Source organism: Actinophytocola sediminis, from assembly GCF_054779715.1.
This window is the reverse complement of record NZ_BAAGXS010000017.1, coordinates 52,117-279,651: the sequence shown is the minus strand read 5'-3', so window position 1 is coordinate 279,651 and position 227,535 is coordinate 52,117. Positions and strand designations below refer to the sequence as shown.

220 protein-coding genes and 5 tRNA genes (2 of these 225 cut by a window edge) are annotated in these 227,535 nt (G+C 70.2%); 103 read left to right on the top strand and 122 right to left on the bottom strand.

From position 1 onward, the window contains the following. Window positions 1-1,211, top strand: partial view of an arginine deiminase gene (locus ACYVIP_RS10215; protein ID WP_460394498.1) — the 3' portion only. Its footprint begins 25 nt before the window's first position; only the last 1,211 of its 1,236 coding nucleotides appear in the window; its start codon lies beyond the left edge, outside the window; its stop codon occupies window positions 1,209-1,211. On the opposite strand, the gene ACYVIP_RS10210 is transcribed toward ACYVIP_RS10215, so the two are convergent. Further along, complete coding sequence (locus ACYVIP_RS10210) at window positions 1,192-2,355, bottom strand: GNAT family N-acetyltransferase (RefSeq protein ID WP_460394496.1); 1,164 nt, start codon at window positions 2,353-2,355, stop codon at window positions 1,192-1,194. The two genes, ACYVIP_RS10215 and ACYVIP_RS10210, sit on opposite strands and share 20 nt — an antisense overlap. Before the next feature lie 183 nt (window positions 2,356-2,538). Between ACYVIP_RS10210 and ACYVIP_RS10205 the strand changes: the two genes are divergently transcribed. Next, window positions 2,539-3,048 carry a ferritin gene (locus tag ACYVIP_RS10205; RefSeq protein WP_460394494.1) on the top strand — a complete coding sequence of 170 codons (510 nt, stop codon included), beginning with the start codon at window positions 2,539-2,541 and terminating at the stop codon, window positions 3,046-3,048. Here the strand turns inward: ACYVIP_RS10205 and ACYVIP_RS10200 are convergent. Continuing rightward, window positions 3,045-3,620 carry a TetR/AcrR family transcriptional regulator gene (locus ACYVIP_RS10200; protein ID WP_460394492.1) on the bottom strand — a complete coding sequence of 192 codons (576 nt, stop codon included), beginning with the start codon at window positions 3,618-3,620 and terminating at the stop codon, window positions 3,045-3,047. The genes ACYVIP_RS10205 and ACYVIP_RS10200 overlap by 4 nt on opposite strands. Window positions 3,621-3,663: 43 nt before the next feature. Between ACYVIP_RS10200 and ACYVIP_RS10195 the strand changes: the two genes are divergently transcribed. Beyond that, entirely contained in the window at window positions 3,664-4,824 is a 1,161-nt protein-coding gene (locus ACYVIP_RS10195) for an MFS transporter (protein WP_460394490.1), read from the top strand. On the opposite strand, the gene ACYVIP_RS10190 is transcribed toward ACYVIP_RS10195, so the two are convergent. The 5 genes from ACYVIP_RS10190 to ACYVIP_RS10170 form a co-directional block, all read right to left on the bottom strand. Next, entirely contained in the window at window positions 4,790-5,617 is an 828-nt protein-coding gene (locus ACYVIP_RS10190) for a hypothetical protein (RefSeq protein WP_460394488.1), read from the bottom strand. The two genes, ACYVIP_RS10195 and ACYVIP_RS10190, sit on opposite strands and share 35 nt — an antisense overlap. Before the next feature lie 184 nt (window positions 5,618-5,801). After that, window positions 5,802-6,299, bottom strand: a complete 498-nt coding sequence (locus ACYVIP_RS10185; protein WP_460394486.1) for a SigE family RNA polymerase sigma factor — start codon at window positions 6,297-6,299, stop codon at window positions 5,802-5,804. A 130-nt stretch (window positions 6,300-6,429) separates the two neighbouring features. Beyond that, window positions 6,430-6,777, bottom strand: a complete 348-nt coding sequence (locus ACYVIP_RS10180; RefSeq protein ID WP_460394484.1) for a DUF952 domain-containing protein — start codon at window positions 6,775-6,777, stop codon at window positions 6,430-6,432. Beyond that, the gene (locus ACYVIP_RS10175) at window positions 6,774-7,715 is read right to left on the bottom strand and encodes a DUF5926 family protein (protein ID WP_460394482.1); all 942 of its coding nucleotides are present in this window, start codon (window positions 7,713-7,715) and stop codon (window positions 6,774-6,776) included. Before ACYVIP_RS10175 ends, ACYVIP_RS10180 begins: the two co-directional genes overlap by 4 nt. Window positions 7,716-7,726: 11 nt before the next feature. Then, window positions 7,727-8,530: a glycerophosphodiester phosphodiesterase family protein gene (locus ACYVIP_RS10170; RefSeq protein WP_460394480.1), complete on the bottom strand. Its 804-nt coding sequence runs from the start codon at window positions 8,528-8,530 to the stop codon at window positions 7,727-7,729. A 40-nt stretch (window positions 8,531-8,570) separates the two neighbouring features. Between ACYVIP_RS10170 and ACYVIP_RS10165 the strand changes: the two genes are divergently transcribed. Beyond that, a complete protein-coding gene (locus ACYVIP_RS10165) occupies window positions 8,571-9,752 on the top strand; it encodes a cytochrome P450 (RefSeq protein ID WP_460394478.1) in 1,182 nt (393 codons plus the stop codon). On the opposite strand, the gene ACYVIP_RS10160 is transcribed toward ACYVIP_RS10165, so the two are convergent. Both ACYVIP_RS10160 and ACYVIP_RS10155 read right to left on the bottom strand, forming a co-directional pair. Further along, on the bottom strand, window positions 9,742-10,632 hold the full coding sequence (locus ACYVIP_RS10160) for a DUF4328 domain-containing protein (RefSeq protein ID WP_460394476.1): 891 nt from the start codon (window positions 10,630-10,632) through the stop codon (window positions 9,742-9,744). The genes ACYVIP_RS10165 and ACYVIP_RS10160 overlap by 11 nt on opposite strands. A 1-nt stretch (window position 10,633) precedes the next feature. Then, window positions 10,634-10,975, bottom strand: coding sequence for a rhodanese-like domain-containing protein (locus ACYVIP_RS10155; RefSeq protein ID WP_460394474.1), 342 nt, complete (start codon window positions 10,973-10,975; stop codon window positions 10,634-10,636). Window positions 10,976-11,060: 85 nt separating this feature from the next. On the opposite strand from ACYVIP_RS10155, the gene ACYVIP_RS10150 reads away from it, so the two are divergent. Together ACYVIP_RS10150 and ACYVIP_RS10145 are read left to right on the top strand one after the other, a co-directional pair. After that, on the top strand, window positions 11,061-11,462 hold the full coding sequence (locus ACYVIP_RS10150; RefSeq protein ID WP_460394473.1) for an NUDIX hydrolase: 402 nt from the start codon (window positions 11,061-11,063) through the stop codon (window positions 11,460-11,462). Between the two features lie 17 nt (window positions 11,463-11,479). Then, window positions 11,480-11,740, top strand: coding sequence for an SgcJ/EcaC family oxidoreductase (locus tag ACYVIP_RS10145; protein WP_460394471.1), 261 nt, complete (start codon window positions 11,480-11,482; stop codon window positions 11,738-11,740). A gap of 51 nt (window positions 11,741-11,791) precedes the next feature. Here the strand turns inward: ACYVIP_RS10145 and ACYVIP_RS10140 are convergent, their stop codons facing one another. The 5 genes from ACYVIP_RS10140 to ACYVIP_RS10120 all read right to left on the bottom strand — a co-directional run bounded on the left by ACYVIP_RS10140 (window position 11,792) and on the right by ACYVIP_RS10120 (window position 14,983). Then, the gene (locus tag ACYVIP_RS10140) at window positions 11,792-13,423 is read right to left on the bottom strand and encodes a solute symporter family protein (RefSeq protein ID WP_460394469.1); all 1,632 of its coding nucleotides are present in this window, start codon (window positions 13,421-13,423) and stop codon (window positions 11,792-11,794) included. Then, the gene (locus ACYVIP_RS10135; RefSeq protein ID WP_460394467.1) at window positions 13,420-13,764 is read right to left on the bottom strand and encodes a DUF485 domain-containing protein; all 345 of its coding nucleotides are present in this window, start codon (window positions 13,762-13,764) and stop codon (window positions 13,420-13,422) included. The genes ACYVIP_RS10140 and ACYVIP_RS10135 overlap by 4 nt, the downstream gene beginning before the upstream one ends. A gap of 158 nt (window positions 13,765-13,922) precedes the next feature. After that, window positions 13,923-14,096, bottom strand: a complete 174-nt coding sequence (locus tag ACYVIP_RS10130; RefSeq protein ID WP_460394568.1) for a DUF397 domain-containing protein — start codon at window positions 14,094-14,096, stop codon at window positions 13,923-13,925. 42 nt (window positions 14,097-14,138) lie between these two features. Continuing rightward, entirely contained in the window at window positions 14,139-14,639 is a 501-nt protein-coding gene (locus tag ACYVIP_RS10125) for a DUF5753 domain-containing protein (protein ID WP_460394465.1), read from the bottom strand. Next, entirely contained in the window at window positions 14,543-14,983 is a 441-nt protein-coding gene (locus ACYVIP_RS10120) for a helix-turn-helix domain-containing protein (RefSeq protein WP_460394464.1), read from the bottom strand. The genes ACYVIP_RS10125 and ACYVIP_RS10120 overlap by 97 nt, the downstream gene beginning before the upstream one ends. Before the next feature lie 98 nt (window positions 14,984-15,081). Between ACYVIP_RS10120 and ACYVIP_RS10115 the strand changes: the two genes are divergently transcribed. Continuing rightward, entirely contained in the window at window positions 15,082-15,297 is a 216-nt protein-coding gene (locus ACYVIP_RS10115) for a hypothetical protein (RefSeq protein WP_460394462.1), read from the top strand. On the opposite strand, the gene ACYVIP_RS10110 is transcribed toward ACYVIP_RS10115, so the two are convergent. From ACYVIP_RS10110 to ACYVIP_RS10075, 8 genes are all read right to left on the bottom strand, one after another. Continuing rightward, a complete protein-coding gene (locus tag ACYVIP_RS10110) occupies window positions 15,294-17,003 on the bottom strand; it encodes a sodium/solute symporter (protein WP_460394460.1) in 1,710 nt (569 codons plus the stop codon). The two genes, ACYVIP_RS10115 and ACYVIP_RS10110, sit on opposite strands and share 4 nt — an antisense overlap. A gap of 79 nt (window positions 17,004-17,082) precedes the next feature. Further along, window positions 17,083-17,406, bottom strand: a complete 324-nt coding sequence (locus tag ACYVIP_RS10105) for a hypothetical protein (protein ID WP_460394458.1) — start codon at window positions 17,404-17,406, stop codon at window positions 17,083-17,085. 26 nt (window positions 17,407-17,432) lie between these two features. Further along, window positions 17,433-18,203, bottom strand: a complete 771-nt coding sequence (locus tag ACYVIP_RS10100) for a LytR/AlgR family response regulator transcription factor (protein WP_460394456.1) — start codon at window positions 18,201-18,203, stop codon at window positions 17,433-17,435. Then, window positions 18,200-19,291 (bottom strand): sensor histidine kinase, encoded by a 1,092-nt coding sequence (locus ACYVIP_RS10095; protein ID WP_460394454.1) that lies wholly within the window; start codon window positions 19,289-19,291, stop codon window positions 18,200-18,202. Before ACYVIP_RS10095 ends, ACYVIP_RS10100 begins: the two co-directional genes overlap by 4 nt. 63 nt (window positions 19,292-19,354) lie before the next feature. Then, a complete protein-coding gene (locus ACYVIP_RS10090) occupies window positions 19,355-21,151 on the bottom strand; it encodes a sodium/solute symporter (protein WP_460394452.1) in 1,797 nt (598 codons plus the stop codon). Window positions 21,152-21,175: 24 nt separating this feature from the next. Continuing rightward, on the bottom strand, window positions 21,176-21,628 hold the full coding sequence (locus ACYVIP_RS10085; protein ID WP_460394450.1) for a hypothetical protein: 453 nt from the start codon (window positions 21,626-21,628) through the stop codon (window positions 21,176-21,178). 100 nt (window positions 21,629-21,728) lie between these two features. Next, window positions 21,729-22,568, bottom strand: a complete 840-nt coding sequence (locus ACYVIP_RS10080; RefSeq protein WP_460394448.1) for a LytR/AlgR family response regulator transcription factor — start codon at window positions 22,566-22,568, stop codon at window positions 21,729-21,731. Between the two features lie 72 nt (window positions 22,569-22,640). After that, on the bottom strand, window positions 22,641-23,513 hold the full coding sequence (locus ACYVIP_RS10075; RefSeq protein WP_460394446.1) for a S49 family peptidase: 873 nt from the start codon (window positions 23,511-23,513) through the stop codon (window positions 22,641-22,643). A gap of 57 nt (window positions 23,514-23,570) precedes the next feature. On the opposite strand from ACYVIP_RS10075, the gene ACYVIP_RS10070 reads away from it, so the two are divergent. Then, window positions 23,571-23,870, top strand: coding sequence for a hypothetical protein (locus ACYVIP_RS10070; protein ID WP_460394444.1), 300 nt, complete (start codon window positions 23,571-23,573; stop codon window positions 23,868-23,870). A 4-nt stretch (window positions 23,871-23,874) separates the two neighbouring features. Here the strand turns inward: ACYVIP_RS10070 and ACYVIP_RS10065 are convergent, their stop codons facing one another. The 4 genes from ACYVIP_RS10065 to ACYVIP_RS10050 all read right to left on the bottom strand — a co-directional run bounded on the left by ACYVIP_RS10065 (window position 23,875) and on the right by ACYVIP_RS10050 (window position 28,044). Continuing rightward, complete coding sequence (locus ACYVIP_RS10065) at window positions 23,875-25,155, bottom strand: GAF domain-containing sensor histidine kinase (protein WP_460394566.1); 1,281 nt, start codon at window positions 25,153-25,155, stop codon at window positions 23,875-23,877. Window positions 25,156-25,191: 36 nt separating this feature from the next. Then, entirely contained in the window at window positions 25,192-26,058 is an 867-nt protein-coding gene (locus ACYVIP_RS10060; RefSeq protein ID WP_460394442.1) for an Fpg/Nei family DNA glycosylase, read from the bottom strand. A gap of 27 nt (window positions 26,059-26,085) precedes the next feature. Then, entirely contained in the window at window positions 26,086-26,523 is a 438-nt protein-coding gene (locus ACYVIP_RS10055; RefSeq protein WP_460394440.1) for a DUF983 domain-containing protein, read from the bottom strand. A gap of 75 nt (window positions 26,524-26,598) precedes the next feature. Then, complete coding sequence (locus tag ACYVIP_RS10050) at window positions 26,599-28,044, bottom strand: sigma-70 family RNA polymerase sigma factor (RefSeq protein WP_460394438.1); 1,446 nt, start codon at window positions 28,042-28,044, stop codon at window positions 26,599-26,601. Window positions 28,045-28,238: 194 nt separating this feature from the next. Here ACYVIP_RS10050 and ACYVIP_RS10045 point away from each other — a divergent pair. Further along, window positions 28,239-28,311 (top strand) — tRNA-Gly (locus ACYVIP_RS10045). A gap of 21 nt (window positions 28,312-28,332) precedes the next feature. Here ACYVIP_RS10045 and ACYVIP_RS10040 read toward each other — a convergent pair. The 5 genes from ACYVIP_RS10040 to msrA form a co-directional block, all read right to left on the bottom strand. Next, a complete protein-coding gene (locus ACYVIP_RS10040) occupies window positions 28,333-28,536 on the bottom strand; it encodes a helix-turn-helix domain-containing protein (protein ID WP_460394436.1) in 204 nt (67 codons plus the stop codon). A 131-nt stretch (window positions 28,537-28,667) separates the two neighbouring features. Continuing rightward, window positions 28,668-28,967, bottom strand: coding sequence for a helix-turn-helix domain-containing protein (locus ACYVIP_RS10035; RefSeq protein ID WP_460394434.1), 300 nt, complete (start codon window positions 28,965-28,967; stop codon window positions 28,668-28,670). After that, entirely contained in the window at window positions 28,960-29,376 is a 417-nt protein-coding gene (locus ACYVIP_RS10030) for a type II toxin-antitoxin system RelE/ParE family toxin (RefSeq protein WP_460394432.1), read from the bottom strand. The genes ACYVIP_RS10035 and ACYVIP_RS10030 overlap by 8 nt, the downstream gene beginning before the upstream one ends. Window positions 29,377-29,424: 48 nt before the next feature. Next, window positions 29,425-29,571, bottom strand: coding sequence for a hypothetical protein (locus ACYVIP_RS10025; RefSeq protein ID WP_460394430.1), 147 nt, complete (start codon window positions 29,569-29,571; stop codon window positions 29,425-29,427). 22 nt (window positions 29,572-29,593) lie between these two features. After that, a complete protein-coding gene (gene msrA, locus ACYVIP_RS10020) occupies window positions 29,594-30,262 on the bottom strand; it encodes a peptide-methionine (S)-S-oxide reductase MsrA (RefSeq protein WP_460394428.1) in 669 nt (222 codons plus the stop codon). 74 nt (window positions 30,263-30,336) lie between these two features. Between msrA and ACYVIP_RS10015 the strand changes: the two genes are divergently transcribed. From ACYVIP_RS10015 to ACYVIP_RS09945, 15 genes are all read left to right on the top strand, one after another. Continuing rightward, window positions 30,337-30,618, top strand: coding sequence for a hypothetical protein (locus ACYVIP_RS10015; RefSeq protein ID WP_460394426.1), 282 nt, complete (start codon window positions 30,337-30,339; stop codon window positions 30,616-30,618). Window positions 30,619-30,706: 88 nt separating this feature from the next. Then, window positions 30,707-32,446 (top strand): hypothetical protein, encoded by a 1,740-nt coding sequence (locus ACYVIP_RS10010; RefSeq protein ID WP_460394424.1) that lies wholly within the window; start codon window positions 30,707-30,709, stop codon window positions 32,444-32,446. Beyond that, window positions 32,443-33,462, top strand: coding sequence for a glycosyltransferase family 2 protein (locus tag ACYVIP_RS10005; protein ID WP_460394422.1), 1,020 nt, complete (start codon window positions 32,443-32,445; stop codon window positions 33,460-33,462). The genes ACYVIP_RS10010 and ACYVIP_RS10005 overlap by 4 nt, the downstream gene beginning before the upstream one ends. Next, window positions 33,459-34,163, top strand: a complete 705-nt coding sequence (locus ACYVIP_RS10000; protein ID WP_460394420.1) for a class I SAM-dependent methyltransferase — start codon at window positions 33,459-33,461, stop codon at window positions 34,161-34,163. The genes ACYVIP_RS10005 and ACYVIP_RS10000 overlap by 4 nt, the downstream gene beginning before the upstream one ends. Continuing rightward, a complete protein-coding gene (locus ACYVIP_RS09995; RefSeq protein WP_460394418.1) occupies window positions 34,156-35,115 on the top strand; it encodes a lysylphosphatidylglycerol synthase domain-containing protein in 960 nt (319 codons plus the stop codon). The genes ACYVIP_RS10000 and ACYVIP_RS09995 overlap by 8 nt, the downstream gene beginning before the upstream one ends. A gap of 159 nt (window positions 35,116-35,274) precedes the next feature. Then, window positions 35,275-35,580: a hypothetical protein gene (locus ACYVIP_RS09990; RefSeq protein ID WP_460394416.1), complete on the top strand. Its 306-nt coding sequence runs from the start codon at window positions 35,275-35,277 to the stop codon at window positions 35,578-35,580. A 23-nt stretch (window positions 35,581-35,603) separates the two neighbouring features. Further along, window positions 35,604-36,185 carry a DUF3558 domain-containing protein gene (locus ACYVIP_RS09985; protein WP_460394414.1) on the top strand — a complete coding sequence of 194 codons (582 nt, stop codon included), beginning with the start codon at window positions 35,604-35,606 and terminating at the stop codon, window positions 36,183-36,185. Then, window positions 36,182-37,288: a hypothetical protein gene (locus ACYVIP_RS09980; protein WP_460394412.1), complete on the top strand. Its 1,107-nt coding sequence runs from the start codon at window positions 36,182-36,184 to the stop codon at window positions 37,286-37,288. The genes ACYVIP_RS09985 and ACYVIP_RS09980 overlap by 4 nt, the downstream gene beginning before the upstream one ends. A gap of 16 nt (window positions 37,289-37,304) precedes the next feature. Next, the gene (locus ACYVIP_RS09975; RefSeq protein WP_460394410.1) at window positions 37,305-38,060 is read left to right on the top strand and encodes an ESX secretion-associated protein EspG; all 756 of its coding nucleotides are present in this window, start codon (window positions 37,305-37,307) and stop codon (window positions 38,058-38,060) included. A gap of 9 nt (window positions 38,061-38,069) precedes the next feature. Continuing rightward, window positions 38,070-39,398 (top strand): alginate O-acetyltransferase AlgX-related protein, encoded by a 1,329-nt coding sequence (locus ACYVIP_RS09970; protein ID WP_460394408.1) that lies wholly within the window; start codon window positions 38,070-38,072, stop codon window positions 39,396-39,398. Between the two features lie 19 nt (window positions 39,399-39,417). Beyond that, window positions 39,418-40,497, top strand: a complete 1,080-nt coding sequence (locus ACYVIP_RS09965; protein WP_460394406.1) for an SHOCT domain-containing protein — start codon at window positions 39,418-39,420, stop codon at window positions 40,495-40,497. 95 nt (window positions 40,498-40,592) lie between these two features. Then, the gene (locus ACYVIP_RS09960; protein WP_460394404.1) at window positions 40,593-41,747 is read left to right on the top strand and encodes a hypothetical protein; all 1,155 of its coding nucleotides are present in this window, start codon (window positions 40,593-40,595) and stop codon (window positions 41,745-41,747) included. After that, window positions 41,740-45,459 carry an FkbM family methyltransferase gene (locus tag ACYVIP_RS09955; RefSeq protein WP_460394402.1) on the top strand — a complete coding sequence of 1,240 codons (3,720 nt, stop codon included), beginning with the start codon at window positions 41,740-41,742 and terminating at the stop codon, window positions 45,457-45,459. Before ACYVIP_RS09960 ends, ACYVIP_RS09955 begins: the two co-directional genes overlap by 8 nt. Before the next feature lie 49 nt (window positions 45,460-45,508). Then, window positions 45,509-46,672, top strand: a complete 1,164-nt coding sequence (locus tag ACYVIP_RS09950; protein WP_460394400.1) for an acyltransferase family protein — start codon at window positions 45,509-45,511, stop codon at window positions 46,670-46,672. A gap of 72 nt (window positions 46,673-46,744) precedes the next feature. Then, the gene (locus ACYVIP_RS09945; RefSeq protein WP_460394398.1) at window positions 46,745-48,766 is read left to right on the top strand and encodes an acyltransferase family protein; all 2,022 of its coding nucleotides are present in this window, start codon (window positions 46,745-46,747) and stop codon (window positions 48,764-48,766) included. 223 nt (window positions 48,767-48,989) lie between these two features. Here ACYVIP_RS09945 and ACYVIP_RS09940 read toward each other — a convergent pair whose 3' ends face one another. Continuing rightward, window positions 48,990-49,934 carry an oxidoreductase gene (locus ACYVIP_RS09940; protein ID WP_460394396.1) on the bottom strand — a complete coding sequence of 315 codons (945 nt, stop codon included), beginning with the start codon at window positions 49,932-49,934 and terminating at the stop codon, window positions 48,990-48,992. A 149-nt stretch (window positions 49,935-50,083) separates the two neighbouring features. On the opposite strand from ACYVIP_RS09940, the gene ACYVIP_RS09935 reads away from it, so the two are divergent. After that, window positions 50,084-51,040 (top strand): aldo/keto reductase, encoded by a 957-nt coding sequence (locus ACYVIP_RS09935; RefSeq protein ID WP_460394564.1) that lies wholly within the window; start codon window positions 50,084-50,086, stop codon window positions 51,038-51,040. A 51-nt stretch (window positions 51,041-51,091) separates the two neighbouring features. Beyond that, window positions 51,092-51,859 (top strand): SDR family NAD(P)-dependent oxidoreductase, encoded by a 768-nt coding sequence (locus ACYVIP_RS09930; RefSeq protein WP_460394394.1) that lies wholly within the window; start codon window positions 51,092-51,094, stop codon window positions 51,857-51,859. Here the strand turns inward: ACYVIP_RS09930 and ACYVIP_RS09925 are convergent. After that, a complete protein-coding gene (locus ACYVIP_RS09925; protein WP_460394392.1) occupies window positions 51,856-53,493 on the bottom strand; it encodes a TM0106 family RecB-like putative nuclease in 1,638 nt (545 codons plus the stop codon). The two genes, ACYVIP_RS09930 and ACYVIP_RS09925, sit on opposite strands and share 4 nt — an antisense overlap. Window positions 53,494-53,562: 69 nt before the next feature. Here ACYVIP_RS09925 and ACYVIP_RS09920 point away from each other — a divergent pair, with 69 nt between their 5' ends. Beyond that, a complete protein-coding gene (locus tag ACYVIP_RS09920; RefSeq protein ID WP_460394390.1) occupies window positions 53,563-54,039 on the top strand; it encodes a DUF6474 family protein in 477 nt (158 codons plus the stop codon). A 3-nt stretch (window positions 54,040-54,042) separates the two neighbouring features. Here the strand turns inward: ACYVIP_RS09920 and ACYVIP_RS09915 are convergent, their stop codons facing one another. Next, window positions 54,043-56,868, bottom strand: coding sequence for an FAD-binding and (Fe-S)-binding domain-containing protein (locus tag ACYVIP_RS09915; protein ID WP_460394388.1), 2,826 nt, complete (start codon window positions 56,866-56,868; stop codon window positions 54,043-54,045). A 99-nt stretch (window positions 56,869-56,967) separates the two neighbouring features. Between ACYVIP_RS09915 and ACYVIP_RS09910 the strand changes: the two genes are divergently transcribed. The 4 genes from ACYVIP_RS09910 to ACYVIP_RS09895 all read left to right on the top strand — a co-directional run bounded on the left by ACYVIP_RS09910 (window position 56,968) and on the right by ACYVIP_RS09895 (window position 59,910). Beyond that, the gene (locus tag ACYVIP_RS09910; protein WP_460394386.1) at window positions 56,968-57,510 is read left to right on the top strand and encodes a hypothetical protein; all 543 of its coding nucleotides are present in this window, start codon (window positions 56,968-56,970) and stop codon (window positions 57,508-57,510) included. Between the two features lie 73 nt (window positions 57,511-57,583). Then, window positions 57,584-58,348 carry a YcnI family copper-binding membrane protein gene (locus ACYVIP_RS09905; RefSeq protein WP_460394384.1) on the top strand — a complete coding sequence of 255 codons (765 nt, stop codon included), beginning with the start codon at window positions 57,584-57,586 and terminating at the stop codon, window positions 58,346-58,348. Continuing rightward, window positions 58,345-58,878, top strand: coding sequence for a copper resistance CopC family protein (locus ACYVIP_RS09900; protein ID WP_460394382.1), 534 nt, complete (start codon window positions 58,345-58,347; stop codon window positions 58,876-58,878). The genes ACYVIP_RS09905 and ACYVIP_RS09900 overlap by 4 nt, the downstream gene beginning before the upstream one ends. 18 nt (window positions 58,879-58,896) lie before the next feature. Then, window positions 58,897-59,910, top strand: coding sequence for a copper resistance D family protein (locus ACYVIP_RS09895; RefSeq protein ID WP_460394380.1), 1,014 nt, complete (start codon window positions 58,897-58,899; stop codon window positions 59,908-59,910). Between the two features lie 158 nt (window positions 59,911-60,068). Here ACYVIP_RS09895 and ACYVIP_RS09890 read toward each other — a convergent pair whose 3' ends face one another. The 3 genes from ACYVIP_RS09890 to ACYVIP_RS09880 form a co-directional block, all read right to left on the bottom strand. Beyond that, window positions 60,069-60,359 carry a hypothetical protein gene (locus tag ACYVIP_RS09890; RefSeq protein WP_460394378.1) on the bottom strand — a complete coding sequence of 97 codons (291 nt, stop codon included), beginning with the start codon at window positions 60,357-60,359 and terminating at the stop codon, window positions 60,069-60,071. 239 nt (window positions 60,360-60,598) lie between these two features. Beyond that, entirely contained in the window at window positions 60,599-61,525 is a 927-nt protein-coding gene (locus tag ACYVIP_RS09885; RefSeq protein WP_460394376.1) for a phosphotransferase, read from the bottom strand. Between the two features lie 16 nt (window positions 61,526-61,541). Further along, window positions 61,542-62,921 (bottom strand): helix-turn-helix domain-containing protein, encoded by a 1,380-nt coding sequence (locus ACYVIP_RS09880; RefSeq protein WP_460394374.1) that lies wholly within the window; start codon window positions 62,919-62,921, stop codon window positions 61,542-61,544. A 216-nt stretch (window positions 62,922-63,137) separates the two neighbouring features. Here ACYVIP_RS09880 and ACYVIP_RS09875 point away from each other — a divergent pair, with 216 nt between their 5' ends. The 3 genes from ACYVIP_RS09875 (at window position 63,138) to ACYVIP_RS09865 (ending at window position 64,697) form a co-directional block, all read left to right on the top strand. Beyond that, on the top strand, window positions 63,138-63,410 hold the full coding sequence (locus ACYVIP_RS09875; RefSeq protein WP_460394372.1) for a hypothetical protein: 273 nt from the start codon (window positions 63,138-63,140) through the stop codon (window positions 63,408-63,410). 14 nt (window positions 63,411-63,424) lie between these two features. Further along, window positions 63,425-63,796, top strand: a complete 372-nt coding sequence (locus ACYVIP_RS09870) for a hypothetical protein (RefSeq protein WP_460394370.1) — start codon at window positions 63,425-63,427, stop codon at window positions 63,794-63,796. Between the two features lie 292 nt (window positions 63,797-64,088). After that, window positions 64,089-64,697: a TetR family transcriptional regulator gene (locus ACYVIP_RS09865; RefSeq protein ID WP_460394368.1), complete on the top strand. Its 609-nt coding sequence runs from the start codon at window positions 64,089-64,091 to the stop codon at window positions 64,695-64,697. An 8-nt stretch (window positions 64,698-64,705) separates the two neighbouring features. Here the strand turns inward: ACYVIP_RS09865 and ACYVIP_RS09860 are convergent, their stop codons facing one another. Further along, a complete protein-coding gene (locus ACYVIP_RS09860; protein WP_460394366.1) occupies window positions 64,706-65,932 on the bottom strand; it encodes an amino acid deaminase/aldolase in 1,227 nt (408 codons plus the stop codon). 28 nt (window positions 65,933-65,960) lie between these two features. Between ACYVIP_RS09860 and ACYVIP_RS09855 the strand changes: the two genes are divergently transcribed. Then, window positions 65,961-67,277, top strand: a complete 1,317-nt coding sequence (locus ACYVIP_RS09855; protein WP_460394364.1) for a D-arabinono-1,4-lactone oxidase — start codon at window positions 65,961-65,963, stop codon at window positions 67,275-67,277. Here ACYVIP_RS09855 and ACYVIP_RS09850 read toward each other — a convergent pair. From ACYVIP_RS09850 to ACYVIP_RS09840, 3 genes are all read right to left on the bottom strand, one after another. After that, window positions 67,263-67,913, bottom strand: coding sequence for an SDR family oxidoreductase (locus ACYVIP_RS09850; RefSeq protein WP_460394362.1), 651 nt, complete (start codon window positions 67,911-67,913; stop codon window positions 67,263-67,265). The two genes, ACYVIP_RS09855 and ACYVIP_RS09850, sit on opposite strands and share 15 nt — an antisense overlap. Continuing rightward, entirely contained in the window at window positions 67,914-68,534 is a 621-nt protein-coding gene (locus ACYVIP_RS09845) for a hypothetical protein (RefSeq protein ID WP_460394360.1), read from the bottom strand. It lies immediately after the preceding gene. 629 nt (window positions 68,535-69,163) lie between these two features. Then, window positions 69,164-69,246: transfer RNA gene (locus ACYVIP_RS09840), tRNA-Leu, on the bottom strand. Between the two features lie 115 nt (window positions 69,247-69,361). Between ACYVIP_RS09840 and ACYVIP_RS09835 the strand changes: the two genes are divergently transcribed. From ACYVIP_RS09835 to pknB, 7 genes are all read left to right on the top strand, one after another. After that, the gene (locus ACYVIP_RS09835) at window positions 69,362-70,570 is read left to right on the top strand and encodes a DUF3662 and FHA domain-containing protein (protein ID WP_460394358.1); all 1,209 of its coding nucleotides are present in this window, start codon (window positions 69,362-69,364) and stop codon (window positions 70,568-70,570) included. An 84-nt stretch (window positions 70,571-70,654) separates the two neighbouring features. Further along, entirely contained in the window at window positions 70,655-71,113 is a 459-nt protein-coding gene (locus tag ACYVIP_RS09830; protein ID WP_460394562.1) for an FHA domain-containing protein FhaB/FipA, read from the top strand. Beyond that, the gene (locus ACYVIP_RS09825) at window positions 71,110-72,519 is read left to right on the top strand and encodes a PP2C family protein-serine/threonine phosphatase (protein ID WP_460394356.1); all 1,410 of its coding nucleotides are present in this window, start codon (window positions 71,110-71,112) and stop codon (window positions 72,517-72,519) included. Before ACYVIP_RS09830 ends, ACYVIP_RS09825 begins: the two co-directional genes overlap by 4 nt. Then, window positions 72,519-73,964 (top strand): FtsW/RodA/SpoVE family cell cycle protein, encoded by a 1,446-nt coding sequence (locus ACYVIP_RS09820; RefSeq protein ID WP_460394354.1) that lies wholly within the window; start codon window positions 72,519-72,521, stop codon window positions 73,962-73,964. The genes ACYVIP_RS09825 and ACYVIP_RS09820 overlap by 1 nt, the downstream gene beginning before the upstream one ends. After that, on the top strand, window positions 73,961-75,481 hold the full coding sequence (locus ACYVIP_RS09815) for a peptidoglycan D,D-transpeptidase FtsI family protein (RefSeq protein ID WP_460394352.1): 1,521 nt from the start codon (window positions 73,961-73,963) through the stop codon (window positions 75,479-75,481). Before ACYVIP_RS09820 ends, ACYVIP_RS09815 begins: the two co-directional genes overlap by 4 nt. A gap of 6 nt (window positions 75,482-75,487) precedes the next feature. After that, complete coding sequence (locus ACYVIP_RS09810) at window positions 75,488-76,984, top strand: serine/threonine-protein kinase (RefSeq protein WP_460394350.1); 1,497 nt, start codon at window positions 75,488-75,490, stop codon at window positions 76,982-76,984. A gap of 82 nt (window positions 76,985-77,066) precedes the next feature. Beyond that, entirely contained in the window at window positions 77,067-79,055 is a 1,989-nt protein-coding gene (gene pknB / locus ACYVIP_RS09805) for a Stk1 family PASTA domain-containing Ser/Thr kinase (protein WP_460394348.1), read from the top strand. Between the two features lie 69 nt (window positions 79,056-79,124). Here pknB and ACYVIP_RS09800 read toward each other — a convergent pair whose 3' ends face one another. The 4 genes from ACYVIP_RS09800 to ACYVIP_RS09785 all read right to left on the bottom strand — a co-directional run bounded on the left by ACYVIP_RS09800 (window position 79,125) and on the right by ACYVIP_RS09785 (window position 81,289). After that, the gene (locus ACYVIP_RS09800) at window positions 79,125-79,442 is read right to left on the bottom strand and encodes a hypothetical protein (RefSeq protein WP_460394346.1); all 318 of its coding nucleotides are present in this window, start codon (window positions 79,440-79,442) and stop codon (window positions 79,125-79,127) included. A gap of 76 nt (window positions 79,443-79,518) precedes the next feature. Next, window positions 79,519-80,172, bottom strand: a complete 654-nt coding sequence (locus tag ACYVIP_RS09795) for an aminodeoxychorismate/anthranilate synthase component II (protein WP_460394344.1) — start codon at window positions 80,170-80,172, stop codon at window positions 79,519-79,521. Between the two features lie 59 nt (window positions 80,173-80,231). Then, the gene (locus ACYVIP_RS09790; protein ID WP_460394342.1) at window positions 80,232-80,387 is read right to left on the bottom strand and encodes a hypothetical protein; all 156 of its coding nucleotides are present in this window, start codon (window positions 80,385-80,387) and stop codon (window positions 80,232-80,234) included. Beyond that, window positions 80,387-81,289 (bottom strand): class E sortase, encoded by a 903-nt coding sequence (locus ACYVIP_RS09785; protein WP_460394340.1) that lies wholly within the window; start codon window positions 81,287-81,289, stop codon window positions 80,387-80,389. The genes ACYVIP_RS09790 and ACYVIP_RS09785 overlap by 1 nt, the downstream gene beginning before the upstream one ends. 126 nt (window positions 81,290-81,415) lie before the next feature. Between ACYVIP_RS09785 and crgA the strand changes: the two genes are divergently transcribed. Together crgA and ACYVIP_RS09775 are read left to right on the top strand one after the other, a co-directional pair. Next, window positions 81,416-81,682 (top strand): cell division protein CrgA, encoded by a 267-nt coding sequence (gene crgA / locus ACYVIP_RS09780; protein WP_460394338.1) that lies wholly within the window; start codon window positions 81,416-81,418, stop codon window positions 81,680-81,682. A 133-nt stretch (window positions 81,683-81,815) separates the two neighbouring features. Then, window positions 81,816-82,235 carry a PH domain-containing protein gene (locus ACYVIP_RS09775; RefSeq protein WP_460394336.1) on the top strand — a complete coding sequence of 140 codons (420 nt, stop codon included), beginning with the start codon at window positions 81,816-81,818 and terminating at the stop codon, window positions 82,233-82,235. 8 nt (window positions 82,236-82,243) lie between these two features. On the opposite strand, the gene ACYVIP_RS09770 is transcribed toward ACYVIP_RS09775, so the two are convergent. Further along, a complete protein-coding gene (locus ACYVIP_RS09770; protein WP_460394334.1) occupies window positions 82,244-83,158 on the bottom strand; it encodes a rhomboid family intramembrane serine protease in 915 nt (304 codons plus the stop codon). Next, a complete protein-coding gene (locus ACYVIP_RS09765) occupies window positions 83,159-83,719 on the bottom strand; it encodes a peptidylprolyl isomerase (protein WP_460394332.1) in 561 nt (186 codons plus the stop codon). Window positions 83,720-83,802: 83 nt separating this feature from the next. Between ACYVIP_RS09765 and ACYVIP_RS09760 the strand changes: the two genes are divergently transcribed. After that, a complete protein-coding gene (locus tag ACYVIP_RS09760; protein WP_460394330.1) occupies window positions 83,803-84,507 on the top strand; it encodes a hypothetical protein in 705 nt (234 codons plus the stop codon). Window positions 84,508-84,582: 75 nt separating this feature from the next. On the opposite strand, the gene ACYVIP_RS09755 is transcribed toward ACYVIP_RS09760, so the two are convergent. From ACYVIP_RS09755 to dnaA, 12 genes are all read right to left on the bottom strand, one after another. Beyond that, window positions 84,583-85,125, bottom strand: coding sequence for a DUF2020 domain-containing protein (locus ACYVIP_RS09755; protein WP_460394328.1), 543 nt, complete (start codon window positions 85,123-85,125; stop codon window positions 84,583-84,585). A gap of 176 nt (window positions 85,126-85,301) precedes the next feature. Further along, window positions 85,302-85,374 (bottom strand) — tRNA-Ala (locus ACYVIP_RS09750). 93 nt (window positions 85,375-85,467) lie between these two features. Further along, the gene (locus ACYVIP_RS09745; RefSeq protein ID WP_460394326.1) at window positions 85,468-85,611 is read right to left on the bottom strand and encodes a DLW-39 family protein; all 144 of its coding nucleotides are present in this window, start codon (window positions 85,609-85,611) and stop codon (window positions 85,468-85,470) included. Window positions 85,612-86,038: 427 nt separating this feature from the next. Further along, window positions 86,039-86,112 (bottom strand) — tRNA-Ile (locus ACYVIP_RS09740). A 56-nt stretch (window positions 86,113-86,168) separates the two neighbouring features. Then, window positions 86,169-86,918, bottom strand: a complete 750-nt coding sequence (locus ACYVIP_RS09735) for a DUF3566 domain-containing protein (protein ID WP_460394560.1) — start codon at window positions 86,916-86,918, stop codon at window positions 86,169-86,171. Window positions 86,919-87,130: 212 nt separating this feature from the next. Next, a complete protein-coding gene (gyrA, locus tag ACYVIP_RS09730; RefSeq protein ID WP_460394324.1) occupies window positions 87,131-89,794 on the bottom strand; it encodes a DNA gyrase subunit A in 2,664 nt (887 codons plus the stop codon). 86 nt (window positions 89,795-89,880) lie between these two features. Next, the gene (gyrB, locus tag ACYVIP_RS09725) at window positions 89,881-91,842 is read right to left on the bottom strand and encodes a DNA topoisomerase (ATP-hydrolyzing) subunit B (RefSeq protein ID WP_460394322.1); all 1,962 of its coding nucleotides are present in this window, start codon (window positions 91,840-91,842) and stop codon (window positions 89,881-89,883) included. A gap of 183 nt (window positions 91,843-92,025) precedes the next feature. Further along, entirely contained in the window at window positions 92,026-92,553 is a 528-nt protein-coding gene (locus ACYVIP_RS09720; protein WP_460394320.1) for a DciA family protein, read from the bottom strand. A gap of 109 nt (window positions 92,554-92,662) precedes the next feature. After that, window positions 92,663-93,823, bottom strand: a complete 1,161-nt coding sequence (recF, locus tag ACYVIP_RS09715) for a DNA replication/repair protein RecF (RefSeq protein ID WP_460394318.1) — start codon at window positions 93,821-93,823, stop codon at window positions 92,663-92,665. A gap of 5 nt (window positions 93,824-93,828) precedes the next feature. Continuing rightward, window positions 93,829-94,755 carry a phosphogluconate dehydrogenase (NAD(+)-dependent, decarboxylating) gene (gene gnd, locus ACYVIP_RS09710; RefSeq protein ID WP_460394316.1) on the bottom strand — a complete coding sequence of 309 codons (927 nt, stop codon included), beginning with the start codon at window positions 94,753-94,755 and terminating at the stop codon, window positions 93,829-93,831. Between the two features lie 25 nt (window positions 94,756-94,780). Further along, window positions 94,781-95,914: a DNA polymerase III subunit beta gene (dnaN, locus tag ACYVIP_RS09705; protein ID WP_460394314.1), complete on the bottom strand. Its 1,134-nt coding sequence runs from the start codon at window positions 95,912-95,914 to the stop codon at window positions 94,781-94,783. Between the two features lie 555 nt (window positions 95,915-96,469). Further along, window positions 96,470-98,044, bottom strand: a complete 1,575-nt coding sequence (dnaA, locus tag ACYVIP_RS09700) for a chromosomal replication initiator protein DnaA (protein WP_460394312.1) — start codon at window positions 98,042-98,044, stop codon at window positions 96,470-96,472. Window positions 98,045-98,524: 480 nt separating this feature from the next. On the opposite strand from dnaA, the gene rpmH reads away from it, so the two are divergent. The 8 genes from rpmH (at window position 98,525) to ACYVIP_RS09660 (ending at window position 104,227) form a co-directional block, all read left to right on the top strand. Next, a complete protein-coding gene (gene rpmH, locus ACYVIP_RS09695; protein WP_460394310.1) occupies window positions 98,525-98,662 on the top strand; it encodes a 50S ribosomal protein L34 in 138 nt (45 codons plus the stop codon). Window positions 98,663-98,667: 5 nt separating this feature from the next. Then, the gene (gene rnpA, locus ACYVIP_RS09690) at window positions 98,668-99,129 is read left to right on the top strand and encodes a ribonuclease P protein component (protein WP_460394308.1); all 462 of its coding nucleotides are present in this window, start codon (window positions 98,668-98,670) and stop codon (window positions 99,127-99,129) included. A 76-nt stretch (window positions 99,130-99,205) separates the two neighbouring features. Continuing rightward, window positions 99,206-99,502 carry a membrane protein insertion efficiency factor YidD gene (yidD, locus tag ACYVIP_RS09685; protein WP_460394558.1) on the top strand — a complete coding sequence of 99 codons (297 nt, stop codon included), beginning with the start codon at window positions 99,206-99,208 and terminating at the stop codon, window positions 99,500-99,502. Between the two features lie 4 nt (window positions 99,503-99,506). Continuing rightward, window positions 99,507-100,661, top strand: a complete 1,155-nt coding sequence (yidC, locus tag ACYVIP_RS09680) for a membrane protein insertase YidC (RefSeq protein WP_460394306.1) — start codon at window positions 99,507-99,509, stop codon at window positions 100,659-100,661. A 29-nt stretch (window positions 100,662-100,690) separates the two neighbouring features. After that, window positions 100,691-101,386, top strand: a complete 696-nt coding sequence (locus tag ACYVIP_RS09675; RefSeq protein ID WP_460394304.1) for a Jag family protein — start codon at window positions 100,691-100,693, stop codon at window positions 101,384-101,386. A gap of 47 nt (window positions 101,387-101,433) precedes the next feature. Continuing rightward, complete coding sequence (gene rsmG / locus ACYVIP_RS09670) at window positions 101,434-102,156, top strand: 16S rRNA (guanine(527)-N(7))-methyltransferase RsmG (RefSeq protein ID WP_460394302.1); 723 nt, start codon at window positions 101,434-101,436, stop codon at window positions 102,154-102,156. Window positions 102,157-102,325: 169 nt separating this feature from the next. Continuing rightward, window positions 102,326-103,225, top strand: a complete 900-nt coding sequence (locus ACYVIP_RS09665; protein ID WP_460394556.1) for a ParA family protein — start codon at window positions 102,326-102,328, stop codon at window positions 103,223-103,225. Window positions 103,226-103,234: 9 nt separating this feature from the next. Further along, entirely contained in the window at window positions 103,235-104,227 is a 993-nt protein-coding gene (locus ACYVIP_RS09660) for a ParB/RepB/Spo0J family partition protein (protein ID WP_460394300.1), read from the top strand. Window positions 104,228-104,281: 54 nt separating this feature from the next. Here the strand turns inward: ACYVIP_RS09660 and ACYVIP_RS09655 are convergent, their stop codons facing one another. Both ACYVIP_RS09655 and ACYVIP_RS09650 read right to left on the bottom strand, forming a co-directional pair. Then, complete coding sequence (locus tag ACYVIP_RS09655; RefSeq protein ID WP_460394298.1) at window positions 104,282-105,256, bottom strand: D-alanine--D-alanine ligase family protein; 975 nt, start codon at window positions 105,254-105,256, stop codon at window positions 104,282-104,284. Window positions 105,257-105,303: 47 nt separating this feature from the next. Continuing rightward, complete coding sequence (locus ACYVIP_RS09650; RefSeq protein ID WP_460394554.1) at window positions 105,304-106,566, bottom strand: aminotransferase-like domain-containing protein; 1,263 nt, start codon at window positions 106,564-106,566, stop codon at window positions 105,304-105,306. Between the two features lie 268 nt (window positions 106,567-106,834). Between ACYVIP_RS09650 and ACYVIP_RS09645 the strand changes: the two genes are divergently transcribed. Next, window positions 106,835-107,479: a GNAT family N-acetyltransferase gene (locus tag ACYVIP_RS09645; protein WP_460394296.1), complete on the top strand. Its 645-nt coding sequence runs from the start codon at window positions 106,835-106,837 to the stop codon at window positions 107,477-107,479. 52 nt (window positions 107,480-107,531) lie between these two features. Here ACYVIP_RS09645 and ACYVIP_RS09640 read toward each other — a convergent pair whose 3' ends face one another. The 9 genes from ACYVIP_RS09640 to ACYVIP_RS09600 all read right to left on the bottom strand — a co-directional run bounded on the left by ACYVIP_RS09640 (window position 107,532) and on the right by ACYVIP_RS09600 (window position 117,886). Further along, complete coding sequence (locus ACYVIP_RS09640) at window positions 107,532-108,680, bottom strand: N-acetylmuramoyl-L-alanine amidase (RefSeq protein WP_460394552.1); 1,149 nt, start codon at window positions 108,678-108,680, stop codon at window positions 107,532-107,534. A 171-nt stretch (window positions 108,681-108,851) separates the two neighbouring features. Further along, window positions 108,852-109,178 (bottom strand): thioredoxin, encoded by a 327-nt coding sequence (trxA, locus tag ACYVIP_RS09635; protein WP_460394294.1) that lies wholly within the window; start codon window positions 109,176-109,178, stop codon window positions 108,852-108,854. Between the two features lie 10 nt (window positions 109,179-109,188). Beyond that, window positions 109,189-110,190 (bottom strand): thioredoxin-disulfide reductase, encoded by a 1,002-nt coding sequence (trxB, locus tag ACYVIP_RS09630; RefSeq protein WP_460394292.1) that lies wholly within the window; start codon window positions 110,188-110,190, stop codon window positions 109,189-109,191. A 165-nt stretch (window positions 110,191-110,355) separates the two neighbouring features. After that, entirely contained in the window at window positions 110,356-111,147 is a 792-nt protein-coding gene (locus ACYVIP_RS09625; RefSeq protein WP_460394290.1) for a hypothetical protein, read from the bottom strand. Then, window positions 111,144-111,770 carry an RNA polymerase sigma factor SigM gene (sigM, locus tag ACYVIP_RS09620; RefSeq protein ID WP_460394288.1) on the bottom strand — a complete coding sequence of 209 codons (627 nt, stop codon included), beginning with the start codon at window positions 111,768-111,770 and terminating at the stop codon, window positions 111,144-111,146. The genes ACYVIP_RS09625 and sigM overlap by 4 nt, the downstream gene beginning before the upstream one ends. Window positions 111,771-111,839: 69 nt before the next feature. Next, window positions 111,840-113,396, bottom strand: coding sequence for a protein kinase family protein (locus ACYVIP_RS09615; RefSeq protein WP_460394286.1), 1,557 nt, complete (start codon window positions 113,394-113,396; stop codon window positions 111,840-111,842). Window positions 113,397-113,520: 124 nt separating this feature from the next. Then, complete coding sequence (murJ, locus tag ACYVIP_RS09610) at window positions 113,521-115,158, bottom strand: murein biosynthesis integral membrane protein MurJ (protein ID WP_460394284.1); 1,638 nt, start codon at window positions 115,156-115,158, stop codon at window positions 113,521-113,523. Beyond that, window positions 115,139-117,316 (bottom strand): DUF6049 family protein, encoded by a 2,178-nt coding sequence (locus tag ACYVIP_RS09605; protein ID WP_460394283.1) that lies wholly within the window; start codon window positions 117,314-117,316, stop codon window positions 115,139-115,141. Before ACYVIP_RS09605 ends, murJ begins: the two co-directional genes overlap by 20 nt. Window positions 117,317-117,322: 6 nt before the next feature. Beyond that, complete coding sequence (locus ACYVIP_RS09600; RefSeq protein ID WP_460394281.1) at window positions 117,323-117,886, bottom strand: NUDIX hydrolase; 564 nt, start codon at window positions 117,884-117,886, stop codon at window positions 117,323-117,325. A gap of 46 nt (window positions 117,887-117,932) precedes the next feature. On the opposite strand from ACYVIP_RS09600, the gene ACYVIP_RS09595 reads away from it, so the two are divergent. Then, window positions 117,933-119,423 carry a CCA tRNA nucleotidyltransferase gene (locus ACYVIP_RS09595; protein WP_460394279.1) on the top strand — a complete coding sequence of 497 codons (1,491 nt, stop codon included), beginning with the start codon at window positions 117,933-117,935 and terminating at the stop codon, window positions 119,421-119,423. Here ACYVIP_RS09595 and ACYVIP_RS09590 read toward each other — a convergent pair. Then, window positions 119,359-120,720: an MFS transporter gene (locus tag ACYVIP_RS09590; protein WP_460394277.1), complete on the bottom strand. Its 1,362-nt coding sequence runs from the start codon at window positions 120,718-120,720 to the stop codon at window positions 119,359-119,361. The genes ACYVIP_RS09595 and ACYVIP_RS09590 overlap by 65 nt on opposite strands. Window positions 120,721-120,990: 270 nt before the next feature. On the opposite strand from ACYVIP_RS09590, the gene ACYVIP_RS09585 reads away from it, so the two are divergent. After that, window positions 120,991-121,593, top strand: coding sequence for a YqgE/AlgH family protein (locus tag ACYVIP_RS09585; RefSeq protein ID WP_460394275.1), 603 nt, complete (start codon window positions 120,991-120,993; stop codon window positions 121,591-121,593). On the opposite strand, the gene ACYVIP_RS09580 is transcribed toward ACYVIP_RS09585, so the two are convergent. Then, on the bottom strand, window positions 121,555-121,980 hold the full coding sequence (locus tag ACYVIP_RS09580; protein ID WP_460394273.1) for an SdpI family protein: 426 nt from the start codon (window positions 121,978-121,980) through the stop codon (window positions 121,555-121,557). The two genes, ACYVIP_RS09585 and ACYVIP_RS09580, sit on opposite strands and share 39 nt — an antisense overlap. Before the next feature lie 175 nt (window positions 121,981-122,155). Here ACYVIP_RS09580 and leuS point away from each other — a divergent pair, with 175 nt between their 5' ends. Further along, complete coding sequence (leuS, locus tag ACYVIP_RS09575; RefSeq protein WP_460394271.1) at window positions 122,156-124,975, top strand: leucine--tRNA ligase; 2,820 nt, start codon at window positions 122,156-122,158, stop codon at window positions 124,973-124,975. 271 nt (window positions 124,976-125,246) lie between these two features. Here leuS and ACYVIP_RS09570 read toward each other — a convergent pair whose 3' ends face one another. The 7 genes from ACYVIP_RS09570 to ACYVIP_RS09540 are packed head-to-tail and all read right to left on the bottom strand — an operon-like array spanning window position 125,247 to window position 132,584. Continuing rightward, window positions 125,247-126,437 (bottom strand): glycine C-acetyltransferase, encoded by a 1,191-nt coding sequence (locus ACYVIP_RS09570; RefSeq protein WP_460394269.1) that lies wholly within the window; start codon window positions 126,435-126,437, stop codon window positions 125,247-125,249. Further along, on the bottom strand, window positions 126,437-127,468 hold the full coding sequence (gene tdh / locus ACYVIP_RS09565) for an L-threonine 3-dehydrogenase (protein ID WP_460394267.1): 1,032 nt from the start codon (window positions 127,466-127,468) through the stop codon (window positions 126,437-126,439). The genes ACYVIP_RS09570 and tdh overlap by 1 nt, the downstream gene beginning before the upstream one ends. A gap of 13 nt (window positions 127,469-127,481) precedes the next feature. Further along, window positions 127,482-128,108 (bottom strand): DUF1707 SHOCT-like domain-containing protein, encoded by a 627-nt coding sequence (locus tag ACYVIP_RS09560; RefSeq protein WP_460394265.1) that lies wholly within the window; start codon window positions 128,106-128,108, stop codon window positions 127,482-127,484. A gap of 9 nt (window positions 128,109-128,117) precedes the next feature. Next, window positions 128,118-129,410 (bottom strand): serine--tRNA ligase, encoded by a 1,293-nt coding sequence (gene serS, locus ACYVIP_RS09555; RefSeq protein WP_460394263.1) that lies wholly within the window; start codon window positions 129,408-129,410, stop codon window positions 128,118-128,120. Window positions 129,411-129,445: 35 nt separating this feature from the next. After that, entirely contained in the window at window positions 129,446-130,144 is a 699-nt protein-coding gene (locus tag ACYVIP_RS09550) for a response regulator (RefSeq protein WP_460394261.1), read from the bottom strand. Further along, window positions 130,141-131,346 (bottom strand): MacS family sensor histidine kinase, encoded by a 1,206-nt coding sequence (gene macS / locus ACYVIP_RS09545; protein ID WP_460394259.1) that lies wholly within the window; start codon window positions 131,344-131,346, stop codon window positions 130,141-130,143. Before macS ends, ACYVIP_RS09550 begins: the two co-directional genes overlap by 4 nt. Next, on the bottom strand, window positions 131,343-132,584 hold the full coding sequence (locus ACYVIP_RS09540; protein ID WP_460394257.1) for an AI-2E family transporter: 1,242 nt from the start codon (window positions 132,582-132,584) through the stop codon (window positions 131,343-131,345). The genes macS and ACYVIP_RS09540 overlap by 4 nt, the downstream gene beginning before the upstream one ends. Before the next feature lie 249 nt (window positions 132,585-132,833). Between ACYVIP_RS09540 and ACYVIP_RS09535 the strand changes: the two genes are divergently transcribed. Together ACYVIP_RS09535 and ACYVIP_RS09530 are read left to right on the top strand one after the other, a co-directional pair. Further along, entirely contained in the window at window positions 132,834-133,634 is an 801-nt protein-coding gene (locus ACYVIP_RS09535) for a hypothetical protein (RefSeq protein ID WP_460394255.1), read from the top strand. A 177-nt stretch (window positions 133,635-133,811) separates the two neighbouring features. After that, complete coding sequence (locus tag ACYVIP_RS09530) at window positions 133,812-135,227, top strand: hypothetical protein (RefSeq protein WP_460394253.1); 1,416 nt, start codon at window positions 133,812-133,814, stop codon at window positions 135,225-135,227. 63 nt (window positions 135,228-135,290) lie between these two features. Here ACYVIP_RS09530 and dnaB read toward each other — a convergent pair whose 3' ends face one another. The 6 genes from dnaB to ACYVIP_RS09500 form a co-directional block, all read right to left on the bottom strand. Beyond that, window positions 135,291-136,664, bottom strand: coding sequence for a replicative DNA helicase (dnaB, locus tag ACYVIP_RS09525; RefSeq protein WP_460394251.1), 1,374 nt, complete (start codon window positions 136,662-136,664; stop codon window positions 135,291-135,293). Between the two features lie 509 nt (window positions 136,665-137,173). Further along, complete coding sequence (gene rplI / locus ACYVIP_RS09520) at window positions 137,174-137,626, bottom strand: 50S ribosomal protein L9 (RefSeq protein WP_460394249.1); 453 nt, start codon at window positions 137,624-137,626, stop codon at window positions 137,174-137,176. A 14-nt stretch (window positions 137,627-137,640) separates the two neighbouring features. Then, window positions 137,641-137,886, bottom strand: a complete 246-nt coding sequence (rpsR, locus tag ACYVIP_RS09515) for a 30S ribosomal protein S18 (protein WP_460394247.1) — start codon at window positions 137,884-137,886, stop codon at window positions 137,641-137,643. Window positions 137,887-137,928: 42 nt separating this feature from the next. Next, window positions 137,929-138,441 (bottom strand): single-stranded DNA-binding protein, encoded by a 513-nt coding sequence (locus tag ACYVIP_RS09510; protein WP_460394245.1) that lies wholly within the window; start codon window positions 138,439-138,441, stop codon window positions 137,929-137,931. Window positions 138,442-138,451: 10 nt separating this feature from the next. Continuing rightward, on the bottom strand, window positions 138,452-138,748 hold the full coding sequence (gene rpsF / locus ACYVIP_RS09505) for a 30S ribosomal protein S6 (RefSeq protein ID WP_460394243.1): 297 nt from the start codon (window positions 138,746-138,748) through the stop codon (window positions 138,452-138,454). Between the two features lie 88 nt (window positions 138,749-138,836). Next, window positions 138,837-139,829: a hypothetical protein gene (locus tag ACYVIP_RS09500; protein WP_460394241.1), complete on the bottom strand. Its 993-nt coding sequence runs from the start codon at window positions 139,827-139,829 to the stop codon at window positions 138,837-138,839. Window positions 139,830-140,029: 200 nt separating this feature from the next. Here ACYVIP_RS09500 and ACYVIP_RS09495 point away from each other — a divergent pair, with 200 nt between their 5' ends. Together ACYVIP_RS09495 and ACYVIP_RS09490 are read left to right on the top strand one after the other, a co-directional pair. Continuing rightward, the gene (locus ACYVIP_RS09495; protein ID WP_460394239.1) at window positions 140,030-140,800 is read left to right on the top strand and encodes a deoxyribonuclease IV; all 771 of its coding nucleotides are present in this window, start codon (window positions 140,030-140,032) and stop codon (window positions 140,798-140,800) included. A 56-nt stretch (window positions 140,801-140,856) separates the two neighbouring features. Continuing rightward, window positions 140,857-142,302, top strand: a complete 1,446-nt coding sequence (locus ACYVIP_RS09490) for a glycosyltransferase family 87 protein (protein WP_460394237.1) — start codon at window positions 140,857-140,859, stop codon at window positions 142,300-142,302. On the opposite strand, the gene ACYVIP_RS09485 is transcribed toward ACYVIP_RS09490, so the two are convergent. The 3 genes from ACYVIP_RS09485 to ACYVIP_RS09475 all read right to left on the bottom strand — a co-directional run bounded on the left by ACYVIP_RS09485 (window position 142,194) and on the right by ACYVIP_RS09475 (window position 147,307). After that, window positions 142,194-143,780: a glycosyltransferase family 87 protein gene (locus ACYVIP_RS09485; RefSeq protein WP_460394550.1), complete on the bottom strand. Its 1,587-nt coding sequence runs from the start codon at window positions 143,778-143,780 to the stop codon at window positions 142,194-142,196. The two genes, ACYVIP_RS09490 and ACYVIP_RS09485, sit on opposite strands and share 109 nt — an antisense overlap. Window positions 143,781-143,922: 142 nt before the next feature. Then, complete coding sequence (locus ACYVIP_RS09480; RefSeq protein WP_460394235.1) at window positions 143,923-146,832, bottom strand: transglycosylase domain-containing protein; 2,910 nt, start codon at window positions 146,830-146,832, stop codon at window positions 143,923-143,925. 70 nt (window positions 146,833-146,902) lie between these two features. Beyond that, window positions 146,903-147,307 (bottom strand): DUF5318 domain-containing protein, encoded by a 405-nt coding sequence (locus ACYVIP_RS09475; RefSeq protein ID WP_460394233.1) that lies wholly within the window; start codon window positions 147,305-147,307, stop codon window positions 146,903-146,905. Window positions 147,308-147,548: 241 nt separating this feature from the next. Between ACYVIP_RS09475 and ACYVIP_RS09470 the strand changes: the two genes are divergently transcribed. Together ACYVIP_RS09470 and ACYVIP_RS09465 are read left to right on the top strand one after the other, a co-directional pair. Then, complete coding sequence (locus tag ACYVIP_RS09470) at window positions 147,549-148,112, top strand: PadR family transcriptional regulator (RefSeq protein WP_460394231.1); 564 nt, start codon at window positions 147,549-147,551, stop codon at window positions 148,110-148,112. 98 nt (window positions 148,113-148,210) lie between these two features. After that, complete coding sequence (locus tag ACYVIP_RS09465) at window positions 148,211-149,305, top strand: inositol-3-phosphate synthase (RefSeq protein WP_460394229.1); 1,095 nt, start codon at window positions 148,211-148,213, stop codon at window positions 149,303-149,305. Here ACYVIP_RS09465 and ACYVIP_RS09460 read toward each other — a convergent pair. Further along, entirely contained in the window at window positions 149,280-149,690 is a 411-nt protein-coding gene (locus ACYVIP_RS09460) for a winged helix-turn-helix transcriptional regulator (RefSeq protein ID WP_460394227.1), read from the bottom strand. The two genes, ACYVIP_RS09465 and ACYVIP_RS09460, sit on opposite strands and share 26 nt — an antisense overlap. A gap of 109 nt (window positions 149,691-149,799) precedes the next feature. Between ACYVIP_RS09460 and ACYVIP_RS09455 the strand changes: the two genes are divergently transcribed. The 4 genes from ACYVIP_RS09455 (at window position 149,800) to ACYVIP_RS09440 (ending at window position 155,415) form a co-directional block, all read left to right on the top strand. Beyond that, a complete protein-coding gene (locus ACYVIP_RS09455) occupies window positions 149,800-150,426 on the top strand; it encodes an LUD domain-containing protein (RefSeq protein ID WP_460394225.1) in 627 nt (208 codons plus the stop codon). A 90-nt stretch (window positions 150,427-150,516) separates the two neighbouring features. Continuing rightward, complete coding sequence (locus tag ACYVIP_RS09450; protein WP_460394223.1) at window positions 150,517-152,538, top strand: PhoX family protein; 2,022 nt, start codon at window positions 150,517-150,519, stop codon at window positions 152,536-152,538. A 110-nt stretch (window positions 152,539-152,648) separates the two neighbouring features. Further along, entirely contained in the window at window positions 152,649-154,688 is a 2,040-nt protein-coding gene (locus tag ACYVIP_RS09445; protein ID WP_460394221.1) for a PhoX family protein, read from the top strand. A gap of 49 nt (window positions 154,689-154,737) precedes the next feature. After that, window positions 154,738-155,415 (top strand): SDR family oxidoreductase, encoded by a 678-nt coding sequence (locus tag ACYVIP_RS09440; protein ID WP_460394219.1) that lies wholly within the window; start codon window positions 154,738-154,740, stop codon window positions 155,413-155,415. Between the two features lies 1 nt (window position 155,416). On the opposite strand, the gene ACYVIP_RS09435 is transcribed toward ACYVIP_RS09440, so the two are convergent. The 10 genes from ACYVIP_RS09435 to ACYVIP_RS09390 all read right to left on the bottom strand — a co-directional run bounded on the left by ACYVIP_RS09435 (window position 155,417) and on the right by ACYVIP_RS09390 (window position 164,951). Further along, window positions 155,417-156,727 (bottom strand): amidohydrolase family protein, encoded by a 1,311-nt coding sequence (locus ACYVIP_RS09435; protein WP_460394217.1) that lies wholly within the window; start codon window positions 156,725-156,727, stop codon window positions 155,417-155,419. Window positions 156,728-156,749: 22 nt separating this feature from the next. Further along, window positions 156,750-158,354: a PH domain-containing protein gene (locus ACYVIP_RS09430; protein ID WP_460394215.1), complete on the bottom strand. Its 1,605-nt coding sequence runs from the start codon at window positions 158,352-158,354 to the stop codon at window positions 156,750-156,752. Beyond that, window positions 158,351-158,839, bottom strand: a complete 489-nt coding sequence (locus tag ACYVIP_RS09425; RefSeq protein ID WP_460394213.1) for a PH domain-containing protein — start codon at window positions 158,837-158,839, stop codon at window positions 158,351-158,353. Before ACYVIP_RS09425 ends, ACYVIP_RS09430 begins: the two co-directional genes overlap by 4 nt. Further along, window positions 158,832-159,437 carry a TetR/AcrR family transcriptional regulator gene (locus ACYVIP_RS09420; protein ID WP_460394211.1) on the bottom strand — a complete coding sequence of 202 codons (606 nt, stop codon included), beginning with the start codon at window positions 159,435-159,437 and terminating at the stop codon, window positions 158,832-158,834. The genes ACYVIP_RS09425 and ACYVIP_RS09420 overlap by 8 nt, the downstream gene beginning before the upstream one ends. Before the next feature lie 50 nt (window positions 159,438-159,487). Beyond that, on the bottom strand, window positions 159,488-160,132 hold the full coding sequence (gene trmB / locus ACYVIP_RS09415) for a tRNA (guanosine(46)-N7)-methyltransferase TrmB (RefSeq protein WP_460394548.1): 645 nt from the start codon (window positions 160,130-160,132) through the stop codon (window positions 159,488-159,490). Between the two features lie 72 nt (window positions 160,133-160,204). Next, a complete protein-coding gene (locus tag ACYVIP_RS09410; RefSeq protein WP_460394209.1) occupies window positions 160,205-160,837 on the bottom strand; it encodes a hypothetical protein in 633 nt (210 codons plus the stop codon). A 353-nt stretch (window positions 160,838-161,190) separates the two neighbouring features. Then, window positions 161,191-161,952, bottom strand: a complete 762-nt coding sequence (locus ACYVIP_RS09405; protein WP_460394207.1) for an ABC transporter permease — start codon at window positions 161,950-161,952, stop codon at window positions 161,191-161,193. A gap of 4 nt (window positions 161,953-161,956) precedes the next feature. Continuing rightward, window positions 161,957-162,922 carry an ABC transporter ATP-binding protein gene (locus ACYVIP_RS09400; RefSeq protein WP_460394205.1) on the bottom strand — a complete coding sequence of 322 codons (966 nt, stop codon included), beginning with the start codon at window positions 162,920-162,922 and terminating at the stop codon, window positions 161,957-161,959. A 196-nt stretch (window positions 162,923-163,118) separates the two neighbouring features. After that, on the bottom strand, window positions 163,119-163,775 hold the full coding sequence (locus tag ACYVIP_RS09395) for a response regulator (protein ID WP_460394203.1): 657 nt from the start codon (window positions 163,773-163,775) through the stop codon (window positions 163,119-163,121). Between the two features lie 18 nt (window positions 163,776-163,793). Continuing rightward, a complete protein-coding gene (locus ACYVIP_RS09390; protein ID WP_460394546.1) occupies window positions 163,794-164,951 on the bottom strand; it encodes a sensor histidine kinase in 1,158 nt (385 codons plus the stop codon). 162 nt (window positions 164,952-165,113) lie between these two features. Here ACYVIP_RS09390 and ACYVIP_RS09385 point away from each other — a divergent pair, with 162 nt between their 5' ends. The 7 genes from ACYVIP_RS09385 (at window position 165,114) to ACYVIP_RS09355 (ending at window position 173,234) form a co-directional block, all read left to right on the top strand. After that, entirely contained in the window at window positions 165,114-166,745 is a 1,632-nt protein-coding gene (locus ACYVIP_RS09385) for a dynamin family protein (RefSeq protein ID WP_460394201.1), read from the top strand. Window positions 166,746-166,789: 44 nt separating this feature from the next. After that, window positions 166,790-167,278 carry a nucleotide exchange factor GrpE gene (locus ACYVIP_RS09380; protein ID WP_460394199.1) on the top strand — a complete coding sequence of 163 codons (489 nt, stop codon included), beginning with the start codon at window positions 166,790-166,792 and terminating at the stop codon, window positions 167,276-167,278. Further along, the gene (locus ACYVIP_RS09375; RefSeq protein WP_460394197.1) at window positions 167,275-169,110 is read left to right on the top strand and encodes a dynamin family protein; all 1,836 of its coding nucleotides are present in this window, start codon (window positions 167,275-167,277) and stop codon (window positions 169,108-169,110) included. Before ACYVIP_RS09380 ends, ACYVIP_RS09375 begins: the two co-directional genes overlap by 4 nt. Window positions 169,111-169,181: 71 nt before the next feature. Then, window positions 169,182-169,931, top strand: coding sequence for a hypothetical protein (locus ACYVIP_RS09370; protein WP_460394195.1), 750 nt, complete (start codon window positions 169,182-169,184; stop codon window positions 169,929-169,931). Window positions 169,932-170,275: 344 nt separating this feature from the next. Further along, window positions 170,276-172,099 carry a phosphoenolpyruvate carboxykinase (GTP) gene (locus ACYVIP_RS09365; RefSeq protein WP_460394193.1) on the top strand — a complete coding sequence of 608 codons (1,824 nt, stop codon included), beginning with the start codon at window positions 170,276-170,278 and terminating at the stop codon, window positions 172,097-172,099. A gap of 128 nt (window positions 172,100-172,227) precedes the next feature. Beyond that, complete coding sequence (locus ACYVIP_RS09360) at window positions 172,228-172,455, top strand: hypothetical protein (RefSeq protein WP_460394191.1); 228 nt, start codon at window positions 172,228-172,230, stop codon at window positions 172,453-172,455. A 200-nt stretch (window positions 172,456-172,655) separates the two neighbouring features. Beyond that, a complete protein-coding gene (locus ACYVIP_RS09355) occupies window positions 172,656-173,234 on the top strand; it encodes a peroxidase-related enzyme (RefSeq protein ID WP_460394189.1) in 579 nt (192 codons plus the stop codon). On the opposite strand, the gene ACYVIP_RS09350 is transcribed toward ACYVIP_RS09355, so the two are convergent. The 8 genes from ACYVIP_RS09350 to ACYVIP_RS09315 all read right to left on the bottom strand — a co-directional run bounded on the left by ACYVIP_RS09350 (window position 173,220) and on the right by ACYVIP_RS09315 (window position 184,556). Next, window positions 173,220-174,170: a bifunctional helix-turn-helix transcriptional regulator/GNAT family N-acetyltransferase gene (locus tag ACYVIP_RS09350; RefSeq protein WP_460394187.1), complete on the bottom strand. Its 951-nt coding sequence runs from the start codon at window positions 174,168-174,170 to the stop codon at window positions 173,220-173,222. The two genes, ACYVIP_RS09355 and ACYVIP_RS09350, sit on opposite strands and share 15 nt — an antisense overlap. 62 nt (window positions 174,171-174,232) lie before the next feature. Further along, on the bottom strand, window positions 174,233-174,985 hold the full coding sequence (locus ACYVIP_RS09345) for a peptidylprolyl isomerase (RefSeq protein ID WP_460394185.1): 753 nt from the start codon (window positions 174,983-174,985) through the stop codon (window positions 174,233-174,235). Window positions 174,986-175,164: 179 nt separating this feature from the next. Continuing rightward, window positions 175,165-179,031 (bottom strand): glycoside hydrolase family 38 N-terminal domain-containing protein, encoded by a 3,867-nt coding sequence (locus ACYVIP_RS09340; protein ID WP_460394183.1) that lies wholly within the window; start codon window positions 179,029-179,031, stop codon window positions 175,165-175,167. Window positions 179,032-179,454: 423 nt separating this feature from the next. Then, window positions 179,455-180,594 (bottom strand): macrolide family glycosyltransferase, encoded by a 1,140-nt coding sequence (locus ACYVIP_RS09335; RefSeq protein ID WP_460394181.1) that lies wholly within the window; start codon window positions 180,592-180,594, stop codon window positions 179,455-179,457. 22 nt (window positions 180,595-180,616) lie between these two features. Continuing rightward, window positions 180,617-181,228, bottom strand: coding sequence for a CatB-related O-acetyltransferase (locus ACYVIP_RS09330; protein WP_460394544.1), 612 nt, complete (start codon window positions 181,226-181,228; stop codon window positions 180,617-180,619). 385 nt (window positions 181,229-181,613) lie between these two features. Next, window positions 181,614-181,757, bottom strand: a complete 144-nt coding sequence (locus tag ACYVIP_RS09325; RefSeq protein ID WP_460394179.1) for a hypothetical protein — start codon at window positions 181,755-181,757, stop codon at window positions 181,614-181,616. A 191-nt stretch (window positions 181,758-181,948) separates the two neighbouring features. After that, window positions 181,949-183,145, bottom strand: a complete 1,197-nt coding sequence (locus ACYVIP_RS09320) for an AAA family ATPase (protein ID WP_460394177.1) — start codon at window positions 183,143-183,145, stop codon at window positions 181,949-181,951. A 121-nt stretch (window positions 183,146-183,266) separates the two neighbouring features. Then, entirely contained in the window at window positions 183,267-184,556 is a 1,290-nt protein-coding gene (locus tag ACYVIP_RS09315; protein ID WP_460394175.1) for an acetyl-CoA C-acetyltransferase, read from the bottom strand. Window positions 184,557-184,660: 104 nt separating this feature from the next. Here ACYVIP_RS09315 and ACYVIP_RS09310 point away from each other — a divergent pair, with 104 nt between their 5' ends. Together ACYVIP_RS09310 and ACYVIP_RS09305 are read left to right on the top strand one after the other, a co-directional pair. Further along, window positions 184,661-186,025: a 3-oxoacyl-ACP reductase gene (locus ACYVIP_RS09310; protein WP_460394173.1), complete on the top strand. Its 1,365-nt coding sequence runs from the start codon at window positions 184,661-184,663 to the stop codon at window positions 186,023-186,025. 1 nt (window position 186,026) lies between these two features. After that, window positions 186,027-186,848, top strand: coding sequence for a MaoC/PaaZ C-terminal domain-containing protein (locus ACYVIP_RS09305; RefSeq protein WP_460394171.1), 822 nt, complete (start codon window positions 186,027-186,029; stop codon window positions 186,846-186,848). 1 nt (window position 186,849) lies between these two features. Here ACYVIP_RS09305 and ACYVIP_RS09300 read toward each other — a convergent pair whose 3' ends face one another. From ACYVIP_RS09300 to pdhA, 6 genes are all read right to left on the bottom strand, one after another. After that, entirely contained in the window at window positions 186,850-187,494 is a 645-nt protein-coding gene (locus ACYVIP_RS09300) for a TetR/AcrR family transcriptional regulator (protein ID WP_460394169.1), read from the bottom strand. 25 nt (window positions 187,495-187,519) lie between these two features. After that, on the bottom strand, window positions 187,520-187,702 hold the full coding sequence (locus ACYVIP_RS09295) for a DUF397 domain-containing protein (protein WP_460394166.1): 183 nt from the start codon (window positions 187,700-187,702) through the stop codon (window positions 187,520-187,522). A gap of 8 nt (window positions 187,703-187,710) precedes the next feature. Beyond that, window positions 187,711-188,556 (bottom strand): helix-turn-helix domain-containing protein, encoded by an 846-nt coding sequence (locus ACYVIP_RS09290; RefSeq protein WP_460394164.1) that lies wholly within the window; start codon window positions 188,554-188,556, stop codon window positions 187,711-187,713. Between the two features lie 354 nt (window positions 188,557-188,910). Then, a complete protein-coding gene (locus tag ACYVIP_RS09285) occupies window positions 188,911-190,242 on the bottom strand; it encodes a dihydrolipoamide acetyltransferase family protein (RefSeq protein WP_460394162.1) in 1,332 nt (443 codons plus the stop codon). A gap of 6 nt (window positions 190,243-190,248) precedes the next feature. Continuing rightward, complete coding sequence (locus ACYVIP_RS09280; RefSeq protein ID WP_460394160.1) at window positions 190,249-191,271, bottom strand: alpha-ketoacid dehydrogenase subunit beta; 1,023 nt, start codon at window positions 191,269-191,271, stop codon at window positions 190,249-190,251. Further along, on the bottom strand, window positions 191,271-192,476 hold the full coding sequence (pdhA, locus tag ACYVIP_RS09275) for a pyruvate dehydrogenase (acetyl-transferring) E1 component subunit alpha (RefSeq protein WP_460394158.1): 1,206 nt from the start codon (window positions 192,474-192,476) through the stop codon (window positions 191,271-191,273). Before pdhA ends, ACYVIP_RS09280 begins: the two co-directional genes overlap by 1 nt. 426 nt (window positions 192,477-192,902) lie before the next feature. On the opposite strand from pdhA, the gene ACYVIP_RS09270 reads away from it, so the two are divergent. From ACYVIP_RS09270 to ACYVIP_RS09220, 11 genes are all read left to right on the top strand, one after another. After that, window positions 192,903-193,085, top strand: coding sequence for a hypothetical protein (locus ACYVIP_RS09270; RefSeq protein WP_460394156.1), 183 nt, complete (start codon window positions 192,903-192,905; stop codon window positions 193,083-193,085). Between the two features lie 21 nt (window positions 193,086-193,106). Next, the gene (locus ACYVIP_RS09265; protein ID WP_460394154.1) at window positions 193,107-194,531 is read left to right on the top strand and encodes a M20/M25/M40 family metallo-hydrolase; all 1,425 of its coding nucleotides are present in this window, start codon (window positions 193,107-193,109) and stop codon (window positions 194,529-194,531) included. Between the two features lie 69 nt (window positions 194,532-194,600). Further along, the gene (locus tag ACYVIP_RS09260; protein ID WP_460394152.1) at window positions 194,601-195,731 is read left to right on the top strand and encodes an MFS transporter; all 1,131 of its coding nucleotides are present in this window, start codon (window positions 194,601-194,603) and stop codon (window positions 195,729-195,731) included. 50 nt (window positions 195,732-195,781) lie between these two features. Further along, entirely contained in the window at window positions 195,782-198,445 is a 2,664-nt protein-coding gene (locus ACYVIP_RS09255) for an MGH1-like glycoside hydrolase domain-containing protein (RefSeq protein ID WP_460394150.1), read from the top strand. A gap of 96 nt (window positions 198,446-198,541) precedes the next feature. After that, entirely contained in the window at window positions 198,542-199,357 is an 816-nt protein-coding gene (locus tag ACYVIP_RS09250) for a basic amino acid ABC transporter substrate-binding protein (protein ID WP_460394148.1), read from the top strand. A gap of 81 nt (window positions 199,358-199,438) precedes the next feature. Continuing rightward, entirely contained in the window at window positions 199,439-200,257 is an 819-nt protein-coding gene (locus tag ACYVIP_RS09245; protein ID WP_460394146.1) for an amino acid ABC transporter permease, read from the top strand. Then, window positions 200,254-201,066: an amino acid ABC transporter ATP-binding protein gene (locus ACYVIP_RS09240; RefSeq protein ID WP_460394144.1), complete on the top strand. Its 813-nt coding sequence runs from the start codon at window positions 200,254-200,256 to the stop codon at window positions 201,064-201,066. The genes ACYVIP_RS09245 and ACYVIP_RS09240 overlap by 4 nt, the downstream gene beginning before the upstream one ends. 79 nt (window positions 201,067-201,145) lie before the next feature. Further along, window positions 201,146-203,365, top strand: a complete 2,220-nt coding sequence (locus tag ACYVIP_RS09235; RefSeq protein WP_460394142.1) for a hypothetical protein — start codon at window positions 201,146-201,148, stop codon at window positions 203,363-203,365. Between the two features lie 44 nt (window positions 203,366-203,409). Further along, window positions 203,410-203,889 carry an SRPBCC family protein gene (locus ACYVIP_RS09230; RefSeq protein WP_460394140.1) on the top strand — a complete coding sequence of 160 codons (480 nt, stop codon included), beginning with the start codon at window positions 203,410-203,412 and terminating at the stop codon, window positions 203,887-203,889. Between the two features lie 68 nt (window positions 203,890-203,957). Next, window positions 203,958-204,251 carry a GroES family chaperonin gene (locus ACYVIP_RS09225; protein ID WP_460394542.1) on the top strand — a complete coding sequence of 98 codons (294 nt, stop codon included), beginning with the start codon at window positions 203,958-203,960 and terminating at the stop codon, window positions 204,249-204,251. Between the two features lie 60 nt (window positions 204,252-204,311). Next, window positions 204,312-206,111, top strand: a complete 1,800-nt coding sequence (locus tag ACYVIP_RS09220; RefSeq protein ID WP_460394540.1) for a VanW family protein — start codon at window positions 204,312-204,314, stop codon at window positions 206,109-206,111. A 55-nt stretch (window positions 206,112-206,166) separates the two neighbouring features. Here the strand turns inward: ACYVIP_RS09220 and ACYVIP_RS09215 are convergent, their stop codons facing one another. The 3 genes from ACYVIP_RS09215 to ACYVIP_RS09205 all read right to left on the bottom strand — a co-directional run bounded on the left by ACYVIP_RS09215 (window position 206,167) and on the right by ACYVIP_RS09205 (window position 209,198). Beyond that, window positions 206,167-206,451 carry a GlsB/YeaQ/YmgE family stress response membrane protein gene (locus tag ACYVIP_RS09215; protein WP_460394138.1) on the bottom strand — a complete coding sequence of 95 codons (285 nt, stop codon included), beginning with the start codon at window positions 206,449-206,451 and terminating at the stop codon, window positions 206,167-206,169. 79 nt (window positions 206,452-206,530) lie between these two features. Next, on the bottom strand, window positions 206,531-208,363 hold the full coding sequence (locus ACYVIP_RS09210; RefSeq protein ID WP_460394136.1) for an acyl-CoA dehydrogenase: 1,833 nt from the start codon (window positions 208,361-208,363) through the stop codon (window positions 206,531-206,533). A gap of 124 nt (window positions 208,364-208,487) precedes the next feature. Next, window positions 208,488-209,198 (bottom strand): LuxR C-terminal-related transcriptional regulator, encoded by a 711-nt coding sequence (locus ACYVIP_RS09205; RefSeq protein ID WP_460394134.1) that lies wholly within the window; start codon window positions 209,196-209,198, stop codon window positions 208,488-208,490. A 195-nt stretch (window positions 209,199-209,393) separates the two neighbouring features. Between ACYVIP_RS09205 and ACYVIP_RS09200 the strand changes: the two genes are divergently transcribed. Genes ACYVIP_RS09200 through ACYVIP_RS09185 form a run of 4 tightly spaced genes read left to right on the top strand, consistent with a single transcriptional unit; the run spans window position 209,394 to window position 211,411 of the window. Then, window positions 209,394-209,798 carry a DUF4304 domain-containing protein gene (locus ACYVIP_RS09200; RefSeq protein ID WP_460394132.1) on the top strand — a complete coding sequence of 135 codons (405 nt, stop codon included), beginning with the start codon at window positions 209,394-209,396 and terminating at the stop codon, window positions 209,796-209,798. Between the two features lie 54 nt (window positions 209,799-209,852). Continuing rightward, a complete protein-coding gene (locus ACYVIP_RS09195) occupies window positions 209,853-210,452 on the top strand; it encodes a cadmium resistance transporter (protein WP_460394130.1) in 600 nt (199 codons plus the stop codon). A gap of 49 nt (window positions 210,453-210,501) precedes the next feature. Then, window positions 210,502-211,128, top strand: a complete 627-nt coding sequence (locus ACYVIP_RS09190) for a nucleotidyltransferase family protein (RefSeq protein ID WP_460394128.1) — start codon at window positions 210,502-210,504, stop codon at window positions 211,126-211,128. After that, complete coding sequence (locus tag ACYVIP_RS09185; RefSeq protein WP_460394126.1) at window positions 211,121-211,411, top strand: hypothetical protein; 291 nt, start codon at window positions 211,121-211,123, stop codon at window positions 211,409-211,411. Before ACYVIP_RS09190 ends, ACYVIP_RS09185 begins: the two co-directional genes overlap by 8 nt. 92 nt (window positions 211,412-211,503) lie before the next feature. Here the strand turns inward: ACYVIP_RS09185 and ACYVIP_RS09180 are convergent. Next, window positions 211,504-211,574 (bottom strand) — tRNA-Gly (locus ACYVIP_RS09180). A gap of 59 nt (window positions 211,575-211,633) precedes the next feature. Between ACYVIP_RS09180 and dcd the strand changes: the two genes are divergently transcribed. Then, window positions 211,634-212,215 carry a dCTP deaminase gene (gene dcd / locus ACYVIP_RS09175; RefSeq protein ID WP_460394124.1) on the top strand — a complete coding sequence of 194 codons (582 nt, stop codon included), beginning with the start codon at window positions 211,634-211,636 and terminating at the stop codon, window positions 212,213-212,215. Here dcd and ACYVIP_RS09170 read toward each other — a convergent pair. Next, window positions 212,171-213,373, bottom strand: coding sequence for an MFS transporter (locus tag ACYVIP_RS09170; protein ID WP_460394122.1), 1,203 nt, complete (start codon window positions 213,371-213,373; stop codon window positions 212,171-212,173). The two genes, dcd and ACYVIP_RS09170, sit on opposite strands and share 45 nt — an antisense overlap. Window positions 213,374-213,540: 167 nt before the next feature. Here ACYVIP_RS09170 and ACYVIP_RS09165 point away from each other — a divergent pair, with 167 nt between their 5' ends. The 5 genes from ACYVIP_RS09165 to ACYVIP_RS09145 all read left to right on the top strand — a co-directional run bounded on the left by ACYVIP_RS09165 (window position 213,541) and on the right by ACYVIP_RS09145 (window position 218,727). After that, window positions 213,541-214,260, top strand: coding sequence for a DUF4097 family beta strand repeat-containing protein (locus tag ACYVIP_RS09165; protein ID WP_460394120.1), 720 nt, complete (start codon window positions 213,541-213,543; stop codon window positions 214,258-214,260). Between the two features lie 162 nt (window positions 214,261-214,422). Then, window positions 214,423-216,279, top strand: a complete 1,857-nt coding sequence (gene dnaK, locus ACYVIP_RS09160; RefSeq protein WP_460394118.1) for a molecular chaperone DnaK — start codon at window positions 214,423-214,425, stop codon at window positions 216,277-216,279. After that, window positions 216,276-217,076: a nucleotide exchange factor GrpE gene (gene grpE, locus ACYVIP_RS09155; protein ID WP_460394116.1), complete on the top strand. Its 801-nt coding sequence runs from the start codon at window positions 216,276-216,278 to the stop codon at window positions 217,074-217,076. Before dnaK ends, grpE begins: the two co-directional genes overlap by 4 nt. Window positions 217,077-217,105: 29 nt before the next feature. Further along, window positions 217,106-218,302, top strand: a complete 1,197-nt coding sequence (gene dnaJ, locus ACYVIP_RS09150; RefSeq protein WP_460394114.1) for a molecular chaperone DnaJ — start codon at window positions 217,106-217,108, stop codon at window positions 218,300-218,302. Beyond that, the gene (locus ACYVIP_RS09145; RefSeq protein ID WP_460394112.1) at window positions 218,302-218,727 is read left to right on the top strand and encodes a heat shock protein transcriptional repressor HspR; all 426 of its coding nucleotides are present in this window, start codon (window positions 218,302-218,304) and stop codon (window positions 218,725-218,727) included. Before dnaJ ends, ACYVIP_RS09145 begins: the two co-directional genes overlap by 1 nt. 7 nt (window positions 218,728-218,734) lie before the next feature. Here the strand turns inward: ACYVIP_RS09145 and ACYVIP_RS09140 are convergent, their stop codons facing one another. Both ACYVIP_RS09140 and ACYVIP_RS09135 read right to left on the bottom strand, forming a co-directional pair. Continuing rightward, the gene (locus ACYVIP_RS09140; protein ID WP_460394538.1) at window positions 218,735-219,838 is read right to left on the bottom strand and encodes a globin domain-containing protein; all 1,104 of its coding nucleotides are present in this window, start codon (window positions 219,836-219,838) and stop codon (window positions 218,735-218,737) included. A 538-nt stretch (window positions 219,839-220,376) separates the two neighbouring features. After that, window positions 220,377-220,613 carry a hypothetical protein gene (locus ACYVIP_RS09135; RefSeq protein ID WP_460394110.1) on the bottom strand — a complete coding sequence of 79 codons (237 nt, stop codon included), beginning with the start codon at window positions 220,611-220,613 and terminating at the stop codon, window positions 220,377-220,379. A 49-nt stretch (window positions 220,614-220,662) separates the two neighbouring features. Here ACYVIP_RS09135 and ACYVIP_RS09130 point away from each other — a divergent pair, with 49 nt between their 5' ends. Continuing rightward, window positions 220,663-221,397 (top strand): pyridoxamine 5'-phosphate oxidase family protein, encoded by a 735-nt coding sequence (locus ACYVIP_RS09130; RefSeq protein WP_460394108.1) that lies wholly within the window; start codon window positions 220,663-220,665, stop codon window positions 221,395-221,397. Between the two features lie 286 nt (window positions 221,398-221,683). Further along, entirely contained in the window at window positions 221,684-224,275 is a 2,592-nt protein-coding gene (clpB, locus tag ACYVIP_RS09125) for an ATP-dependent chaperone ClpB (protein ID WP_460394106.1), read from the top strand. A 40-nt stretch (window positions 224,276-224,315) separates the two neighbouring features. On the opposite strand, the gene ACYVIP_RS09120 is transcribed toward clpB, so the two are convergent. Together ACYVIP_RS09120 and ACYVIP_RS09115 are read right to left on the bottom strand one after the other, a co-directional pair. Continuing rightward, a complete protein-coding gene (locus ACYVIP_RS09120) occupies window positions 224,316-224,798 on the bottom strand; it encodes an SRPBCC family protein (RefSeq protein WP_460394104.1) in 483 nt (160 codons plus the stop codon). After that, the gene (locus tag ACYVIP_RS09115) at window positions 224,795-225,148 is read right to left on the bottom strand and encodes an ArsR/SmtB family transcription factor (protein ID WP_460394102.1); all 354 of its coding nucleotides are present in this window, start codon (window positions 225,146-225,148) and stop codon (window positions 224,795-224,797) included. Before ACYVIP_RS09115 ends, ACYVIP_RS09120 begins: the two co-directional genes overlap by 4 nt. 135 nt (window positions 225,149-225,283) lie before the next feature. On the opposite strand from ACYVIP_RS09115, the gene ACYVIP_RS09110 reads away from it, so the two are divergent. The 4 genes from ACYVIP_RS09110 to ACYVIP_RS09095 all read left to right on the top strand — a co-directional run. Continuing rightward, the gene (locus tag ACYVIP_RS09110) at window positions 225,284-225,991 is read left to right on the top strand and encodes a type III secretion system chaperone family protein (protein WP_460394100.1); all 708 of its coding nucleotides are present in this window, start codon (window positions 225,284-225,286) and stop codon (window positions 225,989-225,991) included. Between the two features lie 85 nt (window positions 225,992-226,076). Further along, on the top strand, window positions 226,077-226,865 hold the full coding sequence (locus ACYVIP_RS09105) for an SDR family NAD(P)-dependent oxidoreductase (RefSeq protein WP_460394098.1): 789 nt from the start codon (window positions 226,077-226,079) through the stop codon (window positions 226,863-226,865). Between the two features lie 30 nt (window positions 226,866-226,895). Next, complete coding sequence (gene pyrE, locus ACYVIP_RS09100; RefSeq protein ID WP_460394096.1) at window positions 226,896-227,459, top strand: orotate phosphoribosyltransferase; 564 nt, start codon at window positions 226,896-226,898, stop codon at window positions 227,457-227,459. 29 nt (window positions 227,460-227,488) lie between these two features. Continuing rightward, a protein-coding gene (locus ACYVIP_RS09095; RefSeq protein ID WP_460394094.1) for a DUF2784 domain-containing protein crosses the window boundary here: on the top strand, window positions 227,489-227,535 show its beginning. 340 nt of this gene lie beyond the right edge of the window; 47 of the gene's 387 nt are visible here — the first part of the coding sequence; the start codon lies at window positions 227,489-227,491; its stop codon lies off the right edge, out of view.

Below are 227,535 nucleotides of genomic sequence, written 5' to 3'. Positions count from 1 at the left end.
TGGCCGTGCACGAACTACCGGCACCTCGGGTGGACAGCGAGGTCGGGCCGCTGCGTGCGGTCCTGTTGCACCGGCCGGGCGACGAGCTCAAACGCCTGACCCCGCGCAACAACGACCAGCTCCTGTTCGACAGCATCCCCTGGGGCGACCGCGCCCAGGAGGAGCACGACGCGTTCGCGCAGATCATCACCGCCCGCGGCGCCGAGGTGCTGCTGCTGGCCGACGTGCTGGTCGCCGCGCTGGCCGACGAGCGGGCGCACGCCGCGGCCGCGGACACCGCGGTCGACCGGCGGCGGGTCGGGCACGAGCTCGCCGACGCGCTCGGCTCCTACCTGTCCACGATGAGCGACCGGGCGCTCGCGGACGTCCTCATGGCCGGGATGACCTTCGAGGAGCTGCCGGCCGCCGAAGGCGCCTCGCTGGTGCGCAAGATGCACCACCCGCACGACTTCGTCGTCGACCCGCTGCCCAACCTGCTGTTCACCCGCGACTCGTCGGTCTGGATCGGCAACCGGGTGGCGATCGCCTCGCTGGCGATGCCCGCGCGCAAGCGGGAGACCGCGCTGATGGACCTCATCTACGCCTACCACCCCCGGTTCCGGGCCGCGGGCCGCGCGTACGGCGCGCACTCGGCGCCGGTCGAGGGCGGCGACGTGCTGCTGCTTGCGCCCGGCGTGCTGGCGATCGGCGTCGGCGAGCGGACCACCCCGGCCGGCGCCGAGTCGCTGGCCAGGTCGGTGTTCGCCGACGGGCTGGCGCACACCGTGCTGGCGGTGCCGATCGCCCAGGATCGGGCGACCATGCACCTGGACACCGTCTGCACGATGGTCGACCGGGACGCCGTGGTCATGTACCCGGCGGTGCGCGACACGCTGGTCGCCTACCCGCTGCGGCCAGCCGGCGATGGCGTGGTGGTGTCCGGGCCGGTGCCGTTCCTGGAGGCCGCCGCGACCGCCATGGGCATCGACCGGCTGCGGGTCATCGACACCGGCCTCGACCCGGTCACCGCCGAGCGCGAGCAGTGGGACGACGGCAACAACACCCTCGCGGTCGCGCCCGGCGTGGTGGTCGCCTACGAGCGCAACGTGGAGACCAACGCCCGGCTGGAGGAGGCCGGCATCGAGGTGCTGCGCATCGGCGGCTCCGAGCTTGGCTCCGGCCGGGGCGGGCCGAGGTGCATGTCCTGTCCGATCACGCGGGATCCGCTCTGACCCAGGCCGGGTTGAGCCGGTGGTAGCTGACCAGGTCGTCGAAGTCGGTCTCGCCGATGGTGAACGCCGCCGGCTCGGTGGCGATGTGGGTGTAGCCGGCGCGCTCGGCGGCGTGGCGGGAGGCCTTGTTGGTCGCGGCGGTGCGCAGCGACAGCCGGCGTTTGCCGAGGCCGCCGGCGGGCTCCTGGCGGAACGCCCACTCGGTGACCGCGGTCAGCGCCTCGGTCAGGTAGCCCCGGCCGCGGGAGTCCTCGTGCATCGTGTAGCCGAGCTTGGCCTCCGTGTCGTCCAGCCCGTTCAGGTCGAACAGCTGGATGTAGCCGGCGATCCGGTCGTCGACCGGGTCGGCGATGGCCCAGTCGTAGCGCTCCCCCATCGCCATCGCCTCCCTGGCCCGCAGCAGCACGTGCTCGCCGGACCGCAGCTTGCGCATCGCCGCCACCCGGCTGCCGAAATGCCGGCTGCGTTCGTCGAACAGCTGCTCGAAGGTCCGTTCGGCGTCCTCGTCGACCGGTGGGCGCAGCCGCAGCCGCGCGGTCTCCAAGACCGGCGGCACGTTCCACGGCGTCTTCGGCTCGCGGGAGTCGGCCGCGCGCAGCGACCCGACCCAGGCGTCCTTGCGTTCCCCGCGCTGGCTCAGCAGCGCGGCGACCGTGCCGTCCATGCTGAACCCGGACGCCCACGCCACCCGGCGCGAGGCCCAGTTGCCCACCTCGGCGTACCAGACGATGACGTCCAGGCCGAGTTCGACGAACCCCCAGTCCACCAGTAGGCGCACCACGCGCTGGCACACACCGTGGCCACGGACCGCGGGGTGCAGACCGAAGGTGATCTCGGCGACCCCGTTGTTGGGCTGGCGCAGGCTCACCGATCCGCTGAACCGGCGCACGCCGTCGGGATGCGGGGCCTCGACGGCGAAGCCGTACTCGGTGTCCTCGGTCCACCCGGCCGGCATCATCCTCGTGGCGTAGGCCACGGCGTCCTCGCGGGTGAACGGGACCGGGACGGTGGTCCACCGGATGCTCGCCGGATCGGTGCACTGCACCAGCATCTCGTCCACATCGGACGGTCGGTGGGCGCGGAGGGTGAGCTCGCCGTCGACCAGGATCGGTACGTCGTCTGGGAAAGCGCGGAGGCCGGCCATCGGTCCATGCTCGACGACCGACCCCCTGGCGCGCAACGGAGTTACCCGTCGATGATTAGGAATGCCTTACCTGAACACCATTTAGGTAGGCTTGCCTAAAATGACAAATATTGGCGATCAAAACAATTTTCGCGTATTGTCGAATACATGGCGAACAAGAGCACTCTTTCCAAGTTCCATTCCATGTTGCAGGAGCAGGTGCGGCACGAGTTCACCGCGTCGCAGCAGTACGTCGCGCACGCGGTCTGGTTCGACGGGCAAGATCTCCCGCAGCTCGCCAAGCACTTCTACCGGCAGGCGCTCGAGGAGCGCAACCACGCGATGATGATCGTGCAGTACCTCCTCGACAACGACATCCAGCCGGTGATTCCGGGCGTGGACACGGTCCGGAACGATTTCACCAACGTGGTCGAGTTGATCGAGGTCGCGCTGAAGCAGGAGAAGGAGTTCAGCGAGTACATCATCAACCTCGCCAAGATCGCCCGCGACGAGGACGACTACCGGGGCGAGCAGTTCATGCAGTGGTTCCTCAAGGAGCAGGTCGAGGAGGTGGCGCAGATGACCACGCTGCTCAACGTGGTCCGCCGCGCCGATGGCAACCTGTTCGACATCGAGAACTTCCTGGCCCGCGAGACGGTCGGCGACGCCGGCCAGGACCCGCTGGCCCCGAGCGCCGCCGGTGGCGCGCTCTAGCCCGACCAGCTGTCGGCCAGCGCGCACAGCGACCCGAGCGCGGTCTCGACGCGTTCGGTGTCGCCGGTGATCAGCAGGTCGGCCTGTAGGCCGGCATAGGCGTTGTTCAGCAGGGTCGCCTTCGTGAGGGCGTCGGGTGCCGACAGGCCCCGGCGCACGAGCGCGTCGGCGACGAAGTGCGCCCGGCCGGCGACGAACGACGGCACGTGCTCGGCCAGCCTGCCGGCCGCGGCCAGCCCCTCGATCTCGTGCACCAGCCGGGTCCTGTTCAGCTCGGCCGCGCTCAGGTGCCTGGTCCAGGCGGCCAGCACGATCGAGCCGATACCCACCGCCGGGTCGGCCCAGCCGGGGGTGGCGGCCAGCGCCTGGTGCTGGCGCTCGTCCAGGCGTGCGAGCACGGCCGCCAGCAACGCGTCCTTGCTGGCGAAGTGATGGGTCAGCAGCCGGGTGGAGCGGCCGAGCGCGGCGGCCAGCGTGCGCAGCGAGAACGTCGCCACACCCGTCTCAGCGAGCTGGTCGATGATCTCGTCGACCAGCTCCGCCCGCCGTGCCGGATCCGCGGTCCGTGCCATACCCGTCACCCTAATAAAGGTAACGAGTGTTACCTTTATCGCCATGTGGTTGTTCTCCCTGGTCCTCGCCGGCTTCGCGGTGCAGACCGACGACTTCGTCATCATCGGCGTGCTGCCCGCCATCGCCACCGGCCTCGACGTCTCCGAGGCGGCGGCCGGACAGCTGGTCACCGTGTTCACGCTGGTCTACGCGATCGGCGCGCCGCTGTCGGCGACCATGCTCGCCCGCGTGCCCCGGCGCCGGCTGCTGCTCACCGCGCTCACCGTGTTCGTCGCCGCCAACCTCGCCGTGCCGGCCGTCGACGGCTACCTCCCGCTGCTGGCGCTGCGGGTACTCGCCGCGCTCAGCACCGCCACCGTGCTGCCGGCCGCACTCGCCGTCGCCGCCGCGCGGGCACCGGCCGGTGCCCGTGGCCGCTACCTCGCCGCCGTGATGGCCGGCCTCACCGGGGCGTTCGTCCTGGGCGTGCCGGCCGGCACGTGGGTGGGCAACGCCTGGGGCTGGCAGGCCACGTTCGTCCTCGGTGGCCTGCTCGGCCTGGCCGCGCTCGTCGCCATCGCCTGCTGGCTGCCCGCCGACGGGGACCGGGCCGAGGTCTCGGCCAGGGTGGTCGGCCGGGAGCTGCTGACCTCGCCGGTGCGCACCGTGCTCGCCGTGACCGTGCTCGCGGTCGCCGGCAACCTCGCGTTCCAGACCTACCTCGCGCCGGTCCTCGCCGGGCTCGCCGGCGTCCGGCCGGCGCTGCTCGGCGGGCTGCTCGCCGCGGCCGGGCTCGCCGGCATCGCCGGCACGTACGCGGCCGGCCGGGCCATCGACCGGTGGGGCGCGGTCCGGACGTTCACCGGCGCCGGGCTGACGTTCGCCGCCAGCATGGCCGGGTTCGCGCTGTGCTGGCCGGCGCGACCGGTTCCGCTGGCGGTCGTGGTGGCGCTGCTGCTGGTCTGGTCCGCCTCGGCGTGGGCGGTGCCGCCCGCGATCCAGGCGCTGATGCTCGACGGTGTCAGCGAGCAGACCGCCGCCGCGGCGATGGCGGTCAACAGCAGCACCGTCTACCTCGGCGCCGCGCTCGGCTCGGCGGCCGGCGGGTTGCTGGTCGCCAACCCCGGCACGATCCCGCCGCTGGCCGCGGGATGCGCGCTGGCCGCGGTCACCGTCTGCCTGACCAGGGTCAGAAGCAGGGCTGGTCGGCGTACCGCAGCGTGATCTCGGCGACCACCTCACCGCCGACGAACGTGATCAGGTACAGCACGCTTGGGTTGCCCCGGACCTCCACCGGGACCGGATTCTGTTGGGCGATCACCTCGGGCGTCACCTCCGGGTAGGCCGTGCGCACCTGCGCCAGCGTCCACCCCGTGGACACGCCGTCGACGGTGTTGGTCGGGTCGGTGGTCAGGATGACCTGCGCCCCGCCGACGGCGGAGACGTGCACCGACCCCGACCCCGACGCGTTGGCGAACTCGTAGGCGGCGCACCCCGATCCGGGCGGCGGCTGGCTCGGCCGCACGGCCCCGGTGGCGAGCAGTTCGTCGTAGCTCATGCCGAGGCGGATGGAGCCGAACCCGTCCGGGCCGATCCGCGAGCCGACCACCGTCGGCGGTGGGGGTGGCGGCGATGGCGGGTCCTCGCCTGCCTCGCCGCCGGCGGTGCCCGGCTGGGTGTCGCCGGTGACGGTGCCCGGCGGCGGCCCGTTCGTCGACGGCGGTCGGCTGGTCGGCGTGGTGCTGGCCGGCGGCGGGCTGGACACCGTGGCCGACGGGGGCGGGGGCGAGGTGATCGCGGGCGGCGCGGACTCCGGCTCCGGCGCGGTCAGCAGGATTCCGACGCCGGCCAGCACGGCCACCGCGGCCACCCCGCTCGCGGTGGTGGCCATGATCCGCCGCCGACGCACACGGTTGGCGCCGGCCACGATCGTCTCCGCCGCACCGCCACGGACCGGCACGTCGAGCCGGTCCTCCACCGCGTCGAACATCCGGCGCAGCTCGTCGTCGAGGCTCACGGTTCCGCCTCCCCGGAATTAACCCTGTTGGTCACCTTGCGAAGTGAACGGTCGGCCCGGGCACGTGCTTGTGGCTGGCTTGCGTCACGTTCCCCTGAGGTGACGGTTCCGGAGGTTGTCCGCAACGACGCCATCGCCTTGCGTTCCCCTGAGGTGACGGTTCCGGAGGTTGACAGAAGACGCCTCACGGTTCCGCTCCCGACACCGGCTGCGCCAGCCTGGTCCGCAACGACGCCATCGCCTTGCTCGCCTGGCTCTTCACCGTGCCCCGGCTGATGCCGAGCACGGTCGCGATCTCCAACTCCGACAGTTCCTCGTAGTACCGCAACACGATCACCGCCCGCTGCCGGGGCGGCAGGCCGCGCAGCGCGTCCCACAGCGGCTCGTCCTCGAACCGGTCCCGGTCGTGCTCCGCGCGGACGTCGGGCAGGTCGGCGACCAGGCTCTCCCGGCGCACCCGCCGCCACCGGCTGATGTGGCTGTTGGCCATCGCCCTGCGGGTGTAGGCGATCGGGTCGCCGGTCTTGCGGACCACCGTGGCCCACCGGGCGCCGACGTTCTCCAGCGCGGTCTGCACCAGGTCCGCCGCGTCGTGCGGATTGCCGGTGAGCAGGTGGCCATACCTCAGCAGCCCGGGCAACGCCTCCCGGACGAACACGGCGAAATCGTCGCTGCTGGCCATCACTGGGTCACATCGCCGGCGAACAGTCGCCCGCTACCACCACGATCCCTCCGCCCTCACCGCGCGCCTCTCCCTGGACCGGCTCCACGACAGGAGCACGCCCGAGCGGCGCGAGTGGTTGCCTCGGAGTTCAGCGTTGGGTGGCGAGCTCCGCCGGCAGGTGGAAGGTGCCGTCGGCGGCCGGTGGGAAGGCGTGCGTCGAGACCACCGCCGCCGGATCGATCTCGCCGTACAGGTGCGGGAAGCGAATGCCGCTCGGGTCGGGCGGGTCGCCGTCCTCCCAGCGCAGCGGCGCGGTCAGCCTGGCGGGATCGAGGCAGAGCAGGACCAGGTCGGTCCTGCCGGCGAACAGCCGGTTCGCCGGCAGGTGCACGGTGCCGAAGTCCGAGCAGTGCACGAAACCCACGTCGTCCAGCGACGCCGGCCGGTAGGCGGCCCCCGGCCGCCAGTCGCCGGCGAAACAGATGTGCAGGATCACCTGAGGGTGACCTGGCGGCCGACCAGACCGTCCCGGGCGCGGCGTTCCTCGCCGGTCAGCGGCTGGTCGTCGAGGGAGGCGAGCGACTCCTCCAGCCGCTTGCCCAGCTCGGCGGCCGGGTCGGTCCACTCGCGGGCGTGCGAGTCGTGGTCGAGGTCCCACACCGGGACCAGCAGGCCGTGCGCGCGGAACGAGCCAGCGTAGCGGGAGCCGTCGCCAAGGCCGAGCTCACCGCGCGCGGACAGCCTGGCCAGCGCCAGCAGGAGCTTCTCCTCCGGCTCCGGCCGGACCCAGCGCAGGTGGGCGCGGTCGCCGGCGTCGACCCAGTACGCGGCCGGGCCGATGCGCTCGGTCGGCATGATCGCCTGGTTGGCGCGCTCCAGCGACAGCGCGACCTCACCGGTCGGCTCCTCGCCTTCCGGCATCCACCAGGAGAAGTCGCCGTGCAGCTCCGGCTCGAGCGACGCCCCGAGGTCGACCAGGTCCTGCAGGCGCTCGCGCTCTGGCGACTCGTCGGTCTCCGGACCGACCACGGCCAACACCGCGCCCGGCTTGGCGTCCAGCGTCCAGCGCAGCGCGCGGGCCAGGTCGCGGCCGATGTCGCTGGACCTGGTCTGGACCTGCAGCCCGACGAACGCCGAGCCGTCCGCGCGGACCAGCGCGGCCGAGGCCATCGGCAGCACGGTGGCCAGCGTGACCGCCCGGTCGCCCGGCTTGGCCAGGGCAAGCGGCGCGGTGGCCGACGGCACGAACTCGCGCAGCGCGATCAGCTCGCACTCCCCGGCGAGACCCTCGAACGGCCGGGCAACCGGCAGTTCGACCGGGCCGCCCGCCGAGCCGTGGCATGCCTTGTACCGCTTGCCAGAGCCACAGGGGCAGGGCTGGCGCGGGTTGATCCCGTCGGTGCTACGTGGTTTTCCGGCGGTTCGCTTGGCCATGGCGCAAGACGCTACCCGGTGAGCCGGGCCCGGGTGGCGCCCGGGGAGTTGGTCGCCACCCACCGCACACCCAGCCGCCGGCACAGGTCGATGTCGGCTTCCGCGTCGACGGTCCAGGTGTAGGTCTGGTGGCCGAAGGAGGCCGCGCGGGCGACGTAGTCCGGGTCGGCGCGCAGCAGGTGCACGCCGGGTCCGGTGTAGTCCGCCGAGCGGGGCAGCGTGCCGTCCCAGCGCAGCGCATTGATCTGGTCGAGCAGCAGCACGGTCGGCAGGGTCGGGGACAGCTGGCGGATCCGGCGCACGGCCGTGGCGGAGAAGGACATCACGACCACCGGGGACTCGTCCTTGTCCGCCGGGTTGGCCAGGCCGTAGCGGCGCAGCAGCGCAACCAGCTTGGTCTCCACCAGGCCGCCGTAGCGGACCGGGTGTTTGGTCTCCACGAACAGCCGGGTGCCCGGCGAGTCCGCGACCAGGTCGAGCAGGGACTCCAGGGTGAGCAGCCCGCTGGCGTGCGGCTCTGGGGTCCACACCGGCTCGCGGACCAGGTCGTCGGCGTGCTCGGGCAGGGCCGCGTCCCAGCGGGCGAAGTCCAGTTGGGCCAGCCGGGCCAGCGTCAGCGTGGAGACCACGCCGGAGCCGCTGGAGGTGCGGTCGACCTTGCGGTCGTGCACGCACACCAGGTGCCCGTCCCTGGTCAGCCGGACATCGCATTCGAGTCCGTCGGCGCCCTGGTCGATGGCGAGTGCGTAGGCGGCGACCGTGTGTTCGGCGCGATAGGCCGAGGCTCCACGGTGCGCGACAACTGCGGTCTGCACGGCGGGGATTTTCGCATGCCGGTCGGACTACCGTCGGCATGTGTTCGATGCCCAGGATCCGGCGTTCCTCGCCGACCCGTACCCGACCTTCGCCCGGCTGCGCGCGGCCGGCGAGGTGGCCTTCCATCCGGGACTCGGTCTCGCGGTCGCGGTCTCGCACGCGGCCTGCTCGACGGTGCTGCGCCACCGCGACGCCGGTCGACTGTGGACCGACGCGACGCCGGTGGCGGCGTTCGCGGCGTTCAACCTGTTGCACCGCAACTCGTTGCTGGAGAGCGAGCCGCCACGGCACACCCGGCTGCGGCGCCTGATCTCCTCGGCGTTCGCGCGCGGGCATGTCGCCCGGCTGTCGCCGTGGGTGTCGGATCTGGCCACGTCGCTGGTGTCCGGCCTGGCGCGGGACATCGACGCGCACGGCTCGGCGGATCTGCTCAGCCACCTGGCGGCGCCGCTGCCGGTGGAGGTGATCGCGGAGCTGCTCGGCGTGCCGGCGGCCGACCGGGGGCGGCTGCAACCGTGGTCGAACGCGATCGTGAAGATGTACGAGTACGGCCTCGCGCCGGCGCTCGCGGCCGAGGCGGAGACCGCGTCGGCGGAGTTCGTCGACTACCTGCGCTCCCTGGCCGCCCGCCGCGAGACCGATCCGGGTGACGACCTGATCAGTGACTTGGTGTCGGTCCGTGACGGATCGGATCGGCTGACCACCGACGAGCTGATCGGCACCGCGGTGCTGCTGCTGATGGCCGGCCACGAGGCGACGGTCAACGTGATCGGTAACGGCGTGCACGCGCTGCTGCGCGACCGGCCGCAGTGGGATCGCCTGGTCGAGTCGTCGGCGCTGCTCCCGACGGCGGTGGAGGAGCTGATCCGGTTCGACTCGCCGTTGCAGCTGTTCGAGCGCACGGCCGTGGCGGACCTGACCGTCGCCGGCTACCCGGTGCCGGCCGGGACGAAGGTGGCCGCCCTGCTCGGCGCGGCGGCCAGAGACCCGAAAGTGTTCGATTCACCCGATCAGCTGGACATCAGCCGGACGCCGAACCCGCACCTCGGCTTCGGCGCCGGGATCCACTACTGCGTCGGTGCGCCGCTCGCGCGGGTCGAGGTCGCGGCCGCGCTGTCGGCGCTGGTGACCCGGCTGCCGGGGTTGCGCCTGGCCGGCGAGCCGACGCGCCGGGGCGAGTTCGTCATCCGCGGCTTCGCGCGGCTGCCGGTCACCGCCTAGACGGGGTGCTGCGGGTCGCGCGCAGTTCGGGTTCCGGTGCGCCGATCACCCGGACCACCCGCAGGAACCGGACCCGCGCCGGGTCGATCGGGCTGAGCAGGGAGGACAGCCGGCGGATGGTCAACGCGGTCAGCACGGCCACCGCCGCCGCGGCCAGGTCGGCGACCGCGGTGAGCAGCACGCCGTCGGCCTGCGCCTGGACCCCGGAGCGGAACCGCCCGGCCACAGTCGCGCCGAAGAGCAGCCCGCTGACCACCCAGGCCGCCCACCAGATCATGGTCGCCCTGGTCGGCCGGGGTCGCTCGCCGGCTGGCCGGCGCAGGATCTGGTGCTCCAGCTCGGCGAGGACGACCCCCGCCATGGCCAGGTTGACGCCGGGAATCGCCAGGTAGACCAGGACCTGCCAGTCGGGCCGGGGCCGTTGTTGGTCGATGACGTCGGCGGCCGCGCGCCGGGCGAGCATGAGCCACCAGACCACGACCACCACCGCCAGCACGGCGAACGCGACCGCGAGCACGGCGGCCGTGGTGACCGCGGCGTCGGAGATGGCGACCAGCCGGGCCGACAGCGCGCCGTCCAGGCTGAGCAGCAGCAGGCTGTAGCGCCAGATCTCCCCGGCGGCCGCGAGCAGCGCCAGCACGCCGACCGTCCAGGCCAGGGCGGCGGCGTTGCCGGCGATGACCCGGACCCGGTCGACGGTGACCGGCTGGTCGGTCTCGGAGCTGGTGCCGGGGACGGTGGTCGGCCAGCGCCAGGCCAGCGCCGGGAAGCCCCAGCGGGGGGTCGCGCCGTAGGCGGGCGGGCCGAGGTAGGGCAGCCGGCGGCGTGCCCGGTGTCGGCGCACGCCGCCGGGAGGAGTCGCGACCCACCGGCCGTACACGTCAGATGACCTCGGGGTTACCGGGCGCGTCGGCGGTCAGCGGCCGGCCGGCGGACTGCCAGGACTGCATGCCGCCGTCGACGTTGCGGGCGTCCCAGCCGTTGGCGTTGAGGTACTCGGTGACCCTGGCGGAGCGGCCACCGGAGCGGCAGATGACCAGGACGTCGCGGTCTTCCGGCAGCTCGCCGAGGCGGCCGGAAAGCTCGCTCATCGGGATGTGCAGCGCTTGCGGCGCGTGACCGGCGTCCCACTCGTCCTGTTCGCGGACGTCGAGCAGGGTGGTCTCGGCCGGCAGCTCGGTCGGCAGTTCGGGCACGGAAACGGAGGGCACCTGCGATGGCATCACGCTGACGATGCTGCCACGCCACCCCGTAGAACGCCCGTGAACCGCGACACCGTTGGCTGCCGTTGCTCGGCAAAATAGGACGATGACCGCCACCATCGACAAGATCGCGTGGATCCATCTGGAACAGGGCAGGATCCTCGGCACCCGCTCTCACGGCAAGGACGTGTACTACCTTCCCGGCGGCAAACGGGAACCCGGCGAGTCCGACCTCGACACCCTCATCCGGGAGATCAGCGAAGAACTCGCGGTCACCATCATCCCGGCCACCGCCACCCACCTGGGCACCTTCCACGCCCAGGCCCATGGCCACTCCGCCGGCGTCATCGTCCAGATGACCTGCTACACCGCCGACCACCACGGCACCCCCACGGCCAGCAGCGAAATCGACGAGATCGCCTGGCTCACCTACACCGACCGCGCCCGCGTCTCACCCGTCGACCAGATCATCTTCGACCACCTCCAGCAAGCCGGCCAACTCCAGTGAGCAACGCCGATGGGGATGTGGTTGCGATCGAGGCGGTCGTGGCGGAGGTGCGGGACGCGTTCAACGCCAGTGACAACGGGCAGTTCGCGCGGTACGAGGTGACCGAGGTCCGGTTTCTGCGGCCGGACGTCGCGCTCGGCCACGTGACGGTGACCGCGGCCACCGAGTCGGGGGAACCGCTTCGGATTGATCACTCGATGAGGTCGTTGTTCGTGCTCACCAAGGAGGACGGGCGGTGGGTGGTGGCCGCCCGGCAGGACACGATCGTGGCTGTATAAGGGAAAGCCCCCGCTCCTGGGGTGGCAGGAGCGGGGGCTGGGGGACGACTTCTAGTGCTGGACCGCCTTCTCGGCGCCGGCGCCGGTGAGCGAGCGCACCTCCATCTCCGCGTACTTCGCGTCGTTGCGCTCCTTGGAGAAGATCGTGCCGAGGTAGCCGAGCAGGAACGCCGCCGGGATCGAGACCAGGCCCGGGTTGTCCAGCGGGAACCAGTGGAAGTCCACGTCCTGCAACATCGACGGGCTCTTGCCGGTCGCCGGGTTCACCGGCTTGCCGGACACCGCCGGCGAGAAGATGATCAACACCAGGCAGATCGACAGACCGCCGTAGATGCTCCACAGCGCGCCCGAGGTGTTGAACCGCTTCCAGAACAGCGAGTAGATGATCGTCGGCAGGTTCGCCGACGCCGCCACCGCGAACGCCAGCGCGACCAGGAAGGCGATGTTCTGCCCGTTGGCCACGATGCCGCCGATGATCGCCACCGCACCGATGACCAGTGCGGTGATCCGGGCGACCTTGACCTCCTGGGCCTTGTCGTCCGCCGCGCCCTTCTTGATCACGTTCGCGTAGATGTCGTGGGCGAACGACGCCGACGCGGTGATCGTCAGGCCGGCGACCACGGCGAGGATCGTCGCGAACGCCACCGCGGCGATGATGCCGAGCAACACCGTGCCACCCAGCGCGTAGGCCAGCAGTGGTGCCGCCGAGTTCGCGCCGCCGGGGGCCGCGGCGATCTCGTCGGCGCCGACCAGCGCACCCGCGCCGTAGCCGAGCACCAGGGTGAACAGGTAGAAGATGCCGATCAGCCAGATCGCCCAGACGACCGACTTGCGTGCTTCCTTGGCCGTTGGCACGGTGTAGAAGCGCATCAGGATGTGCGGCAGGCCGGCGGTGCCGAGCACCAGTGCCAGCGCCAGCGACACGAAGTCCAGCTTGCTCGTGTCGGTCAGGCCGTACTGGCCGCCCGGGTTGAGCAGCCGCTCGCCGCCCTCGCCGACCTTGGCCACCGCGTCGCCGAGCAGATCGGACAGGTTGAAGCCGTACTTGCCGAGCACCCACACGGTCATCAGGAACGCGCCGGCGATCAGCAGTGTGGCCTTGATGATCTGCACCCAGGTGGTGCCGCGCATGCCGCCGATGATCACGTACAGGATCATGATGGCGCCGACCACGGCGATCACCACGGCCTGGCCGGCCTCGTTCTCGATGCCGAGCAGTAGCGCGACCAGGCCACCGGCGCCGGCCATCTGCGCCAGCAGGTAGAAGAACGACACGACCAGCGTCGAGGTGGCCGCCGCCGCGCGGACCGGACGCTGGCGCATCCGGAAGGCGAGCACGTCGCCCATCGTGTACTTACCGGTGTTGCGCAGCAGCTCGGCGACCAGCAGCAGGGCGATCAGCCAGGCCACCAGGAAGCCGATGGAGTAGAGGAAGCCGTCGTAGCCGTTGAGCGCGATCGCGCCGGCGATGCCGAGGAACGAGGCGGCGGACAGGTAGTCACCGGAGATCGCGACGCCGTTCTGCGCGCCGGTGAACGAGTGGCCGGCGGCGTAGAAGTCGACGGCGGTCTTGGACGAGCGGCTGGCACGGAAGACGATGAACAGGGTCACCGCGACGAACAGGCCGAAGATGCCGATGTTCAGCGCGACATTGCTACCTTCGACGCCCTGGGCGATGTTCACGGCTGCTCCCCCTCGATGTCGGCGCGGATCTTCTCGGCGACCGGGTCGAGCTTCCGGTTCGCGTGCCGGACATAGAGGCTGGTGATGAGGAACGTCGACACGAACTGCAGCAGCCCGAAGATCAGGCCGATGTTGATGTTGCCGAACACCTTGGTCGACATGAACTCGTGCGCGTAGTCGGAGAGCAGGACGTAGAGCAGGTACCACGCGAGGAACGCGACGGTCATCGGGAACACGAAGTTCCGCAGCCGTTTACGTAACTGGGTGAACTCCGCGCTCTCCTGGATCGTCGCCCAATCGGGATCCGGCGTCGGCGACGGCTCCGGGTCGGTGCTACTCACAGTGCCTCCTGTGGCCGCATGAACGGGAAAAACGTTCATTCGAGCCTATGGAGACCGTGCGGTGAGCTGAATCGTTGACGGATCAACCGCGCGCAGCCACGACGAACGGTCGACGAACGGCCGGTCAGCCGCGCCAAGTGGCGAAAATCACGTTCCGGTCAACGTGGAGTTGCGGAGAGGAAGCTGGTCCATTCGGGCGAGGGGAAAACCAGGACACCCACGCTAGGTGACTTTGAGTCACGAACAGCCACAGCGGGTCCACTGAACGCCACCTCGACACAGTCGCCGTTGCTGCCGTTCTGGCTGCTGCGACTGCTCTTGCGCCAGGACAAACCCGATAGCTCCAGGGTGGACAAGGTGATCGCCTCTGTCGTTCAGGGGGCGTACTGCTCGGCAATGACACGCTCAATGCGGGCCGCTGAGTCTGCCGGACTCATCGCCTCGGAGCGGAGCGCATCAAAGTTCATTCTAGCCGTCCGCACCTCGTCCTCATCCTCAATGTGCAGGGCTCCCGTCGTGTACTCGACGTAGAGCAGATCCGAGTCAGTCGGGTCCGGGAACGACAGCAGGGTGAACGCGCCGTCCATCGCGCTGTGTGCGCCATCGCGAAGCGGCAACACCTGAACAGTGACTGTGGGGAGCGCAGCTATCTCGATCAGTTGGCGGAGTTGTTCCCGCATGACCTCTGGCCCGCCGATATTCCGGAGCAGCGCTGCCTCATCGATGATCGCCGCGTAGGTCAGCGGGTCATCGACGCTGGTCAACCTACCTTTCCGGATCAGGCGGACCTGCACATCATTGTTGATCTCTGCTGCCGTTCGGGGCCGCAGACCCCGAACCAGCACGGCGCGAATGTACGCCTCGGTTTGCAGCAAGCCCGGCAACTGGAGACCGGTGAACTGCCGTACAGCCGACGCATGGGTTCCAGGTCGACGTAACCCAGATCCTCCACGCCGTAGGAGCGGAACCACTGTGGCTTCACCGCTTCGCGCGCCTGGTCGAGCAGATCCGGGACGTAGATGTCGTAGGTGTCCATCAGCGAGCGCACGAAGTGCACGTCCGCCCGGGTCGCACCGGTCTCGATCCGGTGGAACGAACTCCGGGTCTTCTCCAACTTCTCCGCAGCCTGGTCAAGGCTCAGCCCGGCCTCCTCACGCAGCGCCCGAAGGCGCCTACCCAAGCGGCGACGCAGGAACGGCGGCTTCTTGTGCGTACCCAAGACGAACTCCCGATGACACTCAGTACGCACATGATCGCACCGCGCGGTCCCAGAGCTGGGATATTCAGTCCCGCGTGTGGCGTGCGGAGACTCGTCCCATGAATGGACGACTCTTCGCACTGGTCAACCCGATCAACCCCGACGAGGCCCTCGGCTGGGGAGTCGAGATCACCAGGTCCGACGAGCGGGAGGCGGTGGTCTTCTTCCGCGAGCCGGGCTCCCGCCAGGTCTCCTTCGGCGTGCACGACTCCGCCGACGCCGCCTGGCGCAGCTGGGCCCGCGACGAGCCACTGTGCCTGGTCTGGCCGAGCTAACGACTGCGCTCCCGCAACTGCCGCAACCGATCGGCCGCCGTGACCGCCCGATCCTCGTTGAGGTGCAACCGAAGCATCGCCGTCCGCGCCCAGGACGGCGGCCGGCCGCGCAGCGACACCAGGATCATCGTCGCGAACGCCAGCGGCACCGACCACGGCGCCGGCTGGGCGATCAGGATCGACAGCCAGCCATCGACCGGCACCCCGAACAACGTGCACGCGATCGCCCCCGACGACGCGAACAACCCGGTCAACACGCCGGACATCGCGCCGGCGACCGTCAGCCGGGACCACCAGATCCCGAGCACGAGCAACGGGCAGAACGTCGACGCCGCCACGGTGAAACCCCAGGTGACCAACACGCCGGCGTCCAGCCGGATGGCCGACAGCGCCAACAGCACGACCACCGCCGACACGATCAGCACCGTCACCCGCAGCCGACTCAGCCCACCGGGCAACAGGTCGTGGGAGATCGCGCCGGACACCACCAGCACCAACCCGAGCGAGGTCGCCAGGAACGCGGCGAACGCGCCGCCGGTGAGCAACGCGGTGAACAGGTCGCCCGGCCAGCCTGCGGACACCTGCGCCGGCAGTGCGACCACGGCCGTGTCGGTGGCGCCGGAGAGATACAGCTGCGGGACCAGCACATGCCCGAGGACCCCGTAGATGCCGGGGAACAGATAGAAGATGCTCAGCAGCCCGACCGTGATGGCCGCGGTGCGGCGCGCGGCGCGGCCGTCCGGGCTGGTGTGGAACCGCATGATCACGTGCGGCAGACCCATGGTGCCCAACGCGAGCGCGACCACCAGCGCCCAGGTGGACAGCAGCGGATGGCCGGCGTCGGAGATGTCGAGCAGCGGCCGTTCCCAGTCGGCGCCGCCCGGCCGTGCCTCGCCGACGACATCGGGAACGGGCGTGCCGCTGGGGAACACGACCTTGGCGCCCTGCGGCACATCCCAGGAACCGTCGACGACCCGGCTGTCCTGTCCTATCTGGACAGTGGTGGGCTCGGTGAAGTGCAACGTGGTGCCGACACGGAAGATCACCCGGGTGTCGTGGTCGAACTCGGTGAACTCGGCCGGGTGGACCGCGTCGTGGCGCACCGCCGGGCCGACCTGGATGAGCAGCCAGATCGCCGGGATGATGAACAGCACCAGCTTGAGCACGAACTGGAACGCCTGCACGTAGGTCGCGGCCCGCATGCCGCCGAGCGCGAGCGTGATCGCGACCCCGGTGCCGGCGATGACCACGCCGACCCAGTACGGCGTCTCGCTGACCGCGCTGAGCACCAGGCCCGCGGTACGGAACTGGGGCACGAGATAGAGCCCGCCGATGACCAGGATGACCACCGCAGTGACCCGGCGCAGGGCCGGCGAGGCGAGCCGAGCCTCGGCGAAGTCGGGCACGGTGAGTGCCCCCGACCGACGCATCGGCGCGGCGACCAGGACCAGCATGGCGATGTAGCCGGCGGTGAACCCGACCGGATACCAGAGCGCGCCGATGCCGTCCTTGACGATCAGCCCGGCGACGCCGAGAAAGCTCGCCGCCGAGAGGTACTCCCCGGACACGGCCATCGAGTTGAGCAGCGGCGACACCCGCCGGGACGCCACCAGGAAGTCCGACGTGGTGCGCATCGCCGCCACGCCACGCAGCCCGATCAGCAGCGTCACCAGCACGACCGGCGCCACCGCGAAGGCGATGATCACCGGCCGGCCCGGTCAGCAGCGTCGGACTCGCGTGTGCGGAGCGTTGGACTCGCGTGTCGGGAGCGTTGGACTCGTGGGGTCATGGGGTGTCTTCTGCTTGTTCGGCGCGTTTGAGGTGCCAGCGGGCCAGGAGGGTGAGGGCTGGGTACGGGAGGACGGCGAGGGCCAGCCAGGAGACCGGGATGCCGGCCAGGCGGACGTGGTCCAGGGACGGGAAGAGGGCGAAGACCAGGGGGAGGCCGATGATGCCGACGAACAGCAGGGCCAGTGGGGCCACGGCGAGGGCGCGTTGGCGGCGGTACAGCTCGGCGGCCCGGTCGGCGCCGGCGGCGTCCAGTTTCGGGACGCGCCACCGGCCTCTGGCGCGGCGGCGGGAGTGGGCCAGGCGGGTCTGCGGGCTCATCACGGCCACGCGCTTGTGACCTGGCATTACGGGCGCCGTTCGAGTTGGCCGCGTTTGGCTGCCGCCAGTAGGCGTTCGCGTAGTTCGCGGGCGTGGCGGCGGCTGACCGGGACGTCGCCGAGCTCGGTGTGCGCGAGCAGGCCGCCGACCGAGTCGCTGCGCAGTTCGCGGACCGCGTCCAGGGAGACCAGGTAACCCCGGTGCACGCGGACGAACCCCGCCGGCTCCCAGTACTCCTCCAGCCGGGAGATCGGCATCCGGACCACGTGCACCCCGGACACCGCGTGCAGCCGGACATAGTCACCGTGCGCCTCGACGAACCGGACGTCCCCACGCCGGACATACCGGGTGCGCCCGGCCGACTCGACCGGCATCGCGGCCATCGCGTCCGGCGGGGTGGCGAACTCGTCGGCCGGGCGGGTGCGCGCGGGGACCATCCGCCGGATCCTGGTCAGCGCCTCGGCCAGCCGCTCGGTGCGCACCGGCTTCAGCAGGTAGTCCACCGCGCCGATGCCGAACGCGGCCACCGCGTGCTGCTCGTAGGCGGTCACGAACACGATCGCCGGCGGATCGCTCAGCTTGGCCAGCAGCGACGCCAGCTCCAGCCCGTCCAGGCCGGGCATGGAGATGTCCAGGAACACCGCGTCGAACCGGCCGCTCTGGATCATCCGCAGCGCCGAGGTCGAGTCGCCGGCACCGGCGACGTCGGCCACCTCCGGCGACCCGCGCAGCAGCCGGCACAGCTCGTCGAGCGCGGGCGGGATGTCGTCCACGGCCAGCACGGTGAAGCCCTTCATCCCGGCATCACCCCCGGCTGGAATCTCGGGATCCGCACCACGACCCTGGTCCCCTCGGCCGGCGCGGTCTCCACCACCAGCCCGTACCAGGGGCCGTAGACATGCCGCAGCCGCCGGTCGACGTTGGCCAGGCCGACGCTGTCCGAGCCGCCCCGGCCGGCCAGGATCTCCTCGGCCAGCGCCGGGTCCATGCCGAGCCCGTCGTCCTCGACGCTGATCACGCAGTCGTTGCCCTCGGCCTCGCCGCGCACGGTGACCTGCCCGGTGCCCGCTCGCGGCTCGATGCCGTGCCGGATCGCGTTCTCCACCAGCGGTTGCAGCACCAGGTACGGCACGGCCACCGCCAGCACCTCGGGCGCGACCCGAACCTGCACCGCCAGCCGCTCGCCGAGCACCGCCCGCTGCAGCGCCAGGTAGGTCTCGATGGCGTGGAACTCGTCGGCGACCGTGGTGTACTCGCCGTGGCGGGCCAGGCTGTACCGGATGTAGTCGGCGAAGTCGATCATCAGCTCGCGAGAGCGGTCCGGCTCGGAGCTGACCAGGGCCGAGATCACGGTCAGCGCGTTGTAGACGAAGTGCGGGGAGATCTCCGCCCGCAGCGCGCGCAGCTCGGCCTGGGCCGCCTGCTCGGCCGAGGCCTCCAGCCGGCCGCGCTCCAACGCCTCGACGATCCAGCGGGCCGCCTCGCCGACCGCCGAGCGGCGGGCGTTGCCGAACACCACGAGCACCCCGGCCAGCTCGTGGTGCACGTGCAGCGGCAGGGCCAGCAGCGGCGGGCGGCCGGCCTTGCTCTCGGTGTGCAGCACCTGCTCCACCAGCTCGTCGGCCGCGGCCGCGCCCTCGCCCGGCGGCGCGGCCGGCGCCCAGACCGGCCGACCGGACAGGTCGGCCAGGCCGACACAGTCGACCTCGAGCAGCCGGCGCAGGCCACGGGCCGCGGCCCGCACCCCGGTGGCGCCGAGACCGTCCTTGAGCTCGTCGGCGATGTGCCTGGCCGCGCTCAGCACGGCCACCGGATCGGTCCGTGGCCAGGGCAGCCTCGACCTGGCCGGCGCGGGGTCAGGCGCTCGGTCGGCGGACACCGCCATCAGCGCTCCCATCGTCGGCGATCGGGCTCGGACAGATGCTAGTAGTACTGCTTCACACCGATCTCACTTGCGGTGCCGGCCGTCGGCCAGCCGGGCTCGTTCCTCCGCCGTGCCGAACCGGGCGACCGCCCGGTCGCGGATGAAGCCGAGCCCGTCCGGCGCGTGCATCCGCAGCCGGATCTGCGCGACATCCGACGGCAGCTGGGTCTGCGTCGCCTTGCTCACCAGGATGACGGTCAGAAACGCGATCGGCACGGTGACCAGGGCGGGCTGGCCGACGATCGAGGGCGCCCAGTTGCCGGTGAACGTGCTGACCGCCTCCAGTAACAACGCCGCGAGCACCAGCCCGCCGCCGACCACCATGCCCGCCGCCGCGCCCACCCAGGTCAACTTCCGCCACCACACCCCCAGCAACAGCACCGGACAGAACGTGGAGGCCGCGAGCGCGAAGGACATGCCGACCGACAGCGAGATGTCCTGGGGCCGCAACACGATCGCCAACGCCAACGGCGCCCCACCGGCGATGGCCGTGGCGAACCGGAAGTCGCGCACCCGGCCGCGCAGCACGTCGGTCGACAACACCCCGGACACGCTCACCACCAGCCCGGAGGAGGTGGACAGGAACGCCGCGAACGCGCCGGCCATGGTCACCGCGCCCAGCACCTGGCCGAGGACGCCCGGCGCGATCTTGCTCGGCAACAGCAGCACCGCGGCGTCGGTGCGGCCGGTGACCAGCAGCTCGGGCACATACAGCCGGGACAGCGCGCCCAGCAGGATCGGGAACAGGTAGAACAACCCGAGCAACATCAACACGTGCAGCGTGGTGCGCCGGGCCGCGCGGCCGTCCGGGTTGGTGTAGAAGCGGACCAGCACGTGCGGCAGGCCCATGGTGCCGAGGAACAACGCGACCATCAGCGAGTAGGTGCGCCACACGTCGTCGGCTTCGCCGCCCGGCGCCAGCCACAGGTCGTTGGTCGGCGGCGCGCCGACCACCACCGGGACCGCCGAGCCCTGGAAGAAGGTCAGCTCGGTGCCGGCGTCCACCTCGTACGGGCTGCCGAGCGGGGTCCAGTACGCCGAGCCCTCGACCTGCTCGCCGTCCACCACGCCGTTGGCCACGAGCTTGACCGTGTCCTCGACCTCCAGCAGCACCGGGGTCTCGACGTGCAGCGGGGTGTTCTCGGTGAACGTCGGCGGCAGCGGCTCGCTCAGCCCGGTCATGTCCCCGCCGCGCGGGCCGCCGCTGCCGATGAACAGCACGCACATGATGAACGTCGGCGCGGCGATGGCGAACAGCTTGAGCCAGTACTGGAACGCCTGCACGACGGTGATCGCGCGCATGCCGCCGCCGTAGACGTTGAGGATCACCACCACGGTCACCAACAGCGCGCCGACCCAGTTCGGCCACATCGGCATGATGCTCGACAGCGCGAGCCCCGCGGCCTGCAACTGCGGGACGACGTACAGGATGCCGATGAACACCACGAACGCCGCGGCCAGCCCACGCAACGCGCGCGAGCCGAGACGCGCCTCGCAGAAGTCGGGCAGGGTGTAGGCGCCGGAGCGGCGCAGCGGCGCGGCCACGAACAGCATCAGCGCGAGATAGCCGGCGGTGAAGCCGATCGGGTACCAGAGGGCGTCCGCGCCGTCCTTGAGCACCAGGCCGGCGACGCCGAGGAAGCTCGCGGCCGAGAGGTACTCGCCGGACACCGCGGCCGCGTTGCGCCGGGAGCGGACCGTGCGGCGGGCGACCAGGAAGTCCTGGGTGGTGTTGGCCGAGCGCGACGAGCGGAACCCGAGGTAGAACGTGGCGACGCTGACCAGCACGACCCCGGAGAGCAACCAGATCCGTGCGTCCACCGAGGTTCCCTTGACCGAGAGCCGCTACTTCTCCACCATCGCGACGAAGTCTCGTTCGTGTCGCTCGGCCACCGAGTTGTACCAGTAGGCGATGCCGAACAACAACGGGAATGGGGCAACGCCGATCAACAACCAGGGAAGTTGCACGCCCGCGATGGCGACCTCGGCCAGATCCGGCAGCAGGAAGAACAGGATCGGCAGGCTCAGCAGGGGCACCACGACCAGCGCCGCCTTCTGGACCGCGGTCCAGAACTGGGTGCGGATGAACTGGCTGACCAGCTCCTCGCCGTAGCTGGTCTGCTCCTCCAGCTCGACCACCGTGCGCAGCACGGTCACCGGCGCCCGGGAGTCCGCGAGCACCACCCGCTTACGCCGCCGCGCCCCCGCCCGCTCGCCAACCCCACCGCCAGCTGCCCCGCCACCGACCCCACCGCCGCCAACCCCACCGCCGCCGACGCCCCCATCCGCCCCGCTCACCGCCCCACCACCGTGCAGCGAAGGGTCCCTTCACTGCGGTGGACGCAGCGAAGGGACCCTTCGCTGCGGTTGGACCGGCGGGCGGACCGGCGGGCGGGGGTCATACGCCGCCGCGGCGGGTGATGCGGTCCTTCAGCTCTCTGGTGTGGCGGCGGCTGACCGGGAGCTTGCGCTCCTCCTCGCCGATGACCACGTGGTAGCCGTTGCCGCCGAGCTGCAGCTCGGTGATCAGGTTGATCGGCACCAGGTAGGAGCGGTGGATGCGGACGAAACCGGCCTTCTCCCACCGCTCCTCGAGCTGCGCGAGCGGGATGCGCACCAGGTGCGAGCCCTCGTTGGTGAACAGCCGGGCGTAGTCGCCCTGCGCCTCCACCCAGCGCACCGACGAGCGCGGGATCAGCTTGGTGTTGCCGGCCAGCTCGACCGGGATGACCTCGTCGTCGTTGGGCTCCTGGCCGCCGACGGCCGTCTGTGCCTGGCCGGCCAGCCCGTCGCCGCGCAGCTTGGAGATGACCCGCTGGACCGCGCGGTCCATCCGGGTCTGGTCGCACGGCTTGGGGATGAAGTCGACCGCGCCGAGCTCGAAGGCGTCGACCGCGTCGTTGCCCTCGCCGTGGCCGGTGATGAACACCAGCACCGGGGAGGGCTTGAAGCCGGCCAGCACCTTGGCCATCTCCATGCCGGTGAGACCGGGCATCTTGAGGTCGGAGAACACGGCGTCGACGATCGGCAGCCCGGAGTTGCGCCGGGTGTTGAGCTCCGGATCGTCGCCACCGAGTTGGCGCAGCGCCTCGGTGGCGTCGAAGGCGGGCAGCACGCGGCGCACGAAGCGGTTGGCCTCCAACCGTTCCAGCAGGAGGTCCATGCCGTCCTTCTCGTCGTCCACTGCCAGCACGACGAGGCCCGAGGGGTTCGTTGAAGTACTCACGGTGAGCTGCATCTTGCCGATCGGAAGAACGAACTGTCTATGCCCGAGGCCATGCTTACTTCCACCGGGTGATTGTAGTGCCCGTCACAGCCCGAATCGTGACCATGTGGCGCGTACCTCCACCGCCTCGACGGCGGCCAACACGCGGTCGGCCGGGTTGAACACGCCCGCCGCCGAGCCGACACCCAGCCTGGCCAGCAGCGGACGCTTCGGCTCCGCCACGCTGATCTCGGCGTCCGGATAGCGCTCGGTGATCACCTCGCGCAGGTTGCCGACCCCGTCGATCAGGCCGAGCTCCCTGGCCTTCGCACCCGTCCAGACCTCGCCGGTGAACAACTCCTCGGTGCTGGTCAGGCGCGCGCCCCGGCGCTCGCGGACCCAGTCGACGAACTGGTCGTGCAGCTGGCCCTGCAGGCTCTTGAGCCACTCGACGTCCTCGTCGCGCTCCGGGCGGAACGGGTCGAGCCGCACCTTGTGCGCGCCCGCGGTGTAGACCCGACGCTCCACGCCGACCCGCTCCAGCAGGCCGTTGAGCCCGAACCCGGCGCTGACCACGCCGATCGAGCCGACCAGCGACGAGCGGTGGGCGAAGATCTCGTCGGCGGCGCAGGCCAGCCAGTAGCCGCCGGAGGCCGCGACGTCCTCGCAGAACGCGAGCACCGGGACCTTCTTGCGGTCGGCCAGCTCCCGGATCCGCTCGGCGACCAGCGCGGACTGGGTCGGCGCCCCGCCAGGGGAGTTCACCACCAGCGCGACCGCGCGCAGCCGGTCGTGGTCGAACGCGCGGGTCAGCGCGGACTCCACGGTGTTGATGTTGATCGCGCCACGCGCGAGCGGAGACGGGGTCGGGGTGATCACCCCATGTAGCTTGACCACGGCCACCACCGGCTTGCCGCTGCCCCGGTCACCGAACATGGGCAGTCGCGCGGCCAGCTTCTCGGAAACGAGCTCCCTCATGTTCCCAACCGTATCCCGTTCGGCGCTCGCGCCTCCTGTACAGCGGGGGGTCTGATCATGTTTCGTGGGGAGCGAACTGCCGAACGTGCTGGCCAGCGCACCTGGCGAGCGTGGCTGGGGACCGGCGATGGCTCGTCGATGTCCCAGCTCGACGTCGCCGAGTTCTGCTCGGCGGCCTCGGCCAAGGCGTGGGTGGAACACAAGCTGGCGGCGATGACCGCGCACCCGGGAGCGTCGGTGTTCGGCTCGGTCGACCGGGGACAGTACGTCGGCACGTGCTGGGAGTTCGACCTGGTGCCCGGACTGGACGCGGAGTTGGTGGACGGCCGGGTGTCCTGGCGCCGCCCCGGGTACTAGCGCCTCACGGCACGACCTGTGACGGCACGTCGGTCGACGGCGCCTCGCGCTGTTCCTCGTCCTCGTTGAGGCCGAACTTCGGCAGGTCGGGGCGCACGCCGGGGAAGTACTTGGGCACCCGCAGGATGACCTTCATGCCGGCGCCGGGAGCGGTCTCGGCCATCAGCGCGTACTCGTCGCCGAACACCGAGCGCATGCGCTGGTTGATGTTGCCGATGCCGACGTGCGAGCCGGTCTTGTGCGCGTCGCGCAGGTCGGCGAACAGCCGGTCGGCATCCATGCCGACGCCGTCGTCCTCCACGCTGATCAGCGCCTCGTTGCCGTTGTCCCTGGCCACGACGGTGACCGTGCCCCCGCCGGGCTTGGGTGAGAGGCCGTGCTGGACGGCGTTCTCCACCAACGGCTGCAGCACCAGGAACGGGACCACCACCGACAGCACCTCGGGGGCGATCTTGATCCGGACGTTGAGCCGCTCGGCGTAGCGCTGGGCCTGGATCGTGAGGTAGCGGTCGATGTTGCGCAGTTCCTCGGCCAGCGTGGTGAACTGGCCGGACGTGCGGAAGGAGTACCTGGTGAAGTCGGCGAACTCCTGTAACAGGTCGCGCGCGCGCTCCGGGTCGGTGCGGATCAGCGAGGAGATCGAGTTCAGCGCGTTGTAGAGGAAGTGCGGGGAGATCTGCGCACGCAGCATCCGCACCTCGGCCTTGGCCAGCGCCTGCTTGGACTCGTCGAGCTTGGCCAGCTCCAGCTGGATGCTGACGAACTTGGCCACCTCGTCGGCGGCCCGGATCAGCCGCTTGGAGTTCACCCCGCCGACCACGATCAGCGTGCCCTCGACGTGTCCGTCGGGAATCAGCGGCACGATCACCGCCGTGCGCATCGGGCAGCGGCCGCGGTGGTCGCAGGTCAGGTTGGTGTGGTGGATGTGTGCCCGTTGCCCGTTGCGGATCGCGACCGCGATGGCGTCGGTCAGGTCGTCGTAGTGCTCGTTGGCGTCGCCGTCCCAGGACAGCAGGCTGCCCGACGCGTCGGTGAGCCCGATGGCGACGCACTTGAGCATCTCCACCAGGTGTTTCGCCGCCTGGTCGGCGGCTTCCTCGGTGAGCCCACTGCGCATCGCGGGGGCCGCCTTCGACAGTCGCTGCACGGCGTCGAGCACCGCGTCGTCCACCGAGCCCTCTGCTTTACGGCGACGGACCACGAGCGCGAACAAGCCGGCGACGACAAGAATGGCGAGCGCGCCCACCATCGCTCGCTCGGTCAACAGGTCGGTCACGTGGTCAATGCTCAACCGTACGAGTGGCCCGTGGCAAGCGACCCCCTACTTGAGCAGCCGGGACAACCGGCGGTCGGCGAGCGGCTTGCCGCCGGTCTGGCAGGTCGGGCAGTACTGGAAAGCCTTGTCCGCGAAGGAAACCTCGCGCACGGTGTCCCCGCAGACCGGGCACGGCATGCCGGTCCGGCCGTGTACGCGCAGTCCGGAGCGCTTCTCCCCCTTGAGCGTGGCCGCGTGCTGGCCCACCGATCGGGTGACCGCGTCGGTGAGGATCGTGCGCAGCGCGTCGTGGAGTTGGTCGACCGCCTCGTCGGTGAGCTTGCCGGCGGTGGCGTACGGCGACAGTTTGGCCAGGTGCATGATCTCGTCGGAGTAGGCGTTGCCGACCCCGGACATGATCTTCTGCGTGGTCAGGGCGGTCTTCAGCCGCTCGGACCGGCCGGCGAGCACGGCGGCGAACTCGTCGCGGGTCAGCGCGAGCACGTCGGGGCCGAGCGCGGCGATGCCCGGCACCTCGGCCGGGTCACGCACGATCCAGGCCGCCAGACCCTTCTTCGTGCCGGCCTCGGTGAGGTCGAAGCCGGGGCCCTTGCCCGGCGGGCCGAGGTGCACCCGGAGCGCGAGCGGCCCCTTGCCGCCGGGCCGGGGCGGCGCGGCGGACATGGTGTCGGCCCAGCGCAGCCAGCCGGCTCTGGCCAGGTGAATGACCAGGTGCAGGCCGTCGCAGTCCAGATCGAGGAACTTGCCGTGGCGGCCGGCGGCGGTCACCGTCCGGCCGTGCAGCTCGGTCCACGGTGGGGTCACGGTCTTGAGCACGCTCAACGACGCGACGTCCACCCTGGCCACGGCACGACCGACGCCGTGTTCGCGCAGGTGCTGGGCGAGCGCCTCGACCTCGGGTAGTTCTGGCACCTGGCCAGTGTTGCCCGATTCCGCCGATTACGCCACGAGTTGCAGCGGTCCCTCGATGCCGGGGCGGGAGTCGACCCGGATGTTCTTGGCGATCAGCTTCATCTGGGCACGCACGTTGAACACGCCGCGGACCATGCCCTCCCACTTCTCGGTCGGGTTGCCCTCGCCGTCGTCCCCGGTCTCCGCGACGACCTTCCACGGCCGGCGCAGCGCCCAGCGGGTGGGGAAGAAGAGGAAGGCCAGCAGGACGAGCAGGCCGACCCACAACGGGACCACCAGCCCCTCCGGCGACCAGAAGACGAGAACCGCACCGAGGGCGACGACCAGGACCAACAGCATCACGGCCGAGGCGTTGCCGACCGCCACGTCGTGCTCGAACTCGTCCGCTTCCTTGTCCCGCTGCCACTCCAGTTGGCTGTGCAGGGTCCAGACACGTCCATCCGTGCCGGTGACGTTGCGCGTCATTGAGGCCTCCCGGCGCCGAGCATGGTCGGGAACATCGGTTCAATGATGACGTATCCAGGCCCCGCTACGCACCTGTCACTGGCCGTCCGGTGCGCTGGTGGACCCGGTAGTTTCGGCCGTTTGGACCGTCTGCTGCCCATCACTCGAGGTGGGCGGTGGTGCGCTCTGGGTGAACGTCACGGTTTCCGACGTCGTGCGCGACTGGTCGAGGGAGTTCTTCTCGGTGACCGTCGTCGTCTCCCGCACGATCGTGAGGTCGCCGTCCACCTGGGTGTTGCGCTCGACGGTGGTCTCCCGGTAGAGCACCGGGGCGCTCTCGTCGAAGGTCTCGCCGCTGCGCGGCGTGGCTGTGACGGTGCCCCCGTCCGGGGACGGCGGCTGGTGGGAGGTCGGCACGACCGGCTGCTCGGCGGTCGGGGCGGGTGCCGGTCGCTCGGCGGTGGTCGGCTCGGCCTGGGTGGTCAGCTCGCCCTCGGCCGCGTGCAGCGTGGAGCTGACCGTGCTGGTCGACGGGTCGGTGATCCGCAGCTCGATGCCGCGCTTGCCGGCGAAGTCGACCGGGGCGTCCGCGCCGTCGCCACCGAGGGTGACGGTGAGCCCGAGCACGCCGATCGCCGCCGCCGAGCCCACCGCGAGCCCGACCTGGGTCTTGGCGGTGACCAGCAGGCCCTTGACCGCGAGCCCGAACCCGCTGGCGCCCGTGGCCGTGGTCGCTGTCGCCTGTGCGGCGATCGCGCCGACCGCGATCACGGCCGGGATGCCCAGGTGAGCGGCGTGCGCGCGCAGGCCGGAGCAGACGTCGCGCAGCTCGGCGTGCATCGCCGTGCAGGAGGCACAGCCGGCGAGGTGGGCGCGGATGCGGCGGTACTCGATGCCGCTGGTGCTGCCGGCGGTGTAGGCGCCGAGCTTCTCCAACACCGAGCGGCACCCGGTGGCGCTGCGCTCGGAGGCGAGATGGGCCTGCAGGTAAGCCGCCCGCAGACCCTGCCGGGCACGGCGGGCGAGCGCGGCGGTGGCGTTGGGGCTGAGCCCGAAGTTGATGGCCACCGCGGCCGGCCGCTCGCCCTCGACCTCCATCTTCCAGAGGACCCGGCGCCAGCGCTCCGGCAGGCTGGTGAACGCCCGGCGGATCAGGTTGCGCTCGGTGAGCGCGCCACTGGTGTCCGGGTGGGACGGGGCGCGGTGGGTGAGCTCCTCGTCGGTGACCGGCACGTCCCGGCGCCGCAGGCTCCACTCCCAGGCGACCCGGCGGGCGACGATCAGCAGGTAGCCACGCACGTTGTCCACGGGCCCCGAGCCGCGCCGGATGGCCTGCAGAACACGGAAGAAGGCCTCGGCGGTGAGATCCTCGGCCTCGGCCCGGTCGTTGACCAACCCCAGGCCGAGCCGGTAGACGGCGGCGGAGTGTCGGGAGAACAGCTCCCCGAACGCCGCGTCCTCACCCGCACGAAGCCTGGCCAACAGCGTGCGATCCTCCGAGGAATCGTCTGCCGTTGACACTCTTGGAACCTCGCCGGTCATAGAACCCGGCACCTCCTCCCGGCCGCCACGGGAATTGGCTCAACATGCCACAGGAACGTTTGGTATGGACGGCAAACGTTAAGAACGGGAAAGTGATACCTACGAAGGTATTAGACCGTTCGGCCCAATGACGGCGTGCGGCCGGTCGAGCAGAGGGCCGCCTGGCGCATCGGCTAGAATCCAGGACGCGCAACGCGGACGTGGCGCAGCTGGTAGCGCATCACCTTGCCAAGGTGAGGGTCGCGGGTTCGAATCCCGTCGTCCGCTCAACGAGACGGGCCACTCCGGTCAACGGGAGTGGCCCGTCGCTCGTAGGTACTGGGAGAGCAACGGCTCCACCGGCGAAACCCGCCCCGACTCGAAGTCGGCGATGTCCGCCTCGGTCACGCCGGCGGCCATGGCCAACTGCTGGCGCGTCCACCCACGCTCATCGCGGGCGATCTTGACCAGCCGGCCGCAGTCCTCGGCCTCGTGACGGTCGTTGGTGCTCATGCTCGTGCCCTCCCGGTTCAGCTGATCTCTGCGGACAGCTTGCCCTGATCATCGCCGACCGTAACGTCGATCATGGCCAGGGTTCGGGATCACCCTTCATCGAGGGTGCGCTACCACCGCGCGCCTCATGGCTACGCCGCTGATGTTTGCGCAGCCAAACGCACGACCAGTTTCGCGTCCAATGCTTTGGCGAGGCGTTCGAGTACCGGAAGTGTCGGAACCGTGCCCCCGGCCTCAAACCGCGCCACCGCAGGCTGAGTCATGCTGGCGGCCGCAGCAAGCTGCGCCTGCGTCAAACCGTGCCGCTCACGCAGTTCACGAACAGCTTTTCCCAACTCGAAGGCCAAACGCGCAGTCTCGTAAGCATCTTCGGCACCAGGCTCAGCCATCCGCCGGTCACGAAGCTCGCGCCATTTCTCGCGGTCAGCCATTACTCTCACCCTCATCCGCTACATGCTGTTCATCCACACATCGTCGCAACGCCTGCCTTGCTCGTTCGATCTCCCGCTCCTCGCGCATCCGCGTCTTGCGAAACACCGTGAGCAACACGATCCGCCTACCCGATGCGATCCAGTACGTAACCCGAACAGCATCACTGTCCAGATAGAACCGCAGTTCGCGCAACTTGCCGTCCAACTGTCGGGTGTACGGCTCACCGAGCAGTACACCGTGTTCAGCGAGGAGATCGATATAGAACGTCGCTCGCGCGAACTGTGCGGTTGGCAGTTGTTCCAACCACGTGCAAACCTCCGGCTCCAACTCCACCGTACCCCACGACATACCATTGATGCTATAACGCAGCGCGATATAGCGCAGAGTGAAGCGCGGATGCGTTGCCACGCTCAGTCAGGCGGTGGGTGCCGTCTACTCGATGACGTAGGGCACCAGTCAGCGGATATCAAGTCCGGCCAGGACCTCGCTGGGCGGTACGCGACGCTCCGCGGAAGCGAGCGCCTCACGTGCCGCCAGCAGATCAGCCTCGTCTTCCGCCACTTCCAGGGCGCGAAGATCGTCGATCGACATCACAGCCGCCACCGCAGGAACCATGCTGGGGACCTCAGGACTCCTTGGTCGCCAGGCCGATGGGGCAGGAGACGCCGGTGCCGCCCAACCCGCAGTAGCCGTTCGGGTTCTTGGCGTCGCTCAGGTAGTGCTGGTGGTAGTCCTCGGCGTAGTAGAACTCGCCGAGGGGGGCGACCTCCGTGGTGATCCGACCGTGGCCGCTCCTGGTCAGCGCCGCCTCGTAGGCCGCGCGTGACTCCTCGATCGCCGTGCGTTGCGCATCCGAGGTGTAGTACGCCGCCGAGCGGTACTGGGTGCCGAGGTCGTTGCCCTGCCGCATGCCCTGGGTCGGGTCGTGGCCCTCCCAGAACACCTTCAGCAGCGCGTCGTAGCTGATCTGCTCGGGGTCGAACACGACCAGGACCGCCTCGGTGTGCGCGGTACGGCCGCTGCACACCTCCTCGTAGGTCGGGTTCCTGGTGTGACCGCCGGCGTAGCCCACCGCGGTCGTGTACACCCCGGGGGTCTGCCAGAACACCCGTTCGGCTCCCCAGAAACAACCGAGGCCGAACACCGCGGTCTCCAGGCCCGCCGGGAACGGCGGGGCGATCGGCCGGTCGGTGAACACCGCGTGCCGGTCGGGGATCGGCATGCTGGCCTCCCTCCCCGCGAGCGCCTGGGACTGGTCGACCAACTGTGACTTGTCTTGCCCGAACAACGCCATACCTCCACTCTACGTAGGCCGAACGCCCGGTCCACGCACCGAGAACAACACCGGCACGTGGTAACAACTTCCCCATGGGGTGGCAGGAACAGTTCCGGGAGCTCGGCGAGCGGCTCACCGCCGGACAGATCAGCACCGACGAGTACCGCGCCCGCAGCGCGGAGCTGCTGGCGCAGGCCGACCGCGAGGCCGCCGCCAGCACCCAGCCGGCCAAACCGGTGCGTATCCCTCGGTCGGCGGCCTGGGAGGCACCGTCGGGCGAGATGACCCAGATCGTCGGCACGCGGGACGAGACGACGCTGGTCGGGCGCCCGGTCGCGGACGCGGTGAACAGAGAGAACGAACCGGATACGTAGGCCGCGCGTCTGTCGCCAAAACGGCTTTGGAATGGTATTGACCGTCGCCGTTCGGCGGGGCTACGAATACGCGCGGAGGAAATCGGTCGTGACCAGCACGGTGTTGAGGAAGGACGCGGACGAGCCACACGGTGGCGAGGCCGCGGAGGAGCCGACCAGCACCCCGGGGTGGCGTGCACGGCTGACCGACACCAACATCGCCCGGCTGGTCGAGTTGCTCGCGCTGGTCCCGGTGTTCGCGATGATCGTCGAGGTCTCGCGCGCGGGCAAGCTGCAGTGGCTCGACTACTGGTACGTCCTGATCCGCATCACCAACCCGGACGGCTCGTTCAAGCTCGGCGGCATCTTCACCCCGCAGAACGAGCACCCGCTGATGATCCCGTCCCTGCTCTACTGGCTGGACGCGAAGCTCGCCGACGGCGACAACCGGGTGCTCGGCTACCTGGTCATCGTGATCGCGGCGGCCACCGTGTTACTCCTGCGCTCCGTGCTGCCGAGGTCGCTGCCGGCGCTGGTGCGGGCCGGGCTCGTGGTCGGCGCGTCCGCGCTGATCTTCAGCCTGCAGGGCATGCACATGTTCGTGCGCTCGATGAGCGGCTCCGCGTGGCTCACCGCGAACCTCATCGTGGTCATCTCGCTGATCCTCGCCAGCCGGGGCAAGTGGTGGGCCGCCTGGGTCGCCGGCCTGCTGGCCACCGCCAGCTACGGCACCGCGTTCGCGCTCTGGCCAGCGCTGGCCCTGCTGGCCACGCTGCGCAAGGAGCGCTGGGTCTACCGGATCGCCCCGCTCGGTATCGGGGTGGTGGTCGTCGGCATCTGGTACATCCTCAAACCCAACACCTGGATCGGCGGCACCCCGGCCAACGACATCGGCTCGCTGATGTTCACCTTCCTGACCATCGTCGGCAAGATGTGGACGGCCGACAACGCGGGCTTCGCGGTCGTCGCCGGCGCGCTGACGCTGGTCGTCTACATCGTGCTGATGAGCAACCGGGCCGCCCAGGACAAGGCACTGCGGTTCTGGTGGGCGCTTGGCTGCTACGGCATCCTCGCCTGCGGCATGATCGCCACCGCGCGCATCGACTTCGGCGCCGAGTTCGGGCTGACCAGCCGCTACTCCTCGCTCGCGGTGATGGCCGCGATCCCACTGCTGGTCATCATCTCGGCGGTGCTCTACAAGGGCATGCGGCGCAACGGGCAGAAGATCGCGGTCACCGTGATCGGCATCGGGGTCGTCGGGTTCACCCTCGGCCTGCCGACGGCCGCCGACCTGCGCACCGCGATCAAGGAGCACCCGCTGGAGGCGGTCGCCATCCGCGCCGGCTTCGGCGACTCGCTCGGCCCCGTGCTGCCCAAGGAGCACGAGCTCGAGCCCGACCTGCGGGTGCTGTCCCACTACCCGTTCAACGACTCCTTCTCCCTCGGCTGCGGCGGCCCGGAGCTCGGCGAGACCATCGACCTGTCCGAGGCCGACGAGCTGCCGGGGCCGGGCACCCGCAGCCCGACCGAGCGGGTCGGCATGGTCAACTCGATCGAGGACCGCGGCGAGGCCGACCTGATCACCGGGTGGGCCACCGGCGGTACCAACCGGGGCGCCGACCAGGTGCTGTGCACGGTCGTGGTGGACGAGGACGACAAGATCGTCGGCGGTGGGGTGAGCCAGTTGCCGCGCGGCGACGTCACCGGCAAGTACTGGGGTCTGCCGCCCGACGTAGGCTTCAAGGTGCTCGGCCCGGTCACCGACGAGACACGAATCGTGGTCGTCTACCAGAGCGGGGCCATGCACTGGCTCCCGCCGCAGGTCAGCGAAACCGGAGACGAACAGTGACAATCGAACAACCACCCACCGTGGAGATCAGCGTCCTGATCCCGGTCAAGGACGAAGAGGCGACCCTGGCCACGCTGGTCGAGGAGATCGACACGGCGTTCGCCACGATGTCCGACGCCGCCTACGAAGTGATCTTCGTCGACGACGGCAGCGTGGACCGCAGCTGGCCGGTGATGTGCGAGCTGGCCGAGGCCAACCCCCGGGTGCACGCGCTGCGGCTGCGGCGCAACTTCGGCAAGGCCGCCGCGCTGGCCGCCGCCGTGGACGAGGCACGCGGCGACCGGCTGGTCACCATGGACGCCGACCTGCAGGACGACCCGGCGGAGGTGCCCCGGCTGCTGGCCGAGCTGGACGCCGGCGCCGACCTGGTCAGCGGGCACAAGGCCGACCGCAAGGACCCGATCGGCAAACGTTTGCCATCGAAGTTCTTCAACATGATGACCGGCGTGATCACCGGCCTGAAGCTCAACGACCACAACTGCGGGCTCAAGGCCGCGCGCACCGAGGTGTACCGCCGGGTGCCGCTCTACGGCGAGCTGCACCGCTACATCCCCGCGCTCGCCCACCAGACCGGCTACAAGGTCAGCGAGCTGGCGGTGAACCACCGGGCGCGCGAGCACGGCAAGTCCAAGTACGGCTTCGAGCGCTACGTGCGCGGCGCCATCGACCTGCTGACGGTCATGACCATCACCAAGTACGGCCGCCGCCCGGCGCACCTGTTCGGCGGGCTCGGCCTGGCCTCTGGCCTGCTCGGCTTCCTGGTGCTGGCCTACCTGACGATCGTGAAGATCTTCGGCGGCGAGGCCATCGGCGACCGGCCGCTGCTGATGCTCGGCATCCTGCTGGTCATCCTCGGCGTGCAGATGATCTCGATCGGGCTGATCGCGGAGATCGTGCTGCACCGAACGGCCAACCGCAGAGAGGCGACCGACCTGATCGCCGAGCGCACCAGGACACTGCGGCCGACAGACCTGACCGAACCGACATCGAAGAAGACCTCGCTGGGGGCGAAATGAGTGGCATCCGGGGCGCGTACGTCACCGGTGTGAAGACCGTCCGCAAGGCCGCGGACAAGACCGGGCTGCTCGACCGGCTGGAGCGCAGCGAGTCGCCCAAGGTGCGGCACCTGCGCACGCTGTTCTCCATCTTCGACGCCGGTGACCTGGCCAAGATGGACCTGGCCTGGTGGAGCTACCCGGCGATGGTCCGGGTCGAGGAGTTCCTCGGCGAGCGGCCGGGCGCGCGGATCTTCGAGTACGGCGCCGGCGCGAGCACCGTGTGGCTGGCCAAGCGGTCCGGCCAGGTGGACAGCGTCGAGCACGACACCGAGTGGGTCGAGTTCGTCCGCGAGATGATCGGCGACACCCCGGGCGTGCGGCTGCACGCGGTGGCGCCGACGGCGGCCACCGAGGACACCGTGGTGCGCTCGGGCCGGGTCGGGCACACCGACCTCGACTTCGCCGACTACGTCTCCACCATCGACCAGGTCGGCGGCCCGTTCGACCTGATCGTGGTCGACGGCCGGGCCAGGGTGGACGCGTTCCGCCGGGCGATGGACCACCTGGCCGACGACGGCGTGGTGGTCTTCGACAACATCAAGCGCAAGCGGTACTGGGACGTCATCTCCGCGCTGCCCGGGTTGCGCATCGAGCTGCTCAAGGGCGGCACGCCGACCCTGCCGTACCCGACCACCACCGGACTGATCTGGCGTGACTGACCAGGCGAGTGCCGACGCGCCCGCGCCACCGAAACCGAGCAGGCGGGCAGACCTGCTGGCCGTCGGTTTCGTGGTGGTGGCCGTCGGTCTCGCCGGGTGGGCGTTGCGCGACCAGCTGCCCGACGTCGTCGAGTCGCTCGGCCTGATCGACTGGTGGCGGCTGCCGCTGGCGCTGGCCGGGATCGTGCTCGGGCTGCTGGCGACCGCCGAGGTGTGGAAGCACTGCCTGGCCGCGCTCGGTTCGCGGGTCAGCTCCGGGGCCGCCCGGCAGATCTTCTTTCCCGCGCAGGTCGGCAAGTACCTGCCGGGGTCGATCTGGCCGTTCCTGGCGCAGGTGAAGTTCGCCAGGGAGCACGGGGTGCCCGGGGGGATGGCGCTGCTTGCCGGGTCGGTGTTCCTGGTGGTGCACGCGGTGACCTCGGTGCTGGTCGGCGGGTTGCTGCTGATCAGCCAGCCGGATCTGGTCGGGCGGTTCGGGTGGGCCGGGGTGTGCCTGCCGTTGGCGTTGGTGCTGTTGCATCCCAAGGTGATCAACTGGCTGGCGCGCAAGCTGGCCGGGCGGACGGGGTCGACGCCGCCGGTGTTGCGCTGGTCGAGTCTGGTGGCGCCGATCGCGTGGATGTTCCCGGCGTGGCTCGGGTACGGGGCGGCCGGTTATCTGCTGGCGGACCCGTTCACCGACTCGGTGGTGACGCTCGCGTTGGTGTGCACCGGGGCGTTCGCGCTCGGCTGGATCGTGGGGCTGGTGGTGTTCATCGCGCCGGCCGGGGTCGGGGCGCGGGAAGCGGTGTTGGTGCTGGCGCTGACCCCGCTGCTTGGCGTGGCCGCGGCGACCACGGTGAGCCTGGTGTTGCGGGTGGGACACACGGTGGCCGATATGTTGTTGGCTCTACGCTACGGCCTGATCCGCGCCAAGCGCGACCGTGTCCACTCTGCCAAAATCACCCCTTAAAGTGGTCAGTTTCAGCCCTCTTTCCAGTTTTCCTCTGCAGTAATTCCACAGCTCCCAGTATTGTCCGCAGCAGCGGATAATCTCTGGGGAGGGATGGCCGTGACAGGCCCTGCAGGTAATGATGATAATAAATCCAGTACCAGCGCCGCGGAAAACCAGGTGCTTGTCGATCTCGCCCACCTGGACCGGATCGACAAACAATGGACGTCCGTCGTGGACCGGATCAAGGCGAACGCGACGAGCTTCGAGCAGGCGATCCGGCTGGTCTTCGCGCCTGCCTGGGACGAGCCGAGCAAGCGGCAAACCGTCAGGTACGTCGAGTCGCTGGAGTTGGCCCTCCGGCACTGCCTGGCGTTGTCCGAGTACGCCACCGACTATCTCGACCAGCTGACCGCCTCCCGCGCGCACTACCTGGCCGTCGAGCAGAAGAACATCGACGAGCTGCGCCGCCTTGGCGGCGGCTGATGCACCGCCGGACCGTACCGTTGATGCTGGCCGCCGTGCTGCTGGCCGGATGTGGCGGCACCAGCAGAGGGGAGCCGGTCGCGGGCGACCGGCCCACGCGGCCGACATCGTCCACAGCTGCGCCGGCGAACGGAGCGCCGGACGTCAGGGCTCCGTTGGACGCGTCCCCGTTCATCGGCGATCCCTGCGCGGCGCTCAGCCAGGCGCAACTGGCCGATCTCGGGATCGTCCGGCCGGGTCAGCCCAACACCGAGGGCGCGATCGCCGAGCATGTCGGCCCGCAGTGCATCTGGCACGGAACACCGGAGCTGGACAGCACGATCGACGTCGGCTTCGTCACCGGGGACAAACACGGCCTCGGCGGGTTGTACGCCGCACGCGAGACCCAGGAGTACTTCGAGGAGACCCTGGTCCAGGGTTACCCAGCCGTGTTTCACAGCGCGGCGGATCAACGCGCCCAGGGCGCCTGCAACATCTCTGTCGGTATTTCGAACACCTTTTCCTTTCGCACCTCGGAGTTCGGCGAGCTGGACGCGACCGGCTCGTGCGCACGAGCGAAAGCCGTTGCCGACGCGGTAATCACGACGCTGAAGGAGATCGCGTGACGCCCCAGTACGACGGCCAGCAGATCTTCACGAATTTCCGGAAAGGCCCTGGTACCGGCGGAATTGGCGGGAGCGCCGAGATCCTGGGAGACGTGGCGCTCGGATACCACGATCTCGCGCACGAAGTGCGCCAACTGGTGCGCGAACTGGAGTCCGCGTGGGAGGGCGCGGCCGGCGCGGGGGCCAGGCGACGGGTCCGGCCAGTCGCTATCGAGCACGAGCTGGCCGCGCGTGAACTGTCGATCGCCGAAGACCTCGCCAACCGCCAGGTCGGGTCGTTCATCGAGGCGCGGAACCGGGTCGAGCCGGTGCCGCCGGCGCCCACCGAGGTGAACCCGTGGCGGCTCGCCTCGCCCGAGCACGCGGCGAGCTACGTCCAGCAGCTGCACGCCCACCACACCGCCGCGCAGCACAACGTCGACGTCATGGACGGCTACTCCCGGGCGAGTGAGCACAACACCGTGCACCTGCCGATGTCCTACGGCACGCTGACCTCCGCCGGCGTCACGCTCGGCCAGGCCGGCGCGTGGATCGACGGTCCGGACAGCGCCGAGCCGGCACCCGGCGGTGCGCGGGACGCGAGCGGCCCGGATCCCCGTGGCGCCACGGTGTCCCCACCCGTCGAGCCGACACGCGCCGAGCCGGCAACCCAGCCGGAACGCGCGGCCTTACCCACTGATCCCCCGAACCCCGCCGCACCGGCACCCACTGCCAAGCCCGAGCCGGCGACCGCGGCAGCCGAGGCCCCACCCGCCGGTTTCACCACCGCCCAGGCCGGGGGCGTCGCCCCGAGTGGTGTCTCGCCGCAACGCCTGCTCAGCCCGGTCCCCATGCCCGACCCACCCGCCGCGGCCGGCACCAGCACCCCGACCCCCACACCCCGGCTCACCGCCGAACCCCGCCAGGGAACCGCATCCGGCACCCAGCCCCGCGCCGGGACCAGCCGCGGCTCGACGATGAGCGGCCTGCCAGTCGGCGCCCAGCGCCGCGACGACGACACCGACCGCCGCGCACCCGACTACCTGCGGGAACCCGACCCGGAAGCCCTGTTCGGCGGCGTCGAGGTCGTCGCGCCGGCGACCATCGGGCTGGACGAGAACTGACGCCGTGGTGCTGCCGGTGCCGGTACGGCTTCCCGCGCGCGTGCTGGCGGACCTGGTGGCCGGGCTGGGCCTTGGCGAGCCGCACCTCGCCATCGCCCCCGAGCCCGTGTGGCGCGACCCGACCACCAGCCACCAGGTCGACCAGCGCGTCGAGCACCACCTCACCCGCCTCGGTTGGCGCCAACGCCCCAGCGGCGTCGACCGTGAGGTCACCGCCGCGCTGACCGTGTTGTGCCGGCCGGACGTCGGGTTCCACGGCTGGCTGACCCACGACCACCGCACCACCTCGATCCTGGCCGCGGCCATCGGCCGGGAGGCGGTCCTCGCCGTCCGCACCGGCGACACCGTCGCCCTGCGCGGCATCCACCGCCACCGGCTGGCCGAACGACTGGTCGCCCACCTACCCGACATCGCCGCCGGCACCGGGCCGCCGCTGCGGGTCGAGCGCGCCGACCTGCACCGCACCGACCAGTCCGGCCGCCAACCGACCGATGGCGGGGTCGGGCTGCGCCGTGCCCGGCCGGAGGTCCGCGCGGCCAAGCGGCTGATCTCCGCACCCACCACCGGCGCGGGCGAGCTGTACGCCGTCGACGGCGAGCGCCCGGTCGACTACGTGGACACCGTCCACGGCCGCTACCTGGTCACCGCCACCGACGACCTGCTGGAGATCCGGCCGGCCACCCGCACGGCACTGGTGGCCGAGCTGCGGCTGCGGCGCTCCCCCGGCGCGACTGTCGGCAACTCACGGACACCGAATGACCACGCCAGCTAACGTAACGCCGTGACCTTGGACGATCGGCGACCGATCGACGGGCTCCCCCCGGTACACGAGGCGTGGTTACCGCGGGAGCACGCGCTGCACCGACCCCGCCACGGCGGCCGGCAGCTGACCGCGCTCATCAGCGCCCTGGTCTTCTTCACCACCCCGACGTTCATGTGGCTGTTCGGCATGCGCCCGGCCGAGCTGGAGAACCACGAGCTCGCGAGCTTCCCCAGCATCTGGACCGGCTGGGACTTCCTGACCGACATGGACCCCTGGGCCACCGAGAACCTCGTCTTCCGCGGCGGCGCCATCCAGGCGGCGGACTGGGTCAGCCGCACCTTCTTCGGCGAGGCCGCGCCGTTCGACCAGGGCACCACCACCCCCTCCGGCCCGCTGCCCGGCAGCCCCGGCAACTCCGAGGACGAGCAGAGCACCGAGCCGGACAACCCGGCCAACGAGCCGGACGCCGCCGGGTACCGCCGGGTGATCGAGGGCGAGGACGGCTGGCTGTACTTCGGTCAGGACGTCATCGCCAAGTGCCAGCCGCGGCGCCCGATCGACGAGACCGCCCGCCAGCTCGCCAAGCTGCGTGAGGTCGTCGAGGACTCCGGCCGGGAGTTCATGCTGGTCGCCGTGCCGGACAAGTCCACGATGGTGCCCGAGAACCTCCCCGACAGCTACGCCGGCAAGGACTGCGCGGAGGAGGCGACCCCGAACCTGTGGCGCCAGCTGTCCCGCGTGGCCAAGGCGGTCGACATGCGGCCACCCCTGGCGGCCGCAGCCGAGGAGCTCGGCCGGCCGGTGTTCTTCCCGCTCGACTCGCACTGGACCAACGAGGGCGCGGTGGAGATGGTCCGCCAGGTCGCCGAACGGCTGGAGCCGGGCATCAGCGCCGACTGGGAGATCACCAGCCGGGGTGAGCGGGAGTCGACCGCCGACCTGCCGCCGCTGATCGGCCAGCAGGGCACGAACGAGTCGACCAGCTACCGGCTGTCCCCCGACGGCGAGACCGACCGGACCGCCTCGGCCATCAACGACCTCCGCGAACCCGTCCGCCGGACCTCCGAGCCACTGGACGGGATGATCGAGCGCCCTACACTGCTGCTCGGCGACTCCTTCACCCTGCCGGTGTCGTCCTACCTGCCGGCCGCGTTCGCCGACTCGACGCAGTTGTACTACAGCACTATCGACCCCGACCCGGGACTGGTCGCGCGGACCATCGGCGACAATGAGGTGGTCATCCTGGAGGTCGTCGAGCGCAACATCGCCCGGGGCAACCTGAGCCTGCTCAACGACTCCTTCATCGACCTCGTTCGCCAGGAAACGCAGAACCGTCCGATCCGCTAGTGGAAGAGACCTGAAACTGATGACGTGGCAGGAGAGCCTTCGCCAGCTCGACGCGCGCCTCGCCAAGGGAGAGATCGGCGCGGCGGAGTACCGCAAGTCCCGCGACCAGATCCTCGCCGAGGCATCCAGCGGCGCCCCGGCCCCCGGCCGGCAGTCGCGCGATGACCTGTGGGCGGCCGCCGAGACCAAGGCCGCGCACGACGAGGAGGCGGTGGTCTCGGCCGAGACCACCCTGGTCGTCAAGGTGGACGCCCCGCCGCAGCCGGCGGCCGCCGAGGTGACCGTCGAGGACGAGACCACCCAGGTGGTCACCGCCGACCAGATCCCCAGGACCCAACCCCCGCCACCGCCACTCCCCCAGGCGCCGCCGATCGGCGCGCCGGGGCAGCTGGGACCGCCGGGGGTGCGCCCGACGCCCTACCGCTCGGCGCCCATCCAGGGTCAGGAGGTCTTCGCCGAGACCAGCTCGGCGAACGGCGCGATGTTCATGCGCTTCCTGGTGCCGCTGCTGGTCCTGGCGCTCGTCGGGGCCGGTGTGTGGTGGTTCCTGCTGCGCGACGACGGCGACCAGAACACCGCCAACCAGCCACCGCCAAGCACGACCGAGCAGCAGCAGGCCGGCGTCGACCAGATCGCCGGGCTGCTGCCGGAACTGCCGGGCAAGGCCAACGAGAACAACGGCACGATGGCCCTGGACCAGGCACGTGAGCTGAAGCTGTTCACCCCGACCTACGCGACCCTGCTCGCCGACAACGGCGCGAGCGAGGTCGCCTACCGCGGCGCGATCCAGCGCGGGGTCGGCTACCTGCTGGTCGCCTCGCCGATCCCGCCGGCCAACGGCGCGGACGGGGTCGCGGTGCTGACCAGGGAACACCTGCAGCGCGCCGGGTTCGCCCCGGCGGAGAAGGTCTCGCCGAACGACCCGCCGGTGATCACCAGGGTGGACGCCACGTTCCGCACGTTCATCGCCGTCTACGCCACCGGCGACACCTGGGTCCAGCTCAATGTCTCCGGTCCGCCGAAGGGGGACGAGGCGGCGCTGCGGACCGAGTTCCAGAAGATCCTCGGATCGCTGACCGAGCGGCTTCCAGCCGAATGAAGCCGACCGGCAGGTCCCATGCACAATATCCACGTTCGGGGCGAACGTAGATCTGTACGCCGAGTCGGCGGCCGGTCAGACGGAAGGGGGCCAGGGTGTCCTGGCAGGACGAACTCCGCAAGCTCGATGACGAGCTCGCCGCCGGGCGAATCTCGGCCGACGACTACCGGTCGCGCCGGGACGCGATCCTGTCCACCGCGGTCTCGCCGGGCGCGCAGCCCGCGCCGGACGCGGCGGAGTCGACCACGATGATGCCGCCCGTGCAGGCCGTGCAGCCTGACCAACAGGGCCAGGGCGGTCAGTCGGACGCGGACAAGACCCAGGTCGTGTCCGGTCAGCAGCTTGGCGACTCCGACCGCACCCAGGCGGTCGGCGGCTGGCGGGCCACCCCGCCGGAGGATCCCAACCGCACCCAGGTCGTGCCGGGCGTGCCGCCGCAGGCCCAGGCCGCCTACCCGCCCCGGCCGGCGCCATCGCCCCCGGGCGGGTTCCCGCAGCCCAACCAGCCGCCGTGGCAGAACGAGGAGGACCTCGCTCCGCCGTGGGCCGGGCAGGACTTCCCGCCACTGGCCGCGGCCGGCACCCCGGACTGGGCCAGACAGGGGCCCGAGGTCTTCGACACGGAGAAGAAGTCCAGCGCCGGCAAGGTGTTCGGCATCATCGCGATCGTCGTCGTGCTGCTCGGGGTCGCCGCGGGCGCGTACTTCATGTTCGGCCCGGACAGCAAGCAGGCCGAAGACCCGCCGAAGGGCGACCCGCCGGCCAACAGCCAGTCCGCGCCGCCGACCTCGGAGACCCCGGAGGGGCCGATCGCCGAGCTGCCTGGTGACCCGCAGAACATGTCACAGATCGACTCGTTCGAGAAGATCGAGGGCATCGGGTACCTGACCCCCCAGGAGATCGCGCTCTACCAGGCAGGTGGTGCCAGCGAGTCCGCCGTGGCGATCTCCGTCGAGAACGAGATCCGGGTCATCATGATCGTCGTGACGATGACCGACGAGGCCGCCGCGATCAAGGCACGGGACGAGCTCGCCGCGCTGCAGCTGCGGTTCACGCTCGCCGAGTTGGAAGCTCCGGAAGGTGTGCTGGCCGCGACCAACCCGGAGGCGAGCCGCGGTCCGCTGTACCGCGCGCACTACGCGTCGGGCAACCAGGTGATCCGGCTCGAGACCCAGGGCAAGGACGGCGCCGAGGACCTGTTCGAAGAGGTGCTCGCCAACCAGCTCGAGAAGTTGCCGGCGGATGGCTGAGCCGGCCGCCGGCATCTGCGCCGGAACCATCGTCGCGCGCAACTACATGCCGGCGGCCAGGGTGCTCGCGGAGTCGTTCCGCCGGCACCACCCCGACGCCGGCTTCGCGGTACTGGTCATCGACGCCGACACCGACGAGCTGGCCGAGCTGACCGCGAAACTGCCCGGCATCCGGTTCCTCGGACCGAACGACATCTCGCTCGACCAGGACGAGTTCGGCCGGATGGCGCTGGCCTACACGGTGACCGAGCTGAGCACCGCGGTGAAGCCGTGGCTGCTGACCACCCTGCTCGAGGACCACGAGGTGGCCATCTACCTCGACCCGGACATCGAGGTGTTCGGGGCGTTCGCCGGTGAGGTCGGGGTGCTCGCCACCGCGCACGAGATCGTGCTCACCCCGCATGTGCTCGAGCCGATGCCCCGCGACGGCCTGCGGCCCAGCGAGGCCGACATCATGGCCTCCGGCGTGTTCAACCTCGGGTTCATCGGCGTCTCCCGCGAGGCGGCGCCGTTCCTGCGGTTCTGGGCCGACCGGCTACGCCAGGACGCGATCTCCTCGGTCACCGAGCAGCTGTTCACCGACCAGCGGTGGGTGGACAACGTGCCCGCGCTGTTCAGCAACACCGTGGTGCCCGACCCCGGCTGGAACGTCGCCTACTGGAACGTCTACCAGCGCCAGCTGGCCCGCACCGCCGAGGGCACGCTCACCGCCAACGACCACCCGCTGCGGTTCGTGCACTACTCCGGCTACCGGCCGGAGAAGCCGTGGCTGACCACCACGCACTACGCCGACAAGCCACGGGTGCTGCTCTCGGAGTACCCGGTGTTCGCCGAGCTGGCCGCCGGCTACCGCCGGCAGTTGTTCGACGCCGGCTACCGGCAGGCACTCGACGACATCCCGTACCGGTGGAACCTGCTGCCCGACGGCACCTCGGTGTCCACCTCGCTGCGCCGGGTGTACCGGGCGGCCTGGGTCGACTCGGAACGCAAGGGCACGCCGGTGCCGCCCAACCCGTTCGGCGGCGACACCGCGGCCGACCTGTTGCGCTGGGCGGTCGAGCCGGCCACCCCGGCCCAGGAGCAGGCCGGGCTGTCCCGCTGGGCCGAGGCGCTCTGGCGCTCCCGCGAGGACCTGCGGCAGGTCTACCCCGACCCGCTGCACGCCGACGCGGAGGGCTACCGGCACTGGTGTCGCACCTCCGGGGCCAACGAGCGTGAGCTGCCGGCGAACGCGGTAGCCGACCTGCCGGCCGCCCAGCCGGTGCCCGTGGTCGACGACCTCGGCGCGAACGTGCTCGGCTACCTCACCGCGGAGCTCGGCGTCGGTGAGCTCGGCCGGCTGGTGCACGAGGCCGTGGTGGCCAGTGGCGTCCCGGTGGCGACCGCGGTCGAGGAGTTCACCGTGGTCAGCCGGACCGCGCACCCGCTGCCGGCCGACGCCGCGATCGGCGACCCCCGGCACGGCGTCAGCGTGCTGGTGGTCAACGCCGACATGACCGGCCCCACCCTGCGCATGCACCCCGACCTGGCCCGCGACCGGTACGTGATCGGCGTGTGGTCCTGGGAGCTGGACTCGTTCCCGCCCGCCATGCACCCGGCGTTCGGCCAGGTCGACGAGATCTGGACGATCAGCGAGTTCTGCGCGGCCGCGATCCGCGAGCACTCCCCGGTGCCGGTGCGCACCTTCCCGGTCCCGGTGCGCGACCCGCTCGGCCAGGACGTGCCGACCCGCCTGCCCAAGGCCGACGGGCACACCAGGTTCCTGTTCGTCTTCGACCACAACAGCATCCTCGAGCGGAAGAACCCGACCGCGGCGATCACCGCGTTCACCTCGGCCTTCCCGGACCGCGACGACGTGCGCCTGGTGCTCAAGACGATCAACGGCGAACGCCACCCCGGCGACCGCGAGCGGCTGCGGATGGCCGCCGCCGGCGACGACCGGATCGAGCTGATCGAGGGCTACCTCAGCGCCGACGAGGTCGTGAAGCTGTTCGACACCGCCGACGCCTACCTGTCGCTGCACCGCAGCGAGGGCTTCGGGCTGACCGTGGCCGAGGCGATGGCCCACGGCCTGCCGGTGGTGGCCACCAACTACGGCGGCACGGCCGAGTTCCTTACCGAGGACACCGGCTGGCCGATCCCCTACCGGCTGGTCAAGGTCGGCCCTGGCAACGAGCCCTACCCCCGGGACGCGCACTGGGCGGAGCCGGACACCGACGCGGCCGCGGCCGCGCTGCGCCAGATCGCCGACAACCCGGCCGCCGCACTGCGCCGGGGCGCCGCCGCCCGCAACCACGTGCTGTCCACCCGCTCCGCGACGGCCGCCGCCCACTGGGTGCGCACCGCCATCGAGCAGGCGCACGCCACCTGGCTGCACCGGCGGGCCGACCACCAGGAGCCGGGCCCGCTCGCCCCGTTCCAGCACAGCCGGGAGGCGCTGCGCTGGCGGGCCGACCCGGCCGTGGCCAGCAAGGCCCCGATGGCCGGCGCCCTGCGCCGGGGCATCCTGCGCGTGCTCGACCACTACGACCACCACCAGCGCACGGTGCTCACCGAGCTGATGGACGGCGTCGGCGCCAGCATGAGCCAGCTCGCCGCCGGCCAGCAGGAACTGCTCGCCCGGCTGGAACGCCTGGAACACGCCCAGGCCGGCAACCGCGCGAGCCAGCAGACGATCAACGCCGAGGTGGCCGGCACGCTGCGCGAGCTGCCGGCGGAGATGGACCGGCGGATCGGCAACCAGGCCAACCAGCTCGGCGGTGAGCTGGCCGAGCTGGAACACCGGATCATGCGCCTGCACCACGAGCGCACCGAGTGGATGACCGCCATCGAGGCGACCACCACGGAGCTGACCGCCGAGGTGCCGCTGCTGCGTACCGGTCTGCTGCGCCACCACGACCTGGTCAGCCCGGCGCCCGCGGACACCAGCCAGACCGTGGTCACCGACATCGGCCCGATCCGGCTACCCGCGCAGGACACCGTGGTGCTGCCGTGGATGCGGCGCTACGGCAGCTGGGAGGCCGTCGAGTCGCGGCTGGTGGACGCGCTGCTGCCGGCGGGCGGGGTGTTCGTCGACATCGGCGCGCACGTCGGGTACTTCACCGTCCGCGCGCTGCGGTTGGTCGGCGCGCGCGGCACGGTGTACGCGGTCGAGCCGTGGCCCCCGGTCCGGGAGCTGCTCGCGCTGAACGTGGCCGCCAACGTCACGCCGGAGGTCGCCGCGCGGCTGACCGTCGTCGACGGCGCGGCCTGGGACAGCGACGGTCCGCTGCGCCTCGCGCTGTCCGACGAGGGCAACACCGGGGACAACCGGATCGACCCGGCCGGTGCGCTGGAGGTGGCCGGGCTGCGGCTCGACGGGCTCGCCGGCTTCGGCGAGCAACGCGTGCACGTGGTCAAGTGCGACGCGCAGGGCCGGGACCACCGGGCGTTGGCCGGCATGGCCACGGTGCTGCGGGCGAGCAGGCCACACGTGCTGACCGAGTTCGACCCGGACGACATCGAGCAGGCGGGCGCGCGGCCGGTCGAGGTGCTCGCCGAGTACCGGTCCTGGGGCTACCAGCTGGTTCCGGTCACCGGCGACGTGGTCGAGGCGGCCGAAGCCGGTCGGTTCCTGGCAGGCGACGTGGTTGACTCGGACGAGGCCGTGGTCAGGCTGGCGCGGGACACCGCAGAGGGTTTTGTCACGCTTTGGCTTCGCCCACCAGCCTGATCAGGTAGCTTGTCGCGCGGTGTGATCTGCGGTCCGCGAGGGAGGTCGGATGAGCGAGCAGCTCGCCGCTCGCCCTGCTGACCCGGCGACCGTGCCGAACCTGCCGGCGGTCGATCCGGCGGCCCGCGCGAAGCCACCAGCGCCCGAACCGACCACCAGGCGCGGGCGCCTCAACGGGCTGGACCTGTTACGCGCGTTGGCCTCCTGTCTGGTCTTCTACACCCACATCGCCACCTGGTACCGGTTCAAGCAGGACCCGATGCCGGTCAGCGGAGTGATCGACGAGTACGTGATCGCGCCGCTGCACCTCAACAAGGAGCTCGGCTTCATCGGGGTCGCGCTGTTCTTCGTGATCAGCGGGTTCGTCATGGCACACGTCGCGACCAAGGAGCGGGCAGGCGAGTTCGCCGTCAAACGGCTGATGCGGATCCTGCCGTCGCTGATCGTGGGCGTGCTGCTGGCCTGGGTGTTGGTCAACGTGGGGGTGTACTCGATTCCCGGCGGGGCGACCTCGGTCGGCGCGGATGACCTGCTGGCCAACATGTTCCTGCTCAACTTCTTCATCGACGGGTACTCGCCGCTGGTCGGGGTGGCCTGGACGCTGGTCACCCAACTCTCGGTCTACCTGATGATCGGTGCGCTGCTGTGGGCGTTCCGGCGGATGCCCTGGCTCGCGATCGCCCTGCAGATCACCGTGTGCTCGGTGATCCTGTCGATCCTGCCGAACTTCCGGGGCCTGACCGCGTCCTCGATCGCGAACATCGGCGCGTTCGGCACCGCGATCGTGCTCGGCCAGGTGATCTGGCTGGTGTGGACGAAGAATGCCCCGGTGTGGACGGGTGCGCTGCTCGGTCTGGCGTGCTGGCTGGTGTTCACCTGGGGCGACTCGCTCGGCTACGGCCGGTACGACGACGGGTACACGATCACGCTCACGTTCGTCGCGCTGCTGGTGATCCTGGCGGTGGTGGCGAGTCACCGGGTGCCGAGGTTCCGGCTGGTGACCTACCTGTCATCGCGGAGCTATGTGGTGTACCTGGTACACCAGACGATCGCGTTCACCGTGCTGGCCCAGCTGTGGCCGGACGTGCCGTCGAGCCTGGCGGTCGCGGCGTCCATCGTGGCCACGCTGGTGGTGGCCGAGCTGGTGCACCGGGCGGTGGAGAAGCCGTTCTCGAAACTGGCGACTACCCTCACCCGGCGTGTGTCCCGCTAGGGTGCCAGTAGGTCAGGTTCCGACAGCCGGGGGCGGTACATGGGTAGGGACATTCCCGCTGACCCACCACGCTTGGGTCCCGAGATCGTGCCGGACAAGACCAGGACCTCGTTTCTGGACATCGCCCGTGCGCTGGCGGCGATCCTCGTGGTGTACACGCACATCTACGACGTGTTCATCCGGGAGCACAAGGGGGTAACCACCCCGCCCACCGACGCGGTGGACAACGCGCTGGTCGTGCCGCTGAAGCTGGACGACCAGGGCATCGGCGCGATCTCGGTGCCGCTGTTCTTCATCATCAGCGGGTTCGTGGTGACCCCGATCGCGCTGCGGATGGGACCCGGCCGGTTCGGGATCAACCGGGCGTTCCGGATCTTCCCGTTGCTGGTGTTCGTGGTCGCGGTGGCCGCGGTGCTGATCGCGCTGGGCAACGGGCTGCTGTCGACCAACCCGCAGGAGGTGACCTTCTGGTCGTTCCTGTCGAACGTGTCGCTGTGGAACTTCATCGACCGGCCGTTCGGCTCGTGGGTGGCGGTCGCGTGGACGCTCGCGGTCGAGGTGCTGTTCTACGCGATGCTGATCGCGGTGTTGCCGTTGCTGCGCAAGCGGGCCTGGCTCGCGATCGCGGTGCAGCTCGAGGTCGTGCTGATCCTGCTGATCACCCACAGCGCGTTCGGGGACGAGTACCGCGCGCTGGTGATCAACATGGTGTACACGCTCATTCCGCTGATGGGCCAGGCGATCTGGGCGGCGTGGGCCGGAAAGATCCCCGCCTGGCTGGCCGGGGTGTACGTGCTGGTCGCGTGGCTGATGTTCGTGTGGTCGGGGCATCTGTCGGTCGACCCGAACTACATTCCGCGGGCGTTCCCGATCGCGTTGGCGTTGCTGGTGTTCCTGATCGGGCTGTTCGCCGAGCCCTACCTGCGGCAGCGGCGGTTCTGGACCGAGCTGTCGGAGCGCACGTACTCGATCTACCTGCTGCACGGCGTGGTGGCGTTCCCGCTGATGCACTGGCTGTTCAACCGGCTGCCGCTGTGGCTGACCGTGTTGGTCGCGGTGGTGGGGACCGCGCTGGCGGCCGAGTTGTCCTACCGCTTCGTGGAAGGACCGAGCCACAACCTGGCCAGACGCCTGTCCAAACGCCAGCAGCCGCCGCCACCACCACCCGAGGACGTCGAGGACGAGTTCGACGAGGACGAGGATGAGGACCTCGATGCCATTCAGGATGACGATGCGGAGTTCGACGACGATCCGACCGAGAAGACCCCGCCCGTCCCGCCACCCCCGCAGCGACGGCGACCGGCGCCGTGGAGTCGGCCGCCGACGCCGGTCGAGCTGAAGACGGAGAAGATCGAGCCGGTGGCCCGGCCCAACCGCGAAGCCGGACCCGGTCAGGCGAGCATGCCCCGCGGCGGCGGACTCGACCGCACCCCGAAACCGAGCCACAACGGCTCCGCCCCGAGCCGCAACGGCACTCCCCGCCGCGATGCCGCCCCCGGTCGCAACGGCACCCCCAACCTCGACCCGGCGCCGGGCCGGAACGGCATGCCCCACCGCAACGGCACGCCCCGGGATGTCGACCACGACGCCGGCCCGAGCCGCTCGGCCATCGCCCGCCGAGGCGAACCGGGCGACCACCACACCCCAGCCAGCCGAGACCCCCGGGACACCGGCAGCCAGCCGCACCCCGCACCGCCGATCCGGCCGACCCCGCCCGGCAGGCGCCGAGCCGAGGAGGCCGCCCGCAACGGCACCCCCAGCAACGGCACTCCAGGCAATGGCACCCCAGGCAATGGCACTCCACACAACGGCACTCCACGCAACGGCACTCCAGCCAACGCCCCACGCTGGCCGGAAAGCGACAGCGCCCCCGGCGGTCGCCGCCGGGCCGAGGACCGCGACGACCACCCCCCGGCCACCAACGGCCGCCGCCACCTGGAAAACGGCAACGGCCGTCGCCGCCGCGCCGAGGACATCCTCAACGGCTCCCGGCGCGCCGAGCCGACGCCCACCCCGTCCTCGGTCACCTGGCCGGACGAGCACGCCGACCCGGACGGCGGACAACCACCCCGCGGCCGGCACCGATCGGACTGAGCTGCCGCAAGACCCTCTATCGGGTGACCAGTTCGGCGTGTCCCGCGCCGGGTCCCCCGACCCCGTGGGGCACCGGGCCCACTATCTGATCCGTCCCATGCACCGACCGACCCCTTGCGGAGGACAGTATGTGGGTACAGATCCTGGTGGTCTCCATCGTCGCGATCGTGTTCCTGGTACGGCTGGTCGCCGCGCTCCACGACCAACCGTCCAAGCCGAGAAACTAGCCGTCAAGCGAGATCCGGACGCCGGTCAACTCCTCGGAGATGCCCCAGAGCCGCTTGGCGAGCTCCCGATCCCGCGCCGTGTCCACCGGCTCGACCAGCGTCGGATAGCCCTTGGACTCACCCCGCCCATCAGGCCCCCAGAACTGACCGCTCAGCACATCGGCCCCGGCCGCCGCGTACACCTGCGGCAGCGCGCCCATCGCCGCGTCCTGGGCCAGGAACCGGTTGCCGACCTTCATCATCAGCCTGGCCACCCCGGTCGGGCCGGTCGACTGCAGGTTCGTCGCCGCGTAGCCGGGATGGGCCAACACGCTCTTGATCCCGATGCCACCGGCCCGCAGCCGCCGGTGCAGCTCCAGGGCGAAGACCACGTTGGCCAGCTTGGACTGCGAGTAGTAGCCGGTCCGCGAATAGCCGTGCTCGCCGTGCAGATCGTCGAAATGGATCCGGCCGCGCTTGTGCAGTCCCGAGCTGACCGTAACCACCCTCGGGTCCTCGTCGGACTCGGCGAGCCGGTCCAGCAGCAGCCCGGTCAACGCGAAGTGGGCCAGGTGGTTGACGCCGAACTGCAGCTCGTAGCCCTGCGCGGTCCGACCGCGCGGCGGCATCATCACCCCCGCGTTGTTGACCAGCACGTCCAGCTCGTCGATCCCGGCGGCGAACCGGCGCACCGACTCGAGGTCGGCCAGGTCAAGCTCGCGCAGCTCGATCTCGCCGGCAGGCTCCTCGGCGCGCAACAGCGCGAGCGCGCGGGTGCCCTTCTCCCGATCACGGGCAGCCATGATCACCTTGGCGCCGAGGCCGGCGAGCGCCCGCACGGTCGCCAGCCCCAGCCCGCTGTTCCCCCCGGTCACCACCACGGTTCTGCGCACCTGGCGGGCTACGTGCCCGGCGAGCCACGTCGCCGCGGTCGGCTTCTCGCCGTCGACTGCACTGGTCATGGGCATAGCGTGCCGCACAAGCGGCCCACGCACAGATCTACCGGGAGTTTCCTACCCGGTCGCCGGTTTTCGACGGATCGGCCCAGTCAATACCCACCATTCGGCAGCTGGTTCACGCCCAGTCGGCTCAGTAGCCTGACCCGGTGGAAATGCGTCACCTGGGTGAATCCGGACTGGTCGTCAGCGTGGTCGGACTCGGCTGCAACAACCTCGGCCGGCCAGGGACCGCGGCGGAGTCGCTTGCCGGCTCCCGCGCGCTGGTTGGCGCCGCGATCGACGCCGGGATCAACTTCTTCGACGTCGCCGACGTCTACGGCGCGCCGCGCGGGCGCAGCGAGGAGTTACTCGGCCAGGCGCTGGCCGGCCGGCGCGACCACGCGGTGATCGCCACCAAGTTCGGCGTGGACATGCAGGGCGCCAACGGCCCCGACTTCGGCGCCCGCGGCTCGCGCCGCTATGTCCGGCTGGCGGTCGAGGCGTCGCTGCGGCGGCTGGGCACCGACTGGATCGACCTCTACCAGCTGCACCGGGTCGACCCGTTCACGCCGATCGAGGAAACCCTTGACGCGCTGAACGATCTGGTGCACGAGGGGCTGATCCGCTACGCCGGGGTGTGCAATCTCGCGGGCTGGCAGATCGCCGACGCCACCTGGTTGTCCAGAACCAAGAACCTGCTCGGGCCGATCGCGGTGGAGAACCACTACTCACTGCTGGAACGGGAGGCCGAGCGGGACGTCATCCCGGCCTGCCAACGGTTCGGCCTCGGGCTGCTGCCCTACTTCCCGCTGGCCAACGGGTTGCTGACGGGCAAGTACCACCGCGACGTCGAGCCGCCGGCCAACGCCCGCCTCGCCGGGCGCACCCGATTACTCACCGACGCGCCGTGGGACCGCATCGACAAGCTCCGCGCGTTCGCCGACGAGCGGGGCATCCCGATGACGACCGTGGCCATCGGCTGGCTGGCGGCGCAACGCCCGGTCGGCTCGGTGATCGCCGGCGCGACCACCCCGGAGCAGGCGGTCGCCAACGCCGGCGCGGCCAAGTGGCACCCCGCGCCCGACGACCTGAAGCTGCTCGACGAGATCTGCCTGCCGGGACGTCGCTAGCTGAACGCCCGTTAACCTCTCCTCGGTGCCAGCCGACAGAAGGGACGGGGCATGCGGATCAGCCAGATCGCGGCGATAGTGACAGGTGGGGCGTCGGGCTTGGGCGGCGCGACCGCGCAAGCGCTTGCGGACGGCGGTGCGTCGGTGTTCGCACTCGACCTCCCGGCGGCGATCGAGCAGGCGAGCGCCACGGGCGACCGGGCGGGCATCACCTATCTCGCCGCCGACGTGACCGACGCCGAGCAGGTCGGCGTCGCGGTGGCCACCGCGGCCGACTCCGGGGTCCCGCTGCGGGTGGTGGTGAACTGTGCCGGCATCGGCCCGTCGGCCCGCATCCTGTCCCGCAAGGGAACCCACGACCTCGGCCTCTACCGCAAGATCATCGAGATCAACCTGGTCGGCACGTTCACCGTGCTCACGCTGGCGGCCGAGGCCATCGCCAAGACCGAGCCGGACGAGCACGGCCAGCGCGGCGTGGTGATCAACACCGCCTCGATCGCCGCCTACGAGGGCCAGATCGGGCAGGTGGCGTACGCCTCGTCCAAGGCCGGGGTCGTCGGGCTGACCCTGCCCGCGGCGCGGGACCTGTCCTCGCTCGGCATCCGGGTGATGACGATCGCGCCCGGGATCGTGGACACCCCGATGCTGGCGACCGTGAGCGAGGACTTCCGGGAGACCCTCGCGGCCGGTATCCCCTTCCCCAAGCGGCTCGCCGGCCCGGCCGAGTACGCCGCGCTGGCGCTGTCGATCATCGACCACGACTACCTCAACGGCGAGGTCATCCGGATGGACGGCGCGCTGCGGATGGGCCCCCGCTAGAGGTCGCCGACATAGGGGATCTGCTGCACGTCGGCCGAGGACATCCACCGGCGCAGGGCCAGCGTGGCGCGCACGTCGTCCTCGTTGTACTCCAGCAGGCGACGGCGCTGCCCCGAGTCCGGGGCGGTGCCGTCCATGCCGGCGGCGTCGCGGTACCAGCGCATGGAGTTCTCCCCGCTGGCCTCCGCGTCCCGCCAGGAGAAGCCGGCGGCCGGGGCGATCGTCTTCAGCCCCTTGCCGCGCGAGCACAGGAAGTAGTCGCGCACGCTGCCGAACAGGTCGAACCAGGCGTCCGAGGTGATGAACGCCTGCACCTGCTCGGTGGTCGGGATGCCCGGCTTGCCGGCAAACCGCCTGGCCGACGCGAACAGCCACCGGTTCTCGGCCAGCTCGTTGTAGCAGTAGGCGCGGAAGGTCAGGCCGCGGGCGCTGGCGCGCAGCCGGATCATCGTCAGCCACTGCCAGAACTCGGCGAACGAGCGGGCCTCGTCGTCGGTCGGCAGCGGCTCCCAGGACACGAACGCGCGGTAGCCGTGCTCCTCGCCGACGTCGGCGCCGGACAGCCACACACCCCACAGGTAGGCCCCGGCGTCGCCGAAGCTCTCCATGTCGACGTCGACCTCGACATCCGCCCGGGGCACCACGACCTCCGGCACCCGGCGCACCACCGTCAGGTTCGCCAGCCACGCCTTGGCCAGCCCGATGGCGTCGGCCAGCGGGATGCCGGTCGGCGGCAGCGAGGCGTCGTTCGGGTCGAGCACCGCCAGGTCGTCGACCGTGCGCACGCCGGCGGCCCGCAGCGTGGCCGCCTCCTCGCCGCGGACCACCAGGCTCACGTCGCGCGAGTTCTCCAGCTCCACCCGGCACACCGGCCACCACGGACAGCTGCGGCACTCGACGATCCGTGACGGCGCGGCCAGCGGCTCGCCGCCGGTGGCCGCCGCGGTGGCGATGGCCAGCCGGTCGGCGAAGCGGGCGTCGTACTCGGCGAGCGCGCCCCGGCCGCCCGGCCAGGTCGGCGCCCGCAGGTCGTGCCACACCACCACGTCGCCGTCGAGCCCGATGACCCCGCCGCGGGCGTCGCCGTCGGCCCGGCCGCAGGCCTCGAGCAGCCGGTAGGCGTGCGCGAGCCGAAGCTGGTCACGCGGTTGGGGGCGGACCCGGCGCTGGGGGTCGGCGACCCTGGCCGATGGCACCGGGTCGGCCAGCGTCGAGGTCTGCGCGCCCGTGCCGGGATCACTCACCTTGTGGCGCACCACGAGCACCGGAACGTAACCGTCGGGGGTGGCGACCAGCAGGTCGATGTGGCCTCGGCGGTTGCCGGCGAGGTCGCGCGGAAGCTGGGCGGCCCAGATGAACCTGGCGCCGTCGGCCATCGCGGCCAACGTCGCCTGCTCGCGGTCGGCCGAGCGCAGGTCGGGACCGCGCGGGATCTCCGTCCAGCCGTCGCCGACCAGGCGGGCCAGCTCGTCCGCGATCGACCGCCGGTGGGCGGTCGCGTCGGCTTTGCGCTGCTCACCGGTGGGATCGGGGGGCGCGGTGGTCGCCTCGGCCATCGACGGATCGTGCTCGAGGTGCACCCGACGCCGGCAGCGGTTCACCACACCCGCGTCGAGCAGCACCGAAGTTGTCACGTTTCGCAGTTTAGGCCGACCCACCGACAGAACGAGGCAGGCAGTCAGGGTGCCCGGTAGGTTCTCCCCATGGCACGCTGGAAGCGCAGTGCCCGGGGCGGGAAACCGGGCGAGGCGAGGATCACACCGAAGACGGCCAAGAACGCGCTCGGGGTCGCCAAGATCATCGGTCCGGCCGTGATTCCGCTGGTCCTGCCCTTCGCCGTGCGGGCGTTCGGCGAGGCACGGGACCGGATCGACCGGCTGAAGGCGCGTCGGCTCGGGGTTCCGGTCGGCGACATCGCCCAGTTCTCCGGCCGGGGCGGCGCGCTGCACGCCCGGATCACCGGCGTCGCCGGGGCGATCACCGAGCTACGTGAGCGCACGGGCGCGACCGAGGACGACCGCGCGTTCGCGGTGACCTCGCAGACCACCCTCGAACAGCTCGCCGCCGTGGTGCGCGCGGCCGAGCGGATGCCGTCGGCCCGGCGCCGTGCGGCCCACCAGGCGGTGCGCACCGAGTTGGACGAGCTCGAGCAGCGGTTGCTGTCCCGCCTGGGGATCTGAGCCTCAGTCCGGCAGGGCGTCGGCGAGCACCTGCGCCAGGTGGACGGCCGCGCGGTCGCTGCCGTGGCCGATCTGGGTCCGGCAGCTGAACCCGTCGGCCAGGATCAACGTCTCCGCCGGCGCCGCGCGGACGGCCGGCAGCAGCGCGCGTTCGGCGAGTGCGGTGGACACCTCGTAGTGTTCGCGCTCGAAGCCGAAGTTGCCGGCCAGCCCACAACATCCGGCCGGCACCCTGGTGTGCTCGACGCCGGCGCGGTCAAGCAACCTGGTCTCCTCGGTGAAGCCGAGCGTGGCGTGCTGGTGGCAGTGGACCTGGACGATCGCCGCCAGGTCGACCACCGGCGGAGTCCACTGTGGAGCGTGAGTGGCCAGCAACCCGGCCAGGGTATGGCTGTTGGCGGCCAGCTCGGTCGCACGCGGGTCGGCGGTCAGGTCGGGCACGTCGCCGCGCAGCGCGGAAAGACAGCTCGGCTCCAGCGCGACGACCGGGGTGCCGGCCGCCAGCTCCGGGGCGAGCACCCGCAGGGTCCGGCGCATCACCGTGCGGGCAACGGAAAGCTGCCCGGTCGACACCCAGGTCAGCCCGCAGCACACCGCACCGGCCGGCAGCACGGGATCGAAGCCGGCCGCCCGCAACACCCTGACCGCGGCGATGCCCACCTCCGGGGTGAAGAACTCGGTGAACGTATCCGGCCACAGCACCACCCGCCGGCCGCCGGTGGACGCGGAGTCACGCAGCCACCGGGAGAACCGCCGCCCGGCCAGTGCCGGCAGGTCGCGTTCCGGCGCCAGGCCACCGATCCGTTTGACCACCCGGGAAAGCCCGCGCGAGCCGAGCACGGCGTTCGCCACCCTCGGCGCCACCGCGCCCGCCCGCAGCCACAGCGGCAGCCAGCCCATCGAGTAGTGCGCCGCCGGCCGCAGCCGGCGCCGGTAGTGCTGGTGGAGGAACTCCGCCTTGTAGGTCGCCATGTCCACATTGACCGGACAGTCGCTCGCGCATCCCTTGCAGGACAGGCACAGGTCCAGTGCGTCGCGGACCTCGGTCGAGCGCCAGCCGTCGGTGATCACCTCACCGGCGAGCATCTCGTACAGCAGCCGCGCGCGGCCCCTGGTCGAGTGCTGTTCCTCGCCGGTGACCTGGAAGCTCGGGCACATCACCGAGCCGGAGTCGTTGCGGCACTTGGCAACCCCGACACAGCGGCGCGCGGCCCTGGCGAAGTCGCCGCCGTCGTGCGGGTAGCTGAACGCGGTGGTCAGCGGAAGTGGTGCCAGCGCGGCGAACCGCAGGTTCTCGTCGATCCGGTACGGACGCACGACCATGCCCGGGTTCAGCGCGCCCGCCGGATCCCAGATGGCCTTGAACCTGGCGAACAGCTCGATCGCCGCCGGGGAGTACATGCGCGGCAACAACTCCGCGCGCACCTGACCGTCGCCGTGCTCCCCGGACAGCGATCCGCCGTGCGCGGCGACCAGGTCCGCGCCCTCCTCGATGAACCGCCGGTAGGCGGCGACCCCGTCGGTGCTGCCAAGGTCCCAGTCGATCCGCAGATGGATGCAGCCCTCACCGAAGTGGCCGTAGGTCAGGCCACGCAGGCCGTGCCGGTCGAGCAGCGCGCGCAGGTCCCGCAGGTAGGCGCCGAGCGCGACCGGCGGCACCGCGGTGTCCTCCCACCCCGGCCACGCCTCGGCGCCGTCGGCCATCCGGGTGGAGATGCCGGAGCCCTCCTCGCGCAGCCGCCACAACGCGCGCTGCGCGGTCGGCTCGGTGTGGATCCGGTGCGGCACACCGAGTTCAGCGGCGATCGCGGCCGCTTTCCCGATAGCCACACCGACATCGTCGCCGCCGACCTCGACGAACAGCCACCCGCCGCCGGCCGGTAGCTCGGGCGGCGGGTCGGGGTTGCGGCCGGCCCACAGCGCCACGATCCGCTCGTCCATGCTCTCCACGGTCAGCGGACCGTGCGCGAGGATCGCCGGCACCGCGTCGGCCGCGGCGATGTCGTCGGCGAAGCCGAGCACCGCGAGCACCCGGGTGGCCGGCACCTCGACCAGCCGCACGGTGGCGCCGAGCACGACCACACACGTGCCCTCGGTGCCGACCAGCGCCTTGGCCACGTCCCGGCCGTGCTCTGGCAGCAGCCGGTGCAGCGGGAAGCCGGACACCTGCCGGCCGAGCCGGCCGAACTCGGTGCGCAGCACGGCCAGGTTGGCATCGGTCAGCTCGCGCAGCGCGGCGTCGATCTCGGGGTCGGGGTGGCCGGGGCCGACGGTCAGCCGCCGGCCGTCGTAGCGCAGCACATCCAGCTCGATGACGTTGTCCAGCGTGGTGCCCCAGGCCACCGAGTGCGCGCCGCAGGAGTTGTTGCCGATCATGCCGCCGAGCGTGCAGCGGCTGTGCGTCGACGGGTCGGGGCCGAAGGTCAACCCGTGCTCGGCGGCCGCGGCCCGCAGGTCGTCGAGCACCACGCCGGGGCCGACCCGCGCGGTGCGCGCGACCGGGTCGATGGCGTGGATCCGGTCCAGGCCGGTCAGGTCGAGCACCAGACCACCGCCGCAGGCGTTGCCGGCCAGGCTCGTGCCGCCGCCGCGCGCCACCAGCGGCACCCCGAACTCCCTGGCCGCGGCGACCGCCGCCACCGCGTCCTGCTCGGTGTCCGGCCGGACAACGCCGATCGGCACCTGCCGGTAGTTGGAGGCGTCCATCGTGTACAACGCCCTGGTGCCGGCGTCGAACCCGACGCTGCCGGAGACGGTCGCCGCCAACCGGCGACGCAGGCCGTGGACATCCGTCGCAGTGGTCGCCGCAGAAGTCGCCGCAGAGTTCATCGCTCCACCATGCAGCCCCGGTGCGGCACGATGCCACCGCTGATGCCACCGCTGATGCCACTGGTCCACCGAACCCCCCGCGGCCTACTCTTGGTAGCCATGGGCAGGCAGGCGACCACCGGTCGTGGTGCGCAGGGCGTACCCGGCTGGCTGCTCGCGTGCTGTGTGGCCGCACTCACCGTCGCCGCGCACGGCAGCGCGGGTGGCACGCTCGTCGACCTGTCGCTGACCGCGCTGCTGACCACCGTGCTGGCCTGGGGTGGCGCGTCGCTGGCCAGGCGCGGCGGACTGCGCACGCTGATCGGGGTGCTCGCCGCCACCCAGGCCGCCCAGCACCTGCTGCTCACCGAGATCGCCCACGTGCACCAGCCGGCACCCTCGGTGAACGGCTGGCTGATGTTCGGCACGCACGCGGTGGCCACCGTGCTCTCCGCGTTACTCCTGGTGCACGCGGGCAGTGCGCTGGCCGGGGTCGCGGCGGCGGTGCGCTGGCTGGTCGGCCGGCTGCCCGCGCTGTCGACGGGCAGGCCGACCGGCCCGACGCACCCGGCCCCCGCCATGGTGCTCGCCCGGCCGGGGGTCCTGCTCGAGGTCCTGCTGCGCCGGGTCAGCCAACGGCGAGGACCGCCGGCGCGCTCCTGAGTCGACGGTCCGATACCGGCACGCCCACTGGGCCTGCCGGCCTCCCCCAAGCTTCAGGAGTGAGCGTTTCACCATGTCCACCAACGGATTCAAGCGCGCCGCCGCACTGGTCGCGGTCACCGGCGCCGCCCTGCTACTCGGCAGCGGTGCCGCCTCGGCACACGTGACCGCCAAGATCCTCGGCGAGCCAGCCGAGCAGGGCAGCTACAGCAAGATCACCTTCCGGGTGCCGAACGAGAAGGACGACGTCGGCACCATCAAGCTCGAGGTCAAGCTGCCGGCCGACGCGCCGATGAGCTCGGTTCGGCCCAAGCCGCTGCCCGGCTGGACGGCCAAGGTCACCAAGGCCAAGCTCGCCGAGCCGATCGAGTCGCACGGCGCCGAGATCACCGAGGCGGCCAGTTCGGTCGTCTGGACGGCCAGCGCGGGGACGCGCATCGCCCCGGGCGAGTTCGGTGAGTTCGAGCTGTCTGTGGGCCCGCTGCCGGAGGTCGACCAGCTGGTCATCCCCGCGCTGCAGACCTACGAGGGCAACGTGGTCGTCGCCTGGGACGCACCGCCGCCTGCCGACGGTGCCGAGGAGCCGGAGCACCCGGCACCGGTGATCGCGCTCAGCCCGGCGACCGAGGACGGCGAGGACCCGGTGGCCCCCGCGGCCAACGAGAGCCCGGCCGACACGGACACCGACACCGACACCGACACTGCGGCCGCCGCCGACAGCTCGGACAACACCGCCCGCTGGCTCGGCGGCGCCGGCCTGGTCGTCGGCGCGCTCGGCCTCGGCTTCGGGGTCGGCGCCACCCTGCGGGCGCGGCGCGCTGGCGGCGACAAGTCGTGAGGCGCGCAGCCGTCGTCGTGCTGGTGGCGTTCCTGACCATGACCGGGCTGGCCACCCCGGCCGCCGCCCACAACCAGTTGATCGCCAGCAACCCGGTCGACAAGGCGACCGTCGAGCAGGGCCCGACGACCATCGAGCTGACCTTCGACCAGCCGGTGCAGAAGGGCGACGGGCTGAACACCATCGCCGTCACCGGCCCGGAGAACACGAACTGGTCGGTCGGCGACGCCGAGGTGGCCAGCAACGTGGTCTCCGCGACGGTCGACGCGCTCGGCCCGGCGGGCGAGTACAAGATCGGCTACCGGATCCTGTCGGCGGACGGTCACCCGGTGAGCGGCGACCTGACGTTCACCCTGACCACGGCCGGTGCCGGCACCCCGGCGCCGGCCAGTTCCGAGAGCGGCGGCACGGCGGCCGACTCGGGCGACGACGGCGGGCTGCCGGTCTGGGTGTGGATCCTCGGTGCGGTGGTGCTGCTCGGCGCCGGCCTGACCGTGGCGCTGCGGATCGGCGGCAAGCAACCGCGATGACCCACCCGCGATGACCCGATGACCCGGGCCAGGGCCACCGCGCCCGTCCGGTTCCGGCCGGCCGCCGTCCTGGTGACGGCGGCCGTCGCCGGCACCCTGGTCGGCCTGGCGATCACCGCCGCCGCGCCGGTGCCCGGCGTGCCGGAACCGGACGCGGTGGTCCGGTACGGGTTGCCGATCGTGCGGGTGCTGCTCAACGTCGCCGCCGTGGTCACCGTCGGGCTGAGCCTGCTGCCGCTCCTGCTCGGGCACGACCGGCCGGCGCGCGCCGAGCCGATCATGGCCCTCGCCCGGCGGCTGGCCACGGCCTCCGCCCTGGTCTGGGCGGTGTGCGCGCTGGTGGCGCTGGTGCTGCAGACCGCGGAGGTGCGCCCGGGCGCCGGCGTGTCCCTCGGGGAGGTGGCCGGGTACGTCGGCGAGGTCGGCGCCGGCAAGGCGTTGCTGTTCGTCGCCGGGCTCGCGCTGGTGTCCTTCTGTCTCGGGCTGGCCGCGATCCGGGTCGGTGCCCAGGTCCCGGCCGAGCTGCGCGCGGCGGTGGCGCTGTTCGCGTTGCTGCCGCTGCCGGTGACCGGCCACGCGACGAACTTCCGCTGGCACGACTTCACCATGGTGTCCCTCGAACTGCACGTGCTCGGCGCGGCCGTGTGGACCGGTGGGCTGGGCGCGGTGGCGGTGCTGGTGGCGGCGAACCGGTCGTTGCTGGCCACCGCCCTGCCCAGGTTCTCCGTGCTGGCCACCGGCTGTCTGGTGGTGGTGGCGGCCACCGGGATGTTCAACGGGTTCGTCGAGCTGACCGGGCCGAGTGGGCTGGTCGACGCGTTGTTCGGCACCGGCTACGGCGCCCTGGTCCTGCTGAAGCTGAGCTGCCTGGTCCTGCTGGCCGCGTTCGGCGCGCACATCCGGTGGCGGCTGCTGCCCGCGATCACCCGGCAGCGCCCGACCGCGCTGGTCGCCTGGGCGGCCGTCGAGCTGGCGGTGATGGGGCTGGCGATCGGCTTCGCGGTCGTGCTGTCCCGCGCCCCGGTGGGCTGACCCCCACCTGGATCCGTACGTCACTCGGGCCGATCTGGTTGCATTTCTATCCACACGAAACTGTGAACGGACTTGGTCGGCCGTTCACCGCGCGCACAATCGAGGAGCTGGACCTCAGGCGAAGTTGTCGCCCAACGGACTGGCCTAACGGCGAATGGTCAGTCCTGTTCGGTGAACTGCGTCGAGGAGAGGCTCGACCGTCGACGAATGACCGCGATCCGAGACACCGCACCGGATCCGTGCTCCTCGAGCTCCCGGCGGGAGATCCAACCGGCGGCGTGGTGGCGGTAGGCCTGGGACAGCATCACCAGCTCGGCGAGGAAGTCCGCTGCCCGGCGTCTGCTGGCCTCGGGGAGCCTGGCGACCAGCGGCAACTGCGCGGCCACCACCTTGTCCAACATCCGCGCGGACGCGAGCGCACGACGAGCGCTCCGTCGCGGCAATGTCACTACCCTGCGCCTAGCCACCGGTATGGCCACCTCGTTCGGGGAGGAGAATGGGCTAGCTCAACCGAGCGTAGCGCGCGTGGTGCGAACGACCCCTACTGCCTGTCACCCGAGCGATCAATTCCCCGCTGACCACCCCGACGACCTGCGCAGACACTCCGCGGGCGCGGCACGCCCATCCAGAGATTCGCCGGTCCACTGCGGAGCGTTACGGGCAAGTGGGCCGAGCTGCCCCGAACGGGTCAGGTGTAGCGGGCCCAGCGGGCCGAGGTGTCCCCACCACGGACGTCCGCGAGCCGGCGGAACAGCTCCGGCCGCACCTCCGGGCGGCTCGACAGGATCGGCAGCACGCTGGTGATGAGCTTCAGCTCCCGCACGTCGCGCAGCACCTGGAAGACCGGTGACCTGGTCACATCCATGCCGTAGGTGCGGACGAACTCCCGGTACCGGCCCACCGGCTCGCCGAAGCGCACGACCCCGACCGCGAGCGGCGTGGAGTCCCACTCCGGCGGCCCGAGGCTGGCCGAGTCGAAGTCGCACAGGACCGGCCCGGCCGCCGACGGGATGAGGTTGCCAAGGTGCGCGTCCCCGTGCAGCAGTACCGGCGGATGCGGGAACTCCACGGCCGCCAGCCGATGGCTGACCTCGTCGTAGAGGTTGTGCAGAAAGGCCAGGTCGGCGGCGGCCAGCCCGACCGCCTCACCGATCCGCCGGCGCACGTCGTCCAGCGGCTCCCATGCCGGCAGCCGGAACGACGGCTCGGGCAGCTCGTGCAGTCTGCGCAACAGTTTGGCCAGGTCACGGCCTCGTGGCCGGCGTCCACCCGGCGGCACCGTCTCCCAGACGGTGGCCAGATACCGCCCGGCGTGCACCGGCTGGACGATGCCGGGCAGCAACCGCACCGCCGGCACCCCGTGTTCGGCCAGCCACGTGGCCACCCGGACCACCTTGTCCGCCCGGTGCCGCAGCGCGTTGGACGCCACGATCCGCACCACCACGGGCTGGCCGGCCAGCTGGAACACCGCGTTGTTCGTGCACCGCAGCAGGCGGGCCCCGGTCGGGTCGAGCCCGGCGGCGGCACACACCGCGGTGACCGCCTCGGCCAGGCTGGCCTGGGAGAACTGGCCGTCGCGGCCCGGTGCCATGTCCGACGTCGACGTCGCGGTCATGGGCAGCCCCGTCACCTCAGGAGGCGTCAGCCTCGTGGAGCCTGCTGATCGTGTCGGCCAGTTCGCGGGCGTCGGTGTAGTTGCGGCGCTTGTCCGCCTCGGTCTTCAGCGGCAGCAACCGGTCGCGCACCCGGCGCGACTTGAGGTGTTGGGCCAGGTCAACGGCCTGGTGGCCGATCTTGGCGCCGTGGTCGATGTCGCCGTCGAGCAGGTGGTTGGTGGCCAGGAAGCTCAGGTTGAACGCCTTGCTCCGCGCCATCTCGTCGCCGTAGGAGCTGATCGCCCGGTGTAGCGCCGGGATGGCGTACTTCGTGTGCTTGGCGTCCACTTCCTGGGCCAGCACGGTGTGCACCGTGCCGATCATGGCGTAGACGTCGTCCTCGTTGAAGAACTTGACCCAGTCCTCGGCCTCGCCGGCGTTGGCCCTGGAGAACTCGTCCCTGGTGCGGCCGATGAGCTTCATCGTCTGGTCCTCGTGGCCCATCATCGCGTAGGCCCATGCCTGGTTCGCGCAGATCACGGCCACCGCGAGCTCCGAGCCGGACTCCTGGGCGGCGATCTGGCCGAGCTGGAACATCTTCAGCGCGTCGTCCGGGGCTTCTTTGTGCAGGTAGACCCGGCCCATCCGGTACAGGATGTTGGCCACCAACTGGTTGGAGTCCCCCGCCTTCGCGAGCTCGAGCGCCCGGCCGAAGTGGTTGCGCGCCGAGTCGATCAGGCCGATGTCGAACGAGGTCCAACCGGCGAGATTGTGCAGGTCGGCCAGTGCGACATGCAGCCGCTGCTTGACCAACTCCGACCCTGACGCGCTGAGCATCTGCTGTCCCCAGGAAAGCTGGGCGACCACGGCGTCCCGACAGAACCCGCCGCCGTACTGGTAATCCAGCGACCGAAGCGCCCTGGTGGCGGCCTCGACCTGGCGAACATCGGTCATCCCGATGCGACCAGGGGCGGGCGTCAACACCGGGTTGGACACCCACGATCCTGAGTCAGCGCCGAGCACGTGCGCACCGACCGCCACCGCGGCGGCGTGCGCAAGAAACTTCCGACGCTTCACGATCTCCGGCTCCTCAGCCTCCGGGGCTTCGCGCGTCTCGGCCACTCTGGCAGCCGTGACTTCGTCGTACGCGAGGCCCATGTATCCCCTCGGGACACCCAGGCCGTCAGCGATCCGCACGAGCACGTCGTAGGCCATGACCTGACGACCCTTGAGGATCTCCGACACCTCGGACTGTGACTGACCGGTCATCGCCGCGATCTGGCGTTGTGACACGCCCTTGCGTCGCAGCAGCTTGTAGATCGTGCTGACCTCCCGCGCGGCCAGCGCGCGCCGCATCTCCTTGTCTTCCCACACATCTCGCGTAACGGAAGAGCTCTGAGACCCGATGGAGTTCATTCCGCCCCCTCACAGTCCGCTGGGCGTCAGCAGCAATGTATGCGCACTTCACAAGCCGGGAGAAGTGCGAATCGGCGAACCTGATCGGTCCGACCGAAGTTCGTCGACCGCTTACCGTGGGACGGCCGCCGATCGGCGCTGTGACACACCAATCAGTGTTCTCAGGCACCAATGTAGTTGCTTGTAAGCGTACGAGCACGGAGGGATTCCGAGACGGTGGAACTGGTCAAGACCGCAGCGGCCCCGGTCCAGGCGACCCAACCTCGCCAGGAGCACCGCGGTGAACTGCACGGTTCCGCACTCGGTCGCCAGGTGTGGCGGATCAACTGCGGGGACATCGTCAACCGCGAACGTTGCCTCACCGTGTTCGTCGAACGCAATCGGGTGGTCCTCGTCGGACCGCCGGGCGAAACCGCGGTCCTCACCACCGGCCAACTCGGCCAGTTGCGGGTCGCGCTTCGTGAGGCCGCCGAGCAGGCGGAAAGGTAACGGTGACTCCTCCGATGGACGAGATACTCGGGCAGGTACTGCGCAACGCGGTGTGGGAGCGACTCGACATGCTCTCCGAGCTCGCCGACCGCGCCGACGCGCCGTCCCTGCTGTCGGTGGCCCGCTCCGAACTTCCCAGGCTGACCGAGGGCTGGCGGGCCATGCTCGCCGCCCACGAACCGGACGAGAAGGGCAACTGCCCGGTGTGCTCGACCCGGTGGCGGCAGCAGAAGGCCCCGTGCTCGGTGTGGCAGGCGGCCTACGAACACCTGGTCGCCGGCGGTCTGGCGCCGAGTCCGTCCAACGCCCGGCGCGTGCTGGCCGAGAAGAAGGCCGCCAAGCAGCGGCCGACCTCGGCGCCCGGCCGGTTGGCGAACGCCAGGTGAGCACCGCTGGACCGTGGCCCCCGGACACGGGCGCGGTCGTCGGTCCGGCAGCTCCACCCGCAACTCCATAGTCTCCGCGAACCGGTGCTGTTGTACTCCCCCTCCCCCGACCAGCATCGGTTCGCGGCTCCACCACCGGAACGACCCCCGCGCACGCAGTGGGGGTCGTTCCGCGTTTGACCGCCCAAATCGGACAGTCGTATCCGACGCTCGTTTCCGCTGGTCAAAGATTTGTGGATGCGCCGGCAGTTCTTCGGCACGATGGAGGCAGCCCAGGGTCCAAGGAGAACAAGTGGCAACTTCTGTTTCGTTGCGAAAGCAACCTGTGCAGCAGCGCAGCGCGAAACGGGTCGAACAGATGCTCGAGGCCTGTGCCGCACTTATCGACGAACTCGGCTATGACGGAGTCACCACCACGTTGATCGCCGAGCGGGCCGGGGTGGCAGTCGGTTCGCTGTACCAGTTCTTTCCGGACAAACGCGCCGTCGTCCAGGCGCTCACCAAACGCAACCTCGACCGCTTCGCCGCCGAGATCGACCGCAGGCTCGACTGGGCACACCTCGAGCACTGGTGGGACGGGGTCGACGAGATCATCGACATCTACGTCGAGATGTACCGCTCGGTGCCCGGGTTCGCCAGGATCCGCTTCGGTGACGTCATCGACCTGCGGTTCATCGAGGACGAGCGGGACAACAACACGGTGATCGCGGAGAACGTCGCCGCGGTGGTCGCGGCCAAGAGCGGCCTCCCGGTGGAGCGCCTGTTCCGCCAGATCACCATCGCCAACGAGATCGGCGACGCGCTCCTCGCGCTCGCCTTCCGGCGCAAGCTCTTCGCCGAGCAGGACATGATCGACGAGGCGAAGCGGGTGGTCCGCGCGTACCTGGCGAGCCAACGCTGACAACACCGCTAACCGAAACAGTGGCCCTCGCCGCGGTAGGTCGGCACGGTCGCGGTGATCCGGTCGTCCTCGAGCACGTGGTATTCGGTGAACCGCTCGGCGAGCTCGCCCGCCTTGGTGTGCCGTAACCAGACCCGGTCGCCGACCCGCAGGTCCCTGGCCGCCCGCCCGGCGACCGGGGTCTGCACCTCACCCGCGCCCTCGGTCGCCAGCAGCGACAGTCCGGCCGGCAGATAGGGGCTGGGCAACCGGTCCTGGCCGGCCGTGCCGGACGCGTGGTACCCACCGCTGAACAACGTCGCGATGCCGCGCTTCGGCTTGCGCACCACGGGCAGCGCGAACAGCACCGCGGGCACCGGGGTGAACCGGCGGTAGTTGTCGAACAGCGTCGGCCCGACCAGCCCGGAGCCGGCGGCGACCTCGGTGACCGAGGAGTCCGTGCCCGTGGTCTCGATGCTGCCGGTGCCACCGCCGTTGACGAACTCCAGGTCCGCCACCTCCCGCACCGCCCGCACGGCCGCGGCCCGCCGCCTGGTCAGCTCGGCGGTCGAGCGCTCCTGCATGTACCGCAGCAGCGCGCCGCGCAGCGGCCGGCCGGCCGGCTCGTCGCCAAGGCCGGCGATCTGTCCCTCGTAACCCATCAGCCCGACCAGGTCGAAGCCGGGGCGCGCGGTCACCGCGTCGGCCAACGCCCCCGCCTGCCGCGCGCTGAACACCGGTGACCGCCGGGTGCCGACGTGCAGCAGGTCCCGGCCGAACAGCGGCCGCCAGGACACGTCCAGCTCAAGGCACACCCGGATGTCCGGGTGCCCCAAGCCGAGCGCGGCGTCGACCACTGCCAGCTGGTCGACCGAGTCCACCATGATCGAGATCCGCTCGCTGGCGTGCCGGTCGGCGGCCAGCGCGCGCAGTGCGCCGTGGTCGGTGGTCGGGTAGGCGACCAGGATGTCGGTCGTCTCGAGGTCGGTGCCCGCCCACTCGCCGGCCAGCCACAACGCCTCGGCCAGCGAGTAGGCCATGACGCCGGCGAACCCCGGCCGGCGCAGCACCCGCTCTAGCAGGAACCGGCAGCGCACCGATTTGCTGGCCACCCTGATCGGTCGCCCGGCGGCACGGCGCACCAGGTCCTCGGCGTTGTGGTCGAATGCGTCAAGGTCAACGAGCGCGAGCGGGGCGTCCAGGTGCTTGGTCGCCGTGTTCAGTCGTGCGAGGTTGAACCGCGTCTGGTCTGGCACGGGCCAACGGTACGACTTGGGAGGAACCTTGGCAGCCCAATCCACCGCCTGGCGCAACTGGGCCGGCACCGAGGCGGCCATCGCGGCGAGCCTCGTCCGGCCACGGGACCTCGGTGAGCTGACAGCGGCGGTCGCCGGCGCCACCCGCGACGGGCGCACGATCCGCGCGCGCGGCAGCGGCCACTCGTTCACCTCGGTCGGCGCGGCCCACGACATCGCGCTCGATCTCGGTGCGTTCACCGGGGTGCGCGTCGAGGACGCGAGCGCTGGGCTGGTCACCGTTGGCGCCGGCAGCACGCTGCGCGCGCTCAACGTCGAGCTGGACCGGCTCGGCCTCGCGATGACCAACCTCGGCGACATCGACGCGCAGACCATCGCCGGCGCGATCGCCACCGGCACGCACGGCACCGGCGCGCGCTTCGGCGGCATCTCGACCCAGGTCGCCGCGCTGGAGTTGGTGCTGGCCGACGGGTCGGTGGTGTCCTGCTCGGCCGACGAGCGGCCGGAGCTGTTCGCCGCGGCCAGGGTCGGCCTCGGCGCGCTCGGGGTGATCTCGACGGTGACGTTGCGCACCGAGCCCGCGTTCGTGCTCGCCGCGCGGGAACGGCCGGAGCCGTTGGTGGAGGTGCTGGCCGCGCTGGCGGAGAACTGCGCGGCCAACGACCACTTCGAGTTCTACTGGTTCCCGTACGGGTCCGACGCGCTGACCAAACGGAACAACCGCCTGCCGGCCGGGACGCGGCCGAAGCCGCTGTCGCCGGCGCGCCAGTTCGTCGAGTACCGGTTGCTGGAGAACACCGCGTTCGGCGGGTTGTGCCGGCTGGGCCGGGCGGTGCCGACGTTGGTGCCGGCGTTGAACAAGCTGTCCTCGTCGGTGCTCTCGGAGCGGGCGTACTCGGATGTGTCGCACCGGGTCTTCGCCACCAACCGGAGCGTGCGGTTCGTCGAGTCGGAGTACGCGATCCCGAGGGACGCGCTCGGCGAGGTGCTGGCCGAGCTGCGGGCGCGGGTGCCCCGGCTCGCGGACCCGGTGATGTTCCCGGTCGAGGTCCGGGTGGCGGCGGCCGACGACATCTGGCTGTCCACCGCCTACGAGCGCGACTCGGCCTACATCGCGGTGCACCAGTTCGTCGGCATGCCCTACCGGGAGTACTTCGCGCTGTTCGAGTCGATCGCCTGCGCCGTCGGTGGGCGACCGCACTGGGGCAAGATGCACACCCTGGACGCGGCGGCGTTGCGCACGCGGTACCCGAGGTTCGACGACTTCCGCGCGGTGCGGGCCCGGGTGGACCCGGGTGGCACGTTCGCCAACCCGTACCTGGAGCGGGTGTTAGGGAAGGTCTAGCGCGCGGTCGATCGGGGTGTCCCCGCCGACCAGTTCGAGCGTCCGGCCGGCGGTCGCCGGCGTGTCCAGCAGTGCGACGAGCACCGCGGCCACGTCGTCGCGGCTCACCGAGCCGGCCGGCACGCGGGGGCCGATGGTGACCCGACCGGTGGCCGGGTCGTCGGTGAGGCGGCCGGGACGCAGGATGGTCCAGTCGAGCGGCCGGGCGGTCAGGTCCTGCTCGGCGGCCGCCTTGGCGCGCAGGTAGGTGGCGAAGCCGGGTTCGGTCGCCTGGTCGTCGGCGCGGTCCAGTCCCATGGCGCTGACTTGCAGGAACCGCTGGACCTTCGCCGCCTGCGCCGCGTCGGCGAACAGCACCGCGGCGCCCCGGTCGACGGTGTCCTTGCGCGCGGCACCACTGCCGGGGCCCGCACCGGCGGCGAACACCGCCACATCGGCGCCGTCGACCGCGGCGGTCACCTCGTCGACCCCGGCCGACTCGAGATCGAGCAGCACGGCGTCCCCACCAGCGGCCCGTACGTCCGCGATGTGATCGGGATTACGCACGATCCCGACCACGGTGTGGCCGCCGGCGACGAGCCGGGCGGTGAGCAGCAACGCGATCTTGCCGTGCCCACCGGCGATGATGATCCGCATTCAGGCCACGGTACAGAGAATCTGTTCGTAGGCCAGTTCGGTCAGCCACCGCTGGGTGCCGTCCACCGGCGCGGCCGCCCGCTCGCCGCGCCCCGGCAGGTCGAGGTCGACCTCCGGTCCCGGCGCGGCACTGAGCACGCCGACCCCGTAGGCCCGTGCCCTCGGCAGGCAGTTGACCAGGTAGTCGTTGGTCAGCACCACCGACATCGGCAGCACCATCGCCGCGTCGCACCAGCGTAGGAACGGCACCGCGTTGACCAGCCCCGTCCGCCAGTGCCGCGCGACCGCGAGCGCCCCCACGATGCGCACCGCCGGTTCTGGCACTCGCCCGGAGAACTCCGGCCACGCCCAGGTGGACACGGTCGCCCGGTCGACCTCGGGTCCCTGCCCAAGACAGATACGTTCGGCATGTGCGTCCGGCATCAGCTGCGCCACCAGACAGACTCGGCGGCCAAGCAGCTTCATCTCCGGCAACACAACCCCCTGCCAACCAAGCTGGCACGCCGCCGAGGCGGCCAGCTCGTCGACCGATGCGGGCAGCTCGACGGGAGGGACAAGAGGTGACGGCACCGCCGTCAGGTTGTCCACTGCCGCCGCCGCGCGCCCTGGAATGCCCGTCACGAACTCAGCCCTCTCGATTACCGTCGCGCCGATCGGCTCCGGCCATCCCCTGCCAAGCGCGGCGTTTTTTGGTACATGTCTGGCCTACCAGTTGCTGCACGTGCAGACGCAGACGAAGCACCACCCCCTGCGACCGGCGGCGCAACCCCGTCGATAACCGGTCGACGACCGGCATCAAGACTTCTGCCCGACAGTGCCGCCGTCTGGGTGAGTCCTGAGCTAACCGGCAACCCCCCAAAAAACCCACCCAACCCACCCCAAAACACCCACCCCCACCAACCAAAGATCAACAACCCCAACCCCCACCAACCCAAAAACCAACCCAAAAACAGAAGAGACCAACCCACCCAGAAACCAGGTCCGCAACCGCGACCAACCCACAATCCACGACTTGATCACCGCCGGCACACACACAGCACGCCAAGATCGCGGTTCAGAATCCAGTAACAGCCGGTAAACACACGGCCCTGAAATTGATCACAAGAAGCCACGCTGGTCAACACACAGCGCAACAGCGCCGGGTCAGCAGAAGCTCGCACCGTGGGGGGTTTGGGGGGCTCGGCCCCCCAGCATGATGACGACCGCCCCGGCGAAGGTGCGAAGCACCGAGCAGGGATACCCCAAGGTCGTGGGCGAGGGGGGAGTTGAACCCCCACGTCCTTACGGACACACGGACCTGAACCGTGCGCGTCTGCCATTCCGCCACTCGCCCGAGTGGAACGCGAGGAAGCCTACACGGTCCTCAATCGGGTTTGCACATCGCACTGTCCTACAGCCTGTACACGGATACGATCGGACGAGAAGCACACGTGCGGAAGGAGGTACCCATGGGCATCGGTCAGCGGCTCAACCGCAAGCTGGAGAACCTCGTGGGCAACTCGTTCGCCCGCGTGTTCGGTGGCAGCGTCGTGCCCCAGGAGGTGGCGCAGGCGCTGCTGCGTGAAGGTGAGGCCAACGTCCGTGAGCTGGCTGGTGCCCGGTTGCTCGCCCCGAACCACTACGTGGTGACTCTCGGTGCCACCGACCACGAGAATTTCGCCGGGGACGAGGACCGCACGACAGCGCTGCTCGCGGACTGTGTCGAGGAGTATCTCTCCGAGCACCACTGGGACACCTATGGTGACGTCGTAGTCTCCCTGGAGCGCTCCGACGCGCTGCACACCGGACAGTTTCGAATACGCTCGGCCGTCAACCCGGACGTCATGGCTTCCGCCAGGGCTCCCGGGGCCAAGCGGTCAGCACCACCCCGCAACGCAGGAGACCGATCCATGAGCCAGCCTCCCGGCTACGGCCAGCCGCCCGAGGGCGACCCGTACGGTCAGCAGCAGTACGGCTACGGCCAACAGCAAGGTTACGAACAGGGTTACGGCCAACAGCAGGGCTACGGCCAGCAACAGGGCTACGACCAGGGCTATGGCCAACAGCAAGGCGGCTACAGCCAGCCGCAGGGCTACGACCAGGGTTACGGCCAACAGCAAGGCGGCTACGACCAGGGCTATGGCGGCCAACAACAGGGCTACGGCGGCCAGCAGCAAGGCTACGACCAGGGCTATGGCGGCCAACAGCAAGGCGGCTACGACCAGGGCTACGGCGGCCAGCAGCAGGGCTACGACCAGGGTTACGGCGGCCAGCAGCAAGGCGGCTACGACCAGGGCTACGGCCAGCAGCAGGGCTACGGCCAACAGGGCAGCGACCCCTACGCGCAGCAGGGCTACGCCCCGCCTGCCGTGCAGACCGGTCCGCGCCAGCTGAACGCCAGCCTGCAGCTCGACGACGGCTCGAACCGCACCTACTCGCTCAAGCAGGGCGGCAACGTCGTCGGCCGGGGGCAGGACGCGGACTTCCGGCTGCCGGACACCGGGGTCTCCAGGCGACACCTGGAAATCACTTGGGATGGCCAGAGTGCGACACTGGCCGACCTGGGGTCCACGAACGGGACGACGGTGAACGGCACCCCGGTCCAGACCTGGCAGCTCGCCGACGGCGACGTGATCCGCATCGGGCACTCGTCACTGGTGTTCCGTACCCAGGGCTGATCAGCCGTACCAGAAGCCCAACCGCAGGCAAACCGCCGCGCGGTCCTCACCCATCTCCTACGGCGGGAGCGTTCGCAGCAGGTGTTGCCAGAGCTGGTTGTACAGCTGACCAGAGCAGGGTTTCTCGCCCTGCTCTGGTTGTTCGTGCTGGCCGCATTACGGGTCGTCCGCTCAGACCTGTACGCCGCGGCAGGCCTTCGTGTTTCGGTCCCGGGATTCCGCCGCTCGGCGGAGAAAAAATCCCGGGGCAAGGCGCCCCGTCAGCTTGTCGTGACCCACGGGGCACTGGCCGGGACCAGGATCTCCTTGGACGGCCGGCCGATCATGATCGGCCGGGCGGACGATTCCACGCTGGTGTTGGACGATGACTACGCCTCCACCCGTCATGCCAGGATCTCGCTTCGTGGAACTGACTGGTACGTCGAAGATCTGGGCTCAACGAACGGCACCTACCTCGACCGGGCTAAGGTCACGGCACCCCTCCGGGTGCCTCTTGGCGTCCCGATCCGAATCGGCAAGACGGTGATCGAGCTACGGTCATGACTCTCGTCCTTCGCTATGCGGCCCGCAGCGACCGCGGCCTGGTCCGTTCCAACAACCAGGACTCCGTGTACGCCGGCCCACGCCTGCTCTCGCTCGCCGACGGTATGGGCGGCCACGCCGCTGGCGAGGTCGCCAGCAAAGTCGTCATCGCCGCGCTGGCCCCGCTCGACGACGACGAGCCAGGTGAGGACCTCCTCGCCCAGCTCAGGGAGGCCACTCAAGCCGGCAACGGCGCCATCGCCGAGCTGGTCGCGAGTGACCCCGAACTGGACGGCATGGGCACCACGCTCACCGCGATCCTGTTCGCCGGCACCCGCATCGGTCTGGTGCACATCGGCGACTCGCGCGCCTACCTCCAGCGCAACGGCCAGTTCGCGCAGATCACCCACGACGACACGTTCGTCCAGTCGCTGATCGACGAAGGTCGCATCACCGAGGACGAGGCGGCCACCCACCCGCAGCGCTCGCTGCTGCTCAAGGCGCTCACCGGGCACGAGGTGGAGCCCAACCTGACCGTCCGCGAGGCACGGGCCGGGGACCGGTACCTGTTGTGCTCGGACGGCCTGTCCGGCGTGGTCACCCACGAGACGCTGGCTGAGACGATCAAGATCCCGGACGTACAGGCGTGCGCCGACCGGATGATCGAGCTCGCGCTCAAGGGCGGCGGCCCGGACAACGTCACGGTCATCGTCGCCGACGTGGTCGACATCGACTTCGGCGAGGACGCGCCGATCGTGGGCGGCGCCGCCGGTAACGGCCAGGACGAGCAGCCCCAACCCGACTCGCCGGCCTCGCGGGCCGGTGCGCTCACCGCGCCGAGGATCGAGCCGGTCCGCCAGGAGCCGGTCAAGCCCCCGCCGGACCCGAAGGTCAAGCGGCGCAAACGCATCCGGCTGTTAGTGATCCTGTTCCTGGTGTTGGTCGTGCTCGCCGGCGGCGGGGTGGCCACCTGGGTGGTGGTGAACAAACAGTTCTTCGTCGGTGAGGCCGACGACGGTGAGATGGCGATCTTCCAGGGAGTGCGCGGCAACGTGTTCGGCATCTCGTTGAACACCAAGGTGCAGGGTTCGTGTGACCCGGCGGACACCACGTGCGACCGGTTCTACGTCGACGACCTGCGCCAGCTCGGGCGGGAGGCCGTCCGCTCCGGCACGGAGAGCTTCGACAACATCCCCGACGCCCGGCAGTTCATCCGGGACCTGCGCACCAAGTACCCGCTGCCGATCTGCGAGTCGCTGACCGAGCAGCAGCAGACCGGCGAGCCGGGCCAGGTCCCCGGCGTGACGTCGGCCCCACCGACCGGTGCCACGGGCACGCCGTCGGACACCGAGACCGAGGAACCGGCCGAAGAGCCGGAACCCGGCGTCAACTGCCGTGAGCCGCGCGGGGACGAGGGCGGTGGCTGATGACGCAGCCGGGGACAGCGGGTCCGCTGGCGCAGGGAAACGAGCCGCCGGGCAGTTCGACTCCGACCCGGCGCGGTACCGAACTGGCGATGCTCGCCTTCGCGGCTGGCCTGGTCACCGGCGCACTGATGCTGGTCGAGGCGAACCAGGAGCAACAGCTCACGATGCGCCTGGTCTACTACGGGCTCGCTTACCTGGTGTTGTTCGCCGGCGCGCACGCCGCGGTGCGCAAGTGGGCGCCCTACGCTGATCCGCTGATCCTGCCGTGCGTCGCGCTGTTGAACGGCATCGGCCTGGTGATGATCTACCGGATCGACCTCGCGCTGTTCGAGCGGTACGGGGACAACTGGTCGGACGCCGCGCCCAAGCAGGTGCTGTGGACCACGATCGCGCTGGTGATGTTCGCCGCCGTGCTGAAGTTCCTGCCCGACCACCGCACGCTGTCCCGGTACGCCTACATGTTCGGCCTGGCCGGGCTGGTGCTGCTCGCGCTGCCGGGCATGTTGCCCGCCAGCCTGTCTGAGGTCAACGGGGCGAAGATCTGGCTTCGGCTCGGCATCTTCTCCATCCAGCCGGGTGAGTTCGCGAAGATCCTGCTGATGGTGTTCTTCGCCGCCTTCCTGGTCTCCAAGCGCGACCTGTTCACCGTGGCCGGGCGCCGGGTGCTCGGCGTCGACCTGCCACGGGCGCGGGACATGGGACCGATCCTGTTCGCCTGGGGCATCTGCGTGGCGATCATGGTCTTCGAGAAGGACCTCGGCACCGCGTTGCTGTTCTTCGGCGTCGTGCTGGCGCTGCTGTACGTGGCCACCGAGCGGTTCATCTGGGTCGGGGTCGGCCTGTTGCTGTTCATCGCCGGCAGCTTCCTCGCCTACAAGATGTTCGGCCACGTGCAGGGCCGGGTGGAGAGCTGGCTGGACCCGTTCGGCAACTACGAGGGCGGCGGCTTCCAGCTGGCGCAGGCGCTGTTCGGCTTCGGCACCGGCGGGATGTTCGGCACCGGCCTCGGCTCCGGTCGCCCGGAGATGCTGCTGTTGCAGGCCAACTCCGACTTCATCACCGCGGCGATCGGCGAGGAGCTCGGCTTCATCGGGCTGGCCGCGCTGCTGCTGGTGTACATGCTGCTGGCGATGCGCGGGCTGCGCAGCGCCGTCGCGGTGCGCGACAGCTTCGGCAAGCTGCTCGGCGGCGGCCTGTCCTTCACCCTGACCATGCAGATCTTCCTGGTCATCGGCGGCGTGACCACGCTGATCCCGCTGACCGGGATCACCGCGCCGTTCCTGTCCGCCGGCGGTTCCTCGCTGCTGGCCAACTACGTGCTGGTCGCCCTGCTGCTGCGGATCTCCGACGCCGCGCGCCGCCCGCAGGCGCAGGCCAAGCCCAAGCCGGTGACGCAGGCGCCGATCGCGGAGGCACACACGGTGATGGTGGAGAGACCCTCATGAACACCCCACTACGCCGGGTCGGTCTCGTCATGCTCGCCATGATCGTGCTGCTGCTCGGCAACATCACCTACATCCAGCTGGTCGACGCGGACGACTACCGCAACGACGCCCGCAACCAGCGAGTCCTCTACGAGGAGTACGGCCGCCAGCGCGGCCGAATCCTCACCTCCGACGAGAAGATCATCGCGAACGTCAAGGCGACCGACGACCGGCTGCAGTTCCAGCGGACCTACGCCAACGGGCCGATGTACGCGCCGATCACCGGCTTCTACTCGGTCCGCTACGGCGCGACCGGCCTGGAACGGTCCGAGGACGAGATCCTCAACGGCTCCGACGACCGGCTGTTCGTCCGCCGCCTCTCCGACCTGGTCACCGGCCGCGACCCCCGCGGCGGCAACATCGTGACCACCATCGACTCCCGTGTGCAGACCGCCGCCTACGAGGCCATGACCAACAGCGGGTACAAGGGCGCGGTGGTCGCGCTCGACCCGAGGGACGGCCAGATCCTGGCGATGGTGTCCACCCCGTCGTTCGACCCGAGCGGCCTGGCCGACCACGACCCGGACACCCAGGAAGAGACCTACAACAAGTTCAGCGACGCGAACGACCCGCGCAAGCCGATGCTCAACCGGGCGATCGCCGAGAACTACACCCCTGGCTCGACGTTCAAGCTGATCACCGCGGCGGCCGGGCTCGAGGACGGCCGGGACAAGGACACCCAGCTGATGGCCGCGTCGGGCATCGACGTGCTCACCGGCGACCCGTGCAACCCGTCCGACGGCGGCACCCGCTGTATGAGCAACTACAACGAGAACACCTGTGGCAGCGGCCAGACCGCGTCGATGGCGACCGCGCTCGAGCTGTCGTGCAACACCGCGTTCGCCCAGCTGGCTGGCGAGCTCGGCGCGGACAAGCTGAGCCGCCAGGCGGCCCGCTTCGGCGTCGGCGACACCGACCTGACGATCCCGTTGTCGGTGGTGCCCTCGTGTGTCGGCCCGGTGGCCGGCGGGAACTGCATGACCATCGCGGACAAGGGCGCGCTGTACCAGAGCGGCATCGGCCAGAAGGACGTGCGGCTCACCGCGCTGGAGAACGCGGTGATCGCCGGCACGATCGCCAACGGCGGCTCGCGGATGCGCCCGCAGCTGGTCAAGCAGGTGCTCGCGCCCGACCTCGAGGTCATCACCGAGTACAACCAGGAGGAGCTGGGCGAGGCGATGTCCTCGGACAACGCGGAGGCGTTGCGGGACATGATGATCCTCTCCGAGAACCACACCGGCGGCGAGGGCAAGCGCGACGAGGGCGAGATCGCCTCCAAGACCGGTACCGCCGAGACCGGCGCCGACCCGAAGAACACCCCGCCGTTCGCCTGGTATGTGGCCTTCGCCCCGGCGGACAACCCGGAAATCGCGGTAGCCGTGGTGGTAGAAAGCAGTGATGTCGCGGCGACCGGTGGCAAACTGTCCGCCGCCATCGGGCGGGCAACCATCGATGCCGCGCTGGCCAGGGGGAACTGAAAGCAGATGCTGACATCAGGCCAGCTCCTCGCCGAGCGATACCGGCTCGCGCGCCGGATCGCGGTCGGCGGCATGGGCGAGGTCTGGGAGGCCGCGGACACCCGGCTCGACCGCCGGGTCGCGGTCAAGGTGCTCAAGCCGGAGCTGTGCGGGGACGCGGAGTTCCTGCACCGGTTTCGCACCGAGGCCCGCACCACGGCGTCGCTCAACCACCCCGGTATCGCGGCGGTGCACGACTACGGCGAGACCGCGGCCATCGTCGACGGGCCGAAGGACACCGCCTACCTGGTGATGGAGCTGGTCGAGGGCGACCCGCTGGCGGCGATCCTGGCCAAGGAGCGGCGGATCAGCGCCGACCGCACGCTGGACATCCTGGAGCAGGCCGGCAACGCGTTGCAGGCCGCACACGAGCGCGGGTACGTGCACCGGGACGTCAAGCCGGGCAACATCATGGTCACCCCGACGCCGGATGGCCGGGTCGTGGTGAAGCTCACCGACTTCGGCATCGCCAAGGCGGCCGACGCGGCCCCGGTCACCCGGTCCGGGATGGTCATGGGCACCGCCCACTACATCGCGCCCGAGCAGGCGCTCGGCCACGAGGCCGAGCCGGCGAGCGACGTGTACTCGCTGGCCGTCGTCGGCTACGAGTGTCTCGCCGGCCACCGGCCGTTCCTGTCGGAGAACGCGGTGACCGTGGCGATGATGCACATCCGCGACCTGCCGCCGCCGCTGCCACCGGACGTGCCGCCGCACGCGCGGGTGGTGGTGGAGGCCACGCTGGCGAAGGACCCGGCGCAGCGCTACGGCAGTGGTGGCGAGTTCGCCGCCGCGGTGGCGTCGGTGCGCGCCGGGCTGCCACTGCCAGCGCCGTCCGGCCGCGCGCTCACCCCCGCCCACCACGGGCAGGCCAGCGCGAGCAATCCGCAGATGCTGCCCGTCGGCCCGCCGAGCGCGCCGCACCAGGCGCCGGGAACCGGCTCGTTCCCGCCGGGTGGCTTCCCCGGGCCTCGACGAAACCGCACCGGGTGGTGGGTACTGGTTATCGTGCTCGTGGTGGTGTTGCTCGCCCTGGCCGGATTCGGGCTGGCGGCACTGCTGGACGGCGACCGGGACACCGGTGGCCAGTCGCGTCCGCAATCGTCGGCCACCGCCGACAGTGACAGCGGCAGCGGTGAACGCGACACTGAAGACAGCGACGAGAACGGCAGCGGCAGCGAAGCCGGTGCGCAACCCGGCAACCCGCCGATGCCGACGCACGACGACGAGACCGACGAGAACCCGAACGACATCGTCGTCGTTGACAGCAATGACTACATCGGCCTGTCGGCGGCCGAGGTGTCGGATCGACTACGGCGGTCCGAGCTCAAGCCGGTGGTGGAGGCCGAGGATGGTCGGCCTCCGGAGGATCCAGAGCGGTGCATGGTGATGAGCGTGGAGGACGACGGGCCGGTGCCAATCGGCTCGGAGGTCCTCGTCCACTGCGAAGAAGTGGGATCACCGTGAGTCCGCATGCGTGGGAACCTCCTGCCGACCCGACGAGTCCGAGCGCCGCACACCCGCAGACGAGGATCGAGACGACAGACCGATGACCAGTCCCAGACTGCTCTCCAACCGGTACGAGCTGGGCGCGGTGCTCGGCTACGGCGGCATGTCCGAGGTGCACAAGGGTCGCGACGTGCGCCTCGGCAGGGACGTCGCGGTGAAGGTCCTGCGCGCCGACCTGGCCCGTGATCCGCAGTTCCAGGAGCGTTTCCGCCGAGAGGCGCAGAACGCGGCCGCGCTGAACCATCCAGCGATCGTGGCCGTGTACGACACCGGTGAGACCAGGACCGATCACGGCCCGCTGCCCTACATCGTCATGGAGTACGTGGACGGGCGGACGCTGCGCGACATCGTGAAGACCGAGGGTCCACTGCCCGGTCAGCGCGCGATGGAGATCATGGCCGACGTCTGCGCGGCGCTGGACTTCTCCCACCGGCACGGGATCGTGCACCGGGACGTGAAGCCGGCGAACGCGATGATCACCAAGACCGGTGCGGTCAAGGTGATGGACTTCGGCATCGCCAGGGCGGTGGCCGACGGTCAGGTGGCGGTGACCCAGACCGCGGCGGTGATCGGCACCGCGCAGTACCTTTCGCCAGAGCAGGCGCGCGGTGAGGCGGTCGACGCCCGCAGCGATGTCTACGCGGCCGGGTGTGTGCTGTTCGAGCTGCTCACCGGTGAGCCGCCGTTCACCGGTGACTCCCCGGTCGCGGTGGCCTACCAGCATGTTCGGGAGGACCCGAAGCCGCCGTCGTCGCTCAACCCGAGGGTGATCCCCGCGCTGGACGCGATCGTGCTGAAGGCGATGTCCAAGGGCGCGCCCAACCGCTACCAGTCGGCGGCGGAGATGCGCACCGACCTGGTGCGGGTGCTGTCCAACCAGCGGCCGATGGCGCCGATGGTGATGACCGACGAGGACCGCACGTCGATCATGGCCCAGGGGCGCGGGGGGGCCGCGGACCAGACGCGGGGCCGGCACCGGCCGCAGACCCTGGCCAAGCAGTACGACGAGTACGACCCGTACGAGGACGACGAGGACGAGCGGCGGCGGAAGCGGAAAAAGGGCTGGCTGATCGCGCTGTTCGCGATCCTCGCGATCGGCCTCATCGGGTTGATCATCTGGCTGCTGAGCAACACGTTCAACACCGAGGCGCCGTCGAACGACTACACGGTGCCCAACCTGGTCGGGCAGAACGCCGCCGAGGCCCAACGCAAGCTGGCCGACGCGGACATCCAGGTGGTGCAGAAGCTGACGCCGTGTCAGCCGGCGCCGGACGGCTCGCCGGGACCGTGCGAGGCGGACAGCATCGGGAAGGTCATCGACACGACGCCCAAGGCGGGCGCGAAGATGAAGCGGACCGAACGCGTCACCCTGATGATCGGCACGGCGCCAGAGCAGGTCAAGGTGCCCGACGTCAGCGGCCAGTCGGACAAGGCGGCCAGGCAGATCCTCGCCGAGGTGGGGCTGACCGTGGCGCCGGAGGTGAAGACCGAGGAGACCGAGGACCCGGACCAGGTCGGCAAGGTCATCGGGCAGAGCCCGGCCCCCGGTCAGCCGGTGGACCGAGGCAGCCAGGTGACGTTGACCATCGGCAAGGAACAGGAGACCGAGACCGTTCCGGACCTGACCGGGCAGGACGTGGAGACCGCCAGGCAGAACCTGGAGAACTTCGGGTTCGAGGTGGCGATCGAGGAGGTGTCCTCGGACCAGCCGGCCGGCACCGTGGTCGGCCAGGACCCCAGTGGTGGCGAGGCGGCACCGGGATCGACGGTCACGTTGAAGGTGTCCAAGGGCGACCAGGACGAGAAGATCACCATGCCGAGCCTGGACGGTCTGACCCCGGACGAGGCGAACAACCGGCTGCGCGGGCTCGGGTGGGAAGGTGAGCTGAACGTGCAGTCCGGCGGGGAGACCAACGACCCGGGGCTGTTCGGGCGGATCGTGGACCAGGAGGTCGGCGAGGGCCAGGAGATCGAAAAGGACCAGCGGATCGGCGTCCGGATCGCGACCCAGCCAGGAAACGGCAACTGAGTCAGACCGGTGTCGCGGCCGAGGTGTGGTCACCGACCGGCCGCGACACCGGTTCTTTGTTTCGGGGTGTCAGGCGGTGGCCGGTCCTTCGCGAAGTAGCGTGAGGACACTGTCGAGCTTGGACTCGATGCCCTCGAACCGCCGATCGTGGCCATCAAATCTGTGGGAGAAGCGCTTCTCAATGCTGTCGAAGCGTTTCTCGACGCTGTCGAAGCGTTTCTCCATGTCTGTGCGCAGCTGCACGACTTCTGTGCCCAGCTGTATGCGTAGTTGTCGGACCTCGCCCTTGATCTCGTCGGCCAGGGTGTAGAGGTCTTCGATGTCGTGGGTGTGTTGGGAGGAGCGGCGCTTCAGTTCGGTCACCGTCTCGTCCAGCTCGTTGTGCATGACAGCGAGATTATGAGCGAACTCCGCGCCACGCCAAACGGTTGTCCACAGGGAGAAGGTTGTCCACAACCAGGGCTTATGGGGTTGACGCCGCGTCCGCGAGGACTCTCATCTGCGTTGTCAGTTCCACGATCCGGCGTTCGGACACGGTGTGCCCGCAACCGGCCAGCCAGTTCGCCAACAGGCGGTGGCCGCCCTCGGTGAGCACCGACTCCGGATGGAACTGGACACCGTCGACCGGCAGGTCCCGATGCCGCATCGCCATCACCACGCCGCCCTCGGTGCGCGCGGTCACCTCGAACTCGGCCGGAATGGTCTCCGGCAACACGGTCAGCGAGTGGTACCTGGTCGCGGTGAACGGATCCGGCAGACCGGCGAGCACGCTCACGCCGTCGTGGTGCACCACGCTCGTCTTGCCATGCAACAGTTCCGGGGCACGGTCGACGGTCGCACCCCAGGCGACGGCGATCGCCTGGTGGCCGAGGCACACGCCGAGCACCGGCACCGACTCGGCCGCACACCGGCGCACGACCTCGATGCTCGAGCCGGCCCGCTCCGGCGTGCTCGGCCCCGGGCTGACCAACACGCCGTCGACGCCGGCGAGGGCGTCCGGCGCGGTCAGCGCGTCGTCGTCATTGCGGCGGACCACGCACTCCGCGCCGAGCTGAGCCAGGTACTGGACCAGGTTGTAGACGAAACTGTCGTAGTTGTCGACCACCAGAACCCGCATAACCACCCTACTTCCCCGCTCTACTCCACAATGGACGTCCGAAGTGGACAGTAGTGCTACTACTCGGCCGTGACGTTGTTGAACGGCAGCAGCGGCTCCAGCCACGGGAACACCACGAACAACAGCAGCGCGGCCACCCCGAGCCCGAGGATCACCGCGAGCACGACTCGAACGGCGGGCGGGCCTGGCAGAATTCGCCAGATCCAGCCGTACATCAGGCGGTCTCCTGCATCGCCGCCGGTCGCTCGTCCGGCTTGCTCGGGTCCTTCGGGATGTGCTCGACGAGCACCGCGTGCACGATCAGCCGCTCCTTGTCGGAGAAGCGGGGGTGGCAGGTGGTCAGCGTCATCAGCGACGCCATCTCACCAGAGCTGGCCGTCACCCCCGGCTGGTGTGGCACCGGCGCGATCACCCCGCCGTTGGTCGGCAACACGATCTCCTGGCCGACCAACTCCGCGTACGGGCCGCCGAGCGGGCTCACGTCCTTGCAGCGCGGGTCCGTGCCCTTGGTCTCGGCCCAGTCGGCCTTCTCCTCGGCCAGCGGCACCATCCGGTAGGTGTACCAGCTGTACTGGGTCTCCACCACGATCGCGTCGCACGACTGGATCAGGTTGACGTCGTTGAACGGCGCGCCCTTGCCCACCCGGTGCCCGGCGACGGAGAAGTTGCCCGGCTGCCCGGGGTAGGCGGTGTCCGGGTAGTGCCCTGGGCCCACCTCGAGGCTCTCCGCCGTGGTGCCCTCGACGATGGTGAACTCGAAGTCCGCGCCGAAGACCGGGATGTACATCTTGGCGAACCCGTCGCCCTCACCGAGACCCTCGAAGTGGTCGGCGCGTTCCTGGCCCGGTTCGTCGTGCCAGCGGTCGTCCAGCTGTGCGGTGGCCTCCCGCTGCTTGCCGGCCGAGAGCAGGTCGGTGATGTAGACCTCATAGATCACGAACAGCAGCACCACCATGCCGAGGGTGATCAGCACCTCGCCGGCGGTCCGCACGATCGTGCGCGTCCGGTCCGGTTCCGGTGGGATCCGACCAGGACGAGGCCGGGGGGACGGGGCCAGATCGCCGAGATCCCCCGAGATCCGACCCGCGCCGCGGCCGAGATGTTCCACGGTGCCCACAGCGCGCTCCTTTCGATCCCCGACCTGTTGGTTCGCCGGTCTACTCGGCTACGTTAACGTGTTGCACAGTGGCGGTGTTCGACACGAACACGGTCGCGACCAAGCTACACGTCAGGTGAGGACGACATGCCTAAGTCCAAGGTCCGCAAGAAGGCGGTTTACACGGCCCCCGCCGACCGCCGCACCCCGGTCAAGGTGAAGGCCGCCGGCCCGTCACATCCTATCTATATCGGCGTCATGCTCGGCGTGATGCTGCTGGGTCTGGCCTGGCTGGTGGTCAACTACATCGCGGGCGAGAGCATCCCGTTCATGGCGGACCTGCAGAACTGGAACTTCGCCATCGGGTTCGCGCTGATGATCGGCGGACTGCTGATGACGATGCGTTGGCGCTGAGCCGTACTACCCAGATACACCCGTTCAGCACAGTGTGATTGAACCACAAGGGTGTAAGTCATCCCCAGTGTGGATAACCCCTGTGGATAACTCACCTGGAGCGTCGTCCACGGATCCGGAGCGTGACGCACCCGTGTCCCCACCGACCACCAGCACCTGGGCTCCGCGACCAGAACTCACGGTCCTGGCCCTGGTCGCGGCCGCGGCGGCCGCGACCTGGGCCGGGTTCACCGACGACCCGCCCGGACAGTTGCTGCTCGGCGCGGTCGCCCTGTTCCTCGCGGCCGCCGGCGTGTTCGGCCTGGTCGTCCGGCCGAGGCTGGCGGCCGACCAGCGGGGCGTCACGGTGCGCGGGCTGACCGGCCGCCGCACGTGGACCTGGGGCGAGGTGAACGTGCGCCTGGTGCGCACCCGCCGCCTCGGCCGGGAGACCACCGCGATCGAGCTCGACGCCGACCACGCCGAGGTGCCGGACCTGGTGGTGCTCGGCCGGCTGGACCTCGGCGCAGACCCGGAGGACGTCGTCGACGCCCTCCTGGCACTGCGGACCTAGACCCGGACCTAGACCCCCAGGCACCTGACCCAGGACTGGGTCATCGTGCAGTCCATCGCGACCGACTGCACGGTGATCGCGATGATCAACGCCGCCGTCAGCGCGACACACGCGCCGACCCGCACCTTGGTCCGGCTGGCCGCCGGCGCGTAGACCAGCGCCGCGGTCGCCAGCGCGCCCGCGAGCAGACCGCCGACGTGCCCGAGCAACGAGATCCCCGGCAACGTGATGCTGAGGACGATGTTGATCCCGATCAGGGTCAGCACCGGCGCCGGGTTCAGCTTGGACTTGAACACGATCACCGCGATGCCGCCGAACAGGCCGTAGACCGCACCGGACGCACCGGCCACCTGACCGATCGGGTCGCCGAACAGCATGATCGCCGTCGAGCCACCGAGCAGTGAGATCAGGTACACCACGAGGAACCAGACCCGGCCGAGCGCGACCTCGAGGTCCCGGCCGAGCACCCACAGCGCGAACATGTTGAACAGCAGGTGCACCGGCCCGAAGCCGCCGTAGTTGCCGAAGTGCAGGAAGCCGGAGGTGAACAGCCGCCACCACTCACCGGCGGCCACGGCGGCCGGCACCAGCATGCCGTCGAGGAACAGCGGCCCACCGTTGTCGGTGATGCTGCGCGTCTGGACCGCGGTCCCCACGAACGCGGCCACGTTGACCGCGATCAGCGACGGCACGACGACCAGCGACCGGGAGCCGGCCGACCGCGTCCGCGCCCCGCTGCCGGTACGCGGACCGCGGACGGTCTGGGCGCCCTGGTTCACACAGTCGACGCACTGGTAGCCGACCGACGCCTCGCGCAGGCAGTCCGGACAGGCCGGACGGTCACAGCGAACACAGCGCAGCCCGGTCGGCCGGTCCGGGTGCCGGACGCAGGGCGGCAGGTCATGCTGCCGGTTGGCCGACACTCAGCCCTCGGCGCGCTCGACGGTGACCCGCTCCACGACGATGTCCTCGACCGGCTTGTCGTGCGGCGGCGCGGTCGGGGTGTTCGCGATCGCGTCCACGACGTTGCGTGACTCCTGGTCGGCGACCTCACCGAAGATCGTGTGCTTGAAGTTCAGCCAGGTCGTCGGGGCCACCGTGATGAAGAACTGGGAGCCGTTCGAGTCGGCGACGCCGGGGTTGGCCATGCCGAGCAGGTAGGGCCGGTTGAACTGGAGCTCCGGGTGGAACTCGTCGGCGAAGGTGAAGCCTGGGCCGCCTCGGCCGGTGCCGGTCGGGTCGCCGGTCTGCACCATGAAGCCGTCGATGACCCGATGGAAGATCATGCCGTCGTAGAAGGGGCCGCTGCGCTCACCACGAGCGTTGCGTTCGGTGTACTGCTTGGTTCCTTCGGCGAGACCAACGATGGTCCCGACGGTTTTGGGTGCGTGATCAGGGAAAAGAGTGATCCGGATCGGACCCCGCGACGTGTGCAGGGTGGCCGTTACCTTCACTCCTACGAGAGATCCATTGCTGTCTGCCACCCGGTCATCGTGCCATCCGCAGCAGGATCGCTCTGGAAGGGGCAGGATGGTAACCGTCCAACAAAGCCACCTTGGAGCAGAAGATGGACAATGTGAAGGCCATATCCCGAACCGGCGAGACGGTCGGCGAAACGGTCGGCAAGGCCGTCGGCTCCGGCTGGCTCGCGGTGCGGCGCGGCGCGCGGCGCGCTGGTCAGGTAAGCGCCGAAGCCACCATCCGGGCGGCACAAGCCGCTGACCAGAAGCTGACGGAGCGCGGTGTCGCCCCGCAGCAGCTGGGTACGGCCCTGGCCGAAGGAGCAGGGCTCGCTCGCCAGGAAGTAGTGAAGACCACCCGCCGGACGCGCAAGAAGCTGGCGCGGAAGGCCAAGTCCACCCGCAAGGAGCTGACGAAGGCCGCGAAGCAGGCGCACAAGGACGCCAAGCGGAGCAAGCCGGTCCAGCGGGGGACGAAGGCCGCCAAGCAGGCCAGGGCGGAGGCCGGTCGTGCGCGTGCCGCGTTGCACGGCGAGGCGCTCAAGCTCAGTCAGCGCGCCCGGCAGGAGGCGGTGGCACTGAAGCGGGCGGAGGCGCGGGACAAGCGCCGCCGGTGGCCGAAGGTGCTGCTGCTGGTCGTGGTCGCGGCCGGCGTCGCGTACGTGGTCCGCGGCAAGCGGACGCAGCCAGAACCAGCACCGGTCCCCGAACCGCGACACCGGGTGGACACCGACGGGCAGGAACCGTCGGACGCGGCGAACGACAACGTCGCCCACAACGGTCTGCCGACCCACGAGTCGCGGACCAACTAGTCCGCCGCGTCGTTCCTCGGCCTCGGCCCGGCCCCGTCGGCTCTGGTAGCCGGCGGGGCCGAGCCGTGTCCCGGGCTACAGGCCCAGCGAGCTGATCGCCTCCTGGGCGATGAGCTTGGCCTTGATCGTCTGTTCCTGGTTGGTGGCCACCACGACCGCGGTGGCGTCCTTGGCGACCGCGTAGACGGCGCCTTCCTCGGTCGGCTGCGAGCCACCAGCCCATCCCCCGGTGAGCTCGGCGGGATTGGCGGTGTCGACCGGCGCGACCTGGTCGACGAACGCCTTGGCGACGGCCGGGTCGCCGGCGTAGATCTGGATGGCCGCCTGGATGTTGCCGTCAGCGCGGTAGAAGTAGCAGGCCGGAGTCTCGTCCGAGGAGATCTTCGTCTCGGCGACCCGTTGCCCGTTGGTCTCCTCGACGAACGCGGCGTCCAGGTAGGGGCATGGCCCGTCCTCGGTGGGCTCGGCCACCGGTGGTGGGGCCGCCGCCGGCGCATCCGCGCTGGTGGCCTCGGTGGTTGCGGGAGAGATCGGCTCCGGATCGTCCGCGGTGTTCTGCGCACTGCACCCGATGAGCGTGATCAGTAAAGGCCAGAGCAGAAACGAAACGCGTCTCATAGCCCGGCAGTCAATCACAGAGGGTGTCACCCTCCTCGCACACGGCCCACATTCCGCTGCGGGCCATGGCACCGCTGTGGACAACTACCCACCACAGCGGGTTTGACCTGCGATAACAGGTCGGCGAGCACTGTGCACAACCTGTGGATGGCACGGTTTGCGCCAGCTGATCCTCGTGGAGACGAGGGGAATCGAACCCCTAACCCCTGCCTTGCAAAGGCAGTGCTCTGCCAATTGAGCTACGTCCCCGACCCGGCGGAGTGCGACGACCACCACTCACGCCGGTACGACCGGCACGGCGACTGGCGTCGCCGTGCCCGGTTGAGTGCGCGTTAGCGGCGCTCAGGCCTTCTTGGCGTTGTTCGAACCAGCGGCCGGAGCAGTAGCCTCGCGCCACAGGTCGTCCTGCGCCTTGGCCGACTTGTTGCGACGCACGACGAACAGCACGCCGCCAGCCACAGCCACCAGAGCGAGAAGCTTCTTCACGACCATTGCCTCCTTCGGCAAAAAACACCAAGTATTCCAACCGCCACGACCCCTGCAATCCCGTAGCGAGACCCCAAGTCTGCCACAAACCCCAGACCCCCTGACGCCGGAGCGGCCAAACCGCCGACGCCACGGAACAGCGGCCGCGAAATGGGAAGTCCGGGCACATATCGCTGGCCAACCGCCACATCGTCCCCGCCCGTGGCCCGCGAAAGGCCCCCGAGCCGGCCGGAGACGGGGTACGCATGTGGCTGTCCACCTCGACCAGGATCGGGGCGACCCGATCGCTCCTCGACCCGCACTCGATCTTTCCGGTAGCGGTCGCGAGCGCACCTCAGCGGCGCGCGGACACGCGCCTACGAGCAGTGATGGATCAGATCTTTGACAGCACTGACGGCCGAACGGCCACAGTCAGGCAGGGGATGGGTGGGCCTAGGAGGACTTGAACCTCCGACCTCTTCGTTATCAGCGAAGCGCTCTAACCGTCTGAGCTATAGGCCCCCAACAGCGCGATGAGAATATCGCACCGCTGATCCGGGTCTCAAACCAGTACCCGGTTACTCCCGTTCGGCGAGCGTGACCTCCAGGCCGCCCGCCAGGTCGGCGGACACGTTGTAGATGAACGCCCCGACCGTGGCCAACGCGCTGAACAGCACGATGTTCACCGCGCCGATGATGGCCGCGACGCCGAACACGCGGCCGGCGCTGATCAGGGGCTCCGAGCCGCCGTCGTCGGCCGGCTGGAGGATCTCGCTGGAGATGCCGTTCAGCTTGTCCCAGACGCCCATGCCGTTGAGTACGGCGTACAGCACGCCGACCGCGACCAGCCACACGAAGAACAGCGCCACCGACAGCACCAGCGACAGCTTGAGCACCGACCACGGATCGAACCGCTTGATCTGGAGGTTCGCCCGCCTCGGCCCTCGGCCGGGGCGGCGCAGGGCGCTCGGGGCGGCCGCGGCGCCCATCCGCAGCGGGCCGGCGGACGGGTTGCTGCCGTCGAGGTGCACGGTGGTCCGGTTGCCCCCGCCGACGGTGCTTGCCGTCGGCATGTTGCCCTCGGCGAACAGGCGGGCGGCGGCCGCGCCGGTGATGACCGGGCGCTCCACCGACACCGTGGCCTCGCCCGGTCCCGGCATGACCGGCATCGTGCGCTGACCTGGCTGCTCGCCGGGCGGCACCGTCGGGGTGAACGACAGCGGGGGCGACTGTGGCGGCGCCTGCGGCTTGGCCGGCGCGGCCGTCTCGGTCGACACCCGTTGCCATGGCGGCGGGGAGCCGGTGGCCGGCTCCTCGTCGACGGTGATGTTCGTCGTCGGCTCGTCGGCCGCCGGCGTCGCCGGCTCGCCGGCCGGCGCGGGGGTCTCCTTGGCCGCCTCCGTGGCCGGTTGCGCCTGGCTGTCGGTGGCGACGCCGGACGGTCGTTCCGGCTCGCTTTCCGGGTTCTGGCCAGTGCTTCCGGTCTTGTCAGCTGGTGTCACGAGGATCCCCTACGTGTCTTCCGTGTCGTCGCGAGCTACTACTGCGGTGGCTGCTGACCGTTCTCGGTCGGGTCCACCGGACCTGCCTCCGCATCCGAGGAGGTGTCCACGGACTCATCCGTGATCACGTCCGTGGACGCCGAGCCGGTCACTTCGGTTGCCTCCGCAGAGTCTGCCGGTTGTTCGGTCTCGCCGCCGTTCTCAGCACCGATGTCAGCACCGTTCTCAGCACCGTTCTCGACGGCCTCGTCCGCGCTGCGGGCGATGGCTACCAGAGTGGTACCTGTGCCGAGGTTCATCAACCGCACGCCCTTGGTCTGCCGGCCCGCCTTGCGCACCTCTCTGGCGTTGGTCCGGATGACCCCACCCGAGGAGGTGATCGCGTACAGCTCGTCGTCGACGTCCACGATGAGCGCGCCGACCAGCCTGCCACGCCGGGTGTCGTGCTGGATGGTGAGCACGCCCTTGCCGCCTCGGCCCTGCACCGGGTAGTCCTCGATGTCCGTGCGCTTGGCGTACCCGCCGTCCGTGGCGACCAGCAGGAAAGTCCCCTCCCGGACCACGCCGAGGGTGAGCAGCTCGTCGCCGTCGTTGAACCGCATCCCGAGTACCCCGGACGTGGCCCGGCCCATCGGGCGCAACGCGTCGTCGGAGGCCTGGAACCGGATGGACTGACCACCGGCGGACACCAGCAACAGCCCGTCGTCCGGCCCGCACAGGACCGCGCCGACCAGCTCGTCGTCCTCGCGCAGGTTGACCCCGATCAGGCCACCGGCGCGGTTGCTGTCGAAGTCCGAGAGCCTGCTCTTCTTCACCAGGCCGCTCTTGGTCGCGAGCACCAGGTACGGCGCGACCTGGTAGTCCTTGATCTGGATGACCTGCGCGATGGTCTCGTCCGGCTGGAAGGCCAGCAGGTTGGCCACGTGCTGGCCGCGCGCGTTGCGGTTGGCCTCCGGCAGCTCGTAGGCCTTTGCCCGGTAGACCCGACCCTTGTTGGTGAAGAACAGGATCCAGTCGTGGGTCGAGCACACGAAGAAGTGCGCCACGATGTCGTCCTGCTTGAGGCCGGCGCCCTGCACACCCTTGCCGCCCCGCTTCTGCGCGCGATACAGGTCGGTCTTGGTGCGCTTGGCGTAACCCGTTCTGGTGATGGTGACGACCACGTCCTCGACCGCGATCAGGTCCTCGATCGACACGTCGCCGTCATACGGAATGATCTTGGTGCGGCGCTCGTCGCCGTGCTTGTCGACGATCTCGGTCAGCTCGTCGCGCACGATCAGGCGCTGCCGCTCCGGGTTGGCCAGGATGTCGCGCAGGTCGGCGATGTAGGTCTCGATCTCGGCGAGCTCGTCGATGATCTTCTGGCGTTCCAGGGCGGCGAGCCGGCGCAGCTGCATCTCGAGGATGGCGTTGGCCTGGATCTCGTCCACCTCGAGCAGCGCCATCAACCCGGTACGGGCCTCGTCGGCGGTCGGCGAGCGGCGGATCAGCGCGATGACCTCGTCCAGCGCGTCGAGCGCCTTGACCAGGCCGCGCAGGATGTGCGCCCGCTCCTCGGCCTTGCGCAGCCGGAAACGCGTGCGCCGGACGATGACCTCGACCTGGTGCTTGACGTAGTGCCGGATCATCTGGTCGAGCCGCAGCGTCCTTGGCACGCCGTCGACCAGGGCCAGCATGTTCACGCCGAAGTTGTGCTGCAGCTGGGTGTGCTTGTACAGGTTGTTCAGCACGACCTTGGCGACCGCGTCCCGCCGCAGGGTGATCACGATCCGCATGCCGAGCCGCTTGTTCGACTCGTCGACCACCTCGGAGATGCCGGTGACCTTGGCGTCACGCACCAGCTGCGCGATGTTCTCGATCAGGTTATCCGGGTTCACCTGGTAGGGCAGCTCGGTGACCACCAGGATCGTGCGGCCCTTGACGTCCTCGTCGACCTCGACGACCGCGCGCATCCTGATCGAGCCGCGGCCGGTGCGGTAGCAGTCCTCGATGCCCTGGGTGCCCAGGATCTGGGCGTGGGTCGGGAAGTCCGGGCCCTTGATCCGCAACATCATCGCGGCCAGGGTCTCGTCGTCGGAGGCGTCCCAGTTCTCCAGCGCCCAGACCACGCCGGCGGCGACCTCGCGCAGGTTGTGCGGCGGGATGTTGGTCGCCATCCCCACCGCGATCCCGCCACTGCCGTTGACCAGCAGGTTGGGGATACGCGACGGCAGCACCGTCGGTTCGAGGGTCTTGCCGTCGTAGTTCGCGGCGAAGTCGACGGTGTCCTCGTTGATGTCCTGCAGCATCGCCATGGCCAGCGGCGTCATCTTGGCCTCGGTGTACCGCATGGCGGCCTGCGGGTCGTTGCCCGGTGAGCCGAAGTTGCCCTGGCCGTCGATGAGCGGGTACCGCAGCGACCACGGCTGGGCGAGCCGGACGAGCGCGTCGTAGATGGCGGAGTCGCCGTGGGGGTGGTAGTTGCCCATGACGTCGCCGACGATGCGCGAGCACTTGACATGGCTGCGCTCTGGTCGCAGGCCGGTGTCGTACATCGAGTAGAGCACGCGCCGGTGCACCGGCTTGAGCCCGTCGCGGACATCCGGCAGCGCCCGGCTGACGATGACGCTCATCGCGTAATCGATGTACGAGCGCTGCATCTCGTGCTGGATGTCGACCGGCTCGGTCCGGTCGCCCTCTGGCGGCAAGGTGGTATCCGTCACGACGTGAAGATTCCTTCCGGAGCCCGGCGTGATCGGCGACACGCCGGGAATCGATGCAGTCTATCCGTGCTGGTCAGGACGGATTCTCAGACGTCAAGGAAGCGCACGTCCTTGGCGTTGCGGGTGATGAACGAGCGGCGGGCCTCCACGTCCTCGCCCATCAGGACGCTGAACAGCTCGTCGGCGGTGGCGGCGTCGTCCAGGGTGACCTGGAGCAACAGGCGGTACGCCGGGTCCATCGTGGTCTCCCACAGCTCGTCGGCGTTCATCTCGCCGAGACCCTTGTAGCGCTGGATGCCGTCATCTTTGTTGATCTTCTTACCGGCCTCGACGCCGGCCGCGATCAGCCCGTCGCGCTCGCGGTCGGAGTAGGCGAACTCCGGCTCGACACGCTGCCACTTGATCTTGTACAGCGGCGGCTGCGCCAGGTACACGTGCCCGGCCTCGACCAGCGGGCGCATGAACCGGAACAGCAGCGTCAGCAGCAGCGTGCGGATGTGCTGGCCGTCCACGTCGGCGTCGGCCATCAGCACGATCTTGTGGTACCGCAGCTTGGAGAGGTCGAAGTCCTCCTGGATGCCGGTGCCGAGCGCGGTGATCAGGCTCTGCACCTCGGTGTTCTTCAGCACCCGGTCGATGCGGGCCTTCTCCACGTTGATGATCTTGCCGCGGATCGGCAGGATCGCCTGGTACATCGACTCCCGGCCCTCCTTGGCCGAGCCGCCCGCGCTGTCGCCCTCGACGATGTAGAGCTCGCACTCCTCGGGGTTGGTCGACCGGCAGTCCTTCAGCTTGCCCGGCAGGCCGCCGATGTCCAGCGCGCCCTTGCGGCGCACCAGCTCCTTGGCCTTGCGGGCGGCGATCCTGGCCTGGGCAGAGGAGACCGACTTCGACACGATCGTGCGCGCGTCGGCCGGGTTGCGCTCAAACCAGTCCGCCAGCCACTCGTTGCAGGTGGTCTGCACGAACGTCTTCGCCTCGGTGTTGCCGAGCTTCTGCTTGGTCTGGCCCTCGAACTGCGGCTCCGCGAGCTTGATCGAGATGATCGCCGCAAGGCCCTCGCGGATGTCGTCGCCGGTGAGGTTCTGGTCCTTCTCCTTGAGCAGCTTCTTCTCCCGCGCGTACACGTTCACCACGCGGGTGAGCGCGGCCCGGAAGCCCTCCTCGTGGGTGCCGCCCTCGGCGGTGTTGATCGTGTTGGCGAAGGTGTACACCGACTCGCTGTAGCCGGTGTTCCACTGCATCGCGACCTCGACCTCGACGCCCTCACCCTTGCCCTCGAAGGCGATCACGCTCTTGTGGATCGCCTCGCGGGTGTGGTTGATGTGCCGGACGAAGTCCTCGAGACCACCCGGGTAGTGGTAGGTGCGCTCCTTGGCCCGCGCCGGCTTGCCGTCCGCGTCCGCCTCGGCGTCCTCGTCGGAGAGCCGCTCGTCGCGCAGCACGATGGTGAGGCCCTTGTTGAGGAAGGCCATCTCCTGCAGGCGCCTGGCCACGGTCTCCGCGTTGTAGGTCGTGGTCTCGAAGATGTCCGGGTCGGCCCAGAACGTGGTCGTCGTGCCGGTGCGGTCCGACGGGCCGACCTCGATCAGCTCACCTGGCTCGGACCGGGTGTAGCGCTGGCGCCACATCTTTCCCTTGCGGCAGATCTCCACGTCCAGCGTGGTGGACAGCGCGTTGACCACCGAGACGCCGACGCCGTGCAGGCCGCCGGACACCGCGTAGCTCTCGCTGTCGAACTTGCCGCCGGCGTGCAGCACGGTGTGCACGATCTCCACGGTGGGGCGCTGGTGCACCGGGTGCATCTCGACCGGGATGCCTCGGCCGTCGTCGGACACCCGGACGCCGCCGTCGGCGAGCAGGCTCACCTCGATCCTGGTCGCGTAGCCCGCCATCGCCTCGTCGACCGAGTTGTCCACGACCTCCTGGATGAGGTGGTGCAGACCGCGCTCGCCGGTGGAGCCGATGTACATACCTGGCCGCTTGCGGACCGCCTCGAGCCCCTCAAGGACCGTGATCGAGGACGCGTCGTATTCATGGTCATTCATGGCTGCCACGGGCGTGGTGTCTCCCTCGTCAGGACGGGCGCGAAACTCCCCTCCGTCAATTGTACTGGTGCACTAGCCCAGAAGTGGGCCAAGGACACCCCTAGCTCGGTCACAGACGCGCTGCCGCGAACAACCACGGGATCGGGTACTCACGAGGGTGATGGGACAGCCTCCAGCGGCCGTTCACCCGTAGGTGTCCCTCGGCCCTCGTCCGGAGACGTGTCGGTTACCGTGCCGCCAGCTCGGCGCGGACGGACCGTGCACCTTCAGCCGCGTCACCACACCGTCGCCGACACCAGCGGCGATCTTGGTGAGTAGCTGGCGTTGCAGCAACCGCAGCTGGGTCGCCCAGGCGGTGGACGCGGCCTGGATGGTCAGCTCGCCGTCGCGCAGCGCCATCGGCTGCGCGTGCTCGGCGACGTCCTCGCCGACGATCGCGCTCCACCGGCCGAACAGCTGACCGGTGGACAGCTGACCCGCCCACCCCCGTTCGGACGCGATCCTGGCCGTGAGCCGGCCCAGTGGCTGCGGGTCCCGCTCGTCCGGCCGGGCACTGGACCACCGCCGGCGAAGCCGGGATCCACCGCGCTTGACCTGCTTGTTCTTCTTCGGACCAGGACCGCCGGCGGCGTCCTTGGCCGCCTGCAGCGCGGCCTTGGCAAGATCGGACCCACGCAACTGTGGGTAGTCATCCCCTGTGGCGAAGAGCACCGTCTGAGCACTTTCACCACCCTGTGTGTCCGGCTTATCCACACTATCCACAGGTTTGTCCCCAGATGTGGGACAGCTCACCTCACTCCTCGTGACCCTGAGCTGATCATCAGGTGATCGGTCCGGCACGAGACACCTCCCCGTTCGACACGACGAAGCGCACGCCGGTGAGCTCGTCCGGGACATCCTCCTCCACCGCGGCGGTCACCAGGACCTGTTCGGCGCCGACGGCCACTTCGGCGAGTCGCTGCCGCCGGCGCCGGTCGAGTTCGGCGAACACGTCGTCGAGCACGAGCACCGGCTCGTTGCCGTCGGCACGCAGCAGCTCGTAGGAGGCCAACCGCAGCGCGAGCGCGAACGACCAGGACTCCCCGTGGCTCGCGTACCCCTTGGCCGGCAGGTCGGCCAGCGTCAGCTCCAGCTCGTCGCGGTGCGGGCCGACCAGGCTCACCCCGCGTTCCAGCTCCGCGTCCCGGCCGGCGACCATCGCCGCCAGCAACGCGTCGTGCAACACCTCGCGGTCCGCGCGCGCGTCCGGGGTGCCGTACTCGGGCGGGATCGACTCCGCGATCCCCGACCGGTACCCGATCGTGGCCGGCCGGGACTCCGGCGCGACCCCCGCGTAGGCGGCGGTGACGTGCCCGGTCAGATCGGCCACCAGGTCCAGGCGCGCGCCGAGCAGCTCAGCGCCGTGCCGGGCGAGGTGACCGTCCCAGACGTCGAGGGTGCCGATGTCGCCCTTCGACCCGGCGCGCCGGGCGTGCCCGGAGGACTTGAGCAGCGCGTTGCGCTGGCGCAGCACCCGGTCGTAGTCCGCGCGCACACCGGCATACCTCGGCGCGCGTAACACCAGCAGCTCGTCGAGGAACCGGCGGCGCTCGCCCGGATCCCCCCGGACCAGTGCCAGGTCCTCCGGCGCGAACAACACCGTGCGCAGGATGCCAAGCACGTCACGTGGCCGGGGCACCGGTCCCCGGTTCACCCTGGCGCGGTTGGCCTTGCCCGAGGTGATCTCCAGCTCGACGGTCAGCTCGCGGCCCTCGTTGATCACCGCGACCCGCACGATCGCCCTCGGACAACCGTGGCGGATCAGCGGCAGGTCGACCGCGACCCGGTGGGAGCCGAGGGTCGCCGCGTAGCCGATCGCCTCGATCAGGTTCGTCTTGCCGTGACCGTTCTGTCCTATGAGGACATTCGCGCCCGGCGCCAGCTCCAGGTCCGCGAGCTCCCAGGACCGGAAGTCCTGAACCTGGAGGTGTCGTACCCGCACGTCCCTCAGCCCTGGGTGGTGCCAGCACCCGAGGTCGGACCGGCCTGGTGCACGGCGTGCCCGCCGAACTGGTTGCGCAGCGAGGCCACCGCGCGCATGGCCGGGGAGTCCTCCTGCCGGGAGCGGAACCGGGAGAACAGCGCGGCCGAGATCACCGGCGCCGGCACGGCCAGGTTGATCGCCTCCTCGACGGTCCACCGGCCCTCGCCGGAGTCGTCGACGTAGCCGCGCAGGTCGTCGAGCTCCGGGTCGCTGTCCAGCGCGCGGACCAACAGGTCCAGCAGCCAGGACCGGACGACAGTGCCGCGCTGCCAGGCCTTGATCACCGCCGGCACGTCCTCGATCACGGCCGCCGCCTCGAGCAGCTCGAAGCCCTCGGCATAGGCCTGCATCAACCCGTACTCGATGCCGTTGTGGATCATCTTCGCGTAGTGCCCTGCGCCGACCGCGCCGGCGTGCGCGAAGCCTTCCTCCCTCGGCCCCTCCGGACGCAGCGCGTCGAACACCGGCATCGCCCGCTCGACGTCGGCGACCGCGCCGCCGACCATCAGCCCGTAGCCGTTCTCCCGGCCCCAGACGCCACCGGAGACCCCGCAGTCGAGATAGCCGACCTCCTTGCCGGCGAGCAGCTCGGCGTTGTGCCGGTCGTCGGTGAACCGGGAGTTGCCGCCGTCGATCACCAGATCGCCCGGCGAGAGCAGCTCGGCCAGCTCGGCGACGGTCTGCCTGGTCGGGTCACCGGCCGGCACCATGATCCACACCAGCCGAGGCGCCGCCAACCGCTCGGCCAGCTCGGTGAGCGAGCCGACGTCGGTGACGTCCTGGCTGCGGTCGAAACCGACCACCTCGTGACCGGCCGCGCGGAGCCGCTCCCGCATGTTGAAGCCCATCCTGCCGAGACCGACAAGACCGAGCTGGACCTTGCTTGGCACAGGAGCGTCCCTTCGAAGCCGAACCTCAGCCGGGCAGGCGCACCGGCATGAGCAGATGCAGATATCCGGGAGTCACGTTGCCCTCGTCGTCGACCGGCTTGATCAGCGCCGGCCGGCTCGGCGTGGTGAACGACAGCTCGGCCCGGTCGGCGTGCAGCGCGCCGAGTCCCTCCTGCAGGAACGACGGGTTGAACGCGATGGTGACCGGCTCGCCGGTGTACTCCACCGCGAGCTCCTCCTCCGCGCTGCCCTCGTCGTCGCCGCCCGCGGTGAGCTTCAGCCCGCCGTCGGCGAACTCGAGCCGCACCTGGGTGCCGCGCTCGGCGACCAGCGACACCCGCTTGATCGCGTCGACCAGTGGACCGACCTCGATGATCGCGGCCGCGGTCTGCTCGGAGGGCAGCAGCTGGCGGTAACGCGGGAACTCCGTGTCCAGCAGCCGACTCGTGGTGCGCCGGCCGGAACCGGAGAGACCGATCAGCCCGTCACCGGGGGCGAGCGCGAGCTCGACGGTGGTGCCCGCGGTGCCGAGCGCCTTGGCCGCCTCGGCGAGCGTGCGCGCGGGTACCAGCACGGCGAGCTCGCCGGCGTCGGCCAGACTCGGGTCCGGCTTCCAGGTGAACTCCCGCATGGCCAACCGGAAACGGTCGGTCGCCACCAGGGTCAGCTTGTCGCCGTTGATCTCGACCCGCAGGCCGGTGAGCATCGGCAGGGTGTCGTCCTTGCCGGCGGCGACCGCGACCTGGCTCACCGCGAGCCCGAACACCTCACCGGTCAGCTCGCCGGCGTGCGGTGGCATCGCCGGCAGTTGCGGATAGTCCTCGACGGGCATCGTCGGCAGGCTGAACTTCGCGCTGCCACACGTGATCGACACCCGCGCCCCGTCGACCATGATCTCGACCGGTTGTGCCGGCAGGGATCGGGTGATGTCCGCGAGCAGTCGACCGGACACGAGCGTGCGCCCGCCGTCGGCGACGGTCGCCGCGACCCCCACGGTCGCCGAGACCTCGTAGTCGAATCCGGAGATGGTCAGTGCGTCGGAGTTGCCGGCGTCCAAAAGGATCCCGCCGAGGACCGGGACCGGTGGGCGGGACGGCAACGACCGAGCTACCCAGGCGACGGCGTCGGCGAGACCGTCGCGCTCGACGCGGATCTTCATGACTGTCCTTTCCAGACACGAGGAGGAGCCGCGAGTGCTTCGGAGGCCACTCGAGCGAGCTCTCGTTGAACGTCACGGTACGGCTTGCCGGGCGCGGGCGGTACTCGGGGCTCGGTGCTCGAGGTGTCCTGTCCCGTGAGGGTTGTACCCAACCTGGCGCCGCCTGTTTTTTCTTTGTGAATAACTAGAAGAGAGACAAACAGCCGTAGTAATAGGTCCTGTGGATTGTGTGGATACCCCTCGTTGGCGCACGTCGCGGCGGGCGCGGGGGTGTGGATGAAGCTGATGCATGGTCCGTGGACAACTCGGGCGACCGGTGGACAGGTCGCGGAGGCGCCATGGCCATCCACAAATCCTCCACAGTTGTCCACTGGCCACTCCCCAGCGAACGGGGTGGCGATACCCAGTTCATGCACAGGGGTCGGGAACGTCGCTTGTCCCCCTACCGGGGGATGAAGCTGTGGAGAACCTGGGGAGTCACTGTGGATAACAGCAAAAAGCTGGGGACAGGTGTGGACAACCACACCCGGCCCCAGCTCCGGCAACGATTTCGACTCAGCCGCGGGCGCGCTGCTTGATCCGTGAGGTGAGCTCCTGCACCTGGTCGTAGACCCGACGGCGCTCGGCCATCTCCTTGCGGATCTTCTTCTCCGCGTGCATGACGGTGGTGTGGTCCCGGCCGCCGAAGGTCTGCCCGATCTTGGGCAGCGACAGGTCGGTCAGCTCCCGGCACAGATACATGGAGATCTGTCGGGCCCCGGCGAGCGCCTTGGTCTTGCCGGGGCCGCACAGGTCGTCGAGGGAGACACTGAAGAACTCGGCGGTGACCGCCATGATCGTGGTCGAGCTGATCTCGGGCACCTGGGAGTCCGGGATCAGGTCCCGCAGCACGATCTCGGCCAGGCCGAGATCGACCGGCTGCTGGTTGAGCGACGCGAACGCCGTCACGCGGATGAGCGCGCCCTCGAGCTCCCGGATGTTGTGCTCTATCCGGGCGGCGATGAACTCCAGCACCTCGGCCGGCGCGGCCAGCCGGTCCTGCGCGGCCTTCTTGCGCAGGATGGCGATCCGGGTCTCGAGCTCCGGCGGCTGGATGTCGGTGATCAGGCCCCACTCGAACCGGGTACGCAACCGGTCCTCCAGGGTCTCCAGCCGCTTGGGCGGCCGGTCGGAGGAGACGACGATCTGCTTGTTGGCGTTGTGCAACGTGTTGAAGGTGTGGAAGAACTCCTCCTGGGTGCCTTCCTTGCCCTCGAGGAACTGGATGTCGTCGACCAACAGGATGTCGATGTCGCGGTACCGCCGCTGGAACGCGACCTTGCGGTCGTCGCGCAGCGAGTTGATGAAGTCGTTGGTGAACTCCTCGGTGGACACGTAGCGCACCCGCATCCCCGGGAAGAGTCGTTGCGCGTAGTGACCGACCGCGTGCAGCAGGTGGGTCTTGCCGAGCCCGGACTCACCCCAGATGAACAACGGGTTGTACGCGCGGGCCGGCGCCTCGGCGACGGCGACCGCGGCCGCGTGCGCGAAGCGGTTGGAGGCACCGATGACGAACGTGTCGAAGGTGTACTTCTCGTTCAGTCGGGTCTTCGAGGTCTGCGGTTGCGCCGGCGCGGTGAACGGTTGTCCGCTCACCGGCTGGCCGCCGGCGAACGGCGGCCAGATCTCGTGCACGGTGGCGAGCGCGTCGCCCTCCTCGTCCACCTCGTCGCCGTCGGTGTCCGCGTCGAGCCCCGGCTCGACGAGCATCGAGGCGGACATGAGCTGGGCGCGGGCCGGGTCGACCCCCGGGATGGTGATCATGCCGTCGCCGTTGGCCGGTGACGGTGGTGGCGGCGGTGCGGCCGGGGTCGCGGTCACCGCTGGGGTGACCGTGTCCACCTTGACCGCGAGCGACACCGCGCGGCCGAGCCTGCGGGACAACGCGTCGGTGATCGGCTCACGGAGAGCTCGTTCGATCGCGTCCTTGGCAAAGTCGCTCGGTGCGGCCAGGAGCGCGGTGCCGTCGAGCAACCCGATCGGTCGCGTGACCCGCATCCACGCCCGCTGCTGGGGAGACAGCGTGCCGGCGGACAACTCCCGCACGACCTGTTCCCAGACCACACCCAGGTTCATCTGCTGTTCGGACACCTACGAGCTCCCCTCCCCTCGTTGGACTAGCGTCATGTCAACCCCTTGTTTTCGCTGTAGAGAACTCACCCCGCACCGCCCACCGTCGAGGTGGGCTCGGTCGCGGCCCGCGACGGCATCTGCGCCCCGCCGCGCGAGCAGCATCCACAGGGTTGTCCACAACTGTGCACGAAGGTACGGCAGCCCGCAGCGGTAACCCGACACATGGTTCGTCCCGACCTTCTCCTGGCGCAGCAGGGGCTCCCACTCCCCAAACTGGCCAACCGGAGCCCGCACGCTAACAAGCGCCGGGCCATGCCACAAGATGTGTTGGGGAGCAAGGATCTGGTGGGTGCGGGCGTGTCGTTGGGTACCCGGATTGAACAGTGCGTTCTGGGGTGCGTAGTCTCATAAGGTCTCCCGAGAGGTGTGGGTGGGTTCTGCGCGCCGGCCGTCGGATCGAGACAGCGAAACTTGGCGAGCCGTACCGGGAGATCCACCGTGAGCAAGCGTACTTTTCAGCCGAACAACCGCCGCCGGGCGCGTACCCACGGGTTCCGGCTGCGCATGCGCACCCGTGCTGGTCGGGCCATCCTCGCGGCTCGCCGGGTCAAGGGTCGCAAGCGCCTCTCCGCCTGACCTGCGTGCTCCCCGCGACCGCTCGGCTGACGGGTAGCGACAACTTTCGGCTCGTGACCAGGAAGGGCCGGCGAGTCGGCCGGTCCAGGCTCGTCGTGCATGCCATCACGGCCGAGGAGGTCGCTCGGTTCGGCGTGGCCGGATCCGCTGGGGCTGATCAGTTGGCCGATCAGGTGGCGGACCGGCCGACCCGAGTCGGCTTCGTGGTCAGCAAGGCGGTCGGTAACTCCGTGGTGCGGCATCGCGTGACTCGCCGCCTGCGGCACCTCTTCCGTGACCGACTGGGAACCCTGCCACTCGGTTGCACGTTGGTCGTCCGTGCGCTGCCGCCTGCCGCGGAGGCGGCGAGCGCCGAACTCGGGGGCGACATCGACTCCGCGCTGCGGAGGTTGCGCCTTGCCGGTACGGACGCTGGTGGTGTCGTCGTGAACGGAGCCAACGAGGGTCGTCGTGACTCTCACCCATGACGACGACGTCGTGCATGGCGCCGACGACCCGACCCCGGACGATCTCCCGACCGAGCCCGTACGCCGCCCGGGGCCGATGGCCCGCGTGCTGCTCGTGCCGGTCAACCTCTACCGCGCCTGGATCTCACCGGTGCTCCCGCCGAGCTGCCGGTTCGAGCCGAGCTGCAGTACCTATGCCGTCGAGGCGCTGTCCACGCATGGCGCGCTGCGCGGCCTCTACCTGACTGTGCGCAGACTGCTGCGCTGCGGGCCGTGGCATCCCGGTGGTTACGACCCGGTGCCGCCTCGCCGGCCGCGGCGCGCGCGCCGCCACGACGTGACCGAAGGGTCGGGGTCGGACGCCTCGGCTCGCGACCCCCTCCCCAAGGAGTAGTTCCGTGCTCGACTTCATCTACTACCCGGTGTCGTTCATTCTGTGGTGTTGGCACTGGGTGTTCGGGCATGTGTTCGGCGAGGCGTCGGGCATCTCGTGGGTGCTCGGCATCATGTTCCTGGTCTTCACGCTGCGCGCGATCATGTTCAAGCCGTTCGTGAAGCAGGTTCGCTCGATGCGGGCGATGCAGGAGTTCGCCCCCGAGATCAAGAAGATCCAGAAGAAGTACGCGAACGACCGGCAGCGCCAGGCGCAGGAGATGCAGAAGCTCCAGCGCGAACACGGGTTCAGCCCGCTGGGCGGCTGCCTGCCGATGCTGATCCAGATCCCGGTGTTCATCGGTCTGTTCCACGTGCTGCGCTCGTTCGGCAACAGCCCGAACGAGAACTACTTCTTCGGCGCGGACGGCGTCAGCTCCTACCTCGAGGCGAACATCTTCGGGGCCCGGCTGTCGAACTTCATCACCCAGCCAGCGGAGGTGCTCGCCGAGTTCGGCGCCAGCCGCACCTCGGTCATCATCGTGTCGATCCCGCTGATGATCCTCGCCAGCGTGCTGACCCACATGACCGCGCGGCACTCGGTGGCCCGGCAGAACCCCGAGGCGGCCACCCCGCAGACCGCGATCATGAACAAGCTCACCCTCTACATCTTCCCGATGGGTGTGCTGATCTTCGGTCTGTTCTTCCCCATCGGTCTGTTGCTCTACTGGCTGGCCAACAACACCTGGACCCTCGGCCAGCAGCGCCTGGTGTACCGCAAGATCGACGCCGAGGAGGAGGCCAAGAAGGCCGCCGCGATCGAGAAGCGGACCAACCTCGCCCCCAAGCCCGGCCAGCGCCCGCAGGCCAAGAAGCGTCCCGCCCAGCCGAAGTCGGACACGGACGAGAGCACCGACGTCGCGGACACCACGGACACCACGGCCAAGTCGACCGACAAGCCGGCCACGAAGCCGGCCGCCAAGCCGGGGACGAAGCCGAAGCCAGGCGCCAAGCCGGGTACCAAGCCCGCCGGTACGGCCAAGTCACCCGGCACCGCGAAGTCCTCCGGCACCGCGAAGCCGACCAGCAACGGCACCACCGACCAGTCGGGTGAGAACAAAGTTTCCGGTCTGAGCGCAGACCGATCCCGTAAGAAGAACACAGGCCGGAAGAATCGCTGAGGCGTTTCCGGACCTGGAGAGGAGAAGTCGTGCCGGAGACGGTGCAGGAATCGGAGACCGATCAGGACAACGCCGAGGGAGCCGTGATCACCCCGATCACGGACGGCGAGGTCACTGACGGCGTCGAGTCGGAGTCGGACGTCGAGGCGGACAACCAGTCCGACAGTGACTCGGACAGTGAGTCTGGCGATGAGTCTGACGATGAGTCTGACGATGGCGACGAGGACGAGCGCAGCGAGCGGTCGGAGGGCTCGGCGGAGGATCTGCTCGTTCGCGAGGGCGACATCGCGGGCGACTACCTCGAGCGGCTGCTCGACCTGGTCGACTACGACGGGGACATCGACCTCGACGTGGAGGCCGGTCGCGCGATAGTGAGCATCGACGGCGGCGACGATCTGGAGAAGCTCGTCGGTCCGCGGGGTAACGTGCTCGAGGCGCTCCAGGAGTTGACCCGGCTCGCGGTCCAGCAGGACACCGGGACCAGGAGCCGGCTGATGCTCGACATCGCCGGCTGGCGGGCCGACCGCCGCGAGGAGCTCCGTGATCTCGGCCGGGCCACGGCCGAGCGGGTGCTCAGCGGTGGCGAGGAGCGGGTCCGGCTGCAGCCGATGACCCCGTTCGAGCGCAAGGTGGTGCACGACGCGGTCGCCTCGGTTGACGGCGTGCACAGCGAGAGCGAAGGAGAGGACCCGCGGCGTCGCGTCGTGGTGTTCCGGCAGACCTGACGCGCTCGTTTCACGTGAAACAACGACCTGACGAAGCGGGCCCCGGGATGGATGAGAAGGCAGCAGCGCCGGCTCCCCCGGGGCCCGCTTCTGTTGTGTTCGGCGACGCGCTCCCCCGTGCGCAGCGGTTCGCCGAACTGTTGACCGCCGCCGGCGTGGAGCGCGGACTGATCGGCCCCCGAGAGGTCGATCGCCTGTGGGACCGCCATCTGTTGAACTCGGCGGTGGTCAGCGAACGGATCCCGGAGAACGCCACTGTCGTCGATCTGGGATCGGGCGCCGGGCTACCCGGTGTCCCACTGATCTTGGCCAGACCCGACCTACACGTCACACTGTTGGAGCCGATGGCTCGGCGAGTGGCGTGGCTCGAGGAAGTCCTGGATGCGCTCTCGCTGTCGGCGACCGTCGTCCGGGGGCGTGCCGAGGAACCGGCGATCAAGCAGCGGCTCGCCGGCGCGGACGTCGTCACCGCTCGTGCCGTGGCGCCGCTCGACCGTCTCTGGGGCTGGAGCGCACCACTGCTCCGGTCCGGTGGTCGCCTCGTCGCACTCAAGGGAGAGAGCGCGGAGGCGGAGGTCGCGCGGGATGGCGCCGCGGTGACGCGCACGGGTGGTGGACATCTGTCGGTCGCACGGTGTGGCGTCGACGTACTGGACGTGCCGACGACCATCATTGAGGTCGAGCGAATGACCGCCCCCGGGCGCGCGGGCGGACGCGGCGGACGGGGCTACACCAGCTCGCGTCGCGCCAAGAAGGATCAGGGACACTGACGGCCGTACCAGGATCGGTGACTGGAGTGTTCCGCTAACCAACGATCGGAGCGACCATGTTTCACGTGAAACGGCGGCACTGTCGAGCCGAGGAGGTTGCCGCGTGAGTGAGCTAGCGAGCGAACCACGGTCGCGGGGCGGCCGGCACCAACAACGGTCCGAAGCAGTCATGCACGAGAATGTCGAGGCCGCGGCCGCAGTGTCCGGGTGGACGCCGATCGCGGAGGAAGCAGCGCGGGCGACTCGAATGCTGCACCCCAAGACGAATCTCCCCAGGCCATCCCGGCGCCGCGTGTTGACCGTGGCCAACCAGAAGGGCGGCGTCGGCAAGACGACCAGCGCGGTCAATCTCGCCGCGGCGCTCGCCATGCACGGACTCAAGGTGCTGGTGATCGACCTTGACCCGCAGGGCAACGCCAGCACCGCGCTCGGTGTCGACCACCGCTCGGGTGTGCCGTCCATTTACGAGGTCCTCATCGGTGAGGTGTCCTTGGCGGACGCCGCAGTGGTGAGCGACCAGTCGGACAACCTGCTCTGCGTCCCGGCCACGATCGACCTGGCCGGCGCCGAGATCGAGCTGGTCTCCATGGAGGGCCGGGAGGCTCGGCTCAAGGAGGCGCTGCCCACCGGCGCGTTCGACGAGCTGAACCCGGACTACGTGTTCATCGACTGCCCGCCGTCGCTCGGCCTGCTCACCATCAACGCGATGGTGGCCGCCGAGGAGGTGCTGATCCCGATTCAGTGTGAGTACTACGCGCTGGAAGGGCTCTCCCAGCTGCTGCGCAACATCGAGCTGGTGCAGAACCACCTCAACCCCAACCTGCAGGTATCGACCATCCTGCTGACGATGTACGACGGCCGCACCAAGCTGGCCGACCAGGTGACCGCCGAGGTGCGCAAGCATTTCGGCGACACCGTGCTGCGTACGGTCATACCCCGTAGCGTGAAGGTGTCCGAGGCACCCGGCTTCGGTCAGACGGTGCTCGCGTACGACCCGGGCTCGCGGGGTTCGATGAGCTACCTTGACGCTGCGCGGGAAATGGCCGAGCGCGGATTCGGCGGGGAGTAGTGCAGCAACATGGTTGAACGTAAGGGTGGGCTGGGTCGCGGCCTCGCCGCATTGATTCCACAGGGACCGGCTGGCGACACCGATGGCGCGGTGAAGCTACCGAAGCCGCCCGCCCGACCGGCCACCGGCGGCGCGTCACCGGTGCCACCCGCACCACCCGCGCCGTCCGGCACGGTGGCCGGGGCTGTTTACCGTGAACTCTCGACCGATGCGATCCAGGCGAACCCGAAGCAGCCTCGGCAGGTCTTCGACGAGGACGCGCTGAACGAGCTCGAGCACTCGATTCGCGAGTTCGGCCTCATGCAGCCGATCGTCGTGCGTGAGCTCGGCGGCGGCAAGTACGAGCTCGTCATGGGCGAGCGCCGGCTACGGGCCGCCCAGCGCGCGGAGATGGCCACGATCCCGGCCATCGTCCGGCAGACGGCCGACGATGCGATGCTGCGCGACGCGCTGTTGGAGAACATCCACCGGGTTCAGCTCAACCCGCTCGAAGAGGCGGCGGCCTACCAACAGCTGCTCGACGAGTTCGCGGTGACCCATGACGAGCTGGCGTCCCGGATCGGGCGCAGCCGGCCGGCCATCACGAACACGATCCGGCTGCTGAAGCTCCCGCTGCCCGTGCAGCGCCGCGTCGCCGCGGGCGTGCTGTCCTCCGGGCACGCCCGCGCGCTGCTCGGCCTGGACGATGCCGGCATGCAGGAGGACCTCGCGACCAAGATCGTGGCGGAGGGTCTCTCGGTGCGGGCCACCGAAGAGGCGGTCACCCTGCTCAAGAACCAGGCGCCGGCCAAGCCGAAGGCCGCGCCACGCAAGCCGATGCAGGCGCCGGGTCTGCAGGACGTCGCGGACCGGCTCTCCAACACGTTCGACACCCGGGTGAAGGTCGAACTCGGCCAACGCAAGGGCAAGATCGTGGTCGAGTTCGGCTCCGTCGACGATCTTGAGCGAATCGTCGAGTTGATGTCCAAAAATGGGGCAAATCGGACATTGAAATCCGATTAGGGATCACCCCAGGTACTTACGTCACGGTGACGATGACGATGAGTGCTCGATCTGCTACGAAATGTGTTGGGTGAGGATCGGGTTCGCGCGGGCCACCGCGCGCTCGATCAACCCCGTGTAGATCTCGCCGAGCGACCGCCCGCCGGCCTCCGCCGCCATCGGCAACAGTGAGGTCTCGGTCAGTCCGGGCGAGGAGTTCACCTCGAGGAAGTAGACGGTCCCGTCGCCGGCGACGATCGCGTCGGTGCGGGACACGTCCCGCAGTCCGAGGAGTCGGTGCGCGGACACGGCCAACTCCGCCACCGCCGCCGCGGCCCGGTCGTCGAGCCGCGCCGGTGTGTGGAAGTTCGTCAGCCCGGCGGTGTAGCGGGCGGTGTAGTCGTACACCCCCGACGACGGATCGATCTCCACCGCCGGCAACGTCGCCGGCCCGGCCGGCCCGTCGATCACCGTGACCGCGACCTCGACGCCCTCGACGAACCGCTCGGCCAACACCGTCTCGCCGTAGGCGAGACAACCGACCATGGCCGCCGGCAACTCGGCCGCCGCACGCACCACCTGTGCGCCGAGCGCCGAACCGCCCTGCTCCGGTTTGAGCATCATCGGCAGCCCGAGCCGGTCGACCATCGCGTCCAACACCGGGCGCGCGCCGAGTTCGCGGAAGGTGCTGTGCGGCAACACCACCCAGTCCGGCGTCGCCAGCCCCGCCCTGGCCAGTTCGGTCTTCGCGGTCGGCTTGTCCCACGCTCGCCGGCACGCGTGCGAGTCGCCGCCGACATAGGGCAGTTCGAGCATCTCCAGCACCGTCTGGATCGCGCCACCCTCACCCTCCGCGCCGTGCAGGGCGATCACCACCGCGTCCGGGCGGTGCTCCCGCAGCCGGGACAGCAGCGACGAGTCGGCGTCCCACTCCTCGACGGTGACGTCGGCCGACCGCAGCGCGGCGGAGAGCCGGCGGCCGGAACGCAACGACACGTCGCGCTCGTGGGACAGGCCACCGGACAACACCACGACACACCGATCGGACACGAGACACTCCTCCAACACCCAGGACTTTTCGTTGATCGGCAAGGAAGCTACGCGGTGTCCGGCGCGGGCACCTGCGGGCCGGAGCCGGTCCGTCCGTTTATCGGGCCGAAGGTCCGCGCGAGCTCCAGCTCGTCGGCCAGCACGGCCGCGAGCCGACGCACGCCCTCGGTGATGCGCTCCGGAGTCGGGTAGCAGAACGACAGCCGCATCTGCCGGCTGCCGAGACCGTCGGCGTAGAACCCGGTGCCGGAGACGTAGGCCACCCGCGCGGTGACCGCCCTGGGCAGCATCGCCTTGGTGTCCACGCCATCGGGCACGGTCACCCACACGAAGAACCCGCCCGCCGGCACGGTCCACGTGCACCCGGCCGGCAGGTACTGCGCCAGCCCGGAGATCATCGCGTCCCGGCGCTCCCGGTAGGCCTGCTGGAAGGACTTGACCTGGCCCTGCCAGTCGTGGGTGGCCAGGTACCGGGAGACGATCATCTGGTTGAGCGTCGGCGGGCACAGTGTGGCCGCCTCCGCGGCGAGCATCAGCTTCTCCCGCACCGCGTGCGGCGCGAGCACCCAGCCGACCCGCAGCCCGGCGGCGAAGGTCTTGGAGAACGAGCCGAGGTAGACCACGTTGTCCTGGTCCATCGACCGCAGCGCCGGATAGGTCTGCCCGTCGAAGCCGAGTAGCCCGTACGGGTTGTCCTCGACCACCAGCACCCCGTTGGCCGCGCAGATCTCCAGGATCTCCGCGCGCCGGGACACGCTCAGCGTCACACCGGCCGGGTTGTGGAAGTTCGGGATCGTGTACAGGAACTTGACCCGACGACCGGCCGCCCGGACCGCGGCCAGCGCCTCCCGCAGCGCCGCCGGCACCAGCCCGTCGGCGTCCATGGCCACGTGCACCACGTCGGCCTGGTAGGCGGCGAAGGTGCCGAGCGCGCCGACGTAGGACGGGCCCTCGGCGAGCACCACGTCACCAGGATCACAGAAGATCCTGGTCACCATGTCCAGCGCCATCTGGGAGCCGACGGTCACCACCACGTCGTCGGGGTGGGCGCGGATCTCCTCCAGCGCCATGACCTCGCAGATCTGGTCGCGCAGCTCAGGCAGCCCGTGCGCGGACCCGTACTGCAGCGCGACCAGGCCCTCGGCGCTGATCAGCCCGGCCACCTCGGCGGCCAGTGAGTCCAGCGGGAGTGCGGTGAGGTTGGGCATGCCACCGGCCAGCGAGACCACCTCCGGCCTGCTGGCCACCGCGAACAGCGCCCTGACCTCCGAGGCGGTCATGCCGGCCGCGCGGGCGGCATACCGACTCAGGTGTGGGTCGAGGCTGCGGCCAGTACGTTGGCCAGTACGTTGGCCACNCCACTGCGTTGGCCGGTGCGTTGGCCGGTGCGTTGGCCGGTGCGTTGGCCGGTGCGTTCCGGCGGTCCTACCTTGGTCAATGCGGGCTCCATCGCGGATGGGGCAGGGTAGATCGATCGAGTGTAACCACGGCGGTTATCGGCACCGCGTGGTTTCCGCCGGCGCCTCCGGGGGCTTATCCTGGCGGGCGGATACGCGCAACACGGCAGGGGGAGGTCAGGTGTCGCGACGCGTCATCGGCGTCACGCTGGACAACCTCGAGGATCTTCCCAAGCACTCTCGACGGTGCGTGTTCTGGGAGGTCGCCCCCCATCTGCGGGAACAGGCCGAGGAGTTCGGCACCGCGGATCTGGAGAAGGAGGCCTGGGTCTCCAGCGTGCTGCTCGAGTGGGGTTCCTGCGGGCGCATCGTGTACAGCGACAAGCACCCGGTCGGGTTCGCGCTCTACGCGCCGCCGACCGCCGTGCCGCGCGCGGCCGCCTTCCCCACCTCGCCACCGAGCCCGGACGCGGTCCTGCTCACCGGGTTCCACGTGCTGCCGGAGTTCCGCGGCGGCGGGCTGGGCCGGATGCTCATCCAGGCCGTGGCCAAGGACCTCACCCGGCGTGGGGTGAAGGCCGTCGAGGCCTTCGGCGACGCCATGCCCGACGAGGAGAACGCCTCCTGCGTGCTCCCGGCCGACTTCTTCCTGTCCGTCGGCTTCAAGACCGTCAGGCAGCACCCTCGTTGGCCCCGTCTGCGCCTGGAACTGCGCTCGGCACTCGGGTGGAAGGAAGACGTCGAGGCGGCCCTGGAGAAGCTCCTGGGCACCGTTACGGTCACCACGGCGAACCCCAGCCCGGCGCTGCACAGCGCCGACAGGTAGCCAACAGGTAGTTGTCCACAGCTGGTACCCCCAGCCTGTGGACAACTCCGTGCTACTCGGCCTTGGCCAGCTCGTGGCGCAGGACGTCGGCGAAGGTGAACGTGCCGGTCGGCTGGTCGTTCTCGCCGAGCAGGTAGAGCCGCTTGACCGCGACCAGGATGCCCTCGGCCACCACGTCCCGGAACGACGGGTCGGACAGCCGGCCGCGGTCCTCGGCGTTGGTCAGGTAGCCGATCTCGATGCGGACCGCGGGGCAGCGAGTCAGCCGCAGCGGGTCCCAGGTCTTGGGGTGGCTGCGGCAGTCCCGCAGCCCGGTCCGCACCACCAGCTCCCGCTGCACGAACCCCGCCAGCGTCTCGCCGATGGTGGAGGAGTTGCCGCCGGTGGTGCCGAAGTGGAAGCTCGCCACCCCCTGGGCCAGCGGGGAGGCGTTGGCGTCGGCGTGCAGCGACAGGAACAGGTCCGCGCCGACCTCGTTGGCGAACTGGGCGCGGTCGGCGTCGGTCGGGCACTGGTCGCGGCCGCGGGACAGCAACGCCTGCATGCCGGTGGCGACCATCCTGCCCTCGAGCCGGCGGGCCAGGTCCCACATCAGGTCGGACTCGCGGACGCCGGCGACCGACACGCCGCCTTCCTCGCCACCGTGGCCGGGGTCGACGACGATCCGCTTGCCGCGCAGCCGGGGCCCGGCCTTGCGCACCCGCTCCTGCTCGCGCAGCAGCACCGGTGAGCCGCCTCGTGCCCTCGGGGAGAGCTGGCGCAGCGCGCGCACCGTCTCCGCCCCGCAGATGCCGTCCACGGTCAGGCCGTAGTCGCGCTGGAAGTTGCGCAGCGCGCCCTCGGTCTGGGCGGCGAACACCCCGTTGGGCCGGCCGGCGTCGTAGCCGAGCTCCAGCAGGCGCTCCTGCAGGGCCAGCACGTCGTCGCCGGAGACCGGGGCGGAGACCAGGAAGGCCAGCGGGCGGGCACCGAGCTGGTAGGTGGCGTCGCGCATCGCGCGATAGGTCGCCTGCCCGATCACCCCGTCGGTGATCAGGCCCCGCTGCTGCTGGAACGTACGAACCGCGTGCTCGATCAGCTCGTCGAACATCTCGACCGAGCCGCCGGGCGGCGGGTTGGTCGGCAGCAGACCGAGCCCGGCGAGTGCCTCGCGCGCCTCGGCAACGGCCGGCCCAGCATCACCGCGGCGCAGTACCCGCATGCACCCCTCGCTCAGGTCGGGCACCGGCATCGAGCCGGTGCGAATGTTGTCCACAGCAGCAGGACAACTGCGCAACCATTGTGCCCTGCCTACCTGAGTCCGGCGCGGAGGGTCACATAGTGGATATGTCCAGTGACCGCGGACACCCCGACGGCGCGGTCGTGCGCTCGATCAGTCCAGGTAGTCGGCGAGGTCAGCGAGCAGCGCCGCCTTCGGCTTCGCGCCGACGATCTGCTTGACCGGCTCGCCGCCCTTGAACAGGATCAGCGTGGGGATGGACAGCACCTGGTAGTCGCGGGCCACCGTCGGGTTGGCGTCCACGTCCAGCTTGGCGATGGTGATCTCGTCGTGCTCGCCCGCGATCTCCTCGAGAACCGGCGCGACCATCCGGCACGGACCGCACCAGGTCGCCCAGAAGTCCACCAGCACCAGCTTGTCGCTGCCGAGCACGTCGGTGGCGAACGAGCTGTCGGTCACGACGACAGTATTCCCGGCCATGTTCTCTCCTTCAGTTCTTCGTCGGGGCATAGCCGCCGCCGACAAGCTCCGGGGCCTCGTGGGCCTTGGACTCTCCGTGCTCGGCGAGCCAGCGCTCGGCGTCGATCGCCGCCGAGCAGCCGGAACCGGCGGCGGTGATCGCCTGCCGGTAGGTCCGGTCGACCAGGTCGCCGGCGGCGAACACGCCGTCGACGTCGGTGTAGCTGGACTGCGCCCTGGTCAGCACGTAGCCCTCGTCGTCGGTGGCCACCTGGCCCTTGACCAGCGCGCTGCGCGGGTCGTGCCCGATGGCCATGAACAGGCCGGTGACCGGCAGCGTCGACTCCTCGCCGGTCACCGTGTCGCGCAGGCGCACGCCGCCGACCGAGCCGTCGCCGAGTACCTCGAGCACCTCGGAGTCCAGCTGCCAGCGGATCTTCTCGTTGGCCTTGGCCCGCTCCAGCATGATCCGCGAGGCGCGGAACTCCTGGCGGCGGTGGATGATCGTGACCGACCTGGCGAACTTGGTGAGGAAGGTGGCCTCCTCCATCGCGGAGTCGCCCCCGCCGACCACGGCGATGTCCTGGTCGCGGAAGAAGAACCCGTCACAGGTCGCACACGCGGACACGCCGTGCCCGAGCAGGGTCTGCTCGCCCGGCACGTGCAGGTAGCGCGCGGCGGCCCCCATGGCGAGTACGACCGTCCGGCCGGCGTAGCGCACGCCGTTCGCGGTGACGTACTTGACCGGGCCGGCGAGGTCGATCTGCTCGACGTCCTCGGTCCTGATCTCGGCGCCGAACCGGTCGGCCTGGGCGCGCATCTGCTCCATGAGGTCCGGGCCCATGATGCCGTCGCGGAAGCCGGGGTAGTTCTCCACCTCGGTGGTCGTCATCAGCGCGCCACCGTAGGTCGTTCCCTCGAACACCAGCGGTTCGAGCTGGGCGCGCGCGGCGTAGACAGCGGCTGTGTAGCCGGCTGGTCCGGAGCCGACGATGATCACGTCGCGGACCGGCGCGGATTCGGTGGCGGGCATCAGACCTCCGGATTCGGTGCGATTGGGGTCGCACTGTGCTCAACACGATCGTAGGGGCCCGTTGTTCCGTCCCACTCGGGTGATCGCTAGCACGCCGCTAGCACGCCAAAGGCCGCGTGGACGGCGTCCATCCGACGTCCACGCGGCCTTTGGCGGTCAGTTCGATCAGTTCGGCAGGAGGGAGTTCGCGAGTGGCTCGCAGTCCGCGGTGAGCACGACCAGCCGGAACTGGCCTGCCTGCTGGCCCGCGCCGAACAACGCCGCGACGCCGTCCTGGCCGTCGAGGGTCACCGGGCTGACGCCGACGATGTCGGCCGCGGTGATGTCGTTCTGGTCGAGACAGCCCCGCAGGCCCTGCTCGTCCGTCAACGCGCCGAAGTCGTCCTTGCCGTTGAGCATGGGGATCGCCGAGTTCAGGTTGTCGCTGGACAGGGCGAGCGGCGGTGCCGCGTCCTCGGTCTGCGTGGTGTTGTCCTGAGCGCTCGGCGTGCCGCCGGTGGAGTCGCCTGGCATGGCGACGAAGGCGATCGCCGCCGCGGCGGCGGCCGCGGTCAGCACCCCGGCACCCCAGCCGGCCATCCGGTTGCGCCGCTTGCGGGCGGCGGCCAGGTCGATGACCGGTGCGGTGGGTGGCGCTGTCGGTGGCGCTGTCGGTGGCGCGGCGGTCGCGACCGGGGCCGCTGACCTCGGCCACTTCGCCTGTGCCTCGGCGGCCATGGCCGCGTCGAGCCTGGCGGCGAACTGGGCCGGCATCGGCTCCACCGGCGCCGTACTCAGCCCGCCGAGATCGCCCTTGACCGAGTCGAGGGCCTCGATGATGGCCCTGGCCTCGGCATCGGCGTTGACCTGCGGCCACAGCCGTTCGGATTCGGTGATGTCGAGCACGCCGGCGTGCAGATCGGCCAGCAGGTCGACAGACCACGGTGGCCCGAGCGAGCCCCTGACGTTGTCTGTCATCGTCCCTCCCCGCGGCGCCTTGCCGGCACTCCTCGCTGTTCAACTGCGCCATCTGGGACGTTCGCATCTGCATCGGGGTTCCGAAGATGACCGAGAACTTTGGCCAGTTTGGCGCGCCCACGGGCGCACCGGCTCTTCACGGTGCCCTCGGCGATCCCCAGCATCTTGGCGGTCTCGGCCACCGAGTAGCCCTCGACGTCCACCAGCACGATCGGCACCCGCTGGTCCTCGGAGAGCTGGCTGAGCGCGTTCTGCACGACCAGCCTGGTCTCCCGCTCCGACATCGAGTCGCGCGGGGCGACCGGCTCGCCGGGGCCGGCCTCCGGCAGCGGCACGGTCGGCCTCGACTGGCGGCGACGGACCCGGTCAAGGCAGGCGTTCACCACGATCCGGTGTAGCCAGGTGGTCACCTGCGACTCGGCGCGGAAGGACGCGGCGGCCCGGAACGCGGAGATGAACGCCTCCTGCAACGCGTCGGAGGCCTCCTCCGGATCTCGGAGTGTGCGCAGGGCGACGGCCCACATGCGGTCCCGGTGGCGGCGGACCAACTCAGCGAAGGCACGCGGGTCACCGGCGGCATGCGCCGCGATGAGGTCGGCGTCCGAGCTGGCGGCGGTGGTCACGCGGAAGAGGATATCGGTCGCCGAGTTGCCGCTCCGAGGTGTGTGCACCGCCACCCTGTCGCGCCGGGCTCACTCGGCGCGGATGAACTCCACCTCGCCGATCGAGGACTGGTTTCCCTCACCCAGCTTGGTGATCCACACGAGCACGTACTGGGTCGGCTCCATGGCCGGCAGCTCGAACTCGGTGCGCCCGTCCTGCAACTCGCCCTTGGTGATGAGCGTGGTCTCGTCGATCCCGGCGGTCGGCGAGGACGCGGCGCGGATCTCCACGAACGTGCCGGGGCTCGGCGAGTCGACGGTGACCTTGGCGAACTTGACCGCCTCGGCGAACGAGGACATGACCCCGAGGCCGGGCTTGAGCACCGGGAGTTGCTGCTGGTACTTGTCGGTCTCCCACATCGTCTCCGGGTCGCCGTCGGTCACGTTGCCCGCGTCCTCCGGGTCGTCCTCACCGCCGACCGGGTTGAACTCCGACACCTCGGCCGGCTTGAGCGGCCCGACCGGCTGCGGGGCCGGTGGCGGGGTCTCCTTCTGCTGCTCCTCGGTCGGTGGGGTCGCGCTGATCACCACCTGGTCGGAGCCGCCCTCGTCGCCGAAGAAGTCGATCAGCGTCATGCCGACCCAGGCGAGCACGCCGACCGTGGCGATGGCCAGCACGGTGACCCCGACGGCGAGCTTGCGCCTGCGGGCCTTGTCCCGGACCGGCGGCCGGGTGGTCCAGACCGGGCCGTCGTCGTCCTCGGTACCCGGCACCGCCGGGCGCATGAACTCGGTCTGCTCGGCGGACTCGGCCGCCTGGTCGAGCACCGTCAGCAGCGTGGCGCTGGTGCGGATACCGCCGATCGAGGTGTCCTCCAGGCTGCGCATGGCCACTGCGGACAGCTCGTGCGGCACGTGGTTGTGCAGCGCCTCCGGCGGCACGATCGCCCCGTTCGGCGCGATCGGCGCGCTCGGCAGGGCAGTCGGGCCGCCCGGCAGCGCCCAACGGCCGGTGAGCAGCAGGTAGAGGATGGCGCCGAGGCCCTTGACGTCGTCGCGCGGCACCGCGTCGGGCAGCGGGCCGGGGAAGGCCAGCCGCAGCACGCCGTCCGGGGTGACCCGGATCCGCTGCGGATGGTCCACCCCGAGCACCAGCCCGGCGACGTGCGCGCGCTCGACCGCGGCGGCCAGCGGCTCGAGCAGGCGCGCGGCGTTGGCCGCCGGCAGCGGGTGCTCGGCGACCAGGTCGACCAGGTCGGTGCCGGCCGACCAGTCGGCGACCACGATGCCGAGTAATCCCTCGCCCGCGCTGACCCCGTTGCCGAGGGTGAGCACGTCGAGCACCCTGGCCATGCCGGGGTGGTTGAACCGGGCGGCGTGCGCGGCCCGCTCCAGCGTGCGCCGGGCGTCCTGGGCCCGGTCGACGTCGCTGGACTGGCCGACCAGCACGGTCAGCGCGACGTCGCGGCGCAGCTGGTTGTCGCGGGCGCGCCACAGGTGCGCGCCGGCCCGCTCGTCGACCCCGAACTGGGCGAGCAGCCGGTAGCGACCGTCGCCGATAACGGCTCCGGGCAGCAGGAAGTGCTCCCCGGCGCTGCCGCCGGGGGAAAGTTGACCCGTCAGGGATTCGGTTCGCCTCGTGGTCACTGCACTCTCCCCGCTCCCAGCCCCAGCGAGGTGGACACGGTCATCTGAGACACGGTCATCTGACGTGTTCGGCCGATTGGAATGAGCCTACGTGAACGGCCGGGGTTCTACTGGTTGTTCTTCTCTACCCTCGACGTACCAGTCGGGTGATTCGTTGCCTCGCCGGCTCGAGTTCGGGCACCTTGAACACGGCGAGTAGGCCGAAGGTGACGACTCCGGTGACCACCGACAGCACCACGACCTTCACCCACGCCACGAGCGTCGGCCCCGCCGAGCCGAGCGCGAGGTCGATCAGCAGCCCGACGCCGAAAGCGACCAGGGCGCCGGCGATCCCGGCGGTCACCGACTGCACGATCACCCGCACCACCCGCATGCTCTGCAGCCGGCCGAGCCGCACCCACAGCCACATCTGGCCGAGCACCGCGCCGACCACGAAGGTCAGCGAGTTGACCAGCAGCACCCCGATCACCACGTCGTCCGGCCGCAGCTGGTCGCGGCACATGTACAGCAGTGGGATCTTCACCACGGTCATCACGATCATGATCAGCGTGGGCGTGCGCGCGTCCTTCATCGCGTAGAACACGCGCAGCTGCAACATCACCAGCGCGTACGGGAGGATGCCGAACGCGGAGAACGCCAGCGCGTCGCCGAGCCGCTGGGCGTCGGTGACCGCGGCGTCGCCGTAGCCGAACAGTGCGACGCCGATGGCCGAGCCGGTGATGGTGAGGATCGCCGAGATCGGCACCAGCATCACCGTGGACAGCCTGCTGCCCAGTGACAGGTCGCCGACCAGCTTGGCGGTGTCGCCGTCGGCGGCCGAGCGGCTGAGCCGGGGCATGATCGCGGTCAGCAGCGACACCCCGATCACGCCGTATGGCAGCTGGAACAACAGCCAGGCGTTGGCGTAGATGGCCGCCCCGCCGGACGCGCCCGCGGTCAGCACCCGGGTGGAGAACACCATCCCCACCTGGCTGATCGCCACGTAGCCGACGGTCCACAGCGCCAGGCCGCCGAACTCGCGCAACCGCGAGTCCAGGCCCCAGTTCCAGCGGAAGCGGAACCCGATCCGGCGCAGCGCGGGCACCAGCACCACCGCCTGCACGGCGATGCCGAGGGTGACCCCGACGCCGAGGGTGAGCAGCTTCGCGTCACCCATGCGCACCGGGTTGAGCGAGATCTCACCTGGCATGACCGCGTACACCCCGATGGTCACCATGACGATCAGGTTGTTCATCACCGGCGCCCAGGCCGGCGGCCCGAACACGTGCTTGGCCTGCAGGATCGCCGACAGGATGGCGAACAGGCCGTAGAACAGGATCTCCGGCAACAGCAGGTAGGCGAACGCGGTCGCCAGCGCCGGGTTGGCCTCGCCGGTCGAGCCGTCCATGTAGAGCCGGGTGAACAGCGGGGCCAGTGCCACCGCGACGACCGTGCTGACCGCCAGCATGGCCATCGACATGGTGATCAGGCGTTGGGTGTACGCCAGGCCGCCGTCGTGGTCGTCCTGGGCGCGCACCAGCAGCGGCACCACGATGCTGGCCAGCACGCCGCCGAGCAGCAGCTCGTAGACGATGTTGGGCAGCGTGTTGGCCACCGTGAACGAGTCGTTGACCACGCCGAGGCCGGCCGCCCAGGCGAGCATGACCTTCCACGCGAAGCCGGTGATCCGGCTGACCAGCGTGGCGATCGCCATCGAGCCGCTGGCCTTGGCGAGCGATGGCGGCGCGGCACGGCGCGTCGGTTCAGCCATCGACCGTGCCATCAGCCGTGCCACCCTTCGCCCTGCGCACCCTGCGGAAGATCCGGAACGCAACCAGAACTACCAGCACTCCGCCCGCCGTGCCGGTGATCGCGATCGTGATGACGCCGTAGGAGGTGGAGCTCAGCTCCAGCTGGGTGTCCTCGCCGAGGGTGGTGCCGCCGGGGGTGGACAGCGACGCGTCGACCTTGAACCGGCCGGCCCTGGTCACGTCGGCCGGGACGTAGGCGTTGACCGTGTGGTGCGGCGGGATCCGCAGGTCCTGGATCGGCTCGGTGACCAGGCCGGGCGGGGCGTGGATGCGGACCCGGACGGCGATGCTGACCGGCAGCGCGTTGTGCACGCTGACCGGGATGGGGCTGTCCCCGGAGGCGAGTTGCAGCGGCCGTTCCGGGTTGGTCACCTTGACCGCGGCGCACAGCGCGTCGAGCTGCTCGCGGACCTCCTCGACCGCGGCGTTGGCCGACCGGACGTTGCCGCGCAACGCGGTCGAGGTGGCCCGCAGCAGGCCGTCCTGCATCGGCGCGAGCACGGCGTTCGGGTCGATGTCGCTGGTGTTGTCGTCGCCCATGGCGGCCAGCAGGTCGCGCTTGGTGGTGTTGAGCCGGGCGACCTCGGCGCTCACCGACGCCGGGATTTCCCGCGCGCTGTCCCTCGGGGTGTAGGCCAGCCCGGCCGAGGTGCCCTGGCTGGGCGCCGAGACGTCGGCCTGCAGCGAGCGCGGCACCGCGAACCCGTCGTCGAACAGCTGCTGGGCGAGGTTGAGGTAGCCGACCAGCTCGCTGGCCGGCGCGGCCCAGCGGCGCGGCGGGGCGACGAGCAGGTGCTCGCCCGCGTTCCGGTCGAACAGCGTGCGGAAGGCCAGCGTGGCCAGCCCACGTTGCAGCGAGGTGTCCCCGCCGGAGCCGACCGGCGCGACGTTCAGTGAGCTGGACAGCACCGGATCGGTGGCCAGCGCCCGGACCGGGTTGGCCGTCTGGGTGCCGGTGACCGTGTACGGCGAGGTGCCGGTGACCTGCTGCAGGTGCACCGGGTCGGCGATCACGGTCGTCGGGCCGAGCGCGGCCAGGTCGACCACCGTGCGCTTGTCGAACGAGCCGCCGGCCGGCCAGAACAGGCCCGGCACCGGCTGGACCGGGGCGAGCAGGTTGGCCACCAGCGACGAGCTGGCGAGTGCGATGTTGGCCAGGTCGACCGCGCCCGAGCGGGACAGTGCCACCAGGTCGGCGTCCGCGAAGGGCACCGCGAGCACACACCGGCCCCTGGTCAGCTCGGTCACCCTGGTCAGCCAGTCGCGGGCGGCCTGCGCGCCCTGGCCGGGCACCAGCCGGGTGTCCTCGCGCACGTAGTAGCCGTCGGCCATGGCGGACACGGTCGCCAGCAGGTCGGGGTCGATCGCGAAGCACAGCGAGGTCAGCAGGGTGCCGTTGGTCGACGAGGCCGTGGAGACGGAGTTGACCAGGCCGAACAGCCGCCCGTCCGCGGACAGCGAGCTGGCGAGCTCGTCGTCGTCGAGCACCGGCCGGCCGTCCTCGCGGGTGATCGGCAGCCGGCGGGGCTGGGTGTCCATGATCGGCCAGATGATGGACATCGACGGCGGGTCGGCCTTGGGCCGCACCGGCGTGCGACCGGGAACCTCGAGGACCGGCAGCGGGATCGACACGGCCGCGAGCCGTGCCTGGCCGCCGAAGTCCGGCTCACCGTTGATGTTGACCAGCAGCGGGTAGACGCCGGGTTCGGTCACGTCGAGCGAGTCCGGCGAGCCGCGCAGCGTGGCCCTGATCGCCAGGTCGACCGACTCCCCCGGTTGGAGCGAGTCACTGACCTCGACGAACGGCGAGTCGGCGGTGTCGGTCGGGCGGGCGGCCAGGTCGCGCAGTTCGGCGTCGGTGCCCACCGGCTCGCCGCGTTGCAGCTTCGCGTCGATCCGGTCCACCGTGCGGTCGCCGACGTTGGTGATCCGCCCGGTGACCGTCACCTGTTTGGTGTCGGCGGTGACCAGCCGGGGGGACATGGTGTCGACCTCGAGCCGCAGCAGCTCCCGGCCGCCACCTCCGAGGGCCACCGGCGCGCCGATCGAGTCCGCCGCGGCCGGCATGGCCGGGCCGAGCGCGAGTAACGCCACCGCGGCCAGCCCGCAGGCACGCTTCCACCTGGTCACGCCGGATCAGCTCCCGTCCGCCCTGGCAGAGAGGTCGGTGCCGAGGTCACCGGACAGTTCACCGGAGGCGTCGGCCGGACGCACCTTGAGCAACTCGAGCGCGCGTGACACCAGGCGACGCTCATCGGCGTAGGCAAGCCGCTCCTCCAACTCGTCGAGGGGGACCCAGGCGACCTCGGTCACCTCGACGTCGTCGTCGGACAGCTCGCCGCCGCGCTCCTCCATGAGGTAGTGGTGCACGGTCTTGTGGATCCGGCGGCGGTCGGCGACGAACCAGTAGTCGATGGTGCCGAGCGGGCGAATTATCTCGCCAAGGATGCCGGTCTCCTCGCGCACCTCCCGTACCGCGGTCTGCTCCGGGGTCTCCCCCTCCTCGATGTGCCCTTTCGGCAGTGACCACAGCAGCCGGCCGCGCCGGTCGAGGCGGCCGATCAGCACCACCCGGCCCCGGTCGACGTTGATCACGACGCCGCCGGCGGAGGTCTCGTCGACGGCGGTCATCCGGCGCCCACGGCGACGCCCGCGGCGCCCGGAGCGGGCGCCCCGGGGCCGGCCGGACGTCGAGGGCATGCACGCGATCGTAGTGCGGTACCGCGTGCGGATACGCTCGTTCCCCGTGTCCAACCTGACCCAACTCGATGCCGTGCTCGAAAGTCCGCGCTTCCCGGTGGCCGACGAGCTCGCGGCGCGGTTCGCCGCGGCCGGGCATTCGCTGTACCTGGTCGGCGGCAGCGTGCGCGACGCGTTGCTCGGCCGGCCGGCCGGTGATCTCGACTTCGCCACCGACGCCCGCCCCGAGCAGGTGCGGCGGATCGTCACGGGCTGGGCGGACGCCATCTGGGACACCGGCATCGCGTTCGGCACGATCGGCGCCCGGCGGCGCGGCACGGACGTGGAGATCACCACGTTCCGCGCGGACACCTACGACCGGCACAGCCGCAATCCCGAGGTGCGCTTCGGCGACTCGATCACCGACGACCTGTTGCGCCGGGACTTCACGGTCAACGCCATGGCCATCCACCTGACCGCCGACCCGGCGGCGCGGACCCTCGTCGACCCCTTCGACGGGCGGGCCGCGCTGGCCGCGCGGCGGCTGGACACCCCGGCGACCCCTCAGGAGTCCTTCGCCGACGACCCGCTGCGGATGATGCGCGCGGCCAGGTTCGTCAGCCAGCTCGGGTTCGTCCCCGCCAGGCGGGTGGTGGAGGCGATGAACCAGATGCACGACGAACTCACCAGGATCACCGCGGAGCGGGTCCAGGTCGAGCTGTCCAAGCTGCTGTGCGGGCGCCACCCGCGCCGGGGCATCGAGCTGCTGGTGGACACCGGCCTGGCCGCGCACGTGTTGCCCGAGGTGCCGGCGATGCGGTTGGAGATCGACGAGCACCACCAGCACAAGGACGTCTACCAGCACTCGCTCGTGGTGCTCGATCAGGCGATCGACCTCGAGGAGCCGGACACCGAGCCGGACCTGGTGCTGCGGCTGGCCGCGCTGCTGCACGACGTCGGCAAGCCGGCCACCCGCCGGCACCTCGATGGCGGCGGGGTGAGCTTCCACCACCACGAGGTGGTCGGCGCCAAGATGGTGCGCAAGCGTTTGCGGGCGTTGCGGTACGCGAAGGACGTGATCGAGGAGGTCGCCGCGCTGGTGTACCTGCACCTGCGGTTCCACGGCTACGGCAAGGGCGAGTGGACCGACTCGGCGGTGCGGCGCTACGTGACCGACGCCGGCCCGCTGCTGGCCCGGCTGCACAAGCTGGTGCGGGCCGACTGCACCACCCGCAACCGGCGCAAGGCGGCCGCGCTGCAGCGCACCTACGACAGCCTCGAGGAGCGGATCGGCCGGATCGCGGCCGAGGAGGACCTGGCCAGGGTGCGCCCGGACCTGGACGGCAACGAGATCATGCGGCTGCTGGACCTGCCGCCGGGGCCGCAGGTCGGCAAGGCGTGGCGGTTCCTCAAGGAGCTGCGGCTGGATCGCGGGCCGCTGGACCACGACGACGCGGTCGCCGAGCTGCGCAGGTGGGCCGCCGAGCAGGGCATCACGCCGTCGGCCGGGGCTGCGGACTCGGCTCCTGCTGACCCGCGCCCTGGTGACGACGGGTGACCAGCTCGAAGCCGGCCATCCCGATCAGGTAGACCACGGTCGCCGCGACGATCAGCACGACCGACTCGCCGTTGGCCGGGATGATCGCCGCGGCCACACTGACCGCGATCACCTGGGTGATGTTGAACAGCATGTCGTAGAGCGCGAACACCCGGCCCCTGGCCTCGTCGCCGATGTCGCGCTGGACGGCGGCGTCCACGCACAGCTTGACCACCTGGCCCGCGTAGGCGATGAGGAACGCGGCCACCAGCGCGGTCGGCAGCACCATCGGCAGCCCGAGGCCGAGCTGGGCCACCGCGGCGAGCCCGAGGGACAGCAGCACGGTGCGTTTGCGGCCGAGCGCGGTGACCAGCCGGGCGGTGGTCACGCCGGCGACGAAGATGCCGACCGCGCCGAAGCCGAGCACCATGCCAAGACCAGGCTCCCCGGCCGAGATCGGCCCGAAGTCCTCGAAGCTGAAGCGCATCAGCAGCACGGTCAGCAGCAGCGAGATGCTGAAGGACACCCGGTGCGCGAGCAGCGCGCAGAACCCGGCGGCCACGCTCGGGGTGCGCAGCGCGACCCTGGCGCCGTCGAACAGCCCGTTGGCCACCGCGGCCACCGCCGTGGACGGCTCGTCGACCGAGTCCGGGCCAAGCGCGCCGCGGACGAACCGCGCGGCCATCGTGGCGGCCAGCAGCGAGCCGAGCACGGCGACCGCCGTGGTGAGCCCGGAGCCGGCGTCGTCCTCGCCGAGCACCGACCGCAGCCCGAAGGCGCACCCGGCGCCGATGACCGAGACGATGGCGCCGATGGTGACCGCGAGCGCGTTGGCCTCGACGAGGTTGCGCACCGGCACCACGTGCGGCAGCGAGGCGGACAGACCGGCGCCGATGAACCGGCTGATCCCCATGACGACCAGCGCGAGCATCAGCAACGGCACCCCGGCCACCCCAGCGGCCACACAACCGGCGGTGACCAGCACCAGCGCGCCCCGCACCAGGTTGGCCGCGACCAGCACCCGGCGCCGGTCCCAGCGGTCGAGCAGCGCGCCGGCGAACGGTCCGACGATCGAGTAGGGCAGGAGCAGCACGGCGAACCCGGCGACGATCTCCGCGGGGGTGACCGCGCGTTCCGGGTTGAACACGACCGCCCCGAGCAGCCCGCCCTGGAACAGCCCGTCACCCCACTGCGAGCTGAACCGGGAGGCCAGCAGCCTGCGGAACCCGGCGAAGCCGAGCAGCCTGCGCGGCCCGATCCGGAGGTGATGGGCCGACTCCGAGTTGTCACTCGCGTCGACCGGGACGGTGGTGCTCACGACCACCGAGCCTACGACGAGGCCGGCGGAAGTCCGAACGGCGTGCGCCTCGGTTGCCCGAGGAGCACGCCGTTCGTGGCGGGAACGCCAGGTCGCCTCACGGCGGTTGGCGCGATGCGGCTCCAGCCGAACTGGTATTCCACAAAGGCTGTTCTTGGTTGAGCCCGGGGGACACAGTGGCGCTCCAGCCACCGGCTACAACGAGCCGGCACGGTCCATTGTTCCTTAAGAGCCATACGGCTGCTGGATTCCCACTGGACGGGTGGGATCATGTCGCTCGTGCGATCCGAGCCTTCCGATGCAGCCCCCGACGCAGCCGTGGAGCCGGGAACGCTGCTCGTGGCGGCCCCCAGCCTGACTGATGCCAACTTTCGCCGCACCGTGGTGTTCGTGATCGACCACCGGGGCGAGGGCACGCTCGGTGTGGTGTTGAACCGTCCGAGTGAGATCCCGGTCGACGACGTGCTGCCCAGCTGGGGTCCGCACGTGACCAACCCCGGCTCGGTGTTCGTCGGCGGCCCGGTCGACCAGAAGACCGCGTTGTGCCTGGCCTCGATGCGTACCGGCGAGGAGGCCAACGGCGTCAAGGGCCTGATCGGCGTACGCGGTCCGGTGGCCCTGGTCGACCTGGACGCCGACCCGGAGGTGCTGGTGCCCAAGTTCCGCGGCCTGCGGGTGTTCGCCGGCTACGCCGGCTGGGACGTCGGCCAGGTCGCGGGCGAGATCGAGCGCGGCGACTGGATCGTGGTGCCCGCGCTGCCAAGCGACGTGGTCGCCTCGCCCGACCAGGACCTGTGGGGCCGGGTGCTGCGTCGCCAGGGGATGCCGCTGGCGCTACTGGCCACCCACCCGGGTGACGTTCGCACCAACTGACTTCGTGAGTTCACAGCCACCGCACGCGCAACCAGCGCAGCCGGCCGGCAGCGCGGGCGGCTCCTCCGGCACGGCCTCGGCGGCCCGGTGGCCGAGGATGCCGCCGGCGACCGCGATGCCGACCAGCCCCACGAAACCGATGCCGGCCACGACCAGGTTGGCGCCGAGCAGCCCGACGAGCCCGCTGAGCACGCCGACGGCTCCGGCGACCGCGATCGGCGGCCCGGCGACCTGGTTGGCGACCACGAAGGTCTGGTCGGTGCGCATGGTGGCCGGGGTCCGCACCCCGCCGAACCGGTTGCGCGGCAGGCGTCGCGCCGCCCCGAGAACCCCCACGACGGCGATGACCAGCCCGACGACCAACGGCACGAGCGAGAGAAGATGCACGCGTCGATGGTAGGTGAAACCGTATTGGCGCCCGCGCTATCCTGGTGCTATGAGCATCGGGCGCCTGCTCCTTACTTGGCCGCGCTGACCATCGGTCGGCGCGGCGAACCCCTCATGCCTCTGTGGCGGAGGGGTTTTGTTATGTCCCAGAGCGCGCCCATGGAAGGACCCCCCGATGAGTGACGAGTCCACACCGGCCCACCGGTACACGGCCGAGGTGGCCAACTCGATCGAGTCGCGCTGGCAGCAGCACTGGGAGGAGCACGGCACGTTCCACGCGCCGAACCCGGTCGGTCCGCTGGCCGGGGAGGTGCCCGAGGACAAGCTGTTCGTGCAGGACATGTTCCCCTACCCGTCCGGGGTCGGCCTGCACGTCGGGCACCCGCTGGGGTTCATCGGCACCGACGTGTTCGCCAGGTACCACCGGATGACCGGGCGCAACGTCCTGCACACCATGGGGTTCGACGCGTTCGGCCTGCCGGCCGAGCAGTACGCGGTGCAGACCGGCCAGCATCCGCGCAAGACCACCGAGGACAACATCCAGCGGTACCTGAGCCAGATCCGCCGCCTTGGCCTCGGTCACGACGAGCGTCGCCGGATCGCCACCACCGACCTGACCTACTACCGCTGGACGCAGTGGATCTTCCTGCAGATCTACAACGCCTGGTTCGACGACCGGGTGAACAAGGCCCGGCCGATCGCCGAGCTGGCGGCGGAGTTCGCCGATGGCACGCGTGCCACGCCGGACGGGCGCGCGTGGGCGGAGCTGTCCGCCGCCCAGCGGGCGACGGTGATCGACTCCTTCCGGCTGGTGTACCAGTCCGAGGCGCCGGTCAACTGGTGTCCCGGCCTTGGCACCGTGGTGGCCAACGAGGAGGTCACCCCGGACGGTCGCAGCGACCGGGGCAACTTCCCGGTGTTCCGCAAGAACCTGCGCCAGTGGATGATGCGGATCACCGCCTACGCCGACCGCCTGCTGGACGACCTGGACGACCTGGACTGGCCGGAGAAGGTCAAGACCATGCAGCGGAACTGGATCGGCCGCTCGGCCGGCGCGCACATCCGGTTCCCGGCCGCCGACGGCGAGCGGATCGAGGTCTTCACCACCCGCCCGGACACCATGTTCGGCGCGACCTACCTGGTGCTGGCGCCCGAACACCCGCTGGTCGACCGGATCGCGGCCGCCGCGTGGCCGGCGGAGGTGGCGCCGGCGTGGACCGGCGGGGCCGCCACCCCGGCCGAGGCGATCGCCGACTACCGGCGCGCGGCCGCGCTGAAGTCGGAGCTGGACCGGCAGGAGAACAAGGACAAGACCGGCGTGTTCGTCGGCACGTTCGCCGACAACCCGGCCACCGGGGAACAGATCCCGGTGTTCATCGCCGACTACGTGCTGATGGGCTACGGCACCGGCGCGATCATGGCGGTGCCCGGCCAGGACCAGCGCGACTGGGACTTCGCGACGGTGTACGGGCTGCCGATCGTGCGCACCGTCGCGCCGACCGACGGCTTCGACGGCGAGGCGTTCACCGGCGAGGGCGCGGCGATCAACTCGGGGTTCCTGGACGGCATGGGGGTCGCCGACGCCAAGAAGGCGATCATCGAGTGGCTGGAGAAGCACGACCACGGCGAGGGCAAGCTGCAGTACAAGCTGCGCGACTGGCTGTTCGCCCGCCAGCGGTACTGGGGCGAGCCGTTCCCGATCGTCTACGACGAGGACGGGCTGCCGGTCGCGCTGCCCGACAGCATGCTGCCGGTCGAGCTGCCGGAGGTCGACGACTACTCGCCGACCACCTTCGACCCCGACGACGCGGACTCCGAGCCGTCGCCCCCGCTGGCCAGGGCGAAGGACTGGATCGAGGTCGAGCTGGATCTCGGTGACGGGCCCAGGACCTACCGCCGGGACGCGAACGTCATGCCGCAGTGGGCGGGCTCGTGCTGGTACCAGCTGCGCTATGTCGACCCGACGGACACCGAGCACTTCTGCGAGCCGGAGAACGAGAAGTACTGGCTGGGCCCCCGGCCGGAGCTGCACGGGCCGGGCGATCCCGGCGGGGTCGACCTGTACATCGGCGGCATCGAGCACGCGGTGCTGCACCTGCTGTACTCGCGGTTCTGGCAGAAGGTGCTCTACGACCTTGGCCACGTTTCGGGCTGGGAGCCCTACCGCAGGCTGTTCAACCAGGGCTACATCCAGGCCTACGCCTACACCGACGCGCGCGGGGTGCACGTACCGGCCGAGGAAGTGTCCGAAGTGGACGGCAAGTTCTTCTGGAACGGCCAGGAGGTCAACCAGGAGTACGGCAAGATGGGCAAGAGCCTGAAGAACGTCGTCACCCCGGACGAGATGTGCGAGCGGTACGGCGCGGACACCTTCCGGTTCTACGAGATGTCCATGGGTCCGATGGAGGTCTCCCGCCCCTGGGCGACCAAGGACGTCATCGGCGCGCAGCGGTTCCTGCAGCGCCTGTGGCGCAACGTCTTCGACGAGTCGTCCGGCCGGGTCCGCTTCGACGAGGCGGCGCCGGACGAGGAGACGCTGCGGGCACTGCACCGGACGATCGACGGCGTGCACGCCGACTACGCGGCGATGCGCTTCAACACCGCGGGCGCCAAGCTGATCGAGCTGAACAACCACGTGACCAAGGCCTACGCCGGCCGGCCGGTGCCGCGCGCGGTGCTCGAGCCGATGGTGCAGCTGACCGCGCCGCTGTGCCCGCACATCGCCGAGGAGCTGTGGTCCGCGCTTGGCCACGACGCGTCGCTGGCCCACGGCCCGTTCCCGGTGGCCGACGAGCGGTACCTGGTCGAGGACACCGTCGAGTACCCGATCCAGGTCAACGGCAAGGTCCGCTCCCGGGTGACCGTCCCGGCCTCGGCCACCCAGGACGACGTGCGCGCCGCCGCGCTGACCGAGGAGAAGATCGCCGCCCTGCTCACCGGCGAGCCGCGCAAGGTGATCGTGGTGCCGGGGCGCCTGGTGAACGTGGTCCTGTAACCGCTCAGGACCGCGCCGCCGGCACCGATCGCTCGGGGGGCTACGCGACCGGTGCCGGCGGCGCGAAGCCCGGCCGAAATCGGCCGGGCCCCGACGCTCGGCATTACCCCGCCGGCGTTGGGGCTCTGATTGTGACGTCACCGGGTTGCCGGCAGTTTCACGTGTCAGAGTTGACGAACATTGTGGCACCCAGGTTGTCCGCCGCTAACTAATCGTTAGCAGTTGCGCACGATCTTGTGGATGCCGTGTTCGTCCGGATCCGCTGCGTAGGTCACGTTGCGCGCTCAAGTTCCTCGCGAGCGGCGATGAAGGCCTCGACCGCCCGCCGGACGTCCGCCTCGGTGTGCGCCGCGGACATCTGGGTGCGGATCCTGGCCTTCCCGTGCGGCACCACCGGGTAGGAGAACCCGATCACGTACACGCCGTGGGTGAGCAGCAGCTCGGCCATCCGGCCGGCCTTCGACGCGTCGCCGATCATCACCGGGATGATCGGGTGCTCCCCCGGCAGCAGGTCGAAACCGGCCGCGGTCATCAGTGTGCGGAACAGCGCGGTGTTGGCGCGTAGCCGGTCGAGCAGCTCGCCGGAGGAGGACAGCAGGTCGAGCGCGGCCAGCGTGGTCGCGGTGATCGCGGGCGCGAGCGAGTTCGAGAACAGGTACGGCCGCGACCGCTGGCGCAACATCGCCACGATCTCCGCCCGGCCGGAGGTGTACCCGCCGCTCGCGCCGCCGAGCGCCTTGCCGAGCGTGCCGGTCACCACGTCCACCCGGTCGGCCACGCCGAACAGCTCCGGCGTGCCCCGCCCGGTCGGCCCGACGAACCCGACCGCGTGCGAGTCGTCGACCATCACCAGCGCGTCGTGTGCCTCGGCCAGGTCGCAGATCTCGTCCAGCGGCGCCAGGTAGCCGTCCATGGAGAACACGCCGTCGGTCGCGATCAGCCGGTAGCGCGCCCCGGCGGCCTCGGTCAGCTGGCGCTTCAGGTCGGCCATGTCCCGGTTCTTGTAGCGCAAACGCTTGGCCTTGCACAGCCGGATGCCGTCGATCATCGACGCGTGGTTCAGCTCGTCGGAGATGATCGCGTCGTCCGGACCGAGGATCGTCTCGAACAGCCCGGTGTTCGCGTCGAAGCAGGAGCTGTAGAGCACGGTGTCCTCGGTGCCGAGGAACGCCGAGAGCCGGGCCTCGAGCTCCTTGTGCGGCTCCTGGGTGCCGCAGATGAACCGCACCGACGCCATGCCGAAGCCCCAGCGGTCGAGCGCCTCCTTGGCCGAGGTGACCAGCGCGGGGTGGTCGGCAAGGCCGAGGTAGTTGTTGGCGCAGAAGTTCAGCACCTCGGCCTGGGCGCCGACCCGGACCGCGGCGTTCTGCGGCGTGCTGAGCACCCGCTCGGACTTGAACAGGCCGGCCGCGCGGATCTCCGCCAGCTCGGCCAGCAGGTTCTCCCGCATCGCGCCGTACATCAGCTCTCCGTCCAGTCGAGGATGACCTTGCCGCACCGGCCGTCGCGCGCGGTCGCGAACGCGGTGGCGTGCTCGGTGTAGGCGTACCGGTGGGTGATCACCGGCGAGATGTCCAGCCCGGCCTGGAGCAGCACCGACATCGCGTACCAGGTCTCGAACATCTCCCGGCCGTAGATGCCCTTGATGGTCAACATCTTGAGCACCACCCGGCTCCAGTCGACCGCGATCTCACTCGATGGCAGGCCGAGCATGGCGATCCGGCCGCCGTGGGTCATGTTCGCGATCATCTCGCGCAGTGCGCTCGGCTGGCCGGACATCTCCATGCCGACGTCGAACCCCTCGGACATGTTCAGCTCGGGGTACACCGCGTCGACCGACTGCCGGCTCACGTCCAGCGCCAGGTCCACGCCGATCTTGTTGGCCAGCTCCAGCCTCGGCTCGCTCACGTCGGTGATCACCACGTGCCGCGCGCCCGCGTGCTTGGCGACCGCGGCGGCCATCAGCCCGATCGGGCCGGCGCCGGTGATCAGCACGTCCTCGCCGAGCACCGGGAACGACAGCGCGGTGTGCACCGCGTTGCCGAACGGGTCGAAGATCGCGGCCACGTCCAGGTCGACCTGGTGGGTGTGCACCCACGCGTTCTGCTCTGGCAGCACCGCGTACTCGGCGAACGCGCCCGCGGTGTGCACGCCGAGGCCGATGGTGTTCGCGCACAGGTGGCGCCGGCCGGCCTTGCAGTTGCGGCAGGTGCCACAGATCAGGTGGCCCTCGCCGGAGATCAGGTCGCCGACCGCCACCTTGGTGACCGCCGCGCCGGTCTCGACCACCTCGCCGACGAACTCGTGGCCGAGCACCAGCGGCGGGCTGATCGTCGCGGCCGCCCACTCGTCCCAGGCGTCGATGTGCAGGTCGGTGCCGCAGATGCCGGTACGCAGCACCCGGACCAGGACATCGCCTGCGCCGGGGCGGGGCATCGGCACCTCGGTGAGCTCCAGCCCCGGACCTGGGGCGACCTTGACCAGAGCCTTCACACCGACCTCCGCACTACTCCGTGGTGTCCCACGACAGCTTCCACGGCGATCGGACCACCAACCGGCCGATCCGCACGTAGCTGGCCTGCCGCAGGTTCAGCGAGCCGGCGGTCATCGTGCCAGACAGGACGAAGTGTGGCCGCCCGCCGCTGGACTTGCTCACCTTGTCGTTGACGGTGCCCGCGTTGACCCGGACCTCGCTCGCGTCCACCGACGCCCGCTCCGGCAGCAGCAGGTTCACCGAGCCGCCGCCGGCCTCCAGCCGGATCCGGACCTCGGCGTGCGGGATGGTGGCCTCGGTGAAGTCCAGGTCGGTCGAGCCGAGCCGGTTCTTGATCACCATGTCGGCCGGCACGGTCCACTGGCCGCGTCGCTGGATGGTGGCCATCACCGCGCGGATCTCCACCGGCTGTGGTCTGACCGGGGCGTCCGAGTCGCGATGGGACAGGCCGGGCAGGTCGACCAGCAGCTCGTTCAGCTCACCCCGGGTGCGGGCGGCCAGGGCCCGGTCGGTGCGCGCGGTGAACTCGTCGAGGTCGAGCATCCCGTGCCCGATCGCCTTCTGCAGCACGCCGACCACGTGCATGCGTTCGGCGTCGGACACGCGCAGCTCACGTGGGTCGAACGGCGTATCGGTCACCACTCCACGTTATCCCCGCGCCGAGCCGTCCGGGGCGATGTGGGTGAACCGGACGTAGGGCACCAGCGCGTCCGGGATCCGCACCGAGCCGTCGGCCTGCTGGTACTGCTCCAGGATCGCGATCATGGTGCGGCCCAGCGGCAGCCCGGACCCGTTGAGGGTGTTGACGAAGCCCTTGGTGCCGTCCTTGGCCTTGGTCCGGATGCCCGCCCGGCGGCCCTGGAAGGTGCCGAAGTCGGACACGCTGGAGATCTCCCGGTAGCGCTGCTGGCCGGGCAGCCACACCTCGAGGTCGTAGGTGCGCCTGGCGGAGAACCCGGTGTCCCCGGCGGCCAGCTTCACCACCCGGTAGGCCAGGTTCAGCTCCTGGAGCACGGCCTCGGCGTGTCCGCGCAGGATCTCCAGCTCCTCGGCGGCCCGCTGCTCGGCGCAGAACCGGACCAGCTCGACCTTGGCGAACTGGTGCTGGCGGATCAGGCCCCTGGTGTCCTTGCCGTAGGAGCCCGCCTCCGACCGAAAGCACAGCGTGTGCGCGGTGTAGGCCAGCGGCAGGTCCTCGGCGCGCAGGGTCTCGCCGGCGTGCAGGTTGGTCAGCGGCACCTCGCCGGTCGGGATCAGGAACAGCTCCCGGTCGGCCACCCCGGTGCTGAACAGGTCGTCGGCGAACTTGGGCAGCTGGCCGGTTCCGGTCATGGTCTGCCGGTTCACCAGCACCGGGACGGAGAACTCGGTATAGCCGTGCCGCTCGGTGTGCGTGTCGAGCAGGTAGGCGGCCAGGCCGCGCTCCAGCCGGGCGGCCGCCCCGCGCAGCACGGCGAACCGGGGGCCGGCGAGCTTGGTGCCGGCGGCCAGGTCGAGCAGGCCGAGCCGCTCGCCGAGGTCGACGTGGTCAGCCGGCTCGAAGTCGAACGCCGGCGGCTCGCCCCAGCTGCTGACCAGCTCGGCGTCCTCGTCGCTGGTGCCGTCCGGCAGGTCGTCGGCCGGCAGGTTCGGGATGCCGAGCAGGAACTCGTCGAGCTCGGCGGCGAGCGTGCGGTGCCGTTCTTCGAACTCGGCGATGCTGGCCTTCAGCTCGCGGGCGCGCTCCCGCGGCGCGGTGACGTCCTCGCCGCGCCTGGCCGCGGCGCCGACCTCCTTGGCCGCGCGGTTGGCCTGCGCCCTGGCGTCGTCCGCGGCGGACACCGTGGCGGTGCGCTCGCCGAACAGTTTGGCCAGCGCGTCGAGGTCGAGGTCGAAACCGCGGCGGGCGAGCTTGCGCACCGCTTCGGTCGCCGGGTCGAGCAGCACCCGAGGGTCGTGCATAGCGGCTCCAGAGGCAGGAGGTCGGTCCGCACAGCCTATTGCCGGGCCGATCGTGCCTGGTTGTCGCCACCGAAGTCGCCGTCCGGGTCGGCATCGAGCCCGTGCTCGATGGCGTACCTGGCCAGCTCGACGCGATTGTGCAGCTGGAGCTTGCGCAGCGTCGACTGCACGTGGTTCTCGACCGTGCGGTGCGACAGCTGCAGCCGGGACGCGATCTGGCGCGCGGTGAGCCCCTTGGCGACCTGGCGCAGCACCTCGGTCTCGCGCTGGGACAGGCTGGGCAGCCCGTCGCCGGCGGCCTTGGGCTCGGCGGCTATCCGCCGGTACTCGCCGAGCACCAGCCCGGCGAGGCCGGGGGTGAACACCGCGTCGCCGGCGGCGGTCCGGTCGACCGCCTCGACCAGTTCGGCCACCGAGGCCGACTTGATCAGGTAGCCGGACGCGCCCGCCTTCACCGCCTCCAGCACGTCGGCGTGCTCGCCGCTGGCCGACAGCACCAGCACCCTGGTGGCCGGCAGCGCGCCGGTGATCTCCCGGATGGCCTCGACCCCGGACACCGTGCCGAGGTTGAGGTCCATCAGCACGACGTCGGGTCGCACGGTGCCGGCGATCCGGACCGCGGCGGCCGCGTCCCCGGCGGTGGCCACCACCTCGAACTCGCGCTCGGCGAGATCGCGGGCGACCCCGTCGCGCCACATCGGGTGGTCGTCGACGACCATCACGGTGATCGTCATGGGCGCGCGCCGCCCGGTCGTTCGGGCAGTGAGCCCCTCGGCACCCGCAGCTCCCACTCGACCCCGGCTCCCGGCCCGGTCTCCACGGTGATGCTGCCGCCGAGCTCGGCCACCCGCCCACGCATCGACAACGCGACCCCCATGCGTCCCTCCCGCTTCGCCTCGTCCAACCGGCCCGGCGCGATGCCGACACCGTCATCCCGCACACTCACCACGATCTCGGCGCCGAGATCCTCGAGCAGCACCCAGGCCCGCGCGCCCTCCCCGGCGTGCCGGGCCACGTTCGCCAGCGCCTCGCCGACCACCGACTCCAGCTCGCGTGCCTGCCCGGCCGGCAGCCGGACCGAGGTCGCCGGCACCGACACCGAGATCCGGTCGGTGGCCAGCAGCCGCAGCCGGGCCGCGAGGTCGACGTTGTCGTCCTCGTCGGTCGGCTCCGGCGCGGTCGACACCAGCGTGCGCAGCGCGATCTCCTGCTCCCCGGCGAGCCGGGCCAACTCCTCGGCCTCCCCACCGAGCTCTGCGCCCCGGCGGCGCACCCTGGCCAGCACCTGCAGCACGCCGTCGTGGATGGACCTGGCCAGCCGCTCCCGTTCGGCGGTGGCCGCCTCCGCGCGCAGCGCCCGCGCCAGCCGGGTGGCCGACTGGCGCGACGAGGACGCGGCCAGCCCGAGCACGAAGCCGACGCCGACGAGCAGGAACAGGTCGCGGGTCAGGTCGGTGTCGAAGTAGCCGCGCACGCCGTAGTTGAACGCGGCGACCACCCCGCCGAACACGGCGCCGACCGTCGGCCCGCCGCACACCGCGCCCGCGGCGACCACCCCGGTCACCCAGACCGTCGGCAGCAACGGCACGTCGCCCACCCGCAGCTGGTCGGGCGTGAGCACCAGCAGCGACAGCGTCATCAGCGCGCAGCACACCGCGAGGTCGACCACCGTAAACCCGAGCAGCCGGTCGTGCGGGCGCAGATAGCGGATCGAGGTGACCGCGGTCCACACAGTCATCAGCCCGATCCCGACCAGCGCGAGCCACGGCCGGGAGTAGCCGTCGAGGTAGTTCAGCGCGACCCCACCGGCGAACAGCAGCGTGAGCACGCGCAGCAGCACCGCCGCCCGCCACAGCGGAATCGTCGACGGGGTCGTCGGTGGTGGCGTCCTCGGGTCCTTCCGGACCGCTTCGGCGGGTAAGCCGCCTGGGGTCATGGCCGCTCCCAGGTCGCCGCTGATCCACCGGAGTCGTCGGCCGCCCCCGAGTTCTCCGGCCGGGTGTCGTCCTCGGTCCGCGCCGATGCCGTGGTGTCCGGTCGGTGCGAGTCGTCGTCGTGCAGCACGTCGATCTTCTCCGGGTCGGTTCCCCGGTCGTTGACCAGGGACTTGATGCCCGCGTTGAGTACCGCCAGCAGCGGCACCGACAGCAGCGCGCCGGCGATCCCGCCCGCGATCAACCCGGCGGCGATGGCCAGCACCACGGCCAGCGGGTGCAGCCGCACCGCCCGGCCAAGCAGCAACGGCTGCAGCACGTGGCTCTCCAGCTGCATCACCCCGACCACGATCGCGAGCACGATCAGCGCGGCAATGAACCCGTTGGCCACCAGTGCGATCAGCACGGCGACCGTGCCGGCCACCACCGCGCCGATGATCGGGATGAACGCGGCGAGGAACACCAGCGCGGCCAGCGGGATGACCAGCGGCACGCCGACGATCGCGATGCCGATGCCGATGCCGACCGCGTCGACCAGCGCCACCGCCGCGGTCGCCCGCACGTAGCTGACCAGCGCGGCGAACCCGCGACGGCCGGCGGTGTCGACCCGGTCGCGGACCCGGCGCGGCACGCCGCGCACCAGGTAGCGCCAGATGCCGGGGCCGTCGTAGAGGAAGAAGATCAGGATGAACACGGTCAGCAGCAGGCCGGTGAGGATCTCGCCGATCGTGGTCGCGGTGGTGATCGCGCCCTCGGTGATGGCCGCCTGGTTGCTCTGGATCGCGTCGATGGCGTCGTCGATGAAGCCCTCGATCTGAGCGTCACCCAGGTGTAGCGGCCCCTCGGTCAACCAGATGCGGATCTCCTCGAGGGAGTTGGACACCTGCTCCTGGAGCTTGGGCAACCCGTCGCTGAACGTGATGATGACGAACGTGATCAGCCCGCCGACCACCGCGATGCCGCCCACCATGATCACCGCGGCGGCCGCGCCGCGCGGCACTCCCCACTGCGCCAGCCGGTCGACCCCGGGAGCCATCAACGCCGCCAGCAGTAAAGCGATGGCCAGCGGCACGATGATGTGCGCGAAGTAGCCGGCCAGCCACACCAGGACGTACAGCGCGGCGATCACGAAGAGGAACCGCCAGGCGAGCGCGGCACTCACCCGCAGACCGGTTGGCACGAACTGCGTCACGTCCGCTGGTGGTTTGCGCGATGGCTTGCGTTCGCTGGTGCTTGTCACATTCGCACGGTATCGAGCGAGTCGGACATTCGGGAACAGGTCCACCATGCCTGTGGACAATTTCCAGCTACGAATGTCCGGCGAACGTCACCGCCAGGCATGACTACTGTTTGTGACCGGTGAAAACACAGAGTGTTCTTCACACGATCAGGCGGTTCGGTCAGCTGACGCGTGCGATCCGGCCGTCATGGTGATTACCTCACCCTCAGTCACGTACTCGCGACTCGACCCAGGTGAGGTTGTCCACAGGTGGATCAGGTCAGGAACGGACGGGAGACCGCGGCAGTCGCGCGGTGCCTCCTCCGCCGGACGTTGACCGTGGTCGGCGGCGCTGCCGCCGGCACGGCCATCGCCTGGTTCCTGGCCACCGGCGCCGCCGCCGCCGAGCCGCAGGCCGATCTCCTCGGCGACGCGGCCCCGGTGCTGGTCGAGGCGGTCACCCCGCTCAGCGGCACGCTCGACGTGCTGGCCACGAACCTGACGGAGTCGCCGAGGGCGGCACTCGACCAGGTCGGCGACCAGCTGGCGAACACCACCAGCGTCGACCTGCTGCCGGCCGCCGGCCTGGCCGACGTCGTCGAGGTGACCGGCCTCGACACGGTCACCGAGGTCGTCCAGGCCGTCGAAGCCCCGGCCAAGATCGACGACCGCCGGCCGGCCACGACGGGCCGCCAGCCCGCGCGGACCCCGGCCGCCGACACCACGACTGGCACGACGACGACTGGCATGACAACTGGCACGGGCGCTGACCCGGAGCACGGCGCCGTGCGGACCGCCACCGAGCGCGCGTACGCCGCCGGCCTGCCCGACAGCGGCTCGCCCGCACCGGCGACTCCCGACACCCCCACCTGGCCGGCGCCGCTCTCCCCGAGCGCCCCGGCCCCCGGTCACACCGGCTGGACCGGGACCAACCTGGCCGACCACCCCACCTCCGCCGCGCTCCCGTGGCTGGACCGCGCTCCCGGCGCGGCCCGCGGTCTGACCGCACCCGCCACCGAGGCGACCGTCTCCGGTCGTGCCGGTGACCAGCCCGGCATCGCGCCTGACTGAGTGATCGCGGCGCGCCCGTGGCCTGAGCCGGGGACCGCCGCGACAACACCACCCGCGGGCCGAGTCCCGCCTGCTGACCCGGGTGGTCACCGCTCCGGCCGGTCGTCGTCCCTACGTCGACGTGCCTGACCACCCGCCAACAAACCCCAACAGGGATACGAAAGGAGCATCACTCCGATGCAGACTTGGGCGAGGCGCGGAATCCAGACCGCGCTAGTCACCGGCGGCGTGCTGATGCTGGGCACCGGCATCGCCTCAGCCGACGAGGATGTCAACCCGGACAAGCCGGCGTCGCCGGTCGACCTCCAGGACGCCATCGGCAAGGTCCCGGTCGCCAACCAGGTGGTCGACCAGATCGCCGGCGTGACCGTGCTCGACAACCGGGGCGACGGGCCGGTCGTGGCCAGCGGCACCGGTCAGCTCGACCTCGGCTGGGTGGCGCCGGTCCGCGTGGACGGCGGCGCGGTCACCCTGCCGGCCACGGAAACCCCGGCCAGCCAGTACGGCGTGTCGGCCCAGCTGCTGGTCCCCGCCGACGTGACCGACGTCGGCCAGGTGCCGGCGCGGCTGGCCACGGCCGGCGACGAGCTGGTCGCGAGCGGCGACTCCATCGAGCACGCGCTCAACAACGCGCCCCTGGTCGCGGCGGGCCAGGACCCGAACCTCGGCAAGATCGTCATGTCCGGCGATCTCGACGAACTTCCGGTCGACCCAGCCACGTGGCCGTTCGGCGACGTGACCGCCGGGGTCGGCGGTCAGTCGGTCTCGGTAGGTGAGTGGAGTTCAATGTCGGGTAACACAGCCACGGTCCCGGTCGGTGTCAAGGTCCCGGTCAAGGTCCCCGTCTACGACGTGCCGGCGAACGTGCTCGCGCAGGCGATCACCAGGTACGCCACGGACGAGCAGGTCGATGTCGCCGAAGGTTCGCACATCAACCTCCCCACCAACCACATCGAGGCGGTGCCCAACCAGCTGCCGTCCCTGCTGCCGCTGCACCGGGTGCTGGCGCGCGACGAGCAGCCGCCGACCTCCCAGCAGCTCAACAACATCGCGGGCGTGGTGAGCGGGGTGCTCGGCAACCTCGTGGACGCGGTGGCCGACCAGCCGACGAAGAGGAACCTGCCGGCGATCAACCCGGGCGTGACGAACCCGTTCGGCCCGCTGCGCGGTGACCTGTTCCGGGACGTGCCGATCGTCGGTGACCTGCTCACCGCCATCACCCAGCTCGCCAAGCCGCAGACCCCGGCGACCGGTCTCGCCTCACTGGTGCCGCTGAACTCGGCCACCGGCCAGACCTCGCTGGTGCCGCTGAACTCGGGGAGCACCGGACAGCGTGACGGCCTCCCGCCGCTGGTTTCCCAGGCACTGCCCGCCTCGGTGCCCAGCGTGGTGCCCTCGGTGCTGAACAAGGTGCCGACCGACCTCGAGGTGACCCAGATCGTGCCGACGGTGCCCTCGCTCGCCGAGCAGCTGCGGCCGACGGTCGCGCGCGCGTTGCCGGTCCTGTCCAGCTTCCCCGCGGTGGACCCGGGCACGCTGAGTGACACCAGGGCCGCACTGGCCAGCCTGTTCACCAACCACCCGATCGGCTGATCGGATTCGAAGACGATGGGCCCGGGAGCCGACGCTCCCGGGCCCATCGTGTGCCGCCGGGGCTCAGCCCTGGGCGAGGTCGGTGAAGCGGGAGTAGTGCAGTTGGTGGGCGACGGTGACCGTGGCGGTCGGCCCGGCACGGTGCTTGCCGAGGATCAGGTCGGCCTCGCCAGCGCGGGGGTCGTCGCGTTCCCAGGCGTCGGGGCGGTGGATCAGGATGACCATGTCGGCGTCCTGTTCCAGGGAGCCGGACTCACGCAGGTCGGAGAGCATCGGCCGCTTGTCGGTGCGCTGCTCCGGGCCACGGTTGAGCTGGCTGATCGCGACCACCGGCACCTCGAGCTCCTTGGCCAGCAGCTTGAGCTGGCGGGAGAACTCCGAGACTTCCTGCTGGCGGGACTCGACCCGCTTGCCCGAGGTCATCAGCTGCATGTAGTCGACGACGATGAGCTTGAGGTCGTGGCGTTGCTTGAGGCGCCTGGCCTTCGCGCGGATCTCCATCATCGTCATGTTCGGGGAGTCGTCCACGAACAGCGGCGCCTCGCTGACCTCGCTCATCCGCCTGGCCAGCCTGGTCCAGTCGTCGTCGGTCATCCGGCCGCCGCGCATGTCGGCGAGGCGGATCTTGGCCTCGGCCGAGAGCATGCGCATCACGATCTCGGTCCGGCTCATCTCCAGCGAGAAGATCACGCTCGTCATGCCGTGCTTGACGCTGCAGGACCTGGTGAAGTCCAGCCCGAGGGTGGACTTGCCGATACCGGGGCGGGCCGCGACGATGATCATCTGGCCGGGGTGCAGGCCGTTGGTGACCGCGTCCAGGTCCTCGAAACCCGTTGGCACGCCGAGGGACGAGCCGCCGCGGGAGGCGATGGCGTCGATCTCGTCCATCGTCGGCTGGAGCAGTTCCTCGAGCGAGACGTAGTCCTCGCTCATCCGGCGCTCGGTCACCTCGTAGATCGACGACTGCGCGCGGTCGACCACCTCGTTGACATCCGCGCCGTCGGCGCCGGCGTAGCCGAGCTGCACGATCCGGGTGCCGGCCTCGACCAGCCGCCGCAGGATCGCCTTCTCCGCCACGATCTCGGCGTAGTAGCCGGCGTTCGCGGCCGTCGGCACGGTGGCGATCAACGTGTGCAGGTAGGGGGCGCCGCCCATCCGCCGGATCTCGCCGCGGCGTTCGAGCTCGGCCGCCACGGTGACCGCGTCGGCCGGCTCGCCCCGGCTGTACAGGTCCAGGACACAGTCGTAGACCACCTGGTGGGCCGGGCGGTAGAAGTCGCCTGGGCGGAGCACCTCGACGACGTCGGCGATGGCGTCCTTGGACAACATCATGCCGCCGAGCACGCTCTGTTCCGCCGCGAGATCCTGCGGTGGTTGGCGGTCGTGCCCGCCCTCCCCGGGGACGGCCGCGGGCGGACGGTCGTCGGTCATCGCCACCGAGAAACCCCTCCTAGTCCTCGAACATATGTTCGAGCATAGCCGACGCGCGCTGCGCATGGTCGACCGCTGGCGGCGGGAGCCATGAGCACGCAGAGCGAGGATGTACGCGGACCTTAGATGCCGCGAGAGGCATCGGCCAAACCCTGTTGGGGACGTTCCTGTGGACAACCTGTTGATGCCGGCTGGCAACCAGTCACAGTCCCCGAGCCAGGTGGGGACAACCTGTGGACAGCAGGCGGAACCGGCGGAGTAAACGCTGGTCAGCGCCTGTGTACAGGTTGTGGAAAAACTATCCGCTCGACGCGCGGCGTGTCGGGGAAAATTCGTCCGTCGGCGTGTCGCGCCGCGGCCCCCTGGCCGGGTTAACCCACATGTGTGGATAACTCACCGGAACAACATCAGCCCCGCACCGGGCACATGACCCGGCGCGAGGCCGACGAAAAACCAACTACCCTCTGTCAGCAAAAACGGTGACCGCGGGTACACCCAAGCGGCCACGCCGTTCATCAATTAGCAGATACTTGGACGGTGAACTTCGCGGTCACGTCCGGGTGCAGGCGGATGCTGATCGCGTGCTTGCCGACGGTCTTGATGTGACCGGTCAGCTCGACCATGCGCTTGTCCAGCACCGGCCCGCCGGCGGCCTTGACCGCGGCCACAATGTCGGCCGTGGTGACCGAGCCGAACAGCTTGCCAGAACCCGCGGCGGCCTTGGCCTTCAGCGGGATCGGGTCGATGGCGTTCAGCGCGGCCTTGACCTCCTGCGCGTGGTCCAGACCGCGGATGGCGCGTGCGTTCTGCGCCCGGCGGATGGTCTGCACCTGCCGCTCGGCACCCTTGGTGGCGAGCATGGCCAGCTTGCGGGGCAGCAGGTAGTTGCGCCCGTAGCCGTCCTTGACCTCGACGATGTCGCCCGGCCCGCCGAGACCGGACACGTCAGCGGTGAGGATCAGTTTCATCTGGACTCCTCCGATCAGCGCGCGGTCGAGGTGTAGGGCAGCAGTGCCATCTCCCGCGCGTTCTTCACCGCGATGGCGACGTCGCGCTGGTGCTGGCTGCAGTTGCCGGTGACCCGGCGGGCACGGATCTTGCCGCGGTCGGAGATGTACTTCCGCAGCAGCGTGGTGTCCTTGTAGTCGATCGGCTGCACGTCCGACTTCTTGGACTTGCAGAACACGCAGACCTTCTTCTTGGGCTTGCGAATGGGTGGCTTGGCCACAGACTTACTCCTGGTCTTCTCTTTCAAGGCGTTGGTTATCGATCAGAAGGGAGGCTCGTCGGAGAACCCGCCGCCGCCACCAGCGCCGCCGCCGGTACCAGTACCGGCTGGCGGAGCGGAGCCCCACGGGTCGTCTGCGGGCGCGCCGTTGCCGGAGCCGCCGAAGCCGCCCCCGCCGCCGCCACTGCCCCGACTTACCTTGTTCACCTTCGCGGTGGCATACCGCAGCGACGGACCGACCTCGTCGACCTCGAGCTCGACGACGGTGCGCTTCTCGCCCTCACGGGTCTCGAAGGACCGCTGCTTGAGCCGACCGCTGACGATCACGCGGGCGCCTCGGGTGAGCGACTCGGCCACGTTCTCGGCGGCCTGCCGCCAGATGTTGCACCGCAGGAACAGCGCCTCGCCGTCCTTCCACTCGCCGGACTGGCGGTCGAAGGTGCGCGGGGTCGAGGCCACGGTGAAGTTGGCCACCGCGGCACCGGACTGCGTGAACCGCAGCTCGGGGTCGGCGGTGAGGTTGCCGATCACGGTGATGATGGTGTCGCCAGCCATGGCCTACCCCTCAGGCCCCGGCCGGGTCGCGCCGCAGGACCTTGGTCCGCAGCACCGACTCCTGGAGGCCGAGCTGGCGGTCCAGCTCCTTGACCGCGTCCGGGTCCGCGTTCACGTCGAGCACCGCGTAGATGCCCTCGGTGTGCTTGTTGATCTCGAACGACAACCGACGCTTGCCCCAGACGTCGACCTTCTCCACGTTCCCGCCAGAGGTGCGGATGACGTTGAGAAAGGTGTCGAGCGACGGGGAGACCGTGCGCTCGTCCAGGGTGGGATCGAGGATGACCATTACCTCGTAATGACGCATGAAGACCACTCACCTCCTGTGGACTCTGCGGCCACGGACTCTCCGTGGCAGGAGGGGTCTTGCGGAGAACAGGCTACCTCGGGTCAGGTCAGGCGGTTGCCGCCGGGGCTCTGCGCAGCACCCAGGTGCGCACCAGGGCGGCGGTCACCACCGACAACGCCAGCACCGCGAGCAGCACGGGCAGCTCGATCCGCTGGCCGTTCGGCGGCGCGAGTGCCTCGGCCCGGCCGGCCGCCTGCACGCCGTCGTCGGGGTTCTCGGCGCCGAGGATGCCGAACTGCGGGCTGTAGCCGGGCACGGCGCCGCCGTAGCGCACGCCCGGCGCCGGCGCGAACTGCCCGGCGTAGGCGAAGGGCACCGAGCCGTACAGGTCCAGCGGTGAGCGGGCGAGACCGGTCAGGCCCTGCGGGTACAGCGACCAGTCGCCGGCGTCCAGGCCGCCGACCGGCGGCTGGTTGGGCGTCAGGCCACCGCCGGTGGACGGGGTGCCGCCGGTGTCCGGGTTGCCCGGCGTCTCGCCGCCCGGCGCGCCCGGTCCTGGGCCGGTGTTGCCCGGCAGGAGCTTCTTGGTGACCTCTTCGGAGGTGTCCGCGACCGCCGCGGCGCCGTCCTGTACCGGCGCGGTGACCGCGTTCGTGCCGGTGACCACTATCTGGCAGACGCTCGACAGCGTGCCGCGCACGATGTTGACCACCGCGCCGAGCACCGGCCCGAGCAGCGGGATCCTGGTCAGCTCGGCCACGACCGCGTTCGCGATGTCGCCACCGGTGAGATAGCCGGTGCCGGTCGGCAGCGCGCCGATCGGGATGGGCGGGAGCGCGGCGAAGGCCTTGTTGGCCGCGCCGGCCAGCGGTGGGCCGAGCAGCGGCACCGCGCGGACCGCGTCGGTCACCACGCCGAGGACCGCCGCCGGCGCGAGGGCGACCGACTGGCCCGGCTTGCCCTGCACGGTCGCCTGGCAGCTGCCGACGATGATCGGCTCGGCCGCCGCCGCGGCCGTACCACTGCCGACCAGGCCGAACGTACATAAGGAGAGGAGCAGTGCGGCCGTGGTCGCGGCGCTACGCATGCGTCGGCGCATGTCGTCCTCCCGCTTTACTCCGGAGTAGCACTACCTGTGCAACGACCGTAACCCGTCACAGTGACGCGTGACCAGGTGCGCGGGAGACGTCCTGCGGCCGAACACCTGGTTCGGGTCCCACAGACCCCGCTCGGGGTAGCCCGACCGGACTAGCGGGCGGCTCCAGTTCCGGTCGACGACGCCGACTACGCTCGCCTGCCATGAGCATCGGCGCCCACATCCACAGTGACGACCCGCTCGGCGCGGCGCGGGCGCGAGATGCGGATGTCGTGCAGTTCTTCCTCGGCGACCCGCAGAGCTGGAAGCCGCAGCCACCGCACCCGCAGGCCGACGCGCTCCGCGAGGCCGGCATCGACGTGTTTGTGCACTCCCCCTATCCGGTGAACATCGCGTCCACGAACAACCGCATTCGCATTCCGTCCCGCAAGACGGTGACCCAGTACGCGGAATCGGCGGCGGCGACCGGCGCGAAGGGCCTGATCGTGCACGGCGGGCACGTCATCCAGGGCGAGGACCCGGCCAAGGGCCTGGCCAACTGGCGCAAGTTCTTCGAGCGCCAGGCCGACGCCGGCGGCTTCCCGCTGCCCGTGCTGATCGAGAACACCGCGGGTGGCGACAACGCCATGGCCCGCAAGTTCGACATGCTCGCGCGGCTGTGGGACGAGGTCGGCGAGTTCGACGCCGGCTTCTGCCTGGACACCTGCCACGCCTTCGCGGCCGGTGAGCGCCTCGAGGACATCGTCGAGCGGGTGAAGGCCATCACCGGGCGGATCGACCTGGTACATCTGAACAACTCGCGCGACGAGTTCGACTCCGCCCGGGACCGTCACGCCAACATCAAGACTGGCATGATCGACCCCGAGGTGCTGGCGGCCGTCGCCAAGGAGGCCGGCGCACCGGTCGTGGTGGAGACACCCGCCGACGGGCAGGTGGAGGACATCGCGTTCCTGCGCGCCGCTATGGACCGGTGAGGATGCTGCCGGCCGGTGCGGCGGCGGATTCGAAGTCAGGGAAGGCGGACAGTCGAGTGTCCGAGGAGGTCGGCACGCCACTCGAGGGCAGCGAGCCCCGAGAGCGCTCCGGCACGGCGGCCCGGCTCGGCGCGGCCGCTCTGGTGGTGCTGATCGCGCTGTGCGGCATCACGCTGGTGCTCGGTTTCCTCAACAAGGACCGCTGCTCCGGCCCGCTGTTCGACGAGCTGGGACGCAGCGAGCCGGACTACGACCTGCGCAGCAAGCAGGAGGTCTGCTACTCCGACATCCAGTTCCTGTGGATCGGCCGGGACATCGACCGGCACGTCTTTCCCTACGTCAACGGGAAGCTGACCGAGGAGGGCCAGCCGGTCGGCGGGGTCGTCGAGTACCCGGTGCTCACCGGTGTGGTGATCTGGGCCTCCGCGCTGCTCGCCGACACCGACGCCGACTTCCTGCTGCTGTCCGCGCTGGTGCTCGCGCCCTTCGGGCTGGCGACGGCGTGGATGCTCGGCCGACTCGCCGGCTGGCGCGCGCTGTTGTGGGCGATCGGACCGCCGTTGGTGCTCTACGCGTTCCACAACTGGGAGCTGCCGGTCGTGCTGTGCGCGGTGGCGGCGGTGTACGTGGTGCACCGCGGCTGGGGCAGGCGCGGTGCCGACCGGCCGCTGATCACCCGGGCCACGGTCGCCGCGGTGCTGCTCGGACTCGGGTTCGCGTTCAAGGTCTATCCGGCGATCTTCGTGCTGCCGCTGATGCTCTACGTGTTGACCGGCGGCCCCGGCGGGCGCGAGCTCACCCGGCGGGCCCTCGACTGGGCCGGGGCGGTGCGGGTGGCGCTGGTGGCGCTCGGCACGGCGGTCGCGGTCAACGTGCCGTTCGCGGTGGCCGGGTTCGAGGGCTGGCAGGCGTCGTTCACCTTCCAGATGCTGCGCAAGGCCGACATCACCACGAACTCGATCTGGTTCTGGGGCCTGCGGCCGGATTCCAACCCGGACAACCAGCAGGTGCAGGACCTCATCGGGGTGCTGTCGCCGACGCTGATGATGGTGTCCTTCGTCGTGGCGTGCGCGCTTGGCTGGCGGCGGTACCAGCGGGAGGGCACCTACCCGTGGGTCGCGGTGTCGGCCGCGATGCTGTGCGGGTTCCTGTTGCTGCACAAGGTGCACTCCCCGCAGTACACGTTGTGGCTGGTGCCGATGTTCGTGCTGCTGCGGATCCGGTGGGGCTGGATCGTGGCCTACCTGCTGGCCGACCTCGCGATGGGGATCGGCATCTTCCGCTGGTTCTACGAGATCTTCTACGGCGAGCGCGGCGGGATCTTCGACGGGCTCGCCGCCCAGGCCGTGATGATCGGGGTGTGGGGCCGCGCGGCACTGCTGGTCGGGTTGTTCTACGCGTTCCTGGTCGCCCGGTCCACCGTCGACGAGTCCTCGGCCGACGATTCCGGCGCCGGCCCGGCGGTCACCGACACCGGGTTGGCCCCCGCGCTGCGACGCTGACGGCGGCGGCGGAGCCGAAAGCGGTCCGGCGCGCCGTCGAGGAAGCCACCGTGCGGGTCGTCATGGCCGCCGTCGCGGACCAGGTCGCGTGCCGGGTGGTAGATCTCGTAGATCACCAGCACGCACAGGGCGATCACCGCGAGGTCGCGGACGACCACGAACGACAGGAACCACTCGACCGGCAGGCCCTTCTTGTCGTCGCCGAGGTAGAAGGCCATCCTCGGGAACCACACCAGCGCGTCGACGGTCATCCAGGCGAGCAGCAGCCGCCAGCGCGGCACCGCGAGCACCGCCAGGGGCACCAGCCACAGCGAGTACTGCGGGCTCCAGACCTTGTTGGTCAGCAGGAACGCCGCGACCACCAGGAACGACAGCTGCGCCAGCCGGGGGCGGGTCGGCGCGTCCAGCGCGACGAACGCGACCCCGGCGCAACACAACAGGAACAACCCGGCACTGACCACGTTCAACCAGGTCGGTGTCTGGCCGAACGGAAGGATCCCGTCGAAGCCGGCCCAGCCGGTGAACTGGGTGACCACGTTGTACAGCGAGTCCGGGTCCGCGCCGCGCAGGCTGTTGCGGTGGAAGAACTCCCACCAGCCGCGCGGGAACGCGACCAGGATCGGCAGGTTCACCACCGCCCAGGTCGCCAGCGCGACCACGGCGGTTCTGCGCCACTGGCGCAGGCGGCCCGCCCGTAGGCACAGCACCAACAACGGGCCGAGCAGGAACAGCGGATACAGCTTCGCCGCGGCGCCGATGCCGAGCAGCAGGCCGGCCAGCCCCGGCCGGCGACGGGACCAGGCGAGCAGCGCGGTCGCCGCGCACGCCGTGGCGAGGGTGTCGAAGTTGGTGAACGCGTGCACCATCACCAGCGGCGAGGCCGCGATCACCGCGGCGTCCCACGGCCGGAGTCTCGCTGTTCTGGTCACCGCCCAGATGGTCACCAGCCAGGCGAGGGCCAGCCAGAACGCGGAGAGGTCGAAGAACACGGTGACCGCGAGGCCGGTCGGCAGCCAGCCGAGGTCGGCGATGTGCAGCCAACCGTCGGTGAGCTTCGCGTTGGCCCACTGGAACAGCCCGGTCAGCACCGGGTACTCCATGTACCTGGTGTGCGCGGTCGGCTTGCCCTCGTCGTCCACCCAGCTGGTCTGGTACGGGAAGCCGCCCTCGTTCAGCCGTTCCGCGGAGTACAGCGGGATGATGTCCGAGTAGCACATCGCGGTGAACGGGCGGTTGGACCGCCAGTCAAGCTCGAGTTGTTCGCCGTCCTCGTTGTAGTACTGCTGGACGCACGCCGCCTTGCCGAACCAGCCGATCGTCAGGCCGATCACCGCGAGCAGCAACGCCACCCGCAGCGGTGTCCAGAACCAGTGCCGGCCGATCGCCGCGTGCACGCCGAGCGGACCGCCGATGGGCGCACTGCCAGCGGCCGCGAGCGGCTCGGTCCACGTCGGTACCGCCCGCTCCCTCGGGGTCAGGGTCGCGGTGTCGCTGACCTCACCCTCGACCCCGACGGTCTCCCGGTCCGGGTCGTCACGGTGATCGTCTGGCTCGACGTCGTCGGTTCGGCCTGGCACGCCGCGATGCTACGGGGCGTGCCAGGCCGGCGACGTCACTACCTCAGTTCTCGTTCCCGCCGTCACCTGGCGTGGGGAATGTCGGAAAGCCCTCGTCCTCGGTCGGCAGCGTGGGCGTGTCCGTTTCGGACTCGTTCGGTGGGGTCGACGGCAGGCCGGTCTCACCCGGCTTGTCGTCGCCGTTACCCGGCTTGTCCTCGTCCTCTTCGCGGTTGCGTTCCTCTTCGCGCCGCTGTTCCTCTTCCTCGCTGCGCCGCTGCTCCTCTTCGGCCTGGCGCTGCTCGGCCTCGGCCTCCTCCGCCGACTTGCCGATGGGGTCGTAGTCGGTGAAGTCGACCTTGTCGACGCCCTTGTGGACCTCGTCCATGAACTTGAGCCAGATCTCGCCCGGCAGGCCGGAGCCGTAGACGATGTTGCCGTCCTCGTCCACCAGCGGAACCTGCTTGTTCTCCGCGTTGGTGGCGCCCATGGACACCGCGGCCGAGAGCTGGCTGGAGTACCCGACCATCCAGGCCTTCGAGTTCTGCTCGGTGCTGCCGAACTGGTGGGTGCCGGTCTTGCCGGCGCAGTCGCGGCCGTCGGCGCACTCCAGGTCGGACTTCTCCAGCACCGGGATGAGCGACTCGGTGACGTTGCGCGCGATCTTGGTGTTGTTGTTCTGGTCCTCCGGGTCGAACGCGAGCTTGTTGTCCGCGGTCGCGCTCCACCGGACCTGGCCGTCCGGGTAACGAACCTCCGAGATCAGGTGCGGCTTGTGGTAGACACCGCCGGAGGCGAACGTGGCGTACGCGGAGGCCATCTCCAGGGTGGACACCCGGGTGTCGCCACCGCCGATCGCGATGTTGCCGTCCGGTGCCGCGTCGTCTGGCCGCTCGCCGTTCAGGTCGGAGGTGACCCCGGCGGCCTTGGCGGCCCTGGCGACGGCCGGGGTGCCGACGGTGTTCATCGCGATGTCGTAGAACACCGTGTTGATGGACTTCTCCATGGCGGTGGCGACCGTGCACCGCTCGCCGCAGGAGTCGCCGCCGGAGTTGCGGACCGGCGCCTCGCGACCGGGGAACGTGCGTCCGGAGGTGCCGTCGTAGGTCTCGCCGAGGCCCTTGCCCTCCTGCAGCAGCGCGACCAGGTCGAACGGCTTGAACGAGGACCCCGGCTCCTGCTTGGCGGCTGCCCAGTCGGTGCCGATGCCGTTGTCGCCACCGAAGTAGGCGATGATCGCGCCGTTGGCCGGGTCGACCGCGACCAGCGCGGGCAGGTTCTCCTTCGGCTGGCCCTTCATCACCTCGTGCACCGAGTTCACCGCGGCGGTCTGTGCCCGCTTGCTGAGGGTCGTCTTGATGACCAGGCCGTGCCGGTAGACGTCCTGCTCGGTGATGCCGATGGACTCGAGCTCGGTCATCACCGCCCGCTCGATGTGCGCCTTGGAGTCGGTGGAGGCCCGGGGCCGGGTCTTCTCGAAGTCGGTCAGCGAGGTCGGGAACTTCTCGGTCTTGGCCTGCTCGGCCGGGAACCAGCCGTTGTCGACCATCTGGCCGAGGACGAACTCCCAGCGCCGGTGCATGTACTCGTCGTCGCTGAACCGGCTCGGGCTCTGGATCATGCCGCCGAGCAGCGCCGCCTCGGACGGGGTGACGTCCTTGAGCTCCTTGCCGTAGTAGGCCTTCGCCGCGGCCGCGATCCCGGTGGCCCCCCGACCGAAGTAGATCGTGTTGAGGTAGGCCGTGATGATGTCTTCCTTGGAGTAGGTGTTGTTCATCTTGTAGGCCTGGACCACCTCGAGCGCCTTACGGGTGATCGACTTCTCTTCGTTGCCGGTCGCCTTCTTGATGTACTGCTGGGTGATCGTGGAGCCACCGCCCTGACCGCCGGAGACCTGGTTCCACACGGCCCGCATCACACCGCTGATGTCGAAGCCGGGGTTGGTCATGAACTCGGCGTCCTCGGCCGCGAAGACCGCGTGCTTGATCGGCTCCGGGATCTCCTCGTACTTGACCATCCGGCGGTTCTCGCCGTCCGGCACCATCTCGGAGAGCAGCTGCTTGTCGTCCGCGTAGGTGATCTTGGCGACCTGTTGCTGGCCGTCGGCGATCGACTGCGGGCTGGGCACCTCGACGACCTGGTAGGCGATGAAGAAGCCGATCAGCGGCACGATGATCATCAGCGCGGTCAGCACGTAGCCGGTGCGCCGGACCCGGCGCCAGATCCGCTTGCGGCGCAGGCGCTTCTGGTCCTCTGGCGCCAGCTCGTTCTCTTCCTCGTACTCGTCGTCGTAGTCACCGTCGTAGTCGCGCATGTCCACTTCCTCACCGGGCTCCCGGTGAGTCAGCAGCTCGGGCTCCGGACCGGTGCGCCGCCGGTGTACCGGCGGCACGATCTCGGTCGGGCCGTCCGGGATCGCGCCCGGGGCCTGCGGGCCACGCGGGCCCCCCGGCCGGCCGGGGCCACCGGGGCGCGGGTGGACCACGCGGGTACGCGGGTCGGCCGGCGGGCGGGCGGCCGGCATGCCGTTGGGTGCCGACGGGCGCTTGGCCGGCGCCGAGGGGGCCGGCGGCTCCTCGGTCGGCCAGGCGGCCTCGGTCGGCCAGGCCGGTGAGCCGTTGCGGGCGCCGGCATGCGGTGGTGGCTCGGACCGGTGGGCGGCGGCCTCCGGCAGCCGGTGGGACGCCCGGCCGTTGCCGTTCGGCGCCCCGTTGGACCGGCCGTTGGCCGGCCCGGCCGGCGCACCGTTGGACCGGCCGTTGCTGTGGCCGTTGGCGTGCCCGTTGCTGTGCCCGTTGGACTGGCCGTTGGACCGGCCGCGCCGTGGGGCCTCGTCCTCGTCGTCCTCCCACAGCGGACTCCAGAAGCCGGTCCGCTCCTCGTGCTGTCGAGGCGGACCGGACGTATCCGGGTCGTCGGCGGTCGGCCACGCGGGCTGACTCGAACGTCGCCGGTGGCTGTTGTGGTCGTTCACGAAACGGCCTCCCAGAGCGGCGCGCTGGGCCGACGCGCCGTGCGGTGGTCACTCACGACGGCGAGATGCTTCATTCCGCCGCCGTCCTGCTGCGTGGCTTCGGGGTGTCGAGTCCACGCGTCCCCAGGACGTACGACTGCACCAGGTGGTTCCATCCACATGTGCGACATACCTCTACTACGTAGACGGTGAACTCCTCGAAGAGGTTCGCCATTCTGGCTAACTCTTCCTGGGCCCGTGCCGAGCCCGAGGCGTGCTTCAGCTCGTCACCATAGACCCAGCACACGGTGGTGACTGGTTCCTTGCGGCAGACGGGGCAGGGCACGTCACTCGGTGATCCGTGGAACTTCGCGGCCCGGACCAGGTACGGGCTGGCGTCGCAGACATCCATGGTGCCGACGCGACCGGAGTACACCTCCGCGAGCAGCGCTCTGCGCTGCAACGCGTAGTCGACCACCTGCCGCTGGGTTCGCACGCCCAACAGCGTACGCGGCACCGTTACCACGTCGAGACACTGTTTGGCCTACGCCTCGCTGGCGTGTCGCGACTCTGCGTTGCAGCCGTGATCTCGCCGGTGATCATGGCTGGTCTTCCTGCGGTTTCGTGATCTGCCGGCCGGCGGCCCGTGATCAAGACCACGTCATCGCTCATTCACCACTCTGATGTATCGGCGCGATATAGTGGTCCGGTAGATACAGGCACGAGAAAGGGCACCGGTGCTCGAGTTCGCGATCCTCGGGCTGTTGCATGAGGCCCCGATGCACGGCTATGAGCTGCGCAAACGGCTGTCCGACTTGTTGGGCACGCTTCGGGCGTTCTCCTATGGGTCGCTGTACCCGACGCTGCGCCGGCTGCTCAAGGCAGGCCTGCTCGTGGAGGAGACACCGGAGGAGGACGACGCAGCCAGGAGTTGGGGAAAGCGGGCCAAACGCGTCTACAAGCTGTCGGCAGAAGGCAAGGAACGCTTCGCCGACATGGTCGGCGACGTCGGCCCGCAGGCCTACGACGACGAGGGCTTCGGTGTGCACCTGGCCTTCTTCTCGCGCACGCCGGCCGATGTCCGGATGCGCATCCTGGAAGGTCGCCGCCGCCGGGTCGAGGAACGGCGGGAGGGCCTGCGCTCGTCGGTGGCTCGCGCGAGTGAGCAGATCGACCGCTACACCCGGGAGCTGCACCGCCTCGGGCTCGAGCACAGCGAACGGGAGGTTCGCTGGCTCAACGAGCTGATCGCGACCGAGCAGCGGGAACAGAAGGACCAGCAGGACGGCGTCGACCAGTGACTGACACCTCGACGCCGGCAGGTCAGCGCGGACCTGTGACAGGGAACTTTCCGTGATCCGGGACAGATCGCGGACACACAGGGAGAAGGAGAACCGGCATGGGCGAACAGCGCCGGCACAGTGTTCGGGTGGCGATCGTCGGCGTCGGCAACTGCGCGGCGTCGCTGGTCCAGGGCGTGCACTACTACCGCGACGCCGATCCGGCCACCCGCGTTCCTGGCCTCATGCACGTCCAGTTCGGCGACTACCACGTACGTGACGTCGAGTTCGTCGCCGCGTTCGACGTGGACGCCAAGAAGGTCGGCCGTGACCTGTCCGAGGCGATCGTGGCCAGCGAGAACAACACGGTCAAGATCTGCGACGTGCCGCCGCTGGGGGTGAGCGTGCAGCGTGGGCACACCTTCGACGGGCTCGGCGAGTTCTACCGCGACATCATCACCGAGGCCGACGAGGAGCCGGTGGACGTGGTGGCCGCGCTACGGGCGGCCAAGGCCGACGTGCTGGTCTCCTACCTGCCGGTCGGCTCGGAGGACGCGGACCGCTTCTACGCCCAGGCCGCGATCGACGCCGGCGTGGCCTTCGTCAACGCGCTGCCGGTGTTCATCGCCTCGGACCCGGCGTGGGCGGCCAAGTTCACCGAGGCCGGCGTGCCGATCGTGGGCGACGACATCAAGTCCCAGGTCGGCGCGACGATCACCCACCGGGTGCTGGCCAAGCTGTTCGAGGACCGCGGGGTGGAGCTGCTGCGCACCTACCAGCTCAACTTCGGCGGCAACATGGACTTCCTGAACATGCTGGAGCGCAAGCGCCTGCAGTCCAAGAAGATCTCCAAGACCCAGTCGGTCACCTCCCAGATCCCGCACGAGATGGAACGCGCGTCGGTGCACATCGGGCCGTCGGACCACGTGCCGTGGCTGGACGACCGCAAGTGGGCCTACGTCCGGCTGGAGGGCAAGGCCTTCGGCGACGTGCCGCTGAACCTGGAGTACAAGCTCGAGGTCTGGGACTCGCCCAACTCCGCCGGGGTGATCATCGACGCGGTGCGCGCGGCCAAGATCGCGCTGGACCGCGGGATCGGCGGGCCGATCCTGTCCGCGTCGTCCTACTTCATGAAGTCGCCGCCGGAGCAGTACTCCGACTCGGAGGCCTACGACGCGGTGGAGAAGTTCATCGCTGGTGAGCTGGAGCGCTGAGCGGCGGACCGACTGGTTGGCCATCCGGGCGCGCGTCGTACTCGGCGCGCGCCCGCGCCATGTCGTCGGCATGGTCGATGGCCCACCGCATCAGGGTGCAGACCGTGCCGAGCAGGGTCACCCCGAGTTCGGTGAGCGCGTAGTCGACCCGGGGCGGCACCACCGGGTGGACCGTGCGGGACACCAGCCCGTCGCGTTCGAGCGTGCGCAGGGTCGCGGTCAGCATGCGCTGGCTGATCCCGTTGATCTCCCGGCGCAGCTCGGTGAACCGCTTGGTCGTGTGGCCCAGCGCGTAGATCACCGCGATCGACCACTTGTCGCCGACGCGGCTGAGGGTCTGTCGCGCCTCACACAGTTGCGCCGATTCCGGCTCGGCTAGCTGCACGGTTACCTCCAGGTGCCTGAGGCAGTCCAAAGTGCCTTCTGCCCATGTCAATCATAGTTCCTCAAGATGGGGTCAGTTACTAATCAGAACCACCATCAAAGGGGACCACATGACCATCGAGCCCATCCCGGTCGACACGTCGTTCGCGCTGCCGGCGGGCGACGAGCAGCTGTCCCGGGCGGCCAAGGGCCTGACCGAGCGGGGCTTCACCGCCCACGTGGTCGACTCCGTCGCGCACGCCAGGGACCTGGTCCGCGAGCTGTTGCCGCGCGACAAGGCGGTCTTCACCGCCAACAGCCAGACCCTGCGCAGCTCCGGCATCCAGGAGGACGTGGACACCTCGGGCGAGTTCCGCTCGGTGCGCGCCGCGCTGGCCGACGTCGACCCGACCGACATCCGTACCCAGATCACCATGGGCGCCACGCCGGAGGTGGTCGTCGGCAGCGTGCACGCGGTCACCGAGGACGGCATGCTGGTCGCCGTGTCGGCCAGCGGCAGCCAGCTCGGGCCCTACGCCGCCGGCGCGGAGCAGGCCATCTGGGTGGTCGGCGCGCAGAAGGTCGTGCCGGACCTGGAGACCGCGCTGCGCCGGGTGCGGACCTACAGCTTCCCGCGCGAGCACGAGGTGTGGCGGCTCAAGGGCGCCCAGACCTTCATCGGCAAGACGCTCATCATCGAGCAGGAGATGCCGGGGCGCGGCACGGTGGTGCTCGTCCGCGAGGAGATCGGCTTCTAGCGGTTGTTCGTCCGGTGTTCATCTCGGCGGCGACTCCCGCTGGTCTTCTCGGCCTAGCGTCAGCGCGTTCCCACTGCTCAGGAGGATCGTGTGTCTGCCGAGAAGCCCCGGCTCCTTCCGCTGTTACCCACCACCAACACGTTCGGCCGAGCCGCGGTCACCTGCCGTTACCGCTGTGGTGACGCCTGCTCGCACGAGGTGCCGAACCGTTCGGAAAACCCCTACTTCGCCGATGTCGTGGCGGAGGTCAACCGCCGCAGGCTGCTCAAGGCCGGTGCGGTGCTCACGGTCGCCGGTGCCGGGCTGGCGACCGTGGGCGCGGGGACCGCGGTCGCCGGTCCTGGCCACGGCGGAGACCACGGCGGAGGTCACGGTGGGGGCCACGGACACGGGCTGGACTTCCGGCCGGTCGCGCCGAACATCGAGGACCGGATCGTCACCCCGCCCGGCTACGACCACGACATCGTGATCCGCTGGGGTGACCCGGTGCTCCCCGGGGCGCCGACGTTCGACTTCGCCAACCAGACCGCGGCCGCGCAGGCCGCGCAGTTCGGGTACAACAACGACTTCTGTGGCCTGGTGCCGCTGCCCGGCCGGCGCGACGCGTGGCTGATGGTCAGCAACCACGAGTACACCACCGAGACGCACATGTTCCTCGGCTACGACGAGGAGAACCCCAGCCGCGAGCAGGTCGAGACCGCCTGGGCGGCGCACGGCCTGTCGGTGGTCCTGGTGGAACAGGCCCGCCGCGGTGGCCTCGAGGTCAGGCTGGACCGCCGCTACAACCGGCGGATCACGGTCGGCTCCGAGTTCGGCGTGACCGGTCCCGCCGCCGGTTCGCGGTACCTGCGGACCTCGGCCGACCCGAGCGGGCGGCGGGTGTTCGGCACGCTGAACAACTGCGCGGGCGGGGTCACCCCGTGGGGCACGGTGCTGTCCGGCGAGGAGAACTACAACCAGTACTTCGGCAACGCCGACGCGGTCACCGATCCGGTGACCAAGGCGCGGCTGGCCCGCTACGGCATCTCCGGCGGCGCGTCGGTCCGCCGGTGGGAGCAGTTCGACGAGCGGTTCGACCTGGCGCGCGAACCCAACGAGGTCAACCGGTTCGGCTGGATCGTGGAGGTCGACCCGCTCGAGCCGGACTCGACGCCGGTGAAGCACACCGCGCTCGGCCGGTTCAAGCACGAGGGCGCGAACGTGATCGTCGCCCGTGACGGCCGGGTGGTCGCCTACATGGGCGACGACGAGCGGTTCGACTACCTCTACAAGTTCGTCTCCGACAAGCGGATGAAGCGGGGCGACAGCCGCCACGCCCGCGCGCACAACAAGACCCTGCTCGAGTCCGGCACGCTCTACGTCGCCCGGCTCACCGGCGACGGCGCCGAGGACGGCGAGTTCGACGGCGCGGGCGAGTGGATCCCGTTGGCGCACAACAAGCGGTCCTTTGTGGACGGTTTCACCGCGGAGGAGGTGTACGTCTTCACCCGGCAGGCGGCCGACGCGGTCAACCCGACCAAGATGGACCGGCCGGAGGACGTCGAGGCCAGCCAGCGCAACGGCCGGATCTACGCCGCGCTGACCAACAACACCGATCGGGGCAAGCCGGACAAGGAAGGCCCCACGGAGATGAACCCGCGCGCGAACAACAAGCACGGGCACGTGCTGGAGATCGAGGAGCGCCGGGGTGACCACACCGCCACCCGGTTCTCCTGGAAGCTGCTGCTGGTCTGCGGCGACCCGAACTCGCCGGACACCTACTTCGGCGGCTACGACAAGTCGCAGGTCAGCCCGATCTCCTGCCCGGACAACGTGGCCTTCGACAGCCGGGGGAACCTCTGGATCTCCACCGACGGCAACGCGTTGTCCACCAACGACGGCCTGTTCGCGGTGCCGGTCGATGGCCGGGAACGCGGGCACGTCAAGCAGTTCCTCACCGTGCCGCACGGCGCGGAGACCTGCGGGCCGGTCGTCACCGACGACTTCGTGCTGGTCTCCGTGCAGCACCCGGGTGAGCTGACCGGGGCGAGCGCGGACAACCCGCTGTCGCACTGGCCGGACGGCGGCACCAGCCAGCCGAGGCCGTCGGTCGTCGCGGTCTGGAAGAAGTAAGGGGTTGGGCCGACCGGCCGCGTCCCTCCCGGGCGCGGCCGGTCCACGCTTGTCTCCCGGTAGTCGCTCTCCTACGGTCAGCGAGTTCCCACTGACCACGGAGGAGACGCGTGCCCGCTGCCGACAAGCCCCGGTTACTGCCCCTGCTGCCCACCCGTTCGCCCGGGAGAGCCGCGGTGACCTGCCGTTACCGGTGCGGTGACGCCTGTGCGCACGAGGCGCCCAACACCTCGGACAACCCGTACTTCGGGGACGTGGTCGGGCAGGTCGTCGGCCGGCGCAAGGTGCTCAAGGCCGGCGCGGTGGTCGCGGTGGCCGGCGCCGGGCTCGGCGTCGTCGGCTCGGGGGCCGTGCCCGGGGTCGCCGTCGCGGCACCGCCCGCGCACCGGGGGCTGGACTTCGAGCCGGTCGCGCCCAACCGGTTGGACGCGGTCGTGGTGCCGCGTGGCTACCAGCAGGACGTGCTGATCCGGTGGGGCGACCCGATCCTGCCCGGCGCCCCGGAGTTCGACTTCGCGAACCAGACCGCGGCGGCCCAGGCCGGTCAGTTCGGGTTCAACAACGACTACTGCGCGCTGGTGCGGGTGCCCGGCCATCGCGACCGCTGGCTCATGGTCAACAACCACGAGTACACCAGCGAGGGCAACATGTTCTACGGCTGGGACCCCGACGACCCGACCCGCGAGCAGTTCGAGATCGGGCTGGCCGCGCACGGGCTGTCGGTGGTGCTGCTCGAGCAGGACCGGCGCGGGCGCCTGGCGGTGCGCGTCGACCGGCAGTACAACCGCCGGATCACCATGACTACGCCGTTCGACGTGCGCGGTCCGGCCGCGGGCGCCGAGTTGTTGCGGACCTCCGCCGACCAGGACGGCACGCTCGTCCTGGGCACCATGAACAACTGCTCCGGCGGGCTGACCCCGTGGGGCACGATCCTGTCCGGCGAGGAGAACGTCAACCAGTACTTCGGCAACGCCGACGCGGTGACCGACGAGGTGGCCAGGGCCCGGCTGGCCCGCTACGGCTTCCCGGCAGGGGCGACCGAGCGCAAGTGGGAGCGCTTCGACCGGCGCTTCGACCTGGCGCGGGATCCGAACGAGGCCAACCGGTTCGGCTGGATCGTGGAGATCGACCCGCTCGAGCCGGAGTCGAACCCGGTGAAGCACACCGCACTCGGCCGGTTCAAGCACGAGGGCGCGAACGTGATCGTCGCCCGCGACGGCCGGGTGGTCGCCTACATGGGCGATGACGAGCGGTTCGAGTACCTGTACAAGTTCGTCTCCGACGGCCGGTTCAAGAAGGGCGACGGCCGCTACGCCCGCGAGCACAACAAGCGGCTGCTGGACACCGGCACGCTCTACGTCGCCCGGTTCACCGGCGACAGCCCGCCGGAGCAGATCGACGGCACCGGCACGCTGCCGGCGGACGGGGAGTTCGACGGCTCCGGCGAGTGGCTTCCGTTGGCGCACAACGACCGGTCCTTTGTGGACGGTATGACGGCCGAGGAGGTGTACGTCTTCGCCCGCGAGGCGGGGGACGCGGTCGGGGCGACGAAGATGGACCGGCCGGAGGACGTCGAGCCGAGCCTGAAGTCCGGCCGGATGTACGCGGCGCTGACCAACAACTCCCAACGCGGCGACGCCGGCCGGGAGGGCGCCACCGAGGTCAACCCGAGGGTGACCAACCGGCACGGGCACGTGCTGGAACTCGAGGAACATCGCGGCGACAACACCGCGACCCGGTTCTCCTGGCGGCTCATGCTGGTCTGCGGCGACCCGAACTCACCGGACACCTACTTCGCCGGCTACGACAAGTCGCAGGTCAGCCCGATCTCCTGCCCGGACAACCTGGCCTTCGACAGCGCGGGCAACCTGTGGATCTCCACCGACGGCAACGCACTCGGCTCGAACGACGGGCTGTTCGCGGTGCCGGTCGATGGCCGGGAACGCGGGCACGTCAAGCAGTTCCTCACCGTGCCGGCGGGCGGGGAGACCTGCGGGCCGGTGATCCGCGACGACCTCGTGCTGGTGTCCGTGCAGCATCCCGGCGAGCTGGACGGGGCGAGCGCGGACAACCCGCTGTCGCACTGGCCGGACGGCGGCACCAGCCAACCGAGGCCGTCGGTGGTCGCGGTCTACCAGGATCGTCGCTGACCGGGGGCGCGCTCGCCGGGCGGGCGGGGCACTGCTTACCGTGGGGTTCATGACACCCCGCCCAGTCGCGTTGATCACCGGTGCCTCCCGCGGCATCGGCGCCGCCGTGGCCACCGCGCTCGCCGACACCCATGACCTGCTCCTCGGCGGCCGCGACGAGCAGCGGCTCGCCGCGGTCGCCGGCGAGCTGCCAAGCGCCCGGCCGTGGCCGGTGGAGCTGACCGACCCGGCGGCGGTCGAGGCGGCGGCCGCCGGCATCGACCGGCTCGACGTCCTGGTGCACTCGGCCGGCATCGTGCGCCTCGGCACGATCGCCGACCTGCCGACCTCGGCCTGGCGGGAGTCCTACGAGATCAACGTGCTCGCCGTGGTCGAGCTGACCCGATGCCTGCTGCCGGCCCTGCGGGCCAGCGCCGGCCAGGTGATCCTGATCAACTCGGGCTCCGGGCTGACCGCCAACCCGAACTGGGGCGCCTACTCGGCGAGCAAGTTCGCGTTGCGCTCGTTCGCCGACGTGCTGCGCCAGGAGGAGCCGGGGATCCGGGTCACCGCGGTCCACCCCGGCCGCACCGCGACCGACATGCAACGCGCGGTCCGCACCTTCGAGAACGGCGAGTTCGAACCGGACAAGTACATGAACCCGGCCTCGGTGGCCAAGGTCGTGCACGCCGCGATCACCACCCCGCCGGACGCCCACGTGCACCAGCTGGTGATCCGGCAGCGGTGATCTACAGCAGCCGCCTGGTGACCGCGCCGGCCGCCGCCTGCACCTTGGTCCGGTCGACCATGGTCGGCTCGCGGTCGGCGATCACCTGGTCGCCGGCGACCCACACATCCCGCACCAGCCGGGTGCCCGCGGCCCAGACGAGGTTGGCCAGCAGGTGCTCGTCGGACACGGCGAGGCCGGCGGTGAACGCCGGGTCGTCGACGTCGACGTGCACCAGGTCGGCCCACCGGCCGGCCTCCAGCGCACCGATGTCCGTGCGGCCAACCGCGTCCGCGCCGCCCCGGGTGGCCAGCAGCAGGGTGTCGGCGGCGACCACCGCGGCCGAGTCCATCGCCGACACCCTGGCGAACACCGCGGCCAGCCGCATCTCCTCCCACAGGTCCAGGTCGTCGTTGCTGGCCGGCCCGTCGGTGCCGAGGCCGACCGCGACCCCGGCCGCCCGCAGGTCGGCCAGCCGCGCGATGCCCGACGCCAGCTTGGCGTTGGACCCCGGACAGTGCGCCACCCCGACCCCGTGCTCGGCGAACAGCGCGATGTCCTCGTCGGACAGGTGCACCGCGTGCGCGGCGAGCACCCGGTCGCCGTAGAGGCCGACCTCGGCCAGCATCCTGGGCACCGACCCGTACTTCGCGCGCTGGGCCGCGTCCTCCTCCGCGGACTCGGCCACGTGGAGCAGCACGAGCGCCGACCGTGCCCTGGCCGCCTCGCCGACCATGGTCAGCGCGTTGGGCGGCAGGGTGTAGGCCGAGTGTGGGCCGTAGCCGATCTCGATCCGGTCGTCCGCGCCGCAGAACCGGCCGTCGACGTCGATCCGGGCGCTGATCTCGTCCAGCTGCGCGCGCCAGTTGTGCCCGGGGGTGTCCACGATCGCCGGTCCGATGATCGCGCGCTGGCCGGTCGCGCGCAGGGCGCGGATCACGTGCTCGGTCTGGAAGTACTGCTCGACGCTGGTGGTGATGCCGCCGCGCAGCATCTCCACCGAGCCGAGCGCCATCCCGGCCTCGATGTCGGCCGGGCTCAGCTTCGCCTCCGCCGGCCAGATGATCTCCCGCAGCCAGCGCAGCAGCGGCAGGTCGCCGCCCATCCCGCGCAGTACCGTCATCGGGCTGTGCGCGTGCACGTTGACCAGGCCGGGCAGCAGGATCCCCGGCAGCGTGCGCACCGGCGCGTCGCTGGCGGGAGCCTGATCGAACGGGCCGCAGTAGGCGATCCGGCCCTCGGCGTCCACGTCGACGACGGCATCCCGCAGCACCGAGCACGTGGGGTCACAGGGCAACACGATCGGGGCCCGCAGGCGTTGGGGAGTGCGCATGGAAACGATCCTGCCAGGCAGTTCAGCGTGACGGAACGTTCTCCCGTGCCACGTCCGCGGGGCCACCAACCGGGTTCGGCCGCAGGTACGGCGTGAGCAACCCGGGCACGGTCGTGTCGGCCAGCGCGACGCCGTCGGCGACGTGCAGGTCGGGGGTCGGGTAGCTGCCGCGACCGGCCGCGGTGGTCGTGCGCAACGTCACCAGGCCGAGCCTGCGCTGCAGTACCGACTGCCGGAAGGTCACCCCGATCACCGCGTCCCGGCTCAGCACCACGGTCGACCGGTTCAGCCCGCTGCTGGTCACCAGGTGCCGGCCGACCACGGCATGCCCGAGCGAGCGGTAGGCCAACACCGCGAGCCCGGCCGCGACCGGCGACAGCCCGACCCCGGCCAGCCACAGGTTCGCCGGCAGGGCCGTTACCCGGCCGAGCAGCCACAGCGCGCCGGTGAGCACGCCACAGATCATCGCGGCCCAGCCGAGCCGCCGGCGCAGTGCCGCCGCCGGGTGGGCGCGCAGCGGTGCCCGCAGCGGCCGGTCGTCGCGGAGCACCGCGGTCGCCACCCGCATGGCGTCGGCCAGCGGCGCCATCGGCAGCACGGTGGCCCCGCCGGTCGACCAGCTGGACCCGGTCAGCCCGGTGGACACCACCGAGGTCTCGGTGGCGCTCGTCCACCGCCACAGCAGGCGCCTGCGCAGCTCGACACCGCGCAGCCGGCCCTCGTCGCGGTCGATGCGCCGGGTGCGGAACAGCCCGTGGCTGGTGCGCAGCACGGTCCCGTTCGGGGTGTCCGCCCTGACCAGCCGGAACGCCCACTGCTCGGCCACGAACGCCGCGCCGACCCCGACCACGCCGACGGTCCCCGCGGCGAGCACGGCGAGCACGATCGTCCACCCGGTCGGCAGGTCGGCCCGGTCGAACGCCCCGACCACGAACTCGGCCAGGTCGACGCCAACCGAGTTGCCGAACCAGTACGCGCCCCAGCCGAGGCCGGCGGCGGTGAGGAAGGCCCAGATGGTGAACGCGTTGTAGGGCAGCCACCGCCACCGGAACGTGGCGAGCACGGCCTCGGCGGCCGGCACCTGTTCCGCGGGCTCCGCCGCGGCCTGCTCCGGTGCCGGTTTCGCCGCCGCCGCGCGGGTGCCGGCCGGCAGCTCGGCCTGCAGCCGGGCGGCGGTGCTCGCCGACACCGCGTCCAGCCGCAGTGACGCGGACTTGCCGCCGGCCGTGCGGTCCCCGGCCCGGATCTCCACTATGCGCAGCCCGGCCAGCCGGTGGCGCAGCTTGGCCGTGGTGTCGACGCTGCGGATCCGGTCCCGGCGGATCGAGCGGTGCGTACGAACCACCAGCCCGGTGCGCACCTCCACCAGCTCGTCGGTGATCCGGTAGCGGGTCTTCGCCCAGCGCAGGACGTCGCTGATCGCGGCCGCCACCCCGGCGACCCCGATGATCGCCGCCGGCCACAACACCGAACCGTCCACCGCCCCACCGGCCACGACCGTCGTCACCGCGAGCGGCACCAACGACAACAACATCCGCACCAGATCAACCCAGATAACCCTGGCGTCCAGCAGCTGTTCCGCCTCCCCGGGTTTAGAAGTGTTGGTTGGGTTCGGGGGTTGGGTCATGTGGCGTCGCCGGGGGTGGATTGGGTGATTTCGGCCAGGTCGTTGGCGATGGTGGTGGCGGTGTGGTGGTCCAGGCCGACGAGGGCGATCGGGCCGGCGGCGGAGGCCGTGGTGACGGTGACCGTGGCCAGGCCGAGGGCCTGCTGGAGGGGGCCGCGCACGGTGTCCACCGTCTGTACCCGGGAGATCGGCGCGATGCGCCATTCCCGGACGAACCAGCCGCTGCGTACGTACACCGCGTCCTCGGTGACCTCCCAGCGGTGTACCGCGTAGCGCCACGGCGGGATGATCAGCAGATGTGCCAGGCCGAGCCCGAGCACGGTCAGCAGGATCGGCCCGGTCCACGAGCGCCACGGCGTGATCAGCAGGTAGCCGAGGAACAGCACCCCACCCGCGACCGCGGTCGTGGCCACCGTGCGCAGCGCCCACCAGCCCATCGCGCGTCGCTCGATCCGGTGGCGGGGCGGGATCAGTACCTCAGCCACGTCTCCTCCTCCGCGTGACGGCGAGCACGAACGTCTCGGCCAACTCGTCGGCATACCGGCCGGCGTCGGTCTCCGCTCTGGAGTACAGCTCCGCGGGCACCGCCTGCAGCGCGGCGTTCAGGGTCACCGCCATCAGGTGCGGGTCGAAGTCGCGGAACTCGGCCTCCGCCTGGCCGGCGCGCAGCAACTCGGTGAGCTGGTCGGCGGTGTCCGCGCCGGCGACCGGTCCACCGTTGGCGGCGATCTCGCGCAGCGCGTACATCCGGGTGCGGTGCTCGGCGCAGAAGTGCACGAAGCCGGTGATGATCGCCCGCAGCGCGTCGAGGTAGCTCTCCGCCCCCGCGCTTCGCCGCTCGATCTCCGCGTTCATCGCCGCCACGACATCGGTCACGACCTGGGCGATCAGCTCGTCCTTGCCGGCGAAGTGGTAGGAGATCAGGCCGGGGCTGATCTTCGCCCGGCCGGCGATGCGCACCAGCGAGGCCTTGGCGAAACCCAGCTCGGCGATGGTCTCGGTCGCCGCGTGCACGATCTGCGCCCGCCGGGCCTGCTCGATGAACGAGCGTGTTTGAGCGCCCGACTGGTTTCCTGGTTGCACAACCAAAATTCTAGACGGGCGAACAGGGCACCGGCAAGGAACCGGACATATCAGTCGCGTTCGAAGATGAGGTCCCGGCTGATCCGCCCGGCCTCCTCGGCCCGGCTCTCGAACTTGGTCAGCGGTCGCCACGGCGGCCGGGGCGCCCACCCACCCGGCTCGTCGGCGTACAGGTTGCGCAGCGACGGCTCTCCGGTGAGCACCGCGTGCATCTGCTCGGCGTAGTTCTCCCAGTCGGTGGCCAGGTGCAGTCGCCCGCCCGGCGCGAGCCGGGACGCGACCAGCGCGACGAACTCCTGGTCGACCAGCCTGCGCTTGTGGTGCTTCTTCTTCGGCCACGGGTCCGGGTAGAAGATCCGCACGCCGTGCAGCGAGCCGGCCGCGACGTGCTCGTCGAGCAGCACCACCGCGTCCCCGCGCACCAGCCGCAGGTTCTCGATGGCCATCGACTCGGCGCGCATCATCAGCTGCGCGAGCCCTGGCGGGTAGACCTCGGCCGCCAGGTAGTTCAGCTCCGGCGCGGCCTTGGCCAGCGCAGAGGTGGTCTCACCCATGCCGGAGCCGATCTCCAGCAGCACGGGCGCCTCCCGGCCGAACCAGTCGGCGAACCCGATCGGGCCGGGTGGCAGCGCCGCCACCTCCCGGCCGAGGCGCGACCAGTGTCGTTCCCAGGCACGGGCCTGGCCGACGGTCATCCGGCCGCCGCGGTTGACGAAGCTGACCACCGTGCGGCGGCCGGTCAGGTCGGGTGATGGCACCCGCAGAGCCTAGGCGGGCCCCATCGACTCGAGGCGGGCGAGGTTCGCGCGCAGATCGGCAAGGCCGTCGACGGCCACCGGCTCCGGGGGCTCCCCGGTGTGCACCCGCAACACGTCGATCCAGCCGGTGTGCCGGTCGGTGAGCATGAGGGTCGTCGGCATGCCGGGCTCGAGCAGCTTGCGCTCCGATGGCACGAACTCCCAGTACCCGGACGAGCCCTCGGTCGCCCACGGCACGAACACCCAGCCCGGCCGGGCGGACAGCAGCTTGGCGACCCGGTCCTCGACCGCGAAGCCCTCGGCGCGCGAACTCAGCGTGCCGGCGGCCAGCGCACGCAGCCACCATGGCGCAGGCGCGCGCGGATCGGCCTCGATGATGGACTGATAGAGGGCCATGACCTGGGCTTCTGGTGCGCGGTGCAGCCAGGCGCGGCGGGTCTCGGCGGGCGTCGTCGCGTCCTCGGCGCCCCACATCTCGATGGCCCGGGACCACTCCAGCCCGAGCATCGGCTCGACGCGGACCGCCGATCGATGGGTCGACTGGGACGGAACCGACTGGGACAGTGGGTTGGACGAGCGTCGTTGCTCAACCGCCGCCGTTGCGGCGGCATCGGGAAACGGGCCGGTGTCAACCACCGTCACAAGTCCACCTCCAAGGACACCCTCAATATGTAGTTAGGCGCAGACCGGTATTGCTCCTACCTCCGATAGGACATCGGCGGACCCCGGTCTGTCCGCTTCATGTGGGCAGGGTCACAATGGCTTAACGTGGTCTTAATCAGACCGACTGGTGTAAAACACGTGACCCCGTCCATACGGCGTATCGGCCACGGGCGTCGCAGTGTTACCCGCGGCTACCAAGAGTGACACACCTCGCGGACAAATACGATGAGCCCGGGTCACCCCCCGAAAGGTGACCCGGGCTCGTTTCCCTGGCTGCCGCGGCACGGTGGTCGGGTGTCCCCACACCCGGCCGCGAGTCGCGGCGTCGGTTCCTAGGCGTCCCGCTTGTTCGCGACGACCAGTGAGATCACCAGCATGACCAGCGCGAACCCGACGAAGTAGGCCAGCGCCCACCACGGGCTCAGCGTCGCGGCCGACGGCGGCGGGCCCTCGGCGATCGCCCGGCCGGTCGGGTCCGGGTCACCGGTGAGGAACTTGTTGGCCACGTAGAAGGGCATCCACTTCTGGATGTCGTCGCCGACGTTCGGGATCAGCGTGACCAGGCCCTCCACCAGCTGGCTGTAGACCAGTACCGCCGACACCGCGCCGGCCGAGTGCCGCACCAGGATGCCGACCGCCACCGCGATGACCGCGGCCGTCGCGTACACCAGGCTGGTGCCGGCGGTGGCCCGCCACTCGAAGGCGGTGTCGATGCCGAGGTTGGCGCCGGGCCGGATCAGCTTGGCGATGGCGACCGAGCCGAACGCGGCGATCAGGCCGATGAGCGCGGCGAACCCCGCGACGACGGTGGTCTTCGCGAGCAGGGCCGCGGTGCGGTTGGGCACCGCCTGGAAGGTCGCCCTGATGGTGCCGAAGCGGTATTCCGTGGTGATCGCCAGCGCGGCCATCACCATGATCACGACCAGCCCGAAGCTGTAGCCGAACTGGGTGGAGGCGATCGTGGGCAGGCTCTCGGTGTCCACGCCGGCGATCAGCGCGGCGAAGCCGATGGTGACCGCGAGCGTGGCCAGCGTGGACCACATCGGCGAGCGGGTGGTGAACAGTTTGATGCGTTCAACAGCGAGCAGAGTCATGTCGTCACTTCCCGGCGGGCATGAGGTCGGCGGCGAGCTGGTCGGTGGCGTTGGCACCACCGGCACTGCCGGCGTCGGCGTGGTACTCGACCGAGTCCCCGGTGAGCTGGATGAACGCCTCCTCGAGCGAGCCGCGTTGCTGGCTCAGCTCGTGCAGCGCGATCCCCTTGGTGGCGGCCAGGTCCCCGATGGCCGCGATGTCCACTCCGGACACTATGAGGCGCTGGTCCTCGGTGCGCACGGCCGCGCCCTGCTGGCTCAGCGCCGAGCCCAGCAGCTCGAGCTGCGGGCTGCGCACGGTCACCGTGTTCTCGGTGGCCTGCGCGACGAACTCCTCGGTGCTGCACTGCGCGATCAGCTGCCCGCGGCCGATCACCACGAGCTCCTGCGCGGTCAGCGCCATCTCCGAGAGCAGGTGGCTGGACACGAACACCGTCCGGCCCTCGTCGGCCAGCCGGTGCATGAACCGGCGGATCCACAGGATGCCCTCCGGGTCCAGCCCGTTGACCGGCTCGTCGAACAGCAGGACCTCCGGGTCGCCGAGCAGCGCGGCGGCGATGCCGAGGCGCTGGGACATGCCGAGGGAGAACCCGCCGGCCCGCCGGTTGGCCACGCTGGTCAGTCCGACGATCTCGAGCACGTCGTCGACCCGCGAGGTCGGCAGCCGGTTGGACCTGGCCAGCCAGCGCAGGTGGGCGCGGGCGGACCGGTTGGCGTGCACCCATTTCGCGTCGAGCAGCGCGCCGACGGTGTTCAGCGGGTTGTGCAGTTCGCGGTAGCGCTTGCCGTTGATCCGGACACCACCGGCCGTCGGCGAGTCGAGGCCGAGGATCATCCGCATGGTGGTCGACTTGCCGGCGCCGTTCGGGCCGAGGAAGCCGGTCACCCGTCCTGCTTTGACGGTGAAGGACAGGTCGTTGACCGCGACCGTCTTCCCGTAATGCTTGCTGAGGCCGATTGCCTCAATCATGGTTTCTCCCTGAACGTCTTTGGTTCCGATCCCCGTTTGCTACCCAAATACTCGCGGTGTCGCATGCCCCCGCACGTCCACCTGTGGTCGCCACTTCGGGTCAGCTTCTGGAGGTAGCCTCCATCAACCCAGAGGTGGGTGGGATCGGTTACCACCCTGAGGTCAACCCTGAATTCCGCTGGCGCGGCTAGGGGTCTCAGTGCTCCCCTGGACGGACCAGGCCGGTCTCGTAGGCGAGCACGACCGCCTGTACCCGGTCCCGAACGTCCAGTTTGGACAGAATGCGGCCGACGTGGGTCTTCACCGTCGCCTCGGACAGGAACAGTTTCCGCGCGATCTCGGTGTTCGACAGGCCCTGCGCCATCAGCAGCAGTACCTCGCGCTCCCGTTCGGTCAGCACGTCGAGTATCGCCGCGTCGCGCAGTTGGCCGCCGGCGGACCCGAGGAACCGGTCGAGCAGCCTGCGGGTCACGCTCGGCGAGACGACCGCGTCGCCGCTGGCCACCGACTTCAACGCGGACACCAGGTGCGCCGGCGGGGTGTCCTTGAGCAGGAAGCCGCTCGCCCCGTTGCGCAGCGCGGAGAGCGCGTACTCGTCCAGGTCGAAGGTGGTCATCACGAGCACCTTGGCGAAGCCGCCGGCGGTGATCTGCTTGGTCGCCTCGACGCCGTCGAGCACCGGCATCCGCACGTCCATCAGCACGACATCCGGGCGCAGCGTCTCGGCCAGCGTCACGGCCTCCGCGCCGTTGCTCGCCTCGCCGACGATCTCCATGTCCTCCTGCGCGTCGAGCACCATCCGGAACCCGAACCGCATGAGCTCCTGGTCGTCGACGAGCACCACCCTGATCACGTAGGTCAACGTAGTGCCTCAGTCGTTGACCAGCGGAAGCCGTGCGCGAACCTGCCAGCCGCCGGTCGCCCCCGGACCGGCTTCGAGCGTCCCGCCGAACACCAGCGCCCGCTCGCGCATCCCGATCAGCCCGTTGCCGCCGACGACCCCGACCAGCGACCGGACCGTCTGCCGGCCGTCGTCGGTGATGTCGAGCTCCACGAGGTTGGCGCTGCGCGTGACCCGGACCTCGGCCCTGGCGCCCTTGCCGGCGTGCTTGAGCGAGTTGGTCAGCGCCTCCTGGACGATCCGGTAGACGCCGAGGCCGATGCCGGCCGGCAGGTCGTCCACCTCGCCGACGATCTCCAGCCGCACCGGCAGCCCGACCGAGCGCACCCGCTCGGTCAGCTCGGCGAGCGACCGCGCGCCCGGCTGTGGGGTCAGCTCGCCGCTGGCGTCCTCGCTGCGCAGCAGCCCGAGCAGTCTGCGCAGCTCGGTGAGCGCCTCCCGGCCGGTGGCCGAGATCGTCTTCACCGCCCGTTCGGCGAGGTCGGGCTTGGTGTGCACGGCATAGGCGGCGCCGTCGGCCTGCACCACGATCACGCTCACCGCGTGCGCGACCACGTCGTGCAGCTCCCGCGCGATCCGGGCGCGCTCGGCGTTGACCGCGATCCGCGCCTGGTGGTCGCGCTCGACCTCCAGCAGCGCGAGCCGCCGCTCCACCTCCTCGTGGTAGGCCCGGCGCGCGCCGACGAACTCGCCGAGCACCCAGCACAGCGCGAGCGAGAGCGCCACCACGAGCAGCGTCGCGATCACGTTGGCGCGGTCGTCGAGCTGCAGCGGGGTCTGGATGGCGGTGACCACCACATTGGCCAGCACGTAGATCGCCGCCTGCCGGCGGCTGACATAGGCGACCAGGGTGTACAGCGAGATGCTGGTGGTGAACGCGCTGGCGAGCCCGAGCTCGAGCAGTGTGTGCGGCAGGCCGGCGAGCAGGCACACATAGGCGACGGCGACCGGGTACCGGCGGCGGAAGGCGATCGGTGCGACCGCGACCACGATCAGCGGCACGATGACGTACCAGGGGCGGCGTTGGGCGCCATCCGTGGTGGTCAGCCCGCCCAGGTTGACCAGCACGTCCATGACGATGAGCAGGCCGGCGATCAGGCTGTCCCCGAAGAAGGGGTGTGCCTTCATCCACAGACTGAATCGCCGCACGGGTCGAGACTAGGCAGTTCTGGCCGCTCTCCGCGTCCAGCCGAGGTCGCATCACCCGTACGCCCCTGGGTGGACCCGGCCGCGGCGGCGAATACTTTCGGCCGGGCCGACCGATGTGTAGTACTGGACCGTGACCCGGTCATGGCACGATCAGGCACGGTCAGGTCGAAGGGAGCAGGGAACGTGACGACGGTAGTCGAGCAGGGGCAACCGCTCGCCGGACCGTTGTCGGCGGCGGTGGCCAACCTGTGCACCCGGCTACAGCCCCAGGTGTCGGCCAGAACCGCCGCCGGCTTCCGGGAAGTGCTGCGCAGGCTGTCCGCGCCACTGCAGGTCGCCGTCGCCGGCCGGATCAAGTCGGGCAAGTCGACGCTGGTCAACGCGCTCATCGGGCGCCGGGTCGCGCCGACCGACGTCGGTGAGTGCACCCGGCTGGTCACCCGCTTCCAGTACGGCACGGTCGACCGGGTCGAGCTGATCTTCACCGACGGCCGCAAGCAGGTCCTGCCGTTCGACGCGACCGGCATGATCCCCGGCGACCTGGACGTGAACTTCGACGAGGTCTCCCACCTGGAGGCCTACCTCACCAACGCGGTCCTGCGCGACCTCACGGTGATCGACACCCCCGGGCTCGGCTCGCTGGACGACGCCTCGGTCAAGCGCACCGAGCAGCTGCTCGGCGCGGCCAAGCACCGCGCCCCCGCCGAGGACGGGGCCGCCGACGGCGAGGACGGGCAGGGCGACGAGCTCGACCAGACCTCGCGCAACGCGGTCGCCGGCGCGGAGGCCGTGCTCTACGTGGTCACCCAGGGTGTGCGCGCCGACGACCAGCAGGCGCTGGCCGCGTTCACCGCCGCCACCGCCAGCCGCGACGCCGGCCCGGTGAACGCGATCGCCGTGCTGAACAAGGCGGACACCATCACCCCGGAGTCGGTCACCGGCTCGGACGGCGACGTGTGGAAGGCCGCGAGCCTGCTCGCGGAGAAGCAGGCCCAGACGCTCAAGCCCCGGGTCGCCGACGTGATCCCGGTGATCGGCCTGCTCGCCGAGTCCGCCGAGTCCGGCGGCTTCACCTCGGCCGACGCGGACGCGCTGCGCTCGTTGTCCAAACTGGACGACGGCACCTGGGAGACCATGCTGATGTCCGCGGACATCTTCAGCACCTGGGAGTGCGAGGTGCCGACCGGCACCCGCGCGCGGCTGTTGGAGAAGCTCGACCTCTACGGCCTGCGCTGCGCGGTGGACGCGCTGCGCGCCGACCCCGAGCTGACCGCGGGCTCGCTGCGCCGCACGCTGCTCAACGCCTCGGGCCTGGCCGGCGTGCGCAACCGGCTGGACGCGGTGTTCCGCGCCAGGGCCGACGGCATCAAGGCGGCGGCCGCGCTCGCCTCGGTCACCGCGCTCGCCCACGCCTCTGGCGACCCCGGCGAGCGGCAACGGGTGCACGACGCGATCGAGGTGCTGCTGGCCAAGCCGGAGGCCCACCAGCTGCGGCTGCTGGAGGCGCTCACCCTGGTGACCTCCGGCGCGGTCGCGATGCCCGACGACCTGGCCGAGGAGGTGCTGCGGGTGGGCAGCAGCGCCGACATCGGCGAGCAGCTCGGCCTGCGTGGCCGGCCGCACAAGGAGCTGTCCGCCTATTCCCTCGAGCGCGCCGGCTGGTGGCGCTCGTTCGCCTCCTTCGGTGCCACACCTGCGCAGAGCCGGGTCGCGCATGTCGTGCATCGCGCATATTTCCTTATCTGGCAACAACTTCGTGAGCAGTCGGGGTGAGTGGGGACATGGCTTCCTGGTTCAAACGTGGCAGGGAAGAGGACATGAACGTGACCGACGGCACCGAGTCCACCATCGAGGTGAAGGCCTCGGTGATCGCCGAGGCGGCCCGCGCGGCCGCGGAGCCACCGGTCAAGCAGGTCGGCCCGCAGGCGGGCATCGCCGCGGACGGCGTGGTCGCCGGCGCCGACTTCGAGTCCCCCGCCGAGCAGCCGACCGCGCCCAACGCGTTGGAGGCGGTGCTCGCCGAGCGCCGGTCGCTGGTGCAGTTATGCCTCTACGCGCTGGACCGGGCGCGCAGCGCCGGGGTGGCCGAGCGGATCGAGGAGGGCCTGGCCGGGGTCGGCGTGAACGCGGTGCGCCCCGACGGTGTCCGGTTCGACCCGGCCCACCACGAGGCCGGCGGCACCGTGGCCACCGGGGACGACTCCCTGGACGGGCTGGTCGCCGAGACGGAGGTGGTCGGCTTCGCCGATCGGGGCGAACTGCTCCGGGCGCCGATCGTGACCGTCTACAGCAAGGCGGAACGATGACCGCGCCCGCCCAGCAGCTGTCCTTACCGAAACAGGTCGCCCAGGCACGGGAGAAGATGCTCGCGCTGCTGCGCGACGCCGACCCGGACGCCGCCAAGTGGGTGGCCGAGATCCGCGAGCGGCGCCGGGGCAAGCCGTCGGCGGTCGTCGTCGGCGAGACCAACCGCGGCAAGAGTTCGCTGGTCAACGCGCTGCTCGGGCATCCTGGGCTGTCCCCGGTCGACGCGGATGTGGCCACCGCGACCTATCTGGTCTTCGGGCACGCGGAGAGCTGGGAGGCCCGCGCCTGCTACCCCGGTCAGCTCGCGCCGGTCCCGGTCGACATCGCCGAGCTGGTCAACTGGGTCTCCGCCGGCCACCAGCTGCCGGCCGGCGAGCTGCCGCCGCGCTACGTCGAGGTCGACGGCCCGCTGGAGTTCCTCGACAAGCTGACCATTGTGGACACTCCGGGGGTCGGCGGGCTGGACTCGGTGCACGGCGAGCTCGCCGCCGAGGCGGCCGCGTCGGCCACCGCGCTGTTGTTCGTTGTGGACGCCTCCGCCCCGTTCACGTTGGGCGAGCTGAACTTCCTCGCCAGCGTCGGCGACCGGGTCGAGACGATCGTGTTCGCGTTGTCCAAAGTGGACCAGTACCGGGGCTGGCGCGAGGTGCTGGCGGCCGACCAGAACCTGCTGGCCGAGCACGCCCCGCGCTTCGCCGGCGCCAAGTTCTACCCGGTCTCCGCGCGGATGTTCGAGATGGCCGGCAAGGCGCCCAACCCGGAGGCCACCGCCATGCTCCAGGAGCGCTCCGGCGTGCTGGAGCTGCGCACCGCGCTCGCCGACCTGCTGGTCGGCCGGTCGGTGATGCTCGGCGAGGCCAACACCATGCGCGCGCTGTCCAGCGCGCTTGGCACGCTCAACGTCAGGCTGGAGAACGAGCGGCGGGCGCTGTCGACCGGCGAGGAGGAGGCCGAGTCGCTGCGGGTGCGCAAGGAGGAGCTGACCACCGAGCGGCGCTCGTCCACCAAGGGCTGGCAGGTCCGCATGCGCAGCGAGATCCAGCGCACCAGGGTGGAGAACAACCACGAGGTCGCCCGCCAGATGCGCGACGTGCAGTCCTGGTTCCGCCAGGCCATCGACGTCGCCGACCGCGACCAGCTGCGGGAGCTGCCGGCACAGGTGGACGCCGCGTTGCAGATGGTGTCCGGCCGGATCAGCAACACGGTGTCCATCCGGCTCAACCAGGTCACCGAGACCGTCCTCGGCGAGCTGTTCAAGCCGGACGAGCTGGAGGTCATCCGCGGCCAGTTCGCCCGTGCCGGCGGGTCGGCGGTCGTGGTGCGCCCGGCCGACAAGCGGCCGCCGACCGCCGAGGACCGGCTGCTGGTGTTCATGGGCGTCACCGGCGGGTTCAGCGCGGGCAAGATGGCGCTGCTGCCGCTGGCCGGCGCGGTCGCGGCCCCCATCCTGCTGGTGCCGACGATCATGATCGGTCTGGGTGCCGGCTGGTGGCTGGCCAAGACCCGGCGGCACACCGCGGACAAGACGCACATGAAGCAGTGGTTGTCCGAGTCGATCGTCGACGCACGATCCACTTTGGACCAACTGGTCGCCGAGCAGCTGATCGAGACCGAGTCCCAGCTCGCGCTGGCGCTCGACGACGCGCTCGGCAGGCGGATCGCGGGTATCGAGGAAGAGCTCCGCGAGGTGGACAAGGCGCTGAGACTGGACACCGCCGAGCGAACAAAGCGCCTGAACGTGGTAAACAAGCGACTGGCGGAGGTGACAGCCGGTCGCGAGCGCGCGGAGAAGCTGCTGGCCAGCATCCGTTCGGTACGCGACAAGGCCTGACGGGAACCGACCGGCCGCACCGTCAGTCATACCAACAGTCATAACAGGGCGAACGAACAACAGACCGTGAAATGAGGGGGCGACCCGTGTACGTGGACGACGACACCACGACCGACGACACCAACACGACGGACACCGACACGGGCCAGGACGCGCTCACTGTCGAGGTCGACGGCGAGGAGTACGTCGTCGAGGAGACCTACGACATGGACGGCGACTCCCAGAACGACACCGCCGTCGTGGAGACCGAGGACGGCGCGTTCGTCGCGTTCGCGGACACCAACGCTGACGGTGTCGCCGACGTCGCGGTGCAGTACGACGCGGACGGCGAGGTCGTGGCGGGGGCCGAGTACGACGCGTCGACCGGGGAGTGGACCGCCGAGAGCGTCGACACGCTGCCGACGCCGACCGGTGACGGCGCCGACGACGCCGAGCCGGGCGCGGACACCGAGGACACCGGCGCCACCGAGGCGTCCGACACCACGGACACGACCGGCACCTCGGCCGAGGGCGGCATCATGGTCGACATGCCGGGCGAGGACGTCGACGCGGGTGCGCCCACCATCGACACCGATGGCGACGGCGTCAAGGACACCGCCGTGGTGACCGACTCCGACGGCACGACCCTGGCGTTCACCGACACCGACGGCGACGGCATTGCCGACCAGGCCATGACCATCGAGAGCGACGGCGACGTGACGATCGCCCAGCACACCGGTACCGACGAGTGGACCGTGGTCGAGGAGGGCACCATCGCCGAGGACGGCAGCTACACCCCCGACGCCACCAGTGGCTCGGACGCGGTGTGGGCGGAGCGCTGAACGCGCCCGCCAACTGATTCTCCACAAAGACGATCCCGGCGAGGACACCCTCGCCGGGATCGTCTTTTCTGTGCGCCGTGTGGCTGAGAACACGCAGGCCAGAGCCCCGGACTCGTACGTCCGAGTGCTGAATCGATTCCCGAATCGGTCTTGTGAGGCAAGCGACACGCCAGGCCTCGGTTAGCTGCTGTTCATCTGGTTAACCTCTGTACATCCCCAATGCGGCAGACCCGTCCGAGGTCCTCGGGCGGGGGCTTCGCCGTTCACTCAGGACGCCGATGTCCGCGCGAGCGCAGGACAGCGGGGTCCTGTTCGCTATTCGGCGTCCAGTCAGGAGAAGCGAGATGACGGCAGTGGCAATCCCGGGTGTTGACAACGCACCGACGACGCACCAGCGGCTCCTGTCCTGGGTCCGTGAAGTGGCTGAGCTGACCACGCCGGACGAGGTGGTCTGGGTCGACGGCTCCGACCAGGAGTGGGACCGCCTGACCAACCAACTCGTGGACAGCGGCACCTTCACCCGGTTGGCGAAGAAGCCGAACTCGTTCTGGGCCGCGTCCGACCCCGACGACGTCGCCAGGGTGGAGGAGCGGACGTTCATCTGCTCGGTGAACGAGCAGGACGCCGGGCCGACGAACAACTGGATGGCGCCGGCGGAGATGAAGGCGACCCTGACCGAGCTGTTCCGCGGCTCGATGCGCGGTCGCACGATGTACGTGATCCCGTTCTGTATGGGCCCGCTGTCGGCCGCCAAGCCGATGCTCGGAGTGGAGATCACCGACTCGGCCTATGTCGTGACCTCGATGCGGATCATGACGCGGATGGGCACCAGTGCGCTGGCGAAGTTCGTCGACGACCGGGGCAACGAGCGGGACTTCGTGCCCTGCCTGCACTCGGTCGGCAGCCCGCTCGAGCCGGGCGAGGCGGACGTGCCGTGGCCGTGCAACGAGACCAAGTACATCACCCACTTCCCGGAGACGCGGGAGATCCTGAGCTACGGCTCTGGCTACGGCGGGAACGCCCTGCTCGGCAAGAAGTGCTACTCGCTGCGGATCGCCTCGACCATCGGCCGGGACGAGGGCTGGCTCGCCGAGCACATGCTGATCCTCAAGCTGATCTCGCCGACGGAGAAGGTCCACTACGTCGCGGCGGCGTTCCCGAGCGCCTGTGGCAAGACCAACCTGGCGATGCTGGAGCCGACCATCCCGGGCTGGAAGGTCGAGACCCTCGGTGACGACATCGCCTGGATGCGCTTCGGTGAGGACGGCCGGCTGTACGCGGTCAACCCGGAGGCCGGTTTCTTCGGTGTCGCGCCCGGCACGGACTACCACACCAACCCGAACGCGATGCGCACCATCGAGCGCGGGAACTCGCTGTTCACCAACGTCGCGCTGACCGACGACGGGGACATCTGGTGGGAGGGCATGGGGACCCCGCCAGCACACCTGACCTCGTGGAAGAAGCAGGACTGGACGCCGCAGGCCGACGAGGTGTCCTCGCACCCGAACTCGCGGTACTGCACGCCGATGGACCAGTGCCCGATCCTCGCGCCGGAGTGGGATGACCCGAAGGGCGTGCCGATCTCGGCGATCTTCTTCGGCGGCCGGCGGGCCACCACCATTCCGCTGATCACCGAGTCGCGCGACTGGCAGCACGGCACGTTCATGGGGGCGACGCTGTCCTCGGAGACCACGGCCGCGGCCAAGGGCAAGGTCGGCGTGGTGCGCCGGGACCCGATGGCGATGCTGCCGTTCATCGGCTACCACGCCGGCGACTACTTCCAGCACTGGATCGACACCGGCAAGCGGGCCGACGCCGCCAAGCTGCCGAAGATCTTCTACGTGAACTGGTTCCGCCGCGGCGAGGACAAAAGCTTCCTGTGGCCGGGGTTCGGCGAGAACTCGCGGGTGCTGAAGTGGGCCATCGAGCGGATCGAGGGCACCGCGGCCGCGCAGGAGACGCCGATAGGTTACGTGCCGAGTGCCGATGACCTCGACCTGTCCGGGCTGACGGCCGACCGCGCGGCCGTCGAGGCGGCGCTCACGGTCGACGCCGACGAGTGGCGCGCCGAGCTGCCGATGATCGAGGAGTGGTTCGACAGGATCGGCGAGAAGCTGCCGACGCTGTTGCGCGAGGAGCTGGAGGTTCTCCGCCAGCGTCTCGGCTGAAGTCCTGGCTGAGCCCAGAAACGCCTCAGGGACCACCCTTTCGGGTGGTCCCTGAGGCGTTTAGTGGTCATCCCCATCCCCCTGGCCGACCATCCCGTGCTGAAGTTGGAGGCACCTGGGAGGTCGAGATGTTCGAGTGTGAGAAGTGGGTCTGGCAGGTTTCCGGCTACGACGACCGGGTACACGCGTTTCGTCCCGTGGACGTGTCCGCGGGATACCTGGAGGCGGCGTGCCGGCACAGCGTGCCGATCGGCCGGGTGTCCACGAACCATCAGGGCACGCGGTGTGTGGCGTGTCTGTTGATCATGGGCGGCCGGCTGACCGACGACGACTGCCGGTTCCGGGTCGTCCGGTAGGAGTTGTCCACCGGAACTGTCCACAGGGTGTGGATGGATCTGTGCACAGCCTGTGGAGCTGCCCGGTAGGCAGATGCCGAAGCCATGGCCTCCGCGCGCTGTTCGCCTGATGTTGAACTGATGTTTGTCCACAAGTGGTGGAGAAACCCTGTGGTCAACGGCGAAAGCCTGGCGCGGGCGGGCCGACTAGCGTGCACGGTGTGACTGACGAGGTGAGCAGGTTCGGCGTGGTCGAGCCCGACGACCTACCGGAGGACCTGCGGACGCGGATCGAGGCCGTGGTCGAGAAGTCGGGCTTCGTGCCGAACATCTTCCGCGCGCTCGGCCGCCGGCCGGCGGAGCTGCGGGCGTTCATGGATTATCACGACGCGCTGATGGAGCGGTCGGACGGCCTGTCGAAGGCCGAGCGTGAGCTGGTGGTGGTGGCCACCTCGGGGGCGAACAGCTGCACGTACTGCGTGGTGGCGCACGGCGCGATCCTGCGGGTGCGCGCGCGGGACCCTCGGCTGGCCGACCGGGTGGCCACCAACCCGTGGACGGTCGAGCTGACCGACCGGGAGCGCGCGATCGTCGACCTGGCGCTGGCGTTGGCGATCGACCCGGCGACCTTCGCCGCCGAGGACCTGGCGACCGCCCGCGAGGCCGGCCTGACCGACGACGAGATCTGGGACGTCGGCGCGATCACCGCGCTGTTCGCGCTGTCCAACCGGCTCGCGCACCTGACCGCGCTCCGCCCCAACGACGAGTTCTACCTGATGGGCCGCCTACCGCGCGCCTAGCTGGCTGCCAGCGAGGTCGAGGCGCCAGGTCTGGCCGGTGAGGCGGTGGCCGAACCGGTCGGCGGTGTCCTCGTCGACGAGGGTGAACCCGGCGCGTTGGTAGATCCGGCGGGCCGGCGTCAGCACCGAGACCGTCCACAGTTCGATGGCCTGGTACCCGGCGGACTTCGCGAACCGCAGGCACTCGTCGACCAGTACGGTGCCCACGCCGGCGCCGCGGGCGCTCGGTTCGACGTGCAGCAGGCGCAGCCTGGCGGTGGTGTCGTCCTTGCGCACACAGAAGATCGCGCCGACCCGCTCGCCGAGCAGTTCGGCGACCCAGCCGGACTCGCGGGTGGGGTCGTGCTTGTCGAGATACCCGGCGACGATCTGCGCGACCAGCGCCTCGTAGGAGGAGTCCCAGCCGTGCTCGGTGGCGTAGAGCGCGCCGTTGCGCTCGATGACCCAGCCGTAGTCGCCGGGTTCCGGGGCGCGCAGCCGGACGGTCGGGGTGGTCTCGACGTCGATGAGCCGGCGACGGATCAGGTCCATGGCGTCGACGACCTGCCGCTGCTCGTGGTCGGTGAGGGTGGTGAGCAGGCCGCGGATCTGCCTGGCGGACTTGTGGTCCAGGACCAGGAAGTGGTCCCGGCCAAGCGGGGTCAGCCGGAGGACCTGGCGCCGGGCGTCGGCGGCCGACCGCTCGCGGCGAAGCAGGCCGTTGTCCGCGAACCGCCCGAGCAGGCGGCTCAGGTAGCCGGCGTCCAGGCCGGTCTGCCGGCGGAGTTCGGCGACCTCGGTCTCGTCGCGCTGGCCCAGTTCGAACAGGACTCTTGCTTCAGTCAACGAATAGTCGGTGTTCAGCAGGTGCTCGTCGAGGGCGCCGAGGAACGTGGTGTAGCTCCTGTTGAACGCTCTGACAGCGGAGATGCGTCCGGCGGGGACTGCGTGCGACATGGTGATCCTACGTTTCCCGTGAAACATTTGCTTGACTTGGTCAAACATATGCCTCGGGTGGATCAATGTCGATGCGTGTTGTCCGGTTGCGCCGGATCGCCTGGGTGCTCGAACCCGGCTGCCAGCCGCACCGAGTCCGCCAGTTGCCGATCCAGCCACTCGACGAACGCCCGCCGGCGTGCGCCGAGCGCCAACCGCGCCCGGATCTCCTCCCGGACCTCGGCCAACGCCCGCACCCTGGCCGGCGCCACGTCGACGACCAGCACGGTGTGCGCGCCGACCGCGTCCAGCACCGGGCCGACCGCGGTCCCCGGGCTGGCGCCGAACACGGCGTCCTCGAGGACCGTGGTCAGCTCACCGCGGCGCACGGCGCGCACCGGCCGGGTCGCCGGGTCGACATCGCCGACCGCGTGCCGCAGCAGCCGCCGCTCGGGGACGCGGAAGGCCTCCGGGTTCGCCGTCCAGTAGCGCGCGACCTGAGCGTCGGACACCGAGACCCCGGCCGTGACCGCGACATAGACCGCGCGCGCCACAGCGTCCCTGGTCAGCAGGTCGGCCGCGACGCTGCCGAGTCCCAACATCCCCGCCCGGTCGGGCACCAACTCGGCCAACTCCGGCGCGTCCCGCGCGTCGAGGCCGCGACGCGCCGCCTCCCGCGCGACCACCCGCTCGGCGACCAGCACCTGTACCAGCCACCGCCGCAACTGCCGGCCCTCACTGGTCCCCGGCCGCGGCAGGGTCGAGGCCCTCGGCCCAGCGCGCAACGCCGCCTCCCGCCGATCGACCACCGCGACCTCCACGGCCGCGCCGTCCACCCAGGCAACAGTTCCGCCTCCCCGCATTTCACGGTGTTGGTCACTTGGGAATGGAGGGTGCTGGTTGGGTGCGTGCTTGTGGCTGGGTTGCGTCACGTTCCCCTTAGGTGCGGTTGGGGAGGACTCGGGATCACCTTGCTTCTGTGTGTGGCCTCGATCTTGAGGTGGCAGATGGTGGTTCATCGGTGCACTACCAGTGCTACCGCAGGGGAGTACAGCAGTCGGCCCGCGCCGGCGATCCTGATCAGGGCCCACCAGCGGCCGGTGCTTGCCCAGGGGGGCGCGGTCACGTCGAACGCCAACTCGATCTCGCCGCGGGCCGGGAGTTCGGCACCGACCAGGCGTGGGCCGGCCAACTCCCAGGTGCCCCACGGGCTCACCAGCGCCGCCTCCACCGCGACGGGCGCCTCGGCCGAGGAGGCGACCCGAACCGCCAGGCGGCCGGTTTCCCCTGGTCGCAGTGTGACCGCGTCCGGTCCGTCGACCAGCCGCAACAGCCCGTCCCCGGCCGGCACGCCGACCGTCAGCACGGCCACGTCCTCCACCACCTGATCCCAGCCGCCGGGCAGCGACCCGGCCGGGGTCACCGCCGCGCGCACCGGATACCGGCCGGTCGCGACCTCCGCCGGTGCGGTGACGGTCACCGTCGTGGCCAGGTGCCCGCCCGGCGGCAACCCGAACGCCAGCTCGTCCGGCTCGGCCCGCCAGCCCGGCGGCAGCGCGACGCGCACCATGCCGGCCAGCTCGACATCCGTGCTGTCCGAGGCCACGGTCAGCTCCAGCGCGACCGACTCCCCGGCGCCGACCCGCGCCAGCGTCGGCTGGAAGTGCACCGCCAGCGGCAACCCGCCCAGCGGCGCGGGCCCCCGGTTGTGCAGCCAGTACTTGGCGAACAGCGGCCCGACCGGCTCCGCCTCCGCGCCGATCACCTCGGTGTCCGCGACGGGCTCGGCGACCGGTGTCGCCAGCACGGTCACCGCGTCGCAGCCACCGACCTCGACCGCGAGCTCGGCCAACGGCGCCGCCGGCTCCTCCAACAGGTTCGCCAGCACCGGGTCGGTGAACGACACGACGTCCGAGGTCACCCGCGCCCGCACCGACTCCCCGGTATGCGCCACCAGCCGCACCGCCACCTGCCGACGCGGGTCGGCGGGCACCCCGGAGCCCCTGGTCAGCGGGTTGCCGGCGGCCTTCACCGCGGCCAGGCGCACCCGGTCGGCCGGCTGTGCCGACAGCAGCGACCCGGACGCCGGCAACGTCGCGCCGGTGACGTCACCGGTGGCGACCACCGCGTGCAGCGGCCGGCTGAACTCCGCGCTGACCTCGGCGATGCCGGCCGAACGCCAGTCGCCGTCGCCGGCGGCCAGGGCGTACGCGAACTCGTGGGTCCAGTGCTGCAGCTGGAAGTTCGACCCGTCCGGCACCGTCCGCCGGGGCGGGTCGATCCACACCCCGGACGGCCAGCCGGTGCACGAGCGCAGCAGCGACGCGTGCAACGTGCCGCCCGAGTCCACCGCGAACCCCGGCAGCCCCCGGTTGAGCACCGCGACCGACCGCCGCGCGTAGGCGGGTTGCCCGGGGTCGCCGGCACCGACCTCGATCACCCGGTCCGCCAGGTCGTCCACCAGGGACTCGACCAGCGCCGGCAGGTCCTCCCCGGCGACCACGAGCACACCCAGCGCCCGTACGTCCCGCAGATCCGCGCTCGGCTGCCACACCTCACCGAGCGGCTTGGTCGGCGGCACCCAGCACACCCCGTCCGCGATCTCGCCGCCGCGCGCCCGCAGTTCCCCGGTGAACGCGTTGACCTCGGCGCCGCCCAACGCGATCCGCACGTCCGGCAGGTTCGAGTCGACCCCGAGGTCGCCGTACCGCGCCCCGTCACCGGCCGACACCGTCGAGGTCACCCCGCACCGCGCCAACGCGACCGCCAACGGCCGGGCGAGCTCGGCCGCCACGTCCAGCGACGGCACGATGATCTCCGCGACCCCGATCGGCCGCAGCGCCCCGTCGGCCAACCGCAACGCCGCCGCCGACGACAGCCCGAACCACGTGTGCGCCGGGTTGTCCAGCGTCCACGGGTGCTCGGCCGAGTCGACGTCGATGAGCCCGAAACCCCGCCCCACCACCGCGTTGCCGACCTCGCTCACCGGCAGCGCGCCCGGCACCGGACAGGGCCAGCGCACCCGCAGCAGCTGATCTGCCCCGGTGAACTCGTCCACAGTGGTCACACAGTCGACCCGGGAAACCCCGTGCCACAACGTGATCGTCTGGGTGTACCGCACCGGCCCGACCGAACCGGTCACCGTAACCCGCTCCCCGAGCGCACACCGGGTGACCGCCACGTCGGCCGCCGAGGACCCCGAGGTGGTCACCGGCCCCCGGGGAAGCAGATGCCACGGCCCCTCACTGAACCGCGGATGCTGCGGATACTCCTCGTACACCGCGAGCTCGTTGCCGATCCGCCCGTCCGCGATCAGCTCCCGCCCGCCATCCAGCAGGCTCGACACCCCACCACCCCGCGCCGGATCCACGGTCACCCGAAACCGCCCACCGGCCGCCACCACGCCGTCGACCGCGGCCCACCCCTGCCCACCGCCAACCGAGGGCAGCAGCCGATAGCTCCGCCACCCCAACGGCGGCACGTCCTCGGCGAGCAAGGTGACCGTCCGCCCACCATGCTCCACCAGGCACGACACCACGTCCCCAGCCGAGGACACCACCCGCACCCCGTCGCCGAGCGGCTCGGCCAACCGCACGGTCACCACATCGGTCCGCGCGTGGTTGAGCGAGTTCCACACCACGACCGGCACCCCGTCACCCGCACCGGCACGCACCCGCCCGGACAACACGCCAAGCGCCCGATCCCGGACATCCACCGCGAGATCGTGCGCGTCCCGCCACCCGGTGATCAGGTCCAGGTACACCTGATCGGACTCCGACCCGGTGATCCCGTCATGATGCGCGCCGTAGGCAAGCTGCACCCACGCCTTGGCCAACGCGGCATCCGGATACCCCGCACCCCCGAGCAACCGCGCGAACACCGCGAACGCCTCGGCCTCCAACACCGCGACCTCCGCGGCCCGCTGCGCCTGCTTGGTGTCGATGTAGGACACGTCCTTGCCGGTGTAGATCGGGTTCATGTCCCTGGTCTGCGGCGAGGCGGACGTCCCCCGCGCCACAAAGGACTCCCGCACCGCCGCGAAGAAGTCCCGAGGCAGCGAACACACGAACCGGGGCCACACATACCGCCGCGCGAACTCCCGATGCACCCGCGTGACCCACTTGGCGGGCGGCGTGTAGTCCCCGCCGACGGGCAGCAACACCTCCCGTGTCCCCGCCACCCGCTTGAGGTCGAGGAACACCGCATAGGTGGCCGCACACGCGGCCTCGAGATCGGCGGCCGAGTCCATCGCCCACCCCGACCCGTAGTGATCGGTCATGTAGGAGGTCAGCAACCCCCGCCCGGACGGCGAAACCCACTCGAACTCACTCGGAAACTGCATCCGGGTCGGGTCACCCTTGCCGGCCGCCGTCCGCTCCATCGGCCCCCACTGGTGAAACGGCCCCCGCGCCCACGAACTGGACGTCAACCCCACATCAGCCGCGAACCCGGGAAACGCCGGATCATGCCCAAAAGCGTCCAGCTGCCAGGCGGTACCAGGCGCCGCCCCCAACACCTCCCGCTGAAACCCCATCCCATGCACGAAGTTGCGCACAGTGGTCTCCGGATCGGTGAGGTTCGTGTTGGGCTCGTTGTAAGCCCCGCCGAGAACCTCCACCCGCCCCTCGTCGATCAGCCGCCGCAACACCGCGCGATCCCCAGGAAACGCGTCCCAGTACGGCTTCAGGTAGTCGACCTCAGCCACCACGAACCGATACTCCGGCTCGGCCAACGCCAACTCCAGATGCGCCCGAACCAGATCGAACCCAGCCAACTGCCGAGCCCCCCGAGGCGACCCGGGAAAGTCCAACTCGTCCCACGCCACCGTGTAGGCGGCCTGCGTGTTCCACCACACCGGGTCGTAGTGAAAGTGACTGACCATGTGCATGGTCCACCCCGGCTCAGCCACCACCAACGAGAAGTCGACCGCCCCAACCCCGTCAACAACGGCCCGAGCAGCCAACACCTCCCCAACCGCGGCCCCACCGGTATCCACCCCAACCTCGACCAGAACCTCCCCGTCCTGATCCACCGCGACCGGCAACGGCGTAAGAACCCCGTCACCCGTCACCCGAACCCGAGTCGGCCCACCACCCCCACGAAACCCCACCCGCACAACCTGCAGTGGCGCCCCCACAGCCCCCACGAACAGCTCAGTACCTTCAGCGACCACAACACCCATGCAACGCACTGTGCTTGCTAGATCACCACCACACAACCACCCAACAGAAGATCGCCCCCCACGCCCCCACCAGGAGCAACCGCCACGACCAAACGGCCCAGTCTCAGCCGACCATGCCCTCAATCAGACAGCGGCCCGCATGGTCCCACCCTCAGCCAACGCCGCCACCCGAAGCCGCGCCAACCGATCGCCCACCTCACGGTCGTCAACAAGCTCAAGCAACGCCGCACGAAGGTTCTCCGCAGTGGCGTCCGCGGTGTCAATACGCCGAGCCACCCCAAGCCCCACCAGCAGCTCCGCATTGGTGAACTGCTCAGCCCCCTGCGGCACAGCGATCATCGGCACCCCCGCCAACAACCCCTCCCCACACCCACCCATCCCAGCATGAGTGACAAAAGCATCCGCCTGCCCCAGAATCGCCCGCTGCGGCACCCAGGAATGCACCTCCACATTGCCCGGCACGTCACCAAGCTCCCCCGGATCAGTATGCCGCCCGATCTGCAGCACGACATGCCACCCAGCCAGCCCACCAAAGGCCGCCAAACACCGCCGATAAAACTCAGGCTGCCGCGTATAAGCAGACCCAAGAGAAATCAACAACACCCTCTCCGCAGAACGAGGCCGAACCCACCCATCACCCTCCCCGCCCGGCCCAAAACAAGGCCCAACAAACGTGATCCGACCAGTATCAACCTGATCAGCATGCGGCTGCATAGCCCGAGAAATCAACGCCAACGCCCGCCCCGGCCGCCCAGAGAACTCATCCACATCAGTAGTGGTAGCCCCACACGCAGCCAACCACTCCCCGAACTTCGCCCGGTAGGCATCAGCCCCAGGCAACCGCCGAAGATGCACCCCCACATCCTGCTCATACTGTTCCCAAGCCACAAACGTAGGCGACAACTGCACAACAGGCCGCCCCTGCCCCTCAGCAAGAGCCCGCCCAGCATAAGCACCAATGTCATAAAGATAAAGGTCCGCAGGGTCATCATCGTAGGCAGCCCGCAACCGCGGAAGCGCCTGAATCGCATCCTCAAGAAACAACCCCGCCGCCGCAATCGGATCGTCAGGCCACCTGTTGTCCCCAACAGGCAGCCCGGAAGCACATGGGACCAACTCGGCACCAGCCCCCGTGACCAGCTCACCCACCACCGGATCGTTGGCGTAGGTCACCCGATGCCCCCGCCCCACCAGCTCCCGGATGATCTCCAACCCAGGCAACACATGACTGACAGCAGGAATACCAATCATCGCGATATGCAAGAAAAATCCCCCTCAACGATCGTCAGCCAAGCGGCGCAGCAGCAGCCACCTCTAGCTCGTCAACACTCCCCGCCATGATCGTCGGCAAATGCGCGGTAATCCGCTCAAGTCCCCAATCCCACCAAGCCACCGCCAACAACCGAGCCACATCCCGCTCACCAAACCGCATCCGAATCACCCGCCCCGGATTCCCCCCAACAACCCCATAGTCAGGCACATCCCCAACAACCACCGCCCCAGCGGCAACAACCGCCCCATTTCCCACCCGCACCCCCGGCATCACCGTAACCCCATGCCCAAACCAGACATCGTTCCCCACAACAGTGTCCCCACGCCCAGGAAGCCCAGTAATCAAATCAAACCGCTCCGCCCACCCCCCACCCATAATAGGAAAGGGAAAGGTAGAGACCCCATCCATCCGATGGTTGGCCCCATTCATAATAAACCGCACCCCAGTACCAAGAGCACAGAACTTCCCAATAACCAACCGCTCCGGCCCATAATGATACAAAATATTACGAGTCTCAAACTCAAGCGCAAACTCAGGATCGTCGTAGTAAGAAAACTCCCCAACCTCAACCAACGACGAAGTAACCAAAGCCCGCAACAAAACCATCCGATCCTGCCCCACCATCGGATGCACCACAGCAGGATCCGGAGGCCCTCCACCCACCCCATCAGCCATCACGCCAAGAGGCTGCCACCCCTCAACCCCCCCAAGCAACCGCAATCCCCACCCAAGCCACACCCAGCCAAGCCCACGCCCAGCCCAGCCCACACCCAGCCAAGCCAAAGGTGACCACGCCGGGTCAGCACCCACCGCACCGTGGGGGGCTTGGGGGGCTCGGCCCCCCAATGTGATGACGAAAGGGGCCCTGCGAGCGAGCGAAGCCGCGAGTAGGCGAAGGAAACCCCGCAGTGCTGCCAGGTCGGGGGTCCGCCAGCACTACGGGGTCAACCGGAACATCGTGGCTGCCACACAGGGCGTTACAGCACCACGAAAAAAGTTTGTCGACGGCTCAGCGCAGGTGGTTCTGCCGCTGCGCCATGATCAGGATCTCGTCACGCATGGCCGGCGTGGCCGCGGTGGCGATGGCGTGGTTCACCGCTCGCCGATTGCGGGCCTGGATGCGCCGGGCACGGATCTTCGCGGCGATGTTCATCTCTGCTGCACTCCTTCTAGGGCTCCCGCTGGTTCCTCCAGCACCAACCATTATGCCCCTTCCAACGCAGAACACACCCACTTTATTCGGTGAACCCAGCCACATGCCGACGATCGTTCGGCAGCCTCCGGGTGTCGACCGACGTATCCTCACGTCTAGCAAGATCGCTAGACGGCCGGATAGATCGCCAGTCAGTCGTCCATGTTCAGCAGGTACCGCCCGAAGTGCGGCACGGTGAACGCGATCCGCCCGCGCTCCGCGGAGTAGATCAGGCCCTTCTTGATCAACGAGTCCCGCGCGGGCGACAGTGACGAGGGCTTGCGGGCCAGATGCGCGGCGATGTCCGAGGTGGCGGCACCCTCGTCGGTCTTGCCCTTGGTCAGCTCGGCCATCGCCCGCAGGTACTCCCGCTCGGCCGGCGTCGCCCGCTCGTAGCGCGAACCGAAGAACCCGACCGCCAGCTCAGCCTCCGCCTCCGGCGCCGCGACCGCGACGTCCTCGGCGGTGATCGGGTCGCTGGCAGCCGCGTCCCAGGCCGCTTTCCCGTAGGCCTGGATGAAGTACGGGTACCCGCCGGCCGCGTCGAACAGCGCGTCCAGCGCCTCGTCGGTGATGCCGGCCTCCTCGCGCGCGATCGGCGCGAGCACGGCCCGGTCGGCGTCGGTCCGGTCGAGCCGGTCGATCCGCACGTACCGGAAGAGCCGCTCGGAGTACGACTTGCTCGCCGACAGCACCGCCGGCAGGTGCGGCAGCCCGGCCCCGACGACCACGAACGGCGCCCCCGACTGGGACAGCTCGTGGCAGGCGGCACACAGCGCCGAGATGTCGTCGGCGATCACGTCCTGCATCTCGTCGATGAGCAGCGCGACCCCGGTGCCCACGTCCTGGGCCAGCTCGGCGACATCGGTGAACAGCTCCACCAGGTCGATCTCGATGTCACCGGAGTCCGCGCGGCCCTGGGTCGGCGGCGCGTCGATCCCCGGCTGCCACCGGTCCCGCAGCTTCGAGTCACTCGGCGATGCCCGTAACGCGAACGCCTTGAGCACGCCGAGCACGTGCTCGACCCGGTCCGGCGCGCGGTGGCGCACGGCCAGGTCGCGCACCGCCCGGTGCAGCGCGGCCGACAGCGGCCGGCGCAGGCCGGCGTCCGGGCGGGCCTCGATCTTCCCGGCGCCCCACCCGCGGCGCACGGCCATCGACCGCAGCTCGCCGAGCAGCACGGTCTTGCCGACCCCGCGCAACCCGGTCAGCACCAGGCTGCGTTCCGGTCGCCCCCTGGCGACCCGTTCGAGCACGACGTCGAAGGCCTGGACCTCCTTCTCCCGCCCGGCGAGCTCCGGCGGGCGCTGCCCGGCACCGGGGGCGAAGGGGTTGCGCACGGGATCCACGATCAGACCGTATCGACGTCTCTAGCGAGAATCCGATAATCCGTCAGAAACCCCGACGGCGTGTCGTCCCTCATGCTCTATCTGAATGTCTAGCAAAGATTCAATAGAGCCTGATAGCGCGCTACGCGGCTTCCAGGATCGCGGTCACGCCCTGACCGCCCGCCGCGCAGATCGAGATCAGCCCACGGCCGGAGCCCTTCTCGTGCAGCAGCTTCGCCAGCGTCGCCACGATCCGCCCGCCGGTCGCGGCGAACGGGTGCCCGGCCGCGAGCGATGACCCGTTCACGTTCAGTCGAGACCGGTCGATCGACCCGAGCGGCTCGTCGAGGCCGAGCCGGGTCTTGGCGAAGTCGACGCTCTCCCACGCGGCCAGCGTCGCGAGCACCTGCGAGGCGAACGCCTCGTGGATCTCGTAGAAGTCGAAGTCGGCCAACGAGAGCCCGGCCCGCGCGAGCATCCTCGGCACCGCGTACGCCGGGGCCATCAGCAGCCCGTCGCGCCCGTGCACGTAGTCCACGGCCGCGGTCTCGGAGTAGGTCAGGTACGCCAGCACCGGCAGCCGCCGCGCCGCCGCCCACTCCTCGCTGGCCAGCAGCACCGTGGACGCGCCGTCGGTCAGCGGGGTCGAGTTGCCGGCGGTCATCGTGCCGTCGGACCCGCCGAACGCCGGCTTGAGCTTGGCCAGCTTGTCGGCCGTCGAGTCCGGGCGCAGGGTCTGGTCGCGGGTCAGGCCGAGGTAGGGGGTGAGCAGGTCGCCGAAGAACCCGCGCTCGTAGGCCGCCGCGAGCTTCTGGTGGGAGGCGGCCGCCAGCTCGTCCTGCGCCTCGCGGCTGATCTCCCACTCCTTGGCGGTGAGCGCCGCGTGCTCGCCCATCGACAGCCCGGTTCGCGGCTCGGCGTTGCGTGGGATGTCGGGCACGATCTGTCCCGGCCGCAGCCGGGTCAGTGCCCGCAGCCGGGCGCCGACCGACTTCGCCCGGTTCAGCGAGAGGAAGATCTGCCGCAGGTCCTCGTGCACGCCCAGCGGCGCGTCGCTGGTCGTGTCCACGCCACCGGCCACGGCCGAGTCGAGCTGCCCGAGCGCGATCTTGTTCGCCACCTGGATCACGGCCTGTAGGCCCGTGCCGCAGGCCTGCTGCACGTCGTAGGCCGGGGTCTGGGGCGACAGCCGCGAGCCGAGCACGCTCTCCCGGGTGAGGTTGAAGTCCCTGCTGTGCTTGAGCACCGCGCCGGCGGCGACCTCGCCGAGCCGTTCGTCCTGCAGACCGAACCGGCTCACGAGACCATCGAGGGCGGCGGTGAACATGTCCTGGTTGGACGCCGTCGCGTAGCCGCTGTTGGACCGCGCGAACGGGATCCGGTTGCCGCCGATGACCGCGACCTTTCGTACCTGATCACGCACCTGATCCATCACGACTCACTCCCCACGACACGGCGTTCCCGGCTGGCAATCCTAACCTACTCACGAGTAGGCTCAGCGTCGAGTGCGGCCCCGAACACGGAAAGCGGAGCACCATGACCGACCGCTATCAGCAGTTTGCCCGGTCCGGCCTCGGTCGGCTGGTCGTGCGCCGGCTCGGCCTGCCCAACCCCACGCCGCTGCGCAGGTACCGCCTCGGTGATCCGCCGTTGAACGGTCCCGCCCTGGTCGGCGCCGCGCCGGGCGGCCGGTTCGACAACGTCGGAGCGATCCTCAAGGCCGCGGGCATCGACGTGCTGACCGAGCCGCTGGCCGGCACCGACGAGCAGCCGGCCAGGCACGCCGCGCTGGTCTTCGACGCCACCGGCATCGACGACCCGGCCCGGCTTCGCGAGCTGTACGCGTTCTTCCACCCACTGATCCGCTCGGTCGGCACGTGCGGGCGCGTGGTGGTGCTCGGCACCCCGCCGGAGACCATCCCGGAGACCATCGACGGCCGCGCGGCCATCGCCCAGCGCGCGCTGGAGGGCTTCACCCGTTCGGTGGGCAAGGAGCTGCGCCGAGGCGCGACCGTGCAGCTGGTCCTCGTCGCCCCCGGCGCGGAGGCCGCGGTCGAGTCGACGCTGCGGTTCCTGCTCTCCAGCCGCTCGGCGTACGTGGACGCGCAGGTCATCCGGATCGGCACGCACACCAGGTCCACCGTCGAGCCGGACGACTGGGACCACCCGCTGGCCGGCCGGGTCGCCATGGTCACCGGTGCGGCACGCGGCATCGGCGCGGCCATCGCCGAGGTGCTCGCCCGCGACGGCGCCCACGTCGTCGCCCTGGACATCCCGTCCCAGGGTGACGAGCTGTCGGCGGTGGCCAACCGGATCGGCGGCACCGCGCTGCAGCTGGACATCACCAGGGCCGAGGCCGCGAGCCGGATCGTCGAGCACCTCAAGGAGCGGCACGGCGGGGTGGACATCGTCGTGCACAACGCCGGCATCACCCGGGACAGGACCCTCGGCAAGCTGAAGGAGTCCGCCTGGGACGCGGTGCTCGCGGTGAACCTGTCCAGCCAGCTGGCCATCAACGACGCGCTGCTGGCGGCGGCCGCGCTGCGCGCGGAGGGCCGGATCATCGGCGTCTCGTCGATCGCCGGCATCGCGGGCAACGTCGGCCAGGCCAACTACGCCACCAGCAAGGCGGGCGTGATCGGCATGGTCGACACGTTGGCCCCGGTGCTCGCCGAACGCGGCGCGACGATCAACGCGGTCGCGCCCGGCTTCATCGAGACCAGGATGACCGCGGCCGTGCCGCTGTTCATCCGCGAGGCGGGCCGGCGGATGAACAGCATGTCCCAGGGCGGCCTGCCGGTGGACGTCGCCGAGACCATCGCCTGGTTCGCCAGTCCCGGCTCGGGCGCGGTGAACGGGAACGTCGTGCGGGTGTGCGGCCAGAGCCTGCTGGGGGCCTGAGGTGGCGGTCACCGAGTTGGCGTCCTCGCCGAGCCTTGGCGTGCTGTACCCGAAGGCGGTGCTGACCGGCTTCCGGCACAAGGGCGGCGAGCTGCCGGATCTCGCCTACGCGCTGCCCGGCGTGCGGGTCGACGTGGCACACCTCGCGGCCTACAACCGGGTCTGCGGCTTCCGGCTGACCGACGAGCTGCCGGCGACCTACCCGCACGTGCTCACCTTCCCGTTGCAGGTCAAGCTGATGACCGCGGCCGACTTCCCGTTCCCGCTGGTCGGCTCGGTGCACGTGGCCAACCGGATCACCCAGACCCGGCCGCTGACCCTGGCCGACCGGCTGGACCTGCGCGTCGAGGTGGCGAACCTGCGCGACCATCCGCGCGGCCGGCAGTTCGACGTGGTCTCGCGGGCGGTCGTGGACGGCGAGCCGGTCTGGACGGACGTGAGCACCTACCTGCGGCGAGTCGGATCGAGCGACCGCGAGCGGGCAGAGCCAGTCGAGCCGCCAACCCCGACGGCGGTCTGGCAGGTGCCCGAGGACATCGGCCGCCGCTACGCCGAGGTGTCCGGCGACCGCAACCCGATCCACCTGCACCGGCTCACCGCGCGGCTGTTCGGCTTCCCCAGGGCGATCGCGCACGGCATGTGGACCAAGGCCCGGTGCCTGGCCGCGCTGGAGGGCAGGCTGCCCGCCGCGTACACGGTGGACGTGCGGTTCAAGCTGCCGGTACTGCTGCCGGCCAGGGTCGCCTTCCACACCGACCAGGCCCAGTTCGCCCTGCACGACACCAAGCAGGGCAAACCCCACCTGACCGGCACGGTCAGCTAGCTCAGGCTTGCTCGGCCGGGGTCCAGGTGTTGCCGTCGACCAGGTCACCGAAGCCCATCCAGACCAGGTTCATCAGCCGCGAGGCGACGACCTTGCTCGGCACGTCGGGATGGTCGAGCCACCAGTCGGCAAGTGACTCGGCCGCCCCGACCAGCGCGGCGGCCAGCGACTCGGTGGCGTGCTCGTCCAGGCCGCGCCGGGTCGCGGTGCGGATGAGCAGGGTGTCGACCAGGCTGATCGCCTGCCGGCGCATGGCGAGCAGCTCGTCGCTGAACGGACCGCCCTGCGAGATCGCCTGCCGGTGCAGGACCTGCCAGCCCGCCCGCTGCTCGCCGACGAAGTCGAAGAACGCGCGCAGGCCGTGCCACAGCTGCATGTCCGGCGGCAGCTCGAGGCGCACGCCCTTGGTGATGGCCTCGAGCAGGTTGGCCGACTCCCGGCGGATGCACGCGGCGAACAGGTCCTCCTTCGAGCCGAGGTAGGCGTAGATCATCGGCTTGGAGACGCCGGCGACCTCGGAGACCTCGTCCATGGACGCGTTGTGATAGCCGTGCGCGGAGAAGACCGCGACGGCCGCATCGAGGATCTGTCGTTCGCGCACCTCGCGAGGTAGCCGCCGGACCCGCCGCCGTTCTCCCACAGTCATGCCCTGTGACTACTGGAACGTTGCCTTACTCGCAAGTAGGCGGCTGGACGAGCGTGTGGAAGGCGGTGCGCGGGACGGTCAGCTGACCGCCGTCGCGCCGCTTGGTGTCCCGGATGCCGACGGTGTCGAGGTGGTATGCGACCTCGACACACTCGGTCTCGGTGCCGCTGAAGCTGGACTTCCGCCACTGCGCGTCGATGAAATCCATGCGCTGTCTCACTTCTTGTCGTACTCGGCCGCTATGTCGGCCAGGAACCTGGCGCTGTCGGCGGGATCCAGCGCGATCGTCGCCAGCATGTCCGTCAACGGCTGGTAGGGGTCGGTGTCCTCCGGCTGGTCGAGGAAGCCGGAGGCCTGCCGGTGTTCCAGATGCACGATGGCCGGCGCCTTGCCGAACTCGAGCAGTACGTAGGGTCCGTAGATCGGGTAGCCGTTGCGGTCGAACGGGATCACCTGCACGGTGACGTTGGGCAGCTCGGCCAGGTCGATGATCCGGCGGAGCTGTTCGGCCATCACCCTGTTGCCGCCGAACGTGCGCCGCAGCACGGCCTCGTCGATGATCGCCAGATAGCGCGGCGGTCGCCGGCGGCCGAGCATGGTCTGGCGGCCGGCTCGGGTCGCGACCCGCATCTCCGCGTCGGCGTCCGAAATTCCGCCGCTCTCCATGACCGCGCGGGTGTAGGCCTGGGTCTGGAGCAGGCCGGGCACCGTCAGCGGTTGGAAGTGGGTGATCTTGGTGGCCTGGGACTCGAAGGTGATGAGCGTCGGCAGTTGCCGAGGCAGTGCGCTGCGGCCGGTCTCCCACCAGCCGGCGGGGTTGGCGGCTCTGGCCAGCGCCAGCACCCGTTCCTTGGCCACCCCGTGGACGCCGTAGATCACCAGCAACGCCGAGACCTCCTCCGGCGATGGCATCCGGGTGCCCAGCTCGTTCCGGTTGAGGCTCGCCGATGAGATCCCCAGGGCATCCGCCGCCTGCCGCGTGGTCATGCTCGCCGCTCGGCGCAACTCGCGCAGCTCGTTGGCCAGGGCCCGGGCACGCGACGCGCTGTGTTTGTCCGACATGCAGAAATCCCACCAGGATCTCGCCCGGACAGAAATAACACGATCGAGTGCTGTATCAGAATTGGATACATACCCGAAAGATGTATGCGTAATGTCCCCGACCTAGATCGAAAAGATCTCGGTAGGCGAGAGCGTGGCCGAACTCAGGGAATTGTCGCAGGTTATCCCCGGTGCCAGCGCCATCATCATAGCCATCGCCCCGGACGACCCCGCTGCCACCATGCCCGCCGCGGCAGGCACGCCCGCGTACGCGTTCACCCATCCGGTTGCTCCCACGGTGTCGGCGCATCGCAGGCGACTCGTGCACAAAGCAAAGCGGGCCGTCCCGAAGGACGGCCCGCCGCGAATAACTGGTCAGTAAGTGATGGCCATCGCCGGATCGGCGAAAATCGCCCCGACGTCGGCCAGGAACTGGCTGCCCTGCTGCCCGTCGATCACCCGGTGGTCGAAACTCAGGGCCAGCTGGCAGACCTTCCGCACGGCCAGTTCACCGGCCACCACCCACGGCATATCCCGAATCGCGCCGAGTGCCAGGATCGCGGATTCCCCGGGATTGATGATCGGCGTACCGGTGTCCACCCCGAAAACCCCGACATTGGTAATGGTGAACGTCCCGTTGAGCATGTCGCCGGGTGCGGTCTTTCCCGCCCGCGCGGTGCTGGTCAGCTCGTCGAGCGCGCCGGCCAGCTCCCGCAGCGACATCCCGTCCGCATCCCGGATCTTCGGCACCACCAGCCCTCTCGGCGTCGCCGCCGCGATGCCGAGGTGCACGTAGTCCTTGTAGACGATCTCCTCGCCGGCCCAGACCGCGTTCACGTCCGGGGTTCGTCGCGCCGCCAGGCACACCGCCTTCGCCGCGAACGCCAGGGGGGTGATCTTCACGTCGCGGAACTCCGGGTGGGACTTGAGTTTCGCGCGCAGCTCCATCATCGGGGTCACGTCGACGGTCAGGAACTCCGTGACATGCGGTGCGCTGAACGCGCTGGCGACCATCGCCTGCGCGGTCATCTTCCGCACGCCCTTGACCGGCACCCGCCGTTCCCGCTCGCCGGCCACCACCGGCGCCGCCGACACGGATCCGGCCGCCGCCTGCTCGACGTCGGCCCGGGTGATCACGCCGCGGTCGCCGGAACCGGTCAGTGCGCGCAGGTCGATGCCGAGGTCCTTGGCCAACTTGCGGACTGGCGGTTTGGCCAGCGGCACCAGCGCGAGCAACTCGGCCGGCGTGTCCGGCACCGCTACCGGGGCCACCACCGCGGCGGCTGGTGTCGGTGCTGGTGTCGGGGCCGAGACTGGTTCGGCGCCCTTGCGCGCGCGCCGTTTCGTGGTCGCCGCCTTCGGGCCGTAGCCGACGAGCATGGCCTGGCCGTTCTGCTCGCCGCCGGACTGCTCGGCCGTCGCCGTCGTTGTCGCCGTCGTTGTCGTTGTCGCCGCACCACCGGGGTCGACGTCGATGGTCACGATCGGGCTGCCGACGTTGACCGTCTGGCCCGGTTGGGCGTGCAGCTCGGTTACCACCCCGGCCCACGGGCATGGCAGCTCGACGGCGGCCTTCGCGGTCTCGATCTCCACGATGATCTGGTTGACCGTCACCTCGTCACCCGGCTTGATGTGCCAGGTCAGGATCTCCGCGTCGACCAGGCCCTCCGCCGTGTCGGGCAGGGGAAAGACCTTGTAGTCAGGCATCCGCGCTCACCAACCGAGCGAACGGTCGACGGCGTCCAGCACCCGGTCCAGGTCGGGCAGGAAGTGCTCCTCGAGCTTCGACGGTGGATACGGCGTGTCGAACCCGCTCACCCGCAACACCGGCGCCTCCAACGAGTAGAAGCACTCCCGCTGCACCCGCGCGACCACCTCCGAGGCCAGCGACGCCTCCTCCGGCGCCTCGCTGACCACGATCAGCCGACCGGTCCTGCGCACCGACTCGTACACCGGTCCGAGATCCATCGGCGAGAGCGCGCGCAGGTCGATCACCTCGAGCTCGGTGCCCTCCTCGGCGGCCGCGGCGGCCGACTCGAGACACGTCTTCACCGACGGGCCGTAGCTCACCAGCGTCGCCGCGGTTCCCGTGCGCAGCACGCGGGAGGAGAACAACGGGTCGGGCGTCGCGGTGAGGTCCAGCTCGCCCTTCTCGTAATAACGCCGTTTCGGCTCGAAGAACAACACCGGGTCGTCGCACCGGATGGCCTGTTGGATCATCCAGTACGCGTCGACGGCGTTGGCGCAGGCGACCACCTTCAGTCCGGCGGTGTGCGCGAAGTACGACTCCGGCGACTCCGAGTGGTGCTCCACCGCGCCGATCCCGCCGCCGAATGGCACCCGGATCACCATCGGCAGCGTGATCTTCCCCTGGCTGCGGAAGTGCAACTTGGCTACCTGGCTGACGATCTGGTCAAACGCGGGGAAGATGAACCCGTCGAACTGGATCTCGCACACCGGCCGGTAGCCGCGGATCGCGAGCCCGACCGCGGTGCCGATGATGCCGGACTCGGCCAGCGGCGTGTCCAACACCCGCTGCTCACCGAAGTCCTTCTGCAGGCCGTCGGTGATCCGGAAGACGCCGCCGAGCTTGCCGACGTCCTCACCCATCACGATGACCTTGGGGTCGGCCTCCATCGCCGCGCGCAGGCCGAGGTTGATGCTCTTGCCGAGCGTGACCGTGCGGGTGGCCGACGCGGCCTCGCCGCTCGCCTGGTTCATCACCGGGGTCGCCATCAGTGCTCACCGCCCTCGAAGGAGGCGGCATAGGTCAGGTACGCGTCGCGCTGGGCGGCCAGCACGTCGTTGCCGTCCTCGTAGACCTGGGAGAACATCCGCCCCTTCGGCGGATCGGGCATGTTCACGCAGAACTCGCGCACCTCGGCGGCGAGCTCGTCGGCGTCGGCCTGCACGGAGTCGAAGAACTCCTTGTCGGCGTGCTCGTGGCGGACCAGGTTCACCCGCACCCGCTCGATCGGGTCCTTGAGCTTCCAGGCCTCCAGCTCGTCGGCCAGCCGGTAGCGGGACGGGTCGTCGGTGGTGGTGTGCGCGTCCATCCGGTAGGTGAACGCCTCGATCAGCACCGGGCCGTTGCCGTGGCGGCACTCGTCGAGCGCCCAGCGCGAGACCGCGAGCGAGGCGAGTACGTCGTTGCCGTCCACCCGCACGCCGGGGAAGCCGTAGCCGCGGGCGCGTTGGTACAGCGGCAACCTGCTCTGCCGCTCGGTCGGCTCGGAGATCGCCCACTGGTTGTTCTGGCAGAAGAACACCAGCGGCGCGTCGTAGACCGACGCCCAGACGAAGCCCTCGTGCACGTCGCCCTGGCTGGTGGCGCCGTCGCCGAAGAAGACCATGGTGGCCTCGCCGTCGTCGTCGCCGACCTTGCTGTCGAAGCGTTGGCCCATCGCGTAACCGGCGGCGTTGAGCACCTGGTTGCCGATGACGATGGTGTAGAGGTGGAAGCGTTTGGCGATCGGGTCCCAGCTGCCGTGGTCGGTGCCGCGGAAGATGCCGAGCAGGTCGGTCGGGGCCACGCCCCGGCACCACGCGACGCCGTGCTCACGGTAGGACGGGAACGCCATGTCCTGTGCCTTGAGTGCGCGGCCGGCGCCGATCTGGGCCGCCTCCTGACCGAGCAGCGGCACCCAGATGCCGAGCTGGCCCTGGCGCTGCAGCGCGTTGCACTCCCGGTCGAGCCGCCTGGTCAGCACCATGTCCCGGTACAGGCCACGGAGATCCTCGGCGGTGATGTCGGCGACGTAGGGATCCCACTGGGAGTCCGGTACCCGCTCGCCTTCCGGTGTCAGGAGCTGGACCAGCTCCGGGCCACCTTCGCTGGTTGCGCGCAATCCCGCGATCACCTGCTCCGCTGTCGGCGCGGCCGCGGTGGCGGCCGGGCCGACCCCCGGTTCGGGGTGCGTCCACTGTTCTGGGGACGACATGTGTTGTCTCCTCGTGTCGGCGCCGGGCGTTCGCTCGTGACGTCCGCTGCCGGCCGCGCTCCCGGCTGTCGCCTGCCCGGGTAAGGGCCGGTCCAGGCAGCCGGTCACGCTGACGGTTTCCCCGTCCATCCTGGCATGCGTTAGCTCGATCGCGTGAGGACGAAACGGACGTCCACACGCTTAGGTGATGCGCTGAGCTGCGAAAACCGTTGGACAACCGACATTCGGGCGTCAGTGCGAGGCATTCGGGTGACGGGATACCCCCTTCTGGTGCCCGATCAACGCGGCAGCTCAGGGCCGTCGTCGCAGTGCGGTGCGAGCGGGCCGCGAGTGGCGCCGGTGGACGGCTCCGGCGGTGGGGGTGCACAACAGCGAATCAAACGTGATCCGCGTCACAACTGGTCGTGGTCCCGTACGCTGCGTGGAATGTCGGGGGCTGACTGGCGGGACGCGCGGGTGCGCCATGCGGAGGACGCGTTGGCCGATGCCGTGCGCACCGCGGACGAGATCATCGCCGAGGCGGTCGCCGACCGCGTGGACAAGCCCGAACGGCCGGCCGAGGAACCCGACGAGCCACCGGCGCCGACGATTCTGCACGATGCCTGGTAGGGCATGAGGCAGGATCGGCTGATGGATAACGCACTGGTACACCGCACGGTCGAGCGGATCTGGGAGGACTCGATCCTGGCCAGCTTGTCGGAGCTGGTCACGATTCCCGCGCTGTCCCCGCACTTCGACGTGAGCTGGGAGAACGCCGGCCACCTCGACGCCGCGGTCGAGCACGTCCGCCGCTGGCTGACCGGGCGCGGTATCGACGGTGCGACCACCGACATCCTGCGGCTGCCCGGCCGGACACCGGTCCTGCTGCTCGACGTGCCCGCCGGACCGGACGCGCGCCCGGACGCCGGCACCGTGCTGCTCTACGGCCACCTCGACAAGCAGCCCCCGGTCGGCGGCTGGTCGGCCGGCCTCGGGCCGTGGACCCCGGTCCGGCGCGGCGAGCGGCTCTACGGCCGGGGCGCGGCCGACGACGGCTACTCCGGCTACGCGGCGACGGCCGCGATCGAGGCGGTGCGCGCCGCCGGCGGTGCGCACGCGCGGTGTGTGGTGCTGCTGGAGACCAGCGAGGAGTCCGGCAGCCCGGACCTGCCGGCCTACCTGGCGGAGTTCGGCGAGCGCTTCGGTGACGTGTCGCTGGTGGTGTGCCTGGACTCCGGCGGCGAGGACTACGAGCGGCTGTGGCTGACCACGTCGCTGCGCGGCATGGCCGGCACGACCGTGACGGTCCGGGTGCTCCAGACCGGGCTGCACTCCGGCATGGCCAGCGGCATCGTGCCCAGCTCGTTCCGGATCATGCGCCAGCTCCTCGACCGGTTGGAGGACTCGGCGACCGGCGAACTGCTGCTGCCCGAGCTGTCCGGCGACATCCCGCCGGAGCGGATGGCCGAGGTCAAGGCGGCCGCCTCGGCCGCGCCTGGTGCGGCGGCCGCGATGTTCCCGCTGGTCCCCGGCATGCGGCCGGTGTCGGCCGACGACGTCGAGCTGCGGTTGAACAACTCCTGGCGGCCGACGCTGTCGGTGATCGGCGCGGCCGGACTGCCGGCCCCGGCCGACGCCGGCGCGGTGCTGCGGCCGGAGACGACGCTGCGGCTGAGCTTCCGGCTGCCACCGAGCGCCTCCCCGCAGGCCGCCCTGGACGCCGTGTCCAGGGCGCTGACCACCGACGTGCCCTACGGCGCGCAGGTGACCCTGAGCGATGCCGACCTCGGCGACGGCTGGAACATGGCACCGGCGGCCGCGTGGCTGCACACGGCCCTCGACCAGGTGAGCGCGTCGGTCTTCGGCGGCAACGAGTGGCAGCCGGTGCAGCTCGGCGGCTCGATCCCGTTCATGGGGACGATGGCGCAGGCCTATCCGGACGCCCAGTTCGTGGTGACCGGCGCGCTCGGCTCGGACAGCAATCCGCACGTGCCGGACGAGTGGCTGCACCTCGGCCAGGCCAAGCGGGTCACCGAGTCGGTCGCGTTGATCCTGGACGCGCACGCCCGTGGGTAGGATGTCGGCATGCGCGCCTGGTTCCGATGGTGAACTTCTGACCTAGCCCCCCGCTTTCCGGCGACGTTGGTGCTGTCGCTGCTGCTCGTCGGCATGGCCGACGAGACGGTGGCGTTCCTGCCCTACGGCGCCGTGGAGTCCATCAAGCAGGACATCGGCCTGTCCTATGTCGAGGCCGGCGTACTGCTCGCCCTCTACCCGGGTATCGGTCTGCTCGCGACCCCACTCGGGGTGGTGGTCGACCATGTGAGTCGTCGGGTGATGGCGGCCGTCGGTGGCATCGGCTATGGCGCGGGTCTGTGCCTGTTCGCCACCGCCGGCGGCTTCTGGGTGCTGTTCACCGCCGTGGTGATCATGGGCCTGGCCGGCGATGCCATGGTCCGGGCGGTCGAGGTCGCCCTGGTCGAGGTCACCGGGGACAACGTCGAGCCGGCACTGGCCAGGTCCAACCTGCTGGCCGCGGTCGGCGACCTGATCGGCCCGCTGCTGCTGTTCGGCGCGCTGGGCACCGGTCTCGGCTGGCGGGCGGCGTTCTTCGCGGCCGGCGGGCTGATGATCGCCTACGGCCTGCTCCTGGCGAGCCAACCGCTGCCGTCCCCGGCCGAGCCCGACGACGACCACCAGCCGTGGCGGGCGATGCTGGCGGTGGCCAAGGACCGGCGGGTCCTCGGCGCCGGGCTGCTCGTGGCGATCATCGTCGCCTTCGACGACACGTTCGTCGGCTTCGCGGTGGCCTTCCTGACCACCGACCGGCACCTCACGCCCGCGGTGGCCACCCTGGCCGCCGGCGCGGGCATGGCCGGCGGCATCGCCGCGGCCGCGTGGGCCTCGCGCACCAACCGCCGCCAGATCGGCCTGTGGCCGTGCGCGGTGCTGCTGCTGGCCGGGGTGGTGGTCCTGTTGCTGGTGCCGCACGTGGTGGCCGCCGCGGTCGGCACGGCGGCGGTGGGCGCCGGGATGAACCTGGCGTGGATCGTGTTGCAGGCGCGGTACATGACCTTGCGTCCAGGCCAGGTCGGCACCACCTCGGCGGTGGTCGACTCGGTGAGCCAGCTCGGCATCCTGACCCCGCTGGCCATCGGGGCGCTCGCCGACCGGTTCTCGCTGACCGTGGCGATGCTGCTGTACCTGGCGATCGCGGTGCTGTTCGTGCTGGTCACCTGGCGGGACAGGGCCGGGCGCGGCAACGGGTCGAGCTGAGCCAGGCCGTGCTCGACGACCGCCGATCCGGCTACCGGCATCATGGGCGTATGAGCGGCGCCGAGCGGGACAGGTTGGCCGTCTCGGACGAGATGACCTCGCCATGGCGGCTGTGGGGTCCCTACCTCGCGGCCCGCCAGTGGGGCACCGTCCGCGAGGACTACTCCAGCGGCGGCGACGCCTGGCACTACTTCACCTTCGACGACGCCCGCACCCGCGCGTACCGCTGGGGCGAGGACGGCATCGCCGGCATCTGCGACCGGCACGGGTTCCTCAACCTCGCGGTCGCCATGTGGAACGGCGCCGACCCGATCCTCAAGGAGCGCTACTTCGGGCTCACCAACGGCGAGGGCAACCACGGCGAGGACGTCAAGGAGCACTGGTGGGTGCTCGACGGCACCCCGACCCACTCCTACATGCGCGTCCGCTACCGCTACCCGCAGGCCGCCTACCCCTACGAACAACTCCGCAGGCTCGCCAGGGAGGCCGGCCGCGACGGCCGGGAGCCGGAGCTGGCCGACACCGGGGTGCTGGCCGACAACCGCTTCTTCGACGTCACCGTCACCTACGCCAAGGCCGGCCCGGACGACATCTGCGTCGACCTCACCGCAACCAACCGCGGCCCCGACCCCGCACCGCTGGACCTGTTGCCCCAGCTGTGGTTCCGCAACACCTGGTCCTGGGGCCGGGACGCCCGCCGGCCGGCGTTGATCGCCTCCACCGCGGACGGCTGGACCCGGGTGGTCGCCGAGCACTCGCTGATCGGGCGGTACACGCTGCACGCCAGCGGCCACCCGACGATGTTGGTCACCGACAACGAGACCGACGAGATCGGCCTGTTCGGCCGCGGCCGCAACCCCAGCCGCTACACCAAGGCCGGCATCGACGAGCACGTCGTGCGCGGCACCCCGGACGCCTGCCAGGTCGTCGAGTCGGGCGCGGCCTCCCAGCCGGGCACCAAGGCCGCCGCCTGGTACCACTTCGACGCGGTCCCACCCGGCGAGTCCGTCTCCGTGCAACTGCGGCTGATCAAGGGCAACGGGCACGGCCGCGCGTTCGGCAGCACCTTCGCCGACACCATGGACCAGCGCCGCGCCGAGGCCGACGAGTTCCACGGCGGCCCACCCGCCACGCCGGCGGACCTGGTCCGCCGGCGCGCGCTGGCCGGGCTGATGTGGACCAAGCAGGTCTACCGGTTCCGGCTGCGGCACTGGCTCGACGGCGACCCGGCCAACCCGCCGGCGCCCGCGCAACGCTGTGGTCCCCGGGCGCGCAACGTGCACTGGCGCCACCTCGACGTGGCCGACGTGCTGTCCATGCCCGACGAGTGGGAGTACCCCTGGTTCGCCGCCTGGGACCTCGCCTTCCACACGGTGCCCTTCGCCACCATCGACCCGGCGTTCGCCAAGGACCAGCTGCTGCTGATGTGCCGGGAGTGGATGATGCACCCCGACGGCCAGCTGCCGGCCTACGAGTGGGAGTTCGGCGACGTCAACCCGCCGGTGCACGCCTGGGCAGCGCTGCAGGTCTACCACGCCGAGCCGACCGGCGACCGGACGTTCCTCGCCAGGGTGTTCCACAAGCTGCTGCTCAACTTCTCCTGGTGGGTCAACCGCAAGGACCCCGAGGGCAACCACCTGTTCGAGGGCGGCTTCCTCGGCATGGACAACATCGGCCCGGTCAACCGCTCCGAGCCGTTACCCGAGGGCTGGCGCTTCGAGCAGTCCGACGCCACGTCCTGGATGGCCACCTACGCCCTGCACCTGATGCGGATGGCCCTCGAGCTCGCCCGCCACGACGAGGCCTACGAGGACGTGGCCACCAAGTTCGTCGAGCACTTCCTGGCCATCGCCGGGGTGTCCGCCCGCTTCGGCTCCGCCTCCCGCGGCATCTGGGACGAGCAGGACGGCTTCTGCTACGACCTGGTCTCCCGGTCACACGGCGACGGCTCGGTCGAGTCGCTGCCGGTGCGCGTCCGGTCGATGGTCGGGCTGATCCCGCTGCTGGCCACCGCGGTGCTGGAGCCGTGGGTGTTCGAGGAGTTACCCCACTTCGCCGCCCGGCTGAACTACCTGCTGCACCACCAGCCGGAGTTCGGCCAGTTCATCAGCTGGCGCACCGACGAGGCCGGCCGCCGGTGCGCGCTGCTGTCCCTGCTCGACGACGACAAGCTGCACCGCGTGCTCACCAGGATGTTCGACGAGCACGAGTTCCTGTCCCCACACGGCATCCGCTCGATGTCCGCGGCCCACCGCGACGGGTTGACCGTCGAGATCGCCGGCGAGCAGCACTGGGTCGGCTACGAGCCCGGCGAGTCCCGCACCCCGATGTTCGGCGGCAACTCCAACTGGCGCGGACCGGTCTGGTTCCCCACCAACGCGCTGTTGGTCCAGGCCCTGCACACGATCGACACCTTCCACGGCGACGGGTTCACCGTCGAGCTGCCGACCGGCTCGGCGCGCCGGGTCACCCTCGGTGGCGCGGCGCGTGACCTGTCCCGCAGGCTCGCGTCCCTGTTCCTCCCCGGCCCGGACGGCGCCCGCCCGGCCGACGGCAAACGGGTCGAGGCCAGCGACTCTCCGCTGTGGGCCGACCACGTCACGTTCAGTGAGTACTTCGACGGCGACACCGGCGAGGGCCTCGGCGCCACCCACCAGACCGGCTGGACGGCCCTGGTCGCGGTCCTGCTCGCCGGGTGGCCCGCCAACGGTTAAGAGCAGGCAACAATGGCCGCTGGTGTTGGGTGGCGCCCGGCCGGGGTGGCAGGATGCCCCTCACTCAAGCCGATCTGAGTGACGAGGAGTTACACCGTGACGCGTCGACCCACGCTGAAGGTATGGGCCGTGGTGCCCGCGCTTGCCCTGGTACTCGCGGGCTGCGGCAGCGACGACGGGGGTGGCTCCAGCGGTGGCGACGCCGGTGGCACCGGCGTGGAGCTGGTGAACGACGGCAAGCTGACCAACTGCACCGGCCTGCCGTACAAGCCGTTCGAGTACGAGGAGGGCGGCGAGGTCATCGGCTTCGACATCGACCTGGTCGACCTGGTCGCCAAGAAGCTCGAGGCCGAGCAGGAGATCATCGACACCCCGTTCGACGGCATCCAGTCCGGTACCGACTTCAACACCGGCAAGTGTGACCTGTCCTCGGCGGGCATGACGATCACCGACGACCGCAAGGAGAACATCGACTTCTCCGACCCCTACTTCGACGCCACCCAGGCGCTGGTCACGAAGAAGGGCGCGAACATCACCGACCTCGCCGGCCTCAACGGCAAGCGCCTCGGGGTGCAGAACTCGACCACCGGGCAGACCTACGGCCAGGAGAACGCCAAGGGCGCGGAGGTGGTGGTCTACGAGGACCTCGGCCTGCTGCTGACCGCCGTGGAGACCGGCCAGGTGGACGCCGGCATCAACGACAACGGCGTGCTCTACGACTGGGTCAAGGAGAAGACCGACTACGAGGTCACCGCCGAGTTCGACACCGGTGAGCAGTACGGCATCGGGGTCCGCAAGGGCAACACCGCGCTGCTCGAGGTGATCAACGAGGCGCTGGCCGAGGCCAAGGAAAGCGGCGAGTACGACAAGATCTACGAGAAGTGGTTCGGCACCAAGCCGGACGCCAAGTAGTCGGTCACCGGAGGGCTCACGCGAGGCGCGTGAGCCCTCTTTCGTCGTGAAGTGCCGCTCGTCCGAGGAGTTGTGTCTCAGATGGCCATGTCCAAGCGCAAGCGGGCGCAGGTCTTCCGCTGGGTCCAGTACGCGATCCTGATCGTGGTCGTCGCCCTGGTGGCGATCTTCGCCGACTGGGGGCGGATCGCCGACACGTTCTTCAACCTTGAAGACGCGCGGAACATGTTCCCCGAGGTGATCACGGTCGCGTTGGTGAACACCGTTCTGTACACGGCCGCCGGGTTCGCCCTCGGCCTGGCGCTCGGCCTGGTGTTCGCGCTCATGCGCCTGTCCTCGGTGGCGCCCTACCGCTGGATCGCCGGCGCGTACATCGAGTTCTTCCGCGGCCTGCCGGCCCTGCTGGTGCTGCTGGCCATCGGCTACGGCATCCCGCTGGCCTTCGGCACCTTCCTCGACAAGTTCACGGCCGTGATGATCGGTCTGGGCATCGTCTCCTCCGCCTACATCGCCGAGACCCTGCGCGCCGGGATCCTCGCCGTGCCGAAGGGCCAGATCGAGGCCGCGCGGTCGCTTGGCATGTCCCAGGTCCGGACCACGTTCACCATCGTCATCCCGCAGGCGTTCAAGATCATCCTGCCGCCGCTGACCAACGAGCTGATCATGCTCACCAAGGACTCCTCGCTGGCCTACGTGCTCGGCGCGTCGCTCGACGAGCTGGAGCTGACCCAGTTCGCCAGGCAGGAGATGAACACCGCGGGAAGCCTGACGCCGTTCGTGATGGCCGGCATCTGCTACCTGATCATCACCATCCCGCTGTCCTACCTGTCGCGGTACCTGGAGCGCCGTACCGGCGGAGCCAAGATCAGCACTCCCGAGTCGACCGAGGTGAAGGCATGAGCACGGCGGAGACGACCCAGGAGACTTCCGACATCGCGGTCCGGATCACCGACCTGCACAAGTCGTTCGGCTCGGTCGAGGTGCTGCGCGGGATCGACGTCGAGGTCAACCGCGGCGAGGTGGTGTGCGTCATCGGCCCGTCCGGGTCGGGCAAGTCCACCCTGCTGCGCTGCGTGAACATCCTGGAGGAGCCGACCAGCGGCACGGTCGAGGTCGACGGGGTCGAGCTGACCGACCCCGACGTCGACATCGACGCGGCCCGCACCAAGATCGGCATGGTCTTCCAGTCGTTCAACCTGTTCGCCCACCTCAACGTGCTGAACAACCTGACCATCGCGCAGCGCAAGGTGCTGCGGCGCAGCCAGGCCGACGCCGAGAAGACCGGCCTCGCGAACCTGGAGCGGGTTGGCCTTGCCGGCCGGGAACGCGCCATGCCCAACGAGTTGTCCGGCGGGCAGCAGCAGCGGGTGGCCATCGCCAGGGCGCTGTCCATGGACCCGGACGTCATGCTCTTCGACGAGCCGACCTCCGCGCTGGACCCGGAGCTGGTCGGCGACGTGCTCACCGTCATGCGCCGGCTGGCCGACGAGGGCATGACCATGCTCGTGGTCACCCACGAGATGCAGTTCGCCCGCGAGGTCGCCGACAAGGTGCTGTTCATGGACGCCGGCCAGGTCGTCGAGCAGGGCCCGCCGGCACAGGTGATCGGCGACCCGCGCGAGGAGCGCACCCGGACGTTCCTGTCCAGGGTGCTCAACCCCACCCACGTCGACACCCACGCCGACACCGACGCCGGCCAGGCGGACTAGCCTCCGGGAACCTTCCATGGCATGGCCCGCCCCGCTGGGCGGATCATGGTAGGAACATGGCCGGGGCTGGGGGATGTCGATGACCGAGGAAGTGACCAACGGGCGCAGGCTGGATCCCTTCGATCCGCAGCCGCCGGAGTGGGCCAGGGTGCGGGCGGTCGACGTCGTCCGCCAGGTCGTGGAGTTCGAGCCGGGCATCGCCGGGCGGATCCGCCGCCGGGCGACCACCTCGCCGGTGCTGCGCTTCGCCGACCGGTGGATCGTCGGCGTGCTCGACCTGCGCGCGGTGGAGTTCCCGCACTACCTGGAGTTCGTCCGCTGCCGGTTCGACGCCCCGCCCGACCTGCGTCAGGCCAAGCTGGCCGGCTGCGAGTTCAACCAGTGCCAGCTGCCCGGCCTCGAGGGCCGCAACCTCTACAGCGACAACGACATCCGGCTCATCGGCGGCACCAGGGTGCGCGGCCGCCTTGACCTGACCGACGGCGAGATCAGCGGCTCGCTCGAGCTCACCGGCAGCCGGATGGACAACCCTGGCGGCTACGCGCTGCACGCCGACCGGCTGCAGCTGGCCGGGGCGCTGCTGGCGGCCAACCTCGAGGTCCACGGCCAGCTGCGCATCCCCGGCCTGCGCACCGGCGGCAACGTCAACCTCGCCGGCGCGTGGCTGCACAACCCGGAGGGCTTCTCGCTGGACGGCAACGGCCTGCAGGTCGGCGGGAACCTGCAGTGCGTGCCGACCAAGGAGCGCCGGTTCCGCTCCATGGGCATGATGTTCCTGCCGAGCGCGAAGGTCGACAGCGACTTCTCCTTACGTGGCGCGCAGCTGGTCCCCGCCACCGCGGTCCAGGACCGGCACAACCGGCAGGAGCGCTACTTCGACCCGAGGGCCGCGCTGATCGCCGACCGGATGCGGGTGTCCGGCAACATCAACCTCGACCAGGGCTTCGAGAGCACCGGCACGGTGCGCATCGTGAACGCCAGGATCGGCGGCTCGCTGCGGCTTACCGGCGCGCGGGTCGACCTGTCCGAAGGCAAGGAGCCGTTCTCCGAGGTCCCCGGCAGCAAGGCCGCCCCCGGCCCGTACCCGTACCGGGCGCTGCACCTGGACGGCTGTGAGATCGACAGCGGCCTGGACGCGCGCAACGCCCGGATCGCCGGCCAGATCCGGCTGGTCGACGTGCGGGCGCGGGGCAGCGTGCTGTTCGACGGCGCCACCCTCAGCAACCGCAACGGCGACGTCATCGAGGGTCGCCGGTTCACCACCGGCGGCAACCTCGACGCGCGAGGGGTCACCGTCTTCGGCTCGGTGCTGCTGCCGGAGGCCGACATCGGCGCCAACCTCGACCTGCGCGCGAGCCGGTTCATCAACCCCGGCCGCTACCGCCGCGACCGCTCCCGCAAGCCGTCGGTCGACCTGCGGGTCGCCCGGATCGGCCGTGACCTGGTCTGCGCCAGGGGAGAGCGGGAGAACCAGTCGTTCTCCGCGCACGGCGAGATCCGCATCCGGCGCACCGAGGTCGGCCGGCAGACCAACTTCCAGGGAGCCGAGGTCGGCTCCAGCCTGAGCGGCACCGCGATCAACGCGATCGGCCTGATCACCCAGGACCTGCGCCTGGACGTGGCTGTCCCGCCGAAGGGCCGGGTGAACCTGCGCCACGCCAGGTGCGCCTCGCTCAACGACAACGACAAGTTCTGGGACGCCACCGGGCACATCGAGCTGGACGACTTCCGCTACGACGCGCTGGCCGTGCCGATCGAGCTGGACGACGACAGCCAGATCAAGCGTCGCCTGCGGCTGCTGCGCAAGGCGATGGGCGGCAGCTACCGCCCGGGACCCTACGACCAGTTCGCCGCCATGCTGCGCGGCAGCGGCAACGAGGAGCACGCGGCCGAGGTGCTGATCGCCAAGCAGAAGTGGCGCTACGTCGCGCTGGCCGAGGGCTACTCGGTCTTCGGCCCCGGGGTGCGCTTCTGGAGCCTGTTGCAGCGGGCGGTCGTCGGCTATGGCTACAAGCCGATGCGCGCGCTGCTCTGCCTTGGTGTGCTGCTGTTGGCCGGCACGCTGGTCTTCGCCATGATGCCGGTGCCGGTCGAGACCAACGCCGACGACAAGCTGGTGTGGAACCCGTTCCTCTACACCCTCGACCACCTGGTGCCGATCGTCGACTTCGGGCACAAGAACAAGTGGCTGTTCAACAGCACGTTGCAGTGGTTCTCCGCGGGGCTGATCGCCTGCGGCTGGGTGCTGGCCACGACCGTGGCCGCCGGCCTGACCAGGATGCTGCGCCGCTCCAGCTGATGTTGATCAGCGTCGCGATCGGGGCGCTGGTTAGATAGTCGGCCATGAAGGCACCGAGTGCGTCCGCCCGCACCGCCATCGCCGCCCCGGCGGAGGCCGTCTACGCACTGGTCAGCGACCTGCCAGGGCTGGCCAGCCTCGCCGCCGAGTTCGAGCGCGGCAGCTGGCTGGACGGGCGGACCGGGGCCGAGGTCGGCGCCCGGTTCCGCGGCCACAACCGGCGCGGGCTGGCCCGCTGGTCCACGACGTCCACGGTGACCGCCGCCGACCCCGGCAAGTGCTTCGCCTTCGACGTCGACCTGCGCGGGGTGCCGATCGCCCGCTGGCGCTACGACATCGTCACCACCGGGGCCGCCGGCTGCCTGGTCGAGGAGAGCACCTGGGACCGCCGCCCGTCCTGGGCGGTGCCCATCGGCAACCTCCTGGTCGGGGTGCGCTCCCGCGCCGACCACAACCGGCGCAACATCGAGCACACCCTGCGACAGCTCAAGCTGGCCGCCGAGCGCGCGGACCCTAGCGCCTGACACCTCACACCGCGCACCGGGGCGGTCGTTATCATTCGCCAGTGCCCGAACTCAAACTCGAGATCCAGATGCTGCACGACAGGTTGTTGGTGCAGCTCACTCCCGAGGAAGGGGAGCGGCGCAGTACGGGTGGCATCGTGATCCCGGCGACGGCCCAGATGGCCCGCCGCCTTGCCTGGGGAGACGTGCTCGGTGCCGGTACGAACGTGCGCAATGTGAAGGTCGGTGACCGGGTGTTGTTCAATCCCGATGACCAGCTGGAAGTCGAGGTCCAGGGGCAGACCTACTTGGTGATGCGGGAGCGGGACATCCACGCCATCGCCAGCGAACGCACCGAGCACGGCACAGGTTTATATCTCTAAGGGGAGACAGTCGTGGAGCCACAGTGGCCGAAATCGCACGCGGACCAGACCGACGTGCTGATGCCCGTGAGCAGACCTCCCGCCGGTGAGGAACCCACGGTCAGGATCCAGTCCCCGATCGCACCTCCCGGCCAGCCAGGCGATGGCACCGAAACCGGAAAACCGAAGCCGAACCTGCGCAAGGCGGGCATCATCGCCGGCGCCGTGTTCGGGGTGCTCGCCGTCCTCTACGGCATCGACCTCGCGCTGACCAGCGGTGAGGTGCCCCGCGGCGTGACCGTCGTCGGCGTCGACGTCGGCGGCGAGTCGCGGAGCGACGCCGAGGCGATGCTCCGTGCGCAGATCGAGCCGAGGCTTACCAGCCCGGTGCAGGTCGCCGCCGGGGACGTGCAGACCAAGCTCGAACCGGCCAAGGCCGGCCTGACCATCGACTGGCAGGCGACCCTGGACAACGCCGGCGACCAGTCGCTCAACCCGTTCACCCGGCTGACCTCGTTCTTCACCAGCGAGGAGGTCGGGGTCAGGACGACCACCGACGACGCCGCGCTGACCGCCGCGGTCGAGGCCCTGCGCGCCGAGACCGACCGCGCGCCGGCCGAGGGCGGCGTCAAGTGGACCGGGACCACCCCGACCGCGATCGAGCCCAAGCAGGGCCAGAAGCTCGACGCGCCGGCCGCCAAGGACGCTCTGATCGCCCACTGGGCCACCGGTGAGGCCATCGAGCTCCCGGTCGAGACCACGCCGGTGAAGACCACGGCCGAGGGCGTCCAGCGGGCCGTCAAGGAGATCGCCGAGCCCGCCGTCTCCGGCCCGGTCGTCGTGCACGGCGAGGGCAAGGACGCCACCCTGAAGCCGGCCGACATCGCCGCCGCGCTGGTGTTCACGCCGGCCGAGAAGGGCGGCGGGCTGACCGCGAAGCTCGACGAGAAGAAGGTCATCAACGCCTGCAAGCCGCAGCTGGCCTCGACCGAGGTCGAGGGCAAGGACGCCGAGGTCGTGTTCAGCGGCGGCGCGCCGTCGGTCACGCCGAGCGTGGACGGCAAGGGCGTCGACTGGAAGAAGAGCCTCACCCCGTTGCTGGACGTGCTGAAGAAGAGCGACGGCCGGGAGATCACCGCGACCTACGCGGCCAAGCCGGCCAAGGTGACCACCGACGCGGCGAACAAGCTGGGCATCAAGGAGGTCATCGGCGAGTTCACCACCGAGGGCTTCGCCGCCGACTCCGGGGTCAACATCCGCGTGGTGGCCCAGCAGGTCAACGGCGCCATCGTCAAGCCGGGCGAGACCTTCAGCCTCAACGGCTTCACCGGTCCGCGAACCAAGGCCCAGGGCTACGTCGAGGCCGGGGTGATCAAGGACGGCAAGGCCGACCGCGCGGTCGGCGGCGGCATCTCCCAGTTCGCCACCACGCTCTACAACGCCGCCTACTTCGCCGCGATGACCGACGCCGGCCACCAGGAGCACAGCTACTACATCAGCCGCTACCCGGCGGCCAGGGAGGCCACGGTCTTCCAGAACCCGGACGGCAGCAGCGTCATCGACCTGCGGTTCACCAACGACGCGGACACCGGCGTGGCCATCCAGACGGTCTGGACGCCGAGTTCGCTCACCGTCCGGATCTGGGGGACCAAGCGGTACGAGGTCGAGTCGGTCACCGGCGGTCGGTCGGCGTTCACCCAGCCGGAGGAGAAGGAGGGGCCGAAGGAGGAGTGCCACGCGAGCGATGGCGCCCAGGGCTTCACCACGACCGACACCCGGATCATCCGGGACGCGGCCTCCGGCGGGGAGATCAGCCGCAAGACCCGCACGGTCAAGTACAACCCGCAGCCGAAGATCGTCTGCAAGCCGCCGACCGGCTGAGCGGACAGCCTCCGACGAGGGCCCCGGTGGGGCCCTCGTCGAGATCAGTGCCTGATCAGGCGTGTGAACGGGTCCTGGACTTCGGGTAGAGCGACGTCGCGATGAGCACGGCGATCACCGCGGCGATCACCTGGAAGATGTGCCGCCACCAGTCGAACCCGTCGGTCTCGGCGACCCCGGTCCAGCCGGCCACCAGGTTGCCAACCAGCGCGCCGACGATGCCGGCGAGGATGGTCAACCAGAAGGGAATCGCCTGCTTACCGGGAGCGAGTAGCCGCCCCAGGATGCCCAGAATGATTCCGGCGATGAGCAGGCCGATAATTGCACTTGCTGACCACATAGGTGCTCCTCAGCAATTCGGTGGTACCAGACAGGTACCACCGATTCACCGAAACCACACCTTCAGGTCGGGTCACGAATCAGAACGCGGCCTCGTCCAGCTCCATCAGTGAGTTGTCGGCCGCCTCCACGATCCGCCGGCCGGCGGACAGCTCGGGCAGCACGTTGCGCGCGAAGAACGACGCGACCGCGATCTTGCCCTCGTAGAACGCCTGGTCACGGCCGGTGTTGCCGGCGTCGAGGGCGGTGATGGCGACCTCGGCCTGGCGCTGGAGCAGCCAGCCGACCAGCAGGTCACCGGTGGCCATCAGCAGCCGGACGGTGTGCTGGCCGACCCGGTAGACGCTCTTGGGGTCCTGCGGTGACGCGGTGAGGAAGCCGATCAACGCGCCGAGCATGCCCTGGACGTCCTCGAGGGCCTGCTTGAGCAGGGCGCGCTCCTCCTTGAGCCGGCCGTTGCCGCTCTCCGCCTCGATGAACGAGGTGATCTCGCCTGCCAGGTAGGTGAGCGCGCTGCCCTTGTCCCGCACGATCTTGCGGAAGAAGAAGTCCAGCGACTGGATCGCGGTGGTGCCCTCGTAGAGCGAGTCGATCTTCGAGTCGCGGATGTACTGCTCGATCGGGTAGTCCTGCAGGAAGCCGGAGCCACCGAGAGTCTGCAGCGACTGCGCGAGCTGCTCGTAGGCCCGCTCCGAGCCGACGCCCTTGACGATCGGCAGCAGCAGGTCGTTGACCCGTTCGGCCAGCTCCCGGGACTCGTCGGTGCCCTCGCCGGTCCACGCGAGGTCCTGGAGGGTGGCGGTGTACAGGTACACCGCGCGCAGGCCCTCGGCGTAGGCCTTCTGCAGCATGAGGCTGCGGCGGACGTCCGGGTGGTGGGTGATGGTGACCCGGGGGGCGGTCTTGTCCAGCATCTGGCTGAGGTCGGCGCCCTGGACGCGCTCCTTGGCGTAGCTGAGGGCGTTGAGGTAGCCGGTGGACAGCGTGGCGATGGCCTTGGTGCCGACCATCATCCTGGCGTACTCGATGACCTGGAACATCTGCGCGATGCCGTTGTGCACGTCGCCGACCAGCCAGCCCTTGGCCGGCACGTCGTGCTGGCCGAAGGACAGCTCGCAGGTGGTGGAGACCTTGATGCCCATCTTGTGCTCGACGCCGGTGACGAAGGCGCCGTTGCGCTCGCCGAGCTCGCCGGTCTGGCCGTCGAAGTGGAACTTGGGCACGACGAACAGGGACAGGCCCTTGGTGCCCGGACCGGCGCCCTCGGGGCGGGCGAGCACCAGGTGGATGATGTTCTCGGTGAGGTTGTGCTCACCGGAGGTGATGAACCGCTTCACGCCGTCGATGTGCCAGGAGCCGTCGTCCTGCTGGACGGCCCTGGTCCGGCCGGCGCCGACGTCCGAGCCGGCGTCCGGCTCGGTGAGCACCATCGTCGCGCCCCAGCCGCGCTCGATCATCAGCTGAGCCCAGCGCTGCTGCTCGGTGGTGCCGTTGTGGTGCAGGACCTGGGCCATGTTCGGCCCGGACAGGTACATGAACAGGGCGGGGTTGGCGCCGAGCATGAGCTCGGCCAACGCCCACTGGACCGAGGGCGGCAGACCGAGGCCGCCGAGCTCGTTGTTCAGGCCGATGCGCCACCACTCGCCGTCCCACAGCTGCTGGTAGACGGCCTGGAACTGCTCGGGAAGGGTCACCGAGTGCGTTTTGGGATCGAAGACCGGCGGGTTGCGGTCACCGACGGCGAAGGCGTCCGCCAGCGGGCCGGTGGCCAGCTTGTTCAGCTCGGCGAGCACACCGCGGACGGTCTCCTCGTCGGACTCGGCGAGTACGCCGGTACCCAGCCGTTGCTGGATGTTGAAGACTTCGAAGAGGTTGAACTCGAGGTCCCGGACGTTGCTCTGGTAGTGACCCATTGTCGGCTCCCCGTTTCGCTGTCCCCTACTCGGCGGTAACATCAGGATATTACTTGCCGGTAGCGGCGGCAAGGAGGGTAGGTCGAACGCCACTCATTGGAGCGCATGAGTGACGGTGAGCGCCTCAATCCCGAGCGGAGCTCGACTCGGGCGTCGGTGGGTCGTCAACCAGCAGCACACCGGATCGGAAGGCGATCGCGACCGCGTGCGTGCGGTCCCGGGAGGAGAGCTTGCGCAGGATGCTCTTCACGTGCGTGCGGACGGTCTCGACGGAGACGAACAGCAGGTCGGCGATGGCCTGATTCTCCAGCCCGTCGGCGATCAGCTGGAGTACCTGGTGCTCCCGCCGGGACAACGGTTGCTGATGCGCGGGCTGCCGGCGGGCGGCGGTGGTCAGCGCGGGCGCCAGCGTCGGGTCGAGGTAGCGCCCGTCAAGGTGCACCGCCTGGATGGCGCGCAGTAACTCGGCCGGCTGAGCCGCCCGGCGCAGCGCCCCCCGAACGCCCGCGGCGAAGGCCCCGGACAGGTAGCGGTTGGTCCGGTGGACCTCGTCGACCAGCAGGATGACACCGATCTCCCGGTTGCCGGCGGTGAGCACCTGGGCGAGGTGCCCCCTCGGGTCGATGCTCGAGTCGAGCAGGACGACGTTCGGCCGGAGCCGCTCACACAGGCGGCGGCCGAGCGAGGCGGACTCGGCCGAGCCGACCCACCGCATGCCGGGCGCGCGGTTGACGAGGGAACAGAGCCCTTCGCGCACCAGCGGCATGCTGTCGATGAGCGCGACCCCGACCGTCGCGGTCACTTTCGCGATCCGGTGGTGGGTGCCCACGAGCATCGCCGTCCTCCCCTGGCTGGCACGGTCCACGACTCAGTGACGCGATGGTGGGGGTGGCGTGACGCGCGAGCTGAGGAGTTTTCATCGTTGGATGAGCAATAGCGAACCCTTAACACTGGGCGGGTTCGCCCCGCTACTCTTGGTGGCACTGTGGAGTCGGACATCGAGCGCAATGCGCAGGACTGGTTCAGGTTCATGGTCGACACGAACCTGGCCCCTGGTCTGCGCGCGCTCGGATTCTTCGGCGTCGGCCGGCGGTTCCGGATCGAGGGCACGCGCCACTGGGGCGAAGTCCTGGTGGAACAGGCGAGATCGTTCACCGCCAGGGCGGTGCGGTTCACCGTGCACGTGGGCGTCATGTCCCGCGACGAGTGGGCCGAGCAACTGCGCGTGCGGCCGTACTACCCGGCCAGCGAGGTGTCGAAGGCACACATGGGTTGGCAGTCGCCGATCGGCGAACTGGTGACCGTGGCCGGGTACCCGATCCGCGAGCTGTGGTGGGAGCTGGAGGTCGGTCGCCCGTTCGACTCACTGTCCGACGAGGTGCTGACGGCCGTCCGGGAGTTCGCCCTACCCGCCATCCGAACCAGGATGACCTAGCCACCCTGAGCGGAATGCCAATCACCATCAAGAGTTCGCCCGCGTGGTGATGTGATGCCCAACGCCGCCGTCATCGGCCAGGCGGTGGTCCTGTTCGTCGTCACCAACATCGACGACATCCTCATCCTGGCCCTGTTCTTCGCCAAGGGCGCGGGGCACCGGGGAGCGACCAGAGCCATCGTCGTCGGCCAGTACCTCGGCTTCATGGCAATCCTGGCCGTCGCGGTGGCGGCGGCCTTCGGCGCCACCTTCCTGCCGGCGGAAGCCATCCCCTACCTCGGCCTGCTACCCCTCGCCCTCGGCATCAAAGCCGCGGTAGAAGCATGGCAACACCGCAACGACCCCGACGACAAGAAAACCGCGACCAAAAGGGGCCCAACGGTACTGGAGGTAACCGCGGTCACCGTCGCCAACGGCGGCGACAACATCGGCGTGTACGTGCCGGTATTCGCCACCGAGGGCACCGGCGACATGAGTATCTACGTCGCGGTATTCCTCACCCTGCTCGCGGCATTGATCGCCGCCGGCCGCTTCCTCGCCACCCGCCCAACCATCGCCAAAGCGTTGTCCCGCTGGGGACACATCCTCCTACTGGCCGTACTGATCGCCCTCGGCCTACTGATCCTCATCGAAGGCAGTCTCCGCCATAGCTAATTGACCAGGCGGCTCCATCGGTGGATTTGTCTGGGTGTATTGGTTAGCTGTGGAGCGATTCACCAGCATGGCACAGGCACCAGCGTTGCCGTTGCCCTCCAAGAACCAGTTGAAGAACGCAGGAGATCGGATCCGCCGACGGGTAAACGGCATGCTCCTGTTGGACGGTGAACAGGCGGCATCCGATGCCCAACTCGTCAAGAGTTGGCGTTCGGCGCACTCGTCAGCCTTGACGACAACACGTGTTGGCCTTGGCGCGATTGCCATGGGGGAGCTTGGCCTCGCCTCGCAAGCGGGACTCGTGACCCAGCGGCTGAAGCGATTCGAGAGCATCGTGGCGAAACTTGTGCGATCTCAGACCAGGCTCGGTGAAATGGAGGACATCGCGGGTTGCCGCACTGTTCTCCCTGACCTTGAGGCTGTGGCGAGAGTGCATGAACAGCTTGCGCAGGCGGCACGAAAACGGGCTGAGATGGTCGAGGAGTGGGACAGTGCGCTGAGGCTGGATCTGAAGCACGAGACAGGCCCTGACGTGGTACTCAACTACTTCCGCCTGCTGGCTGATTACTACTTCGGCCTGGACTCTGGTGTGGCAAACTCGAACATAGACGTGTCGCCGCTGAAGACAGCAGAAGACGAGCTCGTCGTGTGGCTGAAGGAGGTTGACCATGGGTGACGTCGACACCTGGTTCTTGCTCATTCAGTACAAGCGTGCGGGCCGTACGGATGTGCAGTCCTTTGATGACCCTGCGGTAGCTGCCGCCGCCTACGGTGACGCTGAGCGACGATACAAGGACAGGATTCGCGGTTTGGACAGGACCGTGGATGTCCTTCTCGTCGGCGCTTCAAGTCTTGACGTGGTCAAGGAGCGCTACCCAAGCTACTTCGCGAGGGAGAAGTCGGTATCGGCAAAGGTACGTAAGCTCCTCGACAGTTTGCCTCCAGTCCCTGCGCATTGAGCACGCGGAGAGCACGACAGGCAATTTGGTCGTGAAAGACAGAAGCCCCGGGTCCACAGTAGACAACCTGTGACCTGGGGCTTCTGGCTGAGAGCGGATGACGGGAATCGAACCCGCGTTCTCAGCTTGGGAAGCTGATGTTCTACCATTGAACTACATCCGCAGTGCCCTGTGGCCAGGGCATCGCTGAGGATACACGGCCCTCGGGGCTAGGGTGAGCGGGTGTTGCTGAGTGATCGGGACCTCCGCAAGGAGCTGGCCTCCGGGCGGCTCGGGATCGAGCCGTTCGACGAGGAGATGGTGCAGCCGTCCAGCGTCGACGTGCGTCTGGATCGCTTCTTCCGGGTCTTCAACAACACTCGGTACACCCATATCGACCCCAGCCAGCAGCAGGATGACCTGACCTCGCTCGTCGAGTCCGAGGGTGAGGAGCCGTTCGTCCTGCATCCCGGTGAGTTCGTGCTCGGGTCGACGTTCGAGTCCGTCCTGCTGCCGGACGATCTGGCTGGGCGGCTGGAGGGCAAGTCCAGTCTTGGGCGGCTCGGGTTGCTGACCCACTCGACGGCGGGGTTCATCGACCCGGGCTTCGAGGGGCACATCACCCTCGAACTCTCCAACGTCGCCAACCTGCCGATCACGCTCTGGCCCGGCATGAAGATCGGCCAGCTCTGCCTGTTCCGGCTCTCCAGTGCGGCCGAGCACCCCTACGGCTCCTCCGCCGCCGGCTCCCGCTACCAGGGCCAGCGCGGCCCCACCCCCTCACGGGCGTACCTGAACTTCCACCGCGTCGACACCGTTCGCTAGGCGCCGTTCGCCGGCTACCGGTGTCAGCGCCGCTCCTGCCAGTGGAAACGCCGCCGCGGCGGCCAACGCGACCGGGTAGCCGAACGCGGTGATCAACGCGCCGAACAGCGGCGCGGCGGCCATCGCCACGGCGTTCTGGGCGGTGTTCTGCACGCCGAGCGCGCGGCCTGCCCAGAACGGGCCGGCCAACTCGGCGGTCGCGGTGAAGCCGAGGCCGTTGTCGGTCACCGACACCACCAGCGCGGCCACCAACGCGGCCACCGCCAGCCAGGAGTCGAGCAGGTCGCCGACCGCCCAGGCCACCATGGTGAGCATCGCCAGCACCGCGATCACCCGCATCGGGCCGAGGCGGTTGCCCACCCGGTCCGACCACACCCCGGCGGCCACCCGGCCGGCCGCGCCGGCCACCGACACCACGGCCACCAACTGGCCCGCCGCCACGGGATGCCAGTCGCGTTCGGACACCAGGAAGGTCACCGCGAAGGTCGCCGCCATGAACTGTGGGCCGACCAGCAGCGCGCTCGCCGAGTGCAGCCGTGCCAGGGTGCCGCCGGCGGCCGACCTGCGGTAGGGCGACGCGGTGCTCGCCGGTCGCGCCGGCCGTGGCGGGTCCACCACCACGACCAGCACCAGCACCGCCGACACCAGGCACAACCCCGCCGGTAACGCCAGCGCCGGCACGAAACCGAACCGCTCCGCGAGCCAGGGCAGGGTCGCGGCCGCGATCCCGACTCCCAGCGGCTGCGCGGTCTGGCGCAACCCCATCGCCAGCCCACGCTCGCGGGCCCCGAACCAGCCGAGCACCACCCGCCCGCTCGCCGCGTTCACCGACGCCCCGGCCGCGCCGGCGAGCATCAGCCCGCCGCCGAACAGCAGCAGCCCCGGCAGGAACAGGCTCGCCAGCAACAACGCCCCGGTCGCGGCCAGGCCGACGGCCAGCACCACGCGTTCGCCGTACCGGTCGGCGGCCGCTCCCCACGCGATCAGCGCCGCCAGCAACCCGACCAGCGGCGCGGACACCAACATCCCCGCCTCGGCCAGCGACAGCCCGTGCGCCGCCTGCGCCTGCGGGATCAGAAACGGCATCCCGTAAAGGAAACTCGACGTGGTGGCCTGCGCGATGATGCCCACCGCGAGGATCAGCCAGCGTCGGGTCATACCCCGCACGCTAACGCCAACATTCCGAAAAATGGGAATGATTTCTCAATATCTGGAAACAGTCGGGGTAACCCCCGGCCCGGTTCGGGGGCCTCCCTGATGTCCGTCCCGACCCGCCCGCCATAGCGTCGAACAGACGCAACAACACTGAGTCAAAGGGGCGGAAGATGGCGATCGGACGGATAGTCGCGGCCGGCGCGATAGTGGTGACCGGGCTGGGCGTGCTCAGCGCCTGCGGCTGGGACATCACCAAGGAGAAGGCCGCCGACAGTGCCGACGTCACCGAGGAGTTCACCCGCGTCCAGTTCGCCAACGACTCCGGCAACGTGACGATCACCACCGGCGAGCAGCCCTCGGTGGCCAGGACGATCTACTACGAGGACGACCAGCCGGGCGCGACCCACCGGGTCGAGGACGGCACGCTGGTCCTGGACCCCTGCCCGACCCGCGACTGCTACATCGACTACGAGGTCGTGGTGCCGGCGGGCGCCCGGGTCGACGGCGAGGTCAACTCGGGCAACGTCGAGATCTCCGGCGTCGCCCAGACCAACCTGAAGGCCAACTCCAGCGAGGTCACCGTGGCGAACATCGACGGCCCGGTGAACGTCGACGCCAACTCGGGTGACGTCGAGCTGCGCGACATCGGCGGCGCCGCACAGGTGGAGGCCAACTCCGGCAACGTCGAGATCAGCCTCACGGTCCCGGACGATGTGCGCGCCAAGGTCTCCAGCGGCAACGTCGAGGTGACCGTGCCGGCCGCGTCCTACCAGGTCGACGCCGAGGCCGACAGCGGTGAGGTGCAGAGCGACATCACCGACGACCGTGCCGCCGAACACCACCTCGACCTGAGTGCCGACAGCGGGAACATCACGATCACGAAGGCCTGACCGGCGCCGGGAACGTTTCCCGCACCTTCCACGTTGAGGGATCAGAAAGGTTGAGTGCCGGGGGCTCAAGTCCGATTCGCCGGCGGCGTACGATCGCCGCGACAGCTTGAGCGGCACACACTCAACCCCGCACAGGTAACGCTAGTAGGAGGGAATCCACCAATGGCGCGAGCGGTCGGAATCGACCTGGGGACGACCAACTCCGTCGTCGCCGTCCTCGAGGGCGGTGAGCCGACGGTGATCGCCAACTCCGAGGGTTCACGGACGACTCCGTCCGTGGTGGCCTTCGCCAAGAACGGTGAGGTGCTCGTCGGCCAGCCGGCGAAGAACCAGGCCGTGACCAACGTGGACCGCACGGTCCGCTCGGTCAAGCGGTACATGGGCACCGACTGGAAGACCGAGGTCGACAACAAGAGCTACTCCGCGCAGGAGATCAGCGCCCGCGTGCTGATGAAGCTCAAGCGCGACGCCGAGTCCTACCTCGGTGAGCCGATCAGCGACGCGGTGATCACCGTGCCGGCCTACTTCGAGGACGCCCAGCGGCAGGCCACCAAGGAAGCCGGCCAGATCGCCGGGCTCAACGTGCTGCGGATCGTCAACGAGCCGACCGCGGCGGCGCTGGCCTACGGCCTGGACAAGGGCGAGAAGGAGCAGACGATCCTCGTCTTCGACCTCGGCGGCGGCACGTTCGACGTGTCCCTGCTGGAGATCGGTGAGGGCGTCGTCGAGGTCCGCGCGACCTCCGGGGACAACCACCTCGGTGGCGACGACTGGGACCAGCGCATCGTCGACTGGCTGGTGGACAAGTTCAAGCAGTCCGCCGGTATCGACCTGACCAAGGACAAGATGGCGCTGCAGCGCATCCGGGAGGCGGCGGAGAAGGCCAAGATCGAGCTGTCCAGCTCGAACAGCGCCAACATCAACCTCCCGTACATCACCGTCGACGGCGACAAGAACCCGTTGTTCCTCGACGAGACGCTGTCGCGCGCCGAGCTTCAGCGGATCACCAGTGACCTGCTCGACCGCGCCCGCGCGCCGTTCAACAACGTGATCAAGGACGCCAACATCAAGGTCGGCGACATCGACCACGTGGTGATGGTCGGCGGCTCGACCCGCATGCCCGCGGTCACCGAGCTGGTCAAGGAGCTGACCGGCGGCCAGGAGCCGAACAAGGGCGTCAACCCGGACGAGGTCGTCGCGGTCGGCGCGGCGCTGCAGGCCGGCGTGCTGCGCGGCGACGTCAAGGACGTGCTGCTGCTGGACGTCACCCCGCTGTCGCTGGGCATCGAGACCAAGGGTGGGGTGTTCACCAAGCTCATCGAGCGGAACACGACCATCCCGACCAAGCGCTCGGAGATCTTCTCCACCGCCGACGACGGCCAGACCACCGTCGGCATCCAGGTCTTCCAGGGTGAGCGCGAGATCGCGGTGCACAACAAGAAGCTGGGCACCTTCGACCTCACCGGCATCGCGCCGGCACCCCGCGGCGTGCCGCAGATCGAGGTCACCTTCGACATCGATGCCAACGGCATCGTGCACGTCAGCGCGAAGGACCACGGCACCGGCAAGGAACAGTCGATGACCATCACCGGCGGCTCGGCGCTGCCGAAGGAGGACATCGACCGGATGGTCAAGGACGCCGAGGCGCACGCGGAGGAGGACAAGCACCGCCGCGAGGAGGCCGAGGTCCGCAATCAGGCCGAGACGCTCGTCTACCAGACGGAGAAGTTCGTCAAGGACAACGACGAGAAGATCCCCGGCGAGGTCAAGGACAAGGTCAACGTCGCGATCAAGGAAGCCCAGGAGTCCCTGAACGGCACCGACACCGCGGCCATCAAGGCGGCGGTGGAGAAGCTGGCCACCGAGTCCCAGGCCATGGGTTCGGCGATGTACTCCCAGACCGGCGCCCAGCCGGGCGCGGGTGAGGGCGCCGAGGGTGCCCCGGGCGGTGAGCAGGCGGCGCCGGGCGCCGACGACGTGGTGGACGCCGAGATCGTCGACGAGGACGGCAAGAAGTGACCTCGCACCCCCGACCCGACGAGAACTCCGGAGAGGAGCCGCGAGTCGTCGTGCGCGATCGCCGTCGAATCGATCCGGAGACCGGACAGGTACGTCCCCCGGAGCCGTCGGACCAGGATGAGCTGGCACCGGAGCCGGCCGCGCCCCACGGCGCGGCCGCTCCGCCGCCCGACCAGGCAGACCATGAGCCAGCCGGTCACGACCAGTCGAACCAGGAGGTCGAGCTGAAGTCACAGCTCGACGAGCGCACCGCCGACCTGCAGCGACTGCAGGCCGAGTACGCCAACTACCGCAAGCGGATCGACCGCGACCGCGAGTCCGTGGTCACCCAGGCGAAGGCGTCCGTGGCCGGCGAGCTGCTCTCGGTGCTCGACGACATCGAGCGGGCCGCCCAGCACGGCGACCTGACCGGGGCGTTCAAGTCCGTGGCCGACAAGCTGGTCGCCACGCTCGAGCGGGTCGGCCTGGAGTCCTTCGGGCACGACGGCGAGCCGTTCGACCCCTCGGTGCACGAGGCCGTCCAGCACGACACCTCGCCCGAGGTCACCGAGCCGACGGTGACCGCGGTGCTGCGCCGCGGCTACCGCTTCGGCGATCGGGTGGTGCGCGCGGCGCTGGTCGGGGTCACCGACCACGAGCCGGGCGGGCCCCCGCCGGCGGCCGAGGAACAGGCCGAGCCGCCCGTCGAGGAGAGCGCAGGCCCACCGGCCGACGACGGGCTGAGTGACTGGTTCGAACCGGTCGATGTGGACGCCACCCCCGCCGAGCGCGGGGGCAACCACAGAGCCGAGGACTGACAGCAGCAGCGGGAGGGAGGGGACGTCCGATGAGTGCGAGGGACTGGATAGACAAGGACTTCTACCACGAGTTGGGCGTCCCGTCCGACGCCAGCGACGGGGAGATCAAGCGCGCCTACCGCAAGCTGGCCCGCGAGCTGCACCCCGACGCCAACCCGGGCAACGCGCAGGCCGAGGCCAGGTTCAAGTCGGTCTCCGAGGCCTACGGCGTGGTCGGCGACGCGGAGAAACGCAAGCAGTACGACGAGGCGCGCAGGCTGTTCGGGTCCGGGGGCTTCCGGCCGGGCGGGTTCGGCGGCTTCGGTTCCGGCTCCGGTTCCGGCTCCTCGACCTTCGACTTCAGCGACATCTTCGCCGGCCAGCAGCAGGCGGGCGCGGGTGGCGGTGGCATCAGCGACCTGCTCGGCAACCTGTTCGGCCGCCGGGGCGGCGCCACCGCGACCGCGGCCAACCGGCCGCGCCGGGGCGCGGACGTGGAGACCGAGGTCCGGATCGACTTCGTCGAGGCGGTCAAGGGCGCGACCGTGCCGCTGCGGCTGTCCAGCCCGTCGACCTGCGGTACCTGCCACGGGTCCGGTGCGCGGCCGGGCACCACGCCGCGCACCTGCCCGACCTGTTCTGGCGCCGGTCTGGTGAGCCGCAGCCAGGGCACGTTCGCGTTCAGCGAGCCGTGCCGGGACTGCCGGGGCACCGGGCGCATCGTGGACGACCCGTGTCCGGAGTGCAGTGGCGACGGGGTCAGCACCCGCACCCGCACGCTGACCGTGCGCATTCCGGCCGGCGTCAACGACGACCAACGCATCCGGCTGGCCGAACAGGGCGAGCCGGGAGCCAACGGCGGCCAGACCGGCGACCTCTACGTGCGCGTGCACGTCACGCCACACCCGGTCTTCGGCCGCACCGGCAACGACCTGACGATCAAGGTCCCGTTGGCCTTCCCCGAGATGGCGCTGGGCACCACGCTCACCGTGCCGACCCTCGAGGACAAGGTCTCGCTGCGGGTGGCGCCGGGCACCGCGAACGGCCGCGTGCTGCGCGTGCGCGGCAAGGGCATCGCCCGGCGCGACGGCCAGGTCGGCGACCTGCTGGTGACCCTGCAGATCACGGTCCCGGCCGAGCTCGACGAGCAGGCGAGGACGGCACTGCAGGACTACCTTGAGGCGACCTCGGGGCACGATCCTCGGCCTGAGCTGACCGCGATGCTGGAGAAACGGAGTGGGTCGTGATGGGTTTTCCGTTCCCGCCCGGCGCCGACGAGGACACGCCGATGTTCGTCATCTCGGTGGCCGCCGAGCTGGCGGGGCTGCACGCCCAGACGCTGCGCGGCTACGACCGGATGGGGCTGGTGTCTCCCGGCCGGACCTCCGGCGGCGGTCGCCGGTACTCCATGCGGGACATCGCGGTGCTGCGCGAGGTGCAGCGGCTGTCCCAGGAACAGGGCGTGAACCTGGCCGGTGTCAAGCGGATCATCGAGCTGGAGAACGAGACCAGTGCGCTGCGGAGCAGGGTCGCGGAGCTGACCGAGGAACTCGCCGCCGTGCACGCGGCCGCCGAGCAGGCCGCCGCGGCGATCCACCGCTCCTACCGTAACGAGCTGGTCCCGGTCCGCCAGCAGACCGCGTTGGTCGTCTGGAAGCCGCGCCAGCGCTGAGGGTTGGTCAGTCGACGGTGAACGGGTCGTAGGTGATCCGTTCCAGCGGGGTGCCGGCGACGAGCATCCGCGACACCGTCGAACGCACCATCGGGGGCGAGCCGGACACCAGCACGTCGTAGTTGTCCCACGCGCCGTACCGGGTGACCACCTCGGCCAGCGTGCCGCGTTCGACCGCGGCCATCGTGGTCTCCGACTCCAGTACCGGGACCACCGTTAGCCACGGGTTGGACGAGGCCAGGGCCTGCAGGTTCTCCAGGTCGTAGAGGTCGCTGCGTACTCGGCCGCCGAAGAACAGCTGCACTCTCGGGTTCTCGCCCCACTTGGCCAGGTGGTCGATGATCGCGCGCATCGGCGCGATGCCCGTGCCGCCGGCCACCATCAGCACGTCCCGGCCGGCGGTCCGGTCGACCCTGATCCGGCCCATCGGTGGGCCGATCCGCCACTTGTCGCCCGGCTCGGCGTGCCCCACGATCGACCGGCTCACCCAGCCGCCCTCGACCGAGCGCACGTGGAACTCCAGCAGCCCGTCCGCGCGCGGCGCGGTCGCCGGCGTCAGGTACCGCCACAGCCGGGGGCGTCGAGGGGTCTCCACGCTCAGGTACTGGCCGGGGTGATAAGGCAGGTCGTAGTCGGGCAGCACGCGCACGATCGCCAGGTCCCGGCTCAGGCGGTGGCGCTCGACCACGGTGGCCGGCCACCAGGCCGGGTTCTCGTCGGTGGACGCCGCCTCCAGCATCGCGCGGGCCATGATCGTGTAGGCCTCGGCCCAGGCGCGCTCGACCTCGTCGGTCCACCCGGGCCCGGCGTACTGCTTGACCGCGGCCAGCAGTGCCATGCCGACGGCCTCGTAGTGGCTCGCGGCGACGCCGAACTTGCGGTGGTCGCGGCCGAGCTGGCGCAGGAAGGGGATGAGGTCGTCGGGCCGGTCCACCATCTGCACCACGTGCACCAGCGCACGGAGCAGCCGGGAGCGTTGGACCTGCATGTTGATCGGGAACATTTCCCGGGTCGCCGGCGCGATGGCGAACAGGGTGGCGTAGAAATGCGCGGCGACCTGTTCGGTCATCGGTTCGACCGTGGCGAAGCTCTCACGGACCAACCGCACCATGGTGACGACCGGGTCCGACGAGTCGGCGCGCTCGGTCTGCGAGTGGTGTGAGAGTGGGCTCACTAAGGCGTTGGCTGTCATGGTCGGGGCACTGACTCCACCTCTCGGCATCCGGCGGGGTGCGACGCCGTCGGCCATTCGCGGTCTCCGACATCAGGACACTAGACGCAACTCGGTGGTTTGTCCGCTGTGACGGCACATTCGTGTGAGGCCCAACTACCCATCGTAGTTACCTTGGGACATTTGGGGGACAACCGGGGAGGGGGTTGGCGGAAGCGGAGCGTTATGAAAGCGTGTCCGCCGTGCGTCCCGAGCTGGTGCCCCCCACAGGTGTTGCCAGTCCAGCGCTGCTGGAACTGGAAATAGCTGATCAGGCTTCGGTGGTCGCGCCCGGGCGCCCGGGCGGCCGGCTGCCGGTCAGGGGAGCGGACACCCCGGGCGCGGTCCACACCCCGGACGGACCAACCTGGAAATTTCACCCGATCGGTCGACCACTGTCGGCCAAGCCGGGTCAACCAACACCGCCGTCAGCGCCACGTCAGGCCGGGCAACCGGCCCAATCGCCGCCGCCGGCCGCGGCCACGATGGCGGCCAGGAACGCGCTCCAGCCGCCGTCGCCGACCACGTCCAACTCGGCGCTCCAGCCGGTGTCCCCGTCGGCGTCCAGTCCGGCGCTCCGCCCGGTGTCCCCGACCGCGTCCAGCCCGGCGTTCCACCCGGTGGCGCCGTCGGCGACCAGGACCGCGCCCCCGCCGGTGCCGCTGCCGGCCACCACGGCCTCGCCGCAACCGGAGCCGAGGTCGGCTGCCAGGACCGTGGCGCAGGTGGTGCCCCAGCCGGGTGCGCAGGGCGGTCATCCGCACCGGTTCGCGTCTGGTCCGCGGCCGCCGGGACAGCCGCCGCGGTGGCCAGTTCCTGCCCCGCAGCCTGCCCCCCAGCCAGACCCGGCACCCGGCCAGCCCGGCTCGCGTGGTGAACACCAGCTCCAGTGCTCGTTCGGCACCCAGGACCGCGCCGACCGCTTCTACCGGGACCAGGTCCTCGCCCGGCTCAACGACGAGATGATCACCTTCGTCGGCCGGATGGAGATGGCCTTCGTCGGCACCGCCGACGCCGCCGGCGAGTGCGACTCGACCTTCCGCGCGGGCCCGCCCGGCTTCCTGCACGTCATCGACGACCGCCGGCTCGCCTACCCGGAGTACCGCGGCAACGGTGTGCTGGCCAGCCTGGGCAACATCAGCGAGAACCCGCACATCGCCCTGCTGATGATCGACTTCGTCGACGACCTCATCGGCCTGCACGTCAACGGCCGCGCCGCGGTCGTCGACGACGCCGTGCTGCGCGCGGAGTGCCCCGGCCTGCCGGCCGAGCTCGACCGTAACCGGACCCCGGAACGCTGGGTCGTGGTGCAGGTCGAGGAGGCCTACGTGCACTGCCGCAAGCACATCCCTCGGCTGCGACCCGTCCCGCGCACCCGCGACTGGGGCACCGACGACGTCCGCCGCAAGGGCGGCGACTACTTCGGGGTCCGCGCGGCCAGGAGCACCACCACCCCGTGAGCTGACGCCGACGATCACCCGGCTGGCGGTTGGCGCGACCGCCATTACTCGTCCACCCGGGACGTGTCCCACCCGGATGCACCACTCCACCGCCGACCTGTGGATAGAGACCTGGGGATTGTGGACAACCGGCCATCGGCTGTGGACAACGCGATTGGTACATGTGGGTGAGCCGGACGACGATGGCGGTGACGCGTTGAAAACCCGAGGTTGAGTGGAACTGACTCAACTTTGCTGACGTTGTCCATCGTGAGGGAGCACAACGCCGCAGATGAGGTGAGGGGACTTGGACGCTTTCAACCCGACGACGAAGACTCAGCAGGCGATCTCGGCGGCGGCCTCGGCCGCGACCACGGCCGGCAACCCGGACATCAAACCGGTCCACCTGCTCGCCGCCCTGCTCGCCCAGGGCGACGGGCTGACCGCGCCACTGCTCACCGCGGTCGGCGCGGACCCGGCCGTGATCCGCAAGGAGCTCGACCAGCTGACCAACTCCCTGCCGTCGGCCACCGGGGCCACCGTGTCCGCGCCCCAGCTGGACGGGCAGGCGCTGCGCGCGGTCACCCATGCGCAGAAGCTCGCCACCGAGATGGGCGACGAGTACGTCTCCACCGAACACCTGCTCGCCGGGCTCGCCGCGCAGGGTGGCGCGGTGGCCGACCTGCTCAGCCGCAACGGCGCCACCCCCGACGCGCTGCGCGAGGCCTTCGTCAAGGTCCGCGGCTCGGCCAGGGTCACCAGCCCCGACCCGGAGACCACCTACCACGCGCTGGAGAAGTACGGCCTCGACCTGACCGAACGCGCCCGCAAGGGCGAGCTCGACCCGGTCATCGGCCGCGACGCGGAGATCCGCCGGGTCGTCCAGGTGCTGTCCCGGCGCACCAAGAACAACCCGGTACTGATCGGCGAGCCAGGTGTCGGCAAGACCGCGATCGTCGAGGGGCTCGCCCAGCGGGTGATCGCCGGCGACGTGCCGGAGTCGTTGCGTGGCAAGCGGGTCGTCGCCCTCGATCTCGGGTCGATGGTCGCCGGGGCGAAGTTCCGCGGCGAGTTCGAGGAGCGGCTCAAGGCCGTGCTCAAGGAGATCACCGACTCCGCCGGCCAGGTCATCACGTTCATCGACGAGCTGCACACGATCGTCGGCGCGGGCGCGACCGGGGAGAGCGCCATGGACGCCGGGAACATGATCAAGCCGATGCTCGCCAGGGGCGAGCTGCGCATGGTCGGTGCCACCACGCTCGACGAGTACCGCCAGCACATCGAGAAGGACGCCGCCCTCGAACGGCGCTTCCAGCAGGTGCTGGTCGGCGAGCCGTCCGTCGAGGACAGCGTCGGCATCCTGCGCGGGCTCAAGGAACGCTACGAGGTGCACCACGGCGTGCGGATCACCGACGGCGCGCTGGTCGCCGCCGCGACGCTGTCCGACCGCTACATCACCGCCCGCTTCCTGCCGGACAAGGCGATCGACCTGGTCGACGAGGCCGCGTCCCGGCTGCGGATGGAGATCGACTCCCGGCCGGTCGAGGTCGACGAGGTGGAGCGCGCGGTGCGCAGGCTGGAGATCGAGGAGGTGGCGCTGGCCAAGGAGGAGGACGAGGCCTCCCGGCAACGGCTGGCCGCGCTGCGCGCCGAACTGGCCGAGAAGCGCGAGGAGCTGGCCGCGCTGACCGCCCGCTGGCAGAACGAGAAGGGCTCGATCGAGAAGGTCCGCGAGCTCAAGGAACAGCTCGAACAGCTGCGCGGCGAGTCCGAGCGCGCCGAGCGCGACGGCGACCTCGGCCGGGCGGCGGAGCTGCGCTACGGCCGCATTCCCGCGCTGGAGAAGGACCTCGAGGCCGCCACGCACACCGCGCAGAGCGCCGACGCCGAGGTGATGCTCAAGGAGGAGGTCGGCCCGGACGACGTGGCCGACGTGGTGTCCGCGTGGACCGGCATCCCGGCGGGCAGGCTACTGGAGGGCGAGACCGCGAAGCTGCTGCGCATGGAGCAGGCCATCGAACAGCGGGTCGTCGGGCAGGCCGAGGCGGTGCGCGTGGTGTCCGACGCGGTGCGCCGCGCCCGCACCGGGGTCGCCGACCCCGACCGGCCGACCGGCTCGTTCCTGTTCCTCGGCCCGACCGGGGTCGGCAAGACCGAGCTGGCCAAAGCGCTGGCCGAGTTCCTGTTCGACGACGAGCGCGCGATGGTGCGCATCGACATGAGCGAGTACTCCGAGAAGCACTCGGTGGCCAGGCTGGTCGGCGCCCCGCCCGGCTACGTCGGCTACGACCAGGGCGGCCAGCTGACCGAGGCCGTGCGCCGGCGGCCCTACAGCGTGGTGCTGCTCGACGAGGTGGAGAAGGCGCACCCGGACGTGTTCGACGTGCTGTTGCAGGTGCTCGACGACGGTCGGCTGACCGACGGCCAGGGCCGCACGGTCGACTTCCGCAACACGATCCTGGTGCTGACCTCGAACCTCGGTTCGCAGGCGCTCGCGGACGCCAACCTCGACGAGCGGCAGCGCAAGGACGCGGTGCTCGCGGTGGTGGCCCGGCACTTCAAGCCGGAGTTCCTCAACCGGCTCGACGACGTGGTGGTGTTCGGCTCGCTGGCCACCGAGGAGCTGACCTCCATCGTGGACATCCAGGTCGACCAGCTCGGCCGGCGGCTGGCCCAGCGGCGGCTCACCCTCGACGTGCGCCCGTCGGCAAGGGAGTGGCTGGCGATCAACGGGTTCGACCCGGTCTACGGCGCCCGCCCGCTGCGCCGCCTGGTGTCCTCGGCCATCGGCGACCAGCTGGCCAAGGCGTTGCTCGGCGGCGAGATCCGCGACGGCGACACGGTCCGGGTGGACGTCACCGACGACAACTCCGGCCTGGTCGTCGGCCGGGCGACCTGACCGCGCGGCGGGGTGCCCCGGCGGCACCCCGCCCGCCTGGTCAGGACAGCAGTTCGTCGAGCTTGCGGTAGCCGGCGACCACGCCCTGCGCCATGCCGCTGGCCAGGATCGCGTCCCGGCCGGCGAAGTTCTCGCACAGCGTCTCGTCGGTGAGCCGGGTGCGCCCGTCGCCGAGGTCGGTGAAGGTCAGCGTGTTCAGCACCGCGCCGTCGCCGATGCCCGCCATCGACTGGGTCTGCACCAGTCGGTCCGGCGAGCGGACCTCGTGGAAGGAACCCCAGAAGGTCACCAGCTCCTGCCCGTTGTCCAGCATCGTGTACCGGTAGCTGCCGCCACTGTGGGCCTGCCAGTCGTCCAGGCGCACCGAGGTGGTGGTCGGGCCGAGCCAGCGGGTGAACAGCTCCGGGTCGGTGAACGCCGCGAACACCCGCGCGGGCGGGGCGTCGAACTCGCGCACGATCCGGATCACCGGCAGCGCCTGGTCGGCCTCGATGGTGGTCTCGTGCTCGTTCTTCACGGTCATGATGCTGCTCCTTGTGCCGGTCGTTGGTTTGACGGGTCTTCGGCGAGCACGGCGTCGAGGCGGCGGAACCGCTCCTGCGCCTGCTGGCGGTAGCGCTCGATCCACTTGGTCATCAGGTCGAACACCTCGGCTTCCAGATGGCACGGCCGGCGCTGCGCGTCCCGGGTCCGGCTCACCAGACCGGCGTCCTGGAGCACCTTCACGTGCTTGGACACCGCCTGGACCGACACGTCGTACGACTCGGCCAGCTGCGCGACGGTGGCGTCACGCTCCGTGAGTCTGGCGACGATGTCGCGCCGGGTCGGGTCCGCCAGGGCGGCGAAGACCTGGGAGAGCCGATCGTCTGACATGGGCCACTACCTGCCGTTTCTTTATCAACCATTTGGTTGTGTAAGACGTTAGCAGCGTTGTCAACCAACTGGTTGTCAAAGGCGCGCCGGGGACGGTGATCTTGGCGGAGAGCGATGGCCCACTACGCTCTCCCCGTGGGCATACCGGCATGGGTGTGGTTCGTCGTGGCCGTGGCCGCCGGGGTCGCCGGCGCCGCGATGTTGCTCCGCGACCGCGCTCGGCTGACCTCCCGCAACCGGGAGCGCCGGCGCTGGGCCGCGCTGCGCGGCTGGCAGTTCGCCGACGCCGACCAACTGCTGCCCACCCAGTGGACGGGTGGCGCGATCGCCTTCCACGGCGGTGGCGCCAAGGACGTGACCGCGCGGGACGTGGTCGCCGGCTCGACCTTCACCGCCGACGGCCGCCGCCGGGTGTACGTGTTCGACCTGGACAGCGGCGGCCGGACAACCGCGGTCATCGCCGCGGTGCAGTGCCGGCGGGTGCTGCCGGCCGTGGTCGAGCTGTGGCTGCCGAGCGCCCCGTTCCAGCGCGAGCACATGCCCGAGCTGCTCGGGCCGATCGGCCAGCGCTACGCGTTCGTCTCCGACCTGACCGCGGCCAGCGGCCTGATCACCCCGGACCTGGTCGACGCCACCGAGGAGATCGGCGCGGACATCGCGGTGACCTGGATCGAGAACGGCTGGGTACTGGCCGGGGTCGCCCCGCACGCCAGCCCGTCGCGGCTGGAGCGGCTGCTGCGCGGGATCGGCGAGGTGGCCGACGTGATCGACCCCTTCGACGCCGAGGTCGACCCCGTCGGCGAACACGAGCCGACCGGCCGCCACGGCGAACGCCAGGACTGACGGCCGACGCCGCACCGCAGTGAAGGGTCCCTTCGCTGCACTGGGCGCGGTGAAGGGACCCTTCGCTGCGTACTACCGTGTTCACATGCCTACAGCGCTCGTCACCGGGGGGACGGCCGGGATCGGGTTCGCCTTCGCCCGTCAGCTCGCCGCGGACGGATACGACCTGGTCCTGGTCGCCCGCACCAAGGAGCGGCTGCGGGAGGTGGCGGCCGAGCTGTCGTCGGCCCATGGTGTCGAGGTGTTGCCGATGGTCGCCGACCTGTCGACCAACCGGGCCCGCAAGCGGGTCGAGGAGCGGCTAGCCGACACCGACAAGCCGATCGACCTGCTGGTCAACAACGCCGGTTTCGGCAGCCAGGAGTCCTTCGCCGATGCCGACATGGACTACCTGCAGGCGCAGCTGGACGTGAACGTCACCACGGTGCTCCGGCTGACCAGGGCCGCGCTGCCCGGCATGATCGCCCGCGGGCACGGCGGGGTGATCAACGTGTCCAGCGTCGCCGGGTACTTCCCCGGCACCGGCCCGACCTACGGTGCCTCCAAGGCGTGGGTGACGGCCTTCTCCGAGGGCATCGCCGCGCACCTGGCCGGCACCGGCGTGCGCATCCTGGCCCTGGTGCCCGGCCTCACCCGCAGCGAGTTCCACGAGCGCATCGGCGACGACACCAAGGACAACCTGCCCGACCAGGTCTGGCTCAACGCCGACCGGGTGGCCGCCGACGCGCTGCGCGCACTGCGCCGCGGCCGTAGCCGTGTGGTGCCCGGCCTGCTCTACAAGGCTGTGCTGATTCTGCCCCGGCTGCTGCCCGTCGGGCTGCTGCGCAGGCTGGAGACCGGCACCTCGTCCGGATCCGGGCGCGCCCGAACCTGACCCCCGGCCGGTGTGAGAGGGTTCTGACCTGTGCGGACAGCTCCAAGTGTTGACCTGACGGCCAAGGGCGAGCTCGCTCGGTTGGTGAGCGAGCTTTCCGTGGTGCGCGGCAAGGTCGTGCTCTCCTCCGGCAAGGAGGCCGACTACTACGTCGATCTGCGGCGCGCCACGCTGCAGCACGCGGCGGCGCCGTTGATCGGCCGGTTGCTGCGCCAGCTCACCGCCGACTGGGACTATGTCGCCGCCGGTGGGCTGACCCTCGGCGCGGACCCGGTCGCCGGCGCGATGCTGCACGCCGCCGCGGCCGCCGGTGAGGTGCTCGACGTGTTCGTGGTGCGCAAGGCCGCCAAGGAACACGGGATGCGCAGGCGGATCGAGGGCATCGAGGTGGCCGGCCAGCGGGTGCTGGTCGTCGAGGACACCACGACCACCGGCAACAGCCCGCTGACCGCGGTCGACGCGCTCACCGAGGCGGGCGCGACGGTGATCGGCGTGGCCACCGTGGTCGACCGGGACACCGGTGCGCGCGAGGTGATCGAGGCGCGCGGGCTGCCCTACCGCCCCCTGCTCGGACTGTCCGACCTGGGGCTCTGAGCCGCTCTTTCAGCGGGTACCGTTGGCATATGGCCGGGTTTCTAGCGAACCTCACCGCCGGGGTGCACTTCGCGGC

Bases quoted from the DNA above. Each gene is read 5' to 3' on its own strand.
- ACYVIP_RS09820 (WP_460394354.1), top strand. From the start codon at position 72,519: ATGACGCAGCCGGGGACAGCGGGTCCGCTGGCGCAGGGAAACGAGCCG.
- ACYVIP_RS09985 (WP_460394414.1), top strand. From the start codon at position 35,604: ATGCTGGCCGCCGTGCTGCTGGCCGGATGTGGCGGCACCAGCAGAGGG.
- ACYVIP_RS09815 (WP_460394352.1), top strand. From the start codon at position 73,961: ATGAACACCCCACTACGCCGGGTCGGTCTCGTCATGCTCGCCATGATC.
- ACYVIP_RS09235 (WP_460394142.1), top strand. From the start codon at position 201,146: ATGACCGAGGAAGTGACCAACGGGCGCAGGCTGGATCCCTTCGATCCG.
- ACYVIP_RS10195 (WP_460394490.1), top strand. From the start codon at position 3,664: ATGTGGTTGTTCTCCCTGGTCCTCGCCGGCTTCGCGGTGCAGACCGAC.
- ACYVIP_RS09315 (WP_460394175.1), bottom strand. From the start codon at position 184,556: ATGGATCAGGTGCGTGATCAGGTACGAAAGGTCGCGGTCATCGGCGGC.
- ACYVIP_RS09105 (WP_460394098.1), top strand. From the start codon at position 226,077: ATGCCTACAGCGCTCGTCACCGGGGGGACGGCCGGGATCGGGTTCGCC.
- ACYVIP_RS09435 (WP_460394217.1), bottom strand. From the start codon at position 156,727: ATGCGCACTCCCCAACGCCTGCGGGCCCCGATCGTGTTGCCCTGTGAC.
- ACYVIP_RS10105 (WP_460394458.1), bottom strand. From the start codon at position 17,406: ATGAGCCCGCAGACCCGCCTGGCCCACTCCCGCCGCCGCGCCAGAGGC.
- ACYVIP_RS09375 (WP_460394197.1), top strand. From the start codon at position 167,275: ATGACCGCGCCCGCCCAGCAGCTGTCCTTACCGAAACAGGTCGCCCAG.
- ACYVIP_RS09120 (WP_460394104.1), bottom strand. From the start codon at position 224,798: ATGACCGTGAAGAACGAGCACGAGACCACCATCGAGGCCGACCAGGCG.
- ACYVIP_RS09340 (WP_460394183.1), bottom strand. From the start codon at position 179,031: ATGGTCAGTCACTTTCACTACGACCCGGTGTGGTGGAACACGCAGGCC.
- ACYVIP_RS10175 (WP_460394482.1), bottom strand. From the start codon at position 7,715: ATGGCCAAGCGAACCGCCGGAAAACCACGTAGCACCGACGGGATCAAC.
- ACYVIP_RS09790 (WP_460394342.1), bottom strand. From the start codon at position 80,387: ATGTACGGCTGGATCTGGCGAATTCTGCCAGGCCCGCCCGCCGTTCGA.
- ACYVIP_RS09165 (WP_460394120.1), top strand. From the start codon at position 213,541: ATGGCGATCGGACGGATAGTCGCGGCCGGCGCGATAGTGGTGACCGGG.
- serS (WP_460394263.1), bottom strand. From the start codon at position 129,410: ATGCACGACCCTCGGGTGCTGCTCGACCCGGCGACCGAAGCGGTGCGC.
- ACYVIP_RS09385 (WP_460394201.1), top strand. From the start codon at position 165,114: ATGGCACGATCAGGCACGGTCAGGTCGAAGGGAGCAGGGAACGTGACG.
- ACYVIP_RS09380 (WP_460394199.1), top strand. From the start codon at position 166,790: ATGAACGTGACCGACGGCACCGAGTCCACCATCGAGGTGAAGGCCTCG.
- ACYVIP_RS09405 (WP_460394207.1), bottom strand. From the start codon at position 161,952: ATGACTCTGCTCGCTGTTGAACGCATCAAACTGTTCACCACCCGCTCG.
- leuS (WP_460394271.1), top strand. From the start codon at position 122,156: ATGAGTGACGAGTCCACACCGGCCCACCGGTACACGGCCGAGGTGGCC.
- ACYVIP_RS10210 (WP_460394496.1), bottom strand. From the start codon at position 2,355: ATGGCCGGCCTCCGCGCTTTCCCAGACGACGTACCGATCCTGGTCGAC.
- ACYVIP_RS10155 (WP_460394474.1), bottom strand. From the start codon at position 10,975: ATGCCATCGCAGGTGCCCTCCGTTTCCGTGCCCGAACTGCCGACCGAG.
- ACYVIP_RS09210 (WP_460394136.1), bottom strand. From the start codon at position 208,363: ATGGGTCACTACCAGAGCAACGTCCGGGACCTCGAGTTCAACCTCTTC.
- ACYVIP_RS09350 (WP_460394187.1), bottom strand. From the start codon at position 174,170: ATGTCGCACGCAGTCCCCGCCGGACGCATCTCCGCTGTCAGAGCGTTC.
- ACYVIP_RS09760 (WP_460394330.1), top strand. From the start codon at position 83,803: ATGGACAATGTGAAGGCCATATCCCGAACCGGCGAGACGGTCGGCGAA.
- ACYVIP_RS09885 (WP_460394376.1), bottom strand. From the start codon at position 61,525: ATGACCGCGACGTCGACGTCGGACATGGCACCGGGCCGCGACGGCCAG.
- ACYVIP_RS09920 (WP_460394390.1), top strand. From the start codon at position 53,563: ATGGCACGCTGGAAGCGCAGTGCCCGGGGCGGGAAACCGGGCGAGGCG.
- ACYVIP_RS09910 (WP_460394386.1), top strand. From the start codon at position 56,968: ATGGGCAGGCAGGCGACCACCGGTCGTGGTGCGCAGGGCGTACCCGGC.
- ACYVIP_RS10035 (WP_460394434.1), bottom strand. From the start codon at position 28,967: ATGGCTGACCGCGAGAAATGGCGCGAGCTTCGTGACCGGCGGATGGCT.
- ACYVIP_RS09390 (WP_460394546.1), bottom strand. From the start codon at position 164,951: ATGAAGGCACACCCCTTCTTCGGGGACAGCCTGATCGCCGGCCTGCTC.
- ACYVIP_RS09185 (WP_460394126.1), top strand. From the start codon at position 211,121: ATGGGTGACGTCGACACCTGGTTCTTGCTCATTCAGTACAAGCGTGCG.
- ACYVIP_RS09915 (WP_460394388.1), bottom strand. From the start codon at position 56,868: ATGAACTCTGCGGCGACTTCTGCGGCGACCACTGCGACGGATGTCCAC.
- ACYVIP_RS09455 (WP_460394225.1), top strand. From the start codon at position 149,800: ATGACCATCGAGCCCATCCCGGTCGACACGTCGTTCGCGCTGCCGGCG.
- ACYVIP_RS10015 (WP_460394426.1), top strand. From the start codon at position 30,337: ATGGGGTGGCAGGAACAGTTCCGGGAGCTCGGCGAGCGGCTCACCGCC.
- ACYVIP_RS09220 (WP_460394540.1), top strand. From the start codon at position 204,312: ATGCCCGTGAGCAGACCTCCCGCCGGTGAGGAACCCACGGTCAGGATC.
- dnaK (WP_460394118.1), top strand. From the start codon at position 214,423: ATGGCGCGAGCGGTCGGAATCGACCTGGGGACGACCAACTCCGTCGTC.
- ACYVIP_RS09755 (WP_460394328.1), bottom strand. From the start codon at position 85,125: ATGAGACGCGTTTCGTTTCTGCTCTGGCCTTTACTGATCACGCTCATC.
- ACYVIP_RS10150 (WP_460394473.1), top strand. From the start codon at position 11,061: ATGACCGCCACCATCGACAAGATCGCGTGGATCCATCTGGAACAGGGC.
- ACYVIP_RS09440 (WP_460394219.1), top strand. From the start codon at position 154,738: ATGACACCCCGCCCAGTCGCGTTGATCACCGGTGCCTCCCGCGGCATC.
- dnaJ (WP_460394114.1), top strand. From the start codon at position 217,106: ATGAGTGCGAGGGACTGGATAGACAAGGACTTCTACCACGAGTTGGGC.
- yidD (WP_460394558.1), top strand. From the start codon at position 99,206: ATGGCCCGCGTGCTGCTCGTGCCGGTCAACCTCTACCGCGCCTGGATC.
- ACYVIP_RS09930 (WP_460394394.1), top strand. From the start codon at position 51,092: ATGCGGATCAGCCAGATCGCGGCGATAGTGACAGGTGGGGCGTCGGGC.
- ACYVIP_RS09360 (WP_460394191.1), top strand. From the start codon at position 172,228: ATGTTCGAGTGTGAGAAGTGGGTCTGGCAGGTTTCCGGCTACGACGAC.
- ACYVIP_RS09300 (WP_460394169.1), bottom strand. From the start codon at position 187,494: ATGACTGTGGGAGAACGGCGGCGGGTCCGGCGGCTACCTCGCGAGGTG.
- murJ (WP_460394284.1), bottom strand. From the start codon at position 115,158: ATGGCACGGTCGATGGCTGAACCGACGCGCCGTGCCGCGCCGCCATCG.
- macS (WP_460394259.1), bottom strand. From the start codon at position 131,346: ATGACCCCAGGCGGCTTACCCGCCGAAGCGGTCCGGAAGGACCCGAGG.
- ACYVIP_RS09325 (WP_460394179.1), bottom strand. From the start codon at position 181,757: ATGAACATCGCCGCGAAGATCCGTGCCCGGCGCATCCAGGCCCGCAAT.
- ACYVIP_RS10200 (WP_460394492.1), bottom strand. From the start codon at position 3,620: ATGGCACGGACCGCGGATCCGGCACGGCGGGCGGAGCTGGTCGACGAG.
- ACYVIP_RS09870 (WP_460394370.1), top strand. From the start codon at position 63,425: ATGGACGAGATACTCGGGCAGGTACTGCGCAACGCGGTGTGGGAGCGA.
- ACYVIP_RS09290 (WP_460394164.1), bottom strand. From the start codon at position 188,556: ATGTCGGACAAACACAGCGCGTCGCGTGCCCGGGCCCTGGCCAACGAG.
- ACYVIP_RS09400 (WP_460394205.1), bottom strand. From the start codon at position 162,922: ATGATTGAGGCAATCGGCCTCAGCAAGCATTACGGGAAGACGGTCGCG.
- ACYVIP_RS09270 (WP_460394156.1), top strand. From the start codon at position 192,903: ATGTCGGGGGCTGACTGGCGGGACGCGCGGGTGCGCCATGCGGAGGAC.
- ACYVIP_RS09265 (WP_460394154.1), top strand. From the start codon at position 193,107: ATGGATAACGCACTGGTACACCGCACGGTCGAGCGGATCTGGGAGGAC.
- ACYVIP_RS09225 (WP_460394542.1), top strand. From the start codon at position 203,958: ATGCTGCACGACAGGTTGTTGGTGCAGCTCACTCCCGAGGAAGGGGAG.
- pdhA (WP_460394158.1), bottom strand. From the start codon at position 192,476: ATGTCGTCCCCAGAACAGTGGACGCACCCCGAACCGGGGGTCGGCCCG.
- ACYVIP_RS09880 (WP_460394374.1), bottom strand. From the start codon at position 62,921: ATGAACTCCATCGGGTCTCAGAGCTCTTCCGTTACGCGAGATGTGTGG.
- ACYVIP_RS09465 (WP_460394229.1), top strand. From the start codon at position 148,211: ATGGGCGAACAGCGCCGGCACAGTGTTCGGGTGGCGATCGTCGGCGTC.
- ACYVIP_RS09810 (WP_460394350.1), top strand. From the start codon at position 75,488: ATGCTGACATCAGGCCAGCTCCTCGCCGAGCGATACCGGCTCGCGCGC.
- ACYVIP_RS09500 (WP_460394241.1), bottom strand. From the start codon at position 139,829: ATGCGCCGACGCATGCGTAGCGCCGCGACCACGGCCGCACTGCTCCTC.
- rpsF (WP_460394243.1), bottom strand. From the start codon at position 138,748: ATGCGTCATTACGAGGTAATGGTCATCCTCGATCCCACCCTGGACGAG.
- trxB (WP_460394292.1), bottom strand. From the start codon at position 110,190: ATGCCCGCCACCGAATCCGCGCCGGTCCGCGACGTGATCATCGTCGGC.
- ACYVIP_RS10040 (WP_460394436.1), bottom strand. From the start codon at position 28,536: ATGAGCACCAACGACCGTCACGAGGCCGAGGACTGCGGCCGGCTGGTC.
- msrA (WP_460394428.1), bottom strand. From the start codon at position 30,262: ATGGCGTTGTTCGGGCAAGACAAGTCACAGTTGGTCGACCAGTCCCAG.
- ACYVIP_RS09200 (WP_460394132.1), top strand. From the start codon at position 209,394: ATGGTCGACACGAACCTGGCCCCTGGTCTGCGCGCGCTCGGATTCTTC.
- ACYVIP_RS09510 (WP_460394245.1), bottom strand. From the start codon at position 138,441: ATGGCTGGCGACACCATCATCACCGTGATCGGCAACCTCACCGCCGAC.
- ACYVIP_RS10185 (WP_460394486.1), bottom strand. From the start codon at position 6,299: ATGGCCAGCAGCGACGATTTCGCCGTGTTCGTCCGGGAGGCGTTGCCC.
- ACYVIP_RS09600 (WP_460394281.1), bottom strand. From the start codon at position 117,886: ATGCCCTCGACGTCCGGCCGGCCCCGGGGCGCCCGCTCCGGGCGCCGC.
- ACYVIP_RS09940 (WP_460394396.1), bottom strand. From the start codon at position 49,934: ATGACCAGTGCAGTCGACGGCGAGAAGCCGACCGCGGCGACGTGGCTC.
- ACYVIP_RS09365 (WP_460394193.1), top strand. From the start codon at position 170,276: ATGACGGCAGTGGCAATCCCGGGTGTTGACAACGCACCGACGACGCAC.
- ACYVIP_RS09550 (WP_460394261.1), bottom strand. From the start codon at position 130,144: ATGACGATCACCGTGATGGTCGTCGACGACCACCCGATGTGGCGCGAC.
- ACYVIP_RS09115 (WP_460394102.1), bottom strand. From the start codon at position 225,148: ATGTCAGACGATCGGCTCTCCCAGGTCTTCGCCGCCCTGGCGGACCCG.
- gyrB (WP_460394322.1), bottom strand. From the start codon at position 91,842: ATGAATGACCATGAATACGACGCGTCCTCGATCACGGTCCTTGAGGGG.
- ACYVIP_RS10070 (WP_460394444.1), top strand. From the start codon at position 23,571: ATGTTTCGTGGGGAGCGAACTGCCGAACGTGCTGGCCAGCGCACCTGG.
- ACYVIP_RS09495 (WP_460394239.1), top strand. From the start codon at position 140,030: ATGAGCATCGGCGCCCACATCCACAGTGACGACCCGCTCGGCGCGGCG.
- ACYVIP_RS10000 (WP_460394420.1), top strand. From the start codon at position 33,459: ATGAGTGGCATCCGGGGCGCGTACGTCACCGGTGTGAAGACCGTCCGC.
- ACYVIP_RS09430 (WP_460394215.1), bottom strand. From the start codon at position 158,354: ATGACCCAACCCCCGAACCCAACCAACACTTCTAAACCCGGGGAGGCG.
- ACYVIP_RS09285 (WP_460394162.1), bottom strand. From the start codon at position 190,242: ATGCCTGACTACAAGGTCTTTCCCCTGCCCGACACGGCGGAGGGCCTG.
- ACYVIP_RS09660 (WP_460394300.1), top strand. From the start codon at position 103,235: ATGGTTGAACGTAAGGGTGGGCTGGGTCGCGGCCTCGCCGCATTGATT.
- ACYVIP_RS10100 (WP_460394456.1), bottom strand. From the start codon at position 18,203: ATGAAGGGCTTCACCGTGCTGGCCGTGGACGACATCCCGCCCGCGCTC.
- crgA (WP_460394338.1), top strand. From the start codon at position 81,416: ATGCCTAAGTCCAAGGTCCGCAAGAAGGCGGTTTACACGGCCCCCGCC.
- ACYVIP_RS09195 (WP_460394130.1), top strand. From the start codon at position 209,853: ATGCCCAACGCCGCCGTCATCGGCCAGGCGGTGGTCCTGTTCGTCGTC.
- ACYVIP_RS09530 (WP_460394253.1), top strand. From the start codon at position 133,812: ATGCAGACTTGGGCGAGGCGCGGAATCCAGACCGCGCTAGTCACCGGC.
- ACYVIP_RS09205 (WP_460394134.1), bottom strand. From the start codon at position 209,198: ATGCTCGTGGGCACCCACCACCGGATCGCGAAAGTGACCGCGACGGTC.
- ACYVIP_RS09895 (WP_460394380.1), top strand. From the start codon at position 58,897: ATGACCCGGGCCAGGGCCACCGCGCCCGTCCGGTTCCGGCCGGCCGCC.
- ACYVIP_RS09640 (WP_460394552.1), bottom strand. From the start codon at position 108,680: ATGCGGGTACTGCGCCGCGGTGATGCTGGGCCGGCCGTTGCCGAGGCG.
- ACYVIP_RS10080 (WP_460394448.1), bottom strand. From the start codon at position 22,568: ATGCAGCTCACCGTGAGTACTTCAACGAACCCCTCGGGCCTCGTCGTG.
- rsmG (WP_460394302.1), top strand. From the start codon at position 101,434: ATGGATGAGAAGGCAGCAGCGCCGGCTCCCCCGGGGCCCGCTTCTGTT.
- ACYVIP_RS09570 (WP_460394269.1), bottom strand. From the start codon at position 126,437: ATGTACGGCGCGATGCGGGAGAACCTGCTGGCCGAGCTGGCGGAGATC.
- ACYVIP_RS09295 (WP_460394166.1), bottom strand. From the start codon at position 187,702: ATGGATTTCATCGACGCGCAGTGGCGGAAGTCCAGCTTCAGCGGCACC.
- ACYVIP_RS09950 (WP_460394400.1), top strand. From the start codon at position 45,509: ATGAGCGAGCAGCTCGCCGCTCGCCCTGCTGACCCGGCGACCGTGCCG.
- ACYVIP_RS09140 (WP_460394538.1), bottom strand. From the start codon at position 219,838: ATGGTGCGGTTGGTCCGTGAGAGCTTCGCCACGGTCGAACCGATGACC.
- ACYVIP_RS09665 (WP_460394556.1), top strand. From the start codon at position 102,326: ATGCACGAGAATGTCGAGGCCGCGGCCGCAGTGTCCGGGTGGACGCCG.
- ACYVIP_RS10115 (WP_460394462.1), top strand. From the start codon at position 15,082: ATGAATGGACGACTCTTCGCACTGGTCAACCCGATCAACCCCGACGAG.
- ACYVIP_RS09850 (WP_460394362.1), bottom strand. From the start codon at position 67,913: ATGCGGATCATCATCGCCGGTGGGCACGGCAAGATCGCGTTGCTGCTC.
- ACYVIP_RS09585 (WP_460394275.1), top strand. From the start codon at position 120,991: ATGTCGCTCGTGCGATCCGAGCCTTCCGATGCAGCCCCCGACGCAGCC.
- ACYVIP_RS09905 (WP_460394384.1), top strand. From the start codon at position 57,584: ATGTCCACCAACGGATTCAAGCGCGCCGCCGCACTGGTCGCGGTCACC.
- ACYVIP_RS09825 (WP_460394356.1), top strand. From the start codon at position 71,110: ATGACTCTCGTCCTTCGCTATGCGGCCCGCAGCGACCGCGGCCTGGTC.
- ACYVIP_RS10095 (WP_460394454.1), bottom strand. From the start codon at position 19,291: ATGGCGGTGTCCGCCGACCGAGCGCCTGACCCCGCGCCGGCCAGGTCG.
- ACYVIP_RS09795 (WP_460394344.1), bottom strand. From the start codon at position 80,172: ATGCGGGTTCTGGTGGTCGACAACTACGACAGTTTCGTCTACAACCTG.
- ACYVIP_RS09965 (WP_460394406.1), top strand. From the start codon at position 39,418: ATGACGTGGCAGGAGAGCCTTCGCCAGCTCGACGCGCGCCTCGCCAAG.
- ACYVIP_RS09245 (WP_460394146.1), top strand. From the start codon at position 199,439: ATGGCCATGTCCAAGCGCAAGCGGGCGCAGGTCTTCCGCTGGGTCCAG.
- ACYVIP_RS09240 (WP_460394144.1), top strand. From the start codon at position 200,254: ATGAGCACGGCGGAGACGACCCAGGAGACTTCCGACATCGCGGTCCGG.
- trxA (WP_460394294.1), bottom strand. From the start codon at position 109,178: ATGGCCGGGAATACTGTCGTCGTGACCGACAGCTCGTTCGCCACCGAC.
- ACYVIP_RS10050 (WP_460394438.1), bottom strand. From the start codon at position 28,044: ATGACCGGCGAGGTTCCAAGAGTGTCAACGGCAGACGATTCCTCGGAG.
- rplI (WP_460394249.1), bottom strand. From the start codon at position 137,626: ATGAAACTGATCCTCACCGCTGACGTGTCCGGTCTCGGCGGGCCGGGC.
- ACYVIP_RS09955 (WP_460394402.1), top strand. From the start codon at position 41,740: ATGGCTGAGCCGGCCGCCGGCATCTGCGCCGGAACCATCGTCGCGCGC.
- ACYVIP_RS09800 (WP_460394346.1), bottom strand. From the start codon at position 79,442: ATGCACAACGAGCTGGACGAGACGGTGACCGAACTGAAGCGCCGCTCC.
- ACYVIP_RS09255 (WP_460394150.1), top strand. From the start codon at position 195,782: ATGAGCGGCGCCGAGCGGGACAGGTTGGCCGTCTCGGACGAGATGACC.
- trmB (WP_460394548.1), bottom strand. From the start codon at position 160,132: ATGACCGTCGGCCAGGCCCGTGCCTGGGAACGACACTGGTCGCGCCTC.
- ACYVIP_RS09625 (WP_460394290.1), bottom strand. From the start codon at position 111,147: ATGACAGACAACGTCAGGGGCTCGCTCGGGCCACCGTGGTCTGTCGAC.
- dnaN (WP_460394314.1), bottom strand. From the start codon at position 95,914: ATGAAGATCCGCGTCGAGCGCGACGGTCTCGCCGACGCCGTCGCCTGG.
- ACYVIP_RS09215 (WP_460394138.1), bottom strand. From the start codon at position 206,451: ATGTGGTCAGCAAGTGCAATTATCGGCCTGCTCATCGCCGGAATCATT.
- ACYVIP_RS09280 (WP_460394160.1), bottom strand. From the start codon at position 191,271: ATGGCGACCCCGGTGATGAACCAGGCGAGCGGCGAGGCCGCGTCGGCC.
- ACYVIP_RS09935 (WP_460394564.1), top strand. From the start codon at position 50,084: ATGCGTCACCTGGGTGAATCCGGACTGGTCGTCAGCGTGGTCGGACTC.
- ACYVIP_RS10055 (WP_460394440.1), bottom strand. From the start codon at position 26,523: ATGACGCGCAACGTCACCGGCACGGATGGACGTGTCTGGACCCTGCAC.
- ACYVIP_RS09330 (WP_460394544.1), bottom strand. From the start codon at position 181,228: ATGGTGGGGCAGGATCGGATGGTTTTGTTGCGGGCTTTGGTTACTTCG.
- ACYVIP_RS09170 (WP_460394122.1), bottom strand. From the start codon at position 213,373: ATGACCCGACGCTGGCTGATCCTCGCGGTGGGCATCATCGCGCAGGCC.
- ACYVIP_RS09310 (WP_460394173.1), top strand. From the start codon at position 184,661: ATGACCGACCGCTATCAGCAGTTTGCCCGGTCCGGCCTCGGTCGGCTG.
- ACYVIP_RS10075 (WP_460394446.1), bottom strand. From the start codon at position 23,513: ATGAGGGAGCTCGTTTCCGAGAAGCTGGCCGCGCGACTGCCCATGTTC.
- ACYVIP_RS09145 (WP_460394112.1), top strand. From the start codon at position 218,302: ATGGGTTTTCCGTTCCCGCCCGGCGCCGACGAGGACACGCCGATGTTC.
- ACYVIP_RS09835 (WP_460394358.1), top strand. From the start codon at position 69,362: ATGGGCATCGGTCAGCGGCTCAACCGCAAGCTGGAGAACCTCGTGGGC.
- pknB (WP_460394348.1), top strand. From the start codon at position 77,067: ATGACCAGTCCCAGACTGCTCTCCAACCGGTACGAGCTGGGCGCGGTG.
- ACYVIP_RS09230 (WP_460394140.1), top strand. From the start codon at position 203,410: ATGAAGGCACCGAGTGCGTCCGCCCGCACCGCCATCGCCGCCCCGGCG.
- ACYVIP_RS09370 (WP_460394195.1), top strand. From the start codon at position 169,182: ATGAGGGGGCGACCCGTGTACGTGGACGACGACACCACGACCGACGAC.
- ACYVIP_RS10205 (WP_460394494.1), top strand. From the start codon at position 2,539: ATGTTGCAGGAGCAGGTGCGGCACGAGTTCACCGCGTCGCAGCAGTAC.